The following is a 230686-nucleotide window of genomic DNA, read 5'->3' as shown; positions in this document are numbered from 1 at the left end:
AAACAACATGGTCATTATCAGTCAGCTATGCTGCATTATGGCGGTGAGTGGTACTGGGGAGTTGATCGATTACAGTATTTAGAAAAACGCTTAAATAATTTACAGCTGTCTGTTGATCAAAAAGTTCTTTTTGACCAAACCCATAACATCCAACAATCAGGCAATGCATTACCTGTTGCCAATGATGAAAAATCGCCTTTAATTATATATTGGTCAATACGCAGTCCTTATTCATATATTGGCTTGTTACGGGCAAAACGTTTAGCCGCTCATTTTCAAGTTCCCCTTGTGGTGAAACCAATATTACCTATGGTGATGCGACGTATGTTAGTACCAAAAACCAAACGTATGTACATTCTACAAGACGTAAACCGTGAAGCCACGGCTCTTGATATACCCTTTGGAAAGGTAGCGGATCCATTAGGACAAGGTGTAGAGCGCTGTTATGCATTATTTGAATACGCTACCGCAAATCAGTTAGGTGTTGAATTTTTATTAACCTACGCACAAGCTGTATGGTCAAAAGGGATATGTTCAGAAACTGATGCAGGATTAAAGCATATTGTCGAAAAATCGGGCCTTAACTGGTTTGAAGCTAAACAATACCTCGACGACAATCATTGGAAAAGTTGGGCTCAAAACAACTTACTCGCCTTATACCAGCATGATAAATGGGGAGTGCCTAGTTTTAGTTATGAAAATACTACGGTATTTGGGCAAGATAGATTATTACAAATACAATTTGCGATAGCATCTTCACAGCAGGAAGGTTAACGCTAATAAAAGTTGTTAGCTTCATAAGCTTTTAAATCTATGCTATTAACTCATATGCTGTTGTTGTCGCTTTAATGACTTGTTTTTAGTAATTGATTCAGTCTGTTCACCCGCATAAAGCTTGAGTCCATTAAAGAGACTTTTTAATTTCGTTGCCTCGTAGTCTAGTTCAATTTTTTCAATAACAAGGTGATGCTTTTCAGGAAATAATGCTTCTACCGATTGCGAAATCAGCTCAAATAACTTCTTCAGACTAATTTTATGAATTTGCCCTGTTTTATTGAAAATCCACTCGGTAATCGCCATAAAATCATCAAAAGGTTCGTCTGACAACATATGAGGTAAAGCGTATTTAAAACGCCCTGAATTACCAATCATATCCCAATATCGCGCAAAGCGGTTAATACGTTGCATGGTGCTAAAGCTCACCCTGTCTGTACTTAAAATATTAAAGGGCGGTAATGGATTAAAACGCAAATCGAATGATTCTGTGTGCCTTATAATTGGACTACCTTTCAAGCGTTTCAAAATGCCCATTTGAATCTCATGTGGACGACAATGATAGAGTTGGTTAAAACTATCTTTAAACGTATCGAAAGTTTCACCTGGTAAACCAAAGATGAGATCTGCATGAATATGTGCGGAGGTATTATCCCTTAACCACAATAAATTCTCTTTTGATTTTGCGTTGTTTTGCTTACGACTAATATTCGCTTGTACCTCAACATTAAAGGTTTGTATGCCAATTTCAAATTGCAAACTGCCCTCAGGAAACTGTGCTAACAATTCTTTTAATTTTCTTGGAAGGTGATCGGGTACCACTTCAAAATGTAGATAGAGATCCTCAGTCATTCTGTCTAAGAAAAACTGCATAATTTGCATAGTGGTATTAATGTTTAAATTAAAGGTTCTATCAATAAACTTGAAATTTCTGGCACCACGTTGATAAAGGATTTCCATTTGCTCAAGAAAGGCCGTCAACTCAAATGGCGTGGACGATTTATCTAAAGAAGATAAACAAAATTCACATTTAAACGGGCAACCGCGAGACGCTTCAACATATAGCAGTCGATGCTTTAGATCTTCATCGGTATAATACTCATACGGCAATGCTATTTCTTCTAGCGGAACAGGTTTCGAATTAAGCACTTTTTTATCAGGTGGCGTTTCGTTGATAATGTCTTTACACAGTTGGTAAAAACTAATATCTGCTGGTCCCGTTAAGACATAATCTGCACAGGCAACTATCCCTTGTTGCTCAGTTTCATAGCTCACTTCTGGGCCGCCCAAAACAACCTTAATTTCTGGTGCGATCACTTTTAACAAGTTAACTACATCAGTAGTTTCAATTATGTTCCAAATATAAACACCAAAACCAACGATATCGGGTTTTTTTTCTAATATTTGTTCAACGATATCAATGGCGCGAGTTTGGATAATAAACTCTTTTATTTCACAAAATTCCTGTAACTCTCTTAAGTTCGCGTAAAGGTAACGTAAACCAAAACTGGTGTGAAAGTACCTTGCGTTGAGTGTCGCAAGTACAATCTTAGGCGAGGTGTTATCAGTTTTCTGACTGCTTTGATGAGTAACCGCTTTGCCCTCTTTTATTGAGTCTGATTTTTTTGAAACAAGCGTACTATTTTCTGTGAGAGGAATTTGCGTAACGGTTAGTTCGAGATGATTGCTTTGCTCTGCCATACTGGATTTAAATACCTTAGATTAAATACCGCTAACGATAATGGTGCAATTATACGGTGAATGCTGACGTTATTCAGCAATATTGTTTATGCTTCCTAAAAGAGCTGATTATATGATGTTTTTTATCTATAACGAGCTAGGGAGTAGTTGGCTAAAAATAAAGTAAAACGCGAGCAACGGTAATCTTCTGTTGAATTGTTTTGTTATTTTATTGTTTGGTTTTAACCATTAAATTGGTCAAATTTTAATGATAATTCTGAGGCCATTTTATTTTGACCTTTAATTTTCAAGACTTCGATTATACATTCGATGGTGCATAGACCACCTTTAGGCTGATTAGCCCTGAGTCTGTATAATGAATCATTTTCCGTTTTCAAAGTGAATTGCGGAGCATTTTTTAAATAAGCACTTTGGTTGAATATTTTTTTTGATTCCTGCCATGTACCATCAATAATAATGATGTTTTCATATTCTTCAATGACTGCCAACGATTCAGTTTCTGATGATTCACCCATAGAATATAATAATACCGCCTCATTATTTTCTATTAACCGAGTAAGTTCTTTATTGGGATTTACTCTTTCCCAAAGTAACCGTTCAACAATTTCATTAGAATCGTCTATAGCAAGAGAGCCAGTATTGGTGCCTCTATGCAATTCACGTTCATGTGTTAGTAAAAATATTTTCATTTTTTTTGCATTGTTCCGCTTTTGGTTAGTGTTGAAAGACTTGTTCGCCAAATTTGAAGATGGGTAGCTCATAACCTACATTTATACCCAAGCTACTTCAATATGCAGGATTCAGCTGAAACTAGAATCTTGAAGTGGTTTGGGTATAGTTCTTAAAGTGCAATGTGCTGAGCCTTACTGGTATGCAATGGTTAATAGTATAATTGGCTAGCGTAAGCAGCGAAAGATAAACATAACAATAAACATAACAATGTACACAACAATGTCATAACTCAAATCGAAATATGTTTTGCTCTCAAAAAGGAAAAACAACAAGATTTAGCCTATAATTTAACCACCCAAAAAAGAGGAGTTATATTATGAGTAATCAACATTCTTGGGCATTATCAATGAATCAAATTGAAAATTGTAGTTGTAGTCACGGATGTGGCTGTCAGTTTGGCGGTTTCCCAACCAGTAAGGATGGTGGCTGTGAAGCAATACTAGGCTTTGAAATACTTAAGGGTCACTTCAACGATTTAGACTTAAGTGGTTTGAAAATGGTGTTTGCTGCCGCTTGGCCAAGTGCTATGCATGAAGGTAATGGCAAAGGAGCTCTTTTTATCGATAACAGTGCTAACGAAGAACAAGTCGGTGCGCTTGCTACCATAATGTCAGGACAAGCAGGTGGCATGCCTGTTGAGGTACTAGGTACTTTGTTTAGTGAATTTGATGGACCAATAATGGCTGATATTAAGTTAAATAGGCAAGACTATACATCAACGGTAACAATAGAGGGGATTATTGAGGTTGAACAAGAGCCACACATTAACCCCGTTACTGGCGAGATTAATGAAGTGCATATTTCCTTCCCTAAAGGTGGTTTTATGTGGAACGATGGTTTTGCCGGAAAAACCAAATTAATGAAAATTAACCATGGCAATATGGCTTTTAGTTACAGTGATACCTTTGCTGCAAATGCTGTTGTTAATTGGCCAAATGCTTAACTAAAGATGCATCAATGCCTGATAACAAAATGGTATTAATAAATCGAACTTTTATCATGATTAGTGTGTGCCTACTCATTTATTTGAGTTGGCATTACATGCTTTATGATATGACTATGAATATGGATCCAGTAGCAAGTTGGTCTGTGGCTGATGTATTCATGCTGTTTATCATGTGGGCTATTATGATGGCAGGAATGATGCTGCCATCGGCAATTCCAGTAATATTATTGGTTGATAAACTAAACCGACAACGAATTTCGTCAAATCAAACCTACACACCAACCATTATTTTTACCTTCGGCTATCTCATAACATGGTGCTTATACAGTGTAGTTATTACCTTTTTGCAGTATTTTCTCCACCATTTAAATCTACTGACACCCATGATGGATAGTGTAAACCTAAGCTTTAGTGCGTCAATTTTAATCATTGCTGGTGTCTATCAATTTTCTTCATTCAAACAAAACTGTTTAAATCTGTGTAGATCACCATTGTCTATGCTGAGTAAAGGTTGGCAAGAAGGTTTTAAAGGTGCATTACTCTTAGGCCTAAAACACGGCAGCTATTGCGTAGGCTGTTGTTGGTTTTTAATGACAATATTATTTGTAAGTGGGGTAATGAATCTAAAATGGATACTTATTTTAACGCTGATAGTTGTTGTAGAAAAAGTTATGCCAAAAGGAGAAATAATCAGTAAATACTTAGGTGCATTACTGATTATGTTGGGATTAAGTTATTGGTTCTAGGTACAACTCATCAATTGTGAGATTTTTTTTAAGAAAAACTTAATGATAAGTTAACTTGCTACTCACCAACATCACCCTTAAGAAATCTATTTTCATTTTCTTTACTTGGCAACATACAGCTGTCGTACCGCCCAAATAAATAATATCTATTTCGAGCAATACGATCATAGAGCCAATTTCTAATACCTTTCGGGAGTATCTTGAATGCGGTGAATAAACGCCATGGGTAGCTAAGTTTGCTCATCGTATTTAAAAAAGCATCACTCTTATCAAAGCATTGGTTACCTTCTACCAATAGCATGGTATCAAAATGATCAGTTGGCATTTTAAAATAATTTAATATGCTCTGCCCTTCTGGTGATTGAACGCTGCATAATTTAAAGCGCTGTTGTGTATCAACCTTAACAATAAATTGAGTCCAAAAATCACAAAGTTTACAGACACCGTCAAATAGGATCACACAATCATTTTCGCCAACATTAGGCGGATATTTTACAGCGGTCATGTGCTCTGCTTCTTAATATGAATACGTATTGGAAAATCCGATGATATAACCAACTAAAGGTTTATGCGCGAAAGAACCGACTTCATTTGTCATCTGTCATTAACTTCAATTTTCTTCCGCCTTTTGTACCCATTCAATAATAACAGCATGCCTAATGCTGCAATCAAATGTTTTAATGTATGACCACTTATCGCTGTTAATACTTCAAAAATATATGTGTCAAAGTGCTCAAATAGTTTGGCTAAAATATAGGTTAAGAAAAGCCACCAATATCTATTGCCATAACTAAATGCCGGTTTCATAAATAGCAAAATTAGTGGTACCGCAATTAATGGTAAAAACTGAACTAAGATGTAATATCGTAAATCGCCCGCACCATTGCTTTCGGTGTAATCCCAATAAAGTACCGATGCGCCCCCGATTATGAGTAAGGGATATAGCAGACGTTTACCTAGTTCAACGGAAAGGTATTCCGCAATAATAATCGCAATTAATGCCATAAAGGCCAATGTCATGGGTAATCTGTCCCATACCAATGTGTGGTTACTTGGCCAAAGATGATAATAACCCGAGCCAAACCCAATCAGTAACAGACCGAGAAATAAGAAACAATAACCGACTTTTAGTTCATCTAATTTCGTTATTTTATTAGAGATAAATAGACTGTGAATCCCCATGAATCCAACGATAATAAAGGGTATATTAGAAAGCACATTGTAAAAATTAGGAATAGATAAGAAGCTACGATTGTCAGCAAAGTCATGATATTCAAGTGACTGAGCTATCGGCTCTTGCAGCAATACGCCTACCGTAATGCAAAGCAATATAATGGAAATACCGATAATCCCTTTACGGTTATACCCATTTGTCACGCATTTTTTTTCTCTATCTTTCATATATATAACTATCCTTGTATAGCTGAGATCTACTATAAAGATAATGTTTAGGCTTTAAAAGACTGTATGAATAAAATATTGATACAAACTATACCATCAAACAGAAAAACCGTACCTCGTTAAAGTTACGGTTTTTATAATGTGGCGGGAGGAATGGGACGAGTGTGGGCAATGGTTTTATGCAATCAATTTGCTATTACAGTAAATACATCACCCAAATGAAGTTCAAACTCTAAAATATCATAGTAAGGATATTATGATATCCTCACTATATGTGCTTATCTACCTTTCCAAGTTTACTTACATCCACATCATCATCAGATTAATACTATTTCGTCTTTACTAAACCACTCTGATTCAATTGCAGTTTTTTCTATAGCAATAGGATCATTAGAGTATGCAACTACAGCTAAGCTTTGTTCTGCACGACTACAAATAACGTAGAACAATCTACGAGTTCGAGATAAAGCAGAATCTTTACCTAAATCCTCATTTTCAATGTCTTTTTTAGTTAAGTCTTTTGCTCCAAATAATTTTTCATAATCAAATAGAAAACCTTTGAATTTATCATCTAAAACGGCCATTACCCTTTTGTATTCTAGCCCCTTAACTCCTTGATGGGTTGCGTATCCCAATGTTTCATTAACGTATTTAGCATAGTTTTTCACATGACCAATGCTAGAATTAAGCGCTAAACCCCAAGCTTTATCAACATCTGAAAGCAACTTAGTATCGCTTTCAGGCTCATTAGGTTCACCTTGTTCAATATCACTTAAGTAGACAAGTAATTCGTCAGGTAAAGAAAGTAATTCAAACTTCTGAATTGTAGATAAAACATTATGTAGCGTAACTTTTCCATTTACTAAAATTTTCTTAAATTCAACAACATTTGAATCAATATCTTTTAAAGTTCCTATAGGATTTAATAAGAAAGATTGATTGGAATCACTTATTAATAATGAACCACTTTTGATTATTCGAGCAACTTCAAAGGAATCATCTTTTTCTACTGCATCAATAAATGGTAGTAAGGTTGAAGTAATGAAGTTTATATTCTTGCTCGTACCATTTAGTGCTGCGTCTCTTAAACTACTAACTGAAGACAAAGGTAGCAAAAACTCGTCAAATCCCCCTCTGCTGGCAGCCATATCATGTTCAAGCGTTAGTGTTTTAACTTCTTCTGCAATATTCCAATCTTCATCATGTGTAAGCATAGCCATTTGGAAACGAATTTTATTTTCTAACTCCAGTTTATCCGTTGTGTTGGAATCTACGATAAACAGCCTAACAAAACCGTCAATAGCATCTTCTTTTGGCACTTGTACATTTTGGTCATCACCTTTACGAATATTGTTAATTAAAGTGATAACTCTTTTCGGGCATCGATAATTAATTATTTTTGCCGGTGTTTCCCAATCGGGTGGAAGCGAAGTAGTTAAGTCATTTTTCCCTCCGCTATAAATACGTTGCATCATATCGCCAAAGAGGCCGAGCGAGAACTTGTTCTTGTTATTTTCCTGCACTGAAATAAAAGCTTCTAATAGTACTTTATTCGTATCTTGACTTTCATCTATTAATAAAATTGGATATCTATTAATAAGGACCGATTGCATTAATTTTTGATCAGCTATAAAAATAGAACCTATAATAATTACTTCTGAATGATTAAGTGTCCCTTTGCTGGTTTTGTTACTAGTTGGGCTATAAGTAAAACTCTCCACCTCTGCTAACCCGTCTAACCGCTTTTGTTTGGACTTTAGGCTACGTGCATTCGCTAATGCTGTTTTACCATTCTTATCCCTAGCTTTACTAATTTTAGTTGTTAAAACATCTATATCACTTCTTAATTTAACTTTAATAAAATCTTTAATATCAGAAGTGAACGGCTTTATTAATTCCCAGATAAAACTATGTATTGTTGATACTGTAAATATGGGGTCATACTCAAGGCGATGTTGTATTTCGTTTGATGCAGCATTTGTATATGTAATAACTGCAACTTTTTGGCCATTTTCAATTAAAGTTTGTAAATTATTATTTTTAATTTCTTGTAATACATTAACTAATGTTCGAGTTTTCCCTGAGCCAGCTCCAGCAAACAACAAAAAACTCTTTGGATTATATAAATTAAGATAACTATAAATTTCTTTATCGACACCAACTAATTCAATATTTGGATTTCTCATATCAACCTACTGCCTTATCTTCTACAGCAGTGTTAACTTTAGCCTCGATGAAATCTAGCGCATTGTTTTTCAGTTCTTTTTCAAGCCATTCAAAACCTTCTTTAATGTATTCAGGGATACATAATTCTTTAGGTTCAACATCAAAAAGTAAATCCAATGCCATTTGAGCTTTAATTCCTTTCAGCTCTGTGTACAGCTGATCACAGCATTCATCTAAGGTTGGTTTACCCAATGCTAGGTGCATTTTTTTCACCATACCTGTTGAATTTGATAAACTTTTAAACAACTCAATATTAGAGAGCACGAGAGCATCTTCAAATGTATAAGGTATTACTTCAGCTACTTTAGCACCTTCTCCATAATTAACAGCAATACCACACTGATAAGCTGCTCTAGCCATACCTTGAACTTTATGCTTTTCATCAAGCTCTACTACTTCATCTAAAGTTTTGGATTTTAAATCAAACCACTCCTTCAATGTGTCGCTACCAAAACCGTAATTTTTGCCTTTTTCAGGTCTAATTTTTTCATTGCTATCTTTTGATTTGGTAGCATCAGTATCGGTGATAACTAGAGTAGGTAATGATAAAGCATCAATCAGAGGTCTAAGCCTTTGCGCATGAGCTCCACCGACTTCAAGTATGGAAATGTAATTTTGATTTAATGAATCATTATAGTGTGTTCGAATAAAGTGTGGGATCAACATTCGTTCTGCCGCCCCTTCAACCATAATGATGCCATTTGCAAAAAACAAATCACAATGAATTGTTTTTAAATATCTAGCTACAAATTTTGCTGTGACAGTTACATCATCTGTTTTATTGGAATTACTTTTAAATACAGTTGATAAGTCAACAACTTCAGCAGTAGCTACTTGATCTAAACCTAGTGCAGGCTTTCTTTTAAAGTATCTTAATTTCTCAAATCCCGCTTCATGCGCGATATAGCTTGAATGGCTGCTAACAATCATTTGAGTAGTTAATTTATTACTAACGTCCAAACGTAAAACGTCATATGCTTTACGTATAAAAACTTGTTGTACTTGTGCATGTAAATGCGCTTCTGGTTCTTCTATAAGTACTAAATGAATAGGCTCTATTGCAATATCGTCTGCATTTCGTCTTTTTTGGGCTTTTCCTTTTCGAAGCCATTGATCTCTAAATGAAATTAATTTAAATACAATAAAAATAAGGTTTTTATACCCTAAGCCATTATATTTTTCAGGTAGAGAAAAGTTATCTAAACCAGTAAAGCCACGTTTTTGAGTATCAAAAATAATAGCTGCATCATGATCTAAACTATCAATGGGGTTAATTCGACTCGAAAGCTTAATATCTGGATCATTAAATCCTGGATATCCCAAGGTTTTTATTTCACCTAAAGCTTCTTTAAAGGATTTGTTTAGCCTGATATCAAATAGTTCTTTGGCATTATCTATTGTTTCTAAGGCTTCTAAATCAGCTACATCTGGCAAATCTGTAGGATTTAAATGACGATTGTAATATTGGTTTAATTGTCCTGATAAACCACCATTACTTTGTTTGATTTCCGACGAATTAGGATCGGAAAACCCCCTTTGCGCTTCTATGACATCAACTTTAAATATTCCATCAAATGGGTAGAATTCCATTGAAGACTGTTCTTTTCTTAGTTTTTGTGGCGAATTACTTTTCTCAGGGTCTAAAATGTAGGCTTTAACTTCAAATTGAGTATTTAATTTTCCCTTACTTAAATAATCCTTAATATCTCTTGGCCAGAGTGACAGTGTACCCTTAGGGGAAATACTCTTAATATTATTTGCTGCTGTATACTCACTGACAAAATGAGCTTTTAGCTCATCTAAATTTTTAGGCTGTAAAACTAAACGCACACCCAACGGTTCACCACTCCATTTTAGTGTAGGTATTAGATGCGCTACCTTTTCTACCTCATTAATACTAGCATCAAGCCAGATATCAATAGATGGGCACAACTTTTGCCATTCTTCTATAGAAGTGCCTTGAATACTGTCAATATCTTTAGTCCATGACATTGCATATTCATTGAGGGGTTTCCAATTGCTAAGTGTAAAATCAGTTACCGAAAAAGGTCTTTTAACTTTCTGGTCTAAAAATGTAATCAATACATCCGTTGCTGATGTTTTACCACTGTTATTAGCCCCGACAAGAAGAGTTTCTTTATCTGATAAGTTAATTCTACAGCTTTGTAACTTTCTGAAATTTTGTATATCAATAAAGCTAATCTTCATTGGTCATCCCTAATTTTATGGTTATATTTTGTTTGAAATTTAGCAAGCAGTTATTACATTCCTGCACCTAGGAAACGAACGGCATCCCCAAAACTCATTACCTGCATTCTTACCTTTGCTGGCTTTACGTAATACCATTTCAGAACCGCACCTAGAGCACGATTTTGTATCAGTTTTTTTATGCACTATTTCTTTTACATGTTTAACGTGTTGTCGGTTAGTTTTGAAGCTACGTTCCAACCTACCGTTTTCGATTTTATCGATATTGTTAATTACTTCATCGCGATCAAAAATGACATCTGCTTTACTTTTAATAAATTCAATTCCACCTCGCGCAAACCTCACGTTTTCTGGCATTTTAGTTTTAAAAGTACTATCACCAATAAAGATAATGACTGAAAATATACAATCATTCTTTGCGTTACTCCCTGTTAGGAGAAGATCTTCTAACGTTTTGACATGCTTATAGTTTTGATGAAGTGGGTTCTGAAACTTTGATTTGTGCTTAAAGATTTGTTGCGTCCATTGCTTCTGATTTTCACTACCAAATATCCAACCTTTCATATTTTTGGTTTCAACCACAAAAATGCCATATTTTGACACGATAATTTGATCGATCTGAGTTGTCCCCTGCTCTTCACCATCAGTGAATGTTGGTAATGTTACGTTTTTAATCAGGTGGTAATCATTTTTGTTCAAGAAAAATTTGATGAGCAAGTTTACTTGCCACTCGCCCAATATGCCTTTAAACCATGCAGACTTTATGACGATAGCAAATATGAAGATCGGTATTAAATACCAAGCGGCACTAAATATCATGTTGAAGTAAATTGATAAATCCATTTAACACATTCCCTTATCACCGATAATAAAACTTAATGGCGATATTACTTTATTCACTAAACAAAAAACATTACACGGCATTGCAATAAAATGAACAAACCAAAAGAATGAAGGCAATAGATCTAACTAGTAAAAACAGCAACTTATCAATGTTTAGTTTTACTCTATATAGGCAGAGATAAAACGTAGAATCTACTTAGAGTGTGTTGCTCTAATAACCCTTAACTTAATGTTTTTAAATGCTAGAAAGTAAAAAGCCGCTAATCTTTCGATTAGCGGCTTTTTTTAATATGGTGTGAGGAATGAGACGAGTGTGGGCACTGATTTTATGCAATCAATTTGCTATTACAGTAAATAAATGACCAATGTGAAGTGTATTTGAAATGTCATTATGCTTCACAAGTAACGCTCAATGAGCTATTCCAGTTTACAGGCCTACCTTAAACAACACTTCTTATATTTCTTTCCACTGCCACAAGGACAAGGATCATTGCGCCCAGCTGTAGGTAATGAACTAACCGGCACACTGTTCTCTAAAATTGTATTTTCGTCGTATAGGATATCAGCCAATAAACCGTCTTCACCCATTAACGATTCAAATGCATCAGAGTCTTCGTTTGACATATTGTCAGCTACTTCATTGTTCGAATCATCAACAATCCAAGCATTTAAGGTATCAACAACATTAAATTTCGTTTGAATGTTGCCAGACTCAATCAGCTTAGCTGCATTAGCCTTATCCCATGCTTTTACTTCACATTGTTTGAAGCGATCTTCATCAAATAAATCGTTGTCACATAAGTCAATAAACTGAGGTTTAAAGTCATCAAGTTGATATTTAATGCAAGAGTCTGCTAATACACTAATTAAAAAGCTATTATTTGAACTCGGAAGAGCCAAAAATGCAGCTAACCATCGCGTTACATGTTCAACTAATTCAGTCTTATCAATAACCCCTACTTCGTATTGAGCAAATACAGCTTCAATAGCAGATGCTTTACAATACATAGCTTGATGGCCATCAACAATATAATCAGACAATGTTTGTGTACTACCATCGGCCACATTAAAAAATAAGGTTGCCGTTAATTCAGTGAGAGCATCACCAAATATTGCTTCAATGGGTGTTAAATATGTGTCACTGCGGGCAAATAACTGTAAACACTTTGCTAACGCTGGAGAATACTTTAATTCCGCTAATAATAAAGTACCGAAAAATACAATAGCCTCTTGTTCATCTGTTAATGATGTATCATCTGCGATAAATTGATCCATTAGCCGTTCTAACTCAGGATAAAATACTGACCAATTTACTTTCGCAGCCTCTAGACCTGCAATAGTTAATTCATTGTCATTTGGATTACTTATTGCCAATAAAATTTGTTCTAGGTTCATGTAAAGTTCCGCGTTAAATAATCAATTATGAGTGCATGTACCGAATATTATACATTAAAACTTCTTATTCCCGTTACCATTCAAAGCATCAAATTATAAAATTATCAACGAAAAAAAACCACGACTCGTTAAAGTTGTGGTTTCTTAGAATGTGGCGGTGAGATAAAAATTTGAGCTCTACAAAAAGGTTTCGTGCAAAACCCTGAACTTCATATTTTTAATCAAACCAGAAGCTCTCACACGACACGTTGACACAGCGAACGTATGAACTACCTAGTGAAAGCTGAGCAACAATACTTGTACTGATTGATAAAAATATTATGGAGTTATAAAGCTAAGGGGCGGATTATATGATGCTCTGCTCCTCTATACCCGTCCCACTCGAAATAGAGTAATCAATAACTCTATGCCCATTGGTTAATCCATTAGATAATCATGCTTCTTAATCTGCGGCATAGAGTTCTATAAAATGTTTTTGATTCCAGCCAATCATTACTTTAGTACCAATTTTAAGGGCTGGCACAGAGCGAGCCCCTATAGCGTCAAGCTCTTTTCTACCGCGCTGCATTTTCGCATTTGTTAATCTGTATTTAATGCCATTATCATCCAAGTATTTTTGAGCTTCACGGCAATGGGGACATTTATCTGAAATATATAAAACAACGCGTTTCATCACTAACCTATACATAACTGTTAAAGACTAACTATTTTACTGAACTCTCAAAAAAAAACAAAGATGAATTAACATTGTACCGATTGAAAACATGTAATGTTGATTGAACTTCACGGTAATGACTTGCCTGAATAGCCTTGTTCTTCCGCTTTTTTAGACCAGAGAATGGCCTTTTCTTTATCCGCTGTAATACCTTTGCCATCGGCATACAAAAGTCCAAGGTTATACTGAGCCTTTGCATCACCTTGTTCTGCTGCTTTGCTGTACCAATCAAATGCTTGCTTGTAATCCTGAGCAACTCCCTGCCCATTTTCATACATTACTCCAAGACTATACTGAACCCCTGCATTACCGTCTTCAGCGGCTTTGGAATACCATTTTAACGCTTGTTTATAATCTTGTGTAACACCTTTACCATTATAATATATAAGCGCAAGGTGATATTGAGATCTAGGATTGCCTTGTTCGGCTGCCTTAGTGTGCCACTCAATAGCTTGGTTATAATCCTGAGCAACTCCTCTCCCTTTTTCATAAATGATGGCTAGGCTATATTGATCCCTAGCATTACCTTGTTCAGCGGCTTTTCGATACCAGTCAACGGCTTTGGTGTAATCTTGTTTGACTCCTTTTCCTTTCGTATACATATAACCAAGATAGCTTTGAGCCTTTGCACTCCCTTGGCCAGCAGCTTTATTAAAGAGAGTAATAGCTTGGGGGTAATTATTATTTTTATATGCTTCTTTTCCTTTGTCAAAATCATCATTTGCAATTGAAGAAAACGATACAAGTAGAAATAAAAAGTGGGGGAATAAACGCACTGTCAATCATCCTTATTGTTGCTATAAAACAAATAACCTATTTCATCATGGTGACAAGATCAAGATAATTAAAAACTATAAGAATAAATATTCAGCTCTATTTTATTTTACAGTTATCCTTTGTTCTCGCAGAAGACATAAACCTACAATAATTTTATGATGATTTTCTAAGGCTTTCTTATGCCACTGCGAAAGTTAGCCTTTGGAAGTTTATACTGAAAGTTTTTGTTTGTTTTGTTCTAAAACGGACACGGTTGAACAAGCATATTACGTTAACAGTTTCCTGATAGCGGACGTTCCCCTCAGATGAAAATATGTATTTTTGATGATAACTTTTACCAATAAGTCGATCTGTCTGGCTGGTAACTCAGCCAACTTTGCTGTCGTTCACATAATAGCATTGGCATGGCTTAATGAGTAAAGCGGAATAAAAAATTTAAATTATAATTATCTTTTAATGTCATTTAAAAATGGCTGAGATTTTTTGGTGATTAGGAATAACAATAAAAACGAGCGATAGAGTGCCAATAGGTCGAAACATATGACTATACACATATTCATAATAATTGCTTAGCTCATCGGACTAGTCTTTTCCGTCCATCGAACCTATAATTTTTAGTACTTTTAACATTGACAGTCTTTTTTCATGCCATACGCCTATCATTACTGGGAGATCTATATATGTCATCATCATACGAACGTCGTGGGCGCGCCACATCAAACGAAATGTACAATGGCCTCTCTTTTGTCCAGCATTTCGAGGTCGACCATTTACAGCGCTGTGGAGCGAGGCTTCTGTTTGTGCGTAATGTCTACCGTGGCGATGTGCTCGCTGTACTACGAAACCATAAAGAACTGATGGCCGTTGATTTTGACGGTAGCGTCGAGTTACAACCTAAAATTACTCTGCGTTAATAAAGCTATACCTCATTGTTATATTCAATAATAAATACAGATCCCGCGCGACAATCTTTGGATAAAAACCTTGTAAGCAGCACCGGGAATCTTCGGTCTCATGCGATCCAATTGAATTAGAAACGACTAAGAGAAGTTGTTAAGGCATATCGGCCACGATTTCGTAATATAGCCAAAAATAAACGTTCAGATAGAGAAGACGAACGGCAGGAATGAGTTGAAGCAGTCAAAGATATTGTTCTCGTTCTATTACTGTATTTTGTTTTTTGATAATGAAATTAGTCTCAAAACCGATTTTGAGAACGTCCGCTCTGTAGTCTTACCCCATTTTCGTGGACACACTATAATTGTTGTAGAGATACAACAGGAGGTGTTTCATGACAAAATCCAAAAGTTATCAAAGATACCCTGCTGAGTTTAAACGTATGGCGTTACTCAAAGCTTCTGAAGACGGTGTTACTGCTAATAGTGTTTGCGAAGGACTCGGGATCAGTTTTAGGCAACTAAGTCGTTGGCGTGATGAGTTTCGCTTGCAAGGTGATGATGCTTTCAAAGGGAATAAACAAACTAGCAATAATGAATTAACTAAGTTGAAGCAAGAGCTGGCTAAAGTAAAAAAAGAGCGTGATTTTTTAAAAGATGCGGTGGTGTTCTTCGCCAAGGAGTCCGGTTAAAGTTTTGTTGTATTAAGCGGCACCGCAACAGTTATCCCGTAAAAATGATGTGTGCTCTATTGGATATTTCACGTAGTGGTTATTACGCCTGGCTAAGTCGGCCACTATGTAAAACCAAGCAAGAAAATATTCAGTTAACAGAGCAGATATCAAAAGTATTTGAGCAAAGCAGATGTGTATATGGAGCTCCAAAAATCAGGGCTGCGCTTAACGCTGACGGGCAAGCTTGTGGTAAAAACAGAGTGGCTAGGTTAATGCGTGTTTTGCAATTAAAAGGCCGTCCTAAGCGTGTATTTAGACGTTCAGCTAAGTCTAATCCATACGTTGAGCCTGCGCCAAATTTGCTACACCAAACTTTGTTTCAAAGCCGGTAAATCAAGTTTGGTCATCAGACATAACTTATATACAAACGAAACAAGGTTTTGTTTATTTAGCCGTCGTAATGGACTTGTACTCACGTAAAATTATTGGGTGGTCAATGGATAAAAATATGGACCGTCACATTGCAATGAACGCGTTAGGCATGGCTGTGGCAGCAAGAAATCCGAGTGATGGCCTCATCATTCATTCTGATAGAGGATCTCAATACATCAGCGATGACTATCAGCAGATGTTAAACGAAAATGGCATCCTATGCAGCATGAGCGCTAGAGGAAACTGCTATGACAATGCTGTTGTAGAAAGTTTTTTCGGGTCACTTAAAAGAGAACGGATTCGTCGGTACAACTACAGAACAAGACAAGAAGCGCAAATAGATGTGTTTGATTATATTGAATGCTTCTATAATAAAAGGAGGCTTCACAGCTATCTAAAGTATAAAAACCCTTCGGACTTTGAAGCTGAAGGAAATATTCTTAATTAGTGTCCATTTTTATGGGGCAAGATCAATCGTATCTTAATTGCCGTCAGCTTAGGTGTTTTTGACTCATAATTTAATACCGTTTTTGGCTCAAAATTGCAGTTTAGAAATCAAATACCAACGGCAGCTTTGAGCTTATCTCTATTGTCTTATTGATTTAGTCCAAAGCCTTGCGCTTTAATAACTCGCAAGTTATGTGCCCTTTCTTGTGCAGAAATTGGATCTTGATTATCCCATTGCTTGAATAATTCAAGTTGCCTTTTGGAGTAAATCAGTTTGTAGATAAAATCATGGATGCACATGTCTTATCATTTGAAATTGACTTGGTACTTTTATTTGTTGCGATTAATAGCAATGATCATCAGTTTCTTACTGTAGTTACTAATCGAATGGTCAGAAAGTAATTTACCAAATGGTAGTGACTTAACAATTAGCGCTTTTATTCGATAAGTAAAACTCACGGAATATAGTACTCTAACATCATTAAAGTCCCCTGGTTTACAGTTCGTTAGATATCGCATATTCCCAGCATGCATGTATCTGCCAAATTTTTCAGATAGGTACTTTGAAGCTGGCTCACCAATACTAGGAATAAACCTAAGACAAAAACTAAGGGCTGAAATGGGTACATCACCCGGAGGCAACATTGTGACAGAATCAGCCGCGTTTACTATTCGATGAATTGGTGACTTAATGTTATTAACCCAGTCATCATTGCCTACACGAGGTGAGCCAAAAGTGTAACATGCAGCAATCCCCCCTTTGTGCGTTAAAAATTTAGTCGCGACTGTTGCTAGCGCGCCACCTAAACTATGGCCAGTAATAAATAATGGTTTGTTTGAGTATTCCTCTTTATTGATTTCTTCTTCAACATCACGACGAATATAGTTGAATGAATCTCTAAACCCTGTATGAATTTGACCTTCAGATACTGAGCACTTGGCTAGATTAGCTTTAGCATCTGCTTTAATATCACTTAGACTATCAGCTTCAGTTCCCCTAAAGCTCAAAATGATATACGTGCCAGCATCAACAAGAATGGCTTGAGTTCCTTTATCATCAAAAGTTTTTAAAAGTTTGAATTGAAATTCGTCTAAGTTGCTCTCTAGTTTTGCTTTTTCTACTGTAGGGTTATAATTAATTTTATTAATTAATGTTGTAACTATTTTCGATTTTTCTTCACCGACGAGAGAGTTAACTTTTTTAATGAAATGCTCTTTTATAAAGTCAGTTGAACCACTTTCGGGGAATAACGAATTGAATTTTATATAAGCTAACTCAGACATTACTGACATTATCCAAGCAGTACGGTCACTGTAGGCTTTCCGATATGTGGGTAACTCTTTTGATAATAGGTGACTTGCATTTGTAGCATCATCTTCAGATGTAAAGTATTTATCATACATGTAACTAATTCCCTGTCGTTGCTTTAATTGATAATCACTCAAGAGTAAAAACTAATCGTCATCTGTTGTGGAATTTAGCTTAAAACTCTCCGGATGATGATCTGAAAAACGCGCCCTGAATGGGTTATGTTTATATGGCTCACCAGGATATTCATGAGTTAAGTCTTCATACCAAGGTGCCTTCATTGCTGTTATCAAATTAGTGACTGTAAATCCGTACTCTAAATCAATTTCAGTTGTAAATCTCTTTCGATAGAGTGCGTGGTCAAAGGCTCTGGTCCGTTTACATTGGTATTTGTATTCAGGCAGCTAGAGTTTAAGGTCTTAAATTCACCAATATTCATTGTTGTTAGCACATCACATGAGTATAGGTTCATATCGCCAATAATAATAAAGTCTTTTTCCTTATTATCATTCTTACCAACCCATGAATAAATAGATTCTGATTCATGTTTTCTTCTAGCTCTATTACTTGGTCCTGCCCCTGGTTTTAAATGAACTGAGATTAAAACAAAATCCATACCCATCTCATCGATTCGAACGGTCATTGGCAAGAAAACCACTGATACCATCCTTAACTAGCTCATGAGAGATAGATACTTTATGTTCTTTATAAAAGGCTACCCACCATTTAGTGGCTGACGATGCCTTATGAATTTTATCACCAGTCCCAGTGTCTTCTTCTGAGAGAACATAAGTAAATCCTCTACCGGCCATTTCTTTGAAAAAAGCTAATGCCTCAGGGTCTGACTTATAGGGAGTACCGTCGGGATATAAACCTTAAGATGGTGAAGCAACTAACTCTTGTACAAGCACAATGTCACTGTCTGCAACAATAGAAGCTAACGCTGAATTATCTCGATTCTTAGGGTTACCTAAAACATCGAAAGCAATGAGGAAATCATCAAGATAATTTGCGCACAATATTCGTATGAAATAGGCACATGATCTGAACACCCTAATTATGGTCTTATTCAGACTAAAAGGACTATATTGCGCACTATCTAGACATGATCACTTTTGCCACTTAGACGGCATTAAGCACAGGGGTAAAAATACTGATTCGGATTAGTTTTTGTATCGAAAAAATACTTTTGTCCCACTTAAAATTTGATACTAAGCGCTGTTACTTAATCAAACACTTATTTTGGTTTGAGCGCAACTGTCCTATCAAAAGCATCTCCGGGTTTAATGATCAATTTTTAAATTCTTCATCTTTCTCATAACGATCTTTATAACCAGGTATGGGTTTAGCTACTACATTGATAAGAAGCTGCCTATGTTTTTATACAAAAAGTTTTTTAGTGATCTGAATGTTGTTTCAACTCGGATTTTGAAAACTTGTTTATATGGAGGGTAGTAGATGAAATATCTGCAACCTTTTCATGCACCACCTTAAAACCGTTTTCAGGATCTACAGCAGTAACCGTAACTGTAGTACTCAACTAATTTTGGCTACAGATTTGTATTCAAGCCATCACCTTTGTATTTGGCAAGTGTTATTTTCAATTCAGCCACTCCTTATTTTGCTAGGAATTCAACAGTTTTGTTAGAACCTTCGGTTAATGACATTTGATTTTCCTTAATCGTCTGAGGCCTCGCAGAAATTTGTCCGGCCGCATGCGTTTGTTAGGTTTTTTTGTGGTATTTCGTGTGGTTCAAGCATGCTCCCTGCACCAACTGCCCAGACTATGTAACTCATTTTGTGTCTAGCAAAGTCTAAGAAGTTCACACTTAAAAGTTGATACTAAGGTTTTTTAAGTCCTGAAATTCCCATTTTGGCATTAATAAAGAATAACTTTTGTAGATTAATCTTTTTTTATTTCACACCATTGTATGATTGTTCAAAAATGAGCTAATATTAAATGTCAATGTTGCATGCCACTATAGGGAATAGCTATGCAGTCTATTAAATTCTTAAGTGTTTTACTTCTTGTTGTTTACGCATCCGGCTGCGGAAATACCCCCATCAAAGATAGTCAATCTACAAATGAAAAAGAAGCAGTGCCTGTTGAGGACAAAACGAGTGATGAAAAGGGTTTTAATCCTTGTCTTATCAATCCTAAGTTGAGTCAGTGTGTGAAAAATGAAGATGAAGATGAAAACAAAGATTAACAAGGAATTTGCTGAAGCAATTAGTTCATGGTTAACCATTGCAACGGTGTTAACGGCTGGTTTTTACGGTGTCTGGGAATATCTAGATCATAAATCAACCGTCAGGGTTGAACGATCTCTAGCTTATGTTGAGAGTTATAGAAGTGGCTATGTTTCAAAATCGAAATTAGCATTAAATCAGCTTCTAGCTGACAATGAAGAGACCCTGATAGCAATTTTGAAGGATGAACACTTAAGTGACACCGAACGAGATACGCGCTATCGCTCGCATATATTAACAATGGTAAGCCCCGCTTTAAATAGACAAAATCTTGAAATATCCTTTTCTTTTTATGAAGAAATAGCGATTTGCGCCGAACGAGAGCTTTGTGATGCAAATATTATCAGGAGCTTTTTTACCGCTGATGTTACGGGATTTTTTAACTCATATGCTCCACATGTGTGCTCGCTTCGAAAACAATGGAATAATGATTTCGTTTATAAAAAAATAGAATCGTTTTTTATAAGTCCAAAAAGCGACATATGTCAGTCATTATAATTTATTATGTTTTAAGGTCTTTTGCACAAGCGCTGACTGAGCGGTTAACAAGCCAATGAAAAAAACATATATATGCTGTTCAGTTATTATCTTATGGTCTTTGGCTATATCACCCGCGTTTACCTTTGAAGAAGCGGTACCAAGGTACGCTCTAATTATTGGTAATGCTAATTATCAATATACACCTCTTAAAAATCCCATTAACGACGCAAAAGCCATGGCAAAAAAGTTAAGGTCGCTTCGATATGATGTTACAGAACTGCACGATCAAAACCCTCAACAGATGCAAGAAGCACTCGAACATTTTTATGAGTCGATAAAAGAGGATAATGCCATAAGCCTCTTTTACTTTTCCGGTCATGGTGTACAAGCAAATAATATCAACTATCTGTTACCCGTAAATTCAAATATTGCCTCTTTTGATACACTCACTTCAAAGGCACTTTCAACGAATAAAGTTTTGAGTGAGTTGAAAAAATCGAAAAGTCATCAACATATAATTATTTTAGATGCTTGCCGTAATAATCCATTTAAAGTTTTACTGAATAATGAAGGCGTTGTTCGTAGTGCAGTGATTGAAGGTAACATAGCTGAACATAATGGTTTAGCCGCAGTAAAAGCCCCAGCAGGAACCTTAATTGCTTACGCTACGGAACCAGGTAAAGCGGCTTTTGACGGTAGCGGAAAAAATGGTACTTATACTTCAGCTTTACTTAGTTATATTGGTAAGTCTGAAACCGCTGAAGAGCTATTTAAAAAAGTACGGCAACAGGTTTTATCAAAAACAAATAACAAACAGCTTCCGTGGGAACATTCTTCTCTTACAGAAAAATTCTATTTTAGTCCTCCTGCTAATGAAGAGGTCCCCGACATCCCTAACTTTTAAAATATCCCACTTAATCCTACAGATAAAATTGAAGATTTTTCTCGAATGCCCTTGTAGGTTTCTCCTTCAAATTTAATATCTTGAGTATAACTATTAGTTTTAAAACGCGTTTTAAAGAGCAGGTTTCCTTTTAATGGCATTGTCCAATTTAACGAATATGAATATCCAGTACTTTTGTTACTGGTCTTGCCATTAATATCATCAAATTCTTTTGTTTCCCCCTCTTCTAAGCCATCTCCATCAGAAAAGAAGCGATTGTTTGCATTAAGTTTAGAGTATGCAACCGATATAGAGAGCTTTCCTGCTTGTTCAAACTTCCAGTTTATACTGGCACCAACATAAGGCCCTGACTGTTTGTACGATTCTTTTGCTAGGCTTATTGGTGCCAAAATAATTGAGTCATCCTTAGGACGGCTACGCCAATTGTATTTAGTTTCTCCATTCTTATAGCCTATAAAACCACTGAATCGTTTGCTGAATTGATAACCGGTTGTGAAATCGATATCGGTTCTACTTGCAGAGCCCGTTTCCGATTCTTCAGATATGATAGCGTCATCAATTGAACCTGAAATGTTAATAACACCGATAAAGCGTTTATAAGCAAGTGCTGTCGTTAAGTTTGCAACGGGGTAAACAATTTTTTGGTCTATTTTTTCAGCAAACGAAAAAGTTCCATAACCAAGGTCTAAACCGATGAGTTTGTGAATGGTCGCTTGTTGGGCCGCCAAACAAATTTTAGGAAGAAAAAAGACAAAAAAACATACTAACGAAATATTCCTGATTATATTCATGCTTATAGTCCTTTTATGGCTGACGGTTAACTACGCTAAAGCTATAAATTTCAAGTGTTTCTGGCTTACATAAAATAAGTTACTATCTTGTTTTTATCTAACGTACTATAAGTGCGTCTCTTTGGATAGTTACCTTTTTTATTCAAAAAGTTTTTCTGGACTTCCTTAGTTTTACGTAACTGCTTTTGTAATTAAGATTATCCCCCCTAGTATGTTCCTATAATAGACCATGCAAACATAACTAAAACTTGCTTATCCTTGCTAGCATGCTTTTGTTTTGTAATGTGTGCAACCTCTTCATTTCTCGCTAAATAAATGCGATAGCGGAATGCGCAAGGCTTTGAATATTGTTATAAATATCAAACTAGAAGGCAGCAATGTGAACAGTTCTCAAATTGATTGGCAGCTTAAAAATAATCTCGCAAGGTTAAACTCCGCAATCTCCTAATTATTTCTAAAATGTCGTTATTGACTCCTCATGATAAAAATGAATTCATTAGATAACTAATATATAAATAGGGGGGGGTGAAAAGGATTATGTTTGCGTTTGTCCGTTAGTTATAAAACGTATATTTAGATAATATATACAAACATAGATCACTCTTGCCACAAAACTGACCTAATTCATTGCTCAAACTACCCCAAGCTTATGTTCACTTAGATACGATATAGTCCTTTTAGTCTGAATAGAACCATAATTAGGATGTTCAGATCATGTGCCTATTTCATACGAATATTGATACGATATCATTTCGATGGTTACCGCTTTACTTTCGATGTCTTAGGTACGCCTTAGAGTGTTTGCTTTAATTTCTATGCGAATCATTACTATTTATAATGAAACAGCCAATTATTACCTTCCTCTGTTGCGCCGGAGCGGTCTAAATCTGACTGCTAAAACAGCCCTGATTTATGGTCACTATTCTGAGATAGCAGAGATAAGAATTATTCTGAGCTATCTCGCAAGGTTGGTATTGGCCGGCTGTTCACGACACTATATAGCCGTTCAGAGCTTCACGCTGAAACTTGCTATTGGACAAAAATCACTTAAGTTTTTCGTTGTATTTTGCTACTTTAGATAAAAATATGTATTGTGACTTACATGTCTTTTAGAATTGCTGCGAATGGTAATGCACAAAGAACGCAAGGCTATGTACCATGTCTTTTTAAGCAAATATGCCAACAATACTGCTAGTATTTCAGCTTATTAAAGCACCAGTTTCATTGCCTATATGTGAAGATTACCATAGTCTCAGCATTCCCTTTCAACTCGACAGTTCCACTGGTTCACCTCAATGCTTCACTCCATAAACAATGCCGTTTACGTGTTGGAGGAGCACGATAAGCCGGTTATGTCACAACGAAGTTAAACATAACCGGCGCATTCATAGTTTCAGCAGGTCATCCCGTCAGTACCTCGACAATGCCAAACAAAAGAATCATTCCGGATATGCTCTTTCGCAAATTTTGCTGCTCGGTTCGCGATTTCCTTCGAAGTCCATGTGGCCATCATAATGCCGTAATTGGCATTGTCTGGGTATTTGTCATACACCACGAAGTCCAACTCAGGGAATTTCCTCTTAAGCCGCTTAGCTTTTCTTTTGGCTTCAGCAAAATCCGGTGTTGAATAAACAATCGTAAAATACTTGCGGCTATTGGTGATGATGTAAGGCGGGTCTTGCAGGAGAGGCAGTTGAGAAAATTCAGCACCTGCACTGGGCTCCTTTTGCCCTCCTCCATCGACTTGGAATAGTGATTGGGGCCCGTTTACCCAGGCAACCAGGACTTTTGGTGGTTGCACTTCAATATTGCGGACGAGCACTTCTTTTCGCGTATCAAAGGCGATATCAAAGTCTTCAATCTTATCGAACAGGGTCAGCTTAGCTTTTTCCAAGTGTTCTATTTGATCTGGTTCGGTCAGCAGTGGTACCGATGCGTCTACGATTTGGCAGTAGTCGTGATAGATGTGCGTCAGCACAATGTCTTGGTTTGAAGGGTCATGCTCAATCAGCAGGTCAAGTCGCAACAAGCTGAGATCGACTTGGTAGTTGGCGCTTTTCATTCTCGAGCTTGCAGCTTCAATACAACGGTTGTCAGAGGGTTTGATTTGCTCGTATTGCGGTACGGGCTCACAGTCCATCGCGTGTGCTGAAGAAAATAAGGTGAGCGCGATAGAGCTAAACAAATAATTCCATTTCATGGCAGTTCCTTAGTTCACTAGATGATATTTCTGCGTCGCCCCAGCTTAGTTTCGATTTGAATCTGACATCGCATAGATTAAGTATTGCACAATAATGAGATTTGTTAGTATTATTTGAACACTCCGTGTGCGCGGGCCAAGACAGGTCAAATGTGCCCGAACAACACTAAGGAAGGGACTATATGCGCCATCTTGGACTACGCAACGTTATTTCAAAGCTACCCGCGAAGATAAATGCTGCCCGTGAGTTTGCTACTAGTGCATTGGTTTTAATTGTTTTTTTCGGTCTCTTGTTAATCCTCGGTCGGCAGTTTTTCAGAGACAGCGTTGTGCTTGAACCTATATCAGTGCCACTGCATTTAGAAGAATCCGGCTTAAACGGTGGAGTGGCCGCACAATGGTTAATTGATTCCATTAGAACTATTCAGCGAAATGCCGCCTCAACCAAAGAAACTAAAGCGATACAAGCCACGCCTAAACAGATAAATATCGAAATGCCCGGCGTTGGCTTTAGTTTAGCCACCATTGAGCAAATTATCCGGGAGGCCCTGGCCTTACCCTCTCCGTTTATCAAAGGCGAAATCATCAAGCTTGGTGACAGCTATCAGATTAGATTAAGGTTGCCGGGAGCGCCATACATCCACATAGAACAACCCTTAGGGGATAAGGACGTTGAAAAGCTGATAGCAAAGTCAGCAGAGAAAATTCTGTTGCTTAAAGATCCGTATATCGTAGCTGTCGATTACTACCGAAAGGCGGAGTACAAAAAGGCAATCGAGGTCATCAACAATATGCAGCCGGGAGCAGATAGGTTGCAATCGGCTTACAATGAACTGCTGCTGGCGGCCATTGCGACTAAACAGCTGGAACATGAAAAAGCATCGTTACACCTAAAAAAAGCGGATCAATTGGCACCCAATTTAGGCGTCGTGAAACTGAATCAGGCTATCCAGCACGCGTTGAAAAAAGATCCGTCAACGGCTCTTTCCAAATATAAAGAAGCCAAACAACTCAATCTGGAACTGCAAGACGATGCATTTCATTCGCAAATTCTGACTGAGTTAGGCCGAGAGTTGGTAACAGATGATAGTGCTGAAGAAAAACTGGCATTGTTTCGAAAAGCAATTGACCTGGCACCGGAAAACGCATCGGCAATAATCCGTCTAGCAGAAGTGCTTGCTCATCGACAACGGCCAGAAGAGAATAATGAAATGCTAAAGCTCTACGAGGCTGCAATAGGCTTAGTTCCCAATAAACCGAAATATCATTTTCAGTATGGGAAGACTCTCTGGGAAATGGGCAACAAAGACAAAGGCTGCGTTCAGGTGAAAAAGGCTGTTGAGTTGAAGCCGGCGATGAGGGTTCTTGCTAACAAGTACCAATGTTCTAAATAGCTTTAACCAAGCAAGATAGAATTATTGTGCGTCCACTATTGCCATAGGCTGTGTGAAAAATCCTAGCGTAAATTTTTTATGCGACGCTACGTAAATTAACAGGTGGTTTGTTATCAAACGTACTACAGAATTTAATCTACAGCGCATTTTCTCGTTGGGATTATTCTATTACTTAAGTTAAAAATAGTTTTCACACAGGCTGTGGCAAAAATGACGGTTAAACCAAATCCCTCAAACGACGTAGTTTTTTAGCACCATTAAATATTGTTGCTAATGTTCACTTGGTGCGCAAAGGGGAAGTAAACTGGCTAATGTTCCTAAAGTCGGCTTCATGCTCAAAGCTGCCATAGGAAATAGATTCTTAACGGCAATTTTGAACGATCTTCAGATAGTCTGAAAGGCATTTTATCCTCAAAACTTAACTCACAATGCTAGGTACAAACCCCTTATCTGTTATGAAGGTATTGCGGCCAGAATTTTTTGCGGAATATAAATACTTATCAGCTCTTTTTAAAGCTTCTTTAAAGTCTTCATCATTACTGACTTTGGTATAACCAATACTTACGGTAATATTTTTATTTTCAGGTAGAAATGAAAAATCAAGTAATGCGATAGATTGTTGTAATCGTGAAGCTAGCTTGTGCATTCCTCCCTTATCAACACCAGGCGCAATGATGGCAAACTCTTCACCACCTATTCGCCCTAATGTGTCTTCTTTTCGCAAGCAATTATTCATTGCTTCGGATACTTGTTTAAGCACTTTATCTCCAGCATCGTGACCATAGGTATCGTTGATTACTTTAAAATGGTCTAAATCTAACATCATCACACAGACATCATAAGATAACCGCCGTGATCGACTTAGTTCTTCATTTGATACTTGGAGGAAAGCACATCTATTAGCAACACCTGTTAGGCTGTCAGTATAAGCAAGTTTTTCTAATTCAGCTGTACGCTCAGTTACAATCTTTTCTAATCCTGTGGTGTGCTTATGCACCTGTTGCCCCATCTCACTAATAGCTGATTTAAGCTTAACCATCTCGTTACTACTATCTTTGTCAGCCACCAAAGTAAGCGGACTGAATGATGATTCTGGCTTAAAACTCTCTAGCCAGTTAGATATGTCATTCAAATGACGAATTACCAATTTATGGATGATGAAAAGGATAAAAATGGAAACAAAAAAGGTCTTAATAAACTGAGAGATAAGAATGATAATGAACTCATCAATGGTTTTTTGTTTTACTTGATCAGTATCAATTTGATACTCAATAGTGCCTATTATTACAGGCCTTTTCTCTACTTCAGCTATTAAGTTGAACGTCTGTTTATCAGCATTTTTGTCTATTTGACCTAAAAAGGCGATATCCTTCTTTGTCTCATTCTTGATCAATATAGATTTATAATATCCTGACCGCATCATCCCTTCACTAAAAACAAGAGCGCTATTTTCCATTAAATCCCAGAGAGCTAGAGTCAAAGAAGGTGTACTTAATTCAATCAATTCTTGAGATTTTTGTTGTAATTCATCTGTATATTTTTGATGATTTAATGACAACTGGATAGCGGTAATTATTACGGTAAATAATCCACTAAATAACAATATTCGAATCAATAATACTCTTGATAATCGACTGGTATTTATTAACCTCGATAGAAATCTCACACTACGTCCCTATATTTGCAATCGAAAGAAAGAGATAACATTCTAATATAATGCAGATAATGTCAATTATTTATACAAACGAGTAGGTTTTGATGGTTAGTTTACTGTCGAGAGGAAGAGCGATAAAAGCCCCATTAATTCCATAACGTTAAGGTTCATTTAATTAAGTTCCAATGGCCGCAACGGTGGCTAAGAGGGGTAATCATCAGGATTCGTGGTTCGATGTCGCCTGCAAGCTCATACTTGCCAGTGGAATTTCGTTTCAGAACACTACCTGTTATTTAGGCAGCTACTATCTCGTTATGTGCCCCAATATAAATTTAACACAAAACATGTTGACCAAAATTCATCAATCAAATTTGTAATTACCCATATTTATAATCCCACACCTTTAGTCTTTAATAATAACTCAGCAGTTAAAGTCGGGAGTTAATCATGACAGCTTGGAATAAAGGTAAACATGTGGGCCAGAAAAAAGCATTTAAACTTGAAGAAATTTGGCTATTGATAGCAAACTTAGATCTTGTGATTTAATAAGTTTAAAAGTTCGTGATATTTCATCAGCCTCATTAATTCAATCTCGTGCGATGATTGAGCAACAAAAAACTCATAAAGAAGTTCAATTTGAAATAACGCCAAAGACTCAACAATGCTTGAGTCAGTGGGTATATTTAAAAACTATCTTCCTCTGACTTTATATTCCCTAGTTCAAGAAAACTAGGTCAACATATTTGCTATCACTACTATGCCAATATAGTCAAAAAATGGGTATCCACTCTAGGGTTAGATATCACCCAATATGGAACGCACTCGCTTAGACGTACCAAGGCATCCTTAATCTATGCAATGACAAAGAATTTAAGGGCTATCCAGTTATTACTTGGTCACTCAAAACTACAAAGTACAATTGAATATTTAGGGGTTGAAATAGAAGATGCATTGTCTATTTCAGAAAGTACAGAAACTTGATTAAATGGTTAGCGCAACAGGAACCTGTGGCGCTTACGCCCCCATACCGCCTTACAATCTATAAATTAGTGGCCAAAATCATTTGACCATTACAGTGAGGTTTAGCCCACAAACAACTTAACAGTTCTTTTGTCAACGTGAGGAAATACAGCTTTTAACTGATTGTCACTCAACGACCATTGTTGGGACACAACTGTTGCTAGCCAAGAGAAGGTATTGCTAGTTGGCATTAAATCACGTTGCTCAAATAGTTGGTTATTTTTCAGTCCAGGCCAATTTCCCAAGACTTTACCACCATTAACTGAGCCACCAGCAATAAACATTGCGCTTGCTGTTCCGTGATCCGTTCCACCTGTTCCATTTTCTTTTACTGTTCTGCCAAATTCTGTCGCAACAACAACAACGGTATCTTGCCACTGATCTTTTAATCCGTCTTTTAAAGCTTTTAATCCTTGATCAAGCGCTTTAAGTTGCCGAGACAAACGGGTTGCTTGGTTATTATGTGTATCCCAGCCTCCCAATTCTAACATCGCACAATCTACACCATTATTGCCCATCATTAAATTTGCACAGGATTTGGATAACTCAATGAATTGTCCTTTTTTCTTAATGTTAAGTGCTCTGTCACCTACCATGGTATCGGCCATCTCTTTTACTGCTAAACCATCTTCAAGCCTATTAATTAATAACTCATCATTTTGATACATTTTCATTAAGGCTTGATACACATCCTCATCCGCCTCTTTTAACTGAGACGGATACCAAGTACTCGCTTCGCTGCTTCTCAAGCTAATTGGCGTTGAATTAGCTATAGCCAACGCTTGCTTTTCCTTCATATTAACGGCTCGGCCTAACCAGCCAGTATCATGGTCAATATTAGTCAAGCCTGATTCTAAATAATCTTGTCCATCAAAATGAGAGCGCTTGGCATACCCCGAAGAAACCGCGGTAATCGGCAGTAACTCACCCTTTTTATACCACTGGTGCAGGTTACTTAAACTTGGATGTAGCGCAAAACCATTATCTAACATCAATAAATCATCTTTAATACTCGCGAGCAATTTGGGTCTTAATACCGATAATTCAGTATCAAAAGTGGGCACTAGGGTATGTAATGAATCCATCGCCCCCCTTAATACAACCCAAATAATTTTTTTATTCCCGGATTTCGGTGAAGTAGCAGATAATGCCTTAGCAACAGCATTTGGTGTTTTAAATAGAACTAAAGTGGCAGCCATAGATTTGATAAATTGACGACGTTGCATGACTATCTCCTTTGAAACTCTGGGCTCATCAAAAGCAAGGTCATTGCTTGCTCTTTACTTTCTGCACGCAATATTGTGTTATACGACAATTCGCTGATGTTTTTACCAAAAGAATTGCTCATTATAGTCTCCACATTTACTGTGTGTTTAAAAGATAATTTGGAAGATAGTGCTGCTGACCAATTAATTCTAGCCATTATGGCACTGCCACCATTCCAATCATTACCACTGTCACTAAAGCCTGCGGGAGATCCTGCACTAAAGGGCTTTTGTCCTAATGCTGATAACGATTTCATCAACTGACGTAGATTCAACTTTTTATTATCCCCTATGGATCTTAGCGATGAGATAACAAACTCTCTTGGGGTTTTAAATTTTTGACTATCGGCATGCCATGACTCTTCAGCATTAATTAACGTAATCATTACCTCCCTAATATTGCCTTTTGTTGCAAGCCAACGTTTGACCATTTTATTAATTAATGATTCTGGAGGTTGTTCAGAAATGAAATGATACGCTAATTTAAAACTAATATGTCGAGCAGTGGCTGGATGATTAGCTAAATCTCGTAACATCATTTCACCTTGTTTCGCGTTTTTCCTGCTCTTTTTATAGCTTTTACCAAGCAAGGTAAAACTTCCTGGTTCATGACCATTAGCTCGATATAAAAAACCGCTACCTTCATCACGCCCGATTCTAGCAACACTCCAACCGGTAATACCCTTTGCTAGGGCAGTAACATCTTGTTGCTGATAACCACCATTAACACCTAATGTGTGGAGTTCAAGAATTTCACGGGCTAAATTTTCATTAAGACCTACCTTTTTCTTGCCTCTGCCATTTTTATTAATTTGAGAGTTGGTACCAAACGATCTTTCATTATTCAAATAAATTAACATGGCTGGATGTTGGCATACACTTAGCAACAAATCTTCAAAGTTACCCAGTAAGTTCGGCGCAATAGCTTCTCGTTCTAATGTTGGTGCAATAGCTGTCATTACAGGACCTGAAGCGCTGACACTAAAATGGTTAGAGAAAAAATCGAGCAAACGCCAATTAAGGCTATGATCAGATCGAATCGCTTGGTCAATTGCATCTGATGAGAGTTGGTTTAACAATTTATGAGCTGGATTTCTAGCTTTCTTAGTAACAACACCTTCCATGGACATTTGTTTATCAAAATCCTTCCCAGCAAGTTCTTGGGCTATTTTTTTAGCGACTTTCTTGTTTTTACGATAACCATGTAATTGGATGAAAATATCACTAGAGCTTGGTAAGGAATAATTAAATGCTACTGGAGGAGATTGAGATAGTTGTTTAATCAACCATTCTTTTGGCGACTGGGCCACTAAAATTAATTCATTCGGTTTGGCACCATAACCAAACCTATTAACCGCGATCATACTAGTAGTAGCCATTTTCATTACCTTATTAGCCGTTGTGTTTCTTCAAACCTTCGACACTTATCATGATGAAAAGCTATTTTAAGTACAAGTTGATTTACCCTTCTTTACACTAAAGTTGGTTCAAATATGCTGCGGCTCCTAAAAGGCCAGGTTGAGTTTCAGTTATCACATAAGTCGGCGTTTGTTGGGTTAATGAGGATAACCGCCCTTTTGTTTCAAAACGTTCTCTAAAGCCACTCTTTTCAATAAAGTCGATAAACCTAGGCACAATACCACCAGCAATATATACGCCACCTAAACTATTAGCCGTTAGTGCTAAATTACCAGCAAAACTTCCTAATACTTTACAAAAAAATTCTAATGCTTGTTTGCATAAAATACAGTCACCATTAATCGCATTAGTACTTATAATTTCAGCCGAAAGGTCACCGGCCACAAAATTATTACTTTTGCCTTCATTAGTTATCTTAACAAGCGCTTGATATATCTGTTCTAAGCCATAACCAGATAATAATTGTTCATAAGAAACCCGTTTTTTATAAGCATAAATATAAGAAAAAACTTTTACTTCCAACTCATCAACAGGGGCAAAATCGACATGTCCTCCTTCACCACTAATACAGTGCCATTTATTATCTAATGGCACTAAAGTAGCTACACCTAAGCCAGTTCCAGGACCGCATACAGAGATAGCTTTATTACTAACCGCCTCACCAGCCCCTATTTTCACTTTTTGAGAATCGCTAAGATAAGGAATAGCCAGAGCAATGGCGGTGTAATCGTTTATCAAGGTTAAGGTATTTAATTTTAATTGTTCTTTTAAATCTTTTTGAGAGAACTGCCAAGGTAAATTGGTCATGGAAATGTAATCATCATCTACCGGACAGGCAATGGCTAAACAAGCATTGATAGTTTTACCCTCAAGTTGCTTTTCCATTATATACAGCCGGATGACATCAATTAAATTAGCAAACTTCGCACATTGATAAGTAGCTATATCCGTAATGACATCCGAAGGTGAAGCAATGGCTAATCGAATGTTTGTGCCCCCGATATCAGCAACCAAGTTGATGCCATTTTTATTAAGGTTATTCATAATTTGTCCGAGAAATAAAACGAGTTAAGCCATTTAGCGGGTAAACTTACGCTTGGCTGATGTTTAGGGGGATCCCCCTAAACAATTTATTGCCGAAATTGTAAAGCTTTATTGCAAACCAATCCGAGATCCCTTTACACCATAAAACATGATGTATAAGTAACACATAACAGGAAGAACAAATGCCATTTGAATACCAATAGCATCAGCTAATACACCTTGAAGTAGTGGAATTAAAGCGCCACCAGCAATAGATAAACATAAAATACCAGAGCCTTGCCCTGTAGCTTTACCTAACCTATTTACCGCTAGGGTAAAAATAGTAGGAAACATAATAGAGTTACATAAACCCACCGATAAAATTGCCCACATAGCGACTTGACCTGATGATGTTATTGCCACAATAAGAAGAATTACTGCACTAATAGCATTGACAGTTAGAATTTTATTAGCAGCAACAAAACGCATTAAGGCTGCACCAATAAAGCGCCCTACCATAGCCCCTCCCCAATAATAAGCAATATAATTAGCTGCTTGTGCTTCAGCTAAACCCGCAATATTATCTTCACCTAAAAATGAGATCAAAAAGCTACCAATAGAAACTTCGGCTCCTACATAAACAAATATCCCTAAAGCGCCCAACATAAGGTGTGGTGTTTTCCACGCAGAAGGCTGTTCCTTCAAGCTAACCGCATCAGCACAGCTATCATCCGTTTCAATAGATTCTATTTTTGGTAATTTTAAGAAAGTAAAGATAGCCGCAAGACCAAATAAAATACCAGCTAAGACTAAATAGGGTATTTGTACTGCTTGTGCTTCTTGTAATTTTGCAGCGGCTTGCTCTGCTACAGAAAGTTGTGCAATTTGTTCCGCACCTAAAGAAACAGCAGATAATATAAATAACCCACCAAAAAATGGCGCTACCGTTGTACCTAACGAATTAAAAGCTTGAGTTAAATTTAAACGACTCGATGCAGTTTCGGCACGACCAAGGCTAGCAACATAAGGGTTTGCTGACACTTGCAGGCAAGTAATACCCGAAGCAAGTACAAACAAAGCAAACAAAAACAAAGGGTATGACTGAGCTCCTGCCGCTGGATAAAATAATACGCAGCCAATTCCTGCAATAGATAATCCTGAAACAATACCAAATTTGTAACCCACCTTCTTGATCAAGGCAGCGGCTGGCATTGAAACAATAAAATATGCGCTAAAAAAGCAAAACTGAATTAACATTGCTTGGGTATAGTTCAATGAGAAGACATTTTTTAAATGTGGGATCAATATATCATTCAAACAGGCAATAAACCCCCACATGAAAAATAACGATGTCAACACGACTAATGTGAAATTATAACTCTGTCCTGAGTCACTTTGCGCTTTAAACTGTGACAAGTCTGCCGAACCACTAACCGCCATCTTTATTCCCCTTAATCTATTATATTTTTAATAGTTTGATATGTAAATTTAACAAATATCTATAATAAGGATTAACTCTTAATAGGAATATTCGCTATGTTTTATTGATAATATGTTATTGAAGATAAAACTTACTGACATCGATGTCAAGACAAAACAAAAGCAATGTCTTTATATTTGAAAACCCCCTCCAAATAACCAACTTTTTAATTCAGCGGCAGCTTAACAATCACGTCTAAACCTTTTTCTACTCTATTTTTCAGCTTAATTTCACCGCCATGATCTTGTATTGCTGTTAAGGCGATAGTCATACCTAATCCCATGCCACCAGACTTTTGGTTTCTAGAGTCATCCAAACGTTCAAATGCTTCAAACATACGCTGTTGTTCAGCTTCAGGGATCCCCTGCCCTTGATCGGCAATGATTATATTGATAGATTTATTGTTTTCAAAAATCGATACATGTACACATTTCCCGTACTTAACACCGTTTTCAATTAAGTTACTAAAAGCTCGTTTTAGCGCAACGGGCCGACAAGAGTAATTAATTTTATCAGTGATATCACAAGTCACATTTAAACCAATATCAGATAGATCTAAGCATAAACTCTCTATTAGAGCGCATATATCCACCTTACGTGATTTTTCAAGCCATGAGTCTTGTTTAGCAAACGAAATCGTTGCCTTAGTGATGTGCTCCATTTCATCAAGTTTTTCAATAATTTTATCTTGAGTAACTTCATCGCTAATAAATTCTGCATGCAAGCGCATAGACGTTAAGGGGGTTCTTAAATCATGAGACATAGCAGCTAAGGATCTCGCTCTATGTGTCACCATTTTATTTAAGCGTAACAGCATTTGATTAAAAGCTTTTACCGCGTGTTGAACATCTTCAGGACCTTGCTCCTTTATCGGTTGAATACTTTCCCCTAAGCCAAGTTTTTTTGCATTATCGGCCAACTCATTTAATGGCCTAATAATTCGCTTAACAGAAAATACTACGATAACAATTAACACTAAGGACATTATTAACAGTGATATCAGTGTTGTTTTCGCCCAAAGAGGAAAAGGATCTCGGCTATACACACTCATCATCAGCCATTGCTTATTTTTTAACTCGATAGCTGTTGTAAAAAGTTTTAATCGTTTGGGTTTTTTATTACCAGCTTTAGTAGGCTCTTTGAGTTTTTGATAAAGGTATTCAAGTAAAGTAGCAATGCGACTACTACTGGCTAAGTCTTGATATACATATACTTTGCCATATTCTTTATTTAGCATTTTCCTTAATAATAGCCGCTCAGCTAAAAATGACTTTTCATTAAAAGACGCTGTGTTATCGGTTTCTGCTGATTGACTGATATAAAATTTAACCCGGTGCACACTCATTGCTTTTAACATCGCTTTATGATGTTTCTCAGGCACGGTTGCTAATACATTTGACGCTTGTGCTGCTCTACGTATTAATTGCTTTGTTTCAATTTGTTCCGCAATATAATCAGACTCAGACAGGAAGAAAAACAAGGTAAATAATTGAGAAAAAGTGAGTGTTGAAAGCAATAATAAAATCAGCTGTCCGGTGAGCCTTTTAGGTAACCATGATTTAACAATGGTTAACATTTTATTGATGCACCACTGGAACAGACAACGAATAACCACCACCCCATACAGTTTTAATTAACTTTGGTGAACTTGGATCTACTTCAACTTTACGTCTTAGGCGGCTAATCAAATTATCGATACTTCGATCAAAAGCTTTAGCTTCCCTACCATGAGTAAGGTCAAGCAATTGATCTCTTGTTAATACCGCTTGTGGACGTAATAAAAAAGCTTTAAGTAAGCGATATTCAGCGGCACTTAGGGCTATAGTAACGTCACTTTTATTTATCAGCTCACGTTGATTAATGTCTAAACGCCAATCGTCAAAAATAAGGATGTCTGATTTAACCTGCTCAACTTGTACGGGGAAACTTTGACTACGACGTAATACCGCTTTAATTTTGGCAAGTAATACTCTTGGATTAAAAGGTTTTGCAACATAATCATCTGCGCCCATTTCTAGTCCAACCACTCTGTCGGTATCTTCCGTTAATGCTGTAAGTAAAATCACCGGAATTTTTAAATTACTTTGAACAAAACGACACAAAGATAATCCATCTTCACCTGGCATCATAATATCAAGCAAAATTAGATCGATAACACTGTTTTTCAATGTTTCACGCATTGCTTTACCGCCATCAACGCTGGTCACTCTCATGCCATGGTCACCTAAATAACGAGCCAAAGGCTGCCTAATATCAGGATTATCATCAACAATTAAAATATGTGTCATTGCTACCTCTTTTAAAACTAAACGCTATTTAAACGATACTTAACTAGCACTATATCGATTAGTTTATAAGATTTTTAAAAAAAATTGTATCAAGTTGTCGCAAACCCCAAACCTGAGACAACTTGATAACACATATTCCAACGTAGTTAAAAATATTTGTTTAAATAATCTTACCTGCTCTAAACAATAATAGCCGATACGCTAATGCTTCACTTAACAAGAATAAGCTTTCCCATAAAAAGCCTCTTTTTACTCCTGAGTTTATCCCTACCAAGCTGTGCTGTGTATCAAGGAGCAGAACTTACAGAGCACCCAGTAGAAAAACTATCAAATAACGTTGAAGACGCAACACCAAACACAGTAATAAAATCCCCGCGGAATAAAGATTGGTGGACAAATTTTAACGAACCTCAACTAACTTATTGGGTTGAAACAAGCTTTAAAAACAACCCTAGTTTACAAGCAACTTTTAGTAGACTAAATCAAACACAAGCAAAATTAAATATTGTCAAAGCGAGTAATAATCCAGATCTAAATTTATCACTATCATCGAAAGTAAAGCGCAATAAAAATTTAAACACTACTCAAAATGATAACTATCAAGTGGTGGGATTAAGTGCTAGTTGGGAAATAGACTTATGGGGAAAACTTAATGCGGGTGAAGATAAAGCATTATGGGAGAATTCAGCGAGCAAAAACGATATTAGTATTAAAGCAAACTTAATTGCCGCTAATGTAAGCAGTGCTTGGGTTGGTTGGATGGTAGAAACTGAAAAAATAAAATTGTTAACACAGCAGAGCAAACGAACAGAACAGGGTTTAAAGATAATACAGCGTCGCGTAGCGCTTGGGAAAACCGGGAGAAGTGATGCTTGGCAACAACAAGGTTTATTGGAATCATTAACAACGCTAACAAATAAAGCAATAGCAAAGTCAGCATTACAAAAACAAAAACTCGCTTTGTGGTCAGGTACTTTAGCTAATCAATTACCAAAAAGTCCTCAAGGAAAGTTACCCACCCTTCTGTCCATCCCTGTATCAGGTATTGAACTAAAAGCATTAAAATACCGACCCGACATTCAAAAATCTTATGCAAAATTACAAGCAGCTGATGCCGAAGTTGCTATTGCAGTTGCTGAGCAGTTCCCACAATTAACCTTAAGAGCCTCTTACTCTTCAACAAATCAAAACGCAAAAAGTATATTTAGCGATTGGCTTGGTGACCTTAGTGCAGGTTTAATCATGCCCATTATTGATTATGGACAACGAAAACAAACCGTAAAACAAAAGAAGTATAACCTTAAAGCTTTGCAATATGACTATTTACAAAAATGGCAACAAGCAATTTTTGAGGTTGAAGAAGCATTAATTATCGCTAATGAATATCAGCAGATAACCATTAGTTTGGCTTTGCAGCTTGAACTTGCTAAAAAAATTCAACAACTTAAAAAGAGATATTACCTTAATGGGCAAGCACAATACCTACAGTTACTACAAGCACAGGACAGTACACTAAAACTTGAGCGTCAGCTTATTGATAGTAAGCATGCACAGCTTGAATCTCGCTTATCCTTGTATAGCGCAATTAGTCATGGTGATTTTATATCACTAGAGCAAAAAGAAGGAAGTAGTCATCATGACTAAATTTAGCAGCACAAATAACAAAAACACCTCAAGTCAACTAAACCTACTAAAGCAACGCTCCTTAATGAAAAGTACCTTACCGATTATTATTTTAATTATTGCTGTGCTTGGCAGCTATTTTATTTATCATTCAGGAAAATCAAATTTATTATTAAGTACTAAGGTTAGTGAGAAAAAAAATCTAAATGATGTAACAAAATCAAAAAATCAAAAAAAAATACGCATTGTAAATACTCAATTAATAACAGTCGAAACACATACCCCAACATGGCAAGCAACAGGCGTGGTAAAACCGGCTCAAACATTAAATCTTAAAGCTGAAGTCTCAGGAGTTATCAATAAAGTAAACCCTGATGCTATTCCAGGGGCATTAATTCACCAGGGAGAAACACTTTTAACACTCAATAGTGAAAACTTCCAATATGCACTTATTAATAAAAAATCGGCCTTAATACAAGCGCAATCAACACTTAGCATTGAAAAGGGAAACCAAGTTCTTGCCCTAGAAGCGTTTGCCTTTATGCCTGACGACATGCAAACGGAACAGGAAAAATCTCTCGTATTAAGAGAACCCCAAATTGCTAGTGCCATAGCAAAAGTGATGAGTAATCAAGCAAGTGTTGATAAAGCAAAAGCTGATTTAGCAAAAACAGAAATAACCATGCCTTTCACCGGAAAAATTCAGAAACGAAATATAAGCTTAGGCGCAAGCATCAACGCCAACAGCTCACTTTATCAGATTTTAAATATTGAACAGTTTTGGCTAGAAGTAAAAATACCACGTCAATTTTTCACTATTTTAGACAAGAAACAACCCGTTTTGTTAACGCATCAACAAAACAGAAATATAAAACATACTCGCTTAGGTAACATTCTGACTAGCTTAACGTCACTAGATAGTCGTGATAGACAAGTACAACTGCTGGTTAGTATTGATGACCCTTTATTGCTAAAAAAAAGGGCACTTATAAAGGCGACACTTGGGACTGAAACACAAGCAACATCAAACAATTCACCTAACCTTATTTTCATCAATGATTTTTTGTTTTTATCGCTTCATGGCAAACCATTAGAAAACACAGTACAAATCAAACCTCATTGGTTAATAGCTAATGACTACATTTGGGTGGTTGATCAAAAAAACACCTTGCAACAACGTAAAGTTGAGGTGGTATTTCAGGGTAAAAAGTACTTATTTGTCAGAGGGAATTTCTTCGAAGGTGATCATGCACTTATCGATAAGCTGTCGATCGCGGTCAGTGGTATGAAGGTGAAAAAGCGTTCTTTAAAGAGTTTATCTCTAAAGGATAAAGACAATGTTTAAATCTATCACTAAAGAGTCAGCTACCGATAAAAAAGCAGCTCAAAAATACAATTCAATTGCATGGATGATTAACCACGGCATTGCGCCAAATTTACTCATGTTATTGCTTATTGTCGGCGGCTTAGTAATGTCGTTTATAATACGCAAAGAATATATGCCTGACGTCACCCTAGACCGAGTAGGTATTGTTATAAATTATCCAGGAGCCTCTCCAGATGAAATAGAATCAGCAATTGCCCTGCCCATTGAAGCAATCATCACACCATTAGAGGGCATTAAAGAAGTAAAAACAATTATCCGAACAGGCCGTTTATTCATACGCGCTGAACTAGAGGGCTCAGATAATGCCCAAAAGATATTTCAAGATGTTCAACAAGCAATCACCCGTATTAACACATTCCCGACTGAAATGGATAAACCCAGAATATTTCTTGCCAGTAAAGTCAGAGATGTAATGGAAATAGTCGTGCATGGTGATTTAGATGCAATAGGTATAAAGCGACTCAGTGAAGAAATACGCGATCGTATTTTACAGTCTGTTGATATATCTAAAGTCACTTTACATGGTACTGCAAAAGAAGAAATACATATTGATATTTCTCAACATATGCTCAACAGCTTACAAACTGATTTATCAACAATAGCGAAAAAAATAAGTTTGTTAACCAAAGAACAATCCACTGGTACTATTAAATCTAATAGCGGAAATATATTAGTTAAAGTAGATGAGCGTCTGCTTTGGGCGGATGAATTTGCTCAACTAAGCATAATGCCTGACAAAAATGGCGGAGCATTACAACTGAAGGATGTCGCTAAGATAACAGAAGGCTTTGCTGATTCTAAATCAATGATCACCTTTGATGGTCAGTTGGCCGCAAGTTTACGCATTTACCGAGTAGGTGAGCAATCTCCCGACAAAATAGGTAAAGCAATAGAGGCTATGTGGCCAGAGTTAGAAGCCTTGCTTCCCCCTACAGCAGGGCTAACTATTATTGATGACGATGCAAAAAACTACCAAAAACGACTTAGTTTATTACTAAAAAATGCATTTTTTGGCTTACTGCTCGTATTATTTTTTATGAGTTTATTTCTTGATTTTCGTTTAGCTTTTTGGGTAGTTGCCGGTATTCCAAGTGCTTTCTTAGGCGCTATTCTTTTTTTACCAAGCTTTGGTATTTCCATCAATATGGTGTCTATGTTTGGCTTTATTATTGCTCTTGGTATTGTGGTTGATGATGCCATTATTGCAGGGGAAAATATTTATACGCACATGCAAGAAGGCATGCCATTTTCAAGTGCAGCGCAGCTTGGCGCACAAGAAGTTGCCAAACCGTTAACCTTTGCAATATTAACCAACATCATCGCATTTATCCCTCTGCTCTTTTTACCCGGTTTTATGAAGTTGATGTTTGGTGCAATACCTGTGGTTGTTATTCTATGCTTTGTTATTTCATGGCTTGAAGCCTTATTTATATTACCTGCACACTTGGCAAGAATTAACCAAAAAACAACTAAAACCCCAGGTAATAATATACTCAGTAAATCAGCCTATTATTTTAGTTTTGCCATGCAAAAGGCTCAACAAAATTTTGACAAAGCCTTAGAGAGCTTTATTCAACACCCGTATTTATCGGTATTGAAAAAATGCCTCTCATGGCCGGCTCTAACATTATCTATTGCTTCGCTAATTTTATTATGGGTTTTAGGTTATGCCTTTAGTGGAAAAATGGGCTTTAGTTTAATGCCAAAAATGGAGGGCCGTTGGGTAAAAGCGAGTATAGTATTACCTGAAGATTTTACTTTAATGCAAATGAATAAAGTAAAAGACAAGCTTGAAAGTAATGCTAAAGAGATGCTCTCAAAAAACGAAATTGAGCAGGCAGTTATTAGTATTAGAAGTGAAATTTTTGAAAACACCTTAGAAGTAGGTTTATTACTCGTTGACAGTGAAGAGCGTGAAATTAGCTCAGTTGATATAAAAAGCCTATGGCGAGAGCAATCAAAATTATTAGGCAAGCAATCTTTAAACAATTTAGGCAAGCTGCGTTTTGGAAGTGCCCGAAAAAATAGTAACAGCCAAATTGAAGCTTCTATCACTCTTGAGCTTAGACACAATGATACTAACGTATTAAGTAATGCAGCTATCGCAGCGCAAAACTACCTTCAAAGTGACCAGCAAAGTGGACAATACATTACCAGTATTACCAACTCAATGGAGCAAGGTAACCCACAATGGTCATTAACCTTAAATGAAAATGGTCAAAGCTTAGGGTTTAATGGAAGTGATGTTGCTAAACAATTACGTTCTTCACTGTATGGTGCACGAGTTACCCGCCAGCACAGAGGACAAAACGAAGTCACTGTATTAGTACGGCTACCATTAAGAGAAAGGCAAAGTTCTGGTGATATTGAAAACCTACTGATTAGTACGGGCGATGGCGGCTTTGTCCCCTTAAATGAAATAGCAAACATCAGTAAAACTTACAGCCCGGCCACAATTAAACGCTATAAAAATCAACGTATAGAACAGCTTTATATTGAAGTAGAAGATGAAACTAAAACCCCACAAGTTAATGATTTTATTCATCAGCAACTCACTCTTAGACTTACTCGCCAGTTTGCTGGATTAAAAGTTTCAATGAGTGGTGATCAAAAAGAGATAGCGCAAAGTGTTTCTAAGCTTGAGTTAGGTACCCTTTTTGCGCTTACTGGTATTTATATATTATTAGCCATTGCTTTTAAAAGTTACCTGCAACCTTTACTCATTATGGCCATTATTCCTTTTGGCGCTGTGGGTGCTATTTTAGGTCATTTACTGTTAGGTTTTGGCTTAAGCATTGTGAGTTTAATGGGCATGCTTGCCCTTGCTGGTGTGGTAATCAACGACAGCCTAATAATGGTGGAATACGCCAATAAACAAGTAACACAAGGGCACAAACCTAAACAAGCAATTATTAATGCTGGCATGCGTCGCTTTCGTCCAATACTACTAACCACACTGACCACTTTTGGCGGTTTAGCCCCCATGGTTTTTGAAACATCACGCCAAGCTCAATTTATTGTACCTATGGCTGTATCACTTGGCTTTGGCATTTTATTCACAACCTTTATTTGTTTATTAGTGCTACCTTGTTTATACCTAATAACAAGCGAGTACAACGATATCAAAGCTTAATAAAACTACACAACTAACACCTTTAAAATATTTAACCCTATAAAACAACGAGTTATTAAATAACACTGAAAAAGCTATCAATCCTAAGACAAAAAGAATTGATATCGTTGTCAATAAGTGTTAAAAATTGTATTACTTTAAAAATGAAATATAGTTTATTTACGATTTATACTTAAATAAGCTTTGTTTCAGTATTATAATTCAAACAATAGTTTTATGGGGTTAAGTTATGTCATATCTGAAAAGTAGAAGCAGCAATATCAATAGTATTCAAAGCTATACATTAAAAACAGTCGCTGCAGCGGTAATGTTATCATTAAGCTCAGGTGCTTATGCCGCCTGTGATTACACTGCCGGTGATGATTTTGATAACGATGGCGTAACGAATCTACAAGATGGTGCTCCTTGTGATACTGACTTACAACAAATCACCATCAACAGAGTCATTAACAGTGATTTTGAGGCTGGCGCTAACTTCTGGGCTAAAGTTTCAGCTGATGCTTCATATACATCAGTAGATAATAGTTTTGATGGTTCAAAAGCCATTGAAATGACAACAACAAAAAATAACAAAGGCTTAAGTGCTCCAGACATGACTGGGGATGGCTTCTCTTCAATCACACTGAGATTCTGGGCAAAAGCGGTTACCGTATCTGACCATACTGCACCACTCAAAATAAAACTGACTTTAAAAGCTGAAGACGGCAGTTTAAACGGCAAAGGAGCACCTACATCTGATAAGTTCCTCGCTCCTATACTAGTCGATAACCAAGATGATCCTGATTTAGCAGATGATGTAACCATCATCAATGCAAGCGAGTGGACTCCTATCTCTCGTACCTTTGTTTTTGCCGACATACAAGCTGAAGCCGATGAAGCGATTGCCTTAGGTGGTTTAACTACCGGCACTCGCATAGCTTTAACCGATGGCAAATACAATGATATTATTAAATTACAAATTCAACCTGCCAAAGCTGGCGATGTTATTTTAATTGATAATGTTAGTTTGTTTAGTGATACCGACAAAGCCACAATGCAATTTAATGTTATTACCGATACTGATGACGATGGTTTAATGAACGATGCTGATGCCCATCCAACACAAGCATATTTCACTGAATCTAAGCCAGGTGATGACTTTGACGGTGATGGTATCATCAACAGTGCTGATACTCATCCATATAGTACCACTCCAGCAACTGATTTAAATAACGATGGTTATGACGATACTACTGCCCCCCTAATCAATGCTTTAGCCTCATCAACAACTACGCTAGAACTGCTTGATGCCGAACAAGATAACTGGAGTGTAGTGAAATTTGTTTCCTCAAAAGATGCAAAAATTGGAGAGACTTCTTACAAAGTAAACAATGCTGCAACCAGCAAAGCCAATATTGTAACTATTGATGCAACTGAGCAGGTTTCGTTAGGGTTTTGGGCTAAAACCGATGTAGCAGGTTTTGCTGCGACTGGTGAAGCATTTTTTGTTAAAGCCAGATTGATTAAAGCAAATGCTGATGACTCAGATGTATTTGTTAATTTAACACTGACAGATACTGATTTATCTACCGAGTGGCAGTACTTCCAACTAGATAAAAACCTTAGTGACACTCAAACGGCCAACGAAGTAGAACTTATCCTCTTAAAGCCTACTATTGAAAACCTAGGCAATCTTTGGATTGATGGTATAACTTTATTCGCTGATCAGAATACCGATGCATTATTAGCAGCAGGCAGAGATTCAGACAGCGATGGTATTCCTGACTTTAATGATAACGATGACGATAATGATGGCTTGCTTGACGGTGAAGATTTAGAACCATTAAATGCTATTGGTAGCTTTGATGCACCTGATATTGATCACGATGGTGTTGCTGATACAGCTGATGTAGATACCGATGGTATTTTAGATTACTTTGAAGATAGAACTGCACCAGTTTTAACTTTATCTGGTAGTAACATCAGTATTCAGATAGGTGGAGAATATAATGAATTAGGCGCAACGGCATTAGATGATACTGATGGAGATATTACTGCCAACATTAGTGTTAGCGGTAGCGTTGATACTTCAACCTTGGGTGACTATACCTTAAGCTACGATGTGATGGATGCTGAAGCAAACGCAGCGATTACATTGACACGAGTTGTCAGCATAGTAAGTGAAGAAGTTATTGACACTTCCGCTCCTATTATTAGCTTAATTGGTGACGCCTCTTTTAGTGTTATTGAAGGTGGAAGCTACACTGATGCTGGTGCAACCGCACTAGATGAGACTGATGGTGACATCACTGCAAATATCACCTCCACAGGCAGTGTAGATACCGCTGTTATTGGTACTTATGTTATCACTTACACTGTTAGCGATGCTGCAGGGAATATTGCGACGCTAACTAGAGATGTTACCGTAGGAAGCACTGATGCTACTGCACCTGTTATTACCTTAGTAGGTGAGACCAATATAATAGTGGTTGAGGGTGAAGAATATACCGATGCTGGCGCGTTGGCAGAAGATGAAAGAGATGGAGATATAAGCGTAAACATCGTTGTAACTGGTAGTGTTGATGTGTCTACAACTGGCTCTTATACCTTAACTTACAATATTAGTGATGCTGCGGGAAATAGTGCTGAAGAAGTAACAAGAGAAGTAACTGTAGTTAGTGATGCTGTACCTGTTTTCTCAGGTGCTTTACCTGAGCTGACCTTCCATAAAACCAGTGTTGATGCTGTTATTATACTAAGTGATTTAACCGATGCTCCTGTTGCCATTGATGAAAAAGATGGTGCTATTACCGCAACTACAGGTTTTAAAGATACTGTTTATCAGCCAGGTAAAACTTACACTATTACTTGGAAAGCCACCAATTCTGCTGGTAACAGCAGTGAAATAACACAAAACCTGACAGTAACCGCACCAGAAGTGGTTATCGAAGAAGTTGAAAGTAAAGGGGGTAGTTTCTCATTTGCTGGTTTATTCCTAATGGTAGGTCTATTTACTCGAAGATTATTAACTAAAAAATAATAACTTCATCCTAAAGACCAAATAAACAAAGGGCGCTTGTATTTATACAGCGCCCTTTTTGTTTTCCATCCTATTTAAAAATAAACCCTATTAAGTACTCAATGTTATGAAAAATAAATTAGCCATTACAAAACTATCTAACAATGTATTTCTGCTCCTTTGCACTGCATTAACATTTACACCAATAGCCAATGCGGCAGAAGTGATTGAGTTAACCATTGCTGAACCAAGTGCTTTGAAGCCAGACTTTATCGGTTATAATGCCAACATGATGTCAGCGATGAGCACAAATCCGTGGGATCGCACAGAACTAACACAACTTTACAAGAACACAGGCACTTCCATAATACGTTACCCCGGCGGCACCATTGCTAATAACTTTGATTGGCCCACAGGCAATCAAATAAAAATAAATTCTTCAGGTGAAGAAAGTTTAGGAAGTTATGACTACAAAATTAGTAATTTTAAAACCGGGTATCAAAACGCAGGGTTTGAGCCAATTTTTGTCGTTAACCTATTAACGAGAGATCTACAGCATACCCTTGACGGTCTTGCAGATGCTACTGCCAAAAGTCTTCCAATAAACCGTATAGAATTAGGCAATGAGTTCTTTTTAAAAGATGAAGCCTATGTAGATATGTTTCCAAGTGGTCAAGACTACGTCAGCAAAGCAGATATCTGGACTGATGCCATTAAAGCGATTTATCCTCATGTAGAGATTGCTTATGTCAGTACCATGAAAAAAGATCCACGCTCATTAGAGTGGAATGAAAAAATATCACAATGTACAAAGTGCGATGCCATCATCATTCACACCTATACACGAAGTGAGCTAAATCCGGTATTACCCGCAGACAAAAGTACTAGTTACTTCGGTACCAATGAAGAGCAAAACCAACAATGGCAACAATTTATCACCAATAGTGGTGTTGATATTATGTTAGCTCAGCCTTTTGAAGCGTGGCATGGTTACACCTCTTTAAACAATTTACCTAGTGACAAAAAAATTTGGATCACCGAATTTAATATGAAAGATGGAACAGGCCCTACTCGAAACACATGGGCCCATGCACTTTTTAATGCTAATCAACTACAAAGTTTTTTAACCGACGGACGAGTAGAGATTGCTTTATTACATAACCTGATAACTGGTGCAAAATCAGGCTCTCATTACTTAGGCAATACTTTTAGTGGTTTAACCATAGATCATGGTCAAGGCGACTTATCTTCACAAAAATACAGTTTATCTGCAGGTGGCATTGCCATGAGAGCATTTGGCAGCGTGTTAAAAGGCATGGACACTATCGCCAAAATAAACTTATCAGACACTCCAACCGTTTCACCAACAGGTTATGCTGACTATGATGCTATTTACGGCTGGCAAGGTAGTAACAGCGCTAATGAAGAGCAGCGTTATTTGTTAATAAATACCTCGTCAGTAAGCTACACAGTTAACACTGAAAACTTAACAACAAGCAATAAATCCGTTCGCCAATATTGGACAAAACCACAAACATTTATTCACTCAGAAGAGGTGCTTTCCGGTGGTATGGTTAATAGCTTACCTACATTGCTTAAGCTTCCTGCCTACAGCATTACGGTAATTGGTGAAACGGCTATTGAGCTACCCAGTAATTATCAACAAACGTTAACATTAACGGCAACTGACGATCACTTTACTAAAGAAGCAAACCCTAATGGCAAAGGACAACCAACAGCCAGTCAAATAAATATAAATAATAGTGAGGGAGACCAATCAAGACCTCATATTAAATTTAACACCAATCAAGTAAAAGGCAGTATAGAGTCAGTTACTTTAAAGGTTTATTCAGAATCAGTTACCGACACAGTCAGCGCCCATAAAATAAATAATGAATGGGATGAGTATGAATTAACATGGAATACTATGCCTACGTTAGGAGAATTCATTAATAGTGCAAGTGCCGATAAAAATGCTTGGTTAGAAATAAATGTTACGGCTAGTCTATTAAAAAGCGACTCGCTACTGTCATTTGCATTAACGAATAGTTTAACGTCATTAAATAAATTCAGTTCTAAAGAAGGCAATAAAGCACCTGAATTAATAATTACCACCAGTAATGCCGTCATTAATGTGGCTGATACAAATATCACCAAAGATGATGCTAATATCTTACAATACTATAGTAACAGCCTAGCCGATGCCGTTAGTGATGATGATAATGATAAGCTTTCATTTTATAAAACATCAGGACCATCTTGGTTAATGTTATGGTCAAACGGAAAAATTGAAGGTACACCGACAGCCGATGATATTGGTGAGAATACTTTTGCAATAAAAGTGAGTGATAACACTGGACAAGCAAGTGCAACAACAGCATTAAACCTAACCATTAACGTTATTAGTGATGCACCTACTAATGCAGCTCCTGTTTGGAATAACATTCAAAACATACTGCAACAAGCAACAGAAAACATCAGTTATAACAGTAATATTTTAGCCTTGGCAACCGATGCAGATAACGATGCATTAATTTTTGCCAAAGTATCAGGTCCCGACTGGTTGTCTCTTTCTGATGCTGGCGAAGTAACGGGTACAGCAACAAATTCAGATATTGGTGAAAATAACGTTATAGTGAGTGTTACCGATGGCACAAACAATTCAAATGAATTTATCAACAACGAATTAATTATTACCGTAACAGCAGAAATTGCCGTTGAGCCAATAAATAACGCCCCAACTTGGTCAAATGAAAATATAGCACTTGAGCTAGCAACACAAGAGCAAGCTTATACCAATAATATAATGACTTTTACCAACGACCTTGACGGGGATATCTTAGTTTTTGCTAAAGTGTCAGGGCCACAATGGTTAACGCTTTCTGAAGCAGGAGATATCACTGGTACACCTAGCGGTAATGATATAGGTGAGAATATTTTTATCCTTAGCGTCACCGATAGTGATAGTGATACAGCTCAAGTAATAAATAATACTTTTACAATAATAGTCAGCACCAAGCCAGAACCTGAGCCAACGCCAAAAACTGAAGAGGACAACTCTGAGGGAGGTTCAATTAGTTTCAGTTTATTACTCCTATGCTTTTTAAGAGTATTCACAATGCGTAATAAATTTTAGGTACAACTAACCGCCAATTATTATAGTGGTAAGCAAAACGCCTCAGCTACATGAGTGTAACTGAGGCGTTTTTAGTTAATAAACCTTATTCAATATACCGCAACCAAATCAACTAAAACTCTATTCAATTGATTTAATGCGTTTTTGTGCATCATCCATGGCATCATTGAGAAGCCACTTCATTTTGATTCTGACGCTTTCTAACGATACTTTATCAGCCAAATTTTTAAGCTCTTGAGGATCATTTTTATGGTCATAAAGCTCTGCGCCAAAATACCCTTCCCCCCACTCGGTATAACGATATCGATTGGTGCGAATTGAGTGTCCCCGTATTTTTGTAAAAGCAAATTGATTATTATCCCCTTTGTTGCGATTTAAAATAGCGGAATAAGCGCCCTTTCTCACTTGAAAATCAACATCATTAAGCGCGGGGGTTAAATCTTTTCCTGCCAAATACTCAGGGGCCACTAATCCGGTAAGCTTTGCTAGTGTTGGATAAATATCAACTAACTCAACAGGAGATGTTACCACGCGACCATTATCCTTAACATTTGGTGCATAAATGATTAACGGAGCGCGAGCCGATCCCTCAAACAAACTACCCTTTTGCCATAAACCGTGCTGACCTAGTTCATAACCGTGGTCCGATAGAAAAACCACAATAGTATTATCACTTAAATCTTGTTGCTTTAAAGCATCAAGCACTCGTCCTACTTGTGCGTCAACGTAAGAAACCGCAGCATAGTAACCTTGGATAATTTGTTTGCGTTGGTTCAGAGTTAGCCCTACCTGCCCTTCTCTATCTTGAAGAGCAATATCAGGAATATCTTTACGGTCATTTTTCGGAGCAATATAGGGTTTTATTTTCTCTAGTGGATATAAATCAAAATATTTTTTAGGCGCAACAAAGGGAGTATGAGGTCGATAAAATCCCGCACCAATGAAAAATGGCTTACCCGTTTTATCTGGATGATGGTCTTTTATCATGTTGATCGTTTCTGTGGCAACTTTACCATCGGTATGTGCTTTGTCATCATCCCCAATAGCTAAAAAGCTTAATACCCCACCAAATGATTGTCGTACTAGTGCTTTTTCATTAAAAGCAATAATCTTATCCTCAACGTCTTTATCCAAACCAATAGGGTTGACTGTTTCGTGCCAAGAAGCAGCATCATCGGCCCCCGAAGTACCTATTTGATTAGGCACTCCTTGATGATAAATTTTACCTACACGGCCAGAAAAGTACCCATTATTTTTAAATAACTGCGGTAAAGTAGTTACTTTGGGAATATGCTCACGAAAATGTGCTGTCATTTGAGTATGTGAACCATGGGCAATAATGCCCGTTTGGTCTGGATACAAACCAGTCATAAAACTAGAGCGACTTGGCGTGCACATTGGGGATTGGCTATAGGCTTTATCAAAACGAATGCCTTTCTTTGCTAAAGCATCAATATTTGGGCTTTTTACCAAATGATGGCCATAAGCACCTAAATCGTTATTTAAGTCATCAATAGTGATAAAGAGTACATTCATCGATAGTGTACTACTTTTCTTTAATTGTGCTGCACCGACAGAATTGACAACGAAAGCCAGAATAAAATGGATGGAAAGGACTCCACTGTATATAATTTTTTTCATAAGAAAATTTTTCATTTTAAAACCTACTTAACTATTTTATTTAGAATACGTATATTTTGCTTAAATAAAAAACACCCCTGTCACAGGCCTCGATATATAACAAACAATACTCCTTACTCTATTCTTCTACTTTTTATAAAGTCATATTTCACCTTGATATTCACTCAAAGGAGAATAACTAGTGAGAGTAAAAAAAGTTGTCTCTATATCATCATAAATGTCGCATACGTCTCCTTCACGACAAGTTATTACAATTTAATTATTAATCGACACAACCATCATTGACAACGATATCATTTTGTTTAATGATAAAGCAATATAAAGATAACAAAGCATTAAGGGTCCATAAAATGAATTATTCTAAACTTAAAAGTATTCCTATTTACTTTTCTTTACTTGCAATATCAGTAAGCAATGTAGGCTGTGTTCAACAAGATGTTGAAGCCAACTTAACCTCTAAAACATTGAGTGAAAATCTGGACTCAAAAGCCCTTCGTCACAAAAATAAAGAGCAAGATATTGAGAGTTTATTAGCTCAACTGACCTTAGAAGAAAAAATATCACTCGTACATGCTAATACTAAGTTCGCTAATGCTGCGGTTGAACGTCTAGGTATTCATAGTATGGAAATGAGTGATGGGCCTCATGGAGTTCGCCGACAGATATCTCGCGACAGTTGGAAACCAGCAGGCTGGGACGATGACCAAGCGACTTACCTCCCTCCCCTGACTGCAGTTGCTGCTAGTTGGGATCCGCAAATGGCTACACTGCATGGTAATGTTTTAGGTAGTGAAGCTCGTCATCGAAATAAAGATGTTATTTTAGGGCCTGGCGTTAACCTTGCTCGTCTGCCTTTATATGGTAGAAATTTTGAGTACTTAGGTGAAGACCCTTTTCTTGCCGCTAAATTAGTGGTGCCTGAAATTATTGCAATACAAGCGAATGATGTCGCTGCAACAGTAAAACATTTTGCACTTAATACCCAAGAGCTAAATCGTCATGGTGTTGATGCAACGCCCGATGAACGTACCTTACGTGAAGTTTACCTGCCAGCATTTGAAGCAGCAGTAAAAGAGGGTAATACCTACGCTATGATGGGGTCATACAATAATGTTTATGGTACTAATGCCAATCAAAATAAACATTTAATTATGGATATACTAAAAGGTGAATGGGGCTACCAAGGTTTGTTAATGACTGACTGGGATGTTGATATTAATACCTATGACGCTGCCATGAATGGCCTTGATCTAGAGATGGGCACCCGCGCTAAGAGTTACGATGATTATTTTTTAGCTAAGCCTTTATTAAAGATGATCCAATCAGGCAAAGTGCCCGTAGCTGTACTTGACGATAAAGTGCGCCGTATATTACGTGTACAATTAAGCATTGGCATGATGGACAAACAACGTTTTTCTGGCCAACGTAATACCCAAGAGCACAGAGATTTTTCTCGACAAATAGCAACACAGGGTGTGGTGTTACTTAAAAATGAAAGTGTTGCTAGTGCTAATCACACAAACACGGTATTACCTTTAGATAAAAATAAAGTAAAAAATATCTTAGTATTAGGTCCTAATGCCGATAAAAAACATGGCAGTGGTGGCGGTTCATCGCAAGTAAAATCCCTTTGGGAAATAACACCTCTACAAGGTCTTAAAGATAAGCTTGGTGATAATGTTGAAATACAGTTTATGCGCGCCCGCAGTCAAAGTGGTGTGCAACCTATTGCTGAAGATTTTGTTAAAACCAATAATCGTGGCACGGGCACACCCGCTTGGCGATTAATTGAATATAAAACCAAAGATCGCAATAAAAAAGCTGCACATTATGGCTGGTTACCTGAATCTAGTTATAACTCGCCGCTAGGTGATGTTATTCAACATATAAATTTAAAAGCTGACATTATGCCGCTAGCCAGCGGTGAACATGTGTTGAAGCTAGGTGGTAAAGGCAATGTTAACTTAGTGATTAATGGTAAAGAAGTGATCAATACTACCTTAAGCGGTGACAAGACTTACCAACACAAGTTAACGTTAAAACAAGGCAAAAAATATGTTTTTACTCTTGGATATGATGGTGCTGATAACGTTGTGTTAGGCTGGAATGCTCCAGGTAGTCCATTTAGCACTAAAGATGAATATTTAGCAGCAGCAAAAAATGCCGATGCTGTAATCTATTATGCAGGCTTAAGCCATGCTGATGATCGTGAATCGAAAGATAGGTCAAATATGGTATTACCGAATAACCAAGATGATATTATCAGTGATTTAATTGCGGTAAACTCAACAACAGTGGTCTTTGTTATCGGTGGCTCAGCGGTTGAAATGCCATGGGCAGAACAAGCCAATGCTATTGTTTGGGGCTGGTATGGCGGCATGGAAGCTGGACATAGTTATGCTGACATATTGTTTGGCGATGTTAATCCATCAGGAAAAATGCCAATAACATTGCCAAAAAAATTAACCGATACAGCACCAATCGTACTTAATGATTACAATGAAAAAACCTCTACATATCCTGAAGGTGTCTTTATTGGTTACCGTTGGTTTGAACAGCAAAACATTGAACCATTGTTTCCTTTTGGCCATGGCCTAAGTTATACCCATTTTTCTTTTGGTGACATCTCCCTTAACAAAGATGTCATTTCTGCGGGTGAAACCATTACAGCAAGCGTAAAAATAACCAATACCGGTAAAGTGGCTGGAGCAGAAGTTGTTCAATTATACCTACATGATGAAGAATCGAGTGTTCCTCGCCCAGTAAAAGAACTAAAAGGCTTTGAAAAAGTATTCTTACAACCCGGTGAAAGTCAAACAGTTATGCTTACTTTAACCCAACGCGATTTATCTTTTTGGGATGTAAACACTAAAAACTGGCTAGCAGAGCAAGGTCAATTCTCTGTACATATCGGCAGCTCGGTAAATGATATTAAAACGAGTACTAGTTTTTCTTATCAATAGGAAAATCAATACGATCTTATTGTCCATGCAAAGACAGTGATATAGTGCTATCACTGTCCTTTTCTTTACACTTACCTTGAGAGTGTTATGCAGATTTTTTCAATCACTATTTTGTTCTTTTTGAGTTCATTCGCCCCCCATTCTTTTGCGAACAACGATCCAGTCCCCTCTGAAAAATTTATTGGCAAAGCTGCCTGTGCTAATTGCCATCAGCAGCAGTTTAACGATTGGAAAAACTCTCACCATGACTTGGCTATGCAGCCAGTGAATAAAAACACTGTACTGGGAGATTTTGATCAGACGAAGTTTTCGTTTCACAACACCACCGCTGAATTTTATCGCCAAAATGAACAGTACTTTGTCAAAACCCAAAATAAAAAAGGTGTACTAACTGAATATAAAATCTTATATACCTTTGGTTTTACTCCATTACAGCAGTATCTAGTAGACTTTGGGCAAGGAAGGTTACAAGCTTTATCAATCGCTTGGGATAGCCGCCCAAAAACTGAAGGCGGCCAACGTTGGTACCACCTACAAGCCGACCAAGGGGAGATCCCCTTTGATGATATGTTACATTGGACAGGTAGTTATTTTAACTGGAACAGTCGCTGCGCTGAATGCCACTCTACTGGCTTTGAAAAAAACTTTGATGATGAGAAGTTAATTTACAATAGTACTTGGACCGATATTGATGTTGCTTGTGAGTCTTGTCATGGTGCAGGTAAAGACCACCAAATGTGGGCAAAAAATGGTGCTAGTATAAAACAGAATAATGGTTTAATTAACCTAGCGCCTAAAGGGTTATGGCAAATAATTCCTGACAGAAATACTGCACAATTCACACCTAACAAAGACCATGAGAAGAGTTTACAACTTGATACCTGTGCACACTGTCACAGCAGACGCAGTGCACTGACAGAAAACTATTTAGGTAAAAAATTTGATGAAAGCCATCATCTACAATTACTAGATGAAAATATTTATCATAGTGATGGTCAAATTCAAGATGAAGACTATGTATATGGATCTTTTATTCAAAGTAAAATGTATCACGAAGGCGTAGTCTGTAGTAATTGCCATGAACCTCATAGCTTGAAGTTACGCGCTCCTGACAATGCGGTTTGTACTCAATGTCATAAACGCGAAGTATTTGATACACCTAAACATCATCAGCATGATATTACTAATACAGGCGCACAATGTGTAAATTGTCACATGCCCGAAACTACCTACATGAGCGTAGACCCAAGGCGAGATCATAGTTTGCGTATTCCTCGTCCTGATTTATCAAAAAAACTTGGCTTGCCTAATGCTTGTAATACTTGCCATCAAGAGCAATCAATCGATTGGGCGGTAAAAAAAGTTGAGAGCTGGTATCCAACAAGTCAAAAACGCATGACCCATTTTGCTAAAACACTCTATGCCGGCAGAAAGCAGTGGGCTACCGGTCATGATTTATTGAATAAATTAGCACACGATACGACACAGGCGAGCATTGTTAAAGCAAGCGCGCTAAGTTTATTAACGCAATACCCTACTCAAGAAACCCTTAACACCGCGATTGCTTCTTTAAAAAATACTGACAGTAAAATACAGCGTTCAGCACTTGGTATTATAGAAATGCTACCAACAGAACAAGCATATCAACATTTAGCGTCATTGCTTGATACGAGTAATTCATATAGCAATAAAGCCATTAGAATGGAGGTCGCCAGAGTTTTAGCTGCAGTGCCTTTAGAACAACTACCTAAAGTGCAAGCGCAGCAATTAGCTAATGCTCAAAATAATTACATTATCAGTCAACTTGTTAATAATGATACCGCTAATAGCCACCAAAATTTAGCGCTATTTTATGCTAAACAAGGTCAAATATCTAAGGCTGAACAGCTTTATAAAAAGGCGTTATCCATAAATACTAAGTTTGTACCTGCCATGGTGAACTTAGCTGACTTGTATCGTCAAACAGGTAAAGATAGCCAAGCCACAGTCTTGTTATTTAATGCAGTAAAAGTTATGCCCGAAAATGCTATGGCACAATTTGCGTTAGGCCTACAGCAAGTTAGGCAAAAAAATATGATTGTGGCAATAAAGCACCTGCAGATAGCGGCTGGATTATCCCCTAACCTACCCTATTATCATTATGTTTATGCGGTTGCCTTAGATACCAACAATGAAACAAAGAAGGCAGTAGTTGTTTTAGAAAACTCACTAAGAGTTAACCCTAATGATCAACAACTTATATCCTCCTTGATCAGTTACTATCAAAAGTTAGGAGACATAAAAAAAGTACAGTTTTACATGGCGCAGTATCAACAGTAATACCATTTTGATTAAGCTTGTATAATTTAATGAGAATAAATTTTAAAGAACAAGGCGCTTTCAATCCCAATAGCTGGCTATTAGGATTGAAAGTAACGATGTTATTGGATATTTAAGCCATTTGTAAACGATCACTTAGTTAGTGCAATTGGTATACGAACAACTAAAATGAAAACAGCCTATTGAATTAACAATAGGCTGTAACAATACTCAAACATAAATCACTAAAGTAGCCTTAAGTAACCTGAACGTTTATCACTTAGTATTTTCCAATACTCTTTGCACTTCATAATAAGCTTTTTGAGGCTTAAATTGCTCATCCCATAAACCTAATATTTCTATATTTTTAGCTTTAAAATGAGGAGCATTAGCCAATGTCCATAAACTCCATCCCACCACTCCTGCTTGATGATTTTCAAGTAACGTTTCAGTGATGTTTCCAAAAGCTTTAGCAACTATATCTGCCTTATAAGGTTTATTATTTTTAATATGAATATTATTTTCTGTGACATGAAACTCAAAATCATTCTGATGAGCCCATTTAATTAAGTTATCCAGGTTTTTAATTGCTTGGCTATCAATATTGGCAAAGTCGACATATTCTTCACGAAGGTGCGCCTGCCAGCCTATTGCATCAATACGTAGATTCCTATCTCGTAAATACATGACTAACTCTTTCATTAATGCAATAGATTTTGGAGAGGTCATTCGGTGTTGATTAAGCACCAAGGTTAAATTAGGGGCATGTTCATTGGCAATTTCAAATGCCTGAACAATGTATTTCGGCACACCTAGCTTTTGAAGCAAAGGGAATTTATCCGAAATATCAGTAATAAAACCTATTTTAGTCCAAGGGTTTTCCCATGCAGTCACCCCAGGTTTTGGACCAAACCATGTACCTTGTTCGGTAATAGTTTCATTAACCACATCGAGCCATTTTACATGAGGTTCATTATTATAACGTTTTGCTAAAGCGGTCATAAATTCAACCAACATTAGCTCCAATTCTTGTGCCGTTCTAGCGTCATCTCTAACCCATTTTGAGCTTTGAGGACTAATAGGAGCATGCAGTCGTACTAGTTGATTATTTTTTTTAGCCTGTTGAATCCAGTCATCTGGCGCTTGCCATTTCCACTTGTTCGGTTTTGAATGGATGTGTGATTGTTTGTAAATATTCGCAGGGGTTATATAGCTAAATTCATTATTCAATAACTCCCCTTTAGCACCATTCAATTCTCGGTATTGAATGGTTCCGCCAATATAAACATTGCTTGGGTACTTATCAGCAACGATATCTTTTAATCGACGACCGGTAGGCTCTTCGGTATAGACATAATGATTAACCGACTCATTAGTAGAGGAGCACCCTAATAAAATCAGCACAGTATAAATAGAAAGTAGTTTTATTCGTTTCATAATTTTGCTTCTTATTTGAAATTTATTGATGCGCGGAGTAATAAAGGCGTTTTTTCAATTCCTTGTAAAATACTGGCGTATCATCGTAACTAACAATAGGTAACAGAGGCCGCCTGACCACTTAACAATTAAAGACACACTAATACGACCGTCATACACCTTAATCACTTGCCCAAACACTGGTTGACTCTCGCACCACTAGTTGACATTCAAACAAGGTTTTTACCTCATCAAATGAGCATTTATTAAGTTGAGCAATGAGTTTTTTTGTCGCGTGTGAAGATATATCTCGTATTGGTTGTCTAACCGTTGTTAGTGCAGGCCATATTTGTTTTGATACAGGGGTGTCATCATAACCAACAATAGAGAGCTCTTGTGGTACTTTAATCTGCTTTTGTGCGGCAACTTTTAATACCGCTGCAGCCATATAATCATTACTAGCAAAAATGGCCGAAGGCCTATTTTTAAGTGACAATAATCGTCTAGCTGATATTTCACCTGATTCAAAAGTAAAATAGCCTTGCTCAAAAAATGTATCATCTACTGAAATATTATATTCAGCTAAAGCATTTTGGTAACCTTTTAACCGCTGATGACTATCACCATGGCTTGGGTCACCCATAATAAAAGCAATATCTTTATGCCCTTGAGATATCAAGTATTCTGTCATTTGATATGAGGCTTGCTCATCGTTAGAGCGAGCAAAAGGTGCTTTAGGCTTTGAAGTTGCTGGAGATATCAGCGCATAAGGTAATTTATATTTATCCAATAAATCAATGACCTCTGGCATATCACAAAGTGGCTCTATCAATAATACCCCATCGGTCGATGAACGTTGCAATAACGATTCTATCTTTTCAAAAAAATGTTCATCGTTATGATCACAAGGCAATATTTGCAAATTATAATTATCAAGATCACATTGCGCTTGAATACCGTTTTGTACTTCTAGAATATAACCAGGGTTGGGATTTGAATACAGTAAACTTAAAATAGACGTCTGTTGATTCCGTAGTGCCCTCGCTAAGGGGTTTCTACGAAAACCTAATTCATTTACCGCTTTTTTAACTTTCTCTTGCATCTCGGCACGAACGTTAACTTCATTATTTATCACTCGTGACACAGTTTTAACAGAAACCCCAGCCCTTAGTGCTACATCTTTGATTGTTATTTTTGTCATCAAATCACCCTTAGAAATATTTATTATTTTTCAACCTGCGCAATATGGGCAGCTAACTGATTATGTAAATCAACTACCACTTGAGCATATTTAAAATTTTCAGCGACGTTAATTGTCTCTCTAGGGTCAACACGGTGATCAAATAACATTCTTGCTATCACTTTGTTATTTTTCTTATTTCGCCATTCGGTATACATATAATTTGGGGTACGAATACTGTCAGCATTTTTCCATCGAGGATAAACAGCGTCATTGACTGTAGCCTGTGGATTTTTCAACATCGGTACAAGGGAGTCACCTTGTAATGAACTTGGTGCAGGTAATCCAGCCAACTGGGTTAAGGTAGGAAATATATCTACTGACTCAACTAAACCTTTGGAAAATTCTCCATTAGTCATGCCCGGCACTTTGATAATTAATGGAATATGATTAGTGACATCATAAGAAGAGTGTTTAGCCCAATGAGTATGTTCACCTAAGCTCCAGCCATGATCCCCCCATAAAACAACAATAGTATTTTCTTCTAAACCTAAACTTTCCAACTCAGTTAAAATATTGCCAATTAATGCATCACTATAGCTGGTAGCGGCATGATAACCATGGATAAGTTTTCGTGCCATTTCATCAGACATTTTGCCCTTTTTTGGCATAGCCCCATCATGGCCATAGTTTCTTAGCTCATTCCAATTATGATCGGATTGACTTGGAGAATCCTTAGCTTTTAAGGGTATTTTCGTAAGTTCAATTGTGCTTTCATCATACAGGTCCCAATATTTACTTGGCGCATTAAAAGGTAAATGTGGTTTTTTCAAACCAACGGCTAAAAAGAATGGTTTCCCTGCTTTTTTCAATCGTTTTAAATCACTAATGGCACGTTTTGCTATCTTGCCATTTTTATAAGCATCATCCACGACATCTGCTTTTTCAAAAGCGGGATGATTTTTAATACCTTTTTTAGCCATTGCAACACCATCTGAGGTTACATAATCATGCCGTGATAATAAGCTTGCTTGTTTTTTATTACCGCTAGTTGAATCTTCATTTTTAGCCCCTTCAGGGCGCCAAGGAAATTCACTCCAATCATTTGCATGATCAGTTAAGTTATTAAATATTTTTCCCAAACTGTAGGTTGTATAACCATTGTCAGAAAAAACTTTGGCAATAGATGGTGCCCAAGGAGCCACTTTATCAGCGCTTTCAAAAGCAACAAAGCGATTAATCGTTGGACGAACACCTGTTAACATCGAAGCGCGCGAGGCACCACACACAGGCACATTGCTATAAGCCTGAGTAAAGGCGACCCCTTGATTGACCAAACGGTCAATATTAGGAGTTATAGCTTTGTCAAAATCATAGGGTCCATATTGCACACGCAAATCATCTACTGCGATAAATAATACGTTAGGTTTAATAAGTTTTTTTGCTTTGACCTGGCTAACAATTGGCTTTGCTTGGATATTTGTATCGGCTGTACAAGCACCTGTTATAAAAGCGGCTAAGAGGCTAGTTGCGACTAATGACTGTTTTTTCACAATGAATTTTTCCTATATGTTTTTTTTGTAATAATACTTTTTAATAAATAAACAAAAAGTATTGCAAATAAAGATAAACCTGGACTACCCGCAGATGAAGATTCAAGCCTTTCTGGTTGAGGCTCTGATACTATTTCAGGTATTGGCTCTGGATCAGTTATTGGCTCTGGCTCAGTTATTAGCTCTGGCTCAGTTATTAGCTCTGGCTCAGTTATCGGCTCTGGCGCAGTTATTGGCTCTAGGTCAGATGTTGGAATCACATCAATAATAAAACTAGCATTAACAGCACCTGCTGAGTTGTTTATCCCATCAGATGTACTCATAATAAAAATATTTTCACCCGTATCGGTAGATAAAGGAGTTCCAGTAATCACTCCTAACTCACTAACATTTAACCAATCAGAGCCTGAGACTTTAGCAAAAATAAGGGCTCCACCTTCGGGTCCACTAACATCAACTGAAAGGTCATAACTGTAAATGTCACCTTGTTCAGCATCAGGTAAAGTAAAAGTAGTGTTTGTCCATACAGGCGCTTGCTTATCAACGTCAGGGTCTTCACCTTCAAGCCCAAGACGAAGCATCATAATAGCATCAACGACTTCTTCTAACTCATTCCATTGATTAGTGGCAACATCATAAAACTTCTTGGTCGCATTGACCGCGTGTGGAATATTTCTATCGTTAAGCACTTTAACAAAATCTTCTACAAAGTTAATTTGTCTAGCAATATCATAATCATTACCTTTGTTATAGTTACCCGGCATCCACGCACCTTCCCATATGGGTATACCTGTTGATTCACTCCAAGCTACAGCAGCATCAGCTCGGTCAGTCATTAACTGAATTTCATCTTCTCCGCCATCCCAATAATAATGAGGATTAGTTGAATCTGTACTTGGTCCTGACGCATACCCTTCATGAAACTCGCCAATTAGAAAGTTATTACCTTGCGTTGGAATATCAAGCTGATTCATTCTTGTTGCATCAGATCGCTTGTGTGCACTAAAAATTACGATACGTTTATCATTGTAGCCACCAGCACCACGTATAGCGGTAACTGCTTGTTCATAAGCTTCATTTAATTGATCAATAGGCTCATTTGATAACGGGCTACTCGCCGCTATTTCAACGATCAAATCAAACATTAGCTCGTATGGGTAATCCTTATAATGTACGGCCATATCTTGCCACCACTGTACCCAGTCGGCTTGAGTTTGTGCTGTAGGATTGTCTTCAAAGGCATGAGATTGATTAGCAATTATAGGGATCATGCCATTGTCTAGAGCATCTTGAATTTGTTCATCTAAATACGTCCACGTATCCGCCGCGGGATCTTGAGCAAGACGTAAACGTATATGTTTAAAGCCCTTGTTAGCAAAAGCAACACTAGCATCCGTAGTATATTCAGCTATTTTATTAGGCACTTCAGACCAAGTAGAGTCGACCCCTGAACCCATTTTTTTAACCATCTCTTGCGGCGTAATAGGTGTTTTTGAGTTAAGTAGCTCGGCGTAACTCAGATTTGAAACAGTTGCTATAAGTACCGATGAGAGTGCTATTGCAATTTTCATATATGGGTTTATGATCTTATTCGTTTTAATCATGGCTGTTGCTCTATCTTTATTAATGCTTATTGTCTGCATTTTATTAAACACTTTTTAATCCAAAATCCTTGTAATGATTATAAAGTAATTCTTCCACAGTATTGATAACGTTATCATACCCAAATAAAAAAATGACCTTATCAATACACCGTTAATATTTATTTTTTACTAATACGCCTAACATGAATTAAGCCCATAATACCTATAATAAATATTGCTATGTTCGTCGGCTCTGGCACAGAAAATGACATTACATCACCCTCTCTAACTGCCCATGCTTTAAAAGTCTCAGATTTTAATTTATTACCATTTTCACTGCCATTACTAAAACTAAAAGACCATGCTTTAGTGTCATTAACCGATGTGTCAGTCCAATACCTACTGCCAAAAAGGTTACTAAAATTATATTTTTCGCCGGTATTTACATCAGAGAAGCTTTTATTTATTAAGCTATCGGTATTAGTTAAATTAACCATAAACATATGGGCAAGTTCTGATTTATCGCTATTAACAGTATCTACTGTAGCTAAGCGCCAATCAGAAAAACCACCCACATTTATTGAGTCGACCCAAGCATTGGCATTTGTCCAAGTCATTTTACCACTTGAATCAGCGTCAATTGCACCACTGGTTTTGGCATAGTTAGCATCAAGCAGCCAAGTGATGTTTAAAACATCATCATATACCATGCCTTGATCGCGCATTATTAATCCGGCTGTCGCCTGATAAGAAAAAATTATTGATAACAGTAGAATACTACTTTGAACAAACTTCATTATTTTATTTTTCATTGTTTACTCTCTCATTCCTACTTCAAAGATGACTTTTTAGTTGCTAGCCTTATCTCGGTTAACAATCTACTTAAATAATAGAACACTATTGACAACGTTATCAACAAAAATCAAAATTAAATACTAAGTCATTAAATTAGTTCGACTTTGTTTATGTTTTTCTTGAAGCTTTCTCAATTTATCAATAATCATTTGGGCTCCTTGAGTATTTGAATACTCTTTTCCAGCATATTCAGCACTAACCCAACCATTAAAGCCTGATGCCAATACCTGCTCCATATTCCAATCATAATCAATCATTTCAATATCACCATTAGGTAAGAAACTTCGTGCTTTACCGCTTATTCCAACCGTAAATGGAGCTAAGTCGATTACACCTTGTTTTAAATCATACCAGCGTCTAGGTTTAGCATTAAAACCACCCATAAAGAAATTACCAAAATCTAGAAAAAGACCTAAATTACTATGATTAGTTAATTCTATTAACATGTTCAACCATGCGCCATTACTTGAAGGGTGGCCATGATTTTCAACGGTAAGTTGCATGCCAACATTGCTAGCAAACTCACTTAATTCATATAAAGACTCTGAACATTGGTTCATTTGCTGTAAATAGGTGCCATCACCAAAAGGATTTACTCTGATATGCTCACACCCTAACTCTACTGCCGCTTCTATCCAATGCTTGTGATCATCTACTGCTTTTTTGCGCGCTAATAAATCACTTGCCCCAATTTTTGTAGCGGTATCAGCCATTAAACAAATAAATGAAACATCATGGTCTTTGCCTTTTTGCTTAAAGTTACGTAACCACTTCGTATTATTTCTATGTCCATAAATCATCGAGGTGACTAAATCAACGCCATGTAAACCAAGCTTCTGTGCTTTAACAACAATGTCAGTTGTATCCATAGAGCCTTGCAAAACAGCCTGAGGATCCTCCTCTAACATTTTTTTAAACCATTTGTAGTTATCACGTCCTTTGCCAAAAATTTCACTTTCAAACGCCCATTGAGATAAAGATATTTGAAAGGGCAAAATGGGATTACTGGCTAAAAAGGGTTTTGCTAATGATTGAGAGATTAATGTTGGTGCAATAGCTATCCCACCAACAACAAAAGCAATTTTTTTAATAGCTGCCCTACGCTTTTCTTGTTTATAATTCATTTGAAAGCTCACAATTAATATATCAACGATTAAAATAAAACTGATAACGTTGTCACAACCAATAGTAACATCAAATTGATAACGGTGTCTAAAACAGTTTTCTTTAGATTGCGGGGCTTCAAGGTTAATGCTATGATTTTAATAAATTATAGCTGATAACAATTAAAGGAATACCTTGGCTAAAGCTACTATTAAAGATGTTGCTCTTGTTGCCGAAGTTTCGGTTAAAACAGTATCAAGGGTGCTTAATGATGAACCTAATGTCAGACCTGTATTACAAGAAAAGGTACATGCAGCAGTTAAAGCATTAGATTTTAAGCGTAACCCATTAGCAAGAGGGCTTAGAGGTCAACAGTCTTTTATTATCACCCTACTCTACTCTAATCCTAATCCGGGCTATATCCTTGAATTACAAAACGGGGCCCTCTCCCAATGTATTGAGCAAGGTTATAACTTACAAATTCACCCTTGTGATCACAACAGCCCTGATTTAATTAAAAGTGTCGAGTCGATAACCCAATACTCAACTCAAGATGGCTTTATTCTTACTCATCCACTTTGTGATAATAAAGAGCTTATCGCTCTACTTGATGAAAAAAACATACCGTTTGCACGTATTTCCCCTTTTGTACGTGAGCATGATTCTCCATATGTTATGAGTAATGACGAAGAGGCTTCTTTTGAAATGACCAAATATCTAATATCCCTTGGTCATACTAAAATTGGTTTTATCAAAGGCCACCCTGACTTTGGTGCCACCCATAAACGTTATAAGGGCTACCAAAGAGCACTTGAAAATATGGGATTAACACTTGATGAAGATTATGTAAAACAGGGCATGTTTACTTTTGAAACCGGTGAAAGCTGCGCAAGACAACTACTTAATCAAGAAAGTAGACCTACGGCTATTTTTGCCAGTAATGATTATATGGCAGCGGCAATTCTTAAAGTAGCGGCGCAAATGAAAATTAACATTCCAGCCGATTTATCTGTGGTTGGTTATGATGACGCTCCTGTATCTCAACAAATATGGCCATCTATCACCACTGTTAAACAACCAATAAATCAAATGGCTAATACCGTCGTAAAAAAACTTATTAAAAGAATTAAAAAACAACCTTTTGAAGAGTTTGATACTGTGTTCGACTGTGAATTAATTATTAGAAACTCTACCAGTCCCTGTTCTTAAATTTCGATTTTCAATAAAATATTTGTCTGTTTTATTCCATAACAGCCAAATATTTTATAATTTTTAAACACTTTTAAACAAGGTTTTCCTTACCTCTGTTATTCTTCAGTGTTATTTTAATTTCATATACCAAACTTAATAAGTAAATGTACTATGAACTATCCACTAAAAACATTACCGATAATTGTACCTGCTGCCTTTTGGTTATTATCACTATCGCTACACGCACAAACAAATCTTGCAGAAACTTACGACGGTACTAATATTACCGGCATTGAAAAAATAATTGCTGAAATTGAATTACAAAAAAATGGAACGAGTGAGCAACAATGGCGCATTGACGCTCAGCAGCGAATTAATAAATACCGTAAGTCCCAAATCACTGTTGAGGTAAAGGACAAGAATGGCATTCCTTTACCTAATGCTAAGGTCGAGTTAAAGCAACTTAACCATAAATTCAACTTCGGTGGAGTAATCTCTACTAAGAAATTTGCGAAACAAGCAGAGGTATTACCAAACTTCATTAATCAAATTGGCTTCAACAACGGGCTAAAATACAAACATAAAGAAAGATTAGCGGATACTGTAGAACCAATAATAGATTGGGCAAAACAACACGATATCAGCGCTCGCGGTCATGTACTTGTTTACCCTGGCTGGCAGTTTATGCACAAAGACGCCAAAAAATTAAAGAACAATCCTGAGCAGTTAAAAAACTTTATAGAAGCTCAACTATATGACTATGCAAAGCGTTGGGATGTTGTCGAATGGGATGTAATGAATGAACCGTTAGACAATCTTGAAATTGCTAACCTTTTAGGTCGAGATATTATGGCTGATTGGTTCAAGCAAGCACAAAAACACGTTAGAAATAAAGATGCTCGTTTATTTATTAATGAAAATAGAATTATTTCAGCCCCACCAGCCAATATTGATCGGATTGTAGAATACAAAAAAATTATTAAAGAAATAATTGCTGACGGCGGTCCTATTGAAGCTATTGGTGTACAAGCACGATTTAGAGTTGACTCCATTACCCCTGAAATGGTCTATCAGCGCCTTGAACAATTTAATGAGTTCAACCTCCCTATCGTTGCTACTGAGTTTGAAATAGTAAATACACCACGCTACAACTTCAAGCCAACACACTTGAGGCGCGCTCAAATGACTGAAGAGTACATGCAAGTGCTTTTCTCCCACCCTAATGTAGATGGCATCGTTGCATGGACGGTATTAAATAATTTAACAAGTCGCTCTTCAGCTAATGATAAATCAACTACCAATGAAAAAGAAACCAGAGGACTATTAAACTGGGATATGAGTTTGCCCCTTAATGGTAAAATTTGGCTATATCTTATCAATAACCACTGGCAAACAAATGAAACTAAACAAACGAATAGCGCTGGAAAAATTGATGTCAGTGCTTTCCATGGCAAGTATCAAGTTACTGTAAGCCAAGGTGACAGTAATATTGTGCATACGATTAACATTGATAAAAATACTAACGAGATAGCCCTTTCCTTTTAAGAATATTTATCTCCAATAAAAAAGCCGTATCAACATGATACGGCTTTAATTTATCTAACTAATACAGCTGAACAAGCATTACTAACCAACAATAAACTTATCTAACACAAGTTACATATTGACGGTTGGTATCAGCTAAAGCTGACATTTTTGCCGGATCTATGCTTGTTTTCATTAAGTGATGTTTACCATCCTCAGGAAAAGTGCTAGCCCAGTAACCTTTATTTACAGGCCAATGCTCGGTAGCGGAGAAACTGCCATTGCTAACCAAGTCGGCATCATTAACTAACGTTAATAAGTTATCTGATAACTCTGTTTTAGTTGGTAATCTTGCACCAATATCACTACAGTAAGCTTCGGCTTCACTCCAATTGAATAACTTCCATTTATTACCTTCAACTGTGGCAGCGCCACCATCAAGTGTCGTTTCCGTCGCCAGGGCTGGACGAGTAAAAACTAAATCACCAGCATTGATAACACTCGAAATATCACCATTGTCACCACTAATCTCAGGTGGTGAATAAACAACAACTTCATCAACATTGGTTACTGAAATAACTAATGCTAGTTGGGCGAAATTATCTTCTGAATCAGTCGCGACAAGTGTTACTAGATAGTCATTATCTCCAGCTAAATCATTAGCATTTTCAAAATCTTGAGCCGCTAAAGTTAATGCACCTGTCGATGAATCGACAACAAATAAATTAGCATCATCGCCTTCAACAGTCCAAATAACACTACCAACTGCTTCATCACCAGAAAGGTTTGGCAGCTCACTGCTATAAATTACATTTTCAGCAATTGTTGTGGTAATGAATTCATCAATAGTGAAGTTTACTAGTACTTGGTTATCGGCAAGATTATCAGTTACAACGAGCTCTAAAGCTAATTCTGCAAAATTACCAACAGCATCCGTCGCAGTTAAAATAACCGCATAGTTATTATCAATATCAGTATCAGCTGGTGATTCAAAGTCTTGTGCTGTAAGGCTTAAAACGCCAGTTATAGAGTTAAGGTTAAATAAGTTGGCATCATCACCGGTTACAGTCCAAGTAATAGCGCCAATATTATCATCACCTGACAGGGTCGGTACTGTACTAGTAAACATAACGCCTTCCTCTACTTCAGTATTTTCAAAACTATCAATACTGAAACTAGCAGGTGTTGCACTGTCGCTACCATTGGCGTAATTAAGTAACTGAATTGTTTTACCCTTTGTGCCATCAATCCAAGAGAAGTCAACCTGCTCATCAGGGTAATTTGTAAAAGATACCGTTGCAGTATATTCACCTTTAAAGCCGTTTAGCTGTGTTTCCCCCTGCCTATCTAACCAAGTGGTAACATCGGTATTCCAATGTTTCTTAACTAAATACAACCACGTTTTTCCTCGTAAATTAGCATTGCCTTCTAAGTCGACTAAATGGCGAGCATCACTTCGGCTAGAGCTTTCAAAAAATGTCCAGACTAAAATATCACTGACACTTTCTTTACTAAAGTAAACAGTCATCACTCGTTCAGTTAAAACAGCGCGGTCAATCTCTGTGGTTATCAAGTCATCTTTAATCTCAAATTCCGTCGCTGAAATTGGCAGATTTAAGTCATCAAAATAGGATAAACGTTGATAAATAGTATCCGCAGATAACATCGAACCAAAGCGACTTTGAAATCCAAGCGCTTCAACATGACCTTCATTTAACGTATCGTCTGCAAGAATACTTTCAACATTACTTTTATAGCCTGCAACTTTATCTGAAACCACAGTTTCACTGCTATCTGATATAATTCGATTATCATTAATAAATAATGTCGCCGAATTTTGAACATTGGCCTTAGCTAATTTGTACCAATGTGCTTCTTCTTGATAGCCTAGAATATCTTGCACATCGTAGTGACCTCGTAATTCGTTAGCAACATCCCACTCAACAACATCCCACTTACTCGCCCAATTTCTAATCGTGGTATCAACATAAATTTTCAGTTCATCACTGGGAAGGTTCGCAACATCTCCTTGGGTAATGCCCATATCTAATGCATCTTGTGCTGATACTGTTGTTTCCATATTCGTCCATTTTGGCCAGATCAACGCATGCCCACGCACAGGGATATCATGCGCTTTAAACCAAGTAAGCATAGCTGGTACTAAAGGCTCTAAACCTGCTCTTAATTTATATTTTAAAGCGTTTTGAAAACCACCTTTATTAAAACCAAAATCTAAATAAGCCGCTTTATATAGATCTGCAACATCATCGGCTTCACCATGCCATAATTTTGCCTGAGCAATTCCCCCAAACTTAAAGTTATGACGGTTAAGGGTTAAGTTCACTTTAGCGTTAGTTACTGGCTCACCATTTTTATCAACAATAGTAATAGTACCTGACGTTTTACGAATGTTATTGATACGTTCGTTAGCTGCTTCTCGCCATGGTTCTACACCACATTCAATATCACTAACAAGACTCTCAATTCCTTCAATATTATTACCTGAGAAGTTTTTATCATCAGTAATATTTTCTGTGGTTTTATCACATTGGCTGGTAGTAGCTATACAATGAACAATAAGGTTATTGGCTTGCTCATCATTAATTGTGCCGCTGTTATTAATCAAATTACATTGATGTTTTGTTGCTGCAGTTTTTACGCTCAATATAAACGTTTCATCACTGATAAAAGGAGTAACAAATTCAAATTGCCCCTCACTTGCCACCGCTAGCGTTTCAGCACCATTAATTGACAAGTCAATATTGTCATCAATTAAGCCATCAACAACCCCTGACACACGATAACATGTCGATAATAATGGGTCATTTAGCAACTCACTATTATCATTTAACGCTACACCTAGCTCATTCCAAGGGTTATTACATTTTGCCATCGCTAGTTCAAATGCAGAAAGTTCAACATCTTCCTCAGCTGGAGCTTCCTCAACTGGAACTTCCTCAACTGGATCTTCCTCAACTGGAACTTCCTCAGCTGGAGCTTCCTCAACTGGAATTTCCTCAACTGGAACATCCTCTACTGGAGCATCCTCAACTGGAATTTCAAGTATTGGTAGTTCTTCTATTACTTGCTCTTCAGAGCCACAACCTTGTACTCCCAAACAGAAAATAAGCATAAGGGCAAAGGTACATTTATAGTTTTTCATTATTAGTTACCATTTTTTGTTAGGGTTATATTCATGCTGAAGCTACAATCAATTGATAACGTTGTCAATTTAATTTATAAAAGTTATCTACATTAAACCTTGATATATATCTCAACAAAAACACGTTAAGTATTTGAATATAAAGAGATTGCACTATCTCTATCATTTAGCTAAAGTGAAAATACCTCCTTAAGAAGCATGTGAATAACGAAACTTTAAACAACTTTAAACATTTTAAATTTATATCTTTATTGATAACGATATCAATTACTGCTAATTTATATCTATAAACACACATCCAAACATGAAAATAAAAGGGATAACATGTCTTCAAAAATAGATGCGTTAAAAATAACAGTGCTAAGTTTAAGTTTATGCTTTTCAGTATCATCGTTATCAGCAACCGTAAACAAAACAGTAAAACAAAAGAAAAATGTCATCTACATTTTAACTGATGACCAACGCTATGATGAAGTAGGCTTTTTAAACCCGCGTATTGATACACCAAATATGGATAAACTTGCTGCTGGCGGTGTTTATTTCAAAAATGCTTTTGTTACTACCGCCCTTTGCTCACCTAGTCGTGCAACGATATTAACTGGTCAGTACATGCATAATCATGGAGTAGTTGATAATAATAACCCAGCAAAAGAAAGCTCTGTATATTTCCCTTCCTATCTACAAGAGGTGGGTTATGAAACAAGTTTCTTCGGCAAATGGCATATGGGTGGTCACGGTGACTCTCCTCAACCGGGGTTTGATCATTGGTTAAGTTTTGCGGGTCAAGGACATTACTATCCCAAAAAAGATAAAAAAGGTCGAACAAACAAAATTAATATCAATGGCGAAAGAGTTGACCAAAAGGGCTATATTACCGATGAGTTGACTGATTACGCGGTGGATTGGTTAGACAAACGTGATTCAGACAAACCATTTTTTATGTATTTATCTCATAAAGCAGTACATTCTAATTTTGATCCTGCTCCACGCCATAAAGATCAATATAGCGATGTAGCAATTGAAGTCCCTGAAAGCCAAGCCGATACTCCAGAAAACTATGCAGGCAAGCCTATGTGGGTGAAGAATCAACGTAATAGCTGGCATGGGGTCGACTTTCCTTACCATAGTGAAATGGACGTTCAAGAATATAAGCGTCAATACCATAGAGCACTATCTGCCGTGGATGATAGTTTAGGTCGTGTATTAAAGTGGCTAAAAGATAATAACTTAGAAAATGATACTATTGTGATGTTAATGGGCGATAACGGCTTTATGTTTGGCGAACACGGTTTAATTGACAAGCGTAATGCTTATGAAGAGTCTATGCGTGTACCGTTACTTGCTTATGCTCCCGGTTATTTCAAACCCGGCACCGTAGTAGACGAAATGGTTGCTAACCTAGACATAGCCCCTACAATATTAGAAATTGCAGGCGCTAAAAAACCAGCTCACTTTGATGGCGACAGTTGGTTACCTCTTGCTAAAAACAAAGAAGTAAATCAATGGCGTGAGAACTTTTTATATGAATATTATTGGGAATTTAACTACCCTTCTACCCCAACTACTTTTGCTTTGCGTACTGACAACTACAAACTAATTCAATATCACGGTGTTTGGGACACTGAAGAGCTTTATGACTTAAAAAATGATCCTAAAGAAATGAACAACTTAATCAATACACCTAAACATCAACCACTTATAGCGCAAATGCGTCATGATTTATTCAACCTTTTAGTGAATAAAAAAGGTGATAATGTTATCCCTTACACTGAAAAGTATACTCCTGGTGCGGTTTACCGTGAACGTGACCGTGGCGAAACAGCTGACTTTCCAGATAACTGGTTGAAAAAAGAGGGTGATGATGGTTTAAGAACGTTCTTACGAATAAAGCCTATTAAAGATAAAAAAGATGACAAGAAAAAATCAGCTAAACATTAATAATTAAGTTGGTATTAAATTATAAAGACCAACAATTATTGTTGGTCTTTTTGATTGTGACAAATATTAGGAAATATGATGAAACAGTTTAACTCTATAAAGGTTGCTTTATGTTTAGCACTCGCTTTAAGCTCTGTAACAAGTTTTGCAAAAGAACAACGTCCCAACATACTATTAATTGTCGCAGAAGACATGAGCGCAAAAGTAGGCGCATTTGGTGATACTGTAGCTAAAACGCCGGTATTAGACGAATTAGCAAAGAGTAGCGTTCGTTACCCTAATACCTTTACCACCGCAGGTGTTTGTGCCCCTAGCAGAACATCGCTGATTACCGGGGTTCATCAAATAACGGTTGGTGGCCAGCATATGAGAACTCGTTCGTTTAAAGCATCAAATTACAGAGCTGTACCCGCACCTGACGTTAAAGCTTTTCCTGAGTTATTACGAAAAAGTGGTTATTACACCTATGTTTCATCAAAACTAGATTATCAATTTAGTAATACTTCACCGCACACAGGTCCATTTACCATCTGGAATTACGAAGGTAAAAAACCAACATGGCGAGGGCGAGAAAAAGACCAACCCTTCTTTGGTATGTATCATTTAGATATTACTCATGAAAGTCAGTTGTTTCCCAAAAAATCAACGAAGAATAAAAAAAGTGGTTTAGTTAAAAATTGGATTACACCTGAACGGGTAGTTATTCCGGCTTATTACCCTGATACACAACTTATTCGTGAGGGTATAGCACTGCATTATAATAATATTCATGCCATGGATACCCAGGTAGGTAAGTTATTAGCAGAATTAAAAAAAGATGGCTTAAGCGATAACACCATCGTTATTTGGACAACAGATCATGGCGACTCTCTTCCTCGAGGTAAACGTGAAGTGTATGACAGCGGTTTAAAGGTGCCCATGATCATTCATTGGCCAGACAAGTATCGTCCAAGTAAAACAGTAAATGGCAGCATTGATAGCCAGCTATTAAGTTTTGTTGATATTGCCCCATCAATTTTAGCTATGGCAAATATTAATACACCAGCCTACATCCAAGGTAAGGCGCGTATCCCAAATAATAATGCCACAAACAAGATAGCTAAACGCGAATACATTTATGCGTCTAAAGACAGGCTGGATGAGTTTCCTTTTAGAGAAAGAGCTGTGCGTAATAATAAGTTTAAATACATTAAAAACTATTTGCCCAATAAACCAGGCGCTACCCATTTAGCTTACCGCGATCAAATGATATTAATGCAAGATTTATGGCGTGAATTTGAAGCGGGTAGAATGAATAAGCAACAAGCTTTCTGGTTTAACAATCGACCAGGTGAAGAGCTGTACGACATTATTAACGATCCTGAAGAGGTAAATAATTTAGCCGAAAAAGTAGAATATCAACAACAGCTCAACATTATGCGTAATGCATTAAAAGAATGGCAGTCTCATGTAGATGATTTAAGTGATCGCCCAGAAATAGAGCTTGCTAATGAGTTTTGGCCGAACGGTCAACAACCGATTACAGCTAAGCCTAGTATTTATTTAGATGAGAGTGGCCTCATCGCCATTAAAGGCAATACTCAAGGCTCATCTATTGGCTACCAAACTAGTAACTTAAACAAAAAAGGTAAATGGATAACGAGTAAAATTCGCGTTTATAATCAACCTTTCGCGGTTGAAAAAGGCATGAAAATTATCGCTAAGGCCGTTCGTTATGGTTATAAAACCAGTGAAAAAACTATCAGAATCTTTTAGATGAGAAATACTATGATAAAAGCCATGAAAAAACTCAAACAGTTAAAAGTATTATTAGTGTTATTAAGTACTTTCCCGCTAGGAAGTTATGCTACTGAGAGTCAATTAAAAAGTATTGATGTACATAGTGATAAAATCCGATACTTAGGTACATCGTATATCTATAAAACTAACATTGATAACAAGCCGCAGGTAAGCTTTACGCGACATGCAAAATCGGTACTTGCCCTACCTAAAAAAGACACTAACTTTAACAGTGACAAAGCACAAACGAATGCTAGCATTGCTATTAACTTTGCAACCGCTAGTAATAATGTTGTGTTAACTTTTAAAGCGCTGCCAAAAATTAATCGCGGCTCAGACATTGCTGTTTATCAAGTAACTAGTCTGGGTGAGCAATTAATTAAAACGGTAAAGTTTTCGCCTAAAAAAGAAAATTTTAACGTTACTTTTCAATCAAAAAACATTAATCAATTATCGGAATATAAAGTATTACTACCCAGCTTAGCGAACCTTGCTTTAATTGGACTAGACCTTGATTATGACAGTGAGTTAACAACGCTTGTCACTCCACGTAAAGCTAAATACATAGTAATGGGTGACTCCATCAGTCATGGTGTTGGTCAAGGCTCAGCAAGTTACCTAACCTACCCTTACCAAGTTGCTCAAGCTCTTGATTTAGAATTGTTTAACTTAGCCGTTGGTGGTGCGCAAATTTCCATACCCACGGCACAAATGTTAACTGATTTTAATAACGTAAAATTAATAAGTCTGCTAATTGGCTACAATGACTGGAATGCGCCTAATGCCGATTTAGCCACTTTTAAAGAAAAATACAGTAAGGTCATCGATACAGCGTTAAATTTACATCCAAAAGCCGACTTATATTGCATTACTCCACTGTTTACTCGTCGTAGTAAAGCCAAACATAGCAAATTATCTATTCAAGCCTACCGTAACGTCATCATTGATTTAGTTAAAGAAAAGCAACAATCAGGTAGGAATAAACTACATATAGTTCATGGTGATACTATTAGTTCAGTTAATAATCTTCGCACTGACAAGCTCGCTGATCCAGTGCACTTAGGTGTTGAAGGCGCTAAGTTGTTTGCTGATAAGTTAATCACTCTCTTTAATCATTAACCGCTAATCAAAGTGAAAAACATACTTGATGTATTTTGCGACAATTAGCGACAAATCCATAATTGACATCGTTATCAGCCGGTGTATGCTTATAACAATCATATTATTTGAATCAACCTATACCGGAGTATAGAAATGCTTAAAAAGCCATTTTTATTGCTAGCTTCACTTACACTAATTAGCCAAAGTCTGCTAGCAACCCCTATAAAACGTTCCGATCAGGATATCGACAAGGAAGTCTCCCATCTGCTTTCAAAAATGACTATTGAAGAAAAAGTAGGCCAAATGACCCAAATTACTTTAGCGGTAATTTTAGATAAAGGTAGCCGTGAAACAGGTGATGGTTTAGTTATTGATAAAGAGAAACTTAAAAAAGCTATTCATACCTACAAAGTAGGATCAATTTTGAACTCAACAGCCACAGCATTAACGGTAAAGCAATGGAATCGATTGATTAAAGAAATTCAAGATGAGGCACTGCAGACTCCTAATGAAATACCAGTAATTTATGGCGTTGATGCAATTCACGGTGTTACTTACACTAAAGGCTCAACCCTTTATCCTCATAACATTGGGCTAGCCGCTACTCGTAATCTTAAACTGGCTAAAGCTACCGCTAAAGCGACAGGTAAAGAACTACGTGCCACAGGCGTTCGTTGGAATTTTGATCCAGTACTTGATTTAGGTGTTAATCCAATTTGGTCTCGTTTTTCTGAAACCTATGGTGAAGATACTTACCTAACGACTCAAATGGGTGTTGGTGTAATTCAGGCATATGAAGAAGATGGGCTTGAAAATACCACCGCAGTCGCTTCTACCATGAAACACTTTATTGGTTATTCTGATCCCGCTAATGGCAAAGATAGAACACCTGCTTATATTCCTGATATTGTTTTGTGGGAAAAATATTTACCTCAATTTAAAGCCGCTGTTAATGCAGGCTCATCATCAATAATGATCAATTCAGCCTCAGTAAATGGTATTCCTGTTCACGGCAGCAAGCGTCTATTAACAGATCTTCTGAGAGGCGAGCTTGGCTTTAAAGGCTTAGTGGTTACAGACTGGGAAGATGTTATTCGTTTGCATACTCGCCACATGGTCGCTGAATCACCACGCGAAGCAGTTAAACAAGCTGTTGATGCGGGTATTGATATGAGTATGGTGCCAAAAGATTTTTCATTCTATGAGCTATTAGTCGATTTAGTAAAATCTGGTGATATATCAGAAGAACGTATTGATAAGTCTGTAAGTATTATTTTAAAGCTTAAATATCAATTAGGTTTATTTGATAACGCCTACCACGAATCTGAGGCAGCCCAAAACTTTGGTAAAGCTGAGTATAAAAACTTAGCACTAAAAGCGGCACGTGAATCTATTACGTTATTAAAGAATGACAATGATATTTTACCTTTACCTAAAAACGCTAAAATATTATTAGCCGGCCCTACAGGAAATTCTCATGCGCCATTAAATGGTAGCTGGTCATACTCATGGCAAGGTGATGTTGAGGCTAACTATCCCGAAAATGAAAAAACTATTTTAGATGCTTTTCAAAGAGCTGTTGGTAAAAAGAACTTAATCACTCACACCTACGCTGGTTTTAATAACGAGAAAAATTATGACGTTAATGGTTTAATTAAAAAAGCGAAAAAAGCAGATTACATTGTACTTGCCTTAGGTGAAAACGCCTATGCTGAATCTCCAGGTGCACTTGATGACTTAAACCTAGCAAAAAATCAGATGGCTTTAGCACAAGCAGCTTTATCAACAGGTAAACCCGTCATAGTTGTTTTAGCCGAAGGGCGTCCACGTATTATCAAAGACATTGTTGGCGCCACAAAAGCAATAGTGCAAGCTTATATACCGGGTAGTCAAGGCGCACAAGCTATTAGCGACGTTATTTTTGGTGATTATAATCCTAATGGTAAATTACCTTACAGTTACCCACAGTTTACTGGTGATTTTGCTAATTACGACCGTGTTTATTTAAGTGATATTCAACAATTAACCCCTGGTGACATGAGTTATAACGGTTACAAACCACAATGGCCATTTGGGCATGGTTTAAGTTATACCAACTTTGCTTATTCAAATATTAAATTGAGCAGTAAAACGCTGAAAGGTGACAATAAACTTAATATTTCGGTAAAGGTTACCAACACAGGAAAATTTGAAGGCAAAGAATCAGTAGAACTTTATGTTAGCGATTTATTCGCCTCTGTTAGCCCAGCAGTTAAACGTTTAAAAGCCTTTAAAAAAATCAACTTAAAAGCAGGACAGAGCAAAAAAGTTAACTTTACTATCAGTAAAGATGACTTAACTTTTGTTAACCCTGAGCTAAAGCGTATTGTTGAAGCGGGCGAGTTTACCCTTGCTATTGGCAGTGAAAAAATAAACTTTCACTATCAATTTTAACCTTTGATTTTAGTTACCAGTCCCAACCTGTTTGGCTCTTTCTAGCAATATTTGATTGAGCCAAATTTTACTTAGCTATTAAAGGATAGTAGCGCCCAACAAAAAGTGGCTGTTGCATATAAACATCAGTTAACTTCCTACTAGCTATTAATTTAACTATTATTTATCAATATAAATTGGAATATGTTATGAAAAATTCATTATTTTTATTATTCTCAGGACTGAGTTTATTTACCTGTAGCCAAGCTGTTGCTACTCCTGATAAAAGCACGAGTAAACCTAATGTAGTGATGTTATTGGTTGATGATTTTGGTCGTCAAGATTTAAGCACCTACGGTAGCAACTTCTACGAAACACCTAACATAGACCAGCTGGCCGCAGATGGCATGAAGTTTGATAACGCTTATGCCGCACACCCTCGCTGTGTGCCTTCTCGCGTTGCAATATTTAGTGGTAGTTACCCTACGCGCTATGGTGTACCGCAAGGTGAACGTGTCGGTAAACATCACTTACCTTTATCTGCAGTTACTTTTGGTGAACATCTAAAAGAGGCTGGTTATCAAACGGGTTATATCGGTAAGTGGCATTTAGGTAAAGAAGGCGGAGATCCAACCAAGCAAGGTTTTGATAGCAGTATTATGGCTGGTCATTGGGGCGCGCCACCGAGTTATTATTTTCCTTACACTAAAATGAGTAAATCAGGAAAAAATAAAGGTTTTGCTAAAGTAGAAGGCTCCGAAGAAGAATACTTAACGGATCGCCTAACCGATGAAGCGTTAACGTTTATTGAACAGAAAAAAGATCAGCCATTTTTATTAGTTTTAGCGCATTATGCTGTTCATACACCTATTGAAGGTAAGCCTGCTTTAGTTAAAAAATATAAAACTAAAATGAAAAAGCTAGGTATTGCCAATGCGGGTCCTAAGAGTGATGCCGATTTAATTAAAGATAGCACTGGCTATCATAAAACCATTCAAAACAATCCAGATTACGCTGCGATGGTTGAAAGTGTTGATATTAGTGTCGGGCGTATTGAACAGCAGTTAAAAAGATTAGGACTTGAAGATAATACTATTATTATTTTAACTTCAGATCACGGTGGATTATCAAGCCGAGGTTTAAAATCTAACCGTGTGCTTGCTACTAGCAACAATCCCTACCGCCACGGTAAAGGCTGGATTTATGATGGAGGCACTCGTGTACCACTTATTGTTAAATGGCCTGAAAAAGTAAAAGCTGGTTCAATTAGCCAAGTACAAGTTACCGGAACAGATCATTACCCGACTATATTACAAATGGCTGGCTTATCACTTTCACCAAAAGATCATCAAGATGGTGTAAGCTACTTAGCCGCTTTAAACAGTGATGAAACACCTAGAAAAGCTATGTTTTGGCACTCTCCTGCAGCTCGCCCCAGTAAAACAGGTGATACCAATAGCTCTGCAATAATTGAAGGCGAATGGAAGCTGTTAGATTTTTGGTCTACAGGAAAAGTTGAATTATATAACTTAAAAGATGATAAAAGTGAGGCGAACAACTTAGCCAAATTAATGCCAGAAAAAACAGCTGAAATGCTTGCTAAACTCACTAATTGGAAAGACGATATTGACGCCCATACTGTAAAAAAGAAAAATAAAAAAAGTAAGAAAAAATCTAAATCGCATTAAGCTGTTATTAGAAATAACCTTATAACTAACGTGCCAGTAAAAGCAATTTAACTTTTATTGGCACAATATATAAAGAGAGTAATATGAAAAGGACTTCAAAAATACGGTGTTTTATCTACGTATTACTCATATTTTCAATTTCTGCTACCGCTAAGGAACCAATTAAAGACATTCATTACTTTGGTAGTAAAAACAAATACAGCGTTGAACTCTTACAACATGTACTTAGTTATAATTCAAAAAAAAATTATCAACTAGTGCCTTTTACTGAAAAAATCCCTAAAGATCGTGCTTTTGCATATATGGAGCAAGATGAATTGTTTGATGTTATTTTTGCTGGTGCAACAACATACCGTTTAGAAAATCATTTAGCGATAGAATTTCCTTTACTCAAAGGACTTAACGGTTGGCGCATTCCGGTGGTAAATACAAAAAATAAAGATATTTTTAAGTCTTTAACAACGCTAGACGACTTTAAAAAATTAACGCCTGGTTTATTTCACCTTTGGAGTGATACCGAAATAATGCAAAGAAATAACATATACGTAGAAACAGGTAGCAGTTTTAACGGACTATGGTTAATGCTAGATAAAAACCGATTTGATTATTTTCCACGTTCCATTTTGCAAGTGTTTAACGAAATAAAAAACTACCCTACACTTAATATCATGATAGAAAAAAGTAGCATGATTCATTACCCTACAGCTTATTATTTCTATGTTCAAAAGGGCAATAATGACTTAGCATCAGATATTAAATCTGGCTTAGAAAAAGCATTAACAGATGGTAGCTTTGACAAGATATTTACGACTTATTATGGACATCTTATTAACAAAGTAAAAAAACAAAATCGAAAAGTTTTTGCTTTAGATAACCCACTCATGCCAGCAAGTACGCCATTAATGCGTAAAGAGTTATGGATAGATTTATCATCAAATAGAATTAATTAAACCAAATAAAACAAAGAAAAACCGTCTAAAAACAACAAATTAAAACTTCAGTTTGAAAGCCTATCATTTCCGCTAAAACAATTATTACACTTCTAAGCTGTCACTTTATTTACCAAAATGATGGGCTAAATATTCCGTAATCACCTTTTTCGTTAACTCTTCAGCTGTAACACAGAAGTATCCTATTACCCAAAAGTGTTGTCTACAATATCGCTAGATAGCCAATATAAGTTAATTGAATTCAAGTAACTGTTCTTTGGCACCATTGATGCCGTCAGCGTTTACCTTAGGCAAGTCGTTAAAGTGGTATTTGCTACCATTAAAATTATAATCTGGTAAAAATTAAATAATAAATTTAATTAAAACTGAACAACTTGTAAGTTTTGCTATATTTATCGTTACAATAAAGTTGACAACGATATCAATTATGGTACTTTTTATAGCGAGAATATTTATCACTAGGACAAAGTTTTAGATATATCTCTATAAAAATTATAATAATAACAAAAGAGGTATGATTATGACTAACGTACAAAAAAGCAGATTCACTAAAAAACTATCTTTAACAACAAAAGCAATTTCATTCGTATTATTAGCCAGTTATGGCACGTTAAGCCACGGGGAAGTGCTTAATTCACAAACACCTATTACACCACAAGATATGGTGAAATTAATGAAAGCCGGGGTAGATTCAACTTGGTCAGAAGTGCCCAATAAGATAGAGGATTATACTGCCGTTGCTACCGTTGAGTTTGCTGATAAAGGCTTCAAACATATTCGTTTGCGTATTGCTAATGATTCACCAACAGCTGTATTTACATTTTTAGATGAACAAATTCAAGATGCATTAGATAATGGGATGATTCCAATTATCGCCAACCAATCACATACCTTTGAAGATAACCCCACCGAGTCAACTCAAGCTGCTTGGGTACAGTGGTGGGAAGATATCGCTGTTCATTATAAAGATTACCCTTATGAATTAATGTTTGATTTGATTGTTGAAATTGCGGCGAGTAGTCCGCTTTCAGATGAGCCTATTAACCAATTAAATGAAGCCTATGAACAAGCAGTTACCGCGATACGTGGTACTGGCGGTAAAAATGATGAACGTATCGTGATCTTTAGTGCTCATAAACGTTCAGATCCAACCCGTATGGACCAACTTGATATTCCAACCGCTGGCAATGACTATTTAATTGGCGAATTCCACGAAGGTTATGCTTCAGGTCCAAGTACAGATCCAACTAACCCTCATTATTATTGGGATGGTGGTGCAGCTGAAATTACGTTAATGACTGAGAGAGCTGATGCGGCTGTAGCTTGGAGTGTAGATACAGGTATCCCTATTTGGGAAGGTGCTTGGATGGCAGGTAATTATAACAAAGGTGATGATTATGATAATGCCCGTCAAATTGCTTTTGTTAAAGATTTTGTTGGTGTACTAAATGATAGGAATATTCCTCATGCAGTAAATGCTACTAAAAAATTCTATGATGTATCAATCAATGAATGGACTACATTGGAACCCGTTGCTGATGCAATAATTGCATTAGTTCCTGCTGATATTGTTGAACAGATTATATTTAGTGATGATTTTGAAAGTGGAACGCTGAGTGATTGGGCTGTATCAGGTGTTTCGGGTGATGCTACCTTATCATCTGCTTTTGAAGGCTCTTATGGTGCAAAACTTACTAATACCAGCCGAATGAAAACCACTATTTCTACTGCAGCCTATTCTGCAGCAACGTTATCATTTAGTGTTAAAACTAATGGTCTAGATTCAGGTGAATCATTGAAAGCTGAATATTCTATTGATGGTGGTAGCTTGTTTATTACCTTGGGTGAAACAACGGTGAGTGAATGGGAAGATTATTCATTTACTTTACCTAGTGATGCGTTAGGACTTGATAATTTGGTTATTAAATTGGTGCTAAAGGCTAATAAAAATAGTGAAAATGCATATATTGATAATGTAATTATTACTGGTGAATAAGCTTAATAAGTAAACGTTAATAAATGCCTATTAACTTATGTTAATAGGCACTTTTTGTTATATAAGAAGTCATGCTAACAATACTAGCCTTATTAAAAGCACACATTGATATTCAACTCTTCATTATTAGCTTTGGTAAAGAACAGCTAAACATACGTATTATGCAATAGATCATTTAGACTCTGTAACCCTAATTTTAGGGTACCATAGAAGCTATCAGCTACCGAATTATCCCAGCAACAACCTTTCTTACTCATATTACCAATAAAGCTATGTAACCTGAATACTCGCCTATATTGATAACTCGCATATTGAACACTTTGATCTGAATGAACTCTCAATCCTGCCTTGGGTTTTCGTTACCACATTGCCATTGTCAGCGTATCAAAAGGTGAACGACTACTTTCCAGATTAAAATAAAGTTTAGGATAATTCTCGTGTTTCTATTTTGATGGGGGCTGAGTCATAAGATAAGCTGTTTTTTTAATATCTCAAGGTCCATTTCTAGGCACTTTACCTGAGCTAGCACTAATGTCTAAATTTCTAACGGCTTCTGCTAAAGCGTTTTTATGCTCTCTAACGAGTACAGTTACAGCTAATTTGAATTCTTTTTAATATGTTTTACGGTTTTTCATTTGTATCCCAGTTAAGCCAATTATGTCTTAACTGGGTAGTAGTATTATCAATTAGACCATGTCATAGGTTTGCTATTGAAAGCACATTTCAAGCTAAAAAAAACAATGAAATTAGGCCATATTTGAGTTTCCCTATAAAACTACCAATCCAAGAGCACAAAAAAGGCCAGGAGCAAAGCTACTGACCTTCTATTAAAACCGCCAACTTACTTTAGGACGGGACAAATTAATATTATTTTTGACTTGAAAATTCAGCAAAATTTAGTTGACCATCACTGTTACTATCTTTACGTTTAAAGCCGTTATTAACTTTTTTATTTTGTATTGTTTTATCTGTAATAGATTGTTTAGCAAGGTATTTCTTCATATGTTTGCTAAACTCAGATTTATCTAACACCTGGTTTTGATCAATATCTATTTTATTAAAATACTCTTGTTTACCTGCTTGGCTATTAAAGCTAACGATTAAAAACAAAGCAAAGGGAATTAAATTAAGTTTCTTCATCACTATTCTCCTAAAATTCTAATTTTAAAAAGGCTCCTACAAGAGAAGAACCATTTATCTGATTCACGTCATACTACTCAAACTAGAAACTTAAAGTGCGTACTTAAAGCTTAAGCTAAATGTTCTGCCGTTATCACGAACCGCATATGCGCGAGAAGGGTTACCAACATACTCATATACTGTCTCATCTGTAATATTTTTCGCTTCAAAATTAATAGACATTTTCTTAGTAAAGTCATAACCCAATTGGAAATCTAACTGATCATAAGCTTCTATATACAGCGCCTCTTCAGACCAAGAGAACTGATTAAAGTATTCGCTACGATAGTTCCATGCCAAACGAGTACTAAAGCCATATTTTTCATAATAAACCATAAAGTTAGCTGTATCTTGTGACAAGCCAGGTAAGCTCATAAACTCACCAGTAACGTTGTTAATTAATTCCGTTTCACTGTCATTATAGGTATAGTTTATTGCGGTACCTAGGCCATCAAACGGCTCTGGTAACATATAGAATGCTTGTTGAAAACTAACTTCAAAACCTTGTACAACACCACCTTCACCATTAATAGGTTGAGTGACTTCATATGGTGTACCATCACCAATACCTGGCAATGTTGTTGATTCAGTTCTAGTGGTAATGAAGGATTCTATGTCTTTATAAAAGATACCTGTAGATAATAAACCTTCACTGTCAAAATACCATTCAGCACTTAAATCAAACTGATTTGCACGGTATGGGTCTAAGTCTGGATTTCCGATGATATACTTGCCGCCATCCTCTGCATCCCATGAACGTATTTCTCTAAATACTGGTGCAATGTCAGCATGGTTAGGCCGCGCCATTACTTTAGCGGCAGCAGTACGTAAAATTAAGTCATCTTTAAGGTTAAAGGCTAAATTAATACTTGGCAGTACATCTTGATAATCTTTGTCTGATTCAGTTAAAGCTGGATCTTCACCTGCTAAGAATTTATAAGCTGTCGACTCTATCTTTGTGTCTACATACCTAACCCCAAGATTACCGCGTACAGGAATAGTCAAGAGTTCAGTATCAATATTGGCTTGAACATAAGCAGCAGTAACACTTTCAGTTATTTCATAATTTTCTCTTTGAACTTCCAGCTTTTCAACAAGGTGGCCAAACTCTTGATCGATTTTGTCAAAGTCAGGCACATACCAAGCATCTACAGGGGCGTTGTCTAACATGCCATCCGTTACTGTATAATTTGAATAATCTGATAAAATAATTTGTGTGCCACCATTAGCCTCTAAAATATCAGCTTGGATTTTATCTTGAAATACTTGGTTAGTTTTTTGAATTTCATTATAACGAGCACCAAATTCAATTGAGCTGATATATTCATTGTCTAAATCAGTAGATAAATCTAATTGTACGTAACCTTGCTGATCTTCTACTTCAAAACTTTTATAGTTCATTACATCGAGTTGGAGATTTTCAGGGTTCATTGCCGCTAATTCATCAGGGTCAGTTGGGTAAATAATTTCTGGCATGTAACTACCATTAGGTAAACTGTATCCTAAATTTTGAACTTTGGTACTGAATAAAGGATTAATATCATCACGTAAACCTGTCGCTTGGCTATAGCCAATTTTAGGTGTTATGGTCCAATTGTCATTTAGCATGTAATCAAGTGTAAAGTTTACCGCAATGGTTTCATCATCATAAGAGCGATCAAAACCTGTTTGTTCATGATTATAGTTTTTACCTGCCTTGTCATTTGCGCTGGCAATTTGTGATACAACATTTTCGCCATCAATTACAATACTGTCCATGTCAACAATCAGTTTATCATTATCTCTAAAATCAACATCCCAGTTTGTTGAAATAAAATTACGTTGCTGACGGCTATAGAGAGCATCAACACTAAAATCTAACTCATCTGAAATTAGCCATTGTGCTTTAGCATTAACATTGATGCGTTCTCGCTCATCGTGTCTAAAGTTGGCACGGATATCTTCAATACGATAGACAGGTGTATCACTAACACCTGCTTTATTTAGCGTACCATCTTCGTTATATTCGTTTACATAAGGCGCTTTTTTTTGTAGTGCCCAACCGCGACTTTCAAAACTATTACGCTGCGTAGTTCTGTCAAAATAACTTACAGCAACAGAGGAACCAAAGGTTTCATCATCATTGACGCCATTTAAGAATAAATTTAAACCGCCACCTGCCGCAGCCGCATTTTCATTATAATCAGCACGAGCTGTTATGGTTGCTTTATTACCGGAATCAATAGGGCTACGGCTTTTCAAATTAACCGTACCACCAACAGAGCCTTCTACCATACTTGCAATTGGGCTTTTAAAGACTTCTATACCCGCAACCATTTCACTGGCGATATTATTTAAATTAAAGCTACGACTTGATGCACCATTACTGGTAATAGATTTACTATTACTATTGGCCATTGATTGACCATTTAAAGTAACTTGGCTTAGCCCTGGCGCCATACCGCGAATACTTACAAACTCACCTTCACCATCAGCACGGGACATTGATACACCAACAACACGAGAAAGTGCTTCGGCAATATTATTATCAGGTAGCTTACCGATATCTTCAGCAGAAACACCATCCATTACTTGATCAGAAAAGCGCTTCGCATTCATAGAGCGTTTTAAGCTGCCACGGGTACCGACAACTTCAATGACTTCAATTCCTTTGTCATCTTTCTTTTTAGCTTTTTTAGCACTCGCTTTCTTTTCAACTTCAACTGTTGTGCTAGTTTCGGCCGCTTGAACGATAGTGGCTCCGCTAAGAATAGCGAGAATACTTACACTTAATAGTGTTTTATTAAAAGTTCGTTTCATCTTTAAACCCTTTCTCTTAGTGACATAGTTATATTCATAATAATTACTTTGTGCAATATTATTTTTATTATTAGATAGCTTAACAATACACCAATTGATATCGTTGTCAATACAATTTAATACACTTTTATTACATCTATAATAATCTAAAATCTATTTTTATGATGAAAGGTTATATATGGTACAAGTGAAAAGAAGGTCAATTAAACAACAGAAACAAGGCGACGAAATACACGTAAACAACTGATAACGAATACTTAAATAAGACTTTCATCTAATTGAATTAATGAAGTATGACGTTTGAACTGAGGGCTTACACCCCGAACAAATTAACAATAAAGCGACTTAGAGCTAGCTCGTTAATCAGTTATCATATCAATAGAGAGCCATACGGAAGTCAACACAAAATAGAGAAGTAAAACATCGTTATCAAACATGTTGTGTGTAATCTGTATTTGAAATAAAGAAAAGCCATTATCTATAAAATAGATAATGGCTTTTCATTCACACTAATTTTTTCAAGTCCCAATTATTTCAATCTTTTTAAACCTGCACTGTTGGTATGAAGTTGTTTGTTCAACTCAACCTCTAACAATTTACCTTCTGGTGTATTAATGATGTTTTTGGTTTCTAGGGGGTCGTTAATAAGATCATACAAGTCACGATAAACGACTTTACCACTTGGAGTAACCCACTGGGTATATCGATATTGCTCTGTACGCATTGAATAGCCATACGCTCCTTTTCGCTTGTACTGGCTAATAGCGACTTTATCAATTGATTTTAGCTTTCCTGTTACAAGAGAAACTAAACTTGTTCCTTGTAAGTTATTCGGTATTGAAAGTCCTGCGGCTTCGGTTAGTGAAGGGAAAACATCAAGTAATTCAACAGGCTTAGCATAACGATTAGCTTTACTACCTGGGATTTTAATAATTAATGGAACATGGTTAGCTTGCTCCATAGTAGTGTGCTTCCCCCATAATCCATGATCACCTAAATGAAAACCGTGGTCCCCCCAAAAAACAATTACCGTATTTTCAGCTTGACCTGTTTTTTCAAGCTCTTCGAGTAATTCACCAACAAGGCTATCAATAAAGCTTACCGAGGCAAAGTAGCCATGTAATAACTCTTTTTGGTGGGCAGAAGATAGTTTACCTTTTGGATAAGGCTTTATTTCTCCACCTTTAATAGGCGTTGGTTTATACCCTCTTAACTCTTGATTTTTATGAAATAAGTAAGTTGTATCAGCATCTTCTGGGGCACTTTGGTAACTTGCTAAGTCAAAACTTTCTCTGCTATATAAATCATAATATTTTTTTGGTGCTACAAATGGTAAGTGAGGCTTCTTAAAACCAACGGCTAAAAAGAAGGGTTTGTTTTTATTTGCCATTTGTTTAAGTAGCTTTTTGCCACGTTTAAGAATACCGCCATCAACAAATTTTTCATCCGGTTCATCAATAGACTCAACCGCTAAACGTGTTTTTCCCTTTAATCCGTGTTTAGGCCTTTGATAGGGAATTGACCAAGATAATACTTCTTCTTCACTGCGACTCGTGGTGTTCCTTGGATCAAAAATTTTCCCTGTTGCCGCTGTTTCATAACCATTATTTTTAAAAAATTGAGGTAGTGTTATAACGCTGGGGTTAACATCACGAATCTTATCTTTCAAATTCATAATGCCATTTGATTCTGGTCGCAATCCGGTAAGAATGCTCATCCGAGAAGGCCCACATACCGGATATTGAGAATAAGCACGGGTAAAGACAGTACTTTGACTTGCCAATTTATCAATATTAGGCGTCTGAACTTTAGCTGTTCCATAATCACGAATAAGCGGCTTTAAATCATCAACCGCAATAAAAAGTATATTTGGCTTAATGAGCTTATTTGCATTGACATAACATGAGGAAAAGCTCAGTAGAAGCACCCCGCCCCATTGAGTTATGCTCTTAATTTGTACTTTCATATTATTCCAACAGTTAACTTTGACTACAGGCATATTGCAACAACATGATAACGTTGTCAACAATACTGATATTCAAGTCATCCTGATTTATAATAATGTTCTTAAATAAAATACAACTAGGGATAACAGCAAATGGAGAGACATATTAACCATCTTCATGTAAGCGACTATATTATGCAGCAGAAAAACTACGCTTTATTTTCTTCTTCGATTCAAATAAATCTTGTCATAACACCACTAAATGCCTTTTGTTAAAATTGGCATCTTGTCATTTATTGATCTTGTTAATTCGGAAAAAAAATCATAAGCTCTATGGCGCTAAGTGCCCCTTAACGAGTTAGAAAACTAAAAACACATGACCAGTCTAATGTCAGCAAAACGCTCTGAGATGCCGTCAGTGACTCAAAATCTAATGTCAGCTTTTGGCTAAGTAGCCGAAGTATCAGTTAATTCACTCATAGCTTCCCCTTTGCGCACAAAGTGATCATATTTATTAGTGGCAAACCTTATGTTATTCATTGGCCGCAGCCAATGTTATTAGGTGGCAGTATTAGATGATAATGACTGGCATAACTGATGTAATTAGGTGGCATAACTGATGTAATTATCCATGAAGGCATCAGTTACTTCATCCTAAGTATATTCATATTAACAGGCATCAGCTATCACCTTATACCGATCTATATCGTGGTAATACGCAATTTGTACATTTAAACAGCATTTATTAAAGAAAAACATTCCTAGAGTCCTGTCATTTAAAAAAAACTAGATTTTCTGCACAAATGAAAAGCACTGCGCCGCAGGCCTTAATGGTGCGCAGCCCGCTAAGACAAAGGGGTGTAGAGATATCAGGCCTTGTGTGAAGTATTGTAATGCATTATATTTACTTTAAATCGAGTAACTAATCGTAAGAAAAAATTAGCACTATGCTATTACGGATTGAGTATAAAACCTCAATAGAAGTTATTCATCCAATTAATTAAAGGTAATGAATATGAGCCATCAAACATTAGCTCTTAACTTAACGCAAACCTATAGTCATAAATATCGTTGTTTGAACCAATTGATAAAAGGAGACATCACTGATGTTGTCTATATTGGATAAAGAAGATCTTAGGCAATTGACTGGTTATGTTCAGCCTTCGGATGTCGCAAAATGTCTCAGAAAGCATAAAATTTACTATGTTGAGGGTAAGGACGGCCAAGTACGTACAACTAACAAATGGATAGAGCAAGCAGGACAGAACCGAATAACTAAAGATGACGGATTTGACCTAGATTTTTAAGGTGTAGACTGTGACTCAACAACGCAAAGCTGAAGAAAAATGGATGCCACCTCGGGTTTATAAAACAAAAGTGGCATATGTATTTCAACCAAAATCTGGCGGGAAAATTCGTTTGTGTGGATTGGACGTTGCTAAGTCGCTTGTTTGGATGTTATACGAAAAAGAATGTGCATCATTGGATAATTTCAATTCGGTTGCTAGTTTGTTTGAAAAGTTCTTTCTCAGCGCATCATTCATCGACAAAGCACCCCGTACTCAAAAGGATTATCTAGGTTACAAAAAGGATTTGTTGATAGCTTTTGGCAAGATGGACATCAACAAGGTTGAACCTAAGCATGTACGCATGTTCATGGATAAGAAAGCTGTTAAGTCTGGGATTAGTCAAGCAAACCGTCACAAATCTGCATTACAATCCATATTTTCATGGGCGTATGAACGCGGAAAAATAAAGGTGAATCCTTGTGTCGGTGTAAAGAAGTTTACCGAAAAAGCGCGTGACCGTTACGTCACAGATGTAGAATATCAAGCGTTGCTAAATCACGCTTGTCCCGTCATCTATGCCGCTGCTGAAATATCTTACCTTTGTATGGCTAGGCGTGGTGACGTTGAGAGATTACGAAAAGAACAACTTATTGCTGACGGTATTTATATCAAACAAGGTAAAACTGGCAAGAAACAAATAAAAGAATGGTCTCCACGTCTCAAAAAAGCTATTTCTCACGCAAACAAAGTGAACCCATCAATTAGTTCAATGTATGTCATTCATCAGTTTAACGGTTCAGGTTATGGTACTAATGGTTTTCGTGATCGTTGGGTATCAACGATGGAACGCGCAAGAAAATCAACTGGTTATTTAATGGATTTCACCTTTCACGATCTAAAAGCCAAAGGGATAAGCGATTTTGAAGGCAATTTAGAAGAAAAAAGAAACGCTGCTGGCCATACAACTATAAAACAAACTGCTGATTACGACAGAAAAACTCACATTGTTCCCACTGTCAAAAGTCGAAATTAGCAATTGAGTTACCTTTCAGTTACCCTCGATACTTTTCAGCCTAAAAACGAGAAAGGGCCGCCTTACGGCAGCCCTTTAAAATGTGGCGGTGAGATAGAGATTTGAACTCTAGAAGGGCTACAAACCCTTGCCGGTTTTCAAGACCGGTGCTTTCGACCACTCAGCCATCTCACCTGAAGTTTTCAAGTATAAAGGAGATAAACTACATCCTTTAATTTGCTTTTAAAATAATTAAAAGCAAAAAACCGCTAATTTTTCAATTAGCAGTTTTTCTTAATGTGGCGGTGAGATAGAGATTTGAACTCTAGAAGGGCTACAAACCCTTGCCGGTTTTCAAGACCGGTGCTTTCGACCACTCAGCCATCTCACCTGAAGTTAACAAATAAGCTTGTAAAACAATGCTTGCTTGAGAACGAGGCGAATACTAAAGTCTCTCTAATAAGTTGTAAAGCACTATTTTAGCTTTTATGCTTGTTTTCAGTTTGTTTGCTAAAAAAACAGTCAGCTTGCTTTGTTTTTCAGCAATTTATAAAAGTTAGAAGAAGGAATGACACCATGTCAGAAAAAAACACCTGCCGTTGCCCCTGGTTAGACACATCAAAGTTAGATTATGTTAAATACCATGATGAAGAATGGGGTGTGCCAGTATATGAAGACAAAAAGATGTTTGAATCATTGGTATTAGAATCAGCGCAGGCTGGTTTAAGCTGGTATACCATCTTAAAGAAGCGTGAGGGTTATCGTAAGTTGTTTGCAGACTTTGAGGTAACCAAGGTAGCAAAGTTCACTGATGATGATGTAGAGCGCTTAATGCAAGATGCTTCAATAGTACGTTACCGACGTAAAATTGAAGCAGCGATTAATAATGCGAATAGATTTATTGAAATACAGAATGAATTTGGTAGTTTCACCAAGTTTATTTGGTCATACGTAAACAACGAGACTATTGTAAATAACCTTGATACGATTAAAGATTATGTCGCTACTTCGCCTATTAGTGATGCGTTAGCTAAAGATTTAAAAAAACGTGGCTTTAAGTTTCTCGGTCCAACGACACTGTACTCACACTTACAAGCAACAGGTTTAATCAACGATCATTCAAACAGTTGTTTTAGAAAGAATGCCTTTAAACTCTTGTAAATGATAAACCGCATATTTTTACAAACGATCAGGCTGATGGCTGTACTATGTAAAGTAAGAAAGTATAAACATGCAGAGTACTAGAGTTAAAGTGTTGTTAATACTTATAATTTCATTACTGACTTAACGCTCTTTTGCTACTCTACATGGTAAATAGGAAAAACTATTTTAATTGCTTGTTACAAAAGATAACAAATAATAGCCCCTTTTAAACAAAGCTAAACGTAGTATTTTAAAAATCACCATGCCATAATATGTCATAAGGAACTAAGTTAGCGTAAGTCAGTTATGTATGAAAAGTAAGAAAGACTTGAACTTATCTAAAATGACCTTATCTTAGTTTATAACAAGTAAATAGAATTACATTCTTAAGGAAGTTTTATGCAATCTAATATGAGTTTTCAAACGGCGAGTAAAAGTTCGGCGATAGAAATTAATAAAGTATTGAGAAATACTTACATGCTGTTATCAATGACACTTGCATTTAGTGCCGTAACAGCTGGCGTTTCAATGGCAATGAACCTATCACACGGTGTTGCACTTGTTATGATGCTAGTCGCGTTCGGTTTAATGTTTGTAGTAAACAAAAAAGCTGATTCTGCTAGTGGTGTTTATTGGATTTTTGCTTTTACTGGTTTAATGGGCGCATCATTGGGTCCTATGCTTAGCGCATACGCTGCAATGGATGGTGGTCCGGCAATGATAATGCAAGCACTTGGTGGAACCGCATTAATATTTTTCGCACTGTCAGGTTATGCGCTTACGAGTAAAAAAGACTTCTCATTTATGGGTGGCTTTTTAATGGTAGGTTTGATTGTTGTTGTTGTTGCAAGTCTTGCTAACATCTTCTTTCAAATCCCTGCTCTTTCATTAGCGGTAAGTGCTGCAGTTATCATGATTATGTCTGGTTTAATTTTGTATGATACAAGCCGTATAATTAATGGTGGCGAACGTAACTACATTCGCGCTACGGTTTCTTTGTACTTAAACATATACAACATTTTTGTGCATTTATTATCGTTACTTGGCGTATTCGGCAGCGATGATTAGTAAATATTAAAAATTTACGCTAAAAAACATTATAATCATTTATAATGTTTTATAATAAAAGCCTCGCGATTGCGGGGCTTTTTTTTAACCTTTTATAGCCCTTTATTGCCTTTTTAAAATTTGGATGTGTTGTGAAAACTCTTGCTGTAGTAGTAACTACTCCCCCTTATAGCCATTTAACCATCACAGCATTAACGTATGTTGAAACAGCATTAGCCGCTGGTATTAATGTTATTGGTGTCTTCTTTTACCAAGATGGTGCAATGCATGCGAATGAAAACATTAGTATTGCCAGTGATGAATATCAAGCAATAGCGCACTGGCAGCGATTAAATCAACAGTATCAATTACCCCTGCACATTTGTATTACTGCCGCTGAAATGCGCGGTATAGCCTGTGATTCAATAGATAACGAACAAATAAACGAAGCATTTACCGTATCCGGTTTAGGTGAATTGGTTGAGTTAACTACAAAAGCAACACGCTTGGTACAGTTTTAATGACATCATCAGATCAACAAGAAGATAGTAATTTGTCGGAAGTAAATGGCCTGGCAATTATAAATAGCAAAGCCCCATTTAGTAGTAACTATGGTAAAGATGCCCTTGATGTTGCGTTAATCTTTGGCTCATTTGAGCAGAAGGTCTCGCTATTTTTCCAAGGTGATGGTGTTTATCAATTAATTGCGAATCAAGATGCTAGTTTGGTGTCTATTAAAGACTATTTAAAAACATTTTCAGCGTTTGAATTCTACGACATTGAAGACATCTACGTATGCCAACAGTCGTTAGTGAATAGACAGCTTGACGAGGCATTTCATATTGATGATGTGCAAGTATTAGCGAGTGTTGAGTTTGGTAAAGCACTTAATCGTCACCAACATGTACTTAGGTTTTAAGGAAAATTAATATGAGCACATTACATTTAGTAAGGAAATCAGCTTTTACCACCAATGACTTCGCACAATGCTTAAGTGTGCTTGATCAACAAGACTCTATCGTATTGATGGATGATGGTTGTTATAACCTTAAACATTCTTTGATGAGTAGTTTAATCAAGCGAGCTGATAGTACGATCACCATCAAAGTTATTACGAATCATGCACAGGCTAGAGCGATTGAAACGATGGCAGAGGTAAAGCATATCGAGATGGTGGATTTAGTTGAACTTACCTTTACCCATAATAAAGTGATCACATGGCAATAATATTAACTTTTGAAAACACTATAATCCCGACAGACAAGCAAGGTTATTTACTTGATCACCTGTTGTGGCAGAAAGATTTAGCGTTAGTCATGGCAAAAAATGATGAATTTGAACTGACAGAGGCACATTGGGAAGTTATAAACTTTGTTAGACAGTTTTACCTAACTTATAACACTTCGCCTGCTATCCGTGCATTGACTAAAGCAATGAAAGCCGAATTTGGTGAAGCTAAAGCTAGCAGTCGTTATTTATACAAGTTATTTCCAGAAGGCCCCGCGAAACAAGCAACTAAATACGCTGGTTTACCAAAACCTGCTCGCTGTATTTAACCGTTAACTAAATCCCCTGATAACGGTATACCGAGACTTTACACCTTAATATTAACTTGAAAACCACTGTTACCTGTAGGTGTAGGTAAGTTAGTAGGATTTGCCGATTGAATAAGCTGTAGTGCCATTTGCCCTTCTAACTCTTGCTGACTTTTAGATACAGCTGCGCTGAGAAATTCTGCTCCAGACGTTGCTTTCGCTGCTACAGAACTATTTTGTTCTAAACTAACTGACATAAACTTCACTCTTCGTGTGATACCAATTTCAATGTAGCTTTATCGGCAAAATGATTAATAACTTAAGTCTGTAAACACTAATACTTTAAGCATTCAATAAAAAGAATAATAAGTGCTAGAGTTTTTAATTTCCATCTAAAAAACAAAAAAGCGCATATTACTAAGTAATATGCGCTTTTTTAATTCGTTTCGTTAAATTAAACGAACTTTATTTTAACGGTAAGCTAGGAACCGTAATTCCAGCCATTTCAAGCATAACTTGAACAACTTGACAGCTATAACCAAACTCGTTGTCATACCAAACGTATAATACTGCGCGATCACCATCAACAATTGTTGCTTGTGAATCAACAACACCTGCGTAACGTGAACCCACTAAATCAGTAGAAACGATTTCAGTTGAAGCAGTGTAATCAATTTGATTTTGCAAAGGAGAGTTCAATGAAATATTACGTAAATAATCATTCAATGTTTCTTTATCAGTAGATTTTTTCAAATTCAAGTTCATGATAGCCATTGAAACATTTGGCGTTGGAACACGAATAGCGTTACCTGTTAATAAGCCTTTAAGCTCAGGTAATGCTTTAGCAACTGCTTTTGCAGCACCGGTAGTACTGATAACCATATTCAATGGAGCACTACGTCCGCGACGAGGCGCTGGATGGTAATTATCAATTAAGTTTTGATCATTAGTGTATGAGTGAATCGTTTCAACATGTCCATTGCGAATACCATATTCATCATTAAGCGCTTTTAATACCGGCGTAATCGCATTGGTAGTACAGCTAGCTGCAGAGATGATTTTATCAGTGGCTAAAATCATGTCTTGGTTAACACCATAAACGATATTTTTGATATCGCCTTTAGCAGGAGCAGTTAATAATACTTTAGCAACACCTTTTGATTGTAAATGCTGACCTAAACCATCTTCGTCAGTCCAGATACCTGTATTATCAACAACTAATGCATCCTTAATACCATGCTCAGTGTAATCTACTTCAGCAGGTGATTTTGCATAGATAACTTTAATAAAAGCACCGTTAGCTTTAATTACGTTGTTTTCTTTATCGATAGAAATGCTGCCGTTAAAAGCACCATGAACTGAATCACGACGTAATAAACTTGCGCGTTTCTCTAGGTCATCACCGCCTTTACTTGGACGTAAAACGATAGCACGAAGATTTAATTTAGCATTCGGTCCAGCTCGTTCTATTAATAAACGCGCTAAAAGACGACCGATTCTACCAAAGCCGTAAAGTACTACGTCTTGGCTTTTTTTATCTGAGTTTTCGCGGCTCTCTGCTGATAATTCTTTATCTAAATATTGTTCAATAGAAAGGTCATTGGCTTGGCCAAGGTATAAATAGTTATAAGCTAACTTACCTACATCGATGCGTGCAGGGGCTAAATCCATTTTGTTAATTGCTTCTACAAAAGGGTAACTTTCACGTAAACGCAATTTATTTTCTTCATGCAAAGCAACAGACTTATGCGCTTTAATGATATCAATAGAAGATGAATTTAATAATGGGCGACCATAAACTAAAATTTCAATGCCTTTGTTGCGAAAAAGCTGTCCAATAATTGGTTGCATATTTTCAGCGAACGTTTGACGTTCTTGCCAGCTTGCTTGATACTTTTCCTCAAGATGAGAAGTCATTACTTAAACCTTTTATTTCAGTCAATTGAACATTAGGCTATTATCTCAGGGTACTAAAAGCGATAATAGCTAGTGGAGAGTATATTTACAGGCGTATTGTAATTCAGTATGAAATATTTCTCTATAGTCTACAAAAAACTTTTTGGTATTTTCATGATTAATTTTCGAAAAATAAAGCAACTAAAATCTCGTTATGGCATGAAGTGTGGAACAGCCTTATTAGCACTATTTCTAACTGGTTGTGGAGATAATGCTAACTTAGCGCAACTTTGCCAAGATAATGAAGAGATATGTAATGAATTTGGTCAAGATAGTTGGTGTAAGAGCCAACGGATAGAAGTCGCGTTAAATAGAATTGGAGTTAAAGACAAAAATCTTGATGCCGATAAATATAACTTACTTATTGCGTATGAAGGTTACATAAAATGCATGTCACTGGCTTCACAGATCCAACATATAAAATTAAAAGAAAAAACAACCCTTAGAAAAAACAATTTATTACAAGCTAAAGCCAATTTATCGCTGCTGTCTGAACAAAGTGCTAATTCTAAACACCCTCACCTACTCTATTATTATTGGTCAAGGGAGTCTAACGAGCTGGCTTTAGAAGAGTTTCTACAATTAGAAGGCTCGGCTATTCTTGAAAATTCAACTGCACAGTATCATTTAGCGACATATTATATAAAACGTAATACGAAAAAAACATTAGGATTATTATATCGAGCTTTAGAGCTTCATCAACCAGGCACAGAGCTATCTCCTGAAGTTTTACAAACACTGACAACAATCTTCACTCAGAAAAAACAATATAAGCAGGCATATATTTGGTTACGTACTTATCAACTTTTATTAGATAAACCAGATGACATGATCGAGACAAGTTTGAAGGGTTATCAACAAGCAAACAAATTAGATGCCGATTTTCTTGATAAAGTAGCGAGCACTACCTTAGCTAAAATTGAGGCTGGGAAATTTACAAGCCCGAGTTACTAAGGTTTATAAAAACAAGATAAGAGAAAGGTAAAGAATAAGCACTTATACTTATTCTTTACTCGATATTGAGGTTTATTCTGAGTAGAACTTCAAGCTAAGTGAATTAACACAATAGCGTTTACCTGTTGGTTTTGGTCCATCATCAAAGACATGGCCAAGGTGAGATTGACAATTATCACACTGGATCTCGACACGTTGCATACTGTGTGATTCATCTGACTTATAGGCGACTTTAGTTTCAATTGCAGCAAAAAAACTAGGCCAACCACATCCAGCATCAAATTTACTGTAGCTGCTAAACAAAGGTTGTTCACAGCAGGCACAATGATATAAGCCCTGTTGCCAGTGATCGTTATAAATACCACTGAAGGGCTGTTCTGTAGCCGCTAACCGACATACTTTAAAAGCAGCATCGGTTAACTTATCTTTATATTCATCATTATTTTTCATGGTCGTTACGTTTAACCATCAACTAAGATGGTTTCTTTGCCCTTTGTTGACCACTGAACATGATATTTTTTGCCAGCGGTTTTGTCTATGCGTTCAAAAGTGTGAGCACCAAAAAAATCTCGTTGGCCTTGTAATAGATTAGCAGGTAATGTTTCACTGCGCATAGAATCATAATAAGCAAGTGATGAAGACAGTGCACCAATAGGCACACCCTGCATTGTTGCATGACAAATAGCCTTGCGCCAATTGAGTTGACGCTTATTAAGTTCCTTAACGAAAAAGTCATCTAACAGTAAGTTATCTAAGTTTTCATTACGCTCATATGCATTCGTTATTGATTGTAAGAATGCAGCTCTAATAATACAACCGGCGCGCCAAATTTTTGCAATACTTGCAAAATCTAATACCCAACCATGTTCTTTAGCGGCAAGTTTCATTAGCTGGAAACCTTGTGCGTAAGCACAAATTTTAGCGCAGTACATTGCATCATGTAATTGTTCAATAACTTGTTGTTGCTCAGCTGCAGATAAAGGTGCTAGCTGAGGTCCTTCCAATAAAGAAGAGGCTTGAGTTCTCAACTCTTTAAATGAAGAAATAGAACGTGCATATACCGCTTGAGCAATAGTAGGAGCTGGGCAGCCCACTTCTAAACTGCTCATTGCAGTCCAAAGTCCGGTACCTTTTTGCCCTGCTTTATCTAAAATCAACTCAACAAGTGGCGTATTGGTATCAGTGGATTTGTGACGTAATACTTCAACTGATATTTCCATCAAATAACTGTCTAATGGGCCGTCATTCCACTGAGCAAAAATATCCGCAATTTCATCACAGGTTAAATTCAGCCCGGATTTTAATACATGATAAGCTTCACAGATAATTTGCATGTCTGCATATTCAATACCGTTATGGACCATCTTGACATAATGACCGGCTCCCGCTGGTCCAATATAAGCAGCACAAGGCTCGCCTTCAGTGATAACTTGTCCTGGCTTAGTACGGTCTATCGGTTTACCTGTTTCAGCATCAACTTTAGCGGCAATAGCTTCCCAAATAGGTTTAACTCTAGCCCACGCATAAGGAGACCCACTTGGCATTAAAGATGGCCCAAAACGAGCGCCAACTTCGCCCCCTGATACTGCAGAAGAAAACAATAAGAAGTTACTCTTGTACTTCTTTTCTCTAGCAACGGTATCGGTCCAAAGACTGTTACCTGTATCAATGATAATGTCATCCGGTTGAATGCCTGCGCCAATAAGGTTTTCACATACTTGATCAACCGGTGCTCCTGCAGGAACACTTAACACAATTAAGTGTGGTGCTTTAAGTTGTGACAATAATTCAGTATAAGAAGAACATCCATAAACACGTGGAGTATCTGTAGCATTTTCAGCTTCATCTTGAGCAATGACCGCTTGAACTTTTTCATCACTTAAATCGAATGCCGCAATATTAAAGCCATTATCAGCTAAATTAAGCACCAGGTTTTTACCCATAACGCCCAGGCCAATAAAGCCAATGTCACACAACACTTTATCTTGTGTCATAAATGTTTATCCTGTATCAAATAAGGTCAATAGCTTAAATTAATCGGCTATTCTTCAAAATTTTTCGCATTCTACCATCTATTTTGAAAAGTATTGTACAAAATGAATAAATAAATAAGCTCAATAATAGTATTTTCGTAATTTAGTCAAAATATTACCATAAAATTGAAATTACCCGTCATAAATAGCATCTTTTCCTTGTATTAATCTCAAAATGGTGTAATTTTACTACATATTGAATTTGAGAGGTTCACCATGAAAATTAAAGTTGGCATAAATGGTTTTGGCCGTATTGGTCGTTTTGTATTCAGAGCTGCTGTAGAGCGTGATGATATTGAAGTTGTTGGTATCAACGATTTAATGGACATTGAATACATGGCGTATATGTTGAAGTATGATTCAACACATGGCCGTTTTAAAGGTACTGTTGATGTTGTTGACGGGAAATTAATTGTTAACGGTAATCCAGTTCGTGTTACTGCAGAACGTAACCCTGAAAATTTACAATGGAATGATATCGATGTAGATGTTGTTGTTGAAGCTACCGGTTTATTCCTAACTGATGAGACTGCACGTAAACATATTACAGCCGGCGCTAAGCAAGTTGTTTTAAGTGCACCTTCAAAAGATGATACCCCTATGTTTGTTTGTGGTGTCAACTTAAACGAATATAAAGGCCAAGAAATAGTTTCTAATGCTTCATGTACTACCAACTGTTTAGCACCTATTGCTAAGGTCTTAAATGACAATTGGGGCATCCAAGATGGTTTAATGACTACTGTACATGCGACAACAGCCACTCAGAAAACTGTTGATAGCCCATCAACTAAAGACTGGCGCGGTGGTCGTGGTGCAGGACAGAACATTATACCTTCAACTACTGGTGCTGCTAAAGCGGTAGGTAAAGTAATTCCAGCGTTAAATGGTAAATTAACTGGCATGGCATTTCGAGTTCCAACGCCTGACGTTTCTGTCGTTGATTTAACTGTTAACCTGATAAAACCAGCAACTTACGCTGAAATTTGTCAAGCGATGAGTGCTGCCGCCGAAGGCGAGTTGAACGGTATTTTAGGTTACACTGAAGATGCTGTTGTTTCTAACGACTTCATTGGTGAAACTTGTACTTCAGTTTTTGATGCGAAAGCGGGTATTGCGTTAACTGATACTTTCGTTAAAGTTGTTTCTTGGTATGATAATGAAATTGGTTATTCAAACAAGGTATTAGATCTTGTTGCTTTCATCAGCCAATATGAAAAATAAGTAATATTTTATATAAATCAAATCTATATAAATAAAAAAGCTAGGTCATTGACCTAGCTTTTTTTGTTTACGCGATAGTAAAAATTCAATGATACCAATCGGACTAATTTATTAATGACTTAGCGGATGGTACCGTTAATTTGTTGTAATACTAATTGAGGATCAACAGCTTTGGTAATTGGACGTCCGATCACCAAATAGTCTACGCCAACATCAATTGCCTGTTTTGGAGTCATAATACGTTGTTGATCGTCTTGTGCTGAGCCCGCAGGTCTAATTCCTGGCGTAATCAGTTTAAACTCTTTACCCAAGTCAGCCTTTAATTGCTCTGCTTCCCAAGCTGAACAAACAACGCCATCTAAGCCGCTTTGTTTTGTTAAGTTAGCTAAAAAGTTAACTTGCTCTGCTGGTGTTTTATTAATACCTAAGCCATGAAGGTCTTCTTGACCCATACTTGTAAGTACGGTTACCGCTATTAATAATGGCGCATCGTTGCCATAATTATCTAATGCTTGTTTTGCTTTAGTCATCATCTGACTACCACCACTGGCATGAACATTCACCATCCATACACCTAAGTCTGCCGCAGCCGTAACCGCTTTTGCTACCGTGTTAGGGATATCATGAAATTTAAGATCAAGAAAAACATCAAATCCCTTACCTGTTAATTGCTTAACAAATTCAGGGCCGAAATAAGTAAACATTTCTTTGCCAACTTTCAAGCGGGCATCTGTAGGCTGAATCTTATCAACAAAAGATAAGGCATCTTGTTTTCTATCAAAGTCTAAGGCGACAACTACTTTTGGATCGTTCATGGTTTTTCCTATTCTCAATTCTTTCTCGCGATTTAAATCGCTATTACTGTTCAAGTTAAATTAATAAATGCTAGATTCACAGCTAGTTTCTTCAATATTGAGGAAAGCGCACGGAGCTGACGGTAGTCAGTGAGTACGGTTGACAAAAAATATTGATGAAAGTAGCAAAGAAGCTAATTTTTATTCGCCTTCGAGACCACGCACTGGTTTAAGCTGTTCCCACTCGTGACATGATGGGCATGACCAATAATGGGTTGAACTGTCAAAACCACAAGTACGACAACTGTATCTATGCTTAACTTTTAAATATTCACTAATTAATTCTTTAATTAAATCTAAACTAGTATTGCTAACATCAGTATTAGAGGGAGTCATTTGCATATTTACAAAGTGTTCGAAGCCACGAATAGTCGGTCTACGCTTTAATGCTGACAGAATAAAATCTAGTGCCTTCTTCTTACCGTGTTTATTTTCAACATGGCTAAGATAACAAATTAAGGCACTAGAGCTAGCTGTCTCGTCATAAACCTTTTTAATAAAACTATAGAATTCATCCAGTGCATCTAATCGAGTATAACAAGCTAACATAGGGTCAATAACATCAGGAAAGAACTCATTATCTTGATGATAGATGGCTTGGTAACACTTAGCCGCTAACTCACATTGCTCGTGGTTTTCATAAATCTTTGCCATCAACCAATTAGCGCGGCATGAATTGGGATCGAGTAAAAGTGCTTGCTCTAGTAATTCAATCACCTCAATAAATTGATCTTTTTCAAAAGCCGTTGTTGCTAATTCACAATAAAAATTAGCTAACGTATGCAGTGAACGTTTATCGTTATATTTAACAATTAACTTTTGTCTATCTATGCCCTGCTGCCAATCTTTAGTGGATTGAAATATTTTTAATAAATAGGTTAAAGATTTTAGACCGTAGTCCTTTGACTTTAATAATTTAATAAACATGGTTTCAGCACGGTCATATAAACCTGCGCTTAAAAAGTCTTTTCCTAACTCAAAGACCGCTTGCTGCTTATCTTTAGTAGGCAAGTGATTAAGTCTAACAAGATGTTCATGAACTTTTAATGCACGGTCTAATTCGCCACGTTTACGGAATAAATTGGCCATAGCGAAATGGGCTTCAACACTATCGTCCTCAACTTTTAAAGCATCAAGCAGTGAATCGATAGCCTTATCTTGTTGATTAGATAATAAATAATTCAACCCTGTTGAGTATTTTATCGATAAATCTTGTTTTGCAATTTGTTGGTTTTGTTTGATGCTATTACGGCCCATAAACCAGCCATAGGCCATGGCAACGGGTAATAATAAAAAGAGTAATTCAATCATTAGCGCTCTTGAGACAAGTTATAAAGAGGATTAGGACAAATAGTATTATCTACTTTTCCTGGGATTTATTTTTCGCGAGTGCCTTTTTACTTTTTCGTACTATACGCCAAAGAATAGTAACAAGCAGGCCTAATGCAAAACCTAATCCGGTAAATAAACTTACGGCGGCAGCTACAGTTATTTCTGTACGCGCAACCAAATAGTTTAATGTAAGTAATTGATCGTTTTGGCTACCGAAAATAAACGCTACGGCAAGTAAAACTAAAATTAAAAAGAGTGTTAGATATAATCGCACTTTCATCAGCCTTATCAAATTCTGCCCAAAAAAAACGGCATGGTTAACATGCCGTTTATTATCTAATTTTTTAGTTAGCTTTGCAATTTATGCTACAGAAAGATTAACTCTTTCACGTAACTCCTTGCCTGGTTTAAAGTGAGGAACGTATTTACCGCTTAACTCAACCGATTCACCAGTTTTTGGATTTCTGCCAACTCGTGGAGCACGATAATGCAATGAAAAACTTCCAAAACCTCGAATTTCAATACGCTCTCCTTTTGACAAGGACTGCGCCATCAATTCTAAAATTTCTTTTATAGATTTTTCCACTTCTTTAGCGGATAAATGACTTAATTTATCGGCTAATTTTTCAATAAGTTCTGACTTAGTCATTCTGACCTCTCAGTATTTACCTAGCACCGCGCAATTATTACTAATTAGTATAAAAATTATAGTAAAAATTGGCTCCGCCAATGGCGTTAAAAATAAGAAAAGAGTATCACCACGATAGTGATAAATACTCTTTTCACCTGCTGTAGTAATTACAGCACCATTGCAAAGTAAAACTATATCCGGTTAAGGAATATTAGTTTTTAGCGTTTTTAAACGCAGCAGCCATAGCACTTAAACCAGTTTCTTCTACTTGGTTTAGGTTATCCATTGCTTCACGTTCATCAGCTTGATCTTTTGCTTTGATAGATAGACTAATAGTACGGTTCTTACGATCCACACCCATAAATCTAGCTTCAACGTCGTCACCAACTTTTAATACTGTAGATGCATCTTCGATACGCTCTACAGAAATGTCGCTAACACGTAGGTAACCTTCAACACTTTCAGCTAACAAGATAGTTGCGCCTTTAGCATCAACTTCAGTTACCTTACCAGTAACAATAGCACCTTTTTTCTTATCTGCAAGATACATATTGAACGGGTCGTCTTCAGCTTGTTTAACGCCTAACGAGATACGCTCACGTTCAGGGTCAACTTGAAGAACGATAGCGTCGATTTCATCGCCTTTCTTATAATCACGAACAGCTTCTTCACCGCCAGCCCATGAAATATCAGATAAGTGAACTAAACCATCAATGCCGCCGTCAAGACCGATGAAGATACCGAAGTCAGTAATTGACTTGATCTTACCTGATACTTTGTCGCCTTTGTTGAAGTTTTTAGCAAACTCTTCCCAAGGGTTAGCAATACACTGTTTAAGACCTAAAGAAATACGACGACGTTCTTCGTCAATTTCTAATACTAGAACTTCTACTGTGTCACCTAAGTTAACAACTTTAGATGGGTGGATGTTTTTGTTAGTCCAATCCATTTCAGAAACGTGAACTAAACCTTCAACGCCTTCTTGGATTTCAACGAAACAACCGTAGTCAGTTAAGTTAGTTACGCGACCAGAAAGTTTAGAACCTTCTGGGTAACGGTTAGCAATTGCTACCCATGGATCTTCGCCTAACTGCTTCATACCTAGAGATACACGAGTGCGCTCACGGTCGAATTTCAATACTTTAACTTGTATTTCATCACCAACATTTACGATTTCACTTGGGTGCTTAACGCGTTTCCAAGCCATATCTGTGATATGTAATAAACCATCAATGCCGCCTAAGTCAACAAATGCGCCGTAGTCAGTAAGGTTCTTAACGATACCTTTAACTTCTTGGCCTTCTGCTAATGACTCAAGTAATTCATCACGTTCTGCACTGCCTTCAGCTTCGATTACAGCACGACGTGAAACAACTACGTTATTACGCTTTTGATCAAGCTTAATAACTTTAAATTCTAGAGGCTTGCCTTCAAGGTGAGCAGTGTCACGTACTGGACGAACATCTACTAATGAACCTGGTAAGAAAGCACGGATATCGCTAACTTCAACAGTGAAACCACCTTTAACTTTACCGTTGATAACACCGATAACAGTTTCTTTTTCTTCATATGCTTTTTCAAGCACTTGCCATGCTTCGTGACGTTTTGCTTTTTCACGAGAAAGAATAGTTTCACCGAAACCATCATCTGTTGCATCTAAGGCTACATCAATTTCATCGCCAACAACTACTTCAACTTCACCAGCAGCGTTTTTAAATTGATCAATTGAGATAACACTCTCAGATTTTAAGCCAGCATCAACAATTACATTGTCTTTGTTAACGGCTACGATTGTTCCACGGATGATTGATCCAGGACGTGTTTCGATTTCTTTTAAACTTTCTTCAAAAAGTTGCGCAAAATTTTCAGTCATAACTTGTTATAAACTCAGCTATTAATCCATTCAACGTCATTGTTTCATGGGGTGGTTAAGTATGCCCAGTGCATCCATACAGTAGGCTTTCTATTAAAAGTTCTTTAATGCTAGCAGTTATTACAAATTTAGCTAACTTAAAGGTATGTGTTTTACGTTAATTTGCCATTGGCAAACATAAGGATTTTATTGACGACTTCTGTAATAGAAATATCAGTAGAATCAATAGTTAACGCTCCTTCTGCCGGGATAAGAGGAGCTACCTTGCGGTTTTGATCTCGCTCATCTCGTTGACGTATGTCATCCAAAAGGCGCCCGATGTTAACATCAATTCCTTTTTCTTTCAACTGATTAAATCTTCGGTCAGCTCGTTCTTCAGCACTAGCAGTTAAAAATATTTTTACTGGAGCTTTCGGAAAAACAACGGTTCCCATGTCGCGACCATCTGCAATTAAGCCAGGGCTAACGCTAAATGCACGTTGTCTTCGTAATAGCGCTTCTCTAACACGTGGAAATGCTGCTACTTTCGATGCTAATCCGCCAACTTCTTCAGTACGAATAATTTCAGTAACATTTTCACCTTCTAAAATAACTTTAGCTTCACCTTGACTATTAATTTCAAATTGAACATCTAAATGTGCAGCCATAGGGATAAGAGGCTCTTCATCATCTAATGAAAGTTGGTGATGTTGAATGGCAACAGCTAAGACGCGGTAAATAGCCCCACTGTCAAGAAGGTGCCAACCTAATTGGTCCGCAACTATCCTTGCAACGGTTCCTTTACCAGCCCCACTTGGGCCATCAATGGTTATAACTGGTGTGCTTTCCTGCATACTTTTTTCTCCTAACATCGAAAATCGGCGCAATTATACGGGATTTATAGAGTAATACCAATCGGACTAATTTATTGATCACTTAGCGAGAATTAAAAGGCTTAGAGGCAAGGCATTACTTGAAGAGAATGGTTATCCCTTGTCAAAATCAATAACGCCGCATGTAAGCCTTTACCTTTTATTAGGTACTCGCCCTTTGGGAGCTCATTAGCAAACTAATAACATCATAAAATGAATGAAATATAGAACTAACTATGTTTAACTCATTTTACTTGTTTTAAGCTCGCTATTGTAGCTCTAAGCTGACTAATTAATTAATCTGTTTGGTATAATATCGCGCAAAAATGTTTTTCTATAACATTATTAACAAGAAACTTGTGCTAGCTTGTCAAAATAGTCTGGGAATGTTTTCGCCGTACACTTAGGATCATTAATAGTAACGGGGGTATCACTCAAAGCAACAAGAGAGAAACACATAGCAACTCTATGATCATTATAGGTATCAATTTCTGCATGTTTCAGTGATTTTGGTGGAGTAATTGAAATATAATCTTTGCCTTCAACAACCTCAGCTCCAACCTTTCTTAGTTCCGTCGCCATTGCGTTTAATCGGTCTGTTTCTTTTACACGCCAGTTATATATATTTCTAATGGTTGTAGTACCTGTCGCAAAAAGTGCGGTGGTAGCAATAGTCATTGCCGCATCAGGAATATGATTCATATCCATATCTACTGCTGTCAACGGCTTACCGATAACAGTGATTGACTCATCCTTCCAATGAATTTCTGCACCCATTTTTTCAAGAACATCGGCAAAATGTTTGTCGCCCTGGACACTGAGCTTACCAATACCATGAACAGTAACTTCACCACCTTTTATAGCGCCAGCTGCTAAGAAATATGACGCAGAAGATGCATCACCTTCCACCATATATTTATCTAGCGCTTGATATGACTGCTTACCGTTAACGATGAAAGACTTGTAGTCATTATTTTGAACACTGACATTAAATCTACGCATAATATCAAGCGTAATATCAATGTAGGGTTTGGAAACTAACTCACCATCAATTTCTATTGTGGTATTGGTTTCTAGTAAAGGTGCAATCATCAAGATAGCAGTTAAAAACTGACTCGATATAGAACCATCAATGGTCACTGTATTGCCAGTTAACGCTTTACCTTTAATTTTTACAGGTGGGTAATCTTTATTTTCCAAGTATTCTATATCGGCATCAAGTTGTGCTAAAGCATCAACTAAATGACCAATCGGCCGCTCTTTCATTCTTGGTTCACCGGTTAAGATAAACTCACCTTCGCTTGCCGCAAGTGCAGCACACAATGGGCGCATCGCCGTACCTGCGTTACCTAAGTACAGTTCCAATGGTTTTTTAGCATTGAAAAAGCCACCATTTCCGATAACAGTACACTCAGTACCACAATCGCTTAACGTATATTCAATACCAAGGCTTTTTAACGCATTTAGCATATGGTTGATGTCATCACTCACTAATAAATTAGTGATTTTTGTAACACCATTAGCTAACGCCGCAATTAACAAGGCACGGTTAGATAAACTTTTAGAACCAGGTAAAAATATTTCTCCATTAATTTTACCTATTGGATTTAATGTTAACTGTTCCACTTTATCTATTCCTCTTTTCAAACTGTTGCATAAAGTCTACAAGCGCTTGTACACCTTCAATAGGCATTGCATTATAAATACTTGCGCGCATGCCACCTACAATTCTATGGCCCTTGAGTGCAGTTAAACCAGCAGCCTCAGACTCACTTAAAAACTTATCATTTAAGCTTTCATCTTTTAACCAAAAAGGAATATTCATCTTGCTACGATATTTGGTATCAATAGTATTTTGATAGAAGTCACTATCATCAATAGCTTGATACAATAACGCCGCTTTAGTTTGATTAATTTTAGCAATAGCTTTTACGCCACCTAAATCTTTAAGCCACTGGAATACTAAACCCGCAAGATACCAAGCATACGTTGGAGGAGTATTATACATTGAGTCATTATCTGCAGCCAATTTGTAATTCATAATACAGGGTGTGGCTATTTGAGCATGACCCAGTAAGTCTTCACGAACAATAACAATGGTTAAGCCTGATGGGCCGATATTTTTTTGAGCACCAGCATAGATTAAGCCAAATTTACTGACGTCGACTTCATGGGATAAAATAGTTGATGACATATCAGCAACTAAAGGCACACCATTAGTTTCTGGTATTTCATTAATTTCGATACCGTTAACGGTTTCATTAGGGCAATAATGAACATAAGCCGCGTTGGGACTTATTGGCCATTCTGTTGGGTTAAGGACACTAATATTGCCATTATCTTCTTTGGTGATGTTAATAACATTAATATCACCAAAGTTTTTTGCTTCGGCTGCTGCTGCTTTAGACCATGAGCCATCAACAATGTAATCAGCAGTTTGTCCTGTGGGTAATAAATTCAATGGAACAGCAGAAAACTGTCCACGTCCGCCACCATGACAAAACAAAACTTTATAATTATCAGGAATAGACATAAGCTCACGTAAATCAGCTTCTGCTTTTTCAGCCATTGCAATGTAAATACCACTACGATGGCTTAATTCCATCACAGAGCTACCCGTACCTTGCCAATTTAAAAACTCATGTTGTGCTTTTGCCATCACAGGTGTCGGCAACATAGCTGGACCAGCACAAAAATTAAAAACTTCTGACATTATCTTTCCTACTTTATTAACTACGATTTGAAATATTTATTTGCTTATAAAAACACATTAAAAAAGGCGGTTATTAGCCGCCTTTTTAGTGTTGATGCGACAATTACTCTTGATTGTCGTCTTGTGAGGTATCAGCAACATCCTGTTGAGCGCTATGCTCTGGATTATCTTCAGAGCTGGGCTCCACACTTGTTTCAATGACTTCATCACCCTCAGCAACTTCTTCAAGCTCTGCTGGCTCTTCAATTTCATCAATACGTTGTAGTGCTACCACATGTTCATCATCAGCAGTACGTATCAAACGTACACCTTGAGTATTACGACCAATAACGCTCACTTCATTGACACGAGTACGAACTAGAGTACCACTGTCAGTAATTAGCATTATCTCATCAAGATCTTCTACTTGAACTGCACCAACAACCTTACCATTTCGTTCACTAACTTTAATAGAAACAACACCTTTCGTTGCTCTACTCTTAGCTGGATATTCAGCTAAATCAGTACGCTTACCAAAACCATTTTCAGTAATGGTTAAGATTGGACCATCATTCTTAGGTATAATAAGCGAAACAACTTTTTGCTCACCTTCAAGCTTGATACCACGTACACCAGTACCGGTACGACCGATTGGTTTTAACGCCCATCGTTGTTCACCCGTTTCTGGATCAAGTTTTATTTCACCTGTTTCGCTATCACGTACTTTTTCGTTAAAGCGGACAACTTTACCCGCATCCGAGAACAACATAACATCGTTAGTACCGTCGGTAATATCAACACCGATTAAGGTATCATCATCACGAAGGTTTAAGGCAATAATACCGTTAGCACGTTGATTAGAGTAGGCATCTAAACGCGTTTTCTTCACCGTACCAGAAGCTGTTGCCATAACGATATATTTATCATCGGCATAATCACGTACTGGTAAGATAGCAGTGATACGTTCATCACTTTCTAATGGCAAGATGTTTACAATAGGTCTACCTCTTGCGGTACGACTTGCTAATGGTAATTGGAAAACTTTCAACCAATATAATTTACCACGGTCTGAGAAACATAAAATAGTGTCATGTGTATTAGCCACGAGTAAACGTTCGATGAAGTCTTCTTCTTTCATCTTAGTCGCTGCTTTACCTTTACCACCGCGACGCTGAGCTTCGTAATCACTTAAGACTTGATACTTAACATAACCTTCATGTGAAAGTGTCACTACAACATCTTCTTCAGTGATTAAGTCTTCTAAAGACAAATCATGTGAAGCGTTAGTAATTTCAGTTCTACGTTCATCACCAAACTCATCACGAATAGCAACAAGTTCTTCACAAATCACTTCCATTAAACGAGCAGGTGTAGCCAAAATATGCATTAATTCTGCAATAAGGTCTAATAACGCTTTGTACTCGCTTAGAATTTTATCGTGTTCCATGCCAGATAGTTTATATAACTGTAGGTCGACGATTGCTTTTGCTTGTTCGGCGGTTAAGTAATATAAACCATCACGAATACCATATTCAGGTTCTAACCACTCAGGACGTGCTGCATCATTACCCGCTTCGCTGAGCATGTTAGCAACATTACCGAGTTCCCAACCTTGGGAAATAAGCTTTTCTTCAGATTCTTTTCTGTTATTCGAATTTTTAATCATTTCGATGATAGGGTCTATATTTGCTAATGCAATGGATAAACCTTCTAAGATATGAGCACGGTCACGTGCTTTTCTTAATTCGAAAATAGTACGACGAGTAACAACTTCACGGCGATGCAAAACAAATGCTTCTAACATCTCTTTGATATTAAATATTTTCGGTTGGCCATTGGTTAATGCCACCATATTTAAACCGAAAGAAACCTGCATTTGCGTCAGTTTGTATAAGTTATTTAAAACAACTTCACCTACTTCACCGCGTTTGATTTCAATAACCATACGCATGCCGTCTTTATCAGACTCATCACGTAAAGCAGAAATACCTTCAAGACGTTTATCTTTAACAAGCTCAGCCATTTTTTCAATTAAGCGTGCTTTGTTTACTTGATAAGGTAGTTCGTGAACAATTATTGTTTCTTTACCCGTGGTTTCATGAACATCAATACTTGCACGTGCACGAATTTTTATTTTACCGCGACCGGTTCGGTATGCTTCTTCGATACCTGCACGACCACTAATAATACCTGCTGTTGGAAAGTCAGGACCAGGGATATGTTCTAAAATTTCTTCAAACGTTAATTCACTGTTATCAATAAGTGCTAAACAAGCATTGATAACTTCAGTTAAATTATGCGGAGGAATATTGGTTGCCATACCAACAGCAATACCTGAAGTACCATTAACGAGTAAGTTAGGTACACGGGTAGGCATAACCGCTGGTATATGTTCTGTACCATCATAGTTAGGTACAAAATCAACGGTTTCTTTATCTAAATCGGCTAGAATAGAATGTGCAATTTTAGACATTCTAATTTCGGTATAACGCATTGCAGCTGCGCTATCACCATCAACAGAGCCGAAGTTACCTTGTCCATCGACAAGCATGTAACGTAAGGAGAATGGCTGTGCCATACGAACTATTGTATCGTAAACTGCAGTATCACCATGAGGGTGATACTTACCTATTACATCACCAACCACACGGGCTGATTTTTTATAGGCTTTATTCCAATCATTACCTAATACATCCATGGCGAATAACACCCGACGATGTACAGGTTTTAAGCCATCACGAACGTCAGGCAATGCGCGCCCAACTATTACACTCATGGCATAATCTAAATAGGAGGTTTTTAGTTCATCTTCAATATTAACTGGAACTATTTGTTTGGCCAGATCGGACATAAATCGATGGTATCCCTTAACTAATTCTTTTGCTTAATAATACTAGCAATATAGCGAGGCTAATTTCTAGTAGTAAATAAACGGTATTTTAAAGATTTTATTGTTATCTAATAGACACTAATAATAGTAATCAACGCAGCATACTAGCATAAAAATTGTTGATGCCATACAGCTTTATTTAAAGGTTTTTTTAGGGGTAATAATCAGCTTAAAAAAGCACCTAAAAAGCGTAGATTTGATCTATCCCCTTTGCTTAAAAATGACTTTCGTTTAGAATCGAATGATTGAAAGTCAATTTAAAGTAGTGAATGTATGTCAAGCCAACCCCTTAACGTAAATGAAGATGAAATTGCAAAGTTCGAACAAGTTGCTAGCCAATGGTGGGATTTAACCGGTGACTTTAAACCTCTACATCAAATTAACCCATTAAGAGTCCAATTTATAAGTCAGCATATTGCGCTTCAGGTTGAAGGTATTGATTCGAAGAATGGCTTTTATGATATGCAAATTATTGATGTTGGTTGTGGTGGCGGTATTTTATCAGAATCACTAGCAAAACTAGGTGCCAACGTAACGGGTATTGATATGGGCACCGAACCACTCAATGTTGCAAAATTGCATGCGTTAGAAACTGGCGTATCCATTAATTATCAAAAAATAACTGCCGAAGAAAAAGCACTGGAAAATCCAGGTACTTTTGATGTCGTTACTTGTATGGAAATGTTAGAACATGTTCCTGACCCTGCTTCGGTGATTCAAGCATGTTCTACCTTGGTTAAACCAGGAGGCTTGATTTTCTTTTCAACGCTCAATAAAAGTATCAAATCTTATTTACTTGCCATACTTGCAGCAGAGAAACTTCTCAAAATTGTTCCTGATGGGACTCATGACCATGATAAGTTTATTCGACCTTCACAACTTATTGGTTGGGCAGAAGAACACGGATTAAAGTGTATTGATGCCAGTGGTATCCATTACAATCCCATTACAGGAAACCATAAGCTCAATGACTCACTGGATGTTAATTATATATTGTGTTGTCGTAAGCTTTAAAAATAACGACCCTAGCTGTTCATTAAGTTCAAAAACTTGGTAAATTCGATGTTTCAGGTACCTGCAGAATAATTGTTGTATAAACAATCAAGTTGTTTATACAACAATCTGCGCTTAGCTTTAAATCATAACCAACTGTAAAATATGTATTTTATTTTGTTTATATTAATTTATTATAGCGAACATAAATATTGAGCAAAAATAATTTATAAAAATAATTTATCGTAAAAAAAGTAAAGAAATCATTGCTTTTAGTAAATTCCAAAATAAAATTGCCTTACTAGGTTAGTCATCACTAACCCTTAAATTAAGGCAAAAACAATCACAAAGATCAACTCATTTTATCACTTGCAAAACAAGTCACACCTCACTATTCTCTTATCAATTAAGGACGTAGCTGGATATTTAGGCACAAAAAAACCTTAAGCGTTTCTGACGCGCTTAAGGTTTCTAAAGTCAGCATAACCGAAGTAAATCGAAAGATGACAAATGTTTGCAAAGCCACTATATATTTTTAGGGTTACTGATTCAACTTTTATGAGTCGTCTTTCTTTCGATTATTTCAGAATTTTAACTTTGAAGTAAATAGGAGATCACAATATGATATCAGTAGATTTGAATATAAAATTCAAGTTCAAGATAGCAAGTCTGATTTATATTATTCAGTTTTGGATAATGTAATAGCAATTAAGACTATTTAATACTACAAACCATTCACTGCATTGAATGGTTTTTTTATGTCTGAGGATCTAATGAAGCCATTCTGACCCTGCCCCAATAATTCAAGCATTTTCTACCTTAGTTAAACCGAGATACTTGATTTTCTTTTTAACGCTCAATAAAAGCGTAAAATCTTATTTACTTGCAATACTCGCAGCAGAAGAACACAGATTAAAGTGCATTGATGACAGTGGTATCCTTTACAATCTAGCTCAATTAAGCTCAATTCAGCCCAATCCAACTACAGGAAACCATAAATTCAACTATTCACTGGCTGTTAATTATATATTGTGCTGTCGTAAGCTTTAAAAATAACGACCCTAGCTGTTCATAAAGTTCAAAAACTTGGTAAATTCGATGCTTCAGGTACCTGCAGAATAATTGTTGTATAAACAATCAAGTTGTTTAAACATTAATCTGCGCTTAACTTAAAACCATAACCACTTGTAAAATATACATTTTATTTTATTTATATTAATTTATTATAGCGAACATAAATATTGACCAAAAATAATTTATAAAAATAATTTATCTTAAAAAAAGTAAAATAATCGTTGCTTTTAGTAAATTCCAAAATCAAATTGTCTTACTAGGTTAGTCATCACTAACCCTTAAATTAAGGCAAAAATAATCACAAAGATCAACTCATTTTATCACTTGCAAAACAGGTCAAACCTCACTATCTTGTGTCTAGAATTATAAAAAACCCTAGATATTGTGCATTTGATGCTCAGTTGTTATTTTTAATACTACGTATTAAGTTATTTATTTCTAATACGTATGTGGGATTTTTTATTAGGGACGTTTTAGATCCTTTTATTAGGAATAAAAAACAATAACAATAATCGCTTTACAGGTATTTCATGAATAACAACCTCTTTGTAACTAAACGAAATGGTGAGAAAGAAACCATTGATTTAGAAAAAATTCACCGTGTCATTGCTTGGGCCGCGGATGGCTTAGAACAAGTTTCTGTTTCTCAAGTTGAATTAAAATCTCACATTCAGTTTTATGACGGGATCAAAACTGAAGATATTCATGAAACTATTATTAAATCAGCTGCTGATTTGATATCTGAAGAGACTCCAGATTATCAATACTTGGCAGCTCGTTTAGCAGTATTTCATTTACGTAAAAAAGCCTACGGACAATTTGAGCCACCGGCCCTTTATGATCACGTAGTGAAATTAGTTGAAGCGGGTAAATATGATCAGCATTTGTTAGCTGATTATACTAAAGATGACTTTGAGCACATGTCCAGCTTTATGGACCATAGCCGTGATCTAAACTTCAGCTATGCTGCCATGAAGCAGCTTGAAGGTAAGTATTTAGTACAAAACCGTGTTAGCGGTGAAATTTACGAAAGTGCTCAATTCCTCTATATTTTAGTTTCGGCATGTTTGTTTGCTAAATACCCTGTTGAATCTCGCTTACGTTACGTAGAAGATTTTTATCACGCTATCTCTCGCTTTAAAATATCATTGCCTACTCCAATCATGGCCGGTGTTCGTACACCAACACGTCAATTCTCATCTTGTGTATTGATTGAGTGTGGCGATAGTTTAGATTCAATTAATGCTACATCAAGCGCTATTGTTAAATATGTATCTCAACGTGCTGGTATTGGTGTCAATGCTGGTCGTATTCGTGCTTTAGGTAGCACGATAAGAAATGGTGAAGCATTTCATACTGGTTGTATCCCATTCTTTAAGCATTTCCAAACAGCAGTTAAAAGTTGTTCACAAGGTGGTGTTCGCGGCGGTGCTGCTACATTGTTTTATCCTTTATGGCATCTTGAAGTAGAAAGCTTACTGGTACTTAAAAATAACCGTGGTGTTGAAGAAAACCGTGTGCGTCATTTAGATTATGGTGTGCAATTTAACAAGCTGATGTACCAACGTTTAATTAAAGGTGGCTCTATTACCTTATTCAGTCCTAGTGATGTTCCGGGACTATATGATGCTTTCTTTGAAGACCAAGAAAAGTTTGAGCGTTTATACGTACAGTATGAAAACGATGATTCAATTCGCAAAAAACGTATTAAAGCTATCGAGTTATTCACGCTGTTTGCACAAGAACGCGCAAGCACCGGCCGTATCTACTTACAAAACGTAGATCACTGTAATACTCATAGTCCATTTGATTCAAGTAAAGCGGCTATTCGTCAGAGTAATTTGTGTTTAGAAATTGCCCTGCCAACTAAGCCAATGAATGATATTAATGATGAGAATGGGGAAATTGCGCTTTGTACACTTTCTGCATTTAACTTAGGTGCTATCGACTCATTAGATGAACTAGAGGGATTAGCAGATCTCGCTGTTCGCGCTTTAGATAGTTTATTAGATTATCAAGACTACCCTATTGCTGCAGCACAAAGTGCTAGCATGGCGAGAAGAACATTAGGTATAGGTGTTATTAACTATGCATACTATCTTGCTAAAAACGGACTTTACTACTCAAACGGTAGTGCAAATAACTTAACTCACCGCACTTTTGAAGCTATTCAGTTTTACTTACTCAAAGCGACAAATGAATTAGCGAAAGAGCAAGGTGCATGTCCTAAATTTGATGAAACACTCTTATCTAAAGGAATTTTACCGATTGATACTTATAAAAAGACAATCGATGACATTACCGGTGAACCACTTCATTTAGATTGGGAAAGTTTACGTGAAAGTATTAAAAAGCATGGTGTAAGAAACTCAACAGTTTCTGCATTAATGCCATCTGAAACATCTTCACAGATATCTAACGCAACTAATGGTATTGAGCCACCTCGTGGTTTAATAAGCATTAAAGCCAGTAAAGATGGTGTATTGAAACAAGTTGTTCCTGAGTATGAAAAACTAAAAGGCAATTATGAGTTACTCTGGAATATTCCAGATAACCAAGGCTATTTAGAATTGGTTGGTATTATGCAAAAGTTTGTCGACCAAGCGATATCAGCAAATACTAATTATGATCCGAATAAATTTGAAGGCGGTAAAGTCCCCGTTAAACAAATCTTAAAAGATATACTAACGGCCTATAAACTGGGTGTTAAAACACTTTATTACCATAACACCCGTGATGGTGCGAGCGATGATATTGAAATTGAAGACGATAGTTGTGCTGGCGGAGCTTGTAAAATTTAATCTTTTTACTTAACCCTCTTATATCTCAAACTTACTATATAAAGCCTAGCAATGTACTAGGCTTTTGCTACTACAGCACTGTAGTCCCAAAGGAATAAAAACATGACGTATACCACGTTTAATCAAGTACCTAACAATGCACTTTTAGAGCCAATGTTTTTAGGTAATAGCGTTAACGTTTCTCGCTACGATCAGCAACGTTATATTGCTTTTGAAAAATTAATTGAAAAGCAATTATCATTTTTTTGGCGTCCAGAAGAAGTAGATGTATCTAAAGATAGAGCTGATTGGCAGAGCCTTACCGATTCAGAAAAGCACATATTTATTTCTAACTTAAAGTACCAAACACTTTTAGATTCAATGGCTGCACGTTCTGTTAATGCAGTATTACTTCCTTTGGTTTCTTTACCTGAAGTAGAAACTTGGGTAGAAACATGGGCTTTTAGTGAAACCATTCATTCACGTTCTTACACCCATATTCTTCGTAACTTATTTACTGAACCAGGTGAAATATTTGACGATATAATCGTTAATCCAGCCATTTTAAAACGTGCTTCAAGTATTGCTAAGTTTTTTGATGACGTCATTCTGACCACTCAGTTACTTCAATCACAAGGTGAAGGAACTTATGAAGTTGAAGGTAAAACAGTTGAAGTATCAACCAGAAAACTTAAAGAACGTTTATTCCTTGCTGTTTGTTCTGTTAATGCATTAGAAGCTATTCGATTTTATGTAAGTTTTGCTTGCTCATTTGCTTTTGCAGAACGTGAATTACTTGAAGGCAATGCCAAAATTATAAAATTGATTGCACGCGATGAAGCACTTCATTTAACGGGTACTCAACATATTCTTAATAATTGGAGATCAGGTAAAGATGATCCTGAAATGAAGATTATTAGTGAAGAACTTCGTGATGAAGGTTTACAAATCTTCTTAGATGTTGTCGAGCAGGAAAAAGAATGGGCCCAGTATTTATTTAAAGATGGCTCAATGATTGGACTGAATGCCGATATTTTAAATCAATATATTGAATATATTTCTAATCAGCGTTTAACCGCCATCGGTTTTGGTGCACCTTTTGACATTAAGAGTAACCCGTTACCATGGATGAATGCTTATCTTGTCAGCGATAACGTGCAGGTTGCGCCACAAGAGACTGAAATATCGAGTTATTTAGTCGGCCAAGTAGATTCTTCCGTTGATGCAGATGACTTTGACGATTTTGATTTGTAGGCAAGTATACTGATGGCACTTGCCTTAATTGAGTGCTTTCAAAGTGTATAAAAGTAGAAAATACGAATCAAGATGTGAAGGATACCGTCAGATTGCAGCTAAAAATTAACGTTCAAAGTAAGGTTGTTCATTATGATAATAATGAACAAACGTTACTTGATTGTTTAGAGTCGTCCAATGTAGAAGTGCATTACCATTGTCGTGATGGATTTTGTGGTGCATGCAGAGTTACGTTAGTAGAAGGTGAAATTAACTACCCGTTAGGTGAGCCTTTAGCTTATGTCGGTGACAATGAAATTTTACCTTGCTGCTGCGTACCTGTAACTGATATTACCTTGTTAATAGAAGAATAGTACTAACTCCTCATACTAATACTTTCATCACCCGTGGCTTAGCTCTGGTGATAACGAAAAAAGCCACTAATATACCATCCGACTTATTGTCTTAAAGCTCCCTATAAAAAATTTTAGTCACTGTAAATAAGATACTAGACAAACTTACTATGCAACCATTCTGTGGCATGCACAATACGTTTACATAGCCTTGACTAGCCCAAGCAACTTCAATCCATTATGTATTGCAATAAAATAGCATCACTGAGGCTAAGTTTTACCATGTTATCTCTCAGCACGTTCGACTTTAGGTGTCGTAGTGAAAAGGCTGTTTTTTTATATAAGAAAAAAGCGTAAGAAAATAATTTTACTTACGCTTTTTAACATGTCATCGATTGGGCTTCTTTAACACTAAAACCAGTCTATAAACATTTTAGCGTGGTAAATAAAAGACCATCACAATACAGAATAACGCGATAAGCCAGAAAGCTTTAAAAAAAAACCTTACCCCTGTATTTCTATCATTTGGGTGTTTATCGGGCAATTCCATACCACAATGCTGACATTGATTTTTTTCACCTTCACAGGTATTTTCAGTTTGACAAAACAAACACGTTTTAGTTGTTTGGCTCATACGAGTTCCCTTTTAATATTCATTTGTGCACAGCTACTGTGAGGTCAACTGATGATACAATTGCGGTAAACGTAATGGCAATTGAGCTGGTCTTAATATTTGTGTAAAACCGTCATTACCAAATAAATAAGGTAAGTATTCTTGTGCATCAACATCAATCGTTATACAAAAAGGTTTGATACCTAGTCGTTTTGCTTCGTTAATTGCTTGATGAGTATCTTCAATGCCAAAGCGACCTTCATAGTGGTCGATATCATTGGGTTTACCATCAGTTAAAATAAGCAAAAGTTTGTCTGCCGTTTTTTGTTCACTAATAACCTTTGTCGCTTGACGAATTGCCGCGCCCATTCTGGTGTAAAACCCAGGCGTAATCGCTTGTATGCGTCCTCTTACATGGTCATTATATTTTTCATTAAAGTTTTTCAACATAGTGAAGCGAATATTGCTTCGTTTTACTGAAGAAAATCCATACATAGCAAAATTATCACCAACCGACTGTAATGCTTCACCAAAAAGCAATAGGCTGTCTTGTACTACGTCAATAACACGATTGTCATTATCTAAATGGGAATCTGTCGACATTGATAAATCGGCTAATAATAAACAAGACAAATCACGATTATTGCCTCTATATGATTGAAATAATCCTTTTTCCGCTGTCGCTGCCGTTTTACTCTCAACATGAAAATCGAGCCAAGCATTTAAATCAAGCTCTTCGCCTTGAGGTTGAGCTTTTAACCAATATTTAACACTGCGTAACTGTTCAAACTGTGCTTGAATCATTCTTGCGGTTTTTTGCAATTTCACTGGTAATTTTGTTGGCGTGGCATCACGAGGTAACATAGGTTGCAATAAACAACGATCTTCTTGCAACGTTTGCGTTTTATAATTCCATTCCGGTAACTTTATGCCCTCACCTAGCGGAATATCATCTTCAGATGCCGAAGGTAAGTCTAAATCTATTTTTATCTGACCACTTTTTTGATGTTCTTGTTTCTTGGTTAAGGTAATTTTATCTAAATCATCAATAGTGCTTTGATAATCTTCTTCATCTTCATCACTGTCATCTTTACCACGATCCATTTTTGAAAACTCGCTCCAAGAGAACAAGCTTTCAAGACGAAAGATCATCATACCACCGCGACTATCATCAGAATCTACACGTTCGGCTTTTTTCCTTGAACTCTGCGCTTTTTTAGCTGATTTCTTCTCCCCATCTTGATCTTCGTTTTCATCTGATAGCTCATCTTCATCAATATCTGCCATAAGTACATCATCACTACTAGCAGAAGGATAAAGCCACAAATATACCGCTTGTGGGGCAAAATTTACCACTGGGAATTCGTTAACGGAACCAGGAATTAGGATGGCATCCCTGATTGATTGCTCCATCGTTCTTTCTACCGCGGGCATTTGATCTAGCGATGGACGCATATCAACAAATGCTTTGGCTAAACGGCGATATCGATTATGTAGCGCGGGGAATTTTTCTAATACGGCGACGACTAATGCTTGATTGTCTTTAGCCCAATGACGAAAACTGCCACTATGATGGGCAGCTAGAACAGCTAACCAAATATAAAGATCATAATTAAGTGCTTTTTCATTAAATACTGCTAATGACTCAGGTAAGCGTAGGCTTTCTTCATCTTGCCAAGCAAGACTTACCAGTTGGTTATCACCCGATATTTTTTGCAAAAAGCTTTTACGCGTTAAATACTCTCTTCCTGTAGCCGCTTCGACACGTTTAACAACATCACCACCTAGTGCGCGAAACACCATCGAGACTGATTTACTTACTTGATCGAAATTTACGCGTGCGTCATCAAACTCGGGGTTTGCTTTACGAGTAATATATTTATGCCAAAGTCCACCAACCCACTCTTCCATAACCGTAATACATTCATTTAAATAAATAGTAGTTATATTGTATCAATAAAATGGCTCTTTGCCGTGATATGGGTCAACAGAAAGTTATTTTGCTTTATCAAAATTTAAAATGGGGTCAGTGAAAAGAAGTGGTCTTGCACACTATCGGATATTTTTATCTGCGTGTAGCCAAGTAAGGTAGCTCTAAACTTTTTTCGGATTTCAATACGCTCTTTTTTGAGCGTAACGATAAAGTAAGGTTTGTGGGGATAAGCGAATAACGAGGAATTAAAAAAGAGGCAGTTTTTTCGCCATTGCACGAGATAAGTTTAACATGCCGATCAAAATAAACCCGGTATGCAAAGTAATAAAATAAATTAATCCCACCATGATCGATGATTTTAGTTGTGAGGAAAAATAAATCACAATTAACGGTACTAGCGCAAGTAAAATTCCCGCTAGAACAGACAGCTGTAGACTTCTTATTAGGTGAACTTTACCGATACCGAGATTTCGAATTCTTATTTTATTATTATCAACTTGGACTTCGACAACACCATCCTGAAGTTTATGTTGCTGATATTGAAGGTAATAGTAAAGTAAGACTAAAAAAAATATGCCGGGTAATAACAGTAAATTTGCTAAGTATAAAGATTGACAAATTACCGCGAAGTTTCCACTTGGGCTAGGACCTCGATTAATCATACTCCCATCCTTGATCTTATGATCGAATGAAATTAAATAAACCCATAAGCTTTAATTAAGTTAAATAGATGACAGAAATAATTAAAGGTAGCAGCGTAATATAGCTTAAGAAGAGTAAACGCCAAAACTTAGGAGCGTTATTAAGCTCCATGAATATATCTACAATTTGTTGACCTTTTATTACGACAATCACTAACGCTGCAATTGTATAAAAGCTTCTATGATCAATAAATTCTGGTAAATAAATGGCAATAACACTTAATGCAATAAGTAAAAGCCAACTCTTTGTTGCCGCGGCTATATTAACGGTTTTATTATTTTGCACTACATTACCCTTAGGCATAAATTAAGTTATGTTGATAATCAGATTCAACTAAATAACATATATCAACGGAAATAAAATAATCCACAATAAATCCACCATATGCCAATAGCTCGTACCGGCTTCAAAGCCAGAAATCTCATTATTTTGATACTTACCCTGCCAAGCGCTGTAAGCAATGAAGGCGAGGATAACCATGCCCAATAAAACATGCATTAAATGAAAAGCAGTAATTAAAAAATATAAGGTGAAAAAGGTATTCGTTTCAATCGTTATACCTTGCTCAAATAATGAAAGGTATTCCCAAATTTTGACCGAAATATAAATGATAGCAAAAGCTTTAGCTGTTAATAATAAAAGTACCGCTTGTTTAGCTTGCGCTTTATGTATTTTAGTCAATGCGATCGCAACAAAAAAACTACTGGTGATTAACGCAATGGTATTAATTAAACCTGCCGTTTGATGTAACTGCGCTTTACCTTGGCTAAACATTTCTCCGTTTAACTGTTCACTGACGGAAAAACCAATAAAAAAAATGGCAAATACAGTTAACTCAGCCAAAATGAAAAACCACATGGCTAAATCACCAGGCAGTTTTTTATCAGGGAGTTCAATCGCTATTGATGGATTGGTCATATAATCTCTAGATAACTAGTCAAAGTAAATTCTGGCGACATCCATCAAAGCTTGCACCGTTAGAGGATCATCCGTTAATGGCTCAGCCAAACAACAGCGACAAACATCCAACGGGTTCATACCAGAGCTCATCATTCTGGCTGCATAAATCAACAATCGGGTTGAAGCGACTTCATCTAAATCATTTTGTTCTAGTCGGCGTAACGCACCAGCTAGCTCAACTAATTTAAAGGCTAGATGAGGGTCAGCGCCAGCTTCTTTTATCAGTATTTGCTGTTCAAGCTCTGCACTAGGATATTCAAAACGTAAAGCGACAAAACGTTGTCTAGTACTTGCCTTCATACCTTTTAATAAATTTTGATAGCCGGGGTTATAAGAAACCACCAACATAAAACCTGGAGCAGCTTCGAGCAGCTCTCCGGTACGTTCTAAAGGTAATATCCGGCGGTCATCAGCTAAAGGATGCAAAACGACCGTAGTATCTTTACGTGCTTCAACCACTTCATCTAAATAACAAATGCCACCTTCACGTACCGCACGTGTTAATGGACCATCTTGCCAATACGTGCCATTAGGACCAATTAAATGTCGACCGACTAAGTCTGCTGCAGTGAGATCATCATGACAAGCCACTGTATATAAAGGCTTATTAAGTTTTTCGGCCATATGGGCAACAAAACGTGTTTTACCACAGCCTGTTGGCCCCTTGATCAATACAGGAAGTTGATGTTCAAAAGCATAGTTAAATAATGATACTTCATTGCTTTGTTCTTGATAAAATAATTTGTCAGTTGCCATGGGAGACGATTATCTGTGGTTATTAAACTTGATGCTAAAGTACCCTGCTATTGACCAAAGTACAATTCCCCAAAGCCGCTTCGTTGATAAAGATCAATGACAATGGCAAAATAAAGTCTTTATAGTTAGGTATTAAACAAATATAAGCTTGGCTATTAAACTCGCATTCGTTAAAATCACGTTATTCGTAGGCGATACTTTTTAATATCGCTCTAAGTCCATCTTTAATTTCGGTATTATATGCAACTGTTTATTGAATACTTTCCTCTTCTAATTTTCTTTATCATTAATTCAATCGCCGGAATTTACTGGGCTACTGGCAGTTTAATTGTCGCCGCTTTCGTGCAAATTTTTTACTATAAAATCAAGAAAGAAAAAATTCCCGCTAAACAATGGATAATTTTTGGTTTGATTGTTGTTTTTGGCGGCCTAACAATATACTTGCAAAATGATGCTTTTCTCAAATGGAAAGTAACCATTATTAATGCTTTTTTCGCTGCTGCATTATTAGTGAGTAATACCTTTTTCAACAAAAATATTATTAAAGAATTTTTAGCTGAGTCGTTATCACTACCAGAAAACATTTGGTCAAGATTAAACCTCGCTTGGGCTTTATTCTTTCTATTTTGCTCGGGACTAAATTATTATATAGCCTTTAATTACGACCTTGATACTTGGGTAAACTTTAAAGTCTTTGGTCTAACCGGCTTAATGTTTCTTTTCTCTATCACTTCTATTTTATTTCTATACAAGTACTTAGAGGTAGAAGAAGAGATAAATGATACCGATACCATTAACAATGAAAAAACTAAAGAATCTACTTAACAGCTCTATTTAAAACGGGCTAACTAACCTATTGTTTAAAGGAAACCATTCCATGTTTTATGTTATATACAGTGAAGATGTTGAAAACTCACTCAGCTTACGCCTATCTGTTCGCGACAAGCATATTGGACGTTTAAAAGACTTACAAGCGCAAGGAAAACTGTTACTAGCGGGTCCATGTCCAGCTATTGATAGTGAAGAACCTGGTGAGGCTGGATTTACTGGTTCATTAATTGTTGCAGAATTTGATAGCTTAGCTGCCGCACAAACATGGGCAGATGAAGATCCTTATATCAGTGCTGGTGTTTATAAAAAAGTAACGGTTAAACCTTATAAAAAAGTATTACCTGCTTAATAAATAAAATAAACAACTAAACTCAGCCCTAATGTTTACTCGTTCACTTGTAAGATAACGAGTAAACATTAGCGTAATTAAACTCATATCAACTAGAGCTTACAACTGAAAAATGATCCGTAATAAAATACTTTTAGCATCCACATTTTTATGTCCTTTATTGATGATTAACCCTGTTCATGCGGCCAAAAACATTGAAGAGTGTCAGCAACAAAATGCTGAGAAAATATCTTCTGCTCCAATGTCTAGGTGTTTAGATGGTGTGATATCCCTTGTCGATCGAGAGTTACAAACTTGGGTAAATTTACATACCTTTAATTTAGAAGAGAAAGCCTTAGTAAATGGCCGTTACTCTGCCTTAAAAATGTTTAAGCGTTCGCAAAATAACTTTATTACTTATAGGGAAAATGATTGTCGTTGGCAATACCTAGCAGTATCGCCCGAAAGAGGTGCGGACTTGGTCTATAAAACTTGTTATGTACAATCAAGCCAGAACAGAATCACCGAACTCAGTAAAATTATAACGACTAATCCCACTCTTTAGAAAGTTAGCCGAGCAACATCTTAATCAAGCTTTTAATCAAGCTCTCAATCAAGTAAAGCTTGCTCGGTTTTATCGACCAGTTCAACTTCATCACTTAGCATGACAGCCAACCAACGACCTTCTGGTGAGCTTTCTAACCCTATCTTTAATATCATGGTCAGTGGCACGTTAATAACACACTCTCAATAACCAGCCCCAAAAACAGTAATAAGGAAACGCCTAAAGTCGAAAGGCTATAGCTATAGTTTCTCCTTTACTTAATTGTAAAATGATCAGTATCCTTTTTTGTTACCGCCGCAATGATAGACATTGAGCAAATAACAAAACCTGCAACCTACAATATTGCATAAACTAGTGTCAGTGCATTGACTAGTTATGGATTCTGACAATTTGTATCATATAAAAACTCAATTCCAGGAAGTTGTTCGGTTATAATCTCAATATTTGTACAACTAAAAAAGGGGTTTTCACGTATGACTAATTTGCTTAATTTAGTGTTCATACTAACATCTAAATTGGTAAAATTATTCCGCCATAAATCTAAAGTCGTTAACTCTGTATTTTGAGAAACATTAACTGTTGACAGCATATTTTTTGATAGCGTCAAAAATGTCAATTTTGTATTTTGATAAATATCAATCGAAGATAATTGGTTATCCGATATAAGTAAATAAGTCAGTTCTACATTTGCGGAAACGTCTATAGAAGCTAGCTTGTTTTTCCATAAGTGCAATTCTTTTAATTTCACATTTTGACTCAGGTCGAGGAATGTTAATTCATTAATGCTAGTATAAAACGCCTCTAACAATTTATTATTTGATATATCAATAGAAGTTAATGGTGTATCTTCCGCTCTTAAGCTGACTAATTTTTCATTGTTATTTAGATCTAAAGTACTAATTGATGTAAAGCTTATGTATAAATCAACTAGTTCTACATTTTTTTCTACGTTTAATGACGTGAGATTTTTACCACTTAAAATAAGCGACGTTAACAGCTGATTTTGTGATACATCAATTTCACTTATCTCAGTAAAATACAACCAAATAATCTCTAAAAGCTTATTATGTGTGACATCGATTACAGACAATCCATTGTGACCCAACCAAAGATGACGTAATGCCTTGTTTTTGCTTATATCAATCGTTTTTAGTTCATTATTAGTTAAATTTAATAGTACTAAATTTTCTAACATTGCAACTTCATTAGCATCAACAATTCCTTTATCAATACAAATTAGTTCGGTAATTTGGTCAGCATACTTTACGTTCAAGGCTTTCACACATTCAGATAGATTGTTATCTACAAATGCAATTTCGCTGATCTCAATCCTATTTTTAATAGTTACTTCAAATAAAGCCATTGATGAATTACCTTGTGGATCAGTCGCTGTTAGCTGTATCCCTAAAGTTTCATCTTTATCTACTTCAGTAGCAATAAAACTGCTCTCGGCATTATCACTACCTATAAGCGCTATAGACACACCTGAAATCTGTGACCATTGATAAGTCAAAGCTTCATTTTCAGGATCTGTACTTTCACTGCCATCCAAAAATAAAGTTTGTCCTTCAACAACTTCTAACTCACTATTTATGGCAACACTCGGAGCTAAATTAGCAACTGCCACAGATTGATCAGGCTCTTTAAACTTTTTGTCGCTATTACAAGCAACCGCACCTAACAGCATACTGGTGAGTAAAAATAGTCTTATCGATGTAATAAACATATACATTCCCTTGTTTTACATAAATGACAAAGTTATTCCCTAACTATAGTGGTTCATCGGTATTTTACATTAAACATTTATTATTTTTATTATTTTTATTGTTTTTATTGTTTTTATTGTTTTTATGAAATAGCCAATGGGCAATATTTCGTAATATCACCCGAAAGAGGTGCAGACTTGGTCTATAAAACTTGTTATGTACAATCAAGCCAGAACAGAATCACCGAACTCAGTAAAATTATAACGACTAATCCCACTCTTTAGAAAGTTAGCCGAGCAACATCTTAATCAAGCTTTTAATCAAGCTCTCAATCAAGTAAAGCTTGCTCGGTTTTATCGACCAGTTCAACTTCATCACTTAGCATGACAGCCAACCAACGACCTTCTGGTGAGCTTTCTAACCCTATCTTTAATATCATGGTCAGTGGCACACTTAATAGCATACCTACAGTACCAAGCAACCATCCCCAAAAAATTAGAGATAAGAAAACAACTAAAGTCGATAGCCCTAGACCTTTACCTAGATACCTAGGCTCAATAATATTACCCATTACCATATTTATTAAAACAAAACCTAAACCGATAGCGCCGGCCTCCCCTATGCTTAATTGTAAGATAGCGAGCGTCATTGGTGGCACTGCGGCAATAATAGAACCGATATTTGGTATATAATTAAGCAGAAACGCTAATACACCCCAGAGTAAAAAGAAGTCTAAACCAAAGATCCATAACATCAGTGACACAATACAACCCGTGGCAATACTAACCAGTGTTTTAATGGCTATATACTGATTCACCGAAGATAAAAACCGTTCAATTTGATTTAAACGCATTTGAGGATCATCTAATGCTAAATGTAATTTATGTGGAATCGTCGATGATTCAAACAACATGAAAACAACAGTTAAAATAATCAAAAACAAGTTTGTCATCACAGAGCCAAAACTGGATAACATATCAGCCGCTAACCCCATCGCTGCAGCAGGGTCAAAATATTCAGTCACTATCGATGAAGAAAGTTGGATGTCATGACTATTAAGGAAACTTGTTAACCAAGTAAATTGTTCTTTGAGTTGTATTCGGTACTGAGGTATCTGCTGAGAAAGCTCATTTAAAGAGCTGCCCACTAATCCCGTTAAAAACACAGCCATAGTAACAAAGACAACTATAACAAAAATGACAGAAACAGCCTTTGGTATTTTATACTCACTGGCTTTATTGATTAATGGGTTACAGATGATGGCGATAAATACTGAAAGTAAAAACGGCACTAAAATATTAGCCGCGGTTTTAATACCCGCAAAAATGATAAAAATAGCGGCGACTGTTACAAATGCTTTCGCAATAGAGCTATTATTTGAACTTGAAACCATGAAAATTATTCCTTAACTATTTATCGTTTCAATATACCTTATGCTTAAGTCCAAGTAATCAATTAGTTATGTACTCACATTAAATCACTATTATCAGATAGCTATTAGTGCCCTCAGCAATCAGCTCAGAGCACTTATTACTTAGGTTAAGCAATCTTTCTTAATAGGCCTTGGGTATTTTGTCTCATAGTTCTTGCCACCATAAAATAACCAATAGCAGAAACAAAAATAGCGCCACTTAACGGTCCTAATAACCAAATATATGGATGCATTCGGCCTTCAACATTAAAGAGTTGTTGTTGAATGACCAGTAAAGCCACATCACTTACTATTGCCGCAACTAGGCCAGCGATAGCTCCCAATAGCATGAATTCATAAAGCGTTGCAAGTTTGATCAGTCGGCCTTTAGCTCCTAGGGTTCGTAATATCACCACTTCTTGCATACGTTCTGCCAAACTTGCTTGCACCTGTGAAACAAGCACTAAAGCACCACTTATCAATACAATTGATAAAACAAAGCCTATCGCTAAGGAGACTTGCGCAATAATCGATTGGGCTTGCTCTATTTGAGATTTGATATCAATCATACTTATCGTTGGGTAACGTTGTAATAAATGGCTAATATCCTTGGTATGTTTATCTTCCAATTTCGCAGCACTAAAGTAGGTTACTGGTATATTACCAGCCATATTCGGGCTTAAAATCATAACAAAATTAGGTTTTAGTGATCCCCAGTCAACACTTCTAAAACTAGTAACCTTGGCCTCTATTGGTTGTTCATTAACTAATAGAGTGATGGTATCGCCCAGCTTTAGCCCGAGCGTTTCTTGCCAACCATCAAAAACGGACACTTCAATCTCATCACCAGTATCTCCATTCGTGAACCATTTTCCTTCCGTTATTTCATTACCTTCTGGTAAAGACTCTAACCAAGTTAAGTTAGGCTCTCTGTTGACCCCTTCTCTCGCGTCTTCATCTTTTTCTTCGCCTTCTTGCTTTGAGACGCTTCGAGCAAACTCTTCACCATTAACCGCATCAACTCGTCCGCTAAAAACAGGATAAAACGCTTCATGGGCAATGTTGTTATCGGTAAAAAACTGCGTAATTGGATCGACTTCTTGCTCACTAATATTAATGATAAACATATTAGGAGCATTAGGTGGAACTTGCATTTGCCAGTCTGTAATGATGTCATTTTTTAAAACAACCAAAAATAGCATTAACTTAATTGCTAACGCGAAACTGATCAGTTGAATCGCATTAGCATTGGCTCTTTTTTGTAATGTCGCTATCGCTAATGACCAACTAGAGCCAGGTCTAAGCCCTAAACTGCGCCCAGCAGCAAATAATAATCGAGATATACCAAATAAAACAGCAATCACTAATAAAGTAGAGGCAAATAAAATTAAGGTGGTAACGATCTCACCACTAAATAACCACATTAAAACAAAAATAGTCATAAACGAGAGGAAAAGATGAAGTCGACTCAGTGCGAGGGTATCACCTAAGTTTCGACGTAAGACACGCAGTGGAGGAATATCAAATAAATCGAGTAAGGGTTTAAGGGAAAACATTAACGCGCAAATTAGCCCAATAAAACCAGATAATAACCAAGGACGCATGCCTGCTTGTGGTAGCTCAGTGCCCATGAAGTTTGCTAAATAATCAGCACCAATGGTTTGCAGAATAAAGCCTAACAGTAAACCGGCGATAATAGAAAAGCCGGTCACTAAACTAAGGTGCAAAAGAAATATATTACGAATAACTTTACGACTACCCCCGAGCGTTTTCATCATAGCAACGGGATCATATTGTCGTTCACAATAACGTTTCGCTGAAACTGCCATCGCAACGGCAGCTAACATAATGCCAAATAAACCTGCGAGTAATAGAAATCGCTCTGCTCGGTCTAAATTGTTTCCCAAAGGGGATTGTCTATCTTTAATCCCTTCCCAGTTTTGATTACTTTTAAGTTGTGGCTTAAGCCAAGCATAGTAATTACTCAGCTGTTGTTCATTTCCAGCAAAAAGTAGGCGATGAAATACCCTGCTGCCCGCTTGAACAGCTTTGGTGACAGGAATATCTTCATAGCTTAATAGTACGCGTTTATTACCAGATAAAGAGAAAAATGGCGCATCAGGCTCTTTCACTAACACTTTACTGACGTTAAAAATCCCCGCACCTAATTCAACATTATCGCCGACCTTTACATTAAGCGTATAAAATAAACCTTCGCTAAGCCAAATTGACCCCGCCTTAGGACCAGTAGCAACTTCATATGCTTGGCTGGTTAAGTTGTCCTTAATAGTAAGCTTACCTTTGAGAGGGTAAGCATTAGAACCCGCTTTTACTGAGCCTAATACCAATTCATCATTAGCAAACAGCATGGAGTCAAAATAGAGTACCTTTGCCGTTTTTAGCCCAAGTTCGTTTGCTTTTGTTAGTAGTTGTGGATCAAAAGCGTGATTGCTAGACAAACGGCGATCGGCGGCAATAAAGTCACTACTTTTTTGTGCGATATTTAAACCAATTCGTTCTGTAATTGCAGACAAACTAAAAACGGTAAGTACTGCCAACGCTATTGCTGCAAAGATGATAGTTAATTCACCACGCCTGAACTCTCGTGAGAATAACTTAAAAGCCAATTTAACCCACATTGACAGCTGCTCCTTCACTAATTTTTTCCAATTGACCACCTTCAATATGTATAATGCGCTGGCATTGCTTCGCTAACTGTTCGTCGTGAGTCACTAGTACTAACGTAGTTCCATTTTGTTTATTTAAATCAAATAATAATGTTTCAATCAGATGTCCATTTTTACTATCGAGATTCGCTGAAGGCTCATCAGCGAAAAGTATCTTAGGTGAGCCAATGAATGCTCTCGCAATTGCAACTCTCTGCTGCTCACCTCCTGATAGTTGAGATGGGTAATGCTCAAGCCTATGTGACAGTCCTACTTTATCCAATAACTCAATTGCTTGGGCTTTAGCATCATGATCGCCTGCGAGCTCTGCTGGCAACATTACATTTTCAAGTGCGGTTAAACTTTGCACTAACATAAATGATTGAAAAACAAAGCCAATTTTTTCTGCTCTTACCTGAGCACGCGCTTCTTCATCAAGTGTGCTTAAGGCTTCGCCATCGAGGTGCACATCACCTTGACTCGCAACATCTAATCCAGCTAATAAACTTAATAACGTAGATTTACCTGAACCTGAAGCACCAACAATAGCTACTGATTCTCCCGACTTGACAGAAAAGTTTATATCGCTAAGGATAGTAAGGCTTCCTTCAAGTGTACTAACACGCTTAGTAAGCCCTGACACTTGAATAACATTTAACTGAGAAAGTACTGACATGACTCGTTTTATCCTAAAATCTATTATTATTTTAATTTTGACAAACCTATCATTTACCAGCATGGCAAATGATAAAATTTTACTTATTGGTGACAGCTTAAGCGCTGGCTATGGACTTGAGCAAGCACAAGCATGGGTTCATTTGTTACAAAATAAATATAGAGAAGATAATAAACCTGTCACCATCATAAATACAGCGATCAGTGGTCAAACTACGGATAATGCCTTATTAAAAATTGATGCTTGGCTTGACGCTCACCAGCCTAGCCATGTGCTAATTGAATTGGGTGGTAATGATGGTATCAGAGGTTTTCCAGTGAAGTTATTGCAAAAACATTTAACTGAGCTGGTGACCAAGAGTCAACAATATGGCGCGAAAGTCGCTTTAATGGAAATTCAAATCCCCCCGAACTTGGGCCAAAGATACCGTAAAATGTTTACTGATAGCTATACCAAAGTGACCGATCAAACGGGCGCCCATCTTATGGCTTACTTTATGACAGATGTTGCCATTGATTCTTCGCTAATGCTCAATGATAACTTACACCCCAATGCAAAAGCACAACCTATCATCCGTGATTTTATGTATAGCGAAATTGATAAATGGTTACAAAAGTAATATATACCCGTTACCATTCAAAGTGCATGATTTCAGTGGGAGTTAAAAGTGCTTTAGGCAAGGCATTTATTTTAAACAATGGTTACTCCCTTGTTCAAATGAATAACGCCGCATAAATCACTTTTAGCCCCATAGAAGAAGCGCTTGAGCAACATCACTACATCGTTGCACCTTTTTGTAAGGACGCTACATGGATGTAGCATATTAGAGAATGCAGGAGCATATTCTCCTGAATAACCAATACTACAAAGGCGCGCCTCGTATTGAAATTGCCCATGCACTCTGAAACATGCATATTGATTGGTCACAGGTATCGACTAAATCGCCACGAATAGTTAAATCAAGCTAGTCTAACAGGTTGTTTTTAGGGTAAACTTAGCTGTAATACGATGAATACTTTCTAAGGTGTTCACTGAGAAAATTAACATCTGCTGATTTATAGTTATCAAAATATATACCTGCATAATTTCAATAATACCCAAAACATTTCTGTTTAGTAAATCAACGAAAACTAGAGCAATACTATGGACTTTATCTGGATACTTTTCGCTTTCATCTGCGGCTTGGCGGCAAAAACCATCTCTCTGCCCCCCTCTATCGGTTTCCTTGCCGCGGGGTTTATCCTAAACATTGCAGGTTATCAAGCCGATGAAAGCTTAAGCGTATTAAGTGACTTAGGTATTACCATCATGTTGTTTACCATAGGTTTGAAGCTTAACGTAAAAAACCTATTCAAAACGGAAGTTTGGTTAGGTTGCTCTTTACATACCTTACTTTGGATTGTTGTCACCATAACTTTTGTTAAATTACTCGCGTTAATGTCGGTGAATTACTTCAGTGATTTAGACTTAATGACCGCTGCATTGATCGCTTTTGCTTTGAGTTTTAGTAGTACTGTTTGTGTAATAAAACTATTAGAAGAAAATGGAGAGATGCGTACTCGCCATGGTAAGTTAGCCATCAGTATTCTGGTCATTCAAGATATCATTGCTGTTGCTTTTTTAGTTTTTGCCACAGGTAAGATACCCTCGGTTTGGGCCTTTTCGTTACTTGGTTTATTTTTAATTAAACCCTTAATTAATAGAGTTATTAATCATGTTGGCCATGGTGAACTAATTACATTAATGGGTTTCTTTCTCGCACTAGGTAGTTATGAGTTATTTGAGTTGGTCAATATTAAAGGTGACTTAGGTGCATTGCTTGTTGGTATGTTCTTAGCTTCACATATTAAAGCGACTGAAATTAATAAAGCATTAATGAACTTTAAAGATATATTTTTAATTGGCTTCTTTCTTTCTATTGGTTTTACGGCGATACCGACATTAGAGATGTTAGGTTTAGCGACACTATTAATATTATTGGTTCCTATTAAGTTTTTGATGTTCTACGGTATTTTTACCCTATTAAAAATACGTTGTCGTACTGCATTCTTAAGCGCGCTATCTTTGAGTAACTTTAGTGAATTTGGTTTAATTGTTGGCGCGTTAAGCGTATCTTCTGGATGGCTAAGTAATGATTGGCTGGTGATCCTTGCATTAAGCATGGCTATATCCTTTATTTTAACCAATATAATTTATCGGTTCGCCCATACGATTTTTACCGAACACAGAGGATTTTTATCGCGTTTTGAACGACAAACCAAACTTGAAGAAGATAATTTTTCTCAACCGTGCCAGCGCCCTATTGTTATCATCGGTATGGGTCGTGTTGGAATGGGGGCTTATCAAGCAATTAATAGTCACGGTACTAGTCCTGCATGGGGCTTAGATGCTGATAAGGAAAAAATAACGTGGTTAAATAGTAAAGGAATGCAAGCCTATTACGGTGATGCTGAAGATATCTATTTTTGGGAAAGTATCGATCTATCACAACTCGAACTTGTGTTACTCGCGTTACCTTCAGTACAAGATATTATTAATATTACTAAACAGCTAACGGCAGCAAATTATAAAGGAAAAATTGCCGCGGTAGCCCGCTACGATGATGAACGCAAACAACTAGAAGCATTCGGCATTGATAAAGTCTTTAACTTTTATACTGAGGCTGGGGTAGGTTTTGCTGAGGAAAGCCTCGCTTTATTGCCTAAAAACATGCGATAAATAGGGACATATCATAGCAATTTACGTGATTAAACCAGTTAGGTCAGAAACAGTGCAAAGCCAATGCGATATTGGTGGGAAACCAGTATAATCACCATGACAATTACTAGTATAAAAGAAATAAAAGTCACACTACAAGCAAGCTAAGGCATTGTCTTAAAAGGTAAATATAAATAAACAAAAAAAGATTAGCAATTTAAAAAACTTACACTAAACTTAATTACACAAGCTTGGCATGACGTAAGGTTTTTGTTGCTAAGATGTTAGTTAATTGTGTTACAAACCTAGTTTATTTTTGTTTTTATCTTAATGACCAGATAATGGTTCATTAGCGCACGGCTCAAACCCCTGAGCCAATCTTTGAGCCCAAACGATTGTTTGGGCTTTTTTTTATTCAATTTATTAATATTTATTTAGATTTAATCAAAACAAGAGTCATTTATAACTTAAAAAGACGGTTGAAGTTATCCGTTGAGAGTTTAGCTATTTCTTCAACAGATTGACCTCGAATACTTGCCAGATGTTTGGCAACTTCTACAACATATGCGGGTTGATTTTCTTTACCACGATGAGGAACAGGCGCAAGATACGGCGCATCAGTTTCAATCAAAAATTTATCATCAGGTACTAAAGCAGCGACTTCTCTTAATGCAGTGGCATTTTTAAAGGTAACGATACCTGAAAAAGAGATGTAAAAACCCATTTTAATTGCTTGCTCAGCCATCTCCCAGTTTTCTGTAAAACAATGCAGTATACCGCCTACCTGATCTGCCCCTTCACTACGAAGTAACGCTAAAGTATCTTGCTGTGCCTCACGAGTATGAATAATCAGTGGTTTATTTAATTCTTTGGCTACGTGAATATGCTTTTTAAATGAATCAAGCTGTAGCGCTTTTGTTTCAGGTGCGTAGTGATAATCTAACCCCGTTTCACCAATCGCTATAACACGGTCATCTTGGCTTAATGCTAATAGCTGCTCAGGTATAATTGCATCTTTTTGATTTAAAGGATGAGCACCACAAGTAAGATATACATTGTCATAATGAGCTGTTTTGGCTGCCATTTCAGGAAAGTCAGCTAATGTAACGCTCACGCATAGTAGTTTAGTTACCTTAGCTGCTGTCGCCGCCTCAATAACATTATCCAAATTATTATCATGTAGAGATAAGTTAAGTCGATCTAAATGACAATGAGAATCTATAAACAACGAGGAGCTCCTGTGCTTTTAAAATAGTTTTTTAATAATGAACGTTTGTCACTTACTAAGTTGTGATAAGAAACCAAACTACATAGTTAGTGTTGGCTCTGAAGAATTTAAATGTCGAGCAATTATTTGCTCAATTTGATGACGAACTTTTTCCGGATCTTTAACAAAAGTAATACCAACACCGGGAGGTGTACCATTTTGTGCGCCAACGGGAGTCAGCCAACAAACTTCACCTTGAACGATGGACTCTTCTAGTGCATCTGGCAATAATATATGTAATTCAACTTCATCGCCTAAGTCGTACTGACGCGGTGTACGTACAAAAATACCACCCTCATTAAGAAAGGGCATAAAGCCAAGATATAAATCACGGTCGGAATAAAACTCTACGTTTAATGGAACCAAGTTGCTCTCCTATATCTATGGTCTAACGATATCATTTATCGTCATAAGTAACTGTTCACCGACGAATTGTCGATTAGCTTGAAGATAAGATTTTATCAGTTTATTACTAGTGATGATAGCTTGATATATTTGATTAAGCACTTGCACTGAAATTTTCTGTTTAATAAGCAATAAGGTCTGATCCGTTGCATTAACAAGGTAATATTCTCTCATTAGATTACAGGTTATTTTTTCTAACCAACGTAAACTGTACTTATTATCAACAATCTGACTCAATAACTTTTCTTCACTTTGACCATGTAGTAAATAATCTAATAAATATTGATTAAAAACCTGAAATTCTTGATGAACAATTTTATCGGTTAATTCAGGTAAATGAGATAAATTAATATAAGCAGTGTCATTAGCTTTATTAGTCAAAGGAGCACTACTTGATAGTTGAACATCGCCAAGGTTCGATACCTTGAGTTGTGCCAACAAGGCCTCGCCTATCATAGGTCTAATGGCATAAACAGCACACCGACTTATTATTGTCGGTAATAAGCTATCAAGATCGTCTGTAATTAATACAATATAACTATTGGCACTTGGCTCCTCTAATGTTTTTAGTAATGCATTAGCTGCAGCAATAGTCATTACCTGAGCTTGTGGTATCAATATCGTTTTCACCTTGCCTAGGTGGGCAGTCTTTTCTAGAAATGCATTGCCACGACGAATGTCGTCAACCCCTAAAGTTTTATTCTCGCTCTTCAACAATAAGTGGTCTGGATAGTTATCACTTTTCTTAAGCAGGCAGGCCTTACATTGACCACAGGCTTCACTGATGGTTTCAGTTCCAGCAGCATTAGTTGTTGATAACGGATTTTGACATATTAACAACTCAATTAACCACTTTGCCAATGCACCTTGCCCAGCACCTTCTATACCTTGAATGATAATGGCATGTGCTAAGGTATCTTGTTGGTATTGTCGGCTCAATTGCACTTGCTTTTCGTGGCAAATTTGTAGCATATTCCTTCTCTAACCTTTATCCGTGTTAGTAATAAAGCCAATAACAGCTTTTTCTACGTCTTGATGCACTTTTAACATTGCTTGTGCTGCATCAACGGTAATAATGGAGTCATCTTGTTCGGCGAGTTCTCGATACTTATTATGAACACGAATAAAAAATTCCATTTTTTCTAATTCAATGCGATCTAGATCACCCCTTGCTTTCGCACGAGATAAGCCAATATGCGGGTCTATGTCTAAATAAAGGGTAATATCAGGACGAAAGCCTTTTAACGTGATATCACTGATGGTATTCATTATCGTTTCGTCAAACCCTCGACCTCCCCCTTGATAAGCGCGCGAGCTTAAATCATGACGGTCGCCTATCACCCACTTTCCAGCAGCTAGAGCAGGTAATATTTTATTGGCAAGTAATTGACTGCGACTGGCATACATAAGGAGTAACTCTGTTTCCACAGTAAGTTTTTCTTGATGATCTACCGATTTAACCATATCACGTAAGGATTCAGCTAAAGGGGTTCCACCGGGCTCTCTGGTATTAATATACTCAATACCATGTTTATTTAGGGTACTTTCAATGACTGCAATAGCCGAGGACTTACCAGCACCTTCCATGCCTTCAATGACAATAAATTTTCCTGTAGACATACCTGAGCTTTTACCTTTTGACAGTTGTATCGATGAGTGTAATCAATTATATAGTTTATATTATTCAGTCATATGTTTACTTTGATTTATTTTTTCTTTGCTCTTTTAAGTAACGTTTAACGGCAAAATTATGTTCAGCTAGCGTTTTACTAAAAACATGTTTGCCATCACCACCACTAACAAAGTAAAAATAATCACTCGCTACTGGATTTAATGTAGCTTGTAGGGCTGACAAACCCGCCATTGCGATAGGCGTTGGCGGTAAACCATTAATTCTATAAGTATTGTAAGCCGTTTTTTCGCGCAGGTGTGCACGGGTTATATCTCCCGCATAGCGATCACCTAAACCATAAATAACCGTAGGATCGGTTTGTAAACGCATATTTTTTCGTAAGCGATTAACGAAAACCGATGATATTATGGGTTGTTCGGCAATATAACTTGTTTCCTTTTCTATGATCGAGGCCATAATCAATGCTTGATAAGGTGTTTTGTAAGGTAAGTTTTCCGCTCTGCTCTGCCATAATGCACTCAATTGCGTCTGCATATTGACGTTAGCACGTTGAAGCAGTGTTATATCTTTCGTATCAGCTGTGAATGCATAAGTATCAGGAAATAACCACCCTTCAGGATTTATTGAGTCAATGCCGAGTTTTACCGCTATTTCACTAATCGATTTATCATCAATTGTTTGTTTAATATAAGGATGCCCTGCAAGTATAACTAATACATCTTTAAAAAGTGTCCCTTCAATAAAGGTGACAGAGAATTGGTGCTCTTTTCCACCAACGAGCTGGACTAATAATTGCGCTAAGGTTGTACCTTTGGTTATTAAGTAGGTACCCGCTTTAATATTTGCTTTTTGTGGAAATAGACGACCATAATTTCTCAGCCAAAAACGGGTTGGTATCCATTGTTTTTGTGCTAATTTTTTGGCGAATGAGCTAACAGAGCTGCCAGGCATTACTTTTAAATAAGTATTTTTTTCTATTGTTAAAGGGGTATGTAACGCCTGATCAAATTGATAGCTTAAGGTGGCTACTGCACCAAGTAATGCCAACAAAGTAATAATAATAAGTTTTTTGAGCACGCTTTGTCCTTAGTTAATTTGACAAGAAAACGACAAAAAAATCATTTAAATAAATCCTTTCATTCGTCTTTGAAGCTTCAATACAACATCAACGTCAAGTAGGCGATTATTGTACGTTTTTACCGGCATTATGCCCATCAAAGAATTAGAGATAAACATAGCTTGTGCGTATTTAAGTTCTTCGAATGAGGTTTTACATACTTTTATTTCTGTGTTTTTGGCTATAAGCACCTGTCTCATAATACCATCAACTCCTGAGGTTGATATTTCAGGGGTGCATAACTGTTCATTCAACCAATAGAATAGATTTGAGCTGGTCGCCTCAATAACATCGCCTTGGCAATTAGTCACAATAAGATCATCCTCGCTGCGCTCATCAACTTCAGTTCTTAATAATACCTGCTCAAGTCTATTGAGATGTTTAATCCCCCCAAGCATTGAGCTAGTCGCAATCTGATATTTACTATCTCCTACATTGATTCCTTGTTGAGCGAGCGTTTCATAATGACTTGGAAAATCAGATATCATGATGATTATGTTTGCAGCATTATCACTGAGTCCGACTCTAGAGTAACCTCTGCCACCACTACCTGCAGTTATCATTACTTTAAGTACCGCTAGCGAATATCCTTGGACGACCGATGCCAATTGTTCTCTTAAACTTATGTTTGAAGGTAGCTGCAGTTTTAATTGCTGACAGCCATGAGTTAATCGCTCGATATGCTTTTCTAATAATACCACTGTGCCATTAACAATTTTAGCTGTGGTAAATAGCCCATCACCGTAAGCAAGTCCCCTATCAGTTACCGCTATATCTGTTTGTTGTTGACCATTTATAGAGCAATATTTCATTGAGTGTCGCTACATTAATTATTGACATAAAAAAGCCTGAAGACTTCCTCCGCATAGAGGTTAGTATTCAGGCTTACTCATTACTTTTCAAGTGGTTTACATTAATTGTGAATAACTAATCAAAAGTAAACTAGAACAAACTAAATCTTCTTAAAGATTAATGAGCCGTTAGTACCACCAAAACCAAACGAATTACAAAGTACATATTCAAGTTCAACATCACGTGCTGCACCAGCAATATAATCTAGATCACAACCTTCATCAGGGTTATCTAAATTTATCGTCGGTGGAACTTGCTTATTCACTAGTGCTTGGATACTGAAAATAGCTTCAATAGCTCCTGCAGCGCCTAACAAATGTCCAGTCATAGACTTGGTAGAACCCATCATTACATTCTTTGCACCAGCACCAAATACAGTCTTAACCGCATTAGTTTCAGCCATATCACCGGCTTGTGTAGAAGTACCGTGGGCATTAATGTAACCAATTCTACTAATATCTACTTTCGCATCATTAATAGCATTTTGCATAGCACGCGCTGCGCCATCACCATTTTCAGGTGGTGAAGTCATATGGTAAGCATCACCGCTCATACCAAAACCAACTAGCTCAGCATAAATTTTTGCGCCACGGGCTTTTGCATGTTCATATTCTTCAACAACGATAACACCAGCACCATCACCAAGAACAAAACCATCACGATCTTTGTCCCAAGGACGAGATGCCGCTTCAGGGTCATCATTTCGACGAGATAAAGCGCGAGCAGCACCAAAGCCGCCCATGCCTAGTGTTGTGGACGCTTTTTCAGCACCTCCGGCAACAACTGCGTCGGCATCTCCGTAAGCAATCATACGGGCAGCATGGCCAATATTATGCACGCCACTCGTACACGCTGTAGTTATGGCAATATTAGGACCTTGCAGGCCAAACATTATTGATAAGTGACCCGCAATCATATTGATAATGGTTGAAGGCACAAAAAATGGCGATAACTTACGAGGATTACCTTCGGCTTTGATTAGCTTGTTATGATTTTGTTCAATTAAGCCTAAACCGCCAATGCCAGAGCCAATAGCAACACCAATACGTGGTGCATTTTGCTCAGTAACTTCAAGACCTGAGTCTTTAAAAGCTTGTACGCCCGCTGCAATACCATATTGAATAAAAAGATCCATTTTTTTGGCTTCTTTTCGTTCCATATAATTCTGGGCATCAAAGTCTTTTACTAAACCAGCAAATTTAGTGGGGTAATCTGTGGTATCAAAATGATCAATATTACCTATACCACTTTTACCAAGTAGCAGGTTTTGCCATGTTTCTTCTGCGGTGTTGGCTAATGGGCTAAGCATGCCAATGCCAGTTACTACTACACGTCTCATAACAGAGCGGCCTCCGAAAAATTAAATGTATTATACCAATCGTACTAATTTATTGATCACTTAGCGAGAATTAAAAGGCTTAGAGGTAAGGCATTGATTGAAGAGAATAGTTATTCCCTTGTCAAAATCAATAACGTCGCATGCAAGCCTTTTAAACTTGTCCTTCGGAAGCTCATTAGCGAACTGATAACATCACAAAACAAATGAAGTATAGACTTACTATAAGTTAACTCATTTTTCTTGTTTTAAGCTCGCTAATACAGCTCTAAGCTGGCCAGTAAATTAATATGAAGGTATTACTCAATGATAGTCTTCTATTGAATAATATCGTCATCTTATAGATAAAAAAAAAGCGGTCACTTACAATTAAGTATACCGCTTTTATTATTTTACTAAGCTCGATAATATCGAACTTATTAACAATTACTGGTTAGCAGTAACGTAATCGATTGCTGCTTGAACTGTTGTGATTTTTTCAGCTTCTTCGTCAGGAATTTCAGTATCAAATTCTTCTTCTAACGCCATAACTAATTCAACAGTGTCTAATGAGTCAGCACCTAAGTCATCAACAAATGATGAATCAATTTTTACTTCTGCTTCACTAACACCTAACTGTTCAACTGTGATTTTTTTTACGCGTTCTTCGATATTACTCATTTTATTTCCTTTACTGAAAGTGCATTTTTTCAAATTGCGTGTAGTGTATTCGTCAACAGCTTGCCTTGCAAGCAACTAATTCACTTTTTTAAGCTGGTCTAACCTGTTGAAGTATTGAAAAATATGATTAAAAAACAATGTAAGCCTTAAAAATCAAGGCTTACACCATATACATGCCACCATTAACGTGGATTGTCTCACCCGTAACATAAGCTGCGGCATCTGATGCTAAAAAAGCGACAGTACTAGCAATTTCTTCTGGTTTACCTAAACGATTCGCAGGAACCTGTGAAAATATACCTTCTTTTTGTTCATCTGTTAACGTTTGTGTCATATCTGTATCGATAAAGCCAGGTGAAACAGTATTTACAGTAATACCACGAGAAGCAACTTCACGTGCTAAGGCCTTAGTGAAACCTAATAAACCCGCTTTAGCTGTTGCATAGTTAACTTGGCCAGCATTACCCATGGTACCTACAACAGAGCCAATATTGATGATACGGCCTGTACGTTTCTTCATCATAGGACGAATAGCAGCTTTGCTTACTTTAAAAACAGACGTTAAGTTAGTTTCAATAATGTCTGACCACTCATCATCTTTCATACGCATAAATAAATTATCACGGGTGATACCAGCATTATTTACTAGAAATATCATGGAACCATGTGCTTCTTTAATAGCTACAAACATTTCAGCGATAGATTCATCACTTGTCACGTTTAGCACCAACCCCATACCACTACCGTTATCAGCAGTTAAATACTTAGTTATGTTATTAGCACCATTTTCTGATGTCGCGGTACCAATTACCGTTGCACCCAATGACTGTAATTGTGTAGCTATTGCTTTACCAATACCACGACTTGCGCCAGTAACTAAAGCGACTTTACCTTCTAAAGAAAACATATTCTTACCTGCTCTTTTTATTTTATAACGTTACCTTGTTCAATAAGGTAACGAATCATTTATATTAAATTATTTCATCTTACTAAAATATAATCGTTTACTTAACAACGGTTAGATTTCACTAGTCACTAAATCTTTTGCTTGCTGCAATGAATCCATTGTATTGAAACTAACACTGCGTAGTGATTTATTTATACGCTTATTCAAGCCTTGTAATACTTTACCTGGACCTACTTCAACCACTTTTTCTATACCGTCATTTGCTAGCAAACTAATAGTTTCGCTCCAACGTACAGGCGAATATAATTGCTTAACTAATGCAGCTTTTATTGCTTCACCTGCGATCTCTTCAGCGACATCCACATTATTTACAACGGCAATTTTCGGCTGGTTAAAAGTGATACACTCCAGCTCTATAGCCAATTTAGCTGCAGCATCACTCATTAAAGCACAATGTGATGGTACGCTCACTGGCAATGGTAAAACACGTTTTGCCCCTGCGGCTTTACAAAGCACTCCAGCACGCTCAACAGCTTCTTTATGACCCGCAATAACAACCTGACCTGGAGAATTAAAATTAACCGCTGAAACAACTTGCGTTTCCATTGCTTCATTACAGGCATTAATAATATCTTCATCAGCTAAGCCAATAACAGCTGCCATGGCGCCAACACCTGCCGGAACACAGGCTTGCATGAATTCACCACGTTTTTCAACTAATACTACCGCGTCACTTAGGGAAAACACACCGGCACACACTAGTGCTGAATATTCACCTAAACTGTGGCCAGCCATAATATCAGGGGTCACAGTCGACTCTGCTTGCCAAACACGCCATAAAGCAACACTAGCCGTTAACAATGCTGGTTGAGTAAAGTTAGTTTGATTTAGTTTTTCTGCTGGACCTTCGTTAACTAATTGCCATAAGTCATAACCTAAGGCTTTAGAGGCTTCTTCAAAGGTTGCTTGTACGATACTGTTTTCTGCAAAGTCACTGAGCATGGCAACAGTTTGTGAGCCCTGTCCTGGAAAAACGAATGCTAATTTATTTTGCATATTGATACTCTATTTAAATTTTTTGTTAATAAATAACCTGAACGCTACTTAATATAGATTTCTTTAGCAGCTACTTTACTGACTTCTTCGTTAAATTCACTTGTAATAGGCGAGCTATTAACACGTGAATTTGCCTTGAATTAAGAAAAAATGTCAAGTTAGCAATATTAAAGCAACTTAAGCATTATAATTCAATACATTAACGAACTCTTAAACTGAGTTCAGGTTAAACACGTTGATTTTAGTATTATTAGTTTAGAAAAAGATATTTTAGTAAAATTAATATTTACTAAATAAAGCATGGTTAGCGACAAGTAAAGCCGTGTTCTAATGAGGTTTTAATTTTCTCAGGAACTTGCCTTTCAACTTCTTTTACTGCTTCTTCTATTGCGGATAAAAAAGCACTTGAATTGGCATTACCATGACTCTTAACTACTATACCGCGTAATCCTATCAAACTTGCGCCATTGTACTGGTCGGGGTTCATGGTTTTAAACAGTTTTTTAAAGCTTGGTTTAAGTAATGAGCCAAATAATTTAGCCACTAAGCTAGCACTAAAAGCAGTTTTCGATTTCTCATAAACTAACCGGGCAACACCTTCACAGGTTTTTAATGCAACATTACCAACAAAACCATCACAAACAATAACATCGGCTTTATTGGAAAAAATATCGCTACCTTCAATGAAGCCTACATAGTTGATATCTTTATTCTCGGTTAATTCAAGTGCTGCAAGTTTTATATGGTCACTACCTTTAATTGCTTCTTCACCCATATTAAGTAAAGCAACGCGTGGTTTATTAATACCATCCACTTGCTCAGCCATGACTGAACCCATCACACCGAATTGGTATAATACATGGGAATCACAAAACACATTGGCGCCCAAATCAAGCATAAAAACATGTTTATCTTTATCATGGGTAGGTAATGATGAAATAAGTGCTGGGCGCTCTACTCCCGGTATATTTTTTAATACAAAATGTGCCATCGAAAATAAGGCCCCGGTGTTACCGGCACTTACACAAGCCTGTGCACGGCCTTCATGAACCAGATCAAGTGCTTTTCGCATTGATGAGTCTTTTTTGGTTCTGAGTGCAACAATGGGCTTATCCGACATTAAAACAACTTGAGAGGTCGGGAAAATACTTAACTGTTTATGAGTAGCTAAATTTTCTTTAGTGATTTCAAAATGAGCAAGAGTTTCTGTAATGATGATTTCATCACCACAAAGAATGAGGTGCAAATTTGGCTGATGACTTATAGCCGTGATTGCTGAAGAAATTGTTATAAGGGGGCCTTGGTCGCCCCCCATAACATCTAACGCGATGGTTAGATCTGTATTTAAGCTCAAACTAAGTAAGCCTAATACTTTACTTTAACGAAGTAATCGCTTAAACAGCGATTACTTTAACGCCTTTGTAAAAGCCATCAGCAGTTATGTGGTGACGACGATGCGTTTCACCTGATACTGGATCTACTGATAAGTTTTCCGGTGTTACTGCATCATGTGAACGGCGCATGCCACGTCTTGAACGAGACTTTTTGCTTTTTTGTACTGCCATGAGTTACTCCTAAATCGGTTATTAGTTAAATAGCTGTATGCTTATTAACTACTTGAATTGTTTTAATACATCAAATGGATTTGGCTTCTCAAGCTCTTCTGGCAACTCACCCCAAACTGAATCAGCATCAGCTGAACAATCTTGAATGTTGTGCCGTGGAATTAATGGGATCATGAGCATTAACTCTTCTTCCACTAATTCGCGTAAGTTTACTTCACCATTTTCATCTAATTCTACTACGTCATAATATGACGGGATTTTTTCAGCAGCTTCCTCATTTTTGGCAGGACTAAAAGTAAACTCTACTTCAAGTGACTGATCAAAATTTTCGTTACACCGCTGACAAGTTAATGCAACTAATGCCGATCCCGTACCTGACATTACTGTCAAACCACGTTCATCCACATCAAACTTAACACTTACTTGAACATGCTCGCTTCCGCTTTCGCATTCTGCAAGCAGTCTCGTCATATCCGCTAATTTAAATACACCTTTGCACACGAGTCTACGTTGCGCGCTACGGGATGGACTAATTGTTATTGGAAGTTTAAGATTCTGCATAAGGCGCGCATATTATAGTCCCTACAGGCAAGTGTCAAAAGAAAATTGCACTATTTTGTTTAAAAGCTCAAGATAGACTCAATATTAGCAATAATTGTATAATAATTGTTTGTTTCGACAACAATCGCTATGTAAATATACAATACCGCAAGTTAGCCTAAACAGATTAATTTATAGTTCGACTTAGCAATTGGGTAACTAGCTTATAATAAGCAACAACGTTAAGCATAGTTATTACTTCATTCATTTTGTGATGCTATCAGTTTACACTGAGCTCTATAAGCGGCTATTACCTAAGTAAGTAAAAAGGTTTATATGCTGCGCTATTAATGTTGAATAGAATACTATAACTATTCTATTCAACCAATACCTTCTTCTAAGTCTTTTAGGTCTCACTCAATACTCAATAACTTAGTTCAATGTGTCTTAAACTCTTTAGTAAAAGAATATATTTAAAAGGATAAATATGAAAACCTTAGTGCTTGGCTCTACTTCTCCGTTTCGTAAAACTATTTTAGAAAAACTCCAACTACCTTTTCACTGTGCAAAACCTAATGTTGATGAGACCGAACAAAAAAATGAATCTCCCCAAGCTTTAGTTGAACGCCTCGCAATAGAGAAAGCAAAAGCAGTTAGTTCAGAATATCCAAACGCTTTAATTATAGGATCGGATCAAGTAGCAGTATGCGAAGAAGAAATTTTAGGTAAACCTCATAATTTTGACAATGCTGTTGTTCAGTTAAATAAATTTAGTGGTAAAAGTATTACGTTCTATACCGGCCTATGTGTTTATGACAGTGAAAAAGATAAAACTATTGCTTTAGTGGAACCTTTTATCGTGCATTTTAATCAGCTGAGCCAAAAAGATATAGCAAACTATCTTAATGCTGAACAACCTTATAATTGTGCTGGTAGTTTTAAAAGTGAAGGTTTAGGTATTTGCTTATTTAGCAAACTTGAAGGTGATGATCCAAATACCTTAATAGGGTTACCTTTGATCAAGCTCGTGGGGCTATTAAAGCAACATGGTATCGATGTACTAGCTGAGCAAAGCAAACTGACTGTTTAACTGAATCACAAAGGTAAGTGCCCACCTATTAATATACGGGCACTTACCTCTTTTAAAATTGTTAAAGCACTATCAGTGTTCTACTACTGGTAATAATAACTGTTGTAACTCGATAAGGGAGTCAACAACGGCTATTGGTTGATAGTGGTTTAATATCTCTCGATCATGCACACCTAAGGTAATGCCTATTCTATCAATACCCGCTGCTTGAGCCATTTGCATATCATGATTAGTATCTCCAATCATAACCGCTTGCTCTGGCTCAACACTCAGCTCTGCTAATAAACTCAATAACATCTGTGGGTCAGGTTTAGAAAGTGCCTCATCTGCACAGCGTGACGCATGAAAGAAATGTTCAGTTTGGGTAGCCGAAAAGACTCGTTGTAAACCATCACGGCCTTTACCTGTTGCCACAGCTAACAATCTATTATTATCCTTAAGTGCTTTTAATAACGATAGAGCATCTTCAAATAAAGGTGCTGGAGTATTATCACCTTCAACATATTGAAATTTATATTGCTCAAGCAATGCTGTAGTTTGGCTTTGAGAAGCCCCCGGGAATAAGATATCAAGAGCTTTAGGTAAACTTAGGCCAATGATATCTTTTACACCCTTGACTGTAGGTATGGTTAACTGACAGTGATCGGCTGCCGCTTGCATTGATGACACAATACGAGCAATAGAATCCATCAAAGTGCCATCCCAATCAAAGATAACTAATTTGTACATCGCCATATGGATTACTCTTTAACTAACTTAGACAATAGTTTCTCTAAACTAGCTTCAAGCGGTGCTTCAATTTTTAATCGCTGCTCCGTGTTTGGATGAGTAAATTCAATACTCGCTGCATGTAAGAAAAGGCGTTTCAACCCTTTGCTTTTCATTTGCTCGTCAAACTCTTCATGACCATATTTTGCGTCCATAGCAATAGAGTGACCACTCGTTTGACAGTGAACTCGTATTTGATGTGTTCTTCCCGTTACAGGAAAAGCTCTCACCAGTGTTGCACCACGATAACGTTCCAACACTCTAAAACGTGTTTCAGACTCTTTTCCTAGTTGGTTATCGACAACTACCACTCGTTCGCCTGATTTCAAATCATTTTTCTTTAGTGCATCAGTAACGCGAGTTAACTTAGTCGGCCAGTGACCTTTCACTAACGCATGATAAAACTTTTGTACATTTTTATCACGAAACTGTTCATGCAAATGACGCAAGGTCGAACGCTTCTTGGCGACCATTAAGCAACCAGAGGTATCTCTGTCTAATCTATGGACGAGTTCTAACATTCGCGCTTCTGGTCTTAACGCACGTAGCGCTTCAATCAATCCAAAGCTTAAGCCGCTACCACCATGTACAGCCATACCTGATGGTTTATTGATAACAATTAATCGGTCATCTTCAAAAAGAATTTGTTTTTCTAGATTAGCTACTATGTGTAATCCCGTTGACACTGCATCTTTTTCTTCTGAAACTCTAATAGGAGCAATACGTACTTCATCATCGATAAGTAATTTATAAACAGGTTTGATCCGTTTTTTATTAACTCTTATCTCGCCTTTACGCATTAAACGATAAAGGTGACTTTTAGGAACTCCCTTAAGTGTTCTTAATAAAAAATTATCAATACGCTGCCCTGCATCTTCACTATCTATGGTAATAAAGCGTACTTTTGGCTTTTCAGGCTCAGGAGCGATTTTCTCTTGAACGGGTTTTTCAGGCGTGATTTTTTTCTGTTGGGGCTTTTTTACAACTGAGTGATGTTTGGTCTTTAATTTAATTTTAGGCACGTGATTGGCTTTTTGAGTCTTAGTTTCTTTCATGGCTGCAGTTTAACACACTTTATTTAGCTAATAATGTAATTAACTCCCTTTTTTGTTGGCTAAACACTAAGGATAGTGGGATAATAAAAGGGTTATTAGTTGATATTTAACGCTAACAGCGGATTAAGTAGCCATATGAAAGAATCATACAAGGCTAATCAACGTAACAATTTAACCTTAGAAGCTTTAAAGAGAGACGTAAGAGGCAAACTGCGGCCACATCTATATGCGAAAATTCATTTTATTAACTGCACCTATGAAGCGTTAAAAAAATAGAAAAAAGACATATTGATAGTACGGCCTATTGCATTAATTGACACAGTAAAGTATCACTTTTGATAATTTACCCGTTGTAGATTGTCAACGAAGCATAAACAGTTTTAACATTTTGATTTTAATTTGTTATTAGCCCAGCACCATAAAGCAATTATTATAAAATAATACCAGAGCAAATGCGCTGGTATTTTGCACAGCACACAGGCTGAGCACATAAAGAAATAAATTAGCATTGCCTATTTAAGTAAAAGGCGGTGATATAAAAAACAATCAGAATTTATAACAGCTTAACCTGGTTTTATGACAGGTTAACCGTGACAACCGTGAGGTTGACAAATTGCTGTTACCAGAAAAACAGATTGCTTTGTGTCCTAAGCAAATGGTGTGTTGTGACTAAAAATGAGTCCGACAAACTATGAAACGTATGTTAATTAACGCTACCCAATCAGAAGAATTGCGCGTAGCACTAGTAGATGGCCAAAAACTTTACGATTTAGATATTGAAAGTCCAGGTCACGAACAAAAAAAATCTAATATCTATAAAGCTAAAATCACACGTATTGAGCCTTCTCTAGAAGCTGCTTTTGTTGATTATGGTGCCGATCGCCATGGTTTCTTACCAATGAAAGAAATCGCACGTGAATACTTCCCTAAAGGCTATACATTTCAAGGCCGCCCTAACATTAAAGAAGTATTACACGAAGGCCAAGAAGTTATCGTTCAGATAGATAAAGAAGAACGTGGCCAAAAAGGCGCGGCTCTTACTACCTTTATTAGTCTTGCTGGTAGTTATTTAGTATTAATGCCAAACAACCCACGTGCTGGTGGTATTTCACGTCGTATTGAAGGTGATGAACGCACCGAGTTAAAAGCTTCGTTGAGCAAACTAGATTTACCTAAAGGCATGGGCTTAATTGTAAGAACTGCTGGCGTAGGTAAAGATTACGAAGAATTAAAATGGGATCTTAGTGTCCTTTTACATCACTGGCAAGCGATTAGTGATGCAGGCAAAAGTCGCCCTGCTCCTTTCTTAATTCATCAAGAAACCAACCTGATTTTACGTGCTATTCGTGACTATTTACGTCGTGATATTGGTGAAGTATTAATTGATCGTCCTAAAACGTTTGAAAGTGTTAAAAAACACATTGAGGTCGTTCGTCCTGACTTCTTAAATAAAATAAAGCTATATACCAGTGATGTACCTTTATTTACGCATTATCAAATTGAAACTCAAATAGAAACGGCCTTCCAACGTGAAGTACGCTTACCTTCTGGCGGATCAATTGTTATTGACCCTACTGAAGCAATGACTTCTATAGATATTAACTCAGCACGTGCAACTAAAGGTAGTGACATTGAAGAAACTGCCTTTAATACCAATTTAGAAGCTGCTGAAGAGATTGCTCGTCAACTTCGCTTACGTGATTTAGGTGGCTTGGTTGTTATTGACTTTATCGATATGACACCTGTTCGTCATCAACGTGAAGTAGAAAATAGAATGCGTGATTCAGTTCATCAAGATAGAGCACGTATTCAGCTTGGTAAAATCTCTCGCTTTGGTTTATTAGAGATGTCTCGCCAACGTTTACGTCCTTCAATTGGTGAAACAAGCCAAGGTGTATGTCCTCGTTGTAGTGGTACAGGTCATGTTCGTGGTGTTGAATCTTTAGCGTTATCTATATTACGATTAATGGAAGAAGAAGCGATAAAGGAAAATACGTTACATGTACAAGCACAAGTACCTGTACCTGTTGCAACCTACTTATTAAATGAGAAACGTCGCTCAGTGATGCATGTTGAAAAACATCATAATGTAAGAGTTTTGATCATTCCTAATCCACATATGGATACTCCGCAATACGAAGTTCTGCGTGTTAAAAATGATGAAACTATCGTAGAAGCAAGTTATGAATTACCGGTAAAGAAAGCTGAACTTGAAGAAGCTAAAATGCCTAAGTTTGATAAAGTTGCGGCTAAACGTGATGAACCTTTGATTCAAGGTATGACTTCACCAACACGTGCTCCTAAAGCCGATGAGTCGCCAGTAAAAGCGGAAATAACTACGGTATCCAAACAAACGAAACCTAGTGGATTCTTTGGTTGGTTAAAGAGCCTCTTTGTTGCTGAAGAAGTGGTTGAAGAAGTTAAAGAAGTAAGTACTACTCAACAACCTAAAAAACCACAAGAAAGACGTGGAAACCAGCAAGCTAAGCGTCGCAACAATCGTGGCAATAACCGTAACCGTAACGATCGTAATGGCGAAGATGCTACTAATCGTCCTATTCAAAAAGAAAATGAAGCAAGAGATACTCGTCCTAGTCGCGATGAAGAAGTCAATAAACCTAAGAGACAGCCTCGTAAAACTATCGCTGTTGATAAAGAAAAAGTTGTTAAAGAAGAGAAGAATACTGAACGTCGTCAACGTAGGAACAATCGTAAAAAAATACGTGTAACACCGACAGATAAAGTCATCGAAACAACTGAAAAATTAGCTGTAGTTAGTACCCCTGAAATTGAACAGGTTAATACTCCTGCTGTTGAGAATGTAGAGGTTGTAGCAACTAACGATGATAAACCACGTAATAGACGTTCTCCAAGACACTTAAGAGCAAATGGTCAACGTCGTCGTCGTAACAATGCTGAAAATAATTCTGAAGCTACACAACAGGATCAGGCATTAACGACTGAAAATATAACTACCGATGAGTCAGTAGAAGCACGTTATCCTGCAACTTCTGTTACTGAACAAGAAGTAGTGGTTACTTCAACTGAAGAAGTTGCGGTTGAAACAATTGCAGCAGCACCTGTTGAAACTAAAGCAGTTGAAACTGAAGCAGTTGAAACGGTTATTGATGTGCCGTTAAATGACACCAAAGAGCTTGATACAACGAAAACTGAAGAAGAAGTTTCCACAGCAGATGTTGCTGAGCAAGTGACTGAAGTTCAGCAAGAGTTGCCGTTAGAGCAAAAACAAGACGTTGTTGTAACGACAGAAGAATCTCCTGAAGTAAAAGAGGCGAATGCCGCCGCTCCAGTTGAAACGGATGTTACAAGTCCAGCTATTGAAACTGTTAAGCAAGAAACAGTAAATGATACTGCACCAGTTGCTAAAAGCGTTGAAGTTGCGGAAACTGTTATTGCAACGCAAGAAGATAAAGTTGTAGCTCCTAAGCCTGCTAAGAAAGCATCCTCTGCAGTCAAGAAAGCCGCACCTAAAGATAAAAAGTTAGCAAGACAAGTTAAAAAAGCTAACCGTCTATCTGGCCATGCAAAAGCACCAATGACTAAAACAGAAACAATCACGACTATTAAAGATATACCAACAAACTTTATGGCTGACAGTGAACGACATGTTCATCAGTCGTCAGGTAGAACAGCTATTATTGCTGATGTGGTAAATCGTAGTAGTGCGCAGGCAACTAAGCCATAGAATAAACGTACGTTAAACTTAAAAAGCCAGTTATAAAAATTATAACTGGCTTTTTTTTGTCTGAATTTCACCTGATTTTGATAAAGACTCTTAATTAAGGCCGAGTAAGATAATTCATACAAAATTTTGTTAATTCATATTTTAAATCATGCTATTTATAATAGCGCATCAGCATAACAAATCATTTATCTTATGATCAGGAAACGCTATACAAGGCTATAACTTATCATTAACAAAATAGCTTGACTGTTGCCTTAGGCTGGCGTTAAATGGTGGGTAGTTGAAAACTCGCTGTTTATAAATAAGATCAGGCATTATCGTTACTTAATTTAATAGTGACGTAATAGATTTAAAAGAGAGTAATAATTATTATGAAAAAATGGTTTTTTTCAGACAATGGTAAAGTAACAGGTCCTTTAGAGTTAAAAGAATCAAATGAATTAGTTTCAAAGAATCCTGATTTATATGCCTGGCATCCTTCATATACGCATTGGGTTCCTGTTAGTTGTATTGATGAATTTGAAGTATCAATGACACCACCACCTCCTCCAATAGAGATCCCAAAAGATCTGATTGATGGTTTAATTGGAGAAGAAAAAGAATTAATTACAACATTAGACCGTATTGATAAGACTATAAAAATCACTTCAGATTCTTTATATGAAATAGATGCTGAGTTAGATAATTATGGCCAAATTGCTCATAACTTAACTGAAGAAGTTAGAGCGGTAGTTAAGACAATTGAAGAGCAATATGCGGCTTTACAGAAAAATCTAGCTAACGTAATTAAAACGGATTATTAATCACTACTCGTTGGTTACTTACCCGCTAAGTGGTTCATCATATTAATTATATAAACTAAAGTTCACAGATAAGAGTATTTACGATGAAAAAATGGTTTTTTTCAAATAATGGCGAAGTAACTGCCCCATTCGACTTAGACGGGGCAAAAGATTATTTAGCGAGTAACCCAAATGTATATGGCTGGCACCCTTCATTTACTCAATGGAAACCCGTCAATTGTATTAGTGAGTTTGCCGATATATTACCAGTTACAGTGCAGGCTCCGTTAATTCCAAAAGAAATTTCTGACAAATTCATAGCTAAAAAGCAACGCTTAGTATCAAAGTTGGCCTCAATTGACGATAGTATTAACCATAGTCAGTCATCTCTAGGTAAATTTGAAAAACAAATTGAAGACTATAAAACCTTAACACAAAACTTAAATGATAATGTCAAAGATGCTATTGATAATATTGAGAAAAAACATAAAGGCTTAAACCGAAAGTTATCACAAGTTAAAGATGCTGTGCATATAGCAGGAAAAGAAATGACTGAAGTTGTCGACGACTTTGATCGAAGAATGAGCTCTAATGACATCTTTATGCCCTCTTGTAAACCAAGTGCACTAGCGATGCAAGACATCAGCACTAGTGAAAGTGATGAAGCACAAATTAGTAAATCTAAGCTGGCTCAAGAAAAGCTAGCAACACCTCATAAGCGTGTTGATATAGAAGAAGCCAAAGCAGAACAACCAATTGAAACTGTAAAAGCTACACCTGTACCAGATAAAAAAATAACACCACCTGACGTTGATATCCAATACGGTAATCGAATGACAGTTGACGTTGATCTTGGTAATAGAATGGCTGCTGAAAGTATCAACAGTATGAAGAACATGATGAAATCTGTCTTCAAAGGTGACAAAAAAGTAGAGAAAGCGAAGAAGCCTGAAAAAGTGGAAGTCAAAACAGTGGAAGTCAACAAAAGCAATGATCAACCATTATCAATGGCTGAACGTTTAAAAATGGCACAAAACAACCACTAAAAACATTACTGTCATCTTTATAGCTAGTTCTATAATAACCAAAAAAAGGCCAGTCATTATTTTAATGACTGGCCTTTTTTATGTTCATTAACGAGTAATAAGTTAAATTATCACAAGGTCTATTTTACATGTGCTAATGCTTGGTTAGCTAATTTGGTGATTTCAGACCAATTTTTGTTTTCTACAATACTATTTGAAACTAACCATGAACCACCACAACAAACAACATTCGGTAAAGCCAAATAATCACGCACATTACCTAGGTTTATACCGCCTGTAGGGCAAAAACGAATATCAGGGAAAGGCCCACCAATTGATTTAATAGCATTAACGCCACCCGAAGCTTCTGCAGGGAAAAATTTCAAATGGTCATAACCATAATCTGCACCGTCCATAAGCTCAGAAATAGAAGATATACCTGGAATTAACGCAATTTTACCCTCATTACCCGCTTGTAATAAATCTTTTGTTAAACCTGGGCTGATAGCAAATTTAGCACCCGCATCATAAGACTGCTGCAATTGCTGACGGTTGGTAACTGTACCTGAGCCCACAATGGCTTCTGGTAATTCCTTTGCAATAGCACTGATCACTTCAAGTGCTGCCGACGTGCGTAAAGTTACTTCTAATACTTTAATGCCTGCAGTCAATAATGCTTCCGCAATCGGTAACGCCTCTTCAACGTTGTTGATTACTAATACAGGAACAATAGGCCCCATGTTGAAAAGGTCCTTTGGCATAATTTGCCAATTTTTTGATACTGTCATAATTCCTCTTTATTTTCTTGGCGATACTTAACCTAAAGGGTAAATAGTCGCTGAGTTCTTTATCTGGTTAATTATAAAAAGGAGTCAAATGCAACTCCTTAGTCGTTATCTGTTCTTATTGATTATGAATCGAATAACGAACACGCACCTGTTTCAGCTGAACTCAAATTACGACGCATAAAGCCAAATAGCTCACGGCCCATACCTTCATGATGACCATTTACTTGAAACTGAGCAACTTCACGTGAAGCTAATTCTTTTTCATCAACTAATAGAGTAAGTTCGCCAGTTTCGCCATCTACATTGATCATGTCGCCACTTTTAACTTTAGCAATTAAACCACCATCGAGTGCTTCAGGGCATAAATGAATGGCTGCAGGCACCTTACCTGAAGCGCCAGACATACGTCCGTCAGTAACGAGAGCAACTTTAAAGCCTTTGTCTTGAAGTACGCCTAACAATGGCGTTAATTTGTGTAATTCAGGCATGCCACGAGCTTTAGGGCCTTGGAACCTTACTACGGCAACAAAATCTTTTTCTAGCTCACCTGCGTCAAATGCAGTCTGTAATTCATGTTGGTCTTCAAAAACAACAGCAGGTGCTTTAATGACAAAGCTACCTTCTCGAAGTGATGACGTTTTAATAACCGAAACACCTAAATTACCTTTCATTACTCGTAAACCACCATGAGAACTAAATGGCTTAGCAACGGTTGCAATAATTTCATCATCAAGTGACTTTTCTACGCAATCAACCCACTTAAGCTCACCATTGTCTAAAACAGGTTTTTTGGTGTATCGAGTTAAACCGCGACCACAGATAGTTTCTACATCTTCGTATACTAGCCCACCTTCAATAAGTTCTCGGAATAATAACGCCATGCCGCCAGCTTCTTGAAATTGGTTTATATCCGCATGGCCGTTAGGGTATATGCGTGTTAATAATGGAACAGCTTCAGAAAGATCATTAAAGTCTTGGAAGTTAATAATAATGCCTGCCGCTTTAGCAAAAGCAATTATATGCATAGTCAGGTTAGTTGAACCGCCTGTCGCAAGTAACGCTACAATAGCATTAACTACCGAGCGTTCATCAACCATTTTCCCAATCGGCAGATAGTTACCCGATTGTTGCGTTAAACGAGTCGCTTGACGAGCAGCAGCTTTTGTTAATTCTTCACGAAGTTGTGTATTAGGGGCAATAAAAGATGCACCAGGTAAATGTAAGCCCATGACTTCAACCACTAACTGATTGGAGTTTGCGGTGCCAAAGAAAGTACAAGTACCTGCAGAGTGATATGACGCAGATTCAGCCTCAAGCAATGCGACTTCGTCCACTTCGCCTTTAGCATGTTGCTGACGAACGCGAGCTTTTTCCTTGTTTGGCAGACCTGAAGGCATAGGACCTGCTGGGATAAATACCGTCGGTAAATGACCAAATGTCATACTTGCGATCAGTAAGCCCGGTACTATTTTATCGCAGATGCCTAACATTAATGCACCGTCAAACATATTATGAGATAAACCAACAGCCGTTGACATTGCGATTACATCACGGCTCATCAAGCTTAAATCCATACCCGGCTGGCCTTGTGTAACACCATCACACATGGCAGGGACACCCGCAGCAAATTGTGCAACGCCACCAGCTTCTTTAACTGCCGCTTTAATTATGTCTGGATATGTCTGATATGGCTGATGAGCACTAAGCATATCGTTGTAAGCAGAAACAATAGCGATATCTGAATGATTTATGCCGCGTAATGATGACTTGTCATCCTTTCCACAAGCAGCAAAGCCGTGTGCTAAGTTACCACATGATAAACCGGCACGATGAACTGTGTCTGATTTTGCGGCATCAATTTTTGCTAAATATGCAGCACGAGTTTTAGTACTACGTTTTATAATTCTGTCGGTAATATCTACTATTTGCTGTTTCATTTATTCTCTCAACTTATATACTTTTAAATTTTGTCTAGTACTTAAACTTATTTGACAAGTGAGTTATGGTGCCCAAAAAATTTGAGTGTTTAAGCTAGGGTGTTGTAAAAATGCTCTGATAGGCATTTCAAACGGGTCATCGCCATTTAACACTTGCGTTAATACCGTCTTCTTTCCTTCGCCACAAGAGTGAAGGAAAATGTTTTTGCTGGTCATTAAACTGGCAAAAGTAAAGCTGATACGTTGATGCGGTGCCGTTTTAGGTTGAACTTTCAGTAGTGCTGCATCATTCGTCTCATCGAGACCAGAAGTGATTTGGTCGCTACATGGGAATAATGAAGCCGTGTGACCGTCTTCACCCATTCCTAAAATTAATACATCCAGTGGTAATAATATTTTACTTGCTGCCACGTTTAAATCTTCAAGGGTTTCGTCTGTTAACTCATCACCTTGTTTAAGATGAAAAAACTTAGCTTTCTCAGCTTTGTTTTGTAGTAGGTTTTCATGTACTAAACGGGTATTACTTGCCTCACTATCGATAGGAACCCAGCGCTCATCAGCCAAAGTAATGGTTACCTTTGACCAATCAATATCACTTTGTGATAGCACACTAAAGAAACCTTTAGGCGTAGACCCCCCAGATACAGCAATGCTTGCTTTACCCTTCTCCTTGATCGCTTTAGCTAAAATATCACTTACAGTACTTGCTAGTTCATTATCTAAATCATTACGTGCGTTAAATTCCGTTAATTCATTCATAACTATTCTACCCACTGGCGATCATCACGCGCAATTAACGATATAGAAGAGACTGGTCCCCATGAACCTGCAGCATAAGGTTTAGGTGCTTCATTTGTTGTCTTCCAAGCTTCAATAATGCTATCAGCCCAGATCCAAGCCGCTTCAACTTCGTCTCGACTAACAAATAATGATTGATTGCCATTTAACACTTCTAACATTAAGCGCTCATAAGCATCAACAACACGCTCATCGTTATAAGTATCAGAAAAACTTAAATCTAATTTATTTTCTTGAATACGCATCTGTGAAGCAATACCGGGTATTTTATTCATCATTTGCAATTCAACCCCTTCATCAGGTTGTAAGCGAATGGTTAGTTTATTAGCGGGTAAATCGCTATAGCTGTCTTTGAAAATATTATGTGGCTGCTGCTTAAAATGTACCACTATTTCACTATGCTTCTTCGGCATACGTTTACCGGTACGAAGGTAAAATGGTACGCCTTTCCAGCGCCAGTTATCTATCTCTGCTTTTATCGCGACAAATGTTTCGGTATTACTATTTGCGTTAGCACCTTCCTCATTTAAATATCCGGGTACTGAAACACCATTTAAGAAACCGTCGCTATATTGTCCGCGAATTGCTTTATCTTTAATATTTTCTCGATTTATCGCTTTTAATGCTTTAACAACTTTCAGCTTTTCTGCACGAACACTCTCAGCGCTTAGGTCCGCTGGTGGTTCCATGGCCAAAAGAGATAGTATTTGCAATAGATGATTCTGTACCATATCGCGAAGTTGGCCTGCTTCGTCATAAAAGCCCCAACGTCCTTCAATACCAACACTTTCTGCTACCGTGATTTGCACATGATCGATACTATTTCGATCCCAGTTATTCGTGAACAATGAGTTGGCAAAGCGTAATACTAATAGGTTTAAGACTGTTTCTTTACCTAAATAGTGATCTATGCGGTAAGTTTGATTTTCTTTAAAATATTCAGAAACTTGATTGTTGATTTCAATAGAAGACTCTAGTGAGTGACCAATAGGTTTCTCCATCACAACACGATCAGCATCAGTAATTAAGTTCGCGTGGTGTAAACCCTTGCAAATATCTCCATATATAGCAGGTGGTGTCGAAAAGTAATAAACACGGGTATCGTTTCCACCGGCTAGCGCGTCATTTAATTTATTAAATGAACTGCTATCTTTGAATTCTAGTGCTTGATAAACCAAGCGATTAATAAAACGTGTAAGCACAGCTTCATCGATCGTTTCTTTAACATACTTATTTAAGTTTTCTACAACAACACTTTTAAATTCTTCAAGTGTATGGTCTTGTCTTGCTGCGCCAACAATTCGACTATCTTTATTGATTAAACCGCATACTTCTAATTGATATAATGCAGGTAGTAGCTTACGGCAAGATAAGTCACCCATAGCACCAAAAATAACAATTTCACTTGCTGATTGACAATCTAAATTACTCATAGAATTTCTCTTATATAAATTTATTGCTTTAATGTTACTTATATTTTTACTCATCCGTCAAAACACATGAGCTAACAGTAAAAATTGGTTGTAACTAAACTACATATAAGCCTAATTTAGCGCTTGTTTAGTCGACAGTAAAGAACTTTTTGTAATTTTACTACATAAATTCAAATTATATCTCTTTCTTTGTCTTTTAATGCATTATAGCAATTACCAGCGCCAAAACACCTAAGGCTACTGTGATAGCAGTATTACTTAAAGAAAATTACATTTTTATTTACTGATATTTACAGATCAAAACACTAATTTATGAAATAAAATTTCATTTTTTCTGTTCCTTACGCAGAAAATAAATTACAGTATAGACAAAATAGCCTATTATTTGACGCAAGCTATCATTGAAATATCGTTATAACTTTAGATAAATAAGCTCTAGGATCAGTCCATAATGAATATATTAGAAAAGATCACTAACGAACTAGACATGCTCAGCAAATCTGAGCGCAAAGTAGCAGAAGTTATTTTAGCGTCACCAAATACCGTTATTCACTCAAGTATTGCGGCACTTGCCAAGCAAGCCAATATTAGTGAACCAACCGTTAACCGTTTTTGCCGTCGATTAGACACCAAGGGTTATCCTGACTTTAAATTACATTTAGCACAAAGCTTAGCCAATGGTACGCCTTATGTTAATCGCCATGTAGATGAAAATGATACCGCTGATGAATATACCTCCAAGATATTTGAATCGACTATGGCTAGTCTTGAATTAGCACGTAAAAGTTTAGATGCTAATGATATCAATCGCTCTGTCGATGTTTTAACCCAAGCCAATAAAATCTCGTTTTTTGGTTTAGGGGCATCTGCCATTGTGGCTCATGATGCTCAAAATAAGTTTTTTCGCTTCAATGTCCCTGTTGTTTATTTCGATGACATATTAATGCAACGTATGAGTGCTATAAATAGTCGCCAAGGGGATGTAGTTGTCGTGATTTCCCATACAGGACGTACAAAGTCACTTGTTGAAGTGGCCAGTTTAGCGAAAGAAAACGATGCCACAGTAATAGGGATTACCACCACTGATACCCCACTTGCTAAAGAATGTAGCATAGTGCTTTCGGTTGATGTCAGTGAAGATACTGATCTTTATATGCCAATGTCGTCACGCATTGCGCAATTAGCTTTAATTGATGTTTTAGCGACAGGTTTCACTCTACGTCGCGGTAGTAAATTTAGAGATAACCTGAAAAAAGTAAAAGATAGTTTAAGGAGTTCACGCTTCGAGAGAAAAGATTAATGATTAGTCGCTGATGATTGACACTGTATTTCAATCATCATTAACACCAGCGATAAACCTATTTAGAACGTAATTAAAAATATAAGAGGATTAAAATGCCTAGAAGAACAAAAATTGTTGCTACCTTAGGTCCTGCAACAGACGATCGTGAAATTTTAAAAAATGTATTAGCTGCGGGTGTAAACGTAGTTAGACTTAATTTCTCTCACGGTATTCCACAAGATCATATAGATAGAGCCGACAATGTCAGAGCAATAGCAAAAGAATTAGGCGTTTATGTTGGTATATTAGGTGATTTACAAGGCCCTAAGATTCGTGTTTCTACCTTTAAAAATGGCCCAATTAAATTAGCCATTGGTGATAAGTTTGAATTAGATGCAACCTTAGAAAAAGGTGAAGGCTGTCAAGAAAAAGTGGGCATTGATTATAAAAAATTAGTACAAGATGTTAACACTGGAGACATTTTATTACTTGACGATGGCCGTGTACAATTAAAAGTATTATCTACCTCTGATAATTCGGTATTCACTGAAGTTACTGTTGGTGGCCCTTTATCAAATAACAAAGGTATTAACCGTCAAGGTGGCGGTTTAACTGCACCAGCCTTAACCGCTAAAGATAAAGAAGACATTAAATTAGCAGCAAAGATCAATGTTGATTTTCTAGCGGTTTCATTTCCTCGTGATGCAGCAGATATGCGTGAAGCACGTTTACTCGCGCAAGAAGCTGGCTGTGATGCTCGTTTGGTTTCTAAAATTGAACGTGCTGAAGCCGTTAATGATGACAAAATTCTTGATGGTATTATCTTAGCTTCAGATGTTGTTATGGTAGCCCGTGGTGATTTAGGCGTTGAAATTGGTGATGCGGCATTGGTTGGTAAGCAAAAGCATATTATCACTCGCTCTCGTCAATTAAATCGTGTAGTAATCACGGCAACACAAATGATGGAGACCATGATTGAGCAACCTATGCCAACACGTGCTGAAGTTATGGATGTAGCAAATGCCGTATTAGATGGTACTGATGCGGTAATGTTATCAGCAGAAACTGCTGCAGGTAAGTATCCTGTTGAAACAGTAACAGCAATGGCTAATGTTTGTGTTGGTGCGGAGCAGCATCGTTCAGTTAATATTTCAAACCATAGAATGGAACTGACTTTTAGTGAAGTGTCAGAAACAATTGCACTATCTGCTATGTACGCTGCAAACCATTTAGAGGGTGTTAAAGCGATTATATCTTTAACCGAATCAGGTCAAACCAGTAAGTTAATGTCACGTATCACTTCAGGTTTACCGATATTCTCATTATCTCGCCATCCAAAAACATTAAATAAAACCGCAATATACCGTGGTGTTTATCCGATTGAATTTGATTCAACTCACGTAAACAATGACAACTTATCTGATGAGATGTTAAAAGTGGTAAGTGGCAAGATTGAGTTAGCAGTAGGTGATAAACTTATTTTAACCCATGGTGATATGATGGAAACCGTTGGTGCTTCAAATACATTGAAAATTTTAACTATTTCTAAAAGACACCTTAAGTAATCTCAACATTATTTAAGAAACTCCCAGATAGTTAATGTTAAAAAGGCCATATGTTATCAACATATGGCCTTTTTTATTAGCTTAGAATCTTTATGAATAAAGTTATTAACTATTGACTGCTTGTTTTACTTTATCCTTATAACTACGACTCACTTTTAACTCTTTACCATTTTTCAATACTAAAAAGTATTCCCCATTTACTTGGCTACAAAATTTATCAATAATATTTTTATTAACTATGGTTGATCTATGATTACGAATAAATTGCTTAGGGTCTAAACAGGCTTCTAATTCTTTCATTGTTTTTCTGAGAATATAGGTATTTTCTTGTCTAGTATTTTGCTTAGTTTCTAAGGTATGTACACACATATAATCACCTGCGGCATCAATCCAAAGAATATCTTTTACAGAGACACGATTCACTTCGCCCGCATCTTTAATCGCTAAGACATCTGAATAGCTAGATAACGTTAATTCTTGATCATTGTCTAATTCGGTTAATATTTTCTGATAATCATTACCGGTAACGTCACTAACTAATCGAACCAGTTTCGATTTATGTGCCGTATCTGCACTGCTTTTAAAATAGTGTTGTATTTTATCAATAGTTTGCTCAAGCCTTTCTTCATCTGCTGGTTTTAATAAGTAATCCAGCGCGTGTACTTCAAAAGCTTTTAAAGCGTATTGATCAAAGGCTGTAACAAAAACAACGACAGGCATAGCTAAACCTTGCTCAATAATACTTTCTATTACCTGAAAGCCATTAAGTCCTGGCATTTGAATATCAAGAAACATGAGGTCAACTTGGTAAGCTCGTATCGCCTCTAATGCTTCTCTACCGTTACAGCACTGTTCAATAACATTAATATCATCATGCGCTCGTAAACGTATCGCTAAACCTTTACGAGCCAGCGGTTCATCATCAACGATAATGGTTGATAGTGACATATAAAATCCCTAATTAATTGGTTCTCATAAATGGTAACGGTACGCTCAGATCAGAAAACATAATTTTAGCTTAGCTGAAATGGCATACGTAGATTTACTTTAACACCAGTCGGCTGGTTATTGGAAACAACTAACGAAAATTTTTCATTATACAAAGCTTGTAAACGTTCGCGCGTATTAACTAAACCGACACCACTTTCACGATGTAAGTTTCCATTAATAATATCTGCACCGGGGCCATTATCGGCAACTTCTATCAATAAATCATCGGCAAAACGATTAACGGAAATAGTAATACTACCGCCCTGCTCTTGTACTGCAATCGCATGTTTAATTGCATTTTCAGCTAAGGGCTGCAAAATCATGCTGGGGACTAAGGCTTGCTGACAATTATCATTTATTTGAAAATCAAGTTGTAACCTATCTTCAAAACGGACTTGTTCGATAGCAAGGTACAACTGTAACGCTTGTATTTCAGATTCCAAGGTTACTTTCTTCATCGGGTCTTTATCAAGAGAATACCGTAAAAACTCACTGAGCTTAGTTACCATGGTATTTGCCGTTTTATTTTCTTCTATCAAAATAAGCGTTGAAATAGCATTGAGGGTATTAAATAGAAAGTGCGGGTTAAGTTGATAGCGCAACATTTTTAACTGCGCTTGATGAGCAACCGCATTTGCTTTTAAAACATTTTGTTTTTCTATCTGCAGCATTTGATAGTATTTACTACCAAAATATAGACCACTCCAACTTAAAATAATATAAAAAGACCCTAAGCTATTTTGAGTGTACATGAACCAAAATTCTGGCTCATAACCATGCTTATATATTTCCCAGTAGTTGATATTTTTAACTATTTGCCACAATACACCGGTGAAATAAGAGGAAAGAATGACTACTAAAGCAATCTTAATCGGGGGAAAGTTCCACGCTTTTCGATAAATATAACGCAGCGGTACAGTAAACAACCAACCGGCATAAGCATTCAGAAAGATAATTACTACGAAGATATCCCGCGAGTCATGTTGCAATGAGCCAAGATAATGCACAAAAGCAAAGCCAAACCAACCCGCGGTATGGGCTAGCCAAAATAGACGACTTCTATTTTCCAGTAATTCTTTCCAATTCACAAAAATAACCATTTAATTGATGCTATAACGAAGTATGCGCTAATAATAAAATGATTTCATTGTCTTTGACCTTAGTAATCTAGCGGCTTATCGCATACTTACTGTATAAAACAACCGATTTTTTCGCTGCAAAGACAACATAGCACCGAATGATTGACTGAATGATTGACCGAATGATTATTATGTAGACTATCACCGATTAATCGCCAATATCACCTATCTTAGATGGATTTTTGCCACTGCTAAGTAACACTATTTAAGGATATAAGCTTAGCAACACAGCATTGGTCCTAAAGGCTGGCCACCTAATAGATGCATGTGGATATGGTAAACTTCTTGCCCACCATCACTGTTACAATTGATAACTAAGCGATAGCCCTTTTCATCAATCCCCTCTTCTTTGGCAAGCTTTTTAGCAACAGTAATCATACGCCCTAAGGTTAATTCATCATCACTGGTGACATCATTAATAGTAGCTATGTGTTTATTAGGTACTATTAATATATGACTATCAACACGGGGGGCAACATCTCGAAAGGCAGTTACCAGTTCATCTTGGTATAACAAGGGTGTTGGAATTTCTTGACGAATAATTTTAGAAAATATGGTTTCTTCACTCATAGTAATATCTCTTTATAGGTTCTGGTTAATATACGAGTAGTTTACCGCCAAATAAATATAAATCACCTCTTTACTACAATTTATTGACCTTAATCAACATGGTAGTTACCGCAAGTGTGACATCCTTACCTCTCACAGAGGATATGCACATCAAACAAAAATTACTTAGGCAGCATCATGGATATAGATTTTAGCGAAATCAACTACTTAAAAGATCCGGCATGGCAAGATTTACATGCTGATTATGAACAATTTCTGCTATCAATGACAGGTCCAACGGTTATTGATGTATCAGGGAAGGATCAACAAAAATGTCGAGTATTTACTACCTTACTACATGGTAATGAGCCTTCTGGCATCATTGCTATGCATCGCTACTTAACGGAAGTATTACCGGAAGATAAACCTACAACAAATTTACGTTTTATTATCTGTTCGGTTGAAGCCGCTGCTAGTAAACCATTATTTAGCCAACGCTTTATCAAGGGGGGCATCGACATTAATCGTTGCTTCGGAAGGGATTGTTCATTTGAATGTCAAGATGTTGGGCAAACAGGTTATTGTCAACGAGCATCATTGATTGAACAAGCGATCAGAGAAGTTACTCCTGAAATGGTGATCGATCTTCACAACTCTTCAAGCTCTGGTCCTACGTTTGCAGTTAGCTCAGTCGTGACTACTGAAACATTGTCATTAGCATCACTTTTTTGTCAAACCTTAATTTTATCTGATTTGAATATGGGGTCGATAATGGAGCAAAATTTTGATTGCCCTTTTATCACTATTGAATGTGGCGGTTGCCAAGATGAGCAAGCACATGAAATTGCCTTTTCAGGTATTAGTCAAGTTGCCCAATGCGGGAATATTGGTTATATCCATCAAGAAAAACCAGTAGAAGTGATTTATCGTCCACTTAGATTGCAATTAAAGCCAGAAATCAAACTATCTTATGCTCAACATGATGAAGGTTATAGTGGCGTTACACTTAAAGACAATATTGAATGCTTCAACTTTGGTAGTGCTCATCAAGATGACATGATCGGCTGGATTGACGGTAATGGTCTTGATAATCTGCAGCTTATTGATAAAAGTGGTAAAAACGTGCTTGATCAATACTTTTATGCTCGAGAAAATCAATTAGTCTGCCTTCATAATCTACGTTTATTTAAGGCGACAACCAATAAAAATACGGCGATAAATGACTGCTTATTTTACGTTGTGAAGCTCTCTTCGCCTGAGATATAACTTATCAAATACTGCAGCCATGGCTACAAGTCTGATATTTTGCAGCTTTTATAAAATATTGAACATTACTTGAAAAGTAATGTTCAATTTAACTAGCTAAGCACCGTAATACCGGTCTTAGCTATCTTTCCAGTATGCCAATAGTACTCGTTATACTCTATGAATTGGCAAGTACTTGATTAAAACGCTCAAATCCTTTCGATAAATCTTCAATTAAATCGTCTACATCTTCCAAACCGATATGTAGTCTAATTAGCGGAAACTCACAATCAAATGTAGTCGCACTTCGAATAGCGTTTACATTAGTGATACCTAAAATTAAACTTTCAAAACCTCCCCATGAGTAACCCATTTTAAAATGATGTAAACCATCTAAAAATGCTGTTAATGCTTCTTTATTACCGCAGTTAAGTACAAAAGAAAATAAACCATTAGAGCCTTCAAAATCTCGTTTGAAAAATTCATGACCTGGACATGACTCAAACGCGGGGTGTAATATTTTAGCGACCTCTGGACGTTCTTGTAACCATTGAGCTACCTTAGTTGCACTTTTTTGGTGCTGTTTTAATCTTATCCCAAGAGTACGAATGCCCCGAAGTGCTAGGTATAGATCATCAGGAGAGGTACATTGTCCCATCAAATAACTGTAATCTCTCAGTTGAGGCCAATATTTTTCTACCGCTGTCGCTGTGCCTAACATTACATCAGAATGACCAACAATATATTTGGTTGCTGCTTGTATACTTACATCAACACCATAATCAAACGGCTTGAAGTTAATACCTGCGCCCCAAGTATTATCAAGCATAACGATACAATCATGCTTATGTGCTATAGCGCTAATAGTAGGAACATCTTGTACTTCCATGGTAATAGAGCCTGGTGACTCTAAGAAAATTAGACAGGTGTTATCTTGAATCAATGCTTCAATATCAGCACCAACCATAGGATCATAATAGGTGGTACTAACACCCATTTTAGCTAATATTTTATCGCAATAATCACGCGTAGGCTCATAAGCACTATCAACCATTAAGATGTGGTCACCTTGCTTAACGAAAGCTAAAATAGCATTGGTAATAGCTGCAGTACCTGAAGGATATAAAGCACAACCTGCTCCGCCTTCTAACTCAGTCATAGCATCGCTAAAAGCAAAAGAAGTCGTAGTACCTCGACGACCATACACCATGGTTTGATTATGTCGGTTGGCCACAGCATTATTCATCTCTGCGACAGTATTAAATACCACGGTAGATGCGCGTGTTACCGCAGGGTTAACAACCCCATTAGTCCATTTAGCACTACGTCCAGCATTTACTATTTTAGTATCTTGTTTCATATTCACTTCCATTAAAGAGATTTAACTTTAGGGGCATGCATAATACTTTCAGCTATCTAGCCATCTAAAACTTTATAATGTATTTATAACCTGAATCAACTCAACTGGCTAGGAATTGTTAGAAAAATTTGAAAATAAACACTAGCTTCATAATTAATGTGCATTAATATTAATGGCGATGCTAGCGTTTAGTGACCCTTTAAAAAAGGCCCATCTGATCGCCGGCAATTGACTCAAAATCTTTACCAATAAAAGGTAATATATCATCCGCTATCGGTTTGAGTTGCTTTTCTACATAAAAATCATAATCTAGTTTGCTGGTATTAAATTCTAATGGTTGAACCCCATCAAGTGTAATAACATATCGAATTAAACTGCGGTGTTTATAGGTCGGCTTGTCACCTAGCTCTTTAAGCTTTTGATTAGCCAATAATGCTGCTTTGATGTGCGGTGGGGTATTTACATAATCACTGAGTTTTCGTCTAATTTTTTTCTTATATATCAGCTTCTCATCATGAAGCCCTTGTTTTAGTTCATCAACTATCTTTTTAATGTAACCCTCAATAGGTTGATCATTAAATATCAGTCGGTATAACTCTTGCTGAAAATCTTTACTTAAATCAGTCCAGTCACTGCGTACAGTTTCCAAGCCTTTAAATACAAGTTCACCATCAGAAACACCGGCATAACGTTTTTTAGTACCAATACTTTTTTGATCTTTTACCGTATGGATTCCACGTATGGTTGGCATCAAAAATTTAGTAAAATGCGTTTCAAATTCAATATCTAATTGGCTTTCAATGTCAAAATCACGCTTTAGTCTATTTTGCCACTTATCATTTATATATGACCGTAACTCTGCACCTAACTGCTTTGCCTGAGTTTTGGTTTTCTCGGCGCCGATAGAAACAAAAATAGAATCGGTATCACCGTAAATGACTTGATACCCTAACTTTTCAATCCAAACACTGGTTTTTTTTAAAATTTCATGGCTTCTTTTGGTAATTGACCCTGATAACCTAGGGTCAAAAAAACGACAGCCTGTTGAACCCAAAACACCATAAAAGCTACTCATAATTATCTTTATCGCTTGAGATAAAGCGGCATCCTTTTGCAATTTTGCTTTATCACGTTCTAACCAAAGTGACTTGATGATATCTGGTAAAAAATGTTCCGTTCGAGAAAAGTAAGCGCCGTCAAAACCACGAATTACATCATCAAAACAATCATCACTGAGTTTTTCAGATTTACTGTGTGCTGATTTTTGCTCACTGACCGCTTTAAGTCCTTCAATAAGTCCCATCGGGTCTATTTTAAAAGTACGAATAATACTCGGATACAATGATTTAAAATCAAGCACCAGTACATTTTTATATAAGCCCGGTTTGGAGTCCATGACATAACCACCAGGAGACACTAAGCCAGATTCACCATCGCCCATATTGGGCGCAATGTAACCACTTCGGTGTAACTTAGGTAAATACAGATTGGTGAAGGCTGCAACAGATCCACCTACTCTATCAATAGATAAACCCGTGAGTTGTGCTCTTAATTTAGCAAAATCAAGTAACCGAGTTTTTTCAAAAATCAACCAGACTAAACGACAGTCTTCAAGATTATATGCTGCTAATGCAGATTTGTTATGATTAAAATTATCGGTAATTTCCTGCACTCGGTTTTCAACATCTGCCACCTTCTTTCCTAAACCAAGTAAGCTATGGGAGACATTATCTAATGAGAAGCTAGAAAAGTTGTAAGTGGCAGTTTTTAATAAGTCGATACCATCAAGAACTACACGACCCGCTATTTCGATAAAGTTCTGATCGGTATTATTGGCATTTTTACGCCAGTAAGGACAGGTCCTATCACGGCCTATAGAAAAAGGAATGCCATGAAGGTCACATCGTTTTTGTAAAAGCATAAAATCAAAATTAATGACATTCCAACCAATAAGAATATCGGCATCGAACAGGTTAACTTCTCGAATAAATTGCTGTAATAATTGTTTTTCATCCGTTTGCCAATGAATATAGCTATCAGCATCTGGCTGAGATACGCCAATCATTAACACACGTTTAAAGACTGTGTGGTTGTTATTTGCATACAAACCAATAGAGTACAACTCACCTTGCATAGAGCACTCTATATCGATAGAAAGCATAGTTAAACTATGTTGTTGCTCTATTGCTGCTCCCTTACATTTAACTTGTTTGGTGAGTTGATAATCTCCGCACAGCTGATGATTACCAAGATAGTCAATATCTGCTGTTATATGGCGCTCCATCAAAAAACGATCATCAGGGCGAATATCATCTTCATAACATTTTATATTTTGAGACTTTAAAGCATCTCTAGCACGATAGAAGCTTCGCATACTCGAAAAATACAAGGCAGCAACATCACGTTGAGTAAAGGTTTTTAACGATAAAACTTGATGCTTCTCAAGTAATATTCGTTGGTCATCTAAGATAGATTTAGCCGTTTCTAGATGCTCTACTTCGACAAAGAATACCGCTAACTCATTAGTTACTTCTAACTTAACGGGTCCGGCATCAGTCTTCAGCCATAAGGTTATTACTAACCCAGTGCGTTTATCTTGCACCTGTCGGGTCAATAAAAAACCATTCTGTATGCCTGCTGTTTTTAAATTTGTCATTTTATGGTTAAATTTTTCGTCCGACACGACCAAACCTGTTAATATATACAGCAGTGTAACCGATCTCCTGTTTTTTGGAAACTAGCAACAATGTTATCTGATAAGTTAAAACAAGCAATTCGTCAGGCGTATAAAGCCATAGGCGAGAATTTAACGCATTTCAATCCACGTAAGCAGCAAACGTTACTTATCGCTGAAATCGCAAAAACCTTAGCGGGTGAATACAGCAAAGACAGAAAAATAATTACCATTGAAGCGGGTACCGGAACAGGTAAATCACTTGCTTATAGTCTTGGAGCTATCCCACTTGCGCTTGCTCGTGATAAAAAGGTCTGCATCTCAACGGCTACTGTCGCACTGCAAGAGCAGTTAGTTGATAAAGATTTACCTTTCCTAAAAAAGTATGCCGGTCTTAATTTCGACTTTACCCTGGCAAAGGGAAGACAGCGTTATGTCTGTCGTCAAAAATTAACGCTGGCTGTTACAACCGGCTCTGGCAATGAACCTGCACAAGCGGGATTTACCTTTGCCGAAAAGCCTGATGCTAAAGATATTAGAACCCTCAATAAAATGCATAAAGCATTACTTGATGGCAGTTGGTTGGGCGATATAGATTCTTGGGAGACACATTTACCTCAACATATTTGGCATCAAGTTCAAAGTGATAAACATAGCTGTTTAAAAAACTTATCTGAGCATACCCACTGCCCATTTCACAAAGCACGTGAAACCATGGACCAAGCTCATGTATTAGTAGTAAATCATAGTTTGTTATTAGCCGATTTAGAGCTCGGTGGTGGTAAAATACTCTCACCGCCTGAGGATACTTTTTATATTATTGACGAAGCACACCATCTACCTAAAGTCACTCGCGATTTTTCAAGTGCGAGTATCACCTTAAAAGGTTCAATTGAATGGCTAACTAAGCTCAGAGATACCGGCGATAAAATGGCTAAATTGATTAAGTCAAAAAATGCCATTTCTCCGGCATTGAAATTGGGAGATGATTGCCAAGATTTATTAGTGGAAATGCAAAAAGTCCTTAATTTTATTGAAGCTAATGCGAATGTATATTTTTTGGAAAATGAATCATCCGCCCAAAATAATAACTTTACTAAAAATTCAAAAAATGATGAGCAAGTTTATCGATTTGAAAATGGCATCATTCCTCAAACCTTAAAGAACTGGGCTGAAGATCTACAAAGCCTAAGTAAGAAATCGTTATCACATTTAAATAAACTCTATAACGGACTCATTGAGGCGGTAAAGGATGGCGATACACAAATGTATGTCGCTGAGCCATTACTTGCAGAAGCTGGCTTTATGCTTCAGCGTTTAGAGAATCTACAATCACTGTGGTTTATGTATGCCAAATCAGATAGTGATAAGGGTGCGCCGATGGCACGTTGGTTGGAAAAAATCACCCTCAAACGTCAAGATTACTTATTAAGTGCATCGCCAATAGAAGTTGGTTTTACCCTAGAGAATATGTTGTGGAGTCAATGTGAAGGCGCTGTCCTTTGCTCTGCGACATTACGTGCATTAAACTCCTTTGATCATTTTCGTTTTCAAGTAGGTTTAAAAAATAATGATGGTAGTCAGTATCAACAAGTCGACTCGCCTTTTGATTATCAAAACAATTCACAACTCGTCATTGCAAAAATGGATAATGAAGCCAGTGCTCCTGAATTTACGGATGAAGTGATTGCTAAATTGCCAAAGTATCTCAAACAAGGCAACGCAAGTTTAGTGCTCTTTTCTTCTTATTGGCAGATGAATAAGGTTGCACTAGCATTGAGGGAAGATCATAAACTTGAAATTATGGTTCAAGGCGAATTATCACGCCAACAAATAATAGCGCTACATAAAAAACGTTGTGATGATAACAAAGAAAGTATTATTTTTGGCACTCAAAGTTTCTCCGAGGGACTTGATTTACCTGGCGATTATCTTAATAACTTAATTATTACTAAACTCCCCTTTTCTGTGCCTACCTCTCCTGTTGAACAAGCACAGGCCGAATATGTTACAGCCAAGGGAGGTAATCCATTTATGACGCTATCAGTACCAGACACATCAAAAAAATTGGTTCAAGCATGTGGTAGGTTGTTACGAAATGAAATGGATGAAGGGGTTATTACCTTGTTGGATAAACGCGTAGTAACTAAGCGTTATGGCAAACAGTTACTCGATTCACTTCCCCCCTTTAGTCGAGTATTTGAAAAGTAGCAGAGTTGCAGTTACCTCTTATTCTTCGGGCATAAAAAAGGCTTAAAATAAATTTTAAGCCTTTAATCAATTCTATAAATATTGTTAGGTTTTAGCTTCAGCTTCTTCTAATGCTTTTTCAAAAGCTTTTGTCGTGGCTCTAACATCGGCTTGCTTGGTAAACTCAATATTTACACCCGTTTGTACAAGTTCTTGGTAAAAGTCTCCAACGACACAACTTCCAACTTGCTGACAAACAATCGCATATTTTAATATTGCGGGTTCATAAGCTTGTAAGGCACCTTTCTTAAACCATAACAGTGATTCCTGAAGATCTTTTTCTACGGCAATACCATTAAGGTACATTTGAGCAAGACTCACTTGTCCTTGAGCAAAACCTAATTCAGCTGATTTTTGAAATTTTTCTAAGGCAAGTGCCGCTTTATTGCCATCTTTAGCGAACTTTAAATACTCTAGGCCAGCAAAGTTTTCTTTTTTACCCGGAATAAAGACAGAGCTTGATTTAAAATGAGAGTCAGGAACAACAACATTACCATCAAGCATGTTACCTACAGGTCTGCGTGCTAAAACAATGGCACCAGACCCAACTAACGCTTGTAGTTCAGTCTTAGTATAATTATGACGTTTCTCTTGGAAAAACTTTTCGAATCTTAGCTGTGCGTATCGAATAGCTTCATTCAATTCATGTTCTTGAAGATAAAAATAACTACTAAAGTTAATGGTTACCACATCCCCAGTAATATCGGTAACTTTCGCCATTCTGAATTTTTCGGTTGGCCGAAGGTTATCTTTGATGACGCGGAAATCGACATAATAAAGATCATTTAACTGTGGTTCAGCGACCATTGCATTGGTTTGTTCATTTAATTTGAGGTCTTTGTAAAAAATACTACCTGCTACTGCTGCGGTAGCCAAAATAACAAAAATAATTATTTTGGTTCGATGCACAATTAACCAAGGATCAGGATCTTTAGTATCGACTGTGTAATGGTAATAGGGTTCTTCGTCTTTATCTTCAGCGATAGAAGAATTCACACTTGCTAATGCTTCTTCAGATCCCGCGAGTGATATAGTTTGTTGATCAACTTTTGCTTCGGGCAGATGTTCATCTTCATCATCCTGGCGAATGGCAGCTAATGGCATTACTGATCCTTTTTTATTCTTATTTTTATTTTTATTTTTAAAAATTACCATTTGAACAAAAATTAAACAAGCGTTAATTTTATGTTACTAGGATTTAACATATATCTTTTTAACTTAGATTTTATGTACCAATGAGCTAAGAACCCCAATAGTAATCACTTTCATTCAAATCGTAACTAACTAATTTTATTTTAAATAATCGTTAGACAAAATATTATTTATTTTAACAATTCGAGTATACATGTTTTTATTATTATTTAAACGGTCGTTTGATTATTGCTTGTAAATTCATATTAAACGGCTAAAACCCAGTGCCAATATTCTATAAAGTTACGGTTAGTATGTATTAGACTAACCGTTCAGGATAAGATACTGCTCACTTAGATAGTATTATTTGCGATTAAAACATGAAACAAACCACCAAAGTTACCTTATTATCATTACTCGTTTTCCCAGGGATTGGCCATTTAGTTTTAAAGAAATATGCAATAGCAATTGCTTTTATTGTTAGTTTTGCTTATTTGTTACTGGACCTAGTAAAAGATATACATGATAAAACTCAGCAAGTGATCGATAGTATCATTCGAGGAGAAATTCCCATGGAGGTTTCAGCCATTCGCCAAGCATTAATTAATCAAGGCGCTTTGGATAACCCTAATCTGACAACTATTGGTTACTTACTTTTAATCATCTGGGCTATCGCAGCATTTGATGCCTATAGAATCGCAAATATCAGCAGTAACAATGTTACTGAACAGTCATCATAAATAGAAAACAGCGGAGTAATTAACTGGCTTTTATCTCTATTAACGCTAACTCCTTACTGTTTGGCTATGTATCGCTTTTTTATTTGGCTATTGCTGGGTATAATTAAGCTGTTTCCTTTTTTGAGCAATATTAATGAATTACCTACCGTTAGAAAGTTTAAAAAATGCCTGGATTTTCAAGCATAAAAGTTTACCTATTGCAGAAAATGATTTAGCCAAAATAAAACCTATGAGTATTGAACGAGCAAATATTGTATGGGACACCTTTATCTCTCGTCAGGTAGATCATCCTGATTTTTTCAAAAAAGGTGATTGGCCCTCAGATAACAATAATTGGTTAGAGCAAGGAAAATGGGAAGGTATTTGGGATAGCAATGACCAAGCACTTCCACAGCTAATAGAAAGCCATTTAGACTGGGATCAAAATACCGTTGTTTACTACTGTAGCTCTCGAGATAACGTCATTGAAACAAGCTGGCTTACCTTCCAACGATGCTGGAAAAACTTCTTGTTCATGGATGATGGACCTATATTGTTAGGTAAAAAACGCCAACAAGCGGTGCAATTTACCAGTAATGGTTATTTTAAAGTTGGCCAAAAGCCAAATAATATTTAAACAAGCTTCTATTTAAATTATTCTTTCATTACAACGGTCCTACTTTGCATAAAAAAAATCGCCATAACCAGGGATATAATTTTACGGCTTTAGTTAAAGCTCACCCTGGTTTATTACAATTTATTATAAAAAATCAATATAATAATCAAGATACAATCGACTTTGCTAATCCCCAAGCTGTAAAAGCGCTTAACTTATCTTTATTAAAAAGCGAATACCATGTGAAATTTTGGGATATACCTGATGGTTATCTTTGCCCAGCTATCCCTGGAAGAGTCGATTATATCCACCACCTTCAAGATTTGTTAGCTGCAACTCCAAAGACCTTACTACCAAATAAAACACCTATCAATGTATTAGACATAGGTACTGGGGCAAGTTGTATTTACCCGATTTTAGGTCAAAGAGAATATGATTGGCACTTTGTCGCTTCTGATGTTGATCCAATTTCAATTAAAGTAGCAAAACACATTATTTCATCTGATAAATCATTAAATAGAAATATTAACTGTCGACTACAACCCAACAGTAATCAAATATTTAACGGCATAATAGCTGAAGATGAGTTCTATCATTTAACCATATGTAATCCTCCCTTTCACAGTTCATTGGCTGAAGCCAGTAAAGGCACAGCACGTAAAATAAAGAATTTAAATAAAGGTAATCATTCTTCAAAAAATCAAGATAAAACACTCAATTTTGGTGGACAAAAAGCTGAACTTTGGTGTCCAGGTGGAGAGCTAGCTTTTATTGGTAAGATGATTAAAGAAAGTAAGGCTTATCAAAAGCAAGTGCTTTGGTTTACCTGTTTGGTCTCCAAGAAAGATCATTTGTCCAAGCTTAAACTTAGCTTAAAGAAGTCTGATGCTAAACAAATTAAGGTCATTGATATGGCTCAAGGACAGAAGATAAGCCGTTTTATCGCTTGGAGCTTTTATGATGTTAATTAAAAGAATGCTAAACATTAGGGTCTGTTGATCTTTCGCGGTTAAATTTTGTTCGAGATAAAAGCGTCTTAATCGCGGCGAGTAGTGTGTAGCCTAGTCATTCTAAGCAAATTCTACTCAACAAAGAGTAAGACGCTTTTAGCCGAATCCTTCGGACAGCGTTTGTTGGTCATTTTTACGTCGTTATTGCCTTTTTATGTGGAACAACCACATTACAAAGGCTCTGCCTTGTATAAATACCCAACAAATCACTGCAAAAACAATCTCGAAAGATCAACTGACCCTATATTTGCGTAGCATTCTTTTTATTATTTACGCTTTTTCTTGACAAATAAGATCACCCGCAACCAGTTTTCCTAAACAAAACAATTGCCATTGTCCTGCCAACATTTTGTGCCACGTTTCATTATCCGTCAGTGGTTTGGTCGCAATCACAGTCACAACATCATTGCTGGTAGTTTCTTTTTGAAAGTCGACTGCCATTTCAGCATCAATAAGGCTTGCTTGACCAAAAGGCGCTCTGCGAGTAAGCCAATGTAAGTTATTTGAGCAATAGGCGAATAAATATTCTCCATCAGTGATAATGATATTCGCAACGCCAAGCTTATCTATCTTTGCCGCCAATGAAGCTATAAAATCAAACAATAACTTTGCGTCAACTTGCTTGGCGCCAAACTCAAGATGCAATTGGTCAAGTATCCAACAAAAGGCATGTTCACTATCGGTTGTACCAATAGGTAAATGAAATTCAATGGGCAGCTCATTCTCAAAGTCTTTTAATTGACCGTTATGTGCATAGGTCCAGTTTCTTCCCCACATTTGTCTAACAAATGGATGAGTATTTTCAAGACAAACCTTACCTGAATTAGCTTGTCGAATATGACAAATCACCGCTTCACTTTTCATTGGATATTTTGTAACAAGCTCAGCTATTGGAGATTGTGCACTTGGCTTAGGGTCTTTAAAACTACGACAGCCCTTACCTTCATAAAAAGTTACACCCCAGCCATCTCGATGAGGCCCAGTATTACCACCACGTTGCATTAAACCACTAAAGCTGAAACAGATATCAGTTGGTACATTGGCACTCATTGCTAACAATTCACACATTTTTTAACCTCTTAATACAACCAAGCACTTATAAAGTAGATTGTGCTTGGCTAAACCTACAATTTATTCTATAAATAGAGTATATCATTGACTAAAAATTATTTTAAATTCAAATACTTTTTCTCTCATTTCTCTTCACATAAAACATACACTAAAAGGAAATCCTTGTGGATATTATTATTTGGTTAATCGTCGCGCTAACCCTAACTTGGTTTATGAGCTATACAAGGGCATCATTATCAAGTTTTACCTTATGTTTTGCCGCTCTAATGGCGTTAGGGTCTTTATTTAACATAATCGGCATAGTTTCTTGGTTACTTTTTGCTGTCATAGCCTTGCCGATAAATATTGATAATATTCGTCAGCAGTTTATTAGTATGCCTTTATTGGCTATTTTTAAAAAAATAATGCCGCAAATGTCTTCGACAGAACAAGAAGCTATCGATGCTGGCACCACCTGGTTCGATGCAGATTTATTTCGTGGTGACCCTGACTGGCTGAAACTTCACAATTACCCTCGCCCTAGACTGAGTTCACAAGAAAAAGCCTTCTTAGATGGGCCTGTTGAACAAGTTTGTGCCATGGTTAACGATTGGCATATTACCCATGAAATTGCTGATCTTCCACCAGAAATATGGCAGTTCTTAAAAGAAAATAAATTTTTTGCCATGATTATTAAAAAACAATATGGTGGATTAGAATTTTCAGCTTATGCTCAATCTAGAGTATTACAAAAACTCACCGGCGTGAGCTCGGTTCTTGCCAGCACGGTCGGTGTTCCAAACTCTTTAGGTCCTGGTGAATTATTACAGGAATACGGTACAAAAGAACAGCAGGATTACTACTTACCTCGCCTAGCGAAAGGTGAAGAAATACCTTGTTTTGCGCTAACAAGTCCTGAGGCAGGATCCGATGCAGGATCTATCCCTGATTATGGTGTTATATGTCATGGGCAATTTAACGGAGAAGATGTTTTAGGAATGAAGTTGACGTGGGATAAACGTTACATCACCCTTGCCCCTATCGCTACAGTGCTAGGATTAGCCTTTAAATTACAAGACCCCGATAATCTTCTATCTGAGCAAGAAGACTTAGGTATTACTTGTGCACTTATCCCAACTGATATTGAAGGAATAACGATTGGTCGTAGGCATTTTCCCCTAAACGTTCCTTTTCAAAATGGACCAACCCAAGGGAAAGATGTTTTTGTCCCACTAGATTTTATAATCGGTGGTTCAGACATGGCAGGACAAGGTTGGCGTATGTTAGTGGAGTGTTTATCTGTTGGGCGCGCAATTACATTGCCTTCTAATAGCACGGGCGGTGTTAAAACCGCAGCGTTAGCTACAGGTGCATATAGCCGCATAAGACGGCAGTTTAAGATGCCAATAGGTAAAATGGAGGGTATTGAAGAGCCACTTGCCCGTATCGGTGCTAATGCCTATTTAATGGACGCTGTCACAACGATGTCAACGGGTGCCATCGACTTGGGAGAAAAACCTTCTGTTATTTCAGCCATAGCTAAATACCATCTTACTGAAAAAATGCGCTCTTCTATTATTGATGCGATGGATATTCATGGCGGAAAAGGTATTTGTATGGGACCGAATAATTACCTAGCGCGTGGTTATCAAGGCGCACCTATTGCTGTGACGGTTGAAGGAGCCAATATTCTTACTCGCAGTATGATAATTTATGGTCAAGGTGCTATTCGTTGCCACCCATACGTATTAGCAGAATTAGAAGCAGCAAATAATAGTGATAATGAACAAGCGCTCAATGATTTTGACCATGCCCTTTTTGGTCATATAGGTTTTAGTCTCAGTAACATTAGCCGTAGTTTATGGTGCTCAATTACCGGTTCACGTTTCTTAGGCAGTCCATATGATGATGGGACACGCCGCTATTATCAATTACTGACACGTTTTAGTGCCAATTTAGCCATGCTTTCAGATATTTCTATGTTATCACTTGGTGCAGATTTAAAACGTAAAGAGCGAATTTCAGCAAGGTTAGGTGATGTACTAAGTCAACTGTATTTAGCGAGCGCGACCTTGAAACGCTATAATGATGAAGGAAGAAATACTGCTGACCTTCCTCTAGTACAATGGGCTGTAGAGGATTGTCTCTACAATATCCAACATGCTATTGATGAGTTGATTAGTAATTTTCCTAACAAAATTGTTGGAAAATTATTACGCGTGATCATCTTCCCTCTAGGTACTTGGTTAAAAAAACCTAACGATGAAACATCACATAAAGTTGCACAATTATTACAAACCCCTGGCTCCGCACGTACTCGATTAGGTCAAGGACAATACCTAACCCGTGATGGCAACAATATTTTTGGCAGGTTAGAACAAGTACTTGAAGACATCATTAGTTGCGAGCCTATTTATGAAAAAGTATGCCGAGAATTAAATAAAAAACTACCTTTTTATCACCTAGATAAAGTAGCTGAGCTCGGACTTACTAATAACATTATTTCAAAAGTAGAGGCTGAATTATTAACAACGGCCGAGGTTGGGCGTCAGTGGGTAATTGCCGTTGATGATTTTGATAGTAAAGACATGACGGCATTTTCAGGTTCTGCATAGCAAGTTCACTGAACAGATATTTCCTACAATTAATAAGTATTCTTGCCTCTAGCACTAATTAATTTAACTTGTGTTAGCGGCAAATAAATTCATTTTCATTATTACCACGGGTTAATAAAATGTTACGATAAGGTTAACAATGTAATAATAAAAATAGAGCACAAGATGCCTGTAGAAGACATAAACACCCAAAAACTGGCTGAACTTAACGATAAATCACCAATAAAACCCCGCTCTAAAGGCGAAGTAACCCGTGAAAAGATTCTTATTGCAGCCATTGAGGTTTTAGCGCTCAATGGCATTAAAGGTACTACCCATAGAGCTATTGCTAGCAATGCGGACTTACAACTATCATTAACAACCTATTACTTTAAAGACATTCAAGAGCTTATTCATCAAGCTTTTAGATTAAACTCCGAACGTATTTTATCCCGCACAGATACTTTCTTAAAAGCAGCTTTTATCGTGGTTACAGATATAGAAAAAAATGAGTTGAGAAAAACGATAGTGAAAGAGAAGTTGTGTTTACAATTGAGTGAAATGGCTTCTGAACATTTAATTGATAATATCAAACATCAAGCTATATCATTGGCTGTAGAACAATTGATGCTAACCGAGATTCAAGTAACACCTGAGTTATGTGTGCTTGTTAAAGAGCATGAGTCAGTAAAACTATTACCTTACGAGCAGCTATGCCAATTTTTCAACAAAGTTAACCCTGAGCTTGATGCCAAAATAATGTATACCGTATTCTCTCAACTTCAATATGGTCAGCTTACAAAGCAAATAAATATAGATAGTGAGTTAATTGAACAAACAACACGCAGAATAATTGCTTGGATTATGTCAATAAAATAAGAATAACAAACGGATTAAGTTCTTGGTCAGCTTAGAGCTATATTAGCGAGCTTAAAACAAGAAAAATTAGTTAAACAAAAATGCACGGTTAAAACCGTGCATTTTTATAGTAAAGCTTAGTAGTTTTCTTTAATGTTAAAGAAAAGACATTAGCTCTTGGTCCAGTTGCATTAAGCTTTTTGGATCAACCATCATAGTTTTTGCTAAAGATTTTGTTCTAGGTAATATACGTTCAAAATAGAATTCAGCCGTTTTAATTTTCGCACGATAAAAGTCACGGTTTTCAACATCACCAGCTAATTTTTCATAGGCTGATTGTGCCATTTGAGCCCAAAAATATCCCATAACGACATAACCAGAATACATTAGGAAATCAACTGAAGCTGAGCCAACAATGTCTCTATCAGACTTAGCTTTAAGTCCTAGGCGTACTGAGTACTGCTGCCAATTAGCAATAGACTTACTTAACGGCCAAATAAAGCGATTCATTTGACGTTTATGTGGGTTACTCGAAATTAAGCTATTATCTTTACAAAAACCAAGCACTTCTTTAGAGAAGTCATTTAAAGACTTACCGCGTGTCATTAATATCTTGCGGCCTAATAAATCTAGTGCTTGTATCCCTGTAGTTCCTTCATACAGTGTAGAGATTCTTACATCTCGCACTATTTGCTCCATGCCCCACTCTTTTATATAACCGTGACCACCAAATATTTGTAAACCGTGATTAGCACTTTCAGAGCCAAGCTCAGTTAGAAATGCTTTTAATATAGGAGTTATAAAGCCTAAACGATCATCTGCCGCTAGACGCTCTTCTTCTGTTTTTGCCATAGAAATATCATCAACGATTTTGGCAGTGTAATAAATCATTGCCCTACCGCCTTCTGAAATCGCTTTCTGAGTCATCAACATTTTACGAACATCTGGGTGAACAATAATTGGGTCAGCAACTTGTTCAGGAAATTTTTTACCAGTTAAAGAGCGCATTGATAAACGCTCTTTGGCATAAATCAAAGAGTTTTGGAAAGCAAGTTCTGCTGAACAAACGCCTTGTAACGCTGTACCAAGTCGTGCTGTATTCATAAAGGTGAACATACATTCTAAGCCTTTATTTTCTGGACCTATCAGCTCACCTACTGCATTATCAAAATTAAGCACCGCTGTCGCAGACGCTTTAATACCCATTTTATCTTCTATCGAGCCACAGGTAACATTATTAAAATCACCTAAGGTACCATCTTGACTAGCTTTTACTTTAGGTACGATAAATAAAGATATACCACGTGTACCTTTTGGTGCATCGGGTAATCTTGCTAATACGATATGGATAATATTATCGGTTAAGTCATGCTCACCCGCAGAAATAAATATTTTTGTACCGGTAATATTGTAAGTACCATCGCCATTGGGTTCTGCTTTCGTTTTAACTTGTCCCAAATCAGTACCACATTGAGGCTCAGTTAAACACATAGTACCTGTCCAAGTACCTTGAATTAAGCGCGTTAAATACAGCTCTTTTTGCTTATCATTACCATGTGCATCGATAGTATTCATTGCCCCATGACTAAGACCTGGGTACATTGCCCAAGACCAATTGGCTGTACCAGTCATTTCTGATTGAACTAAACCTAATGAAGGTGGTAACCCTTGGCCACCATGCTCTAATGGGTGTGATAATGAAGACCATCCTCCATCAACATATTGCTGATAAGCTTCTTTAAAGCCCTTTGGTGTAATTACTTTGCCATTATCAAACTGACAACCCTCTTTATCACCACTTTGGTATAAAGGCAGTAGTTCATTTTCACAGAATTTTGCACACTCTTGTAGAATTGCATCAACTAAATCAGGACTGGCTTCTTCAAATTCTTCATATTTTTTATAATGATCATAATAATTGAAAACATCTTCAATCAAAAATTTAATATCGGCTATCGGTGCTTTATAACTTAGCATTATTTACTCCACAACTTTAATGTTCTATTTATAATTATATAAGTAGATTAAAGCACTGGTCATACCACTAATTCAAGCGTTTTTTGTGTTTTTATTTAAGTGATTGAATATATTATAAATAAATTAATACTATCTGTGTTTTGTTAATAGCTAAAAGATACTTAATTACTGTAAATCATACGCAAAGGACCAATAATTTAGTATTTTTAGCTAAATGGAAGTTGTTTGATTTGGTTACGATGCATTTATCTTTCAACTATAAGAGAAAGTAAAAAGATAAATTACTTAATTAGAATCACAGAGTTCGGCACTAATAACTTTTAAATAAGAAGTGATTGATGAAGAGCAAAAACGTTATGAGATATGGCAGTAGAGTATTTAGTAAAATAGCGGGATGCTAAGTATTAATTTTATATGTACTGAAGGGTTTAAAGGAATAAAATAGGGAGGTTATATCAAAATAATTGAAGAAATATGAGATTTTATATTTAAAATGAAATATTTATAGATTTGAACAAAGTTGGCGGAGTGGACGGGACTCGAACCCGCGACCCCCGGCGTGACAGGCCGGTATTCTAACCAACTGAACTACCACTCCGCGATCTTTGTTTGCAAGTTATACTCAATGAACTTTGTTCAATAATTATAACCTTTTTTACTGCGTAAATTTTAGCAGGACTTACAACCCGCATCAACTATGATGATTTTAACAAAATTGGCGGAGTGGACGGGACTCGAACCCGCGACCCCCGGCGTGACAGGCCGGTATTCTAACCAACTGAACTACCACTCCGCTGTTTTTTGCTCTGAGTATTTAACGAAGCTCTCTTCGCATCAACTATGATGATTTCAAACAAAATTGGCGGAGTGGACGGGACTCGAACCCGCGACCCCCGGCGTGACAGGCCGGTATTCTAACCAACTGAACTACCACTCCGCTGTTTTTTGCTCTGAGTATTTAACGAAGCTCTCTTCGCATCAACTATGATGATTTTAAACAAAATTGGCGGAGTGGACGGGACTCGAACCCGCGACCCCCGGCGTGACAGGCCGGTATTCTAACCAACTGAACTACCACTCCGCTGTTTTTTGCTCTGAGTATTTAACGAAGCTCTCTTCGCATCAACTATGATGATTTCAAACAAAATTGGCGGAGTGGACGGGACTCGAACCCGCGACCCCCGGCGTGACAGGCCGGTATTCTAACCAACTGAACTACCACTCCGCATCTTTTGTTCTAAATCACATTAATTGAACTAGTTCAACTATTGCGACCTTTAATTGCTTCAACAACATGTCGTTGAATGCGGCGAGATAATACGGTTATGACGCGGCGCAGTCAACCCCTTTTTTAATAAAAATTACTGCTTGAGCATTTGACGAGCAATATGATGAAAATCCAAGCTTATTTTTATCTATATCCGCCAAATTTAATGCCATGCGGCTATTACTTTATTTACTTTTTGTTTTTTTGCGTCGTAAAGTAAAAAACAAAACAAGAGCAATGAGGATAATGACACTATTACCAGCGGCGATAATTATAATAGTTTCTTGATCTTTTTCATCTTTCGCCTGTTGTTGCACCAACAAGGCCTCCGCTCTATCTTGTTCGGCTTTAATAAGTAGTTCATCGGCAGTTGCAATTATTGAAACTGTTCCATCAACATTCACTTGACGGTCCGTATTAAGCAACTGGTTAATTTCTTCTACATTAAAACTGAACTCGGGTACGACTAATCGAAACTCTCGTCCTGAAATGGTTTTTCCAAAGGCACTGACATTTACTCGGTATATACCTGGCTCTGTATTAGTAATAGTGGCAGTTCTGCTTTCCCCTGTTTCTTCCATAATAGAAAAAGCTTCCGTTTGTCGGTCTGGAAAAGTCAACTTCCCTTGGAACACAAGACTATTAGGAACGACATGGCTAGGATCTATAGCTAAGAGCAATTGATGAGGCTTTTCCGGGTCTTCAGATTTAACAACACTGAGTTCAACCGGTATCTTATGTAATAAGATGGGTGTCTGTCTTAGCTCACGCGTTGTCATTGGCAATTTCACCAAGTAAACGGGCTGCCACTCTCCAGGGGCAAAGTCTAGGATAAACTCCCCTGTAAACGTATTGTCATTGGCATATTCATCTAAGCCATGACCATCATCCCGAAAAGACGTTACTTTAATCGCATCTGCGCCAAAGTTTTCATGATTTGAATTATTGGTGCTGTAAAAGTTAACATCTAATTTGACAACATTTTTAAAATGTGGACTTTCTATCGCATCATTGCCATTGAATAGTTTACCTTCAACTTTTAGTGTCTCACCCGAAAAGGCTATGTCTGGTAAAGGCTCAACGGCAATTTTTACATCAGAGATTACTAATATCTGACTATTAGGTAAAATATCACCTACTGCTTGCCAAGGACCCGGCATGGGCTTTTTAATCTTAATCATGTCAAAAGTACTGTCATCAAACCATTGAACTTTCTCATGATCAAATTGGTTAACTCTGATTTTACTACCATCAGGTCTGATGAGAATAATAGGGGTACTGCCGCTTTTCCGATAAAATATTAACGTTATTTCTTCTAAATCAGCATCAAGACGAAACCGATTATCAAAATACGGTATTTGATTAGTTATATTATCTTTTTGATAATATTCAACAGTAGTTTTATTAAGCTTATTATTTTCAGTCTTACTTTCTATATCACTATTAACAAATGCCCCAGCATTAGATGCTGCAATAAACGACAACATAAAAACAATCAGCTTTGATGCTTTGATTAATGGTAAGTTGCAACAATGATGCTTATTTATTTCCAAAGTGGATCCCCTCCTTTTTTACCGATTACAGCTACCCGCTCTGTATGTGCTACTAATTCATCGGCCGAAGCAGCAATAACCTTTAATTTATTACGAGTCGAGGATACTCTTCTGATTGCATTAGCATCGGCATTAGTGCCATCACCTGACGACAAATTGAAACTTGATTGCTTACGCGTCATCTCAATGTAGACATACGCTAATAATTGGGCATCAATCAATGCCCCGTGATATGTCCGGTCTACTAACTTGTCTACTCGGTAAAATCTCGCTAAGTAATCTAATGTTTTTGGAGAGCCCAGTTCATCTTTTGAGACTTTCAAGGTATCGGTAATAGTACAGATGTCTTCAGTCATCGGTACTTTATCTTGGCTGCGTCCCATTGAATTAAACAAAGAAAACTCATGATCCATAAAGCCAACATCGAACTTGGAATTATGTATAACCAACTCAGCACCACGAATAAAATCAATAAACTCGTGTACAACTTGGGAAAAAATGGGTTTGTCTGCAAGAAATTCATTGGTTAAACCATGAATATTAATAACCTCTTGCTCCATCTGAAAGACTTGGCCACGTTGATCAAGAGGTTTTATGTAGGCGTGATATGTTCGACCCGTTAATTGACGATTGATCATCTCAACACAACCAATTTCTACAATACGATGTCCCTCTCTCGGGTTGATACCTGTAGTTTCAGTATCTAAAATGATTAATCGCTTATCTTTCTCTGAGTCTTGAGTATCGGTTATATTGTTCACTGGTGAGCCTTCTCTGTAATATTTTTCACGGTTAACATTATTTCTTAAATTCAGCTTTGATCATTATTTTTCGGGTAACGCTTGGGGGAATTCGATTAAGTTAATTTGCATACGCTTACTGGTAAAACATAAGGCAATTAACGCAGATACTATCAGTCCTTGGCAAACTAACCATAACATCGAAGTTAACTGCCAATAGAAAAAGCCAATAAGGTTAATACTAAAATCAAATATTAACGCCATCACCAACATTGTTCGACAATAAGGCCAAATCACTTTTACCCAATTTGCTGAGTTTGGCCGACGTAAGCTGATAATTACCACAACAAATAAACCAATAACTCCTGACGCTAAACTCAAAAAAAACAAGTTTGTTTCTGGGTATATCCATTGCATGGTCGCCACTCTATCTTTCATATTAGTGACCGACATAAGCCAGACTAAATAACCTCGCAAGACAAATAACAACACTAAATAAAAACGTTTTGATAATTTTAAGCAATCAAATTTGTCAAAATCTTCAATAGAATACTCTTGATATTGTTTAGGCACTCGGCGTTTTCTCATTTTTTAACTGGCGTTCTTGATGTAACAAACTCTGCGCGGCCGTAATTGCTTTAACAGCCTTAGAATTAAACTCTCGTGTATATAAAGTATAAACAACCCACAAGCTCATAAATATCAATAAAAAGGGATGGAAAAACCAACACATAGCAGCTAAAGCAAAGTAATAAGATCTTAGTCCGTAGTTATAAGAGTGAGCAGCTTGATCTTGAACAATAGCCATTTGTTTCGCATACGCCGTTAAATTCTCATTTGTGCCTGAAAGATCAAAAGGCGTGGCTCCTATCATTACATTCAAAAACCCGTATTGGCGCATCGACCACGTAAATTGGAAAAAAGAAAGTACAAAAATAAAAGCTAATAAGCTGAGTTTTAACTGTATCGCTAAGTGATTTACCTCAGCCGCAAAAGGTAATGATGAAATAACTATCTCTAACGTTTCTACTTTTGCAAACAAGGTAAAAATACCAGCCAGAATTAGCAAGGTGCTCGAAGCAAAAAAAGCAATGTTACGTTCTAAGTTGGCGAGTAAAGCGGCTTCTGAAACCCTCACTTCACGCGAAATAACCTCATACATCCAATGAATTCTATGCTGATGTAATGAGCGTGCAATGCAATCAGTTGTCTTCGCTTTTCTGCGTGCAAATACGGTATAGCCATACCAAGCAACAATAAAAACAGATAAAGCTAAAATATCGATTAGAGAGAAAGGCAAAGTCTATTCCTTAATAGGTAACGGGGATAACAAAAAGTAAGATTATACGCCAACAACTTTTATTGACCAACAACTTCATCTGATTCATAAAAGGTATTTTGTATTACTATATAACATCCAACTCAGAATAATTAATGTCTGGGCATAACTCACTACACACTTGAGTTTTATATGTAATTGCATAACACTGGCATTATACCCGTTCCACTTGAAGATGCATGATTCAGCTGGAGCGGATATATAATAATTTACGCGTTTTGATATTTTAAGAATCAAAGCGCAATATAGGAATATCTATGAAATATATCAAACAACTTGTACTATTAGTTGCTATGTCGACAACACTAACCGCTTGTAATACTTCCTCTGCTCTGCCATCTCCAGAAAAATTACCAGGAAGCTGGATTGTTAGTTCGATTCACGGTAAACCTGTTATTAGTAATAGTAAGGCTCAATTAGTCTTTACTGAAGAAAATAAACTAACAGGCTCAGCATCATGTAATAGTATTTCAACCAGCTATATCACGCAAAACAACACCTTGAAGATTTCCCCGATAGCAACCACTCGAAAAATGTGTTCTCCTTCACTGATGGAGCAAGAAGCTATTTTGTTACAATCTCTTAGCAAAGTTAAACGCTTTCAAGTTCATAATGAAGAGTTATCATTGTTTGACCAACAAGGTTCCTTACAATTAAAAGCAAAAAGAACCTAGTACTAATGATACATTTGTGTAATATCAGAAAATGAGCTTTCTATACCTTTTTGCTATATAGCAGTATAAGTTATAACAAAATATCACTTCTTTTTTCATAACAACTAGCTACCATTAAGCTATTAAAGTAACTAATTCACAGGAACCACTATGTCTAAAATATTCGAAGACAACACCACTGCTATAGGTAATACACCTTTAGTTAAATTAAACCGCGTGATTGATTCTGAAAATGGCGCTAATGTTTATGCCAAAATTGAAGCCAGAAATCCAAGTTTCAGTGTTAAATGTCGTATCGGCGCTAGTATGGTTTGGGATGCTGAAGAAAAAGGTTTATTAACCCCTGGAAAAGAAATTGTAGAACCAACAAGTGGTAATACAGGTATCGCATTAGCATTTGTTGCTGCGGCACGTGGCTACGGCATTACCTTGACTATGCCTAGCACTATGAGCTTAGAACGTCGTAAGTTATTATCTGCGTTAGGCGCAAAAGTTGAACTTACCGATGGTGCTAAAGGTATGGGCGGTGCTATTGCTAAAGCGCAAGAGCTTAAAGATTCAGATCCAGAAAAGTATGTATTATTAGGGCAATTTGATAACCCTGCCAACCCAAAAATTCATGAAGAAACTACTGGTCCAGAAATCTGGAATGATACCGATGGAAATGTTGATATCTTTGTTGCCGGTGTTGGAACAGGTGGCACTCTTACTGGTACAAGTCGCTATCTTAAGTTAACTAAAGGTAAAGCAATTACCACAGTAGCCGTTGAACCTACTGACTCTCCAGTGATTACTCAAGCCCTTGCTGGTGAAGAATTAACACCCGGTCCTCATAAGATTCAAGGTATAGGTGCTGGCTTTATTCCTGGCAATTTAGATCTTGATATGGTCGATGCTGTTGAACTGGTTTCAAATGAAGATGCTTTTGCTATGGCACACCGTTTGATGAAAGAAGAAGGTATTCTTGCTGGCATCTCATCTGGCGCAGCTGTTATTGCAGCAAAACGTCTTGCTGAACGTCCTGAAAATAAAGGTAAAAATATCGTAGTGATATTACCGAGTTCAGCTGAGCGTTACTTATCAAGTGCACTTTTTACTGAAACCTTTAGCGATAAAGAACTTGTTCAGTAATATGTTACTGACATAAATTTATACTTCTATTTTATAAAAGGCACCTAGGTGCCTTTTATTTTTTAAAAATTAGCGCTAATATTTAGCTTCACTTTAGCAAAGTAATTACGCTACTATTGAATAATAACCCCACCTTTTTTGATTTACTTGCATGCCCTATTTAAAAAACAGTCTTTTAGCACTGTTATTATGTTCAATCACTTTATTAACAGCTTGTGGTGAAGATAATTCGAAGAAAATAACCGCGGTTGATGATCCAGAACTAGTTGCTATAGCCTTCTTTGACGCCCTTTATAATGAAAAGAACGTTGAAAAAGCGGCCTCTGTTTGTAATCCTCAATTAGCACGTCTTATTCTTCATTACCGTTCGCCTGGAGCAGTAGCTCGACACTTATTTAATATGTCCTACGACAAAGTTGAAATAAAACCAGATAGTGCTGGTGTTAAAGTACGTGAGCAATTTAAAGACAATGCAAATATCACCATCTACTTTGATGGCTATTATCAAAACAATCGTATGAAAGACGTTAAACGCCTGGCCATTATCCAGCGTGATGGTAAATGGTTTATTGATAAAGTATTAAAAGACCCCTTTTAAACTTCCCATTCCAACTAATACCATTCCGCTTAATTAAATAGTTCTAGGGATTGGTATAACTAATAAGATGAAATAATGTTAAAAATCGGCACTTATCAACACTTCAAAGGTAGTTACTACCAAGTACTCCATATTGCTAGACATAGTGAAACTGAAGAATATATGGTGGTTTATCACCCCGCGGATAATAGAGAAGATATTTGGCTGCGCCCTTTGGCCATGTTCGATGAGGTTATCGAACGAGAGGGTAAAAAACTAAAGCGCTTTAGCTTTGTAAAGCCATAACGCGTTAGTCCTAGTAAATAGAAAGATAATAACCTTGAGTAGTAGCTTTAGCCTATAGAGAAAAAATGATGCTCCTGCCAAGGTACTTTCTCATGTTGAATCTCGGTTACCTTTGCTTGTTCTGGCCCGTGGGCCAACCAAAGCAGCATTTTCTCTATATTCTCCTCATCACCACAGAGGAGCACCTCTACATCACCATCCGCTAAATTACGTGCGTAACCACTTAAGCTATATTCAATGGCCTGTTGTTGAGATGAAGCTCTAAAATAAACCCCTTGTACCCTTCCTGAAATATGCGCAATATAGCTAACATTCATACATGTTTCTCTTCTTAAATCAGTATTATTATCAGTAAAGTTTGCACCTTAGCCAGTCATTGACTAAAATCGGCACAAATTTCTCTTTCACAGAATAAATGACCTTGTGTTATACAGCGTTATTTATTCATTAAAAGTAAGTATAGACCTATGTCAGCAAGAATTTCTTTAAATGTTGGTCGTGAAAAATCTTTATTACGTAAACACCCATGGATTTTTTCGAAAGCAGTAAACAAAATCAAAGGTAACCCGATGCTTGGGGATACTGTTGATGTATTCGATAGTAAAGGTAATTGGTTAGCTAAAGGTGCCTATTCACCTGAATCTCAAATAAGAATTAGAGTTTGGAGCTTTGACGAGCATGAAGAAATTGATCGTGATTTTTTCTTTGCTAAATTACAAAGTGCTCAAGCAAGACGTGATTGGTTTATTAGCCAAGGAAAATTAACCGGTTATCGATTAATTGCTGGTGAATCTGATGGTTTACCCGGCGTAACTATTGATAAATATGATAACTTCATTGTTTGTCAGTTACTTAGCGCCGGCGCGGACTTTCATAGATACACCATTGTTAACTGTTTAACCGAACTTTACCCTGGTTGTCATATCTATGAGCGCTCAGATGTTGATGTGCGTAAAAAAGAAGGTTTAGAGCCGGTAACTGGCTGGTTAACAGAGCCTCAAGACTCAACTGAATGTATCATTGAAGAACACGGCATCAAAATTCATGTAGATATCGCTACAGGTCATAAAACAGGGTTTTATCTTGACCAACGTGACTCTAGACTTGCTGCAGGTAAATTCGCAAAAGACAAGACTGTTTTAAATTGCTTTTCTTATACCAGTACATTCGCACTACACTGTGCGGCAAACAATGCCAAAGAAGTGATTAATGTCGATGTATCACAAGATGCTCTTGATATGGGTGAACGTAACCTCGCTTTAAATGGCCTATCGGATGCTAATGTATCTTTCGTTAAAGAAGATGTCTTTAAATTATTACGAAGATACCGTGAAGAAAAGCGTACCTTTGATATGATCATTCTTGACCCACCTAAATTTGTTGAGTCAAAAGCGCAGTTAACTGGCGCCTGTCGAGGTTATAAAGACATCAACATGATCGCTATGCAGCTATTAAACCCTGGTGGTTTATTATTGACTTTTTCTTGCTCAGGTTTGATGGAAGCAAGCTTATTTCAAAAAGTTGTTGCTGATGCCGCATTGGACGCCAAAAGAAAAGCTTATTTTGTTGAGCGCTTACAACAAGCAGCAGATCACCCTATTTCTTCTAATTACCCTGAAGGTTATTATTTGAAAGGTTTAGTTTGCCAAGTTGAGTAGTTAAGCTGAATTATGCTAGGGTCTGTTGAACTTTCGAGATTGTTTTTACTGCGATTTGTTGGGTATTTATACAAGGCAGAGCCTTTGTCATGTGGTTGTTCCACATAAAAAGGCGATAACGCCGTAAAAATGGCCAACAAACCGCTGTCCGAAGGATTCGGCTAAAAACATTTTACTCTTTGTTGAGTAGTGTTTGCTTAGAGTGACTAGGCTACACACTACTCGCCTCGATTAAAACGCTTTTATCTCGAACAAAATTTAACCGCGAAAGATCAATAGGCCCTAATAGTTTTTAGGGTTTAATCTAACCCTAAATAAAATCCTAGAACCATACGCCAAACACTAAAAAGCCAGAGTTTACTCTGGCTTTTGTATATATCAATAAATATTTTGCTAATCTATTTCTTCAATGGTTATACCAATGAGATAGCAATTCTTACTCTCTTCTTCAATACGAACTACTCGACCACGAATATCAAGCGCTTGTATTTGACTGCTGGCAGAGTCAACTCTCACTTTTACATGGGTCGATATTGCTAATGGATGTTCAATTTCAAACGCCATTCCCGTCGCACTTAAATCACGACAAGTCGCCGACAGTTGACTATTTACTTCGTCATCTATCACGGTAACAATAACCTCACTGTTTAACATCATGCGGTAAAAATCGCGTTTATCATCAAAATCTTTCATGAGCTCTCCTAAGCAGATTTATATGTTTAACTCTTTTATTTATACTGAGCAATGACTGACCTGTCAACTAGCAGCCATAAAGAAGTAAGCGCTTGCTTAAATCAATAACCTAAATAACAAACTGATTATTAGCTTAATTTGTGACCTAGAATTTAACTCCTTATCTCAGTATACGCTCAGTTAAGAAAAACCTTTTAAATAATTTAAAATACGCTTAACTGATATTGGCGCTGAGGTACCTAAATTTTGTGCAAACAATGAAATCCTTAGCTCTTCAATCAACCATCGGGTAGCCAGTAACTCATTGTCTACTGGTTTATCCTTACGTTGCTTGCTCATAATCACTTGATACATATCGTTAACTTTAGATACCTCAATAAGCTTTAATCTATCTTGATTAGGGTCACTTGGCAGTTTTTCTAAACGGCGTAACATGCCTTGTAAATATCGAATAATATCATCTAGTTTGCTCAAACCTGAGTAAGTTACAAACCCTTTGAATACTAACTGCTCGCATTGTTGTTTTATATCACCATGAGATTGAATAACATTTAAAGGCACACTGCCTTTCATTTTTTTAGTCACTTCATGACGCAACGTTAATGCACGCTCGACTTTAATGGCTGCAGTTAACACACAATCGGCTATTTCAGCTCTAACATAATCACAACACTTCGCAAATTGCTTTTCTTCCCTAGGAAGCAGTCCATTATTTTGGTGTTGAGAAAATTGTTGAACCAAAGACAAACAAGCACCTTGAATACAGTCTTGTAATAACTCATTGATTGAACCAAAAGGATTAAAGTACAAACCCAATTTGGCTTTATTCGGTAGTTTTTCCTGTAAATATTTTAATGGTGTTGGGATATTCAATAAGATAAGTCGGCTAATCCCTTTCAGCATAGCTTCTTGGGCATGTTGTTCTTGCTCAAAAAGCTCGATAGCAACACTATTTTTATGATCAACCAATGCAGGAAATGCCTTAATAGTGATGTTGGCAACTTTCTTTTCATAACCTTTAGGTAGTGAACCAAAATCCCATTTCGTTAAATCAGCTTGCTCAATGCCCTTTTCTGCAACCTGTTTAATCGATGCTTTTACTTTACCTTGCAGTTCAGCTTTAAGTTCGTTGAGGTCTCTGCCTTGCTTTATTAACTTCCCTTTGTCATCGACTACTTGAAAATTCATGGTTAAGTGAATTGGTAAGGTAATATCCTGCCAAGCATCTTCAGGTAATCGTACCCCAGTCATTCGTAACAATTGTTTTGCTAGCGCATCTTGTAAATGTCCCTGCTCAGCAGGCATAGCTGCTAAACAAGCTTGTGCATAATTAGGTGCGGGAACAAAATTACGTCTTAATGTTTTAGGCAAAGCTTTAATTAGTGCGATGGCAAGCTCATCTCGCAGTGCAGGGATCAGCCAATCAAACCCAACCTCTTGCACTTGATTTAATAAGGCAATCGGCAATACAACACTGATGCCATCATCAATATCACCAGGACTAAAATGATATGTTAGCGGTAGGGTAATACTATCTTGTTGCCAAACGTCAGGGTACTCAATAGTACTTAATTCATCCGAAGACTCATTCAATAAAAAGGCTTTGCTAAAATCTAATAACTGTTCGTTCTCACGTTTAGCTTTTTTCCACCAAGCGAGGAAGCTACGTTGACAGTTAACAGTATCAGGAAGTTTATCACTGTAAAAATCAACTAAATGCTGTTCATCAATTAAAAAGTCTCTGCGACGTGCTTTTTGTTCAAGCTCTTCTATGCTTTCGACCAATTGCTGGTTTTTGCTTAAAAACTTTTCTTTAATGACGCAGTCACCATTGACCAATGCTTCACGAATAAATATTTCACGACAAGTAACCGGTTCAATGACATTAAAATTGATCTTACGTTTACTAACAATACTTAAGCCATACAATGTTACTTGCTCAAAGGCCATTACAGCACCTTGTTTTTTCTCCCAATGAGGTTCACTGTAATTTCGCTTAACTAAATGCTGAGCAAGCGGTTCCAGCCACAAAGGGTCAATCTTGGCATTCATACGAGCAAACAATCGACTGGTTTCTACTAGCTCCGCAGACATTAACCATTTTGGTGATTTTTTAGTTAGCGCTGAGCCTGGAAAGATAAAAAACTTCATTCCCCGAGCTCCTTTATACTCGCGGTTTTCATCCTGTTGACCGATATGACTAAGTAAACCTGACAACAATGCTTGATGTACAGGAGTTAACGCTGAGTCTTGCTCTGTCTCTTTTGTCTTATCTACTGCTGTGCTTGCTGCTTGACCCTGCTGAACATTCGGCATAGAAAACTGATAATCAATCGACGTTAACGTTATTTGCTGTTCTTTTAACGTTAGTTTTAATTGACTGAAAATATCTTGCCATTCACGTAAACGAACATAAGAAAGAAACTCGCGCTGACATAACTTCCTAAACTGATTTTGCGTTAAGTCTTTTTTCTGCTCGTTAATATACTGCCAAAGATTAAGTAAGCTTATAAAATCAGATGACTTATCTTTAAATCGGTTATGCTTTTCATCACTCAGCTGTTGTTTCTCATGCGGTCTTTCTCGTGGATCTTGAATACTTAATGCACTAACAATAATCAGTATTTGTTCGATACAACCAAATTCTATGGAAGAGACGACCATTTTTGCCAAACGAGGATCTATAGGGAACTTTGCTAATAGACGGCCTGATTTCGTCAACTGTGTCGCCGTTGACGAAGCTTTACCCTTAGCGTTTTTATCCGCGTTTTCTATGCTTTCAACCGCAGCAATTTCTTCCAATAAACGAACACCGTCAGTGATATTACGATTATCAGGGGCTTCAACAAACGGAAAATTAGCAATATCACCTAAATCCAGCGCATGCATTTGCAATATGACGGTTGCTAAATTGGTACGTAAAATTTCAGGGTCTGTAAATTCAGCACGACTTTTATAATCATCTTCTGAATATAAACGAATACAGATACCTTCAGAAACACGTCCACAACGGCCAGAGCGTTGATTAGCACTTGCCTGTGAAACTGGTTCAATAGGCAAACGTTGTACTTTAGTTCGGTAACTGTAACGTGAAATACGTGCCGTTCCCGGATCAATCACATACTTGATACCTGGTACTGTTAAGCTCGTTTCAGCAACGTTGGTTGCCAATACAATATTTCGTCCACTGTGGGGTTTAAATATTTGATTCTGCTCACTAACCGTTAAACGAGCATACAGAGGCAAAACATTAGTATGACGTAAATTAGCTTTAACTAGCGCAGCAGCAGTATCGCGTATTTCCCGTTCACCATTGAGGAAAACCAGAATGTCACCATTACCGCAGTCACTTAGCTCATCAACCGCCGACAAAATACCACTGATAATATCAACTTCTTGCGGTGATTGGTCGTCATCATCAATCACTGCACGATCATTTAATGGTCGATAGCGCATTTCAACAGGGAATGTTCTTCCTGATACTTCAATAATAGGTGCTGGTAAGCCATTCTTACTAGAGAAATGTTTCGCAAAACGTTGTGGGTCAATGGTCGCTGAGGTAATGATTAACTTTAGATCAGGTCGTTTTATTAGTATTTGCTTTAAATAGCCCAAAATAAAATCGATATTTAAACTACGCTCATGGGCTTCATCGATGATAATTGTGTCGTATTTAAGAAGTAATCTATCCCTTTGCATTTCCGCCAGCAAAATACCGTCAGTCATCAATTTGATATAACTTTGCTCGCTGACTTGGTCATTAAAACGAACCTTATAACCTACTTGCTCACCTAACTTAGTGCCTAACTCTTCCGCAATACGATTAGCAACGGTTCTAGCGGCAATACGTCTAGGTTGAGTGTGACCAATAAGACCATCCACACCTCGACCAAGTTCAAGACAAATCTTGGGAATTTGTGTAGTTTTTCCAGATCCTGTTTCACCCGCAATGATAACCACTTGATTAGCATCAATAGCTGCTGAAATTTGCGCAGCATTCTCTGAAATGGGTAAACCTTCGGGATACGTTATTTTAGGTAAACTTCTGATTTTTTGTTGTTTATCTTGAATAGATCTGAGGATATGTTGTTGTAACGGTTCGACCAACTTAATGTGCTTTTCTGATAATGATAGCATCGCCAATTCAGTCGGTGATTTTTGTCCAACCTCTTTAGTAATCGTTTTTTTCAGATTTATTAACCTTTTTCTAAAGCGTACAGCATCGCTTTTTTTTGCTTGTGGCAATAATTCAAAAAGTTTTTGTAAATGGGAAAATGAAGTAATAACAGACTTAATCGAAACAGACAAAACAAACTCGGATAGAAAATCAAAAGAAATATTTTAACAGTAATACACTATAAATGGCAGTGAGTAACGTATTATAAATAGTCTCTTAAACGCACAAAAGGAGCTTCACAGCTCCTTTAAAAAGATAAAACAAGAGTAGGAAAAAACTTTAACGGCTATTTACTCACACCGATGCATGTTCCTTCTCAATAGAAGTCCTTGCCTTACCGTGTTTATAACAAGCTTGTAAAACTTCATTACGAGAGATAGTACCAAGTAGATTACCATCGTCATCAATCACCGGATACACTTTAGGTTTATCCTTTCGCATGGTTTGCCCTAGCTCAATAATACTGTCGTAGGGTTTTACTGAAAGTACCTCCCTACTCATAATATTTTTAATAATCGCCACATTTTCATTGAAATAGATGGTTTCTAACATTTTTTCTAAAACATCCCCTTCTGAAATAAAGCCAAGTACCTTATAGTTTTGATCAACTACTGGTCCGCCAATTTGCTTCGTTTTTAAGAAGCGTAATGTGGCCTCTTCTACAGACATAGTCTCGGTAAAAGTTACTGGGTAGTGATTCATATATTCTTGTATTTTTAATGATTCCATTTTAACCCTTAACTAAATCTTTATTTAGTTTTTCATTGATATAAAAACCTCGGTTACACTATTAATAACTGTAGATAAGCCTCTGCAAAAAAACCAATTTTTGCTTATCTTTATTAAAACTATATTACATTTTTAATAGTAGACTTAGCGGTTTTATTGAACAACAATGATTCAAACATAAAAATTTTTAGAAGGAATTCAATATGCCAAGTAATTTATTTCGTTTTTTTATACTGGTTATTGTCATCTACAGCTTAAGTGCCACTGCCTTTGCACATAAAGATGAACAAGCAAAATTAGATCAAGCTTGCGAGGACGCAAGACAAATTGCGCTAGCACCCCGAAGAAAAGAAATTTATCAAGAATGTATTCAAAAGTTTAAAAAAAGTGAAGCTGTTTGTCTGAGTGAAGCAAAAGCATATAACGGTAACAGAATAAATGGCGCACCACTGTTTTATGAGTTACCGGCTTGTGAGAAAGCCTTCGCTTTTAGAAAGAAACACGCCGCATAATTACCACCTGCTCGAGTGGGCATATCCGTATAGAAACACGATGAGTTGAGCGGGTATAGATGACCCTTTTATCATCTGAGTCATTACTGTATAGCACTGTTATTTTTGCTGTCAGCTCACCTTATTCTTGTGGTGTTTATTTTGATACTGACGACTGTATATATTTTTTGTTTAGCTGAATAAAAACCCACACTAAACTGCTAGGGAACACGACTAAGAAAAGATACTTTGCATATAACAAAGGTAATAGCACTGAGCTAGCAATTATCAAAGCATACATACACATCAAGCCTTTATGCGCTTTAGCAAAGGCAAAAGAAGCAACAAAATCTCCAACTACGCCACGATTGTCTAAACGAGCAATCAAACAAGGTAATACGCCGACAATCATAGATAACAGTGAAAATAACCAGGCGAGCACAAAGTTAAAAGCATAAAATTCAAAAGTCATATCACCACGCGCTTGTGTTTGTATATCGAAGACTTTTGAAAGGAATGAATTTTGATCTACATACAAGCTATACAGAGCAATAGCATCAGTCATCCAAATAAGAAAACATAAAAACTGTACCACGCATACTAAGCCGATATTTGCGAACAAAGTTCTAAAGTGAAAAGTATCACTTTTACCTTCTTTATTTAGTAGTAGAGGGTGTAGAACAAGGCTCACTAAAGGAATGAATAAAATAAAACCGGCACAAAAAGAAATGTACATGGTAGTAAGCTCATACGCGCCAAGGTAAAACTGAATAACTTGCGAGATGAAAAAGATCACTAAACTTGCGAAAAATACCAAACCGTAACTAACGATTTTTTCACCTGACAAACCTGATACGCTCGAAGACTCTGACACAATATCCACCAATAACTCAACTAATTAATATGCTTTAATTGTGATTTTAGCTTAACTAGCAACTCTGAATATTGATGTAAAATAAGACAAAAGCAATCCCGCTCTTTTTCTTTCATTATGAACAGCTTAACTCATAGAGAGTTTGCGCTAGATATTCTGCTTTACCTTAATACTTTTTGCGGTTAAACCTCGCACGCCAACAAGGTTGCCAATCAACATCAAAGCACCACCGATAAGTAACGGAAGCTCAAACGCTTCGTTATAAAAAAACACGCCTACCATAGCTATTAGGGGTAACCTGAAAAAATCGAGGGTGATAATGGTCGTTATTTCAGCATATTTCATTGCCTTTGCTAAACAATAATGTGCCGACAACGCACTCAATCCAATCACAGTAAGCCAAAGCCATTGTTCACCTTGTGGCCAAACCCAACTTGATAAAGACAAAAATAATCCAATAGGTAATTGAACAATGCACATGAAGAGTAAAATGGTTAACGGAGATTCAGTTTTTGCCAATGACTTTGTTGTAGTATGCGATATGGCAAAACAAATAGCTGAACCCAAAACAATAATAGAGGCATAATCAATTAAAGCGTACCCCGGTTGCACTATGGCAATTACACCTAAGGTACCCAGAAATATAGCGATCAACTTATTCATTGTTACTTTTTCATCGAGAAAGAAACTCGCAATTAACAGCGTCCATATTGGCACAGTAAACTCTAAGGCAAAAACTTCCGCCAGCGGGAGTAAGCCAATACCAAAAAACCAGCCATATTGAGCAATAAAGTGAAAAACATTGCGAAACAAATGAAGTTTAATCACATTAACTCGTGGCTGACTTGCTAGTGATTTTTGCTGCTTATCTTTAAAAATTTGTGACCGAATAAAGTAAACAGCCGAGAGAAATACCAAGCCAATAGCACTGCGAATACATAATGATTGAGCAATAGTTAACTCGCCACTTAATTCACGTGCACCTATAGCAAGAATGCAAAATGAAGCCAGTGCGCCTGACATCCATAAAAAGAGCGCCATAATAATTGTACTCGACTCTTAAAAAAGTAATTTATTGGTGAATTGTAATCGGCGCACTAAAGTAATAAATAAAGACAACTACCTTTATTCATTACTTTAGTTAGAGATTGTCAGAGAGTAAATAACTCACCGTTTACAAATAAAATAGTGCTTAATCATAGTGGAACTATTGAAATAACCAAGTCTTTTATTTGCTGTAATCATCAACTTTTAGTGCTATTTAGTTATACCCCAATTCATAAATAGGGTTATCATCATGCTCGTATAAATTTTCGGAATTTTGTCTTTTTTGCTCATTACCCTGCCGATCATCTTTACTATTTTTATCAGCATCTTGTTGGTAAACATTTAGCATTTCTGCTGATAGAATCATTCGTCTATTACTCATATTACAATTGTTCAACATATGACTACCCTCAATTTAATCAGTTGCTTCGCACTTTTGCGTTGCTACTAAAGTAGATTGCATCAAGAGTGCCAACATTTCTTATAAATTGACCTTTGATTTTTATATGTTTTATTTTAAATATCGAAGTTTGATATTTAAAATTTGATTTTTGATAATTACATTATCATTTTGCAACACAGACTTTGCAAGTTAGGAGTTAAATTCTACAGTTAACTTAATCGTTAGGAGAAGTTTCAGTGATGTTATCATTATCTTATTATCCTCAGCCGCAATTTACCCAATGGACTGCTCATGTTCGCACTAAGCGAACTTGAGTATAACGTTAAGTTTTTAAAAATAGGCGTTATTATTAATGGTTACTCGAATAAATCAGCAATGTTCTATTTAGTCACAGTATTTTTATTAGCCAATTTTTTATCTAATGATTTTAAAGCATTTTCATGCCAATACTGCCAGTGCATATGCAGCTTATCTTCCGTTAAATGACTTGGCTGTAAGTAATCTTTATACGTATAACGATAGAATTGACGTGGTTTATGTGGGTTATTTACATCTTCTTCCGCCACATAGTTAGCATTATGTTCATCTAACCATTGAGTAAACTCTGCTGCATACTTTTTACCTGACTCCTCAACTAATTTTTTATAACCATCAAAAAAGTCTGTTTTTAAGTAGTGCGCCATTTTCCTGTATTCATTTTGATGTTTTTCATTCATAAAGCGCACAGCTAAATAGCCCCACCGATATACCCTATCAGTACCGTCTTTATATTCAGTATTAAAAATATCCGTTAAACTGGGCCAGTCTTCTGGAGTTGTGTCATTGACTAATTTGAAAGTTTTTGGATTATTATCTTCCTTGGCAACATATTCAGCGAGTCCTTCAGACCACCACACCATATGACTTGGAAAATGATTAAAAGTATCGTATTTAACAAAGCGTCCATCTAAATAATGAACAAACTCATGGTTTAAATTCCAAACAGCAAATTCAGGTCGTACCCAGAAATGTTCAAATGAGTAAAAAGTCGCAATATTGTTAGGATCTTGTGTCGTTCCCTCAATGTACATACCACCATTATCGGTATTAATATCAAAAATTAGCTGGCCGAATTTATTATACTCTGCGTGATTATCAAAAATAACGACTCGTAATTTATCGTTAAAATCGTTGGCAACGGGCTGATTATTAGTCGCTAATATTTCATGGAAATTACTTTCTTGAGCGATTAACTGCTGACAAGCATCACTTAACTGTGCTGAAGACATGGCTTGGGCTAAAATATATATTTTACTTGAGCACTCATGGTTAATAGGCAATGCTTGTTCAATTGATGGGGAAATGCAGCGATCGACTAGCGTACCCTCTTCACATTCAGACTTTCCACGAAAAGTGTTGACGACATAAGGCACACTAAAAAGTGTCTTATTTTGCTCTACTGATGTTGCTTTATCATTGGTTAACGCCGCCCATACACTGTTATCAAGCGTATCCATTTCACCTTCAATCTTGAGGGTTAATTTATCGTCATCTAAACGTTTCTGATCCTCAGCTGAGTGCTCATAGTAGTCATTCCAATATTCTTTCGTATATAAATTATAATACTGTGCCAATGCCCAAAGAGCGTGTTGCTTAGGCCAGTCATCCCCCACTAAAGTACTATTTTTAGCAGTGATAAATTGAATTAATGCCTGTTGAAGTTCACCTTCACCATGTACACCTTTCATGAATTCAGCAGTATTTTTTCTTCGGGCTTCGTAGGGTAAAATAGCGCCAGCACGTAATACTTCCCACAGTGCATAATCTATCGCTGTGTCTTTATCAGAGTTCACTGTAGTTGTATTAGAAAGATCAGCGGAAGCATACAGGTTAATTAACTGACTTAACGGCTTTACCTGCTCTACTATAAATGGTTGTAAAGGTGCTAAAAAATATAAACGATACAAAGCAACAGCGTAATTTTCATGCAAGCGTGCTGTAGTCTGACTCACCTCAAAAAAACCAGGCATATTATATAAATTGTCTAATGCGCTATTAACAGATATTGCGGTTTCTTCGGTCCAATATTTATCTGCACCAAAGCTACTGTAAATTCTAAGATAAAAAGTAAGCTTCTCTAATTTATCATTAGTTAAGTCTCCTTTTAAAGCTTCCATTGATATTTCATCCGCAACAGCTTTTAGTAATCCCTGTTGATAATGATTAAAATCTTGGCTCCATAACTGCTCTATATCAGTCGCTAATACTTGAGCAACCATTGGATTTACTATTGGTACTAAGACAGACTGCATGACCTTAGTAGTATCAGCCTCATCGTTAACACTACACGCAGTAATTACAACAGATATAGCGAGAGTCAGAAGAAGTATTGTTAGTTTATTCATAGCATTTTCATTATTGTTATATTGAATAAAATTAATTATTGCATACAATATACCAAAACACATTAAGTAATTAACTAAGTTGCTAATATGGCTTTTAACACAATAGTTACAGTGAACTAGCTAACTTAAGATAGTTATTAACTGTTAAAAGCTAATCAGGTAATATTAGCCAACTTAAAAATATATAAATTTATATGTTGGAATATTATGAATATTGTTTGTGCTAATTGTTTCACCACCAACCGCATCCCCGATGATAAAGACTATAACAAAGGCAAGTGTGGTAAATGCCAACAAGGGGTTTATTCACCCAAGCCAACAGAATTAACGGCTAATACTTTCTACCCTTTTATAGAACGTAATGATTTACCTGTGATTGTTGATTTTTGGGCCAGCTGGTGTGGCCCTTGTCAAAACATGGCGCCTGTTTACAGTAAAGTAGCGCAATCATCACCCTCTTTACTGTTTACCAAAGTGAATACCGAGCAAGTTCAACAGATTTCTGCTGATGCGAATATTCGTAGTTTACCTACCTTAGTCTTTTTTCATCAGGGTGAAGAAGTTGATCGTATTTCAGGTGGCTTGAATGAAATGCAAATGAAGCAATGGGTTGTTCAGTGCTTGCAGAAAATTGCTAACTAGGATTTTGTCATTAAAAACCATCTATAAAAAAAGCCGCGAAAGCGGCTTTTATTTAATTATCTTAATAGGGTAAAACTACCTGATAAAAGTTACTGTACTGGGATAGTAATATTCCCTGTTGCCACTTCACCAGCTTTAGTTTCCAATGAATATTCGAAACTAATGCTGTTAGATTCTGAGCCCGTATTATCTGATAAATACTCCCCAGTATGCAATCGATAGACCTTCTGAGTTTCGGTTTGATCTGAGCCCAAAATAACAGAACGGTTAATTGTCCTATGTGTTACAGATTCATTTGCTGCTAACTTAGCAATACCGACAGCAGTTGCGTTTATTCGCCCATCGCTAACCACGTGAAAGTCATTGGAACTTACTGATGAAGTGCCATCATTGATTACAGAGGTTTTACGTAACGTTAATTTCTCTAATGCATTAATATTCAGTGGAAAATACAAATAAACTGAATCATTCCAGTTATAAGAAGAGGAAGTATCTCCTGCTGAATTACTTGACGTTATAACACTACCATTAGTGGTATAATTTCCATTGTCGAGCTTAATATCAGCAATTGTAAAAACTTCATCAGTATTGGAGTTTATCTCAAAAGTTAATTGATCGTTATATATATCAGCACGTTCAAGAGTCGCTTTATTCGTTACCGATTGAATATCATAGCGGTATGAATCAGGCGTCGTCAACGGACTCACTGGCATTACGGTTAAGCGAGTATCGTTCAAGCTCAATGTAAAAGTAACAGGAAAAGATAGACCACCAGTAATGAGTGTTGTACCTTCAGATACATGATCATTTGCATCTGCATTACCCATTAATACGGTAAACCCTTGGTCATTTGTTAATGATATATTTTCAAGTTCAACTGTTATAGCCTGAGAGTAGAATACACTAAAGCTAGAATCTACTGAGTTAACTTCAGTAGCAGCAAGAACAACTTCAAGTGGTGTTTCACTTTCAAGAATCACTTGTGGTGCAAGTGCCAAATCAATCACTGCTGCACTTGGAATAACGAAACAACAATTATTAGAACTACCATTTTTTAGAATACTTAAATTACCTTCAGCTAACTTTCTTATGGTAAAAGAACTACTTTGGTATTTAACTTCATTGCTTGTGAATGCGGGTAATTGAAAGCTTACCGTATCTTTTATTTGCGTAGTAATAACATATTGGCTAGTTGATTCATCATATGTGCTATCAACAACACTATCTTCTAAATAAAAAGTAGCACCAAGCAATGGCTCTGCTGCTTCATCAACCAAAGAAAGCCTAATTTCAAGATCTGAAGCCACTGGTACTTCATTCATATGTATTCTTGAAAATTCTTTTGTATTCGCTGAACCTATATATAAATTACGACCGTGTAAAAAGTTAGTAAGCTCAGGTACGTAATCAGCTTCACCATCTTTATCAAAATCTAAATTAGCACTAATACTAGTATTAATAAATTTTGGCAAGGTAATGGTATATATACCCGTTTCAACATTAAATGAAGATACATGCTGGTATTTATATGCTGATGAATTAGTACCTGAGTGAGAATAAGCAATAAACTCTAATGTAGATAGAGCATTGCCTGTTTCATTATCAATAACCGAAATTTCTACATCTACCGACTCAGATACAGCAAAGTTACCAACATCTTCGATGCTATCTTTACTTCCGAATGCAGTTTGCGTAAAAAAGGTTCTCGAAAGGAATTTATCATCTGGACTTGAGATAATGATATCTATATCTGAAGATCGAGGTAAGCCTGTTAACTCAAAATCACCATCGGTAACTTCAAAGTTAGAAATGACGTCTTTAGAGCCAACTTTTACGGTAATTATGGCATTACCAATGGGTTTAAAATCTAGCGCATCAACAACAACACCTTTGATGCTAACTGAGTTTTCAGCTTGGTCTAATAACGCTTTGACATCAGAACTGTTGTCTTCAACTTCTAAACAACCATTCAGTAACACGACAGCTAGAAGCGACGTGGCAAGGTTTAAATACTTCAATTTTACTTCCTTTTAATATGAAACAAAGGAAGTAAAAAATAATAAAACTTTTATGCATCCCTTGCATGGTAGTACCAATCAACACTGATACCTAAATCGGACGCAATTTTATCTATAACAAGTTATTAACACAAGAAGAATACTTTATAAATAGATGATATTTTGATGAATATCTCTCACTTTGCTGTAACAAAGAGGCAATAAGCTGCCGCATAACGGATAATACTTGTCACCCTAACCGATATTAAATTCAAATAATTGTTAATAAAACTTGCTACATATAGAGAGTTACTCTGTATAACTCAATAAATTTGGCTTTATCCAGCTAAATAGTTACCTAAGCAATATTTATAAAAGTGGCACAGACTATGCCTTATGAATGTTCTTAAGAATAAGTTATTGAAAACACTAAGCTAGAAAAGCCTTATATATGATGATCAACAACAATTACGCTCAACAAGTAGCGCAAGCAAAATCTAATAATGCATTAGTAGTCAGTTTTGATAACACCACCCCTGCCGTTCAACCTATTCCCGGTGAAAAAGATACCCTGACTTTATCTGATAAAGCGTTAGCCATGATGAACGGTAATGAGATTAAAGAGATCGCGCCCACTTATTTAAGACCCGAATCGGCAAGGTCACTTTTAGCTAAAAGTGAAACATTAAACACAACTCAAGATGGCGATGCCAAAGAAGATGTTGTCGTTGATAATCGTTTCAGTGAGATAATGCAAAATATATTAGATAAACGATTAGGTATAGACCGAGAAAAACTTGAAGAACTTGAAGCGCTGATGGAAGAAATTGCTAACAATGAAAATATGAGTCCAGAAGAAAAAGAATTAGCGTTGGAAAAACTGGCTAAAATGCGAGAAAAGATAATTGAAGAAGGCAGAGAGATACAAAAAAAAATTGAGCAAACCGATTAGCTTTATCATCTATATCATTCGTTTTACCTAATGGGCTAGATGTTTATTATTTAAAATAAAATGTAATCGATTAAAACATTAACTTACTTACAAAATAAATGGCAAGCCTTTATTTTATATGGCATTATCACTTCACACCGCAGTGATATTTAAACACATAACCTATGAAAATAAACCTTTATTTCATTATATTATTAGCTAGTTTTTCGAGTATAGCAGACAATAAAATAACCTACTTTATTGCAGATAAATCTTCATCGCCTATTCAAATATCGACTAAAAATAGCGAACAGGTAGGCATAGTTACTGATGTAATTAATGCGATAGAAAAACAAAACATTCACTTTTCCCATAGTATTTTGCCTTTCAAACGTATGATGAAGTACATGAAAAATCCAAAGGTTAAATGGATAACCTATGGCTCTGCTGCTTGGCCAGGGCTACAATCTCTATCACTGTCTAAAACGCCTATTATGACAGTAAAACACAGTTTTTTGACCTTAAAACCTAATAAATACAATGAAATCAGCGATCTATTTGGAAAGAGCCTAGTGTTAATTCGCGGTTTTAATTACCCTGGTTTGGCAGCTTATATTGAGCAAGACAAGTTTGATATTATCTATGTGAAAGACCATGAAGCAGCGATAAAAGTCATCGCTATGGGCAGAGCAGTTGCTTTTCCGGAAATGAATATAAGACTAAATTATCACCTTAAAAACATGAAATTACCTCGTGATAATTTTAAATTTCACTACATTGGCAATATTATTGCTGATTATGATATTAACTTATGTTTTTCTCTTAATTTTCCCGAACTTTTAAAGGTAAAAATAGAGGGGATTTTAGTGGAAATGAAAAACGATGGCAGATTAGAAAATATAATTAACGCCTATTAGCTCTTTATATTAAACGATATTAATCTTTTAAGACTACGAACGTTCACTTTTATCTTTCATCACTCAAGGTATATGCTAAGGGGTAATTTAATTACTGATTAAGCTGAAAAACGCTTTTTTCAGCTTGTAGGATGAGAGTGGCTAACTCACCATTACTTTTCATCCGTTGGATTTCTTTATCGACAATAGGGACCAATACTTTGTTATCTTTATGAATATAGTGATATAAAGATAAACGTACTAATGGCTTTTCCATGCTCGCGACATTTCTTAAGCCAAGCCTTTCAAGTGCTAGATTTCCATCGAGAGTATTCGTTAACAACACATCAACCTTTCCACTCAGCAATAGTTTAAACATATCGTCTGTAGAGCTCATCTCGTAAATATTAGTAAGCCCTTTGGTAATATTATTGGTATGTTTTACACCGCGTATTTTAGTTAAACGATACTTAGCTAAATCTTCCTTTAATAGGATAGAAATTTTAGAACTTTTCAAAACAAACGGCATCGTTTCTAAGTAATAGTACGGCGTGGGTACTCTGATTGTATTGGGGTTTTCATCTCCATAAGTCCAAATACGCATGATCTCACCATCATTAATACCTGTATTGGCAAAATGCTGTGCCCGATTACCCGGTAAAGGACTGATCGTAATGTTAATGCCAATATTTTTATAGATTTGTTTGAGTACAATTCGCCCTACTTCTTGCTCTATCAATAACTCAATAGAAGCAAAATCATAGGTTTTATCTGAAGACGATTTGAGGGGATTATTTTTAGGTTTTGTCGCTAATTGAATAACTGATTTGTTTTGAGATTGAACACTTGAGAGTACAGCATGGTCTGCCGATAAGGCGAACAATTTACTGCTGTAACTGCTGAGAAGCAAAGAACAAAGGCATAACAGTAATCTCACTTACTCTCCAACTTCTCTACATAACCGTAAATTAATATACCATTATCAATTTTACTTGCTTATGTTTTCTCTATAGCTATTTCATGTAAGTAACACCATAGAAATATTAACTGGGGAAACACGGTCTTATAAGTAGGATATTGTATAAATGGAGAACTAGCATGGAAAAGAAAGCGTTTAAACTATTACCTTGTATCTTTTGTACCATTGGCTACAACTGTTACATAGCAGGTCATAATGTTACCGCTAAAGGTTATCAATCACTGGTGAAACTTCAAAATAAAAAACCAATAACGGAAGAAGTTAAAACCTCAACGAGCAAACCTTGAAGCTAGCTTTTATAGCTGTTAATTTCTAGCGATTAACGTTTAGTTATTTGATTGGAATCGCCGTGACGACAGCAGAAAGACGAACGAAGGCTATATTCATGTATGTTCTTCATGGATCATGCATATAGTGATGCTAGACATTGACGTCCATTCACAATGAGATTAATTAAAGATAAATTGAAAAATTGAGATAACCATAAAATATTGTAAATACCATGAATACAAAAAATAATTTAAATACAAAAATTCAAGGGGATGTTTATCCCCTTGAATCAAATCATTACTTTTGCATCATTTGTTGTCTGTGCTTAACTTGATGTTCAGCAAACTCTGTTGCAGATACTTGTGCATCACCATCAGTGTCAATATCGGCGAAGCTTGGAGCATTAGCAATGTTTCGCATAGGATAGCCCTGCTCAGCACGCTTTGTTATTCTTGCTGCTCTGGCGTTATAAAATTCTTGCTCTAAAATAATGCCATCACCATTTATATCCAATTCAGAAAAATGGGGCATATTGCTATTTTTGCCCATACCAGCTCCCTGACTACGTCCCTGTCCCATTTTAGACGATTGACCTTGAGTTCCAGAGCGATTTTGCATTTGTACCTGCTGACCCGCTATAAGCTCTTCTTGGGTTAACTGCCCATCGTGATCCTTATCAAAGGCTTCAAATGAAGGCGAATTACCAGCTCCTTTCATAGGACGACCTTGAGCTGCTTTCATTGCCATACGCTCACTTCTCACTTGAGTAAACTCTTGCTCACTGATAAAGCCATTTTCATCTTGATCATAGTTAGCAAAAGGAATAGGACCTCGATCTGGCAATTCGTCTGAGACCGCTGCCATAGATGTAACACTCAAAAAAGAAATCAGAACTAAGGGAATACTCTTGAATAGTTTTTTCATCATTACTCTCCTATCAGTTATAAAAATTTGATCTAAAACTCTTATTTACTACAAATATGATAGGCCGATTGCATGAAACAAATTTGACTTGGATCAATAATTAAATCATGAAATTTCACATTATATTTTTGGTTTAGCCAATATCCCCATCAACAGCAAAAGTACGATTGGCTTTGTATTCGTTTGATTGCCCTAGCCTATTAACAAACGCTAAGTATTTTTGACTCAAGTGCCGAAATAAGAGAAAAAATCATTGAAAAAAGGTAGAAAGACAAAAAGTAGCTAAACCTTAACTAAACCTTGAGTAAAGGATAAGTAAACAGCGCTAAGTGAATCATATTAAAACAAAAATGGAGTAAAATCGCATACCAAATTTTACCTGTATTTAGATAAACCAAGCCATACAAAAAACCAGCCAAGGTAGCAACTAGCATATAATTAAAACCACCTGAAAAATGTGCAATACCAAATAATAAGCTTGTCAGTATTAGTCCCGTTAAAGGGTTTATTAGCTTTGTTAACTTTTGCTGAATGAATCCTCTAAAAAACACTTCTTCAATAATGCACGTTAATAACAAATTATTTAACGCGAACAACCACCACCAACTTGGCAATTGAGGATCATATTTAATTAATGATAATAAAATGGCTAGGCTAAATAGTAGAATAAAAACTAGCACTACTAGAGCACTTAACCGCAAGCTATTGTGCGCCTTAGAGAGAGTGATCGGTTTTTGACTTATTAAGAGTGCTGGAGACAGCATCAAAAGAACAAATAGAATCATCGGTTTATCAAAGTTTAGGTACAGTGTGAATGGCATACTGTTAATGCTTTTTTCCACATCGTTTAACACCTGTAAATTATTAAATCCTGGCAATAAGTGCGCAGCTAAGGCAATACAGCTAATAATAACTAATGCCGTAATGACCGTATTAATTCTTCGATTCCATAACTTATTTGAGGGATTGCTTGAGGGCTTAGTAGATATCTTTTTAGCATAGTAAGACATGGCCAATAAAAGCGTAACAACACCAAGACCAACCAAATCTATCGCGTTATAAAACAGCCCGCTAATTAAAGTACAGAGTAAGCCAAATGGCCATAACTTAGGTTTTACAAAAGCTGTTATCAAGGTAATGACTAAGAATAACCAAGGGGTAGCAGATGGGAAAAGGTCTTGTGTGAACAACATAGGATAGTTAATTAGGATAATTTTAGGTCAAGTTAACATAATGTTAGATGAGGTTGAATTTTTAAATCAAAAAGTAAAATACATACTAATTAATTTTACTGTGACCCCATTGATTCACTCTAATGCTATTAACTTGTTACAATAATGTTTTTCAACCAAGGTAATACTGCATGATTTTTCAATTAGGTAAACATTCACCCAAAATATCAGCTAGTTGTTTTATTGCGCCCAGCGCTAATGTTATTGGCAAAGTAGACATAGCAGAAAATGCCAGCGTTTGGTTCAACGTGGTAATTCGAGCTGATTTAGATAAAGTCACCATTGGTGAAAATTCTAATATTCAAGATGGTTGCATATTACACGTTGACGAAGGATTTCCAATCAATATATCTAAAAATGTAACTGTAGGACATAAAGCGATGCTACACGGCTGCACTATAGATGAAGGCAGCTTAATAGGTATGAATGCTGTGATATTAAATGGCGCCAAAATTGGCAAAAATTGCTTGATAGGCGCGAATACTTTGGTAACTGAAAATATGTCAATTCCCGATGGTAGTTTGGTCATTGGTTCACCTGGTAAAGTAGTGAAGCAACTTGATGAGAAAGTAAAAGAAATGATCGCAAAAGGAGTTGAACATTATGTGCATTGTAATCATCAATATAAAAATGAATTGAAACTGATAGATTAACTTTTAAGTTACCTTTCCCTTGGTAGCTGTACGCTGCTCAGTAAAAAATTCAACAACAAACTAGTGCAAACCACGAACCCTGCCGCCTACGTTTATAAAAAGTTCATCCCTAAACAACGGCAGCGCTCGACATCAGAACAATATGCTCCTGCATTGTCTAATAAATTACATCCCTATAACGCCATGTCTCGTGTCGAGGCCTGACATTGCTAGTTGGTAATTTCATTGCTGAAATGGGATTGAAGTATTTGGTGCTGGTAGATTGCTTAACTAGTGTAATCCTCGTGGTGCCTTAGTCGAAGATCCAGACCTTAGTAAAATGGATTCCCGACAAGACACCTCGGGAATGACGACTTCGAATGCCAATGGCATAACATCACAATCACCTGCCCTAACAACACGCACCAAGTCTGCTTGAATCAAGTCCCGAAATGAAAGGCTATATTCACGTATATTCATCATGACGCTGCATGGATGCAGCTTATTAAACAATGCAGGAGCATATTGTCCTAATGCCCGTACATCGCAGTTACGTCGAAGATATTGCTTTTCATGGAGGATTACACTTGATTAGCAGCGTCGCGGGATGCCAAAAAAAGCTTTGAGTTTATTTCCCTGTCTGGCGTCGCGGTGGCGACAGCACCCAAAGGGACACTGCCTCCGGCGTCCCTCTGGACACCCACGGAGCCCCAACTCAGCAGAACATTCAATAACCCACTAGCGCAAACCACGAACCCTGCCGATTTATCATCCATGAACAACAGCAGCCCTCGACGTCCTGTCTCGGGTCGAGGCTTGCAATTGCTAGTAGATTATTTCTTTGCTGAGATGGGAGTTGGAGCATTTGGAAATAGAGGTAAACGAAACTGCCATATTTAGTTTTTGGCAGTCAAAAGAACAAAACCAATAAGTTAATCCCCTAACCTATCAAATTGCACTAATTCTGCTTGAATCAAGTGCCGCAATGAAAGGCAATATTCACGTATGTTCATCGTGACGCTGCATGGATGCAGCTTATTAGACAATGCAGGAGCATATTGTCCTGATGATGAACAAAGCGATGTAGGGCATGGATGCCTGTTCAGCGCTGTCACGTCGAAAATATTGACTTGAGTGGATGATTGCACTTGATTAGCAGCGCCGAGGGATTCCAAAGGGGGTTCGGCGTTTAGCCCCCTTTGGGTGTCGTCGCCACCGCGACAAAAAGATCAACGTTATACAAATTTAATAATTTATAAACTAGATAAAGAGTTAGCATGTTATGGTGTTCAGATAATTGAAATTGCTCTATCATAAGGCTAACAATAAATTAGTTATCTAGATGAAATACATGAATATATTAGATGAAGGGATGAATCAATTATTTAGAGGTCAATGGCTAGGAAAGTCAGATTCGGGTTCTCGAGTTATTGCAAATATTAATGTGGATGGAGATAAAATACTAGGTAGAGTATCTGAGTTAGAAACAATCGAGGTTAACAATATTGAGCATTCTTTTTGGCTGTGGTCAATATTTGAGGGGCAATTAACTAGTTCATCTAAAGTTCAAGGCGAAATTCGTATTCAATCTATACACCATATAGATGGAAATGAATTAAACAGAGAAGAAACAGCCAAATTACTTGAAATAACTGACACAGAACTTCCTGAAAAATCGACTTTTATAGGGGAATTAATCAATGATAAAGAGTTTAGGATTAACACAAATTTTAAATACCAATCACATGTTGAAAGGAATGAAAGTTTAAAACTAATTAAAACTGCTAAAAAGTCAAGTACAGCTCCGTCAAAACATATGACTTGGGAAGAATTTAAAAATTTTGCATCATCACAAAATGATGATTTCTTATACCGAGGACAATCCAAAAGTTGGCCACTTCAGACATCTTTTCATAGAACAGGATATGCTGATTTAGTCTCTTATTTAGACAAAGAAATGAAGGAGTTTGAACATCATATAAACTCTATTTCTAGTCACCCATACAATGTTAACAACGATAATTCATTAGGAGCTTTGCTAAATTTGGCTCAACACCATGGATATCCAACCCCCTTGTTAGATTGGACTAAAAGCCCATATGTAGCGGCGTTTTTTGCATTTGAAAATGTACTAACAAAAGATGGTAAAATAACTATTTATACATTTGATGATAAGAAATGGTCAAATATTGCTGGTAAAAATGCAAATGTAAGAAGTCCAAATATAATGGTAAAAACTCTTGAATTGCCAGGGTTTAATAACCCGAGAGTTCTCCCTCAACAGGCAATTACGATGTATAGCAATATAAATGACATCGAAAGTATTATTCAAAACAATGAAAAGCAAAAAGGTGAATTTCTCCAAAGAATAACTATTAATGCTTCCGAGGCAAAAAAAGCAATGCGTGATCTACACCTGATGGGGCTTACATGGGGTTCATTATTTCCGGGATTCGATGGAATTTGTAAACAGTTAAAATCAAGACATTTTATTTAAAACTAACAAAAAACCCGCTAGATAGCGGGTTTTTATTAGATTAACAAATTAGAAGCGTTAGCCTACCAACCTGTTTTCTCTTTAAGTGCTACGCCGATATCAGCTAAAGAACGAACAGTTTTAACACCGGCCGCTTCTAGTGCTGCAAATTTCTCATCAGCTGTACCTTTACCACCGGCGATAATCGCGCCAGCGTGACCCATACGCTTACCTTCTGGTGCAGTAACACCAGCAATGTAAGATACTACAGGTTTAGTAACGTTAGCTTTGATATATTCCGCAGCTTCTTCTTCAGCAGTTCCGCCAATTTCACCAATCATTACGATTGCTTCAGTTTGTGGATCGTTTTGGAACATTTCCAATACGTCGATGAAGTTAGTACCTGGGATAGGGTCGCCACCAATACCTACACAAGTAGATTGGCCAAAACCAGCATCAGTTGTTTGTTTAACGGCTTCGTACGTTAACGTACCTGAACGTGAAACAATACCAACTTTACCTGGTAAATGGATGTGACCAGGCATGATACCAATCTTAGTTTCGCCAGGAGTAATAACACCTGGACAGTTAGGACCGATCATACGAACGCCAGTTTGAGTAAGCTTAGCTTTAACGTCAACCATATCTAAAGTTGGAATACCTTCAGTAATAGTTACGATAAGCTCGATGCCAGCATCGATAGCTTCTAAAATAGCATCTTTACAGAATGGAGCTGGAACGTAGATAACTGTTGCTGTTGCGCCAGTTGCTTCTACAGCATCACGTACTGTGTTAAATACTGGAAGGCCTAAATGCGTTTGACCGCCTTTACCTGGGCTTACGCCACCAACCATTTGTGTACCGTAATCAATAGCTTGTTCTGAATGGAAAGTACCTTGACCACCAGTGAAACCTTGACAGATAACTTTAGTATCTTTATTAATTAATACAGACATTATTTGCCCTCCGCAGCTGCTACAACTTTAGTTGCTGCATCAGTTAGTGATTCAGCAGCAATGATGTCTAAGCCAGAGTTTTTAAGAACTTCACGACCTAATTCAGCATTAGTACCTTCTAAACGTACAACAACTGGTACTTTAACGCCTACTTCTTTAACAGCGCCAATAATACCTTCAGCAATCATGTCACAACGAACAATGCCACCAAAGATGTTAACTAAAACAGCTTTAACGTTATCGTCAGAAAGGATGATTTTGAATGCTTCAGAAACACGTTCTTTGTTTGCTCCGCCGCCAACATCTAGGAAGTTAGCTGGCTTGCCGCCGTGTAAATTAACGATATCCATAGTACCCATTGCTAGGCCTGCACCGTTAACCATACAACCAACAGTACCATCAAGAGCTACATAGTTAAGCTCCCATTGTGCTGCATGTGCTTCACGTTCATCTTCTTGAGATGGATCGTGGAAAGCGCGCATTTTAGGTTGACGGTAAATAGCATTACCATCGATACCAATTTTGCCGTCTAAACAATGAAGGTTGCCTTCGTCAGTAATAACTAACGGGTTGATTTCTAATAAGGCGAAATCACAATCTTCAAACATTTTAGCAAGACCCATAAAGATCTTAACAAATTGCTTCATTTGCGTAGGGTTTAAACCAAGTTTAAAACCTAATTCACGTGCTTGGTAAGGTTGAGCGCCAACTAGTGGATCAATCTCAGCTTGGTGAATTAATTCTGGAGTCTCTTCTGCGATCTTTTCAATGTCAACACCGCCTTCAGTAGATGCCATGAAAACAACTCTTTGAGAAGCTCTATCAACAACAGCACCAAGATATAATTCGTTGGCGATATCAGTACAGCTTTCAACTAAAATTTTAGCTACTGGCTGTCCGTTTGCATCTGTTTGGTAAGTAACTAAGTTCTTACCTAACCAGTGTTGAGCAAACTCTTTGATTTCTTCTTTTGATTTAACTAGCTTAACACCGCCAGCCTTACCACGTCCGCCTGCGTGTACTTGAGTTTTAACAACCCACATATCGCCGCCAATTTTATCAGCCGCTTCGGCAGCTTCTTGAGGTGTATCGCAAGCGAAACCTTCAGAAACTGGTAAACCGTATTCAGCGAACAATTGTTTCGCTTGGTATTCATGCAAATTCATGGTGTTTTATCCATTTATCTGTAAATGAAGACTGTTTTTTACCCCTACCTTTTAATTTTAAAAAGGTAAAACTAAGTAACAGCCTGTGAAAGTTTATCGATTATAGTACAAAAGCTCTAGTGACGGTAGCCAAAAGAGCTAATACTATAGTCTACTAACTATATTATTTTGTACGGGTAGATATACACTTATACGTCTAAAAGAAGACGTGTTGGATCTTCTAACAATTCTTTGATTGTTACTAAGAAACCAACAGATTCTTTACCGTCAATTAAGCGGTGATCATAAGATAATGCTAAATACATCATAGGTAAAATTTCTACTTTACCGTCAACTGCCATAGGGCGGTCTTGTATTTTATGCATACCTAAAATCGCTGCTTGAGGTAAGTTAAGAATAGGTGTTGATAATAGTGAACCAAATACACCACCGTTTGTGATAGTGAAGTTACCACCAGTCATATCAGCCATAGACAATTTACCGTCACGACCTTTAATAGCTAACTCACGAATTCCATTCTCAATGCCAGCCATACTTAGTTGATCAGAATCGCGTAATACTGGTGTTACTAAACCACGTGGCGTAGATACAGCGATAGAGATATCAAAGAAGTTATGATAAACAATGTCATCACCGTCAATTGAGGCATTTACTGCTGGGAATCGTTTTAATGCTTCAGTTACCGCTTTCACGTAAAAAGACATAAAACCAAGACGAGTGTCATGAGTTTTTTCAAACAAGTCTTTATATTGCTTACGTAAATCCATAATTGGCTTCATGTTAACTTCGTTAAACGTAGTTAACATCGCAGTAGAATTTTTAGCTTCTAATAAACGTGTTGCAATCGTTTTACGTAAACGCGTCATTGGCACACGTTTTTGTGTACGTTCGCCAAGTTCTTGTACTGGTGCAGCTACCGGTGCTACTGCTTTTGGTGCAGCAGCAGGTTTGTTAGCAGCGGCTTCAACGTCTTCTTTTGAAATACGTCCACCTTTACCAGTACCAACAACGGTGGCAGCCGTTAAGCCTTTCTCAGTCATTAAACGACGTACTGAAGGGCTAGCAAGATCATCTGAACTTACTGCATCTTCAATTGGTGCAGCGGTAGCAGCAGAACCTGCAGTTGCGCCGGCATTAAGTTCGCCAATTTTTTGAGCGCCTAAAACAGTATCGCCTTCAACATGGATAATTTTACCAATTACGCCATTATCTTGAGCAACAACTTCTAGTACTACTTTATCTGTTTCAATATCAACTAAGTTTTGGTCAACTGATACAGTATCACCTTCAGCTACATGCCATGTGGCAACAGTTGCATCGGCAACTGATTCAGGTAATACAGGTACAACGATATCGATTACTTTAACAGCTCCTGATGCCGCTGGAGCGCTTGCTGCTGCAACGGGTGCAGGTGCAGCAGCTTCACTGCCTTCTGAAAAGCTACCAATCACTTGGTCGCCTAATACAGTAGCACCGTCAGCTTGGCTAATATCGGTCATAACACCGTCGCAAGTTGCAGGAACTTCTAATACTACTTTGTCCGTTTCAATATCTACAAGTACTTGATCACGAGTAAATTTTTCACCAACTTGTACATGCCAAGTTGCTACTGTTGCATCAGCAACTGATTCAGGTAATACCGGAACTTTGATTTCGGTTGTCATTTTTTTAATCCTTTCAAACTTTCTTTGCGCTCACTATTTGAGTAAGCGCACCAAAGAGTTAATCTATTGTTAATGCTTGAGTAACAAGCGCTTGCTGTTCTTTAACATGAAGTGACATATAGCCGACAGCTGGAGCTGCAGAAGCCTTACGCCCAGCATAAGTCAACGTAGTACCTTCAGGGATAGCTGCTCTAAAGTTATGCTGCGAACAATACCAAGCACCTTGGTTTTGCGGCTCTTCCTGACACCAAACAAATTGCTTCACATGCTGGTATTCTTTCAATACAGCTTGTAGCTCTTGTTCAGGGAACGGATAAAGTTGCTCAATACGAACAATAGCAATATTATTTAGCTCATTTTTACGACGTTGATCAAGTAGTTCGTAATAAACCTTACCACTACAGAAAACAACACGCTCAACCGCTTTTGCATCAAGCTCATCAATTTCACCAATAACATTGTGGAATACACCCGTCGACATTTCTTCTAATGAAGAAACCGCTAATGGATGGCGTAACAATGATTTAGGTGACATAACCACAAGAGGACGACGCATAGGACGAACCACTTGACGACGCAGCATATTAAATACTTGCGCAGGTGTTGATGGCACACATACTTGCATATTGTGATCAGCACAAAGTTGTAAGAAGCGCTCTAAACGAGCTGATGAATGCTCAGGCCCTTGACCTTCATAGCCATGTGGTAACAACATAGTTAAGCCACATAAACGGCCCCACTTTTGCTCACCTGAACTAATGAATTGATCAAATACCACTTGCGCACAGTTAGCGAAATCACCAAATTGTGCTTCCCAAATGGTTAAACCTGCAGGCTCAGCAGTGGTATAGCCATATTCAAAGGCTAATACTGAGACTTCAGATAACACTGAATCATGTACATCAAATGGGCCTTGGCCTTCTCTGATATTTTGCAGTGGTAAATAGGTACTACCGTCTTCTTGATTATGCAATACAGCATGGCGATGGAAGAAAGTACCACGACCAGAATCTTGACCTGTGATACGTACACGATCACCACGATCAACAATGGATGCATAAGCTAAGTTTTCAGCCATACCCCAATCAAGTAATTTCTCACCTGTTGCCATTTTCATGCGATCATCGTAAATCTTTTTAACACGCGAATGCACTGGATGACTTTCTGGGTAACTTGACAATTTAACCGCTAGTTCTTTTAATTTCTCAAGCGATATTTCTTTGTCGTAGTCATCATCCCACTCATGGCCTAAGTATGGAGTCCAATCAACTGAATGCTCAGTCATTGGGCGCCATTGATCAACCGTACATTGACCTTCATCAAGTAACTTACGGTAGTAGGCTGTTAATTCATCAATTTTGGCAGTAGTTAAACTACCTTCCGCTGATAATTTATCTGCGTATAATTGACGTGGTGTAGGATGTTTTTTAACAATTTTGTACATAAGTGGCTGCGTAGCACTTGGCTCATCAGCTTCGTTATGTCCATGACGTCGGTAACAAACTAAATCGATAACAACATCACGTTTAAATTCATTACGGTAATCAAGTGCAATTTGCGTTGCTAAGATAACTGCTTCAGGATCATCACCATTTACATGGATAATTGGCGCCTGAACCATTTTAGCAATTTCAGTACAGTACTCACCAGAGCGAGTATCTTCAGCAACTGAGGTGGTAAAACCTACTTGGTTGTTGACTACAATACGTACCGTGCCGCCTACTTTAAAGGCGCGCGCTTGTGACATATTGAAGGTTTCTTGTACAACACCTTGACCTGCAATCGCAGAATCACCATGAATGGTAATAGGTAGTACTAAATCACCTTGATCACAGTCACGTCTATCTAGACGAGCGCGAACTGAACCAATAACAACTGGGTTAACGATTTCTAGATGTGATGGGTTAAATGCCAGCGCTAAATGAACGGTACCACCCGGGGTAACGAAATCTGAAGAATAACCTTGATGATATTTAACATCACCTGAGCTAAGTATTTCATCATGCTTACCGGCGAACTCATCAAATAATTTTGACGGGTTTTTACCCATGACATTAACAAGTACGTTTAGACGTCCACGATGAGCCATGCCCATAACCACTTCTTTAGTACCGGCAGCGCCAGCACGAGTGATTAATTCTTTAAGCATTGGGACAAGTGAATCACCACCTTCCAGAGAGAAACGTTTTGCACCTGGGAACTTAGCTCCAAGGTATTTCTCTAAGCCGTCAGCAGCGATTAAGCCCTGAAGAAGTTTAGTTTTTTCATCAACAGAAAGTGCCGCTTTAGACTGAACAGACTCAAGACGTTGTTGTAACCAACGTTTTTCGTCGGTAGCCGTCATGTGCATATATTCAGCACCAATAGAACCACAATAAGTGTTTCTTAATGCTTTATATAAGTCACCTAACTTCATGGTGTCTTGGCCGATGGCAAAAGAGCCAACGTTATATTCTTTATCGAAGTCGTTTTCAGATAAATCGTGATGTGAAAGCTGCAAGTCACGTACTTTGTCACGTTGCCATAAACCCAAAGGATCTAAATTAGCATTCTGATGACCGCGGAATCGAAACGCGTTGATAAGCTGTAAAACTTTGACTTGTTTAGCATCATTGCCACTAGAAACAACTACTTGTTTATTGGCTTGTTTTGCTAGGGCTCTAAATTCGTCACGGATGGCAGAGTGGCGGTATTCAACCTCACTACCTTCGACTTTCGGGAGTTGACTAAAGATACCTTGCCATTCTGCAGATACAGAGGCGGAGTTATCTAAGTATGATTCGTACAATTCTTCAATATAAACGATGTTGCCACCGTTTAAGTGGGAAGACTCTAGCCAAGCCTTCATTACACCTTCTGGCATTGCCGTGTTCCTTTGCTTGTCTGTAGCAAAAAAAAATACGTAATAATTATTTTATGCGTTTTGTTAAATTTATTATTGAAGTATTTATTTATAGAATAAATCAACACTTTTGCAGTAAAGAAAACAAACTACTTATAAAAATTATTACAATGTTTAAAATTATTATAAAAATACAGAGTATCCCCTACTAAGACGCTTTTATAAGAAACTATTAAAACGCTCAATAAAGAAACTACTCTGCTTATTCTGTCATAAAAACCAATTAAATAAACCTAGACTAAAGCAGTAGTTAAATTTTGTTTAGCTAGGTTTGGTATTTATTAAACCGCTCGGTTTAATAACATTGATTTGATATGACCAATCGCTTTTGTTGGGTTTAGTCCTTTTGGACAAACATCAACACAGTTCATGATGCCATGACAACGAAATACGCTGTAGGCATCTTGTAAACCATCTAAACGTTCTTCGGTTGCAGTATCACGGCTATCGATTAAGAATCGATACGCATGTAATAAACCTGCTGGGCCGATGAACTTATCAGGATTCCACCAAAAAGATGGACATGATGTTGAACAACATGCACATAAAATACATTCGTAAAGGCCGTCTAATTTATCACGTTCTTCAATCGTCTGTATGTTTTCACGCGCTGCTGGTTGTGCATCATTAATTAGGTATGGCTTAATTTTTTCATATTGCTGATAAAATTGAGTCATATCAATAATTAAATCACGTACTACCGGTAAACCTGGTAATGGACGTAAAATGATCTTATCGGCTTTCAATTCTGATAAAGGCGTAATACAAGCTAAGCCATTTTTACCATTCATGTTCAAGCCATCAGAGCCACAAACACCTTCACGACACGAGCGACGGAAAGATAAGCTTGAATCTGTTTCTTTTAAAAGAATCAGAGCGTCAAGTACCATTAAGTCAGAACCTTCTGGAACTTCTAACTCATAGTCTTTCATGTATGGCGCATTATCAACATCAGGGTTGTAACGGTAAATCGAAAATAACTGTTTCATTACAATGCTCCTTAATATACACGTGCTTTCGGAGGGAAAGCTTCGCGGTGAACGGGTTTCATATTAACATCACGTTTGGTCATTTCTTCAGTCTCTGGTGTGTAGACTGAGTGACATAACCAATTTACGTCATCACGTTCAGTGAAATCTTGACGTGCATGAGCACCACGAGATTCTGTTCGGAAGTTTGCTGCTTTTGCAGAACAAAAAGCTGTTTCCATTAAGTTATCTAATTCTAAACACTCAATACGTTGGGTGTTGAATTCTGATGACTTATCATCTAAACGAGCATCACTTAAACGTTCACGTATTTCAGTTAGCTCTTTCATGCCTTGCGCCATGGCTTCGCCTTCACGGAATACTGAGAAGTTCATTTGCATACACATCTGTAAATCTTTACGGATTTGTACAGGGTCTTCACCTTTAGTAGAAGATTCCCAACGATTAGTACGTGCAAGCGCTGCTTCTAGATCAGATTCAGATGCTTCTGTTGCAGTTTGTGTTTCGTTTAAGTAAGTACCTAAGAAGTTACCTGCTGCACGACCAAATACTACTAAATCAAGTAGTGAGTTACCGCCTAAGCGGTTTGCACCATGTACAGATACACAAGCGATTTCACCAACAGCGAATAAACCTTCAACGATAGTTTCTTTGCCATCACTGCCAATATTAAGGGCTTGACCATTAACATTACAAGGTACACCACCCATTTGGTAGTGACATGTAGGTATAACTGGAATAGGCTCTTCTGCTGGATCAACATGAGCAAAAGTTTTAGATAAATCACAAACACCAGGTAAACGTTTATATAACGTTTCACGGCCTAGATGATCAAGCTTCAACTTAATATGTGGACCCCAAGGACCGTCACAACCACGACCTTCACGAATCTCTGTCATCATTGAACGAGCAACAACATCACGCCCTGCTAAATCTTTAGCATTTGGTGCATAACGTTCCATGAAGCGTTCGCCGTCTTTATTCAGAAGGTAACCACCTTCTCCACGACAACCTTCAGTAACAAGTACACCCGCACCAGCTATACCGGTTGGATGGAATTGCCACATTTCCATGTCTTGCATTTGAATGCCAGCACGAAGAGACATACCAACACCATCACCGGTGTTGATGTGAGCATTGGTTGTAGAAGCAAATATACGACCAGCACCACCAGTAGCAAGTACAGTAGCACGTGCTTTAAAGTAAACAATTTCGCCAGTTTCAATGCAAATAGCAGTTGTACCAACGACAGCACCATCACTGTTTTTAACCAAATCTAATGCATACCATTCTGAGTAAACATTCGTTTTGTTTTTAACGTTTTGTTGATATAAACAATGAAGTAGTGCATGACCTGTACGGTCAGCTGCGGCAGCAGTACGAGCGGCTTGTTCGCCACCAAAGTTTTTAGACTGGCCACCAAATGGACGTTGGTAAATTTTACCTTCTTCCGTACGAGAAAACGGTAAACCCATTTTCTCTAATTCTATAATAGACTCTGGGCCTGTTTTACACATATATTCGATGGCGTCTTGGTCACCGATATAATCGCTACCTTTAACGGTATCGTACATGTGTTGTTCCCAGTGATCTTCATGGGCATTACCTAAAGCTACGGTAATACCACCTTGAGCCGATACAGTATGAGATCGAGTTGGAAATACTTTAGAAATCAAGGCACAAGATTTGCCTGATTCTGAAATTGCTAATGCAGCGCGCATACCTGCACCGCCTGCGCCAATAACAATGGCGTCAAATTCACGAATTGGAACGCTCACTTATACACCCCACACAGTTAAAGAGCCAAACATTAAGTAGGCTAATAAAGTAACAGAAAAAATAAATTGTAATGCACCGCGTAGGAACGCAGGTTTTACATAATCAGAAAGAACTTGCCATACGCCAATTTTAGCGTGAACAAGTAATGCTAATAACGCCATTACTGTTGCTACTTTAACACTCATACAAGCAAAGAAACCTTGCCATACATCATAAGTAACACTAGGTGTTACTACGAAGAAACCTGCGAGAAGTAAAGTATATAGTACAAGAATAATTGCACTAGCTCTTAAAAGAATGAAATCATGCACGCCATTTCGGCCCGCTGATGTGACGACGTTTACCATAACCAAACTCCTATAACTGCTGATACTGCTAACCAAATAACCATGATTAATTTGGCAGTGGCATTACCTGAAGCTAGTTCTTCAAAATGGCCTAGATCCATTAGCAAGTGACGAACACCCGCTAAAACATGAAAGGTCAAGGCAGAAAGACAGCCGAAAATAATGAATTTAAAGAAAAAGCCATCAAGGTAACCTTGAATTTGGGCAAATCCTTCAGCAGAAGAAAGAGAGGTTGAAAGGGTAAACAATAAAATACCAATAGCAAAAACCATAATTACACCAGATACACGGTGTAAAATTGAAGCATTAGCTGCTGGATGCATTTTTATCGTAGTTAAATCTAGGTTTACAGGACGTTGTTTTTTCACAATTGTTGCCTAAAGAGCTCGAAAGCCTTCAACTTTTATTATTGTTACTCATGAACTGCCTTTACTTAGCTGACTTAAAATCTTAATTGAAACTTAAAAATCAATATAAACAAAAGCAATTCCCGAAAGTGAACGGTAACTTTTACAACTTTACAAACTCATGTACCAATTCGGACATAAGTCTAACTAACTTCATTATGCGATTCTAGCTAGGTTTTGTAATATTATTCAATTTTACAAAAGCAAATACAAAAGCAAAAAAAGTAGGTAACTTCATAAAAAGCTACAGAACGCAGCGATTATATAGTTGATAAGATCGAATTACAATTTTACCGTATCCTAAGTTACATATGGGGCGTTTTTTGAACAGTAATTTGCGTTGCATTAAACTTTAGTATAATTACTCTTACATTTTAAATTCATTTCAGGGTAGAATGTCGGCAGTTTAAAAAACCCAGAAAAGTCACAAAAACTGACGATTTATTCACTTAGCTTTTTAATCTTTGTATTAAACAACTTAGTAGAATGTCAGTAAATGTACATAAATTATAATTGATAGGGGATAAAACATTATGGCTGAATCAAAAGCCACTCTGAGTATTGATGGCAAAGAAATTGGTGAATTTCCAGTTTTAAAAGGTACTGCAGGTACTGACGTAATTGATATTAGAACTTTAGGTAGCCATGGCTATTTCACCTACGATCCGGGCTTTTTAGCAACGGGTTCTTGTGAATCATCTATTACCTACATTGATGGCGGCAAAGGTGTTCTACAACACCGCGGTTACCCTATTGATAGCTTAGCTAAACAAGCTGATTACCTTGAAGTTTGTTATATCTTATTGAATGGCGATGCGCCAACTCAATCAGAGTATGAAGAATTTAAGTCAATCATCACTACACATACCATGGTACATGAGAAGTTAGTTCATTTCTTCCATGGTTTCTTACCTGATGCACATCCAATGGCTATGCTTTGTGGTGTTGTTGGTGCAATGTCATCTTTCTATCACAGTGACTTAGATATCACTGACCCTGCACAGCGTAAACGTAGTGCTCATAGATTGATTGCTAAAATGCCTACTATCGCTGCAATGGCTTATAAATATAGTGTTGGTCAACCATTTGTTTACCCACGCAATGAGCTTTCTTACGCTGAAAACTTCCTTCACATGATGTTCTCAGTACCTGCTGAAGAATATATAGTAAGCCCTACCGTAGCTAATGCTATGGACAGAATCTTTACTTTACATGCTGATCATGAACAAAATGCTTCAACTTCTACTGTTCGTTTAGCCGGTTCTTCTGGTGCTAACCCTTATGCTTGTATAGCAGCTGGTGTTGCATCTTTATGGGGCCCAGCACATGGCGGCGCTAATGAAGCATGTCTTACTATGCTTGAACAAATTGGTAGCTTAGAAAACGTTGCTGAATATGTAGCTAAAGCTAAAGATAAAAATGACCCATTCCGTTTAATGGGCTTTGGTCATCGTGTTTATAAAAACTTCGATCCTCGTGCAACAGTCATGCGTGAAACTTGTCATGAAGTATTGAATGAACTTGGTATCAGCGATCCTTTACTTGATGTCGCTATGGCATTAGAAAAAGTTGCTCTTGAAGACCCATACTTTATTGAGAAAAAACTTTACCCGAATGTTGATTTTTACTCAGGTATCATCTTAAAAGCAATTGGCATTCCTTCAAGTATGTTTACCGTGATTTTTGCTATGTCTAGAACGGTAGGTTGGATTGCTCACTGGGATGAAATGTTGTCTCAGCCGGGTCAAAAAATCGGTCGTCCTCGTCAGAAATACACGGGTGAAATTAACCGTGAATTCGTACCATTAAATAAAAGATAATGATTTAATGCTTATTTAAGCATCAATGAATTGATAAAAAAGGCAGCTTTCGCTGCCTTTTTTGTGCTTTTTTATCGAGAAAAACAACCAATCACCATATTACTTGCCTATAGTTGTTATTCACATAAGAAATACTTTAATCACTTTTAAATACCCTCATCACGATAGATTGTCGTTCAATTTTTGATATAGAATTATATTTAACTCACAGGAACTAGGCGTTATAATAACAACCTTCCCCTTCTTAATTACTCAATAAGACTCTTTAAATTCATTATGTCTGACTATTCTTTACGTTTTGGTGGCATTAGCCGTTTATATGGCGAACATGGCGCGAATGTTTTACAACAAGCAAATTTTTGTGTTATTGGCATTGGTGGTGTTGGATCTTGGGTAGCTGAAGCCCTAGCCCGCAATGGTATTGGAAAAATAACCTTAATAGATTTAGATGATATATGCACCACGAATATTAATCGTCAGATCCATGCATTAACTGACACTGTTGGACAAAGTAAAGTTGATGTTATGGCTGAGCGCATCAAACAAATCAACCCTGAGTGCCAAGTTAATATCATTGAAGACTTTGTAACGGTAGAAAATCTCTCTAGTTTAATTACCAAAGATTTTGATTATGTCATTGATGCCATTGATTCTGTAGACATTAAAACACGCCTTATTGCTTATTGCAGAGGTAGTAAATTACCGATTATCACCATTGGTGGTGCCGGTGGACAGGTGGATCCAAGCAAAATTGAAATCACAGACTTGAGCAAGACTTATCAAGACCCGTTACTTGCTAAAGTAAAAAATCAGCTACGTCGAGAGTTTAACTTTCCGCGTGCTGATCTTAAAACAGCAGGTAAACGAAAGTTCTCAATCGATGCCGTATATTCAACAGAACAATTACGCTACCCTGCTGATGGTAAACAAGGTGAAGTTTGCTTGGCTAAACCTGATAAGAGTAATGGCGAGCAAGGTGCTACGCGTTTAGATTGCCAAAGTGGTTTTGGTGCAACAACCCATGTCACAGCCACCTTTGCTTTTTTTGCCGTGGGTAGAGCCATTGACAAACTATTAATAAAACATCAAAAATAACATTAAAAAGACTCAATATGTAAACAGGTATCTACACTGTTTACTTATTGCTGTGCCATTGCTTTAATTTTTTCAACGATAGCCAATACACCATTACCGCGTGAAGGGCTTAAGTGTTGCATTAAACCTAATTTTTCAAAATAATCATTAATATTAAATTGGTGTATTTCTTGCGCCGTTTGATGATTAAAAGCAGCGAGTACAATCACTAATAAACCACGAATTATTTTTGCATCACTATCTGCAGTAAACGAATACAAACCTTGAGCGCTGTGTTCAGCTTTAATCCAAGCAAGGCTTTCACAACCTGCTATCAATGTATTGTCATCACGTGATGCTTTATCTAAACGTGGAAGATTTTTACCTAGCAACATAATTTCTCTATGTCGGGTATCCCAGCCTTTTGTTCTTGAAAAAAGAGTAATAATTTCATCTATCTCTTTCACGGGTGAGTCTAGTAATACATCTTCTTTCACTCGTGAGTTTGATTGTTCGATAGTTTCTTCCAATAATATGTTTTTTAAACAATCAATGAAATAGTCAATTTCTGTGACAGTATTGTAGGGAGCGAGTGAGACTCTTAAGCAACCATCAATTTTCAAATAAGCCATTAACGGCATTGCACAATGGTGGCCTGAGCGAATAGCAATACCATGCGTATCGAGAGACATGGCGATATCATGATTATGGTGCCCTGTTAAGGTAAAAGCGATAACGCCAATATCAGGGGTCCCTTCAACTATAAAGTTAACTTGCGCAATTTTATCTAACGCTTGATAACAATAATTAACCAGCTTTTGTTCAAATAAGCCATAGCTATTACTAACATCAGTTAACAAAGGGCCAAGAAACTTAATACTCTCAGCAAAAGCAATGACACCTGCAATATTTGGAGTGCCCGCTTCAAACTTAAAGGGCAATGAGTTAAATGTTGTTCCTTGAGTAAAACTCACCGTTTTAATCATTTCCCCTCCCCCTTGATAGGGAGCCATGCTTTCTAGGTGCTTCTTTTTACCATAAAGTACACCAATACCTGTTGGACCGTACATTTTATGCGCTGAGAAAACATAGAAATCACAATCGAGTGACTGTACGTTTACAGAAAAATGAGCTACAGCCTGGGTACCATCTATCACAGTAATGGCGCCAACAGATTTTGCTTTAACTATCACTTGTTCAATAGGATTTATTCGCCCCAACACATTAGAGATATGGGCGCAGGCTACAAATTTGGTTTTATCACTGATAATATTATCTATTTCATCAACATCGATATATCCAGATTCAGTGATAGGTATGACTTTGATTACAGCGCCTGTTTGTTCTGCAACAATTTGCCAAGGTACAATGTTTGCGTGATGTTCGCTAACGCAAATAGCTATCTCGTCTCCAGGTATTAAAATATTTCTCGCTAAACTTTGTACGACGACATTTATGCTTTCAGTTGCACCTTTCGTCCAGATAACTTCTTTAACACTTTTAGCCCCGATGAATCCTTGAACCAAGCTACGGGCTTTTTCAAAAGCAAACGTTGCTTTGCTACTTAGCTGATGAGAAGCTCTGTGAACATTAGCATTAAAATTACGGTAATAATGTTGCTGACAATCGATTACTTGTCTTGGTTTTTGCGTAGTCGCCGCATTATCGAAGTAAATCAAAGATGGCATTAAATCATCTTTTTCAATTAATGATTGATCATGACTTTCTATCAGCGGAAATTGTTGACGAAATAAGTGGGGTGAAAAAATGTTCATAAAAGGCTCATGCTAAGCGTGAAGCTGCTGAAAAGTAAGTTAATAAATACACGGATATTATAACTCAATTTCCCTCAGGAATTTAAGCACTTAGTTTAAGAGTAATTATATCCCCTGACTTAGAGAGGAAAAATAAACCTGAACTGTGCTGGGTAAAGGGTTGAATTTAGACTATAACTAATAGGGTGTCCTCTATGAAGGGTTTCTAAAATGAGTTTCTTCGCCTACTTTTACCAACTCAAAGCCAGTCTCAAAAAATTTTTAAATTCAAATAAAACTATAACGCCCAAACAAGAAAAGACCAAATACGATCAAGAAATAAACGCAAATTTAAACTATAACCTCAGACAAAAATGTAAAAGAGCAGCTCAAGAAATCCGGTATACAGAAAATTTTACCCATTGGCCAATAACTGAAGCTAAACTCAAAAAAGAAGCTAAGAAAAACTCTTTAATCTATTTAGATGTTACCCGTAAAAAAAGAATGCCATACACACAGAACGATCATTCCGAAAGTAAAGTTATTGCTGTTATAGATAAGGGAAATCAGGCTAATAAAGTTGTGGTAATAAAGAAGCACCGATAGTGTCAAATTGTCTTGAAACTAATACTTAAAACGCTCCCTCCAATATATAGACTTTTCTAACCGGGTCGTCTTCCCATTTTGCCGCTTGCTCGACCCAATATTTTACACTAGCAAGTTGACCTTGTTTGTATAAAGCCAACGCTATGTTGTAATGAAAACTTGGCATCAAAAAATCGTATGGCTTGGTATTTAGTAGACCAAGGTATTCTTCAGGAAAATCATCGTTAAAATATCTCAGTTGGGTATGTCTACTTAATGGCTTAAAAGAAGCGTAAGCTGACTCGATATTACTTGATGCGAAATTAGCGATTGAGTTATCGAGTAAGCTTTCGATTGAAGCAGATTTCTGACAACTTTCAGAAATATGAACACCTATTTGATTGGCATAACCTTTCGGTGTACCTAAACGCCAATGTTGCTTTTTACTTGAACCAGTTCGTATTTCTTCCAAAATAGGCGTGCTAGCGTTAATGCTGTGAGCCCATGGAATATTTATTAATATACTTGCTCTTAATTCTTGCTGTTCACCATGATAATACCTGTTTAATACCGCCATATTATGCGCAAAAGGTTTTTGCTGTATTCCTTGGCATTTAGCGTGACCTTTAATTAAAGGGTATTCATCAACAAATCCGAGCAAGTGGCTTACTTCATGGCTAAATACATCAGTATTATCGTTAACATCAAAATATAATATACCTAAGTGTACGTTAGCCCCTCCATCTTTTAACATTAACCCGATATGTCGAGTATTAACTTCTTTCGCCACACTTTCCCAGCGTAATTCATCACAGGAGATAGCGTGTTGCGCTTGGGCCTCACAATCAAGATTTTTGATACTAATATATCGGGGTGTCGGAAGACATATATATTCTGCTAATTTTTGCTGTTCTTTAAAACCTTTAATCAGCATTTCAAGGTGCTTTAAATGACTTAGGCTAGTAGCAAAAAGTTGTAAACTAGTAATGCAATTTTTTGAATTTTCTATATTCAGATCAATTTTATTATTAGTCGTACTTGTTAATACTGAACTGTCATCTATTACTGAATATCTATCTATATCAGTTAATAAACGCTTAGTTTGAGCATTACCATATAACTTCAATAAATCAGATTTTAATAACGATTTAACCCGTGTAACATCCCCTAATTCAATAGCCATAGTAATCCGTAACAAAAGCACGGCGACGGCTAACTCATTATCGGGTAATACATCAGGTAAAGCTCTTAATGTCATTTCTGCTGTTACAGTTTTCCCTTGTCGATAATACAGTTGTGTTAGGTTAAAAATTGCTTGTTTTGAGCCTAAGCGAATAGCTTGTTCAAACCACATAATAGCTTTACTAATCGATTTCGTATTTGATTTTTGCTTTGCTGCTTGTTGATACCAGTTACCAAGCTTTAATGCTGCTATTTTTTTATTTTTTGCTAACTCTCGATTAAGGGTAAGCCAATGAGTACTGCCTAGCTCAGTTTTACGTTCTTCAATGGTTAACGCGGTAATGTGATTATGTTTAAGGGCATAAGTTATTTGACCTATTCGATAATGATTACTCGACAACTGCTCAGTTAAATACGAAGACAAAAAAAATGAGCTTGATGACAAAGACATCGTCAAGCTCATTACTAATATTAAAAGGAAAATTTTACTAATATGCATTTTGGTAGCTAAATAATTTAGCCTGAGTTAATCAGGCTAGATTGTTAAGGCTGACTTTCAGCGACTTTTTTAGTGCGCATTAAATCTAGTTCAAGCTTCGCGTATCTATGCTCAACAAATTCGTAAACATTAGTACTTAATGCCAGCTTAAAGTAATTAGCTGCACTTCCACGATAACCTAAGGTTTGGTTATATTTACCTAAATAGAAATAGGCCTCGCATAAACGTTCGGTCAGCTCTTTATTTGATCTTATATCTTTTGTTAAGTTTTTAACAAAATCTCCTTGTGAAATTTCGCCTAGATACAGGTAAACAACCTGTTTAGCCCAAGTACGTTCATCAACTAATTCTGAACGTTGTTTCAACGAGTATTTTGCCGCAAGTGGATCTACCTCATACTCAGTTAAATACAACCACAACAAGCGGTATGGATCATCTTGCTGCTTTTGATGAAAGGCTTTAAAGTCAATACTGGCAAGTTCAGGTCTAGAGCCATAATAAAGCGCTATACCTCTATTAAGATACGCATACTCATGATCAGGTGCTAGATCTAATGCCGAATCAAATTTCTCATAGGCTTGAGCAAACTCTTGCAATTGTGTGTAATGAATACCTAAAAAATTATAAGCATCAATTAAGTCGGGTTTTAATTGCAATGCATGAGAAAAGTCAAATCTTGCTAATGATCGTAAACCAACACTGTCGTATAAAACACCACGGTCATAAAATAACTGTGCTCTTTGAACGTCAGATATTTTCGCTCTATTTATCACTTCAGTTAAACGTGCAATCGCGATTTCACTCTTATAGTTAATACTAAGGGGTTCAGCAATTACAATATTATTCATTATTGATGAAGAAATATTATTGTTATTCTCCCCCTGACTTGAAGCACAGCCTTGTGTCAACAGCGTACTACTTAAGAGTAAAATTAGAATAATTGTTTTGATAAAAGAATGCACAAAAATGCCTTATAAATAAATAACTAACAACTGGAATCATTTCATTATAAACAAAAAAGGAGCCATGTGGCTCCTTTTTACTTAATGAAATGTAAAAGTTTTTTACTAAACTATTACTTTACATAATTACTCAGCAGCTGGTGTTGCTTCTGCAGCTGGTTTTTCCATAGCTTCTTTGATACTTAAACGTACACGGCCTTGACGGTCAACTTCAAGTACTTTAACTTTCACTTCTTGACCTTCAGTTAATACTTCACTTACGTTATTAACGCGCTCTTCAGAGATTTGTGAAATATGTACTAAACCATCTTTACCTGGAAGAACATTAACGAACGCACCAAAATCAACGATACGAACAACTTTACCTGTGTAAAGTGTACCTACTTCAATTTCAGCAGTTAGTGCTTTAATGCGGTTGATTGCATCTTCAGCTTGCTCACCAGAAGTTGCAGCAATTTTAACTGTGCCGTCATCTTCGATTTCAATAGTAGTACCCGTTTCTTCAGTAAGTTGACGAATAGTTGCGCCGCCTTTACCAATGATGTCACGAATCTTATCTTGGCTAACTTTCATTGTATGAATGCGAGGAGCGAATTCAGAGATATCATCTCTGTGTCCACCAATAGCTTCATCCATTACAGATAAAATGTGAGTACGTGCAGCTTTTGCTTGGTTTAAAGCAATCTGCATAATTTCTTGAGTAATACCTTCAATTTTAATGTCCATTTGAAGTGCAGTAATACCACCAGTGGTACCCGCTACTTTAAAGTCCATGTCACCTAAGTGATCTTCATCACCTAAGATGTCAGAAAGAACAACGAATTTTTCGCCTTCTTTAACAAGACCCATTGCGATACCAGCAACAGATGCTTTAATTGGAACACCAGCATCCATAAGTGCTAATGAAGTACCACATACTGAAGCCATTGAAGATGAACCATTTGATTCAGTGATTTCAGAAACAACACGTACTGCATACGGGAATTCTTCAAGTGAAGGCATAACTGCCAACATACCACGTTTCGCTAAACGGCCATGGCCAATTTCACGACGCTTCGGGCTACCAACAAATCCAGTCTCACCTACACAATAAGGAGGGAAGTTGTAATGAAGCATGAATGGGTCAGTCTTATCACCCATTAACGTATCAAGACGTTGTGCATCACGTTGAGTACCAAGCGTAGCTGTAACTAATGCTTGAGTTTCACCACGTGTAAATACTGCAGAACCATGAGTTCTTGGTAATACACCTGTCATCACGTCTAAAGCACGAATTGATTCAGGATCACGACCATCGATACGAGGGTTGCCATCAGTAATACGGCCACGTACCA

At 37.0% G+C, this 230686-nt stretch carries 183 protein-coding genes, 7 tRNA genes and 4 pseudogenes (2 of these 194 only partly in view); 73 read left to right on the top strand and 121 right to left on the bottom strand.

All coding sequences use genetic code 11. The features are described from left to right. Positions 1-774: the 3' portion of a DsbA family protein gene (locus CPS_RS10785; RefSeq protein ID WP_011043235.1), read on the top strand. Its footprint begins 537 nt before the window's first position; the window shows 774 of its 1311 coding nt (coding positions 538-1311); its start codon lies off the left edge, out of view; the stop codon is at positions 772-774. A gap of 45 nt (positions 775-819) precedes the next feature. Here CPS_RS10785 and CPS_RS10780 read toward each other — a convergent pair whose 3' ends face one another. Both CPS_RS10780 and CPS_RS10775 read right to left on the bottom strand, forming a co-directional pair. Continuing rightward, positions 820-2475 (bottom strand): B12-binding domain-containing radical SAM protein, encoded by a 1656-nt coding sequence (locus CPS_RS10780; RefSeq protein ID WP_011043234.1) that lies wholly within the window; start codon positions 2473-2475, stop codon positions 820-822. 221 nt (positions 2476-2696) lie between these two features. Beyond that, on the bottom strand, positions 2697-3164 hold the full coding sequence (locus CPS_RS10775; RefSeq protein WP_041736913.1) for a tRNA-uridine aminocarboxypropyltransferase: 468 nt from the start codon (positions 3162-3164) through the stop codon (positions 2697-2699). A 359-nt stretch (positions 3165-3523) separates the two neighbouring features. Here CPS_RS10775 and CPS_RS10770 point away from each other — a divergent pair, with 359 nt between their 5' ends. After that, entirely contained in the window at positions 3524-4150 is a 627-nt protein-coding gene (locus tag CPS_RS10770) for a DUF1326 domain-containing protein (RefSeq protein WP_011043232.1), read from the top strand. Between the two features lie 14 nt (positions 4151-4164). After that, complete coding sequence (locus CPS_RS10765; RefSeq protein WP_011043231.1) at positions 4165-4899, top strand: DUF2182 domain-containing protein; 735 nt, start codon at positions 4165-4167, stop codon at positions 4897-4899. Between the two features lie 58 nt (positions 4900-4957). Here the strand turns inward: CPS_RS10765 and CPS_RS10760 are convergent, their stop codons facing one another. The 8 genes from CPS_RS10760 to CPS_RS10725 all read right to left on the bottom strand — a co-directional run bounded on the left by CPS_RS10760 (position 4958) and on the right by CPS_RS10725 (position 14463). Continuing rightward, on the bottom strand, positions 4958-5404 hold the full coding sequence (locus CPS_RS10760; RefSeq protein ID WP_011043230.1) for a thiol-disulfide oxidoreductase DCC family protein: 447 nt from the start codon (positions 5402-5404) through the stop codon (positions 4958-4960). A gap of 89 nt (positions 5405-5493) precedes the next feature. Further along, positions 5494-6300, bottom strand: a complete 807-nt coding sequence (locus tag CPS_RS10755) for a ceramidase domain-containing protein (RefSeq protein ID WP_011043229.1) — start codon at positions 6298-6300, stop codon at positions 5494-5496. A 317-nt stretch (positions 6301-6617) separates the two neighbouring features. After that, on the bottom strand, positions 6618-8486 hold the full coding sequence (locus CPS_RS10750; RefSeq protein WP_011043228.1) for a UvrD-helicase domain-containing protein: 1869 nt from the start codon (positions 8484-8486) through the stop codon (positions 6618-6620). 1 nt (position 8487) lies between these two features. Continuing rightward, positions 8488-10734, bottom strand: a complete 2247-nt coding sequence (locus CPS_RS10745; protein ID WP_011043227.1) for an AAA family ATPase — start codon at positions 10732-10734, stop codon at positions 8488-8490. A gap of 39 nt (positions 10735-10773) precedes the next feature. Further along, entirely contained in the window at positions 10774-11577 is an 804-nt protein-coding gene (locus tag CPS_RS10740; RefSeq protein ID WP_011043226.1) for a nuclease-related domain-containing protein, read from the bottom strand. A 435-nt stretch (positions 11578-12012) separates the two neighbouring features. Further along, complete coding sequence (locus CPS_RS10735) at positions 12013-12972, bottom strand: DUF1186 domain-containing protein (protein ID WP_011043223.1); 960 nt, start codon at positions 12970-12972, stop codon at positions 12013-12015. A gap of 442 nt (positions 12973-13414) precedes the next feature. Next, on the bottom strand, positions 13415-13645 hold the full coding sequence (locus tag CPS_RS10730; RefSeq protein WP_011043222.1) for a glutaredoxin family protein: 231 nt from the start codon (positions 13643-13645) through the stop codon (positions 13415-13417). A 110-nt stretch (positions 13646-13755) separates the two neighbouring features. After that, complete coding sequence (locus CPS_RS10725) at positions 13756-14463, bottom strand: tetratricopeptide repeat protein (protein WP_011043221.1); 708 nt, start codon at positions 14461-14463, stop codon at positions 13756-13758. A 1292-nt stretch (positions 14464-15755) separates the two neighbouring features. On the opposite strand from CPS_RS10725, the pseudogene CPS_RS10715 reads away from it, so the two are divergent. Continuing rightward, a pseudogene (locus tag CPS_RS10715) lies at positions 15756-16914 on the top strand (IS3-like element ISCps2 family transposase). 146 nt (positions 16915-17060) lie between these two features. Here CPS_RS10715 and CPS_RS24360 read toward each other — a convergent pair. The 4 genes from CPS_RS24360 to CPS_RS10700 all read right to left on the bottom strand — a co-directional run bounded on the left by CPS_RS24360 (position 17061) and on the right by CPS_RS10700 (position 19034). Beyond that, positions 17061-17213 (bottom strand): endonuclease, encoded by a 153-nt coding sequence (locus tag CPS_RS24360; RefSeq protein WP_011043219.1) that lies wholly within the window; start codon positions 17211-17213, stop codon positions 17061-17063. A 30-nt stretch (positions 17214-17243) separates the two neighbouring features. Continuing rightward, on the bottom strand, positions 17244-18317 hold the full coding sequence (locus CPS_RS10710) for a lipase family protein (protein ID WP_011043218.1): 1074 nt from the start codon (positions 18315-18317) through the stop codon (positions 17244-17246). 221 nt (positions 18318-18538) lie between these two features. Continuing rightward, on the bottom strand, positions 18539-18865 hold the full coding sequence (locus tag CPS_RS10705; protein WP_041736911.1) for a hypothetical protein: 327 nt from the start codon (positions 18863-18865) through the stop codon (positions 18539-18541). Continuing rightward, positions 18846-19034, bottom strand: a complete 189-nt coding sequence (locus CPS_RS10700; RefSeq protein ID WP_011043215.1) for a hypothetical protein — start codon at positions 19032-19034, stop codon at positions 18846-18848. Before CPS_RS10700 ends, CPS_RS10705 begins: the two co-directional genes overlap by 20 nt. A gap of 1182 nt (positions 19035-20216) precedes the next feature. Here CPS_RS10700 and CPS_RS10695 point away from each other — a divergent pair. Genes CPS_RS10695 through CPS_RS10685 form a run of 3 tightly spaced genes read left to right on the top strand, consistent with a single transcriptional unit; the run spans position 20217 to position 21856 of the window. Beyond that, positions 20217-20432: a hypothetical protein gene (locus CPS_RS10695; protein WP_011043212.1), complete on the top strand. Its 216-nt coding sequence runs from the start codon at positions 20217-20219 to the stop codon at positions 20430-20432. Then, positions 20416-20970: a DUF4760 domain-containing protein gene (locus tag CPS_RS22890; RefSeq protein WP_011043211.1), complete on the top strand. Its 555-nt coding sequence runs from the start codon at positions 20416-20418 to the stop codon at positions 20968-20970. The genes CPS_RS10695 and CPS_RS22890 overlap by 17 nt, the downstream gene beginning before the upstream one ends. Before the next feature lie 55 nt (positions 20971-21025). After that, on the top strand, positions 21026-21856 hold the full coding sequence (locus CPS_RS10685) for a caspase family protein (protein WP_011043210.1): 831 nt from the start codon (positions 21026-21028) through the stop codon (positions 21854-21856). Here the strand turns inward: CPS_RS10685 and CPS_RS10680 are convergent. Both CPS_RS10680 and CPS_RS10675 read right to left on the bottom strand, forming a co-directional pair. Beyond that, positions 21853-22647 (bottom strand): hypothetical protein, encoded by a 795-nt coding sequence (locus tag CPS_RS10680; protein WP_011043209.1) that lies wholly within the window; start codon positions 22645-22647, stop codon positions 21853-21855. The genes CPS_RS10685 and CPS_RS10680 overlap by 4 nt on opposite strands. A gap of 1393 nt (positions 22648-24040) precedes the next feature. Beyond that, positions 24041-24847 carry a hypothetical protein gene (locus tag CPS_RS10675; protein WP_011043207.1) on the bottom strand — a complete coding sequence of 269 codons (807 nt, stop codon included), beginning with the start codon at positions 24845-24847 and terminating at the stop codon, positions 24041-24043. Positions 24848-25029: 182 nt separating this feature from the next. On the opposite strand from CPS_RS10675, the gene CPS_RS10670 reads away from it, so the two are divergent. Then, on the top strand, positions 25030-26241 hold the full coding sequence (locus CPS_RS10670; RefSeq protein WP_011043206.1) for a hypothetical protein: 1212 nt from the start codon (positions 25030-25032) through the stop codon (positions 26239-26241). 418 nt (positions 26242-26659) lie between these two features. Here CPS_RS10670 and CPS_RS10665 read toward each other — a convergent pair whose 3' ends face one another. Then, a complete protein-coding gene (locus CPS_RS10665) occupies positions 26660-27907 on the bottom strand; it encodes a diguanylate cyclase (protein ID WP_011043205.1) in 1248 nt (415 codons plus the stop codon). A gap of 435 nt (positions 27908-28342) precedes the next feature. On the opposite strand from CPS_RS10665, the pseudogene CPS_RS23315 reads away from it, so the two are divergent. Then, positions 28343-28876, top strand: a pseudogene (locus CPS_RS23315) (tyrosine-type recombinase/integrase). A 101-nt stretch (positions 28877-28977) separates the two neighbouring features. On the opposite strand, the gene CPS_RS10655 reads toward CPS_RS23315, so the two are convergent. The 6 genes from CPS_RS10655 to CPS_RS10630 form a co-directional block, all read right to left on the bottom strand. Next, positions 28978-30141: a DUF1501 domain-containing protein gene (locus CPS_RS10655; RefSeq protein WP_011043204.1), complete on the bottom strand. Its 1164-nt coding sequence runs from the start codon at positions 30139-30141 to the stop codon at positions 28978-28980. 2 nt (positions 30142-30143) lie between these two features. Continuing rightward, positions 30144-31559 carry a DUF1800 domain-containing protein gene (locus CPS_RS10650; protein WP_011043203.1) on the bottom strand — a complete coding sequence of 472 codons (1416 nt, stop codon included), beginning with the start codon at positions 31557-31559 and terminating at the stop codon, positions 30144-30146. Positions 31560-31656: 97 nt separating this feature from the next. Beyond that, a complete protein-coding gene (locus tag CPS_RS10645) occupies positions 31657-32643 on the bottom strand; it encodes a glucokinase (RefSeq protein WP_041736905.1) in 987 nt (328 codons plus the stop codon). Positions 32644-32751: 108 nt separating this feature from the next. Continuing rightward, on the bottom strand, positions 32752-34062 hold the full coding sequence (gene fucP / locus CPS_RS10640; protein WP_011043201.1) for an L-fucose:H+ symporter permease: 1311 nt from the start codon (positions 34060-34062) through the stop codon (positions 32752-32754). Positions 34063-34268: 206 nt separating this feature from the next. Next, positions 34269-35678: an ATP-binding protein gene (locus CPS_RS10635; RefSeq protein ID WP_011043200.1), complete on the bottom strand. Its 1410-nt coding sequence runs from the start codon at positions 35676-35678 to the stop codon at positions 34269-34271. 1 nt (position 35679) lies between these two features. Continuing rightward, complete coding sequence (locus CPS_RS10630) at positions 35680-36390, bottom strand: response regulator (RefSeq protein ID WP_011043199.1); 711 nt, start codon at positions 36388-36390, stop codon at positions 35680-35682. Positions 36391-36672: 282 nt separating this feature from the next. Here CPS_RS10630 and CPS_RS10625 point away from each other — a divergent pair, with 282 nt between their 5' ends. The 5 genes from CPS_RS10625 to CPS_RS10605 all read left to right on the top strand — a co-directional run bounded on the left by CPS_RS10625 (position 36673) and on the right by CPS_RS10605 (position 48667). Then, positions 36673-38034, top strand: coding sequence for a TolC family protein (locus CPS_RS10625; RefSeq protein ID WP_041736904.1), 1362 nt, complete (start codon positions 36673-36675; stop codon positions 38032-38034). Continuing rightward, positions 38027-39358, top strand: a complete 1332-nt coding sequence (locus tag CPS_RS10620) for an efflux RND transporter periplasmic adaptor subunit (protein ID WP_011043197.1) — start codon at positions 38027-38029, stop codon at positions 39356-39358. The genes CPS_RS10625 and CPS_RS10620 overlap by 8 nt, the downstream gene beginning before the upstream one ends. Further along, complete coding sequence (locus CPS_RS10615) at positions 39351-42533, top strand: efflux RND transporter permease subunit (protein ID WP_011043196.1); 3183 nt, start codon at positions 39351-39353, stop codon at positions 42531-42533. Before CPS_RS10620 ends, CPS_RS10615 begins: the two co-directional genes overlap by 8 nt. Before the next feature lie 229 nt (positions 42534-42762). Further along, the gene (locus tag CPS_RS22885; protein ID WP_011043195.1) at positions 42763-45552 is read left to right on the top strand and encodes a DUF5011 domain-containing protein; all 2790 of its coding nucleotides are present in this window, start codon (positions 42763-42765) and stop codon (positions 45550-45552) included. Between the two features lie 106 nt (positions 45553-45658). Next, positions 45659-48667, top strand: a complete 3009-nt coding sequence (locus CPS_RS10605; protein WP_011043194.1) for a putative Ig domain-containing protein — start codon at positions 45659-45661, stop codon at positions 48665-48667. Between the two features lie 120 nt (positions 48668-48787). Here the strand turns inward: CPS_RS10605 and CPS_RS10600 are convergent, their stop codons facing one another. After that, a complete protein-coding gene (locus CPS_RS10600; protein ID WP_011043193.1) occupies positions 48788-50323 on the bottom strand; it encodes a sulfatase in 1536 nt (511 codons plus the stop codon). 335 nt (positions 50324-50658) lie between these two features. Here CPS_RS10600 and CPS_RS10595 point away from each other — a divergent pair, with 335 nt between their 5' ends. Further along, entirely contained in the window at positions 50659-53271 is a 2613-nt protein-coding gene (locus CPS_RS10595; protein WP_011043191.1) for a glycoside hydrolase family 3 C-terminal domain-containing protein, read from the top strand. An 87-nt stretch (positions 53272-53358) separates the two neighbouring features. After that, complete coding sequence (locus CPS_RS10590; protein WP_011043190.1) at positions 53359-55590, top strand: tetratricopeptide repeat protein; 2232 nt, start codon at positions 53359-53361, stop codon at positions 55588-55590. 255 nt (positions 55591-55845) lie between these two features. Here the strand turns inward: CPS_RS10590 and CPS_RS10585 are convergent, their stop codons facing one another. From CPS_RS10585 to CPS_RS10560, 6 genes are all read right to left on the bottom strand, one after another. Beyond that, complete coding sequence (locus CPS_RS10585; RefSeq protein ID WP_011043189.1) at positions 55846-57006, bottom strand: endo-1,4-beta-xylanase; 1161 nt, start codon at positions 57004-57006, stop codon at positions 55846-55848. A gap of 160 nt (positions 57007-57166) precedes the next feature. Further along, on the bottom strand, positions 57167-58186 hold the full coding sequence (locus tag CPS_RS10580) for a LacI family DNA-binding transcriptional regulator (protein WP_011043188.1): 1020 nt from the start codon (positions 58184-58186) through the stop codon (positions 57167-57169). A gap of 23 nt (positions 58187-58209) precedes the next feature. After that, positions 58210-59718, bottom strand: coding sequence for a sulfatase (locus CPS_RS10575; RefSeq protein ID WP_011043187.1), 1509 nt, complete (start codon positions 59716-59718; stop codon positions 58210-58212). After that, the gene (locus CPS_RS22880; protein WP_138140267.1) at positions 59715-61373 is read right to left on the bottom strand and encodes a cellulase family glycosylhydrolase; all 1659 of its coding nucleotides are present in this window, start codon (positions 61371-61373) and stop codon (positions 59715-59717) included. The genes CPS_RS10575 and CPS_RS22880 overlap by 4 nt, the downstream gene beginning before the upstream one ends. Positions 61374-61480: 107 nt before the next feature. Further along, on the bottom strand, positions 61481-62113 hold the full coding sequence (locus CPS_RS10565; RefSeq protein WP_011043185.1) for a PEP-CTERM sorting domain-containing protein: 633 nt from the start codon (positions 62111-62113) through the stop codon (positions 61481-61483). Between the two features lie 123 nt (positions 62114-62236). Then, positions 62237-63280, bottom strand: coding sequence for a sugar phosphate isomerase/epimerase family protein (locus CPS_RS10560; RefSeq protein WP_011043184.1), 1044 nt, complete (start codon positions 63278-63280; stop codon positions 62237-62239). Between the two features lie 175 nt (positions 63281-63455). Between CPS_RS10560 and CPS_RS10555 the strand changes: the two genes are divergently transcribed. Together CPS_RS10555 and CPS_RS10550 are read left to right on the top strand one after the other, a co-directional pair. Then, a complete protein-coding gene (locus CPS_RS10555) occupies positions 63456-64469 on the top strand; it encodes a LacI family DNA-binding transcriptional regulator (RefSeq protein WP_011043183.1) in 1014 nt (337 codons plus the stop codon). Between the two features lie 153 nt (positions 64470-64622). After that, positions 64623-65996: an endo-1,4-beta-xylanase gene (locus CPS_RS10550; RefSeq protein WP_011043182.1), complete on the top strand. Its 1374-nt coding sequence runs from the start codon at positions 64623-64625 to the stop codon at positions 65994-65996. Between the two features lie 97 nt (positions 65997-66093). Here the strand turns inward: CPS_RS10550 and CPS_RS10545 are convergent, their stop codons facing one another. Beyond that, on the bottom strand, positions 66094-69138 hold the full coding sequence (locus CPS_RS10545; protein WP_011043181.1) for an endo-1,4-beta-xylanase: 3045 nt from the start codon (positions 69136-69138) through the stop codon (positions 66094-66096). A gap of 324 nt (positions 69139-69462) precedes the next feature. Here CPS_RS10545 and CPS_RS10540 point away from each other — a divergent pair, with 324 nt between their 5' ends. The 7 genes from CPS_RS10540 (at position 69463) to CPS_RS22875 (ending at position 81002) form a co-directional block, all read left to right on the top strand. Further along, positions 69463-71076: a sulfatase family protein gene (locus tag CPS_RS10540; RefSeq protein WP_011043180.1), complete on the top strand. Its 1614-nt coding sequence runs from the start codon at positions 69463-69465 to the stop codon at positions 71074-71076. Positions 71077-71154: 78 nt separating this feature from the next. Beyond that, entirely contained in the window at positions 71155-72831 is a 1677-nt protein-coding gene (locus tag CPS_RS10535) for a sulfatase family protein (RefSeq protein ID WP_011043179.1), read from the top strand. Positions 72832-72855: 24 nt separating this feature from the next. After that, positions 72856-73974, top strand: coding sequence for an SGNH/GDSL hydrolase family protein (locus tag CPS_RS10530; protein WP_187148299.1), 1119 nt, complete (start codon positions 72856-72858; stop codon positions 73972-73974). Positions 73975-74109: 135 nt separating this feature from the next. Beyond that, positions 74110-76389, top strand: a complete 2280-nt coding sequence (locus tag CPS_RS10525; protein ID WP_011043177.1) for a glycoside hydrolase family 3 N-terminal domain-containing protein — start codon at positions 74110-74112, stop codon at positions 76387-76389. Positions 76390-76577: 188 nt separating this feature from the next. After that, on the top strand, positions 76578-78056 hold the full coding sequence (locus tag CPS_RS10520) for a sulfatase (RefSeq protein WP_011043176.1): 1479 nt from the start codon (positions 76578-76580) through the stop codon (positions 78054-78056). Positions 78057-78139: 83 nt separating this feature from the next. Continuing rightward, positions 78140-79006, top strand: a complete 867-nt coding sequence (locus CPS_RS10515; protein WP_011043175.1) for a substrate-binding periplasmic protein — start codon at positions 78140-78142, stop codon at positions 79004-79006. A 520-nt stretch (positions 79007-79526) separates the two neighbouring features. Continuing rightward, positions 79527-81002: a cellulase family glycosylhydrolase gene (locus tag CPS_RS22875; RefSeq protein WP_011043174.1), complete on the top strand. Its 1476-nt coding sequence runs from the start codon at positions 79527-79529 to the stop codon at positions 81000-81002. Between the two features lie 194 nt (positions 81003-81196). On the opposite strand, the pseudogene CPS_RS24095 reads toward CPS_RS22875, so the two are convergent. The 4 genes and pseudogenes from CPS_RS24095 to CPS_RS10495 form a co-directional block, all read right to left on the bottom strand. Beyond that, positions 81197-81388 (bottom strand): annotated as a pseudogene (locus CPS_RS24095) (IS3 family transposase); the annotation flags it as partial. Positions 81389-81869: 481 nt separating this feature from the next. Further along, complete coding sequence (locus CPS_RS10505; RefSeq protein WP_011043172.1) at positions 81870-82142, bottom strand: hypothetical protein; 273 nt, start codon at positions 82140-82142, stop codon at positions 81870-81872. Between the two features lie 90 nt (positions 82143-82232). Further along, positions 82233-84980 (bottom strand): TonB-dependent receptor, encoded by a 2748-nt coding sequence (locus CPS_RS10500; RefSeq protein ID WP_011043171.1) that lies wholly within the window; start codon positions 84978-84980, stop codon positions 82233-82235. A 529-nt stretch (positions 84981-85509) separates the two neighbouring features. Continuing rightward, entirely contained in the window at positions 85510-86946 is a 1437-nt protein-coding gene (locus tag CPS_RS10495; RefSeq protein ID WP_049757845.1) for a sulfatase, read from the bottom strand. A gap of 1085 nt (positions 86947-88031) precedes the next feature. Here CPS_RS10495 and CPS_RS10490 point away from each other — a divergent pair. Further along, positions 88032-88232, top strand: a complete 201-nt coding sequence (locus tag CPS_RS10490; RefSeq protein ID WP_041736901.1) for a DUF4224 domain-containing protein — start codon at positions 88032-88034, stop codon at positions 88230-88232. 10 nt (positions 88233-88242) lie between these two features. Beyond that, positions 88243-89247: a phage integrase N-terminal SAM-like domain-containing protein gene (locus CPS_RS10485; protein ID WP_011043167.1), complete on the top strand. Its 1005-nt coding sequence runs from the start codon at positions 88243-88245 to the stop codon at positions 89245-89247. Between the two features lie 83 nt (positions 89248-89330). On the opposite strand, the gene CPS_RS10480 is transcribed toward CPS_RS10485, so the two are convergent. Beyond that, positions 89331-89421: transfer RNA gene (locus CPS_RS10480), tRNA-Ser, on the bottom strand. Positions 89422-89526: 105 nt separating this feature from the next. Next, a tRNA-Ser gene (locus CPS_RS10475) sits at positions 89527-89617 on the bottom strand. Between the two features lie 185 nt (positions 89618-89802). Here CPS_RS10475 and CPS_RS10470 point away from each other — a divergent pair. The 6 genes from CPS_RS10470 to CPS_RS10445 all read left to right on the top strand — a co-directional run bounded on the left by CPS_RS10470 (position 89803) and on the right by CPS_RS10445 (position 92972). Continuing rightward, entirely contained in the window at positions 89803-90387 is a 585-nt protein-coding gene (locus CPS_RS10470; RefSeq protein WP_011043165.1) for a DNA-3-methyladenine glycosylase I, read from the top strand. A gap of 381 nt (positions 90388-90768) precedes the next feature. Continuing rightward, positions 90769-91437 carry a Bax inhibitor-1/YccA family protein gene (locus CPS_RS10465; protein WP_011043164.1) on the top strand — a complete coding sequence of 223 codons (669 nt, stop codon included), beginning with the start codon at positions 90769-90771 and terminating at the stop codon, positions 91435-91437. Positions 91438-91568: 131 nt separating this feature from the next. Further along, positions 91569-91937, top strand: coding sequence for a sulfurtransferase complex subunit TusD (tusD, locus tag CPS_RS10460; RefSeq protein WP_011043163.1), 369 nt, complete (start codon positions 91569-91571; stop codon positions 91935-91937). Continuing rightward, on the top strand, positions 91937-92335 hold the full coding sequence (gene tusC / locus CPS_RS10455) for a sulfurtransferase complex subunit TusC (protein ID WP_041736900.1): 399 nt from the start codon (positions 91937-91939) through the stop codon (positions 92333-92335). Before tusD ends, tusC begins: the two co-directional genes overlap by 1 nt. An 11-nt stretch (positions 92336-92346) precedes the next feature. Beyond that, positions 92347-92643, top strand: coding sequence for a sulfurtransferase complex subunit TusB (gene tusB / locus CPS_RS10450; RefSeq protein ID WP_011043161.1), 297 nt, complete (start codon positions 92347-92349; stop codon positions 92641-92643). Continuing rightward, positions 92643-92972 (top strand): TusE/DsrC/DsvC family sulfur relay protein, encoded by a 330-nt coding sequence (locus CPS_RS10445; RefSeq protein ID WP_187148311.1) that lies wholly within the window; start codon positions 92643-92645, stop codon positions 92970-92972. The genes tusB and CPS_RS10445 overlap by 1 nt, the downstream gene beginning before the upstream one ends. Before the next feature lie 38 nt (positions 92973-93010). Here CPS_RS10445 and CPS_RS10440 read toward each other — a convergent pair whose 3' ends face one another. Together CPS_RS10440 and CPS_RS10435 are read right to left on the bottom strand one after the other, a co-directional pair. Continuing rightward, positions 93011-93208, bottom strand: coding sequence for a hypothetical protein (locus CPS_RS10440; RefSeq protein ID WP_011043159.1), 198 nt, complete (start codon positions 93206-93208; stop codon positions 93011-93013). 208 nt (positions 93209-93416) lie between these two features. Beyond that, complete coding sequence (locus tag CPS_RS10435) at positions 93417-94868, bottom strand: glyceraldehyde-3-phosphate dehydrogenase (RefSeq protein WP_011043158.1); 1452 nt, start codon at positions 94866-94868, stop codon at positions 93417-93419. A gap of 153 nt (positions 94869-95021) precedes the next feature. Between CPS_RS10435 and CPS_RS10430 the strand changes: the two genes are divergently transcribed. Beyond that, positions 95022-95861: a DUF2989 domain-containing protein gene (locus CPS_RS10430; protein WP_238383604.1), complete on the top strand. Its 840-nt coding sequence runs from the start codon at positions 95022-95024 to the stop codon at positions 95859-95861. Positions 95862-95933: 72 nt separating this feature from the next. Here the strand turns inward: CPS_RS10430 and msrB are convergent, their stop codons facing one another. Both msrB and gndA read right to left on the bottom strand, forming a co-directional pair. Further along, positions 95934-96311, bottom strand: a complete 378-nt coding sequence (gene msrB / locus CPS_RS10425; RefSeq protein ID WP_011043156.1) for a peptide-methionine (R)-S-oxide reductase MsrB — start codon at positions 96309-96311, stop codon at positions 95934-95936. Between the two features lie 11 nt (positions 96312-96322). After that, entirely contained in the window at positions 96323-97855 is a 1533-nt protein-coding gene (gene gndA, locus CPS_RS10420; protein WP_011043155.1) for an NADP-dependent phosphogluconate dehydrogenase, read from the bottom strand. Between the two features lie 255 nt (positions 97856-98110). On the opposite strand from gndA, the gene gap reads away from it, so the two are divergent. Then, positions 98111-99115, top strand: a complete 1005-nt coding sequence (gap, locus tag CPS_RS10415) for a type I glyceraldehyde-3-phosphate dehydrogenase (protein ID WP_011043154.1) — start codon at positions 98111-98113, stop codon at positions 99113-99115. Between the two features lie 119 nt (positions 99116-99234). Here the strand turns inward: gap and pyrF are convergent, their stop codons facing one another. The 9 genes from pyrF to gyrA form a co-directional block, all read right to left on the bottom strand. Continuing rightward, entirely contained in the window at positions 99235-99930 is a 696-nt protein-coding gene (pyrF, locus tag CPS_RS10410; RefSeq protein ID WP_011043153.1) for an orotidine-5'-phosphate decarboxylase, read from the bottom strand. A gap of 180 nt (positions 99931-100110) precedes the next feature. Then, positions 100111-101280: a lipopolysaccharide assembly protein LapB gene (lapB, locus tag CPS_RS10405; protein WP_011043152.1), complete on the bottom strand. Its 1170-nt coding sequence runs from the start codon at positions 101278-101280 to the stop codon at positions 100111-100113. A gap of 49 nt (positions 101281-101329) precedes the next feature. Then, positions 101330-101581 (bottom strand): lipopolysaccharide assembly protein LapA domain-containing protein, encoded by a 252-nt coding sequence (locus tag CPS_RS10400; RefSeq protein ID WP_011043151.1) that lies wholly within the window; start codon positions 101579-101581, stop codon positions 101330-101332. 81 nt (positions 101582-101662) lie between these two features. Next, on the bottom strand, positions 101663-101950 hold the full coding sequence (ihfB, locus tag CPS_RS10395; protein ID WP_011043150.1) for an integration host factor subunit beta: 288 nt from the start codon (positions 101948-101950) through the stop codon (positions 101663-101665). 193 nt (positions 101951-102143) lie between these two features. Continuing rightward, positions 102144-103805 (bottom strand): 30S ribosomal protein S1, encoded by a 1662-nt coding sequence (rpsA, locus tag CPS_RS10390; protein WP_011043149.1) that lies wholly within the window; start codon positions 103803-103805, stop codon positions 102144-102146. Between the two features lie 152 nt (positions 103806-103957). After that, positions 103958-104638, bottom strand: coding sequence for a (d)CMP kinase (gene cmk, locus CPS_RS10385; RefSeq protein ID WP_011043148.1), 681 nt, complete (start codon positions 104636-104638; stop codon positions 103958-103960). 363 nt (positions 104639-105001) lie between these two features. Next, a complete protein-coding gene (gene aroA, locus CPS_RS10380) occupies positions 105002-106282 on the bottom strand; it encodes a 3-phosphoshikimate 1-carboxyvinyltransferase (protein ID WP_011043147.1) in 1281 nt (426 codons plus the stop codon). 1 nt (position 106283) lies between these two features. Continuing rightward, positions 106284-107369, bottom strand: coding sequence for a 3-phosphoserine/phosphohydroxythreonine transaminase (gene serC / locus CPS_RS10375; RefSeq protein WP_011043146.1), 1086 nt, complete (start codon positions 107367-107369; stop codon positions 106284-106286). A 103-nt stretch (positions 107370-107472) separates the two neighbouring features. After that, on the bottom strand, positions 107473-110199 hold the full coding sequence (gene gyrA / locus CPS_RS10370; RefSeq protein WP_011043145.1) for a DNA topoisomerase (ATP-hydrolyzing) subunit A: 2727 nt from the start codon (positions 110197-110199) through the stop codon (positions 107473-107475). A 312-nt stretch (positions 110200-110511) separates the two neighbouring features. On the opposite strand from gyrA, the gene ubiG reads away from it, so the two are divergent. The 4 genes from ubiG (at position 110512) to yfaE (ending at position 116692) form a co-directional block, all read left to right on the top strand. Beyond that, entirely contained in the window at positions 110512-111252 is a 741-nt protein-coding gene (gene ubiG / locus CPS_RS10365) for a bifunctional 2-polyprenyl-6-hydroxyphenol methylase/3-demethylubiquinol 3-O-methyltransferase UbiG (protein WP_011043144.1), read from the top strand. Between the two features lie 1583 nt (positions 111253-112835). After that, positions 112836-115106: a class 1a ribonucleoside-diphosphate reductase subunit alpha gene (gene nrdA / locus CPS_RS10360; RefSeq protein WP_011043142.1), complete on the top strand. Its 2271-nt coding sequence runs from the start codon at positions 112836-112838 to the stop codon at positions 115104-115106. Between the two features lie 102 nt (positions 115107-115208). Then, positions 115209-116339: a class Ia ribonucleoside-diphosphate reductase subunit beta gene (gene nrdB / locus CPS_RS10355; protein ID WP_011043141.1), complete on the top strand. Its 1131-nt coding sequence runs from the start codon at positions 115209-115211 to the stop codon at positions 116337-116339. Between the two features lie 92 nt (positions 116340-116431). Further along, positions 116432-116692, top strand: a complete 261-nt coding sequence (gene yfaE, locus CPS_RS10350) for a class I ribonucleotide reductase maintenance protein YfaE (RefSeq protein ID WP_049757842.1) — start codon at positions 116432-116434, stop codon at positions 116690-116692. Positions 116693-117104: 412 nt separating this feature from the next. On the opposite strand, the gene CPS_RS10345 is transcribed toward yfaE, so the two are convergent. The 6 genes from CPS_RS10345 to CPS_RS10320 form a co-directional block, all read right to left on the bottom strand. After that, the gene (locus CPS_RS10345) at positions 117105-117305 is read right to left on the bottom strand and encodes a hypothetical protein (RefSeq protein WP_011043139.1); all 201 of its coding nucleotides are present in this window, start codon (positions 117303-117305) and stop codon (positions 117105-117107) included. A gap of 33 nt (positions 117306-117338) precedes the next feature. Then, positions 117339-119195 carry a nitric oxide reductase activation protein NorD gene (locus CPS_RS10340; RefSeq protein WP_011043138.1) on the bottom strand — a complete coding sequence of 619 codons (1857 nt, stop codon included), beginning with the start codon at positions 119193-119195 and terminating at the stop codon, positions 117339-117341. Positions 119196-119462: 267 nt separating this feature from the next. Next, the gene (locus tag CPS_RS10335) at positions 119463-119879 is read right to left on the bottom strand and encodes a hypothetical protein (protein ID WP_011043136.1); all 417 of its coding nucleotides are present in this window, start codon (positions 119877-119879) and stop codon (positions 119463-119465) included. Between the two features lie 55 nt (positions 119880-119934). Beyond that, the gene (locus CPS_RS10330; protein WP_011043135.1) at positions 119935-120204 is read right to left on the bottom strand and encodes a cytochrome C oxidase subunit IV family protein; all 270 of its coding nucleotides are present in this window, start codon (positions 120202-120204) and stop codon (positions 119935-119937) included. A 48-nt stretch (positions 120205-120252) separates the two neighbouring features. Further along, a complete protein-coding gene (locus CPS_RS10325) occupies positions 120253-120837 on the bottom strand; it encodes a cytochrome c oxidase subunit 3 family protein (RefSeq protein WP_041736898.1) in 585 nt (194 codons plus the stop codon). A 15-nt stretch (positions 120838-120852) separates the two neighbouring features. Then, the gene (locus tag CPS_RS10320) at positions 120853-121635 is read right to left on the bottom strand and encodes a CbbQ/NirQ/NorQ/GpvN family protein (protein WP_011043133.1); all 783 of its coding nucleotides are present in this window, start codon (positions 121633-121635) and stop codon (positions 120853-120855) included. 240 nt (positions 121636-121875) lie between these two features. Here CPS_RS10320 and CPS_RS10315 point away from each other — a divergent pair, with 240 nt between their 5' ends. The 3 genes from CPS_RS10315 (at position 121876) to CPS_RS10305 (ending at position 123359) form a co-directional block, all read left to right on the top strand. After that, on the top strand, positions 121876-122460 hold the full coding sequence (locus tag CPS_RS10315; RefSeq protein WP_011043131.1) for a septation protein A: 585 nt from the start codon (positions 121876-121878) through the stop codon (positions 122458-122460). A 52-nt stretch (positions 122461-122512) separates the two neighbouring features. Continuing rightward, positions 122513-122815, top strand: coding sequence for a YciI family protein (locus CPS_RS10310; RefSeq protein WP_011043130.1), 303 nt, complete (start codon positions 122513-122515; stop codon positions 122813-122815). 112 nt (positions 122816-122927) lie between these two features. Next, positions 122928-123359, top strand: coding sequence for a lysozyme inhibitor LprI family protein (locus CPS_RS10305; protein ID WP_011043129.1), 432 nt, complete (start codon positions 122928-122930; stop codon positions 123357-123359). 373 nt (positions 123360-123732) lie between these two features. Here the strand turns inward: CPS_RS10305 and CPS_RS10300 are convergent, their stop codons facing one another. The 4 genes from CPS_RS10300 to CPS_RS10285 all read right to left on the bottom strand — a co-directional run bounded on the left by CPS_RS10300 (position 123733) and on the right by CPS_RS10285 (position 129818). After that, a complete protein-coding gene (locus CPS_RS10300) occupies positions 123733-125085 on the bottom strand; it encodes a leucine-rich repeat domain-containing protein (RefSeq protein ID WP_011043127.1) in 1353 nt (450 codons plus the stop codon). A 308-nt stretch (positions 125086-125393) separates the two neighbouring features. Then, on the bottom strand, positions 125394-126458 hold the full coding sequence (locus CPS_RS10295; RefSeq protein WP_011043125.1) for an AI-2E family transporter: 1065 nt from the start codon (positions 126456-126458) through the stop codon (positions 125394-125396). A 146-nt stretch (positions 126459-126604) separates the two neighbouring features. Further along, a complete protein-coding gene (locus tag CPS_RS10290; protein ID WP_011043124.1) occupies positions 126605-129115 on the bottom strand; it encodes an ABC transporter permease in 2511 nt (836 codons plus the stop codon). Beyond that, positions 129105-129818, bottom strand: coding sequence for an ABC transporter ATP-binding protein (locus tag CPS_RS10285; RefSeq protein ID WP_011043123.1), 714 nt, complete (start codon positions 129816-129818; stop codon positions 129105-129107). Before CPS_RS10285 ends, CPS_RS10290 begins: the two co-directional genes overlap by 11 nt. On the opposite strand from CPS_RS10285, the gene CPS_RS10280 reads away from it, so the two are divergent. Together CPS_RS10280 and CPS_RS10275 are read left to right on the top strand one after the other, a co-directional pair. Then, positions 129817-130437 (top strand): arylesterase, encoded by a 621-nt coding sequence (locus CPS_RS10280; RefSeq protein ID WP_011043122.1) that lies wholly within the window; start codon positions 129817-129819, stop codon positions 130435-130437. The genes CPS_RS10285 and CPS_RS10280 overlap by 2 nt on opposite strands. A 524-nt stretch (positions 130438-130961) precedes the next feature. Further along, positions 130962-132536 (top strand): cation:proton antiporter family protein, encoded by a 1575-nt coding sequence (locus CPS_RS10275; protein WP_011043120.1) that lies wholly within the window; start codon positions 130962-130964, stop codon positions 132534-132536. Between the two features lie 439 nt (positions 132537-132975). On the opposite strand, the gene CPS_RS10270 is transcribed toward CPS_RS10275, so the two are convergent. The 13 genes from CPS_RS10270 to yceD form a co-directional block, all read right to left on the bottom strand. Next, positions 132976-133743: a TatD family hydrolase gene (locus tag CPS_RS10270; protein WP_011043119.1), complete on the bottom strand. Its 768-nt coding sequence runs from the start codon at positions 133741-133743 to the stop codon at positions 132976-132978. A 78-nt stretch (positions 133744-133821) separates the two neighbouring features. Beyond that, complete coding sequence (locus CPS_RS10265) at positions 133822-134148, bottom strand: PilZ domain-containing protein (RefSeq protein WP_011043118.1); 327 nt, start codon at positions 134146-134148, stop codon at positions 133822-133824. A 15-nt stretch (positions 134149-134163) separates the two neighbouring features. Then, a complete protein-coding gene (locus CPS_RS10260) occupies positions 134164-135159 on the bottom strand; it encodes a DNA polymerase III subunit delta' (protein ID WP_011043117.1) in 996 nt (331 codons plus the stop codon). A gap of 9 nt (positions 135160-135168) precedes the next feature. Further along, positions 135169-135807: a dTMP kinase gene (tmk, locus tag CPS_RS10255; RefSeq protein ID WP_011043116.1), complete on the bottom strand. Its 639-nt coding sequence runs from the start codon at positions 135805-135807 to the stop codon at positions 135169-135171. Between the two features lie 76 nt (positions 135808-135883). Next, positions 135884-136897: an endolytic transglycosylase MltG gene (gene mltG, locus CPS_RS10250; RefSeq protein ID WP_011043115.1), complete on the bottom strand. Its 1014-nt coding sequence runs from the start codon at positions 136895-136897 to the stop codon at positions 135884-135886. Positions 136898-136942: 45 nt separating this feature from the next. Further along, positions 136943-137749, bottom strand: a complete 807-nt coding sequence (gene pabC / locus CPS_RS10245) for an aminodeoxychorismate lyase (RefSeq protein ID WP_011043114.1) — start codon at positions 137747-137749, stop codon at positions 136943-136945. A 140-nt stretch (positions 137750-137889) separates the two neighbouring features. Next, positions 137890-139128, bottom strand: a complete 1239-nt coding sequence (fabF, locus tag CPS_RS10240) for a beta-ketoacyl-ACP synthase II (protein WP_011043113.1) — start codon at positions 139126-139128, stop codon at positions 137890-137892. Between the two features lie 423 nt (positions 139129-139551). Beyond that, positions 139552-139785, bottom strand: coding sequence for an acyl carrier protein (gene acpP, locus CPS_RS10235; RefSeq protein ID WP_011043112.1), 234 nt, complete (start codon positions 139783-139785; stop codon positions 139552-139554). 160 nt (positions 139786-139945) lie between these two features. Beyond that, positions 139946-140692 carry a 3-oxoacyl-ACP reductase FabG gene (gene fabG / locus CPS_RS10230; RefSeq protein WP_011043111.1) on the bottom strand — a complete coding sequence of 249 codons (747 nt, stop codon included), beginning with the start codon at positions 140690-140692 and terminating at the stop codon, positions 139946-139948. Positions 140693-140803: 111 nt separating this feature from the next. After that, positions 140804-141748, bottom strand: coding sequence for an ACP S-malonyltransferase (fabD, locus tag CPS_RS10225; protein WP_011043110.1), 945 nt, complete (start codon positions 141746-141748; stop codon positions 140804-140806). Between the two features lie 304 nt (positions 141749-142052). Then, positions 142053-143102, bottom strand: coding sequence for a phosphate acyltransferase PlsX (gene plsX / locus CPS_RS10220; protein WP_011043109.1), 1050 nt, complete (start codon positions 143100-143102; stop codon positions 142053-142055). Between the two features lie 40 nt (positions 143103-143142). Then, entirely contained in the window at positions 143143-143313 is a 171-nt protein-coding gene (rpmF, locus tag CPS_RS10215) for a 50S ribosomal protein L32 (protein WP_011043108.1), read from the bottom strand. 48 nt (positions 143314-143361) lie between these two features. Continuing rightward, positions 143362-143874 carry a 23S rRNA accumulation protein YceD gene (yceD, locus tag CPS_RS10210; RefSeq protein ID WP_011043107.1) on the bottom strand — a complete coding sequence of 171 codons (513 nt, stop codon included), beginning with the start codon at positions 143872-143874 and terminating at the stop codon, positions 143362-143364. A gap of 466 nt (positions 143875-144340) precedes the next feature. On the opposite strand from yceD, the gene CPS_RS10205 reads away from it, so the two are divergent. Then, positions 144341-144943 carry a Maf family protein gene (locus tag CPS_RS10205; RefSeq protein ID WP_011043106.1) on the top strand — a complete coding sequence of 201 codons (603 nt, stop codon included), beginning with the start codon at positions 144341-144343 and terminating at the stop codon, positions 144941-144943. Positions 144944-145015: 72 nt separating this feature from the next. On the opposite strand, the gene CPS_RS10200 is transcribed toward CPS_RS10205, so the two are convergent. Beyond that, the gene (locus CPS_RS10200; RefSeq protein WP_041736896.1) at positions 145016-145678 is read right to left on the bottom strand and encodes an HAD-IA family hydrolase; all 663 of its coding nucleotides are present in this window, start codon (positions 145676-145678) and stop codon (positions 145016-145018) included. Between the two features lie 5 nt (positions 145679-145683). Further along, positions 145684-146766, bottom strand: a complete 1083-nt coding sequence (gene rluC / locus CPS_RS10195) for a 23S rRNA pseudouridine(955/2504/2580) synthase RluC (RefSeq protein ID WP_011043104.1) — start codon at positions 146764-146766, stop codon at positions 145684-145686. A 691-nt stretch (positions 146767-147457) separates the two neighbouring features. On the opposite strand from rluC, the gene rne reads away from it, so the two are divergent. From rne to CPS_RS10180, 3 genes are all read left to right on the top strand, one after another. Continuing rightward, on the top strand, positions 147458-150472 hold the full coding sequence (rne, locus tag CPS_RS10190; RefSeq protein ID WP_011043103.1) for a ribonuclease E: 3015 nt from the start codon (positions 147458-147460) through the stop codon (positions 150470-150472). A 371-nt stretch (positions 150473-150843) separates the two neighbouring features. Then, positions 150844-151275, top strand: a complete 432-nt coding sequence (locus CPS_RS10185; protein WP_011043100.1) for a DUF4339 domain-containing protein — start codon at positions 150844-150846, stop codon at positions 151273-151275. 83 nt (positions 151276-151358) lie between these two features. After that, complete coding sequence (locus tag CPS_RS10180; RefSeq protein ID WP_011043099.1) at positions 151359-152300, top strand: DUF4339 domain-containing protein; 942 nt, start codon at positions 151359-151361, stop codon at positions 152298-152300. Between the two features lie 119 nt (positions 152301-152419). On the opposite strand, the gene CPS_RS10175 is transcribed toward CPS_RS10180, so the two are convergent. The 4 genes from CPS_RS10175 to zwf all read right to left on the bottom strand — a co-directional run bounded on the left by CPS_RS10175 (position 152420) and on the right by zwf (position 157235). Then, the gene (locus tag CPS_RS10175; protein ID WP_011043098.1) at positions 152420-153067 is read right to left on the bottom strand and encodes a bifunctional 4-hydroxy-2-oxoglutarate aldolase/2-dehydro-3-deoxy-phosphogluconate aldolase; all 648 of its coding nucleotides are present in this window, start codon (positions 153065-153067) and stop codon (positions 152420-152422) included. Positions 153068-153189: 122 nt separating this feature from the next. After that, positions 153190-155004: a phosphogluconate dehydratase gene (edd, locus tag CPS_RS10170; RefSeq protein WP_011043097.1), complete on the bottom strand. Its 1815-nt coding sequence runs from the start codon at positions 155002-155004 to the stop codon at positions 153190-153192. A 63-nt stretch (positions 155005-155067) separates the two neighbouring features. Further along, on the bottom strand, positions 155068-155763 hold the full coding sequence (gene pgl / locus CPS_RS10165) for a 6-phosphogluconolactonase (protein WP_011043096.1): 696 nt from the start codon (positions 155761-155763) through the stop codon (positions 155068-155070). A gap of 2 nt (positions 155764-155765) precedes the next feature. Beyond that, a complete protein-coding gene (gene zwf / locus CPS_RS10160; RefSeq protein WP_011043095.1) occupies positions 155766-157235 on the bottom strand; it encodes a glucose-6-phosphate dehydrogenase in 1470 nt (489 codons plus the stop codon). A gap of 451 nt (positions 157236-157686) precedes the next feature. Here zwf and CPS_RS10155 point away from each other — a divergent pair, with 451 nt between their 5' ends. Together CPS_RS10155 and pyk are read left to right on the top strand one after the other, a co-directional pair. Next, on the top strand, positions 157687-158535 hold the full coding sequence (locus CPS_RS10155; protein ID WP_011043094.1) for a MurR/RpiR family transcriptional regulator: 849 nt from the start codon (positions 157687-157689) through the stop codon (positions 158533-158535). Positions 158536-158630: 95 nt separating this feature from the next. Then, positions 158631-160082: a pyruvate kinase gene (gene pyk, locus CPS_RS10150; protein ID WP_011043093.1), complete on the top strand. Its 1452-nt coding sequence runs from the start codon at positions 158631-158633 to the stop codon at positions 160080-160082. A 105-nt stretch (positions 160083-160187) separates the two neighbouring features. Here the strand turns inward: pyk and CPS_RS10145 are convergent, their stop codons facing one another. From CPS_RS10145 to CPS_RS10135, 3 genes are all read right to left on the bottom strand, one after another. Further along, entirely contained in the window at positions 160188-161030 is an 843-nt protein-coding gene (locus CPS_RS10145) for a LytR/AlgR family response regulator transcription factor (RefSeq protein WP_011043092.1), read from the bottom strand. Positions 161031-161095: 65 nt separating this feature from the next. After that, entirely contained in the window at positions 161096-162172 is a 1077-nt protein-coding gene (locus tag CPS_RS10140; RefSeq protein WP_011043091.1) for a sensor histidine kinase, read from the bottom strand. Positions 162173-162430: 258 nt separating this feature from the next. After that, positions 162431-162781: an HIT domain-containing protein gene (locus tag CPS_RS10135; RefSeq protein WP_011043090.1), complete on the bottom strand. Its 351-nt coding sequence runs from the start codon at positions 162779-162781 to the stop codon at positions 162431-162433. Positions 162782-162958: 177 nt separating this feature from the next. Between CPS_RS10135 and CPS_RS10130 the strand changes: the two genes are divergently transcribed. Further along, positions 162959-164026 carry a succinylglutamate desuccinylase/aspartoacylase domain-containing protein gene (locus CPS_RS10130; RefSeq protein WP_011043089.1) on the top strand — a complete coding sequence of 356 codons (1068 nt, stop codon included), beginning with the start codon at positions 162959-162961 and terminating at the stop codon, positions 164024-164026. Between the two features lie 157 nt (positions 164027-164183). Here CPS_RS10130 and CPS_RS10125 read toward each other — a convergent pair whose 3' ends face one another. Together CPS_RS10125 and CPS_RS10120 are read right to left on the bottom strand one after the other, a co-directional pair. Then, on the bottom strand, positions 164184-165365 hold the full coding sequence (locus CPS_RS10125; RefSeq protein ID WP_011043088.1) for a cystathionine beta-lyase: 1182 nt from the start codon (positions 165363-165365) through the stop codon (positions 164184-164186). Positions 165366-165564: 199 nt separating this feature from the next. Further along, the gene (locus CPS_RS10120) at positions 165565-168021 is read right to left on the bottom strand and encodes a DNA polymerase II (RefSeq protein ID WP_011043087.1); all 2457 of its coding nucleotides are present in this window, start codon (positions 168019-168021) and stop codon (positions 165565-165567) included. 90 nt (positions 168022-168111) lie between these two features. On the opposite strand from CPS_RS10120, the gene dinG reads away from it, so the two are divergent. Next, a complete protein-coding gene (gene dinG / locus CPS_RS10115; RefSeq protein WP_011043086.1) occupies positions 168112-170250 on the top strand; it encodes an ATP-dependent DNA helicase DinG in 2139 nt (712 codons plus the stop codon). 84 nt (positions 170251-170334) lie between these two features. Here dinG and CPS_RS10110 read toward each other — a convergent pair whose 3' ends face one another. Continuing rightward, positions 170335-171393: a tetratricopeptide repeat protein gene (locus tag CPS_RS10110; protein ID WP_011043085.1), complete on the bottom strand. Its 1059-nt coding sequence runs from the start codon at positions 171391-171393 to the stop codon at positions 170335-170337. Between the two features lie 407 nt (positions 171394-171800). Here CPS_RS10110 and CPS_RS10105 point away from each other — a divergent pair, with 407 nt between their 5' ends. The 4 genes from CPS_RS10105 to CPS_RS24090 all read left to right on the top strand — a co-directional run bounded on the left by CPS_RS10105 (position 171801) and on the right by CPS_RS24090 (position 174020). Continuing rightward, positions 171801-172160, top strand: a complete 360-nt coding sequence (locus CPS_RS10105) for a hypothetical protein (protein ID WP_011043084.1) — start codon at positions 171801-171803, stop codon at positions 172158-172160. A gap of 133 nt (positions 172161-172293) precedes the next feature. Further along, the gene (locus CPS_RS10100) at positions 172294-172776 is read left to right on the top strand and encodes a DUF2947 domain-containing protein (RefSeq protein WP_011043083.1); all 483 of its coding nucleotides are present in this window, start codon (positions 172294-172296) and stop codon (positions 172774-172776) included. Positions 172777-172820: 44 nt separating this feature from the next. After that, positions 172821-173726, top strand: a complete 906-nt coding sequence (gene rlmF, locus CPS_RS10095; protein ID WP_011043082.1) for a 23S rRNA (adenine(1618)-N(6))-methyltransferase RlmF — start codon at positions 172821-172823, stop codon at positions 173724-173726. Between the two features lie 81 nt (positions 173727-173807). Further along, complete coding sequence (locus CPS_RS24090) at positions 173808-174020, top strand: hypothetical protein (protein WP_011043081.1); 213 nt, start codon at positions 173808-173810, stop codon at positions 174018-174020. A 15-nt stretch (positions 174021-174035) separates the two neighbouring features. On the opposite strand, the gene CPS_RS10090 is transcribed toward CPS_RS24090, so the two are convergent. Then, positions 174036-174833: a class II glutamine amidotransferase gene (locus CPS_RS10090; protein ID WP_011043080.1), complete on the bottom strand. Its 798-nt coding sequence runs from the start codon at positions 174831-174833 to the stop codon at positions 174036-174038. A gap of 167 nt (positions 174834-175000) precedes the next feature. Between CPS_RS10090 and fadE the strand changes: the two genes are divergently transcribed. Together fadE and CPS_RS10080 are read left to right on the top strand one after the other, a co-directional pair. Next, complete coding sequence (gene fadE, locus CPS_RS10085; RefSeq protein WP_011043079.1) at positions 175001-177430, top strand: acyl-CoA dehydrogenase FadE; 2430 nt, start codon at positions 175001-175003, stop codon at positions 177428-177430. Positions 177431-177595: 165 nt separating this feature from the next. After that, positions 177596-178288 (top strand): TetR/AcrR family transcriptional regulator, encoded by a 693-nt coding sequence (locus CPS_RS10080; RefSeq protein ID WP_011043078.1) that lies wholly within the window; start codon positions 177596-177598, stop codon positions 178286-178288. Positions 178289-178423: 135 nt separating this feature from the next. On the opposite strand, the gene CPS_RS10075 is transcribed toward CPS_RS10080, so the two are convergent. The 10 genes from CPS_RS10075 to CPS_RS10030 all read right to left on the bottom strand — a co-directional run bounded on the left by CPS_RS10075 (position 178424) and on the right by CPS_RS10030 (position 185104). Continuing rightward, positions 178424-180244 carry an acyl-CoA dehydrogenase C-terminal domain-containing protein gene (locus CPS_RS10075; protein WP_011043077.1) on the bottom strand — a complete coding sequence of 607 codons (1821 nt, stop codon included), beginning with the start codon at positions 180242-180244 and terminating at the stop codon, positions 178424-178426. Between the two features lie 521 nt (positions 180245-180765). Continuing rightward, positions 180766-180842 (bottom strand) — tRNA-Asp (locus CPS_RS10070). 118 nt (positions 180843-180960) lie between these two features. Next, positions 180961-181037: transfer RNA gene (locus tag CPS_RS10065), tRNA-Asp, on the bottom strand. A 67-nt stretch (positions 181038-181104) separates the two neighbouring features. Next, a tRNA-Asp gene (locus CPS_RS10060) sits at positions 181105-181181 on the bottom strand. A 67-nt stretch (positions 181182-181248) separates the two neighbouring features. Next, positions 181249-181325: transfer RNA gene (locus CPS_RS10055), tRNA-Asp, on the bottom strand. Positions 181326-181392: 67 nt separating this feature from the next. Continuing rightward, a tRNA-Asp gene (locus CPS_RS10050) sits at positions 181393-181469 on the bottom strand. A 227-nt stretch (positions 181470-181696) separates the two neighbouring features. Then, entirely contained in the window at positions 181697-183064 is a 1368-nt protein-coding gene (locus CPS_RS10045; RefSeq protein WP_011043075.1) for a TIGR03503 family protein, read from the bottom strand. Continuing rightward, positions 183055-183825: a DNA polymerase III subunit epsilon gene (dnaQ, locus tag CPS_RS10040; protein ID WP_011043074.1), complete on the bottom strand. Its 771-nt coding sequence runs from the start codon at positions 183823-183825 to the stop codon at positions 183055-183057. Before dnaQ ends, CPS_RS10045 begins: the two co-directional genes overlap by 10 nt. A 63-nt stretch (positions 183826-183888) precedes the next feature. Beyond that, positions 183889-184377: a DUF2919 family protein gene (locus tag CPS_RS10035; protein WP_011043073.1), complete on the bottom strand. Its 489-nt coding sequence runs from the start codon at positions 184375-184377 to the stop codon at positions 183889-183891. Beyond that, positions 184370-185104 (bottom strand): DUF599 domain-containing protein, encoded by a 735-nt coding sequence (locus tag CPS_RS10030; protein WP_011043072.1) that lies wholly within the window; start codon positions 185102-185104, stop codon positions 184370-184372. The genes CPS_RS10035 and CPS_RS10030 overlap by 8 nt, the downstream gene beginning before the upstream one ends. A 296-nt stretch (positions 185105-185400) precedes the next feature. Between CPS_RS10030 and CPS_RS10025 the strand changes: the two genes are divergently transcribed. From CPS_RS10025 to CPS_RS10010, 4 genes are all read left to right on the top strand, one after another. Next, positions 185401-185817, top strand: coding sequence for an META domain-containing protein (locus CPS_RS10025; protein ID WP_011043071.1), 417 nt, complete (start codon positions 185401-185403; stop codon positions 185815-185817). A gap of 150 nt (positions 185818-185967) precedes the next feature. Beyond that, a complete protein-coding gene (gene cysK, locus CPS_RS10020) occupies positions 185968-186948 on the top strand; it encodes a cysteine synthase A (protein ID WP_011043070.1) in 981 nt (326 codons plus the stop codon). 151 nt (positions 186949-187099) lie between these two features. Continuing rightward, the gene (locus tag CPS_RS10015; RefSeq protein WP_011043069.1) at positions 187100-187546 is read left to right on the top strand and encodes a hypothetical protein; all 447 of its coding nucleotides are present in this window, start codon (positions 187100-187102) and stop codon (positions 187544-187546) included. Positions 187547-187621: 75 nt separating this feature from the next. Further along, positions 187622-187831: a DUF1653 domain-containing protein gene (locus CPS_RS10010; RefSeq protein ID WP_011043068.1), complete on the top strand. Its 210-nt coding sequence runs from the start codon at positions 187622-187624 to the stop codon at positions 187829-187831. Positions 187832-187878: 47 nt separating this feature from the next. On the opposite strand, the gene CPS_RS10005 is transcribed toward CPS_RS10010, so the two are convergent. After that, a complete protein-coding gene (locus tag CPS_RS10005) occupies positions 187879-188148 on the bottom strand; it encodes an acylphosphatase (protein WP_011043067.1) in 270 nt (89 codons plus the stop codon). 150 nt (positions 188149-188298) lie between these two features. On the opposite strand from CPS_RS10005, the gene CPS_RS10000 reads away from it, so the two are divergent. After that, a complete protein-coding gene (locus tag CPS_RS10000; protein WP_011043066.1) occupies positions 188299-189489 on the top strand; it encodes a class I SAM-dependent methyltransferase in 1191 nt (396 codons plus the stop codon). On the opposite strand, the pseudogene CPS_RS24085 reads toward CPS_RS10000, so the two are convergent. The 4 genes and pseudogenes from CPS_RS24085 to CPS_RS09985 form a co-directional block, all read right to left on the bottom strand. Continuing rightward, a pseudogene (locus CPS_RS24085) lies at positions 189456-189708 on the bottom strand (hypothetical protein). The gene CPS_RS10000 and the pseudogene CPS_RS24085 sit on opposite strands and share 34 nt — an antisense overlap. Positions 189709-189882: 174 nt before the next feature. Beyond that, positions 189883-190182 (bottom strand): PilZ domain-containing protein, encoded by a 300-nt coding sequence (locus CPS_RS09995; protein WP_011043063.1) that lies wholly within the window; start codon positions 190180-190182, stop codon positions 189883-189885. A 180-nt stretch (positions 190183-190362) separates the two neighbouring features. Further along, a complete protein-coding gene (gene hrpA, locus CPS_RS09990; protein WP_011043062.1) occupies positions 190363-194490 on the bottom strand; it encodes an ATP-dependent RNA helicase HrpA in 4128 nt (1375 codons plus the stop codon). Positions 194491-194653: 163 nt separating this feature from the next. After that, positions 194654-195088 (bottom strand): CBS domain-containing protein, encoded by a 435-nt coding sequence (locus CPS_RS09985; RefSeq protein ID WP_011043061.1) that lies wholly within the window; start codon positions 195086-195088, stop codon positions 194654-194656. Between the two features lie 203 nt (positions 195089-195291). Here CPS_RS09985 and CPS_RS09980 point away from each other — a divergent pair, with 203 nt between their 5' ends. Further along, the gene (locus CPS_RS09980; protein ID WP_011043060.1) at positions 195292-195600 is read left to right on the top strand and encodes a hypothetical protein; all 309 of its coding nucleotides are present in this window, start codon (positions 195292-195294) and stop codon (positions 195598-195600) included. Between the two features lie 136 nt (positions 195601-195736). On the opposite strand, the gene CPS_RS09975 is transcribed toward CPS_RS09980, so the two are convergent. The 4 genes from CPS_RS09975 to CPS_RS09960 all read right to left on the bottom strand — a co-directional run bounded on the left by CPS_RS09975 (position 195737) and on the right by CPS_RS09960 (position 200287). After that, entirely contained in the window at positions 195737-196453 is a 717-nt protein-coding gene (locus tag CPS_RS09975) for a hypothetical protein (RefSeq protein WP_041736892.1), read from the bottom strand. A 147-nt stretch (positions 196454-196600) separates the two neighbouring features. Next, positions 196601-197494, bottom strand: coding sequence for a DMT family transporter (locus CPS_RS09970; RefSeq protein WP_011043058.1), 894 nt, complete (start codon positions 197492-197494; stop codon positions 196601-196603). Positions 197495-197714: 220 nt separating this feature from the next. Then, positions 197715-197900, bottom strand: coding sequence for a hypothetical protein (locus CPS_RS09965; RefSeq protein ID WP_011043057.1), 186 nt, complete (start codon positions 197898-197900; stop codon positions 197715-197717). A gap of 383 nt (positions 197901-198283) precedes the next feature. Continuing rightward, complete coding sequence (locus tag CPS_RS09960) at positions 198284-200287, bottom strand: collagenase (protein WP_011043056.1); 2004 nt, start codon at positions 200285-200287, stop codon at positions 198284-198286. Between the two features lie 207 nt (positions 200288-200494). On the opposite strand from CPS_RS09960, the gene trxC reads away from it, so the two are divergent. Beyond that, complete coding sequence (gene trxC / locus CPS_RS09955) at positions 200495-200929, top strand: thioredoxin TrxC (RefSeq protein WP_011043055.1); 435 nt, start codon at positions 200495-200497, stop codon at positions 200927-200929. Positions 200930-201018: 89 nt separating this feature from the next. Here trxC and CPS_RS09950 read toward each other — a convergent pair whose 3' ends face one another. Further along, positions 201019-202947, bottom strand: a complete 1929-nt coding sequence (locus tag CPS_RS09950; RefSeq protein ID WP_011043054.1) for a hypothetical protein — start codon at positions 202945-202947, stop codon at positions 201019-201021. A 430-nt stretch (positions 202948-203377) separates the two neighbouring features. Here CPS_RS09950 and CPS_RS22870 point away from each other — a divergent pair, with 430 nt between their 5' ends. Then, entirely contained in the window at positions 203378-203878 is a 501-nt protein-coding gene (locus CPS_RS22870) for a hypothetical protein (protein ID WP_011043052.1), read from the top strand. Positions 203879-204042: 164 nt separating this feature from the next. Then, positions 204043-204774 carry a substrate-binding periplasmic protein gene (locus CPS_RS09940; protein WP_011043051.1) on the top strand — a complete coding sequence of 244 codons (732 nt, stop codon included), beginning with the start codon at positions 204043-204045 and terminating at the stop codon, positions 204772-204774. Positions 204775-204865: 91 nt separating this feature from the next. On the opposite strand, the gene CPS_RS09935 is transcribed toward CPS_RS09940, so the two are convergent. Further along, the gene (locus CPS_RS09935; RefSeq protein WP_011043050.1) at positions 204866-205690 is read right to left on the bottom strand and encodes a substrate-binding periplasmic protein; all 825 of its coding nucleotides are present in this window, start codon (positions 205688-205690) and stop codon (positions 204866-204868) included. Between the two features lie 161 nt (positions 205691-205851). Here CPS_RS09935 and CPS_RS23890 point away from each other — a divergent pair, with 161 nt between their 5' ends. Beyond that, positions 205852-206019, top strand: coding sequence for a hypothetical protein (locus CPS_RS23890; RefSeq protein WP_157825883.1), 168 nt, complete (start codon positions 205852-205854; stop codon positions 206017-206019). A gap of 280 nt (positions 206020-206299) precedes the next feature. Here the strand turns inward: CPS_RS23890 and CPS_RS09930 are convergent, their stop codons facing one another. Both CPS_RS09930 and CPS_RS09925 read right to left on the bottom strand, forming a co-directional pair. Further along, positions 206300-206929, bottom strand: a complete 630-nt coding sequence (locus tag CPS_RS09930; RefSeq protein WP_202944307.1) for an EF-hand domain-containing protein — start codon at positions 206927-206929, stop codon at positions 206300-206302. Positions 206930-207219: 290 nt separating this feature from the next. Beyond that, positions 207220-208119: a CPBP family intramembrane glutamic endopeptidase gene (locus tag CPS_RS09925; protein WP_011043045.1), complete on the bottom strand. Its 900-nt coding sequence runs from the start codon at positions 208117-208119 to the stop codon at positions 207220-207222. 170 nt (positions 208120-208289) lie between these two features. Between CPS_RS09925 and CPS_RS09920 the strand changes: the two genes are divergently transcribed. Together CPS_RS09920 and CPS_RS22865 are read left to right on the top strand one after the other, a co-directional pair. Next, entirely contained in the window at positions 208290-208811 is a 522-nt protein-coding gene (locus CPS_RS09920; protein WP_011043043.1) for a gamma carbonic anhydrase family protein, read from the top strand. Positions 208812-210141: 1330 nt separating this feature from the next. After that, entirely contained in the window at positions 210142-211287 is a 1146-nt protein-coding gene (locus CPS_RS22865) for an FRG domain-containing protein (RefSeq protein ID WP_187148297.1), read from the top strand. Positions 211288-211349: 62 nt separating this feature from the next. Here the strand turns inward: CPS_RS22865 and sucD are convergent, their stop codons facing one another. The 8 genes from sucD to sdhC form a co-directional block, all read right to left on the bottom strand. Then, entirely contained in the window at positions 211350-212222 is an 873-nt protein-coding gene (gene sucD / locus CPS_RS09905) for a succinate--CoA ligase subunit alpha (RefSeq protein WP_011043041.1), read from the bottom strand. Next, positions 212222-213388: an ADP-forming succinate--CoA ligase subunit beta gene (gene sucC / locus CPS_RS09900; RefSeq protein ID WP_011043040.1), complete on the bottom strand. Its 1167-nt coding sequence runs from the start codon at positions 213386-213388 to the stop codon at positions 212222-212224. The genes sucD and sucC overlap by 1 nt, the downstream gene beginning before the upstream one ends. Before the next feature lie 188 nt (positions 213389-213576). Then, on the bottom strand, positions 213577-215052 hold the full coding sequence (odhB, locus tag CPS_RS09895) for a 2-oxoglutarate dehydrogenase complex dihydrolipoyllysine-residue succinyltransferase (protein WP_011043039.1): 1476 nt from the start codon (positions 215050-215052) through the stop codon (positions 213577-213579). Positions 215053-215110: 58 nt separating this feature from the next. After that, the gene (gene sucA, locus CPS_RS09890) at positions 215111-217915 is read right to left on the bottom strand and encodes a 2-oxoglutarate dehydrogenase E1 component (RefSeq protein ID WP_011043038.1); all 2805 of its coding nucleotides are present in this window, start codon (positions 217913-217915) and stop codon (positions 215111-215113) included. Positions 217916-218235: 320 nt separating this feature from the next. Then, positions 218236-218943 (bottom strand): succinate dehydrogenase iron-sulfur subunit, encoded by a 708-nt coding sequence (locus CPS_RS09885; RefSeq protein WP_011043037.1) that lies wholly within the window; start codon positions 218941-218943, stop codon positions 218236-218238. Positions 218944-218954: 11 nt separating this feature from the next. Next, a complete protein-coding gene (gene sdhA, locus CPS_RS09880; RefSeq protein WP_011043036.1) occupies positions 218955-220721 on the bottom strand; it encodes a succinate dehydrogenase flavoprotein subunit in 1767 nt (588 codons plus the stop codon). Then, positions 220722-221069: a succinate dehydrogenase, hydrophobic membrane anchor protein gene (sdhD, locus tag CPS_RS09875; RefSeq protein ID WP_011043035.1), complete on the bottom strand. Its 348-nt coding sequence runs from the start codon at positions 221067-221069 to the stop codon at positions 220722-220724. Continuing rightward, a complete protein-coding gene (sdhC, locus tag CPS_RS09870) occupies positions 221063-221437 on the bottom strand; it encodes a succinate dehydrogenase, cytochrome b556 subunit (RefSeq protein ID WP_011043034.1) in 375 nt (124 codons plus the stop codon). The genes sdhD and sdhC overlap by 7 nt, the downstream gene beginning before the upstream one ends. Before the next feature lie 572 nt (positions 221438-222009). On the opposite strand from sdhC, the gene CPS_RS09865 reads away from it, so the two are divergent. Together CPS_RS09865 and tcdA are read left to right on the top strand one after the other, a co-directional pair. Further along, entirely contained in the window at positions 222010-223296 is a 1287-nt protein-coding gene (locus CPS_RS09865; RefSeq protein ID WP_011043033.1) for a citrate synthase, read from the top strand. Positions 223297-223572: 276 nt separating this feature from the next. After that, on the top strand, positions 223573-224391 hold the full coding sequence (gene tcdA / locus CPS_RS09860) for a tRNA cyclic N6-threonylcarbamoyladenosine(37) synthase TcdA (protein WP_011043031.1): 819 nt from the start codon (positions 223573-223575) through the stop codon (positions 224389-224391). Between the two features lie 44 nt (positions 224392-224435). Here tcdA and CPS_RS09855 read toward each other — a convergent pair whose 3' ends face one another. Next, positions 224436-226145, bottom strand: a complete 1710-nt coding sequence (locus tag CPS_RS09855) for a SufS family cysteine desulfurase (RefSeq protein WP_011043030.1) — start codon at positions 226143-226145, stop codon at positions 224436-224438. A 210-nt stretch (positions 226146-226355) separates the two neighbouring features. On the opposite strand from CPS_RS09855, the gene CPS_RS09850 reads away from it, so the two are divergent. Further along, on the top strand, positions 226356-226730 hold the full coding sequence (locus CPS_RS09850) for a hypothetical protein (RefSeq protein ID WP_011043029.1): 375 nt from the start codon (positions 226356-226358) through the stop codon (positions 226728-226730). A 25-nt stretch (positions 226731-226755) separates the two neighbouring features. On the opposite strand, the gene CPS_RS09845 is transcribed toward CPS_RS09850, so the two are convergent. From CPS_RS09845 to pnp, 3 genes are all read right to left on the bottom strand, one after another. Next, positions 226756-228342 carry a hypothetical protein gene (locus tag CPS_RS09845; RefSeq protein WP_011043028.1) on the bottom strand — a complete coding sequence of 529 codons (1587 nt, stop codon included), beginning with the start codon at positions 228340-228342 and terminating at the stop codon, positions 226756-226758. A 92-nt stretch (positions 228343-228434) separates the two neighbouring features. After that, positions 228435-229352, bottom strand: a complete 918-nt coding sequence (gene nlpI / locus CPS_RS09840) for a lipoprotein NlpI (RefSeq protein WP_041736888.1) — start codon at positions 229350-229352, stop codon at positions 228435-228437. Between the two features lie 126 nt (positions 229353-229478). Beyond that, positions 229479-230686 carry the 3' portion of a polyribonucleotide nucleotidyltransferase gene (gene pnp, locus CPS_RS09835; protein WP_011043026.1) on the bottom strand. The gene runs 910 nt beyond the window's last position, so the window shows 1208 of its 2118 coding nt (coding positions 911-2118); the start codon falls outside the window, past its right edge; its stop codon occupies positions 229479-229481.

Source organism: Colwellia psychrerythraea 34H, from assembly GCF_000012325.1.
In the GTDB taxonomy this organism is placed as follows: Bacteria; Pseudomonadota; Gammaproteobacteria; order Enterobacterales; family Alteromonadaceae; genus Colwellia; species Colwellia psychrerythraea_A.
Note: the sequence above shows the minus strand (reverse complement) of the source record. Positions and strands in the feature narration are given on the sequence as shown.

Bases quoted from the DNA above. Each gene is read 5' to 3' on its own strand.
- CPS_RS10525 (WP_011043177.1), top strand. From the start codon at position 74,110: ATGCTTAAAAAGCCATTTTTATTGCTAGCTTCACTTACACTAATTAGC.
- CPS_RS10650 (WP_011043203.1), bottom strand. From the start codon at position 31,559: ATGGCTACTACTAGTATGATCGCGGTTAATAGGTTTGGTTATGGTGCC.
- CPS_RS10515 (WP_011043175.1), top strand. From the start codon at position 78,140: ATGAAAAGGACTTCAAAAATACGGTGTTTTATCTACGTATTACTCATA.
- lapB (WP_011043152.1), bottom strand. From the start codon at position 101,280: ATGATTGAATTACTCTTTTTATTATTACCCGTTGCCATGGCCTATGGC.
- CPS_RS10735 (WP_011043223.1), bottom strand. From the start codon at position 12,972: ATGAACCTAGAACAAATTTTATTGGCAATAAGTAATCCAAATGACAAT.
- CPS_RS10285 (WP_011043123.1), bottom strand. From the start codon at position 129,818: ATGTCAGTACTTTCTCAGTTAAATGTTATTCAAGTGTCAGGGCTTACT.
- CPS_RS10775 (WP_041736913.1), bottom strand. From the start codon at position 3,164: ATGAAAATATTTTTACTAACACATGAACGTGAATTGCATAGAGGCACC.
- CPS_RS10155 (WP_011043094.1), top strand. From the start codon at position 157,687: ATGAATATATTAGAAAAGATCACTAACGAACTAGACATGCTCAGCAAA.
- CPS_RS10105 (WP_011043084.1), top strand. From the start codon at position 171,801: ATGAAACAAACCACCAAAGTTACCTTATTATCATTACTCGTTTTCCCA.
- CPS_RS10100 (WP_011043083.1), top strand. From the start codon at position 172,294: ATGAATTACCTACCGTTAGAAAGTTTAAAAAATGCCTGGATTTTCAAG.
- CPS_RS10180 (WP_011043099.1), top strand. From the start codon at position 151,359: ATGAAAAAATGGTTTTTTTCAAATAATGGCGAAGTAACTGCCCCATTC.
- CPS_RS10005 (WP_011043067.1), bottom strand. From the start codon at position 188,148: ATGAATGTTAGCTATATTGCGCATATTTCAGGAAGGGTACAAGGGGTT.
- CPS_RS10120 (WP_011043087.1), bottom strand. From the start codon at position 168,021: ATGACAAATTTAAAAACAGCAGGCATACAGAATGGTTTTTTATTGACC.
- CPS_RS24360 (WP_011043219.1), bottom strand. From the start codon at position 17,213: ATGTGCATCCATGATTTTATCTACAAACTGATTTACTCCAAAAGGCAA.
- CPS_RS10705 (WP_041736911.1), bottom strand. From the start codon at position 18,865: ATGACCGTTCGAATCGATGAGATGGGTATGGATTTTGTTTTAATCTCA.
- CPS_RS10015 (WP_011043069.1), top strand. From the start codon at position 187,100: ATGCCCTATTTAAAAAACAGTCTTTTAGCACTGTTATTATGTTCAATC.
- dinG (WP_011043086.1), top strand. From the start codon at position 168,112: ATGTTATCTGATAAGTTAAAACAAGCAATTCGTCAGGCGTATAAAGCC.
- fabF (WP_011043113.1), bottom strand. From the start codon at position 139,128: ATGAGACGTGTAGTAGTAACTGGCATTGGCATGCTTAGCCCATTAGCC.
- CPS_RS10745 (WP_011043227.1), bottom strand. From the start codon at position 10,734: ATGAAGATTAGCTTTATTGATATACAAAATTTCAGAAAGTTACAAAGC.
- CPS_RS10435 (WP_011043158.1), bottom strand. From the start codon at position 94,868: ATGACTTCTCATCTTGAGGAAAAGTATCAAGCAAGCTGGCAAGAACGT.
- CPS_RS22890 (WP_011043211.1), top strand. From the start codon at position 20,416: ATGAAAACAAAGATTAACAAGGAATTTGCTGAAGCAATTAGTTCATGG.
- CPS_RS10315 (WP_011043131.1), top strand. From the start codon at position 121,876: ATGCAACTGTTTATTGAATACTTTCCTCTTCTAATTTTCTTTATCATT.
- CPS_RS10645 (WP_041736905.1), bottom strand. From the start codon at position 32,643: ATGAATAACCTTAATAAAAATGGCATCAACTTGGTTGCTGATATCGGG.
- CPS_RS09995 (WP_011043063.1), bottom strand. From the start codon at position 190,182: ATGAAAGATTTTGATGATAAACGCGATTTTTACCGCATGATGTTAAAC.
- sdhD (WP_011043035.1), bottom strand. From the start codon at position 221,069: ATGGTAAACGTCGTCACATCAGCGGGCCGAAATGGCGTGCATGATTTC.
- CPS_RS10280 (WP_011043122.1), top strand. From the start codon at position 129,817: ATGACTCGTTTTATCCTAAAATCTATTATTATTTTAATTTTGACAAAC.
- rluC (WP_011043104.1), bottom strand. From the start codon at position 146,766: ATGAAAGAAACTAAGACTCAAAAAGCCAATCACGTGCCTAAAATTAAA.
- CPS_RS10595 (WP_011043191.1), top strand. From the start codon at position 50,659: ATGAATTATTCTAAACTTAAAAGTATTCCTATTTACTTTTCTTTACTT.
- sucC (WP_011043040.1), bottom strand. From the start codon at position 213,388: ATGAATTTGCATGAATACCAAGCGAAACAATTGTTCGCTGAATACGGT.
- CPS_RS10495 (WP_049757845.1), bottom strand. From the start codon at position 86,946: ATGAAAGTACAAATTAAGAGCATAACTCAATGGGGCGGGGTGCTTCTA.
- sucA (WP_011043038.1), bottom strand. From the start codon at position 217,915: ATGCCAGAAGGTGTAATGAAGGCTTGGCTAGAGTCTTCCCACTTAAAC.
- pyk (WP_011043093.1), top strand. From the start codon at position 158,631: ATGCCTAGAAGAACAAAAATTGTTGCTACCTTAGGTCCTGCAACAGAC.
- CPS_RS10675 (WP_011043207.1), bottom strand. From the start codon at position 24,847: ATGAAATGGAATTATTTGTTTAGCTCTATCGCGCTCACCTTATTTTCT.
- pyrF (WP_011043153.1), bottom strand. From the start codon at position 99,930: ATGAACGATCCAAAAGTAGTTGTCGCCTTAGACTTTGATAGAAAACAA.
- CPS_RS10175 (WP_011043098.1), bottom strand. From the start codon at position 153,067: ATGACAGTATCAAAAAATTGGCAAATTATGCCAAAGGACCTTTTCAAC.
- CPS_RS10585 (WP_011043189.1), bottom strand. From the start codon at position 57,006: ATGAAACGAATAAAACTACTTTCTATTTATACTGTGCTGATTTTATTA.
- CPS_RS10605 (WP_011043194.1), top strand. From the start codon at position 45,659: ATGAAAAATAAATTAGCCATTACAAAACTATCTAACAATGTATTTCTG.
- CPS_RS10615 (WP_011043196.1), top strand. From the start codon at position 39,351: ATGTTTAAATCTATCACTAAAGAGTCAGCTACCGATAAAAAAGCAGCT.
- CPS_RS10140 (WP_011043091.1), bottom strand. From the start codon at position 162,172: ATGGTTATTTTTGTGAATTGGAAAGAATTACTGGAAAATAGAAGTCGT.
- CPS_RS10090 (WP_011043080.1), bottom strand. From the start codon at position 174,833: ATGTGTGAATTGTTAGCAATGAGTGCCAATGTACCAACTGATATCTGT.
- CPS_RS09855 (WP_011043030.1), bottom strand. From the start codon at position 226,145: ATGAACATTTTTTCACCCCACTTATTTCGTCAACAATTTCCGCTGATA.
- CPS_RS10560 (WP_011043184.1), bottom strand. From the start codon at position 63,280: ATGAATTATAAACAAGAAAAGCGTAGGGCAGCTATTAAAAAAATTGCT.
- CPS_RS09925 (WP_011043045.1), bottom strand. From the start codon at position 208,119: ATGTTGTTCACACAAGACCTTTTCCCATCTGCTACCCCTTGGTTATTC.
- acpP (WP_011043112.1), bottom strand. From the start codon at position 139,785: ATGAGTAATATCGAAGAACGCGTAAAAAAAATCACAGTTGAACAGTTA.
- rne (WP_011043103.1), top strand. From the start codon at position 147,458: ATGAAACGTATGTTAATTAACGCTACCCAATCAGAAGAATTGCGCGTA.
- tmk (WP_011043116.1), bottom strand. From the start codon at position 135,807: ATGTCTACAGGAAAATTTATTGTCATTGAAGGCATGGAAGGTGCTGGT.
- ubiG (WP_011043144.1), top strand. From the start codon at position 110,512: ATGTCAAGCCAACCCCTTAACGTAAATGAAGATGAAATTGCAAAGTTC.
- CPS_RS22865 (WP_187148297.1), top strand. From the start codon at position 210,142: ATGAATATATTAGATGAAGGGATGAATCAATTATTTAGAGGTCAATGG.
- rpmF (WP_011043108.1), bottom strand. From the start codon at position 143,313: ATGGCAGTACAAAAAAGCAAAAAGTCTCGTTCAAGACGTGGCATGCGC.
- CPS_RS10670 (WP_011043206.1), top strand. From the start codon at position 25,030: ATGCGCCATCTTGGACTACGCAACGTTATTTCAAAGCTACCCGCGAAG.
- yceD (WP_011043107.1), bottom strand. From the start codon at position 143,874: ATGCAGAATCTTAAACTTCCAATAACAATTAGTCCATCCCGTAGCGCG.
- CPS_RS10765 (WP_011043231.1), top strand. From the start codon at position 4,165: ATGCCTGATAACAAAATGGTATTAATAAATCGAACTTTTATCATGATT.
- CPS_RS10540 (WP_011043180.1), top strand. From the start codon at position 69,463: ATGTCTTCAAAAATAGATGCGTTAAAAATAACAGTGCTAAGTTTAAGT.
- trxC (WP_011043055.1), top strand. From the start codon at position 200,495: ATGAATATTGTTTGTGCTAATTGTTTCACCACCAACCGCATCCCCGAT.
- zwf (WP_011043095.1), bottom strand. From the start codon at position 157,235: ATGAGTAATTTAGATTGTCAATCAGCAAGTGAAATTGTTATTTTTGGT.
- CPS_RS10325 (WP_041736898.1), bottom strand. From the start codon at position 120,837: ATGACCAATCCATCAATAGCGATTGAACTCCCTGATAAAAAACTGCCT.
- CPS_RS10000 (WP_011043066.1), top strand. From the start codon at position 188,299: ATGTCAGCAAGAATTTCTTTAAATGTTGGTCGTGAAAAATCTTTATTA.
- CPS_RS10465 (WP_011043164.1), top strand. From the start codon at position 90,769: ATGCAATCTAATATGAGTTTTCAAACGGCGAGTAAAAGTTCGGCGATA.
- CPS_RS10345 (WP_011043139.1), bottom strand. From the start codon at position 117,305: ATGAGCCAAACAACTAAAACGTGTTTGTTTTGTCAAACTGAAAATACC.
- CPS_RS10750 (WP_011043228.1), bottom strand. From the start codon at position 8,486: ATGAGAAATCCAAATATTGAATTAGTTGGTGTCGATAAAGAAATTTAT.
- CPS_RS10275 (WP_011043120.1), top strand. From the start codon at position 130,962: ATGGACTTTATCTGGATACTTTTCGCTTTCATCTGCGGCTTGGCGGCA.
- CPS_RS10135 (WP_011043090.1), bottom strand. From the start codon at position 162,781: ATGAGTGAAGAAACCATATTTTCTAAAATTATTCGTCAAGAAATTCCA.
- CPS_RS10760 (WP_011043230.1), bottom strand. From the start codon at position 5,404: ATGACCGCTGTAAAATATCCGCCTAATGTTGGCGAAAATGATTGTGTG.
- CPS_RS10340 (WP_011043138.1), bottom strand. From the start codon at position 119,195: ATGGAAGAGTGGGTTGGTGGACTTTGGCATAAATATATTACTCGTAAA.
- CPS_RS10470 (WP_011043165.1), top strand. From the start codon at position 89,803: ATGTCAGAAAAAAACACCTGCCGTTGCCCCTGGTTAGACACATCAAAG.
- sucD (WP_011043041.1), bottom strand. From the start codon at position 212,222: ATGTCTGTATTAATTAATAAAGATACTAAAGTTATCTGTCAAGGTTTC.
- fucP (WP_011043201.1), bottom strand. From the start codon at position 34,062: ATGGCGGTTAGTGGTTCGGCAGACTTGTCACAGTTTAAAGCGCAAAGT.
- gap (WP_011043154.1), top strand. From the start codon at position 98,111: ATGAAAATTAAAGTTGGCATAAATGGTTTTGGCCGTATTGGTCGTTTT.
- CPS_RS10710 (WP_011043218.1), bottom strand. From the start codon at position 18,317: ATGTATGATAAATACTTTACATCTGAAGATGATGCTACAAATGCAAGT.
- CPS_RS10755 (WP_011043229.1), bottom strand. From the start codon at position 6,300: ATGAAAGATAGAGAAAAAAAATGCGTGACAAATGGGTATAACCGTAAA.
- fabG (WP_011043111.1), bottom strand. From the start codon at position 140,692: ATGTTTTCTTTAGAAGGTAAAGTCGCTTTAGTTACTGGCGCAAGTCGT.
- CPS_RS10695 (WP_011043212.1), top strand. From the start codon at position 20,217: ATGCAGTCTATTAAATTCTTAAGTGTTTTACTTCTTGTTGTTTACGCA.
- CPS_RS10125 (WP_011043088.1), bottom strand. From the start codon at position 165,365: ATGAAACAAGATACTAAAATAGTAAATGCTGGACGTAGTGCTAAATGG.
- gyrA (WP_011043145.1), bottom strand. From the start codon at position 110,199: ATGTCCGATCTGGCCAAACAAATAGTTCCAGTTAATATTGAAGATGAA.
- edd (WP_011043097.1), bottom strand. From the start codon at position 155,004: ATGAAACAGCAAATAGTAGATATTACCGACAGAATTATAAAACGTAGT.
- CPS_RS10430 (WP_238383604.1), top strand. From the start codon at position 95,022: ATGATTAATTTTCGAAAAATAAAGCAACTAAAATCTCGTTATGGCATG.
- nrdA (WP_011043142.1), top strand. From the start codon at position 112,836: ATGAATAACAACCTCTTTGTAACTAAACGAAATGGTGAGAAAGAAACC.
- tcdA (WP_011043031.1), top strand. From the start codon at position 223,573: ATGTCTGACTATTCTTTACGTTTTGGTGGCATTAGCCGTTTATATGGC.
- CPS_RS10075 (WP_011043077.1), bottom strand. From the start codon at position 180,244: ATGCTAAGTTATAAAGCACCGATAGCCGATATTAAATTTTTGATTGAA.
- CPS_RS10110 (WP_011043085.1), bottom strand. From the start codon at position 171,393: ATGCCATTAGCTGCCATTCGCCAGGATGATGAAGATGAACATCTGCCC.
- gndA (WP_011043155.1), bottom strand. From the start codon at position 97,855: ATGACACAAGATAAAGTGTTGTGTGACATTGGCTTTATTGGCCTGGGC.
- CPS_RS23890 (WP_157825883.1), top strand. From the start codon at position 205,852: ATGGAAAAGAAAGCGTTTAAACTATTACCTTGTATCTTTTGTACCATT.
- CPS_RS10200 (WP_041736896.1), bottom strand. From the start codon at position 145,678: ATGGCGATGTACAAATTAGTTATCTTTGATTGGGATGGCACTTTGATG.
- CPS_RS10490 (WP_041736901.1), top strand. From the start codon at position 88,032: ATGTTGTCTATATTGGATAAAGAAGATCTTAGGCAATTGACTGGTTAT.
- CPS_RS10600 (WP_011043193.1), bottom strand. From the start codon at position 50,323: ATGAAAAATTTTCTTATGAAAAAAATTATATACAGTGGAGTCCTTTCC.
- CPS_RS09980 (WP_011043060.1), top strand. From the start codon at position 195,292: ATGCCAAGTAATTTATTTCGTTTTTTTATACTGGTTATTGTCATCTAC.
- CPS_RS10620 (WP_011043197.1), top strand. From the start codon at position 38,027: ATGACTAAATTTAGCAGCACAAATAACAAAAACACCTCAAGTCAACTA.
- CPS_RS10780 (WP_011043234.1), bottom strand. From the start codon at position 2,475: ATGGCAGAGCAAAGCAATCATCTCGAACTAACCGTTACGCAAATTCCT.
- CPS_RS10130 (WP_011043089.1), top strand. From the start codon at position 162,959: ATGGATATAGATTTTAGCGAAATCAACTACTTAAAAGATCCGGCATGG.
- tusB (WP_011043161.1), top strand. From the start codon at position 92,347: ATGAGCACATTACATTTAGTAAGGAAATCAGCTTTTACCACCAATGAC.
- CPS_RS10635 (WP_011043200.1), bottom strand. From the start codon at position 35,678: ATGTTAACCATTGTTAAATCATGGTTACCTAAAAGGCTCACCGGACAG.
- CPS_RS22870 (WP_011043052.1), top strand. From the start codon at position 203,378: ATGATGATCAACAACAATTACGCTCAACAAGTAGCGCAAGCAAAATCT.
- pgl (WP_011043096.1), bottom strand. From the start codon at position 155,763: ATGAATGAATTAACGGAATTTAACGCACGTAATGATTTAGATAATGAA.
- CPS_RS10145 (WP_011043092.1), bottom strand. From the start codon at position 161,030: ATGTCACTATCAACCATTATCGTTGATGATGAACCGCTGGCTCGTAAA.
- CPS_RS09970 (WP_011043058.1), bottom strand. From the start codon at position 197,494: ATGGCGCTCTTTTTATGGATGTCAGGCGCACTGGCTTCATTTTGCATT.
- ihfB (WP_011043150.1), bottom strand. From the start codon at position 101,950: ATGACTAAGTCAGAACTTATTGAAAAATTAGCCGATAAATTAAGTCAT.
- CPS_RS10580 (WP_011043188.1), bottom strand. From the start codon at position 58,186: ATGACAAAAATAACAATCAAAGATGTAGCACTAAGGGCTGGGGTTTCT.
- CPS_RS10545 (WP_011043181.1), bottom strand. From the start codon at position 69,138: ATGAAAAACTATAAATGTACCTTTGCCCTTATGCTTATTTTCTGTTTG.
- CPS_RS10320 (WP_011043133.1), bottom strand. From the start codon at position 121,635: ATGGCAACTGACAAATTATTTTATCAAGAACAAAGCAATGAAGTATCA.
- CPS_RS10530 (WP_187148299.1), top strand. From the start codon at position 72,856: ATGAAAAAACTCAAACAGTTAAAAGTATTATTAGTGTTATTAAGTACT.
- CPS_RS10260 (WP_011043117.1), bottom strand. From the start codon at position 135,159: ATGCTACAAATTTGCCACGAAAAGCAAGTGCAATTGAGCCGACAATAC.
- pabC (WP_011043114.1), bottom strand. From the start codon at position 137,749: ATGAAATATTGCTCTATAAATGGTCAACAACAAACAGATATAGCGGTA.
- CPS_RS10400 (WP_011043151.1), bottom strand. From the start codon at position 101,581: ATGAAAGTGCGATTATATCTAACACTCTTTTTAATTTTAGTTTTACTT.
- CPS_RS10700 (WP_011043215.1), bottom strand. From the start codon at position 19,034: ATGGCCGGTAGAGGATTTACTTATGTTCTCTCAGAAGAAGACACTGGG.
- CPS_RS10770 (WP_011043232.1), top strand. From the start codon at position 3,524: ATGAGTAATCAACATTCTTGGGCATTATCAATGAATCAAATTGAAAAT.
- CPS_RS10740 (WP_011043226.1), bottom strand. From the start codon at position 11,577: ATGGATTTATCAATTTACTTCAACATGATATTTAGTGCCGCTTGGTAT.
- CPS_RS09960 (WP_011043056.1), bottom strand. From the start codon at position 200,287: ATGAATAAACTAACAATACTTCTTCTGACTCTCGCTATATCTGTTGTA.
- CPS_RS10010 (WP_011043068.1), top strand. From the start codon at position 187,622: ATGTTAAAAATCGGCACTTATCAACACTTCAAAGGTAGTTACTACCAA.
- CPS_RS10080 (WP_011043078.1), top strand. From the start codon at position 177,596: ATGCCTGTAGAAGACATAAACACCCAAAAACTGGCTGAACTTAACGAT.
- fabD (WP_011043110.1), bottom strand. From the start codon at position 141,748: ATGCAAAATAAATTAGCATTCGTTTTTCCAGGACAGGGCTCACAAACT.
- CPS_RS10500 (WP_011043171.1), bottom strand. From the start codon at position 84,980: ATGAAACGAACTTTTAATAAAACACTATTAAGTGTAAGTATTCTCGCT.
- odhB (WP_011043039.1), bottom strand. From the start codon at position 215,052: ATGACAACCGAAATCAAAGTTCCGGTATTACCTGAATCAGTTGCTGAT.
- CPS_RS22885 (WP_011043195.1), top strand. From the start codon at position 42,763: ATGTCATATCTGAAAAGTAGAAGCAGCAATATCAATAGTATTCAAAGC.
- CPS_RS09985 (WP_011043061.1), bottom strand. From the start codon at position 195,088: ATGGAATCATTAAAAATACAAGAATATATGAATCACTACCCAGTAACT.
- CPS_RS10565 (WP_011043185.1), bottom strand. From the start codon at position 62,113: ATGAAAAATAAAATAATGAAGTTTGTTCAAAGTAGTATTCTACTGTTA.
- CPS_RS10310 (WP_011043130.1), top strand. From the start codon at position 122,513: ATGTTTTATGTTATATACAGTGAAGATGTTGAAAACTCACTCAGCTTA.
- cysK (WP_011043070.1), top strand. From the start codon at position 185,968: ATGTCTAAAATATTCGAAGACAACACCACTGCTATAGGTAATACACCT.
- CPS_RS10335 (WP_011043136.1), bottom strand. From the start codon at position 119,879: ATGATTAATCGAGGTCCTAGCCCAAGTGGAAACTTCGCGGTAATTTGT.
- CPS_RS10185 (WP_011043100.1), top strand. From the start codon at position 150,844: ATGAAAAAATGGTTTTTTTCAGACAATGGTAAAGTAACAGGTCCTTTA.
- CPS_RS10300 (WP_011043127.1), bottom strand. From the start codon at position 125,085: ATGTTTATTACATCGATAAGACTATTTTTACTCACCAGTATGCTGTTA.
- CPS_RS10550 (WP_011043182.1), top strand. From the start codon at position 64,623: ATGAACTATCCACTAAAAACATTACCGATAATTGTACCTGCTGCCTTT.
- CPS_RS10290 (WP_011043124.1), bottom strand. From the start codon at position 129,115: ATGTGGGTTAAATTGGCTTTTAAGTTATTCTCACGAGAGTTCAGGCGT.
- CPS_RS10305 (WP_011043129.1), top strand. From the start codon at position 122,928: ATGATCCGTAATAAAATACTTTTAGCATCCACATTTTTATGTCCTTTA.
- CPS_RS10025 (WP_011043071.1), top strand. From the start codon at position 185,401: ATGAAATATATCAAACAACTTGTACTATTAGTTGCTATGTCGACAACA.
- CPS_RS10295 (WP_011043125.1), bottom strand. From the start codon at position 126,458: ATGGTTTCAAGTTCAAATAATAGCTCTATTGCGAAAGCATTTGTAACA.
- CPS_RS09885 (WP_011043037.1), bottom strand. From the start codon at position 218,943: ATGAAACAGTTATTTTCGATTTACCGTTACAACCCTGATGTTGATAAT.
- CPS_RS09865 (WP_011043033.1), top strand. From the start codon at position 222,010: ATGGCTGAATCAAAAGCCACTCTGAGTATTGATGGCAAAGAAATTGGT.
- nrdB (WP_011043141.1), top strand. From the start codon at position 115,209: ATGACGTATACCACGTTTAATCAAGTACCTAACAATGCACTTTTAGAG.
- CPS_RS09930 (WP_202944307.1), bottom strand. From the start codon at position 206,929: ATGATGAAAAAACTATTCAAGAGTATTCCCTTAGTTCTGATTTCTTTT.
- tusC (WP_041736900.1), top strand. From the start codon at position 91,937: ATGACATCATCAGATCAACAAGAAGATAGTAATTTGTCGGAAGTAAAT.
- CPS_RS10730 (WP_011043222.1), bottom strand. From the start codon at position 13,645: ATGAAACGCGTTGTTTTATATATTTCAGATAAATGTCCCCATTGCCGT.
- CPS_RS09845 (WP_011043028.1), bottom strand. From the start codon at position 228,342: ATGTCTTTGTCATCAAGCTCATTTTTTTTGTCTTCGTATTTAACTGAG.
- CPS_RS10590 (WP_011043190.1), top strand. From the start codon at position 53,359: ATGCAGATTTTTTCAATCACTATTTTGTTCTTTTTGAGTTCATTCGCC.
- serC (WP_011043146.1), bottom strand. From the start codon at position 107,369: ATGTCAGAAGTTTTTAATTTTTGTGCTGGTCCAGCTATGTTGCCGACA.
- CPS_RS10685 (WP_011043210.1), top strand. From the start codon at position 21,026: ATGAAAAAAACATATATATGCTGTTCAGTTATTATCTTATGGTCTTTG.
- CPS_RS10440 (WP_011043159.1), bottom strand. From the start codon at position 93,208: ATGTCAGTTAGTTTAGAACAAAATAGTTCTGTAGCAGCGAAAGCAACG.
- CPS_RS10630 (WP_011043199.1), bottom strand. From the start codon at position 36,390: ATGACACATATTTTAATTGTTGATGATAATCCTGATATTAGGCAGCCT.
- cmk (WP_011043148.1), bottom strand. From the start codon at position 104,638: ATGCAGGAAAGCACACCAGTTATAACCATTGATGGCCCAAGTGGGGCT.
- CPS_RS09850 (WP_011043029.1), top strand. From the start codon at position 226,356: ATGAGTTTCTTCGCCTACTTTTACCAACTCAAAGCCAGTCTCAAAAAA.
- msrB (WP_011043156.1), bottom strand. From the start codon at position 96,311: ATGAAAAATAATGATGAATATAAAGATAAGTTAACCGATGCTGCTTTT.
- CPS_RS09965 (WP_011043057.1), bottom strand. From the start codon at position 197,900: ATGTTGAACAATTGTAATATGAGTAATAGACGAATGATTCTATCAGCA.
- CPS_RS10680 (WP_011043209.1), bottom strand. From the start codon at position 22,647: ATGAATATAATCAGGAATATTTCGTTAGTATGTTTTTTTGTCTTTTTT.
- CPS_RS09920 (WP_011043043.1), top strand. From the start codon at position 208,290: ATGATTTTTCAATTAGGTAAACATTCACCCAAAATATCAGCTAGTTGT.
- CPS_RS22875 (WP_011043174.1), top strand. From the start codon at position 79,527: ATGACTAACGTACAAAAAAGCAGATTCACTAAAAAACTATCTTTAACA.
- CPS_RS10520 (WP_011043176.1), top strand. From the start codon at position 76,578: ATGAAAAATTCATTATTTTTATTATTCTCAGGACTGAGTTTATTTACC.
- CPS_RS10505 (WP_011043172.1), bottom strand. From the start codon at position 82,142: ATGAAGAAACTTAATTTAATTCCCTTTGCTTTGTTTTTAATCGTTAGC.
- CPS_RS09940 (WP_011043051.1), top strand. From the start codon at position 204,043: ATGAAAATAAACCTTTATTTCATTATATTATTAGCTAGTTTTTCGAGT.
- CPS_RS10655 (WP_011043204.1), bottom strand. From the start codon at position 30,141: ATGCAACGTCGTCAATTTATCAAATCTATGGCTGCCACTTTAGTTCTA.
- rpsA (WP_011043149.1), bottom strand. From the start codon at position 103,805: ATGACTGAAAATTTTGCGCAACTTTTTGAAGAAAGTTTAAAAGAAATC.
- CPS_RS10535 (WP_011043179.1), top strand. From the start codon at position 71,155: ATGAAACAGTTTAACTCTATAAAGGTTGCTTTATGTTTAGCACTCGCT.
- CPS_RS10205 (WP_011043106.1), top strand. From the start codon at position 144,341: ATGAAAACCTTAGTGCTTGGCTCTACTTCTCCGTTTCGTAAAACTATT.